The following is a 163630-nucleotide window of genomic DNA, read 5'->3' as shown; positions in this document are numbered from 1 at the left end:
CAGGTGCAGCGGCCGACGTTGGCGGTGCTGGCGAAGTACTCGCCGCAGTACCCGTGCTTCACCGAGGCCCTCGTGGACTGGCGTCCGCGGATCGACGAGGCGTTCCGGGACTCGCAGTTCCACATCACGGTGGAGGTCGCGCCGCAGCGTCCGGGGTACACCCCGGGGGAGGAGCCGCGCTGGGGCGAGCACCGGCCGGCGAGCTGTGGGCTCCTGCCGCACCCGAGGACGTCCCAGGCCCGTCCCGTGCCGGGGAAGAAGTTCGACGACGGCACCGACAACGTGGGTGGTTACCCCTCCAACCCGTCGTTCTCCGCCCTGCCGTCGATGTTCGCTGGTCCGGCGGGGGCGGCGGTGGCCGATCCCGACGCAGGGCTGGCCGGCACCACCCAGGAGCAGGCCGTCGTGGGTGCCCTGCTGGACCCGGGGCGCGCGCCGTCCGCCATCACGACGTTGCTCGCAGGGCCCATGCTGCGCGGGACGACCGTCTCGCAGTCACCCGGCCGCTGACCGGCTCGAACGGCTGCTGACCGGCTCACCCGGCCGACGGCACCAGGGCCGCGAGGCCGCCCCACACGCTCGAGACGACGATGTCCGTGGCGTCCTCGACCCCGACGTCGGGCCGGGTGGTCCGCCACACGGCCAGCCGCTCGCAGGCACCGATGACCACCTCGGCATACCCCTCGAGCAGGGTCTCGGGGACGCCCGCGAGGGAGGGGGCGGCCCGGAAGGCCGCCACGGTCGCCGCGGACTGCTGCTCGCGGATGGACTCGATGAGCGGGCTCGCCTGGGAGGCGACGGCGCCCTCCTGCTGGATGAGCACGAACGCGGTCGCGTGGCCGTCGATGAAGGTGAAGAACGCGTGGATGCCGGCGCGGAAGACCTCCTCGAGCGAGGCCGTCGGGCCGACGGACTCCCACGCGGACTCGGTCGCCTCGCGCAGCTGGGTGCGGGCCCGGGTGATGCACGCCGACAGCAGCCCTTCCTTGGACCCGAAGTACTCGTAGATCAGGGGTTTGGTGACCCCGACCCGCTCGGCGATGTCCTCCATGGTCGTCGCGGAGTAGCCGTTCTCGGCGAACACGAGCTCGGCGACCGTGAGGATCTGCTCCTCGCGCTGGGCGCGCGGCATCCGGACCCGGGTGGGCCGTGCGGAGGTCCCGGTGCGGGAGGCAGGGGCTCGACGGGAGGAGGTGGACGTGGGCACGCCCCGCAGCCTACCGCTACCGCCGGTAACTTACTGATGGTAAGTTGCCTTCATGGCCACTCCCCACCACCGGGTCGTCATCGTCGGCACCGGATTCTCAGGGCTCGGTATGGCGGTCCGGCTCGCCCAGCGCGGCGAGGACTTCGCCGTCCTCGAGCGGGCGGACGACGTGGGCGGCACCTGGCGCGACAACCGCTACCCGGGCTGTGCCTGCGACGTGCCGTCCCGCCTGTACAGCTTCTCCTTCGACCAGAAGCCGGACTGGAGCCGCGACTACGCGACGGCCGACGAGATCTGGGGCTACCTGCGCGGGGTCGCCGACCGGTACGGCCTGCGCGACCGGATCACCTTCGGCGCCGACCTCGTGGCGGCCGAGTACGACGCAGAGCGGGAGCGCTGGGCGTTGACCGCGGCGGACGGGCGACGCTGGACCGCGGACGCCCTCGTCCTCGGGGTCGGTGCCCTGCACGAGCCTGCCCGTCCCGACATCCCCGGCCTGGACGACTTCGCCGGTGCGGTCATGCACACGGCGCAGTGGCCCGAGCGCGACGACCTGGACGGCCGACGCGTCGCGGTCGTCGGCACCGGTGCCAGCTCCGTGCAGCTCGTGCCCGAGCTCGCACCACGGGCAGGGCACACCACGGTGTTCCAGCGCACCCCGGCGTGGACCCTCCCCAAGCGCGACCTGCCGTGGAGCGCCCGGCGCAAGACGGCCTTCCGTCGGCACCCGGGTCTGCAGCGGGCGGTGCGCTGGCTCACGTACTGGCGGATGGAGGCGCAGGCGCCGTTGTTCGTGCGGTTCCCCGTCATCGCCCGGGTGGCCGAGCGCATCGCGCGACGGGAGCTCGCGAAGTCGGTGCGCGACCCGCAGGTCCGGGCCGCCCTCACCCCCGACTACACGTTGGGCTGCAAGCGGATCCTGCTCTCCAGCACCTACTGGCCGGCCTTCGACCGCGACGACGTCACCCTCGTGACCGACCCCATCGAGCGGATCGAGCCGCAGGCCGTCGTCACCGCGGGCGGAGCCCGGCACGAGGTGGACGCGATCGTCCTCGGCACCGGGTTCTCGCTCACCGGCAGCTACGACCGCATGGGCATCCGCGGGCTCGGGGGCCGCACCCTCGACGAGGCGTGGTCGCAGGGCGCGCACAGCCACCTCGGCATCACCGTCGCCGGGTTCCCCGAGCTCTACCTCCTGCTCGGGCCCAACACCGGGCTCGGCCACAGCTCGGTCGTCATGATGACCGAGTTCGCGAGCCGCTACATCCTGCAGGGACTCGACCGTGCCCGTCGCGGTGCGCGCGTGACGACCGAGGCCGCGCAGGACGCCTTCACCGAGGAGATGCGCCGCAGGTCGCGCCACACCGTATGGGCGACCGGCTGCAAGAGCTGGTACCTCGACCGGTTCGGCCACAACACCGCGCTCTGGCCCGGCTCGACCATCGCCTACTGGTGGCGCACACGGACGATGGACGACTCCGTGTTCGAGCCGGTCAGAGCAGAAACCGCCCGACGTCCCACGAAGGAATCCCTTGATGCGTAAGCCGTTCCAGCCCAAGGTCAGCATCGTCACCGGAGGCGCCTCCGGCATCGGCAAGGCCATCGCCGCGGAGCTCGTCGGTCGGGGCAGCCACGTCGTGCTGGCCGACCTCGACCTCGCGGGAGCCGAGGCGACGGCCGCCGAGCTCGGTCCGTGGTGCTCCGCCGTCGCCCTGGACGTGGCCGACGCGGCCGCCGTCCGGCAGGTCGTGCAGGACGTCGTCGCCGAGCACGGCCGCCTCGACGTGATGGTCAACAACGCCGGCATCGGCCTGGGCGGCCTCCTCGAGGAGCTCGACCAGCGGCACTGGGACAAGGCCATCGACGTCAACCTGCGCGGCGTCATCAACGGCGTCACGGCGGCCTACGAGGTGATGCGCGTGCAGCGCAGCGGCCACATCCTCAACACCGCCTCACTGGCCGGCCTCATCCCGGCACCGTCGATGCTGCCGTACACGACGACCAAGCACGCCGTGGTCGGGCTCTCGACGGCCCTGCGTGCCGAGGCCGCGTCGCTGGGCATCCAGGTCAGCGTGCTCTGCCCCGGTTTTGTCGACACCCCGCTGCTCGACTCGATGTACGAGGCGCCGGCGAGCTTCGGCGGCAGCAGCGTCCGGTCGCGGGTCAGGATGCTCCAGCCGCGGTTCCTCACGGCCGAGCTCACGGCCAGGCGTGGCGTCGACGGGCTCGCGGCCAACAAGGCCGTCATCCCGGTCGGGGCCATGGCGCACGTGACGTGGCGCGGCCTGCGGTACGTCCCGGTCGTGACGCGGGCGGTCATCCAGCTGCAGGCCAGCGGCGCCCGGCGACTCGCGTCCCGAGGGCGCTGAGCCGCGGCATACTGGGCCCGCCCCCGTGGCCCAACTGGCAGAGGCAGGCGACTTAAAATCGCCACAGGTGCGGGTTCGACCCCCGTCGGGGGCACCAGTGCACCAACCCCGTGCGCCTCGTGGCCCAGAGGTCGCTCAGAGGTCGACGTCCACCCACAGCGCCGCGTGGTCCGATGCGGCGTCCTGCTCGCGGGTCAGGGTCGGGTACATCTCCCAGCGCCGTGAGGCGGTCCAGACGCCCTTGCGGAAGATGCCACCGGCCGTGATCGACGTGAAGACGGCCGGCGAGCACAGGATGTAGTCGATCTTGTTGGCCGCCCGACCGGTTGTGTACGTGCCGGGGTAGCCGCCGTCGTCGAACGAGGGGTGCGCCGAGACGTCCCTGAGGTCCGACGGGGCGCTCGACGTGCCGACGAGCAGGGGTGCCAGGGGAGCCGAGCCCGGGAAGTCGTTGAGGTCGCCGAGGACGACCACGTGCTCGTGTCCCTCGGCCCGTCGCTGCCGGTAGATCTCCGCCACGCGCTCAGCCTGCCGACGTCGGCGGGTGTCCGACTCCGATGCCTTGCCGTACCCCTTGGACTTGAAGTGGTTGACCAGGACGAGGAGCCGCCCACCGCCGGGCAGGCTGACGGAGTACTCCGGGCAGTCCCGCCCGAAGATCGGGCCTGCGAGGTCGGCGTCGTCGACGTGGCTGACGATGCCCTCGATCGGGTGGTCCCCGCGCGTCATGATGCCGACGTCGATGCCCCGGTCGTCGTTGCCGTCGATGAGCATGACGTGGCCGTAGATGCGGTCGCTGACGGGGCGCAGCAGGTCGACGTTGAAGCGTTGCAGGGCGATGCGGCTCTCCGCCTCGACCACGCCCAGCACGTCCGCGGCCAGGTCGTGCACCACCAGCGCGGTGTGGTGGGTAGCGAGCTCGGTGACGGCCTGGGTCCGCAGCTCCAGCCAGCCGACCCAGTCGCGGCGTCCCTCGGCGACCACCGTGAGTCCGCCGGCGCGAGGCCGGCTGAGCAGCCGTCCGCGGTTCTGCCGGAGCGTGACGTAGGTCCCCGAGTCGGACTTCTCGAGGCCGAGGTCGACGAGCAGCAGGGCGATGAGCGCCTTGTCGTCCGCGGTGTACGCCGGCCGCTGCAGCAGCCGGGTCAGGCGCGCGTACTTCTCCAGCAGGGTGCGGTGCGTCGACCAGTCGTCGCCGCCCAGGAGCCTGGCTCGATCGAAGAGGTTCTCCACGTTGAAGCTCGCGATCCGCACACCGCCAGCGTCCTCCGCGCGGGCCGCGCGGCGCCATACCCGGCAGGTGAAATCTCCGGCGCACCCACAGGTGGCGTTGCACGGGAACTCTTGGGTGGGTCCCACGCGTAGTCTGGGGTGAGCGGCCGACCGCAGGGCCGCACGACGCCCCTCAAGGAGCAACGCATGGCCAGCAACCCGGTGTTCGACCGGATCGAGAAGGAATCCCGTCAGGGCTACGCAGGCTTCGGCCGCGCGCCCCAGCAGCCGAGCGCCCCCGCGGGCGCGGGCCCGATGACGCCCCAGCAGCTGCAGGACCTCTACAACCAGCCGGCCGCCGGCCCGGCGCAGATGCGCCGCCTCACCATCGACGACGTCGTCATGAAGACGACGGGCCTGTTCGCCATCGTCGTGGTCGTGGCTGCGATCGCCTGGCAGCTCACGCCCTCGATCGGGATGCCGCTGCTGCTCGGTGGCATCGTCGCCACCCTGGTGCTCGGCCTGGTCATCGCGTTCAGGAAGACCGTGAGCGTCCCGCTCATCGTCGCGTATGCCGTGTTCGAGGGCCTGCTCGTCGGCTCCATCAGCTACGTCTACGCCACGGCCTTCGACGCGCCCGGCACCCCGGTGTTCCGCGGGATCGTGGCCCAGGCGGTGCTGGCGACGCTGTCCGTGTTCGCGGGCATGCTCATCGCCTACAAGACCGGCATCATCAAGGTCACCGAGAAGTTCCGCCGCATCGTCACCATGGCGGTCATCGGCTACGCGATCTTCGCGCTGATCAACCTCGTCTACGCCCTCGTCACCAACACCGCGTTCGGCATCGGCGGCTCCGGCCCGCTCGGCATCGGCATCTCGCTGTTCGCCATCGGCCTCGCCTCCGCCATGCTGGCCGTCGACTTCGACTCGATCGACCGCGCCATCGCGGCCGGTGCGCCGGAGAAGTACTCGTGGCTGCTCGCGCACGGCCTCATCGTGACGCTCGTGTGGCTGTACCTCGAGATCCTGCGGCTGCTCGGTCGCCTGCGCAACAACTAGCATTCGGCTGTGCCCCCGAGATCACCTGTCCCGCAGGAGGTCTCGACACAGCTCCAGCGCGTGGTCCGACGGTGGCATCAGCTGCCGTTGGACCACGCGCTTCGTTGTGTCCCGACGGTGCGGGCCCTGCTCGACGACCTCGCGGGTGACGACGCCCCGCTGCTGCCCGACCTCGGACCCGGCGCCCTGATGGACCAGCTGACCGTCCTCGTCCACGATGCCTGCGCAGCAGGAGACCCCGGGGCCGACGACCTGTCGTCGCGGCTCCGGGGCCTCCTGGCGGACCTCAGCTGAGGCGCTCGTAGATGATGGCCATGCCCTGGCCGCCGCCGACGCACATCGTCTCGAGGCCGAACTGGCCGTCACGCGCGGACAACCCGTTGAGCAGGGTCGTCGTGATGCGGGCGCCGGTGGACCCGAACGGGTGGCCGAGGGCGATGGCCCCACCGTGGACGTTGAGCTTGTCGAAGTCCATGCCCAGCTCGTCCGCCGAGGGCAGCACCTGCGCGGCGAACGCCTCGTTGATCTCGTAGAGGTCCATGTCCCCGATGGTCATGCCGGCCCGGGCCAGCGCCTGGCGCGAGGCCTCGACGGGGCCGAGGCCCATGATCTCGGGCGAGAGGCCGGAGACGCCGGTCGACACGACGCGGGCGAGGGGGGTGAGCCCCAGCTCGGCGGCCCTGGTGTCGCTCATGACGACGACCGCCGCGGCGCCGTCGTTGAGGGGGCAGCAGTTGCCGGCCGTGATGGTGCCCTGCTCGCGGAACACGGGGTTGAGTCCCTGCAGCGCCTCGAGCGTGACGCCGGCGCGGGGGCCGTCGTCCTTGCTGACGACGGTGCCGTCGGGCAGCGTGACCGGGGCGATCTCGCGCTCGAAGAACCCGTCGGCGATGGCCTTCTCCGCACGGTTCTGCGACGAGACGCCCCACTCGTCCTGGCGCTCGCGGCTGACGCCCTTGAGGGTCGCGACGTTCTCGGCGGTCTGGCCCATGGACAGGTAGACGTCGGGGACGAGGCCCTGCTCACGGGGGTCGGTCCAGGTCTCGTTCGACTTCGCGATGGCTTCGCTGCGCTCCTGCGCGGGCTTGAACGCGGGGTTCTGGTCGTCGCCCGCCGAGCCGCCCGCACCGGCCCAGTTGGTGTACTGCGAGACGCACTCGACGCCACCGGAGAGGAAGATGTCGCCCTCGCCGGCCTTGATCGCGTGGTAGGCCATGCGGGTCGTCTGCACCGAGGAGGCGCAGAAGCGGTTGATCGTCGAGCCCGGCAGGCCGTCGAACCCGGCGAGCACGGAGATGACGCGCGCCATGTTGGAGCCGTGGCGGCCGGACGGCTCGGCGCAGCCCCAGTAGAGGTCCTCGACCAGGGTCGGGTCGAGCTCGGGGATCTTGGCCAGCGCGGCACGGATGACCTGCACCGACAGGTCGTCGGGGCGGATCTCCTTGAGCGAGCCCTTGAACGCCCGGCCGATCGGCGTGCGGGCGGTGGAGACGATGACGGCTTCGGTCACGGGGGTTCCTCCTCGTCGAGGGCGACCGCCGGGTGAGCGGTCGCTTAGTCAGCCTCGATGGTATGCCGTGCGGCCTCGTCCGGGCGCGGGTCACCCGGTGTGGCCTTGCTCTCGCCGGGCGCGTCAGGGGAGGGCGCGTCGCCCGACGGCGGCACGTCGCCGGTCCCGGTCGGGGTGCCGTCGGGGGAGGGGCTGTCGTCCTGGCGGTCGGGGACGGGGTCGTGCGGGCGTCGCAGCAGCTTGGCCCAGCGACCACGCGGGCCCCGGGCCTGGCCGGCGATCTGGGTGGCGCTCACCTCCGTGCCGGGGTCGCGCACGGCATACGTGGCCGCGACGGCGACGGGGCCGACGCCCTCGCCGCGCCGGGAGTCGGGCAGCCGGTCGTCGTCGCCCTCCCCGGACCACACGCCGAGCGCGGCGTACACGCTGGGCAGGAGGGCGGCCGCGGCGCGGGCGTACCCGGCCGGGGACGGGTGGAAGCGGTCGGCGCTGAACATCTCCTTGGGGCGCTCGTAGAACTCCGGCCCCAGCAGGTCGCCGAGGGACACGGTCCGCCCGCCGGCCTCGACCACCGCGACGGTCTGGGCGGCGGCGAGGTCGCGCGACCAGCGGCGGCCGATGAGGCGCAGCGGCTGGGGGATCGGCTCGATGGTGCCGAGGTCCGGGCAGGTGCCGACGACGACCTCGGTGCCGAGCGTGCGCAGCGAGCGCACCACCGTCTCGAGGTGGCGCACCGCGATGGCCTTGTCGATCCGGTGGGTGACGTCGTTGGCGCCGATCATGATGACGGCGACGTGGGGTCGGGGGACCCGGTCGAGCGCGTTGGCGAGCTGCAGCTCCAGCCCCGACGACTCGGAGCCGACGACGGCGGTGTTGGTGAGGCGGACCGGGCGGCCGGTGAGGGCCGAGACGCCGTTGGCGATGATCGCCCCCACGGTCTGGTGGGGGGTGTCGGCGCCCATCCCTGCCGCGGAGGAGTCGCCGAGCACGATGAGCTCGACCGGCTCGCCGAACCCCGCGCCATACGTGCCGTTGTCGTCGGGTGCGCCGTCGAAGGGCTGGCCGACGAGCCGTCGGGCGATCCGGGCCTCGACCTTGAGGACGCCGTAGCCGAGGGCGCCGAGGGCGCCGATCCCTGCTGCGAGCCCGCCACCGCCGTATGCCGCGGTGGCGGCGATCCTGCGTGCCCTGCGTGCCCGACCCATCACTGCCCTCCTCGCTCCGTCGACCTCACCGACTGTCCCTCACCAACGTCGTGCCTGACCTCAGGGTGCCCCACGAGGCGTGGTCCGGCCTCCCTCAACCGTCTGAGAGGATGAGGCGGTGAAGTACGCAGAGCACATCGCCGACCTCGTCGGGAACACGCCCCTGGTCAAGCTCAACTCGGTCACCGAGGGCATCTCGGCCACCATTCTCGCGAAGGTCGAGTACCTCAACCCCGGCGGGTCCGTGAAGGACCGCATCGCGCTGAAGATGATCGAGGCCGCGGAGGCGTCCGGCGAGCTCAAGCCCGGCGGCACCATCGTCGAGCCGACCTCGGGCAACACCGGTGTCGGGCTGGCCCTCGTCGCGCAGCGCAAGGGCTACAAGTGCGTGTTCGTGTGCCCCGACAAGGTGAGCCAGGACAAGCGCGACGTGCTCAAGGCGTATGGCGCCGAGGTCGTGGTGTGCCCGACGGCCGTGGCCCCCGACCACCCCGACTCCTACTACGAGACCTCCGACCGCCTCGTCCGCGAGATCGAGGGTGCGTGGAAGCCGAACCAGTACGCCAACCAGAACGGTCCCGCCTCGCACTACGAGTCGACCGGGCCCGAGATCTGGAACGACACCGACGGCCGCATCACGCACTTCGTGGCCGGCGTGGGCACGGGCGGCACCATCACCGGCACCGGCCGCTACCTGCGTGAGGCCTCGGCCGACCGCGATGGCGGGCGCGTGCGGGTCATCGGCGCCGACCCGGAGGGTTCGGTCTACTCCGGCGGCACCGGCCGCCCCTACCTGGTCGAGGGTGTCGGCGAGGACTTCTGGCCGACCGCGTACGACCCGTCGGTGGTCGACGACGTGATCGCCGTGAGCGACGCTGACTCGTTCGAGATGACCCGCCGCCTCGCCAAGGAGGAGGGCCTGCTCGTCGGTGGCTCCTGCGGCATGGCGGTCGTCGCGGCCCTGCGTGCGGCCAAGGACCTCCCAGCCGATGCGGTCATGGTGGTGCTGCTGCCCGACAGCGGTCGTGGCTACATGTCGAAGATCTTCAACGACGACTGGATGAACTCCTACGGGTTCATGCGCAGCGCGGGGCAGGCCACCGTCGGCGAGGTGCTGCACCAGAAGGCCGGCGACCTGCCCGCCCTCGTGCACACCCACCCGACCGAGACCGTCCGCGACGCCATCGAGATCCTGCACGAGTACTCGGTGTCGCAGATGCCCGTGGTCGGTGCCGAGCCCCCCGTCATGGCGGGGGAGGTCGCTGGTTCGGTGAGCGAGCGCGCCCTGCTGGAGGCGCTGTTCAACGGTTCGGCCCACCTGACCGACCCGGTCGAGAAGCACATGGAGCCCTCGCTGCCGCTCGTCGGCGCGGGCGAGCCGGTGTCGGTCGCCCGGCACGAGCTCGAGAAGTCGGACGCGATCATGGTGGTCGAGGACGGCAAGCCGGTCGGGGTGCTGACCCGCGCCGACCTGCTCATCTCCCTCGTCGGCTGACCGTCCCGCCCCAGGGCCTCGGACCTCAGCGCAGGCGGCGCGCCATGTCGGCGCGCGGCGGTGGCGCGAGCTCGGGGTGCAGGATCCCGGCCAGCGCCTCGACGCCGTCGACGAGGCGTGGCCCGGGGCGGGCGAAGCTTGCGTTCGCATCCACCGCCCAGACGGGTGCGTCGCTCGGCAGCTCGCCGGAGGCGATCGCGGCGTGGGCGAGCTCGGTCGACCCCTCGAGGTCGTAGCCGCAGGGCGCGCAGACGACGACCTCGGGGGCGCTGGCACGCACGGCCTCCCACGTGACCCGCACGGACTTCTCCCCGGCGTCGCCGAGCGCGTTGGTGCCCCCGGCGACGGTCACCATCTCGGGCACCCAGTGCCCCGGGGCGAAGGCCGGGTCGGTCCACTCCAGGACCAGCGCGCGCGGCCGTGGCGCACCGGAGACGGACTCCTGCACGGTGGCCAGCCGCGCCCGGAGACCACGCACGAGCTCGGTTGCGGCATCGGGCCGGCCACTGGCCCGGCCCAGCGTGAGCACCGAGGCGAGCACCTCGTCGAGGCTGTGCGGGTCGATGGTGAGGACCTCGGCACGGCAGCCGAGGTAGGCGAGGGCGTCGTCCACGACCGACACGTCCACGGCGCACACCGCGCACAGGTCCTGGGTGACGACGAGGTCGGCGTCGAGGGACGACAGGGCACCGGCGTCGAGGTGGTAGAGGTCCTCCCCGGCGGCCATCGCCCGGCTCACGAAGGCGTCGATCTCGTGTGGTGGCAACCCCTCCGGGATCGCGGTGGTCGACACGATGGTGCGCTCGCGCGCCTCGGCAGGGGTGTCGCACTCGAAGGTCACCCCGACCACCTGGGGTCCCGCGCCGACCGCGAACAGGATCTCGGTCGTCGACGGCAGGAGGGACACGATGCGCATGCTCAGACCCTACGGGCAGCGGTGCCGTCGGGCGTGCGTCGCCGCCAGGGGCCGGGTTAGGGTCGAAACGTGGATCGGTGGGAGTCGCCGGTGGAGAAGGCGATCCGGGAGGCGCAGGAGCGCGGGGAGTTCGACAACCTGCCCGGCGCCGGGAAGCCGCTGCGCAGCCTCGGCAACCCGGAGGTGGAGGACCCTGACTGGTGGGTCAAGAGCCTGGTCGAGCGCGAGAACCTCGACCTGTCGGGGGCGATGTCGCCGTCGATGGCGCTGCGCAAGGAGGCCGCTGGGTTCCCGGAGTCGCTGCTGGACCTGCGCACCGAGGAGAGCGTGCGCGCCGTCCTCGCCGACTACAACCACCGGGTCCGCGAGGACCGCCTGCGTCCGGGTGTCGGGCCGCGGTCACCCGTCTGGGCACGGATCGTCGACGTGGACGAGCTCGTGGAGCGCTGGCGGGTCCTGCGCGAGGAACGTCGTCAGCAGGCGGTGCGTGCTGCCCAGGAGGCCGCGGCCGTCACAGCGGGCGATGCATCACGTGCAGGCCGACGCGGCCGTGGCTCCTGGATTCGAAGGCTGCTGGGACTGTCGTGAGGACCTCGAACCCGAGGTCCTTCCACAGGGCGACGGCAGCGGTGTTGCTCTCCACGACGGCGTTGAACTGCACTGCGGCGTAGCCCTGCTCTCCCGCCCAGCGCAGCATCTCCTCGCCGAGCGCCCGACCCACGCCGTGGCCCCTGGCAGCCGCGCCGACCATGAAGCTCGCCGTCGCCACGTGGGCCCCGCGCCCGGGGCGGTTCGGTCCCATCTTGGCGCTGCCGAGCACCGTGCCGGCGTCGTCGACGGCCACGACGGTACGGCCCGGTGGCCGCTCGAACCACAGTCCGCGGATCTCGTCGTCGGTGAGGCCCTCGGGGTAGGCGTAGGTCTCGCCGTCGTCGACCACCTGGCGGAAGATCGGCGCGAAGGCGGCGAGGTCGTCAGGTCGGGCGTCGCGGATCAGCACCGCAGCAGCCTAGGCCGATGCGGCCGCAGCGCTCCCCGGCATGTGTCGGCACTACGGCACTGATCGCGCAGCGCGATCAGTGCCGTACGCGATCAGTGCCGTAGTGGTGGCGGGGTGGAGCGCAGGGTGCCCTGGGCCCGGGGGCTCCGGGGCGCCTCAGCTGCCGGAGGAGTCGTTGACCCGCAGCACGCTCTCCTGCGAGGGCAGCTGGTCCTGCTTGACCAGGCCGACGGGGCAGGTCATCCCGTTGGGGCCGTGGTTGCAGTAGCCGCCGGGGTTCTTGTCGAGGTACTGCTGGTGGTAGTCCTCGGCGTACCAGAACGGGCCGGCGTCCTGCGCCGACCGCAGCTCGGTCGTGATGGTCTTGTAGCCGTGGTCCGTGAGCACCTTCTGGAACGCGTCGCGCGTCGCCTCCGCGGCCCGCTGCTGGTCCGGGGTGGTCCAGTAGATGGCAGAGCGGTAGGCGGTGCCGATGTCGTTGCCCTGCCGGTTGCCCTGGGTCGGGTCGTGGTTCTCCCAGAACTCCTTGAGCAGCAGCTCGGGGGTGGTCTGCTCCGGGTCGTAGGCCACGAGGACCGCCTCGGTGTGGCCCGTCTGGCCGGTGCAGCTCTCTTCGTACGTGGGGTTGGGAGTGAACCCGCCCATGTAGCCGGCGGCCGTCGTCACGACGCCGGGCTGGCGCCAGAAGATGCGCTCGGCACCCCAGAAGCAGCCCATGCCGATGTAGAGCACCTCGGTGCCGTCCGGCCACGGGCCCTCGAGCGGGGTCTTGAGGACGGTATGGGTTCCGTCGAGGTGGAACGGGCGCGTGGAGCGGCCCGTGAGGGCGCTCTCCGCGGTGGGCAGCGTGGTCTTGGCTCGCGATCCGAATATCACGCTCGGTTCAACGCGGACCTGCACGCGGCTGTTCCATCCCGCTCGCACCGTGGTGGCGGACGGGGACAGAGAGGCGGCAGGCTGGGGGGATGACCTCCACCGACGTCCGGGTGCTGCGCGTCGACGCCGAGGACCCCGCCCAGGACGGTGTGTTCCGTGCCTGGGCCGATGTCTACGAGGAAGCGAGCCGGGACGCCCTCGGTGAGGCCCACTCGAGCTGGGGCCTCGAGGAGCGGCGTGAGCTGCTGCGCAGCACCGAGCGTCGGCGGCTCGCGTGGGCTGCCGTCGTCGGGAACACCGTCGTCGGTGCCGTCACGCTGGCCATGCCGCTGCACGACAACCTCGACACCGCCGACGTCGACCTCGCCGTCTCACCGGGCCACCGTCGCGCCGGGATCGGTTCGCGGCTGCTCGCCGAGGCCGAGACCGAGGCCGTGCGGGCGGGGCGCTCGGTCATCACCGCCGAGACGCAGTGGGGCATGGGACGCGAGGACGACGGGGGAGCCTTCGCCGCGAGCCGCGGGTATGCCGCCGCGCAGACGGTGCGGCGCAACACCCTGCCCCTGCCCGCTGACCGTGACCGGTTGCAGGCCGTCCTCGCCGGGGACGGGGCGGACGGGTACCGGATGCGGACCTGCTGGGACGGCATACCGCAGGAGTGGCTGGAGGGGCGTGCGGAGCTGAGCCGGCGGATGAGCACCGACGTCCCCCTCGGTGACCTGCGGCTCGAGGAAGAGGTGTGGGACGCCGACCGCGTGCGGTCGACGTACGCGCAGATCGCCGCGATGGGACGCCGGGTGGTGGACACCTTCGCCGTGCACCGTTCCACCGGTGAGCTGGTCGGCTACACCCAGGTGCAGGTCGACCGGAACGGTCTGGCCTACCAGCAGGACACCCTCGTCGTCCGTGGGCACCGCGGCCACGGTCTCGGCCTGCGCCTCAAGGCGGCCTGCACGCTCGCCGTGATGGACGAGCTCCCCGGCGTGAGCGGGATCCGCACCTGGAACGCCGACGACAACCTCCCGATGCTCGCGGTGAACCGCGAGGTCGGGTACGTGCAGGACGCCTGGCTGAGGGAGTGGCAGAAGGTGCTGTGAGGCCGACGGAGGACACGGGGGAGACTGGACGCCATGACCGCCGAGACCCCCTCCGCCCCGGCCGTGGTGACGGCGATCCACCTCGCCCCGGGCACCCGTCTGCCGACCAAGCCCGTCCAGCAGGTCGAGGCCGAGGCGGGCAGGGGGCTGGTCGGTGACCGCTACCACGGCACGCGCCACCGGCACGTCACCGTGCAGGCGCAGCCCGACCTCGACGCGGCCGCTGCCGACCTCGGGGCGCCGGTGCCGGCGGGCTCGACGCGGCGGAACGTCACCATCTCCGTCGGCCCGGTCCCCACGAGGCCGGGCACCCGGGTGCGGGTCGGTGACACCCTCCTGGAGGTGGTGCGCCTCGCCGCGCCATGCCGCCTCATGGACGACCACATCGGGCCCGGCGCGATGCGCGCGCTGCACGCCCGGGGAGGGGCGGTATTCCGCATCCTCGAGTCGGGCACCATCCGGTTGGGGGACGCGGTGGAGGTCCTCGACACCGACGGCTGAGCGTGGCGACCGAGCCGTTAGCCTTGCCGCCATGAGCGAGCAGCAGCACGGCAAGGACGCGGGCGGTTTCTCCACCCGCGCGATCCACGCGGGCCAGGAGCCGGACGCCGGCACCGGTGCGGTGATCACCCCCATCTACCAGGTGTCGACCTACAAGCAGGACGGCATCGGCGGCTTCCGCGGCGGCTACGAGTACAGCCGCTCGGCGAACCCCACCCGCACCGCGCTCGAGGAGTGCTTCGCCGCCCTCGAGGGTGGCGAGCGCGGCTTCGCGTTCGCCTCGGGGCTGGCCGGTCAGGACACCGTCCTGCGTGCCCTGCTCACCCCCGGGGACCACGTCGTCGTCCCCAGCGACGCGTACGGCGGCACGTACCGCCTGTTCAACAAGGTCCTCGTCCCGTGGGGCGTCGAGCACACGATCGCGCCCATGGGTGACGTCGAGGCGGTCCGGGCCGCGATCCGACCCGGGCAGACGAAGATCGTCTGGGTCGAGACCCCCACGAACCCGCTGCTCGGCATCGCCGACATCGCCGCGCTCGCGGACGTCGCGCACGAGGCCGGGGCGCTGCTGGTCGTCGACAACACCTTCGCCTCGCCCTACCTCCAGCAGCCGCTGTCGCTGGGTGCCGACATCGTCACGCACTCGACGACGAAGTACTGCGGCGGCCACTCCGACGTCGTCGGTGGTGCGGTCGTCGTCGGCCGCGGGATCACCGTCCCCGGGTACGAGGACGCCGTGGATCGCGTTGCGTTCCACCAGAACTCGCTGGGTGCGGTGGCCGGCCCGTTCGACGCGTGGCTCGTGCTCCGCGGTCTGAAGACGTTGGCCCTGCGCATGGAGCGCCACAGCGACAACGCCGAGCGCGTCGTCGAGTTCCTGCTCGGCCACCCCGCCGTGAGCGCCGTGCACTACCCCGGTCTCGAGAGCCACCCGGGCCACGAGGTCGCGGCCCGCCAGATGAAGCGGTTCGGCGGGATGATCTCGTTCCAGGTGCGCGGTGGCGAGGACGTCGCGGTCAAGGTCTGCGGCGAGACGCAGGTCTGGACGTTGGGCGAGTCCCTCGGAGGCGTCGAGTCCCTCATCGAGCACCCGGCCCGGATGACCCACAGCTCGGTGCGCGGCACCGAGCTCGAGGTGCCGGCCGACCTCATCCGCCTGTCCACCGGCATCGAGGACGTCGAGGACCTCATCGAGGACCTCAAGCAGGCCCTCGACCGCCTCGGCTGAGCGACCGGCGACCGTGGCGCGGCTCCTCTGCGTCGACTTCGGCTCGACGTTCACCAAGGCCGCGCTCGTCGACTCCTCCGGCGAGGTCGTCGCCACCGCTGCCACGCCGACGACCATCGGCACCGACGTCCTCGACGGCTACCGCCTGCTGCGTCACGAGCTCTCCGTCCACGGCGAGGTCGACGAGGTCCTCGCCTGCTCGAGCGCCGGGGGAGGCCTGCGCCTCGCGGTCGTGGGGTACGAGCGCGAGGTGACCGCGCAGGCTGGGTACCGGGTCGGCCTCAGCGCGGGGGCGCGGGTGGCGCACCTCGCCGCCGGGCCCCTGTCCGGCCCCGACCTCGCCGAGCTGCGGGCGTCGCGTCCCGACCTGGTCCTGCTCGTCGGGGGCACCGACGGCGGCAACGCAGAGGTGTTGGTGCACAACGCCTCCCGTATGGCGCGTGCCCGCCTGGGAGCGCCCGTGGTCGTGGCGGGCAACCGGGACGCGCAAGGTGAGGTCGCCGAGGTCCTGTCGTCGACCGGACGCCGCTTCACCCTCGCCGACAACGTGCTCCCCTCCATCGGCGTCATCGCCCCCGAGTCGGCGCGTGCCGCCATCCGGGCGGCCTTCCTCGAGCACGTGATCGGGGGCAAGGGCCTGTCGCGCGGACCGGAGTTCGCCCAGATGGTGCAGGCGCCCACTCCCGACGCCGTCCTCGACGGGGTGGAGGTGCTCGCGGAACAGCTCGACGGCGACGTGATGGTCGTCGACGTCGGTGGCGCCACGACGGACGTCTACTCCGCGCTGCGCCCGCAGGGCGAGGACGCGGGACTGGCCAAGGACGTCGTGGCACCCCTGTGGCAGTCGCGCACGGTCGAGGCCGACCTCGGCATGCGCTGGAACGCCGTGGGCATCGTCGAGGCGGCCACGCGAGAGCACCTGCCGCTCGGCGACGGCCTCGAGGCGTATGCCGCGATGGTCGCGGCCGACCCGTCGCACCTTCCGGTCGACGACACCGAGCGTGCGCTCGACCTGGCCCTGGCCCGGGCGGCCGCCGTGGTCGCCGTGCGTCGGCACGCGCGGCCCTCGGGCCCGGGTGCCAGCCCACGGCCGCTGGCCGACGTGGGCGTCGTCGTCGGGTCGGGCGGTGTCCTGCGCCATGCCGACGACGAGGGTCGGGCCGAGGTCCTGGGGGCCGTCACGGCCGACCATGCCGGGGGCTGGAAGGTGCCGCGGGAGGCCGCGGTGGTGACGGACGCGGCATACCTGTTGTTCGCCGTGGGGCTGCTGCGCGGTGACCACCCGGAGGCCGCGAAGGCGCTCGCGCGCACCGTCGTCACGCCGACCTGACCGACCTGCCACGGGCCTCGTCCCGCGTGGAGAGCGGATCGGGGCGACCGGCGCAGGGGGAGCCGATCGCCCCGATCCTGTCGGGGGACGTCACACCACGTCGAAGAGCTCGGTGTGGACGCGACGTGAGGCGACGCCGAGGTCGTCGAGGATGCGGACCGTCGCGGCCACCATGGGCGCCGGCCCGCAGATGAAGAAGTCGACCCTGCCTGGCACGCGCTGCTGCGGGATGGCCGCGTGCAGCACCGCCTCGGTGAGCCACCCGACCTCGCCGCGCCAGTCCTGCGGTGGCTCCTCGAGGATCTCGACGACGTGCAGGTCCAGCCGCGCATCGAGGTGCTCGTGGTCGGCCCGGTGCAGCAGGTCGTCCGCCGTCCGCCCGGCCACGATGAGCACGGCCCTGCGCCGGTCGCCGCGATCGGCGAGCGTCCGGAGCATGCTGAGCATCGGGGTGACCGCGACCCCGCCGGCGATGAAGACGAAGGCCGAGGAGCGCAGGCCGTCGAGGGTGAAGGAGCCGTGGGGTCCGTCGAGGTAGACGCGACGGCCGGGACGCAGGCCGGCGAGGATCTCGGTGAAGTCGCCGAGCGGCTTGATCGCGAACTCCTTGCGCCACGGCTCGGTGGCCGCGGAGGCGATGGTGAAGGGGTGCTCCTCGAACACGAACGGGGAAGCGCCGATCTTGAGCCAGGCGAACTGGCCCGGCCGGAACGGCACCCCCGTGTGGCCCGACGCGTGCAGGACGACCGAGGTCGCCCCGGGTCCGTCGACGACCTGGTCCACGACGTAAGCGTTCCGCCTGGCCCGCATCGGTCGCCAGACCCACCGGTAGACGATGACGGCGAGCATCAACGTGCCCAGCCCCTCGAACCAGATCCGGCCGAGGTCGTGGCGGGTGAGGTCCTGCAGCCACACGACGTGCAGGGTCGTGGCGAGCACGACCGTGTTGGCGAGCAGGACGTGCACGAGGCGCCACCCCTCGTAGCGCGGGCTGCGCGAGCGGCGGCTGATCGCCAGCCCCACCATGGCGAGCAGGGCGATCGTGGCCACGCTCGCCGCCCACACCCGGGGCGGTGCGGTGCGGAGGTCGAACACGCCCAGGCCCTCGTCGGAGTGCGCGAGGACGAACACCACGTGCGCGGCGACGAGGGCGACGGCGACCAACGCCAGGGCCCGGTGCTGCCGCAGCAGCCGCTCCACACCCAGGTGCGAGGTGAGCGCGCGCAGCCGCGAGGGCAGGACGAACGCCGCAGCCAGCAGGGAGGTCGCGGCCAGCGCGGTCGCGAGCGACAGCACCCGCCAGGACCCCTGCTCCTCCGCCTGCTGGACGGTCAGCAGGATCCACCACGGGACGGCCAGCGCAGCGGCGATGACGAGCAGCCAGAGCGTGGGGGCAAGCCGGCGTCGAGTGGCGCCACCCCTCCAGGTACCCGGACGTCGGCCACCCCGGATCGAGAAGGCCACGAGGGCTCCTTGGTCGTGGGGGGGAGACGACGACTGGACTGTAGGACCGGCCGGCGCCGAGCGTCCTCAAGAGGACCCTAAGCAGACCTCAAGCCACCGCCCCCAGTCGCCGCACCGGACCGCGCCGCCGCGGCCGATGAGACCCGGCCATGGCCGTCCGGGGACGGCCCCGGCGGGCGATAGCCTGCGCCCATGGCATCACCGTTGCTGTCCGTCACCCTCGACGACGTCCGCGCTGCGCAGGACCTGCTCAGCGGAGTCGTCCGCCCCACGCCCCTCGAGTACAGCCGGGCGCTGTCCGAGCGGGTCGGCTCCGAGGTCTTCCTCAAGTGCGAGAACCTCCAACGTGCCGGGTCCTTCAAGATCCGGGGTGCCTACACCCGGATGGCCCGGCTCAGCGACGAGGAGAAGGCCCGCGGTGTCGTGGCCGCCAGCGCCGGGAACCACGCCCAGGGCGTGGCCCTGGCCGGCCAGCTGCTCGGCATCGACGTCAAGGTCTACATGCCGCACGGCGCCCCCATGCCGAAGCTCATCGCGACGCGCGCCTACGGGGCGACCATCGAGCAGGTGGGGACGACCATCGACGAGTGCCTCCTCAAGGCCCGTGAGTGGGAGGCCGAGACCGGTGCGGTCCTCATCCACCCGTTCGACCACCACGACATCGTCGCAGGGCAGGGCACGGCGGGGCTGGAGATCCTCGACCAGTGCCCCGACGTGAAGACGATCGTCGTCAGCACCGGGGGCGGGGGACTGCTCGCCGGGATCTCGGTGGCGGTGAAGGCAGCCCGCCCCGACGTGCGGATCATCGGGGTCCAGGCGGAGCAGGCCGCGGCCTACCCGTTGTCGTTGGCCGCGGGGAAGCCGGTGGCGTTCGAGAACATGCAGACGATGGCCGACGGCATCGCCGTCGGCATGCCCGGGGACGTGCCCTACGCGCTGGTGCGCGAGCTCGTCGACGGCATGGAGACGGTGACCGAGGAGGAGCTGTCGCGGGCCCTGCTGTTCGTGCTCGAGCGCGCCAAGCTCGTCGTCGAGCCCGCCGGAGCGGCTGCGGTCGCCCACCTGCTGTCGCGTGCGGGCCAGCACGTCGACGGCCCGGTGGTGGCGGTCCTGTCGGGCGGCAACATCGACCCGATCCTGCTGCTGCGGATCATCCGGCACGGCATGGCCGCGGCCGGCCGCTACCTCCAGTTCCGGGTGCGGGTCTCCGACCGGCCCGGTCACCTCGCGAGGCTGCTCGCCGACTGCGCCGCGGTCGACGCGAACGTCCTCGAGGTCGAGCACATCCGGACCGGCACCACGATCACGGTCGACGAGGTCGAGATCGGCCTGCAGCTCGAGACCCGCGGCCAGCAGCACTGCGAAGAGGTGCTGCGCACGTTGCGGGGCAAGGGCTACCAGCTGAAGTTCGGCTGACGCGGGGGCCGGGGACCCGGCCGACCCGGACGACGAAGGGCCGCACCCACCGGGTGCGGCCCTTCGCTGTGTGCAGCTGGGGATCAGGGCACGTGGGGCTTGGCGGCCTTGATGGTGACCTCGATCTTCTTGCCGTTGGGCGCCTGGTAGGTCGCCTTCTCGCCGATCTGCTTGCCGTTGATGGCGGCGCCGAGCGGCGACTTCTCGCTGTAGACCTCGAGGTCGGTGCCCTCGGCGATCTCGCGCGAGCCGAGCAGGAAGGTGATGTCGTCGCCGAACATCTCCACGGTCACGACCATGCCGGGCTCGACGACGCCGTCGTCGGCGGGCTTGGTGCCCACGGTCGCGTTGTCGAGCAGCTGGGTCAGCTGGCGGATGCGGGCCTCCATCTTGCCCTGCTCCTCCTTCGCCGCGTGGTAGCCGCCGTTCTCCTTGAGGTCGCCCTCGTCGCGGGCCGCCTCGATCTTCTTGGCGATCTCCGTACGGCCTTCGCCGGAGAGCTGGTCCAGCTCGGCCTTCAGACGGTCGAAGGCCTCCTGGGTCAGGTAGCTCGCGGTGGGGGTCGCGGTCTCGCTCACGGTGTACTCCTTGATCGGGTCCCCGACGTGACGCGGTCGCGTCGTCAGGGAGGGGTGATACGCAGAAAGGTCCGGGCCGCACACGTTCACGTGGTCAGGCCCAGACCGCTTCGGTGAAAGGACAAGGGTACCCCGCGCGCGGCAAGCCGGTCCATTCACGACGGCGGTCGCAGGCCCGTCGTGGACACCGTGAGACGGCGATCCCGCAGGTCAGCGGCCGTGGCCCGCGGGGTCGCAGCGGTCGACGACCCCGGTGACGGCCATCGAGGCGGTGCGGACGACGGCCACACGGTGGACCGAGCGCTCCGACGACGCGGGGACGTCGACGTCGAGGACCCCGACCACGCCGAACGTCGTGTCGAGAGCCTTGAGGCGGCAGGTGACGGCCTGGCCGTCCGGACGGTGCACGTCGAACTCCACCCGCACGCTGCGGTTGTCGAGCACCTTGTAGCCCGTGTCCGTGTAGGTCACCTGGCCCAGGCTGCTCGCCAAGCCCCACCACGTGGCGAGGGCGACCCCGATGGTGCAGCCGACGATGCCGACCACCCACCAGCGTCCGGTGCCGGGGGCTGGGCGGGGGAGCGGCATGGTGGGCCTTCCACGGGTGAGAGGATGTCCGACGGACGCGGAGTCGACCGACCCGCGGTCCCATTGTCTTCGATGGACGAGTGAGGTTGTGCAGGTGGCTGACCGGTTGCGGCTCATGGCGGTGCACGCGCACCCCGACGACGAGTCGAGCAAGGGTGCGGCGACGATGGCGAAGTACGTGGCGCAGGGCGCCGACGTCCTCGTCGTCTCGTGCACGGGTGGCGAGCGCGGCGACGTGCTCAACCCCAACCTCAAGGACGACGCCCACATCCTGCGCGACCTCGCCCAGGTCCGGCGCGACGAGATGAAGCGGGCGCAGGAGATCCTCGGGGTCCAGCACACGTGGCTCGGGTTCGTCGACTCCGGGCTGCCCGAGGGAGACCCGCTGCCGCCGCTGCCGGACGGCTGCTTCGCCCTCGAGCCCCTCGAGGTCACCACCGAGGCGCTCGTGCGCGAGATCCGCCGGTTCCGCCCGCACGTCGTCACGACGTACGACGAGAACGGTGGCTACCCCCACCCGGACCACATCATGACCCACACCGTCTCCATGGCGGCCTTCCTCGCCGCCGGCGACCCCACGGCATACCCGCACGCGGGCGAGCCGTGGCAGCCGCTGAAGCTCTACTACAACCAGGGCTTCTCCAAGGCGCGCATCATCGCCTTCCACGAGGCCCTCACCGCCCTGGGCGAGGAGAGCCCGTATGCCGAGTGGCTCGAGCGCTGGGAGGACCGGCCCGAGCGGGTGGTCACCACGCGGATCCACTGCTCCGACCACTTCGACCAGCGCGACCAGGCCCTGCTCGCCCACGCGACGCAGATCGACCCGGACGGCGCCTGGTTCAAGGTGCCGCGCGACGTGCAGGCGAAGGTGTGGCCGACGGAGGAGTACGAGGCAGCCCTGTCGTACCTGCCGATCGCCGAGGGTGAGGACGACCTGTTCGCCGGCATCCCCGACGCCGCGGCCGGTGACGCGCTCGCGACCCAGTCCGGCCTCGAGTTCGTGTACGACGGACGCAAGGAGTCGACGCTGTGAACGGCGCCCCGTCCTCGCTGGTGTCACCCGGCCTCTGGGGCTTCTTCGCGTTCTTCCTGCTGGGGTTGGCGCTCTACCTGCTCATGCGCAACATGAACGCCCGGATGCGCCGGATGTCCTACCGCTCCGAGGAGCTGGCCCGCGAGGCCGAGCAGGAGCGCGCCGCAGACCGGGAGCGCAAGGGCACGGGCTCGACCCCGACCGAGGGCGGCCAGGGGGCCGAGGGTGACGCCGGTCGTGCGAACGGCCCGGCGTCCGGGGAGTCCCCGTCCGCCGAGCCGCAGCAGTAGGCGAGCGCGCAGCCGGCCGTCAGGCCGAGGCGTGCATGCCGTAGACGGTCATCGACGCGGCGATGTAGTGGACCGCGAAGGCGGCCACCGTCAGCGCGTGGAAGATCTCGTGGAACCCGAACCAGCGCGGTGAGGGGTTCGGCCGCTTGATGCCGTAGACGAGCGCGCCCGCCGTGTAGAGCAGGCCGCCGACGGCGATGAGGGTCACGATCGCCGGGCCGCCGAAGTGCAGCAACGGGCCGAGGTAGAACACGGCCACCCAGCCCAGGGCGACGTACACCGGTGTGTAGAGCCAGCGCGGGGCGCCGACCCAGAACACCCGGAACAGCACGCCTGCGACGGCGCCGATCCACACGATGAGCAACATCGTCTTCGCCTGCGCCGGAGGCAGGATCAGGGCGAAGGGCGTGTAGGTGCCCGCGATGATGAGGAAGATGTTGGAGTGGTCCATCCGCTTCAGCACACCGGCCACGCGGGGTGACCAGTTGCCGCGGTGGTAGACGGCAGAAGTGCCGAAGAGCAGCCACGCGGAGATCGAGAAGACCACGGCGGCGACCCGGCCGGAGGTCGTCGGCGCCAGGGCGATGAGCACGATCCCGGCGGCGACCGCCAGGGGGACCATGCCGGCGTGCAGCCAGCCGCGCAGGTGCGGCTTGACCGCAGCGACGACCGACTCGACAGGTCCCTGCTCGGAGCGGGGGGCGGGTGCCGTTGTCATGCACCCCATCGTAACCTACGGTCGCGTAGGTTACTAAGTCGTAGGTTGTGGCGTCGGCCTCACCAGGAGGCTTTGCGTGCTTTGTCCGACGAAGCCGTGCTCGTCGAAGACCTCGGCCCGGGCGAGCCCCGCGGCGCCCCCGGCGATGGTGGTCGCGGCACGCATCCCGATCCACGGACCCGACGCCTCGCGGACGACGTGGGCGGTCAGCTCGGTGTTCATGAACTGCCACCGGGTGATGTCCAGCGCGGCGCTCACGCCGGAGCCCGAGTCCACGCAGACGAGCATCCGCTGCAGCGCTGACAGCTCCTCGCCGGGCAGCAGCCCCATCCTCGGGCGCATCCACACCGTCGCCGGCCCGGCCTCGCCGAGCGCCCCCTCGACCCAGCGCCACTCGACGGCGTCGAGGTAGCCCCGGTGCCAGCCCGGCGGCACCGGGTGCTCGTGGCCCGCGGCGGGCCCGGGAGGCGTCGCCGGCAGGCCCACCCGGGGCCCGTCCTCGGACCTCGGGACCAGCCACAGGGCGGCGCGGGCGACGTCCCGGTCGCCGGCCAGGTCGGTGAGGCGCACCTCGACGAGCTCCACCGAGCGGCCGGGTCGCACCACCTCGGCGCTGGCCCGCAGGCGCCCGACCGGCACCGGGCCGAGCAGGTCGCAGGTCACGCGGGACACGACCCGATCCTCGCCGGCCAGCCGCCCGGCCTCGCGGGCCATCAGCGCCATCGGCGGTCCACCGTGCTGGGCGTCCGGCGACCACGGCCCCGCCGTGTGGCGGCTGGAGGTCACCGTGCTGCTCCCCGGGCCGCTGTCGTCCAGGGAGTAGAAGGAGTCGGCGGAGCGGTCGTCGGACGGCGGGGACATGGCAGGCATCCTGCCCCACCCGCCCCCGGGGACAGGGGTAGCGTGGTGCGGTGCACGGACGTCCGTCCTGCGAGCCTGCGAAGGAGTGACCGTGGCGTTGTCCGACCTCCTGTACGCCGCGTACGAGCGACGACTGAGCCGTCGCCTGCAGCGTGAGTCGCTCCCGCGCCACGTCGGGGTCATGCTCGACGGCAACCGGCGCTGGGCCAAGGCCCGCGGGCACGGGACCAAGGAGGGCCACCAGGCCGGGGCAGACAACATCGCGAACTTCCTCGACTGGTGCGAGGAGGCACGCGTCGAGGTCGTGACGCTCTGGCTGCTGTCGACCGACAACCTCAGCCGTCCCGCCGCCGAGGTGGTCCCGCTGCTGTCGATCATCGAGAACACCGTCTCCGACCTTGCCGAGACCAGGCGCTGGCGGCTCAACCCGGTGGGCTCGCTGGACCTGCTGCCGGCCGAGACGGCCCGGCGGCTCAAGGAGAGCGCCGACCTGACCGAGGACGTCGACGGCATGACGGTCAACGTCGCCGTCGGTTACGGCGGGCGGCAGGAGATCACCGACGCCGTGCGCTCGATGCTCACGTCCCACGCGGCGAGCGGCACGACCATCGAGGAGCTCGCCGAGACGCTGCAGGTCGAGCACATCGCCGAGCACCTCTACACCAAGGGCCAGCCAGACCCGGACCTGGTGATCCGCACGTCGGGGGAGCAGCGGCTGTCCGGGTTCCTGCTGTGGCAGAGCGCGCACAGCGAGTTCTACTTCTGCGAGGCCTACTGGCCCGACTTCCGGCACGTCGACTTCCTCCGTGCCCTGCGCGCGTACTCCGAGCGGAACCGGCGCTTCGGCGGCTGAGCCGGCGGCGCGCCATACCCGCTCAGGGGGTGCGGCGAGGGTGTCGGCACAACGTCGGAGGACGTCCTCCGACCAACGGGTTAACTCTGCGTGACACGCCGCGAGCCTTCCTTCCCCGGGGTCGGGTGAGTCGTACCGTCGGCAGTGACGCGGAGCACCCGTTCCGCGTTCGGGGAGGCCAACCTATGGAGCAGATCCAGCTCCGGGCGGAGGGTCGGAACCGGCCCCACCGTGGTGGGTTGGCCTGGTCCCGGCACCTCGTTCGCGAGTAGGCGCACCGCGCCGAAACGCGCGCTGTGCCAAGGAGAGACATTGGCCTCGAACCACGACACCACCCGTCGCACCTCGACCAGCTCCGCAACCACCTCGGCCAGCGCTGCGACCGCCACCTCGGCCGCACCGCGCGTCGCTCCCGCACCGAAGCGCCGGAGCAAGGGTCGAACGCCGGCCTTCCGGACCTTCGTGCTCGACACCTCGGTCCTCCTCTCCGACCCGAAGGCGATGCTGCGGTTCAAGGAGCACGAGGTCGTCCTGCCCGTCGTGGTCGTCACCGAGCTCGAGGCCAAGCGGCACCACCCGGAGCTCGGGTACTTCGCCCGGCAGGCCCTGCGGCTGCTCGACGACATGCGCGTCCGCGAAGGACGTCTCGACGCGCCCGTGCCCGTCGGTGACCACGGGGGCACGCTGCGGGTCGAGCTCAACCACACCGACCCGAGCTCCCTGCCCGCTGGCTTCCGCCTCGGCGACAACGACACCCGCATCCTGGCGGTGGCCAAGAACCTCTCCAACGAGGGCTTCGACGTCACCGTCGTGAGCAAGGACCTGCCGATGCGGGTCAAGGCCTCCGCGGTGGGTATGGCGGCCGAGGAGTACCAGGCCGAGCTCGCCGTCGACTCCGGCTGGACCGGCATGGCCGAGCTCGACGTGACGGTCGAGGAGATGGACGCGCTCTACGAGCACGGCCGGATCGAGAACGCCGCAGCCGCCGAGATGCCCTGCCACACCGGGCTCGTCCTCCTCTCGCCGCGGGGAAGCGGTCTGGGGCGGGTCGGGGCCGACAAGCAGGTGCGCCTCGTCCGCGGTGACCGGGACGCGTTCGGTCTGCACGGCCGCAGCGCCGAGCAGCGGATCGCGCTCGACCTCCTGCTCGACCCCGACGTGGGCATCCTGTCGCTCGGTGGCCGGGCCGGCACCGGCAAGTCGGCCCTCGCCCTGTGCGCTGGGATCGAGGCGGTGATGGAGCGCCGACAGCAGCGCAAGGTCGTCGTCTTCCGCCCGCTCTACGCCGTCGGCGGCCAGGAGCTCGGCTACCTGCCCGGCAGCGAGCAGGAGAAGATGGGGCCCTGGGGGCAGGCCGTGTTCGACACCCTCGGCGCACTCGTGTCGCACGAGGTGGTCGAGGAGATCATGGACCGGGGGATGCTCGAGGTCCTGCCCCTCACCCACATCCGCGGGCGCTCGCTGCACGACGCGTTCGTCATCGTCGACGAGGCGCAGAGCCTGGAGCGCAACGTGCTGCTCACGGTGCTCTCACGCATCGGCCAGAACTCCCGTGTCGTCCTCACCCACGACGTCGCCCAGCGCGACAACCTGCGGGTCGGCCGCCACGACGGTGTCGCCGCGGTGATCGAGGCGCTCAAGGGGCACCCGTTGTTCGCCCACGTCACGCTCACCCGCAGCGAGCGCAGCCCCATCGCCGCGCTCGTGACCGACCTGCTCGAGGGTCTCGAGGTCTGAGCCCACGGCCCGGGGCATCGCCCCAGGCACCCGCGCCCGGCCCCCACCACCGGTCACCGTGACGGTGGTGGGGGCCGGGCGTCGCCGTCGCGACCCGAGCCGGATCACGGTGGGGGGCGCGTGGCCCGCCGGCTGCGCGCCATACCGGATCGTGCGCTGCCTCACGCCCAGACCGGGGTGCGACTCGGACGAACGGGCCATTCTGGCGCCCCACCCGTCACAGACGTCACTCAGGACGCGGATTCGGGCACCGGCGATTTCGGGAGAGAGTGGGTACTCAGGTAAGGTCTCGGTTTCATAACGCGCTGGTGTGAAGGCAGGGTCCGGCGCATCCCCCCGGCACCAACGAGGCCACCCACACGGTGGCCTTTTCCTTGGAGGAACCTGTATGAGCCAGCCCTACCAGGGTCGTCACCGCCATGCGGCGACCCCCGGCAGGAAGCCCTCTCGCTCCTCGGGGCTCACCCGATCCCTGCGCCGCCCGGCCGTGACCTCCAGCCTGCTGCTGGCCGTCGTCGCGACCACGGCCGCGGGCTACCAGGCCACCGACCAGCGCCAGACCGGCACTGCGGCCTTCACCGTGAGCACCGAGGCGATCGCGCAGGCGAACGAGCTCGCCGACGCGCAGATCGAGGACACCGCGCGCCTCGCGACCGACCGCAACGACACCAACGCGAGCTTCGCCGCGGTGCAGGAGAAGGACCGCCAGAAGGCCGTCGCCGCCGAGAAGGCAGCCGCCCAGGCTCGCCGCGAGGCCGCTGACAAGGCCGCCCGCGACAAGGCCCGCAAGGCCCTCGAGGCGAAGAAGCAGGCGCTGATCGAGAACGCTCAGGCGGACCCGCGTTCCGCGGCCCGGGCGCTGCTCGGCGACTACGGCTTCGACGAGAGCCAGTGGAGCTGTCTGGACAACCTCTGGCACGGCGAGAGCGGCTGGAACTTCAAGGCCGAGAACTCCTCGTCCGGCGCCTACGGCATCCCGCAGTCGCTGCCCGGCTCGAAGATGGGCACGATCGCCTCCGACTGGCGCAGCAACCCGGTCACCCAGATCAAGTGGGGCCTGCAGTACGTCAAGTCCTCCTACGGCACCCCGTGCGCCGCCTGGGGCGCGTGGCAGAGCCGCTCCCCGCACTGGTACTGAGCCCAGCACCCACCAGCATGGAACGCCGCCCCGGTCACCGGGGCGGCGTCCTGCGTATGGCGCGGAAGAGCTAGCGAGGCGGGCGGGTCATCGCGAGCACGTCGAGGGCCTCGTCCAGCTGGGCCTCGGTGAGCTCGCCCCGCTCGACGTGCCCGCGCTCGAGGACCACCTCGCGGATCGGGCGCCGCTGCGTGATCGACTGCTTCGCCACGGCCGCCGCCGCCTCGTAGCCGATGAACCGGTTGAGCGGGGTGACGATCGACGGGGAGCCCTCGGCCAGCTCGCGGGCCCGCTCGCGGTCGGCCTCGATGCCGTCCACGCAACGGTCGGCGAGCAGGCGTGCGGTCGCGGACAGCAGGGTCGTGGACTCGAGGACGGCCTGCGCCATGACGGGCAGCATGACGTTGAGCTCGAACGCCCCCGAGGCGCCGGCGACCGTGATGGTGGTGTCGTTGCCGATGACCCGGGCGCAGGCCATCAGGGTCGCCTCGGGGATCACCGGGTTGACCTTGCCGGGCATGATGCTCGAACCGGGCTGCAGGTCGGGAAGGTGGATCTCCCCGAGACCGCTGCGGGGGCCCGACGACATCCAGCGCAGGTCGTTGCAGATCTTGGTGAGGCCGACGGCGACGACCTTGAGCGCGCCGCTCAGCTCGACGACGGCGTCCTGGGCCGACTGCGCCTCGAAGTGGTCGGCAGCCTCCCGGAAGTCGACCCCGGTGCGCTCGCTGACCTGCCCGATGACCGCCGCAGCGAACCCGGGGGCGGCGTTGAGGCCCGTGCCGGCAGCCGTGCCACCCAGGGGCAGCTCTGCCGTCGCCCGGGCCGCGGCGACGACCCGCTCGGCGCCCAGCTCCACCTGGCGGGCGTAGCCGCCGAACTCCTGCCCCAGCGTCACCGGCACGGCGTCCATCAGGTGGGTGCGCCCGGCCTTGACCACGTCGGCGAACTCCTCCTCCTTGGCCCGCAGGGCGCGGGCGAGGTGGAGCAGGGCCGGGGCGAGCTCGTGGTGCACGGCCAGGGTGGCGGCGATCCGCAGCGCGCTCGGGAAGGTGTCGTTGCTGGACTGGCCGGCGTTGACGTGGTCGTTCGGGTGGACGGACGCGCCGGTGGCAAGGTGGGCGAGCCGGGCCAGCACCTCGTTGACGTTCATGTTGGTCGACGTGCCCGACCCGGTCTGGAAGACGTCCACGGGGAACTGGTCGTCGTGCTGCCCGTCGGCGACCGTGTCGGCGGCCTCGGCGATGGCGTCGGCGAGCCCGCGGTCGACGACCCCGAGGTCGGCGTTCACCCGGGCCGCCGCGCCCTTGAGGAGCGCCAGGGCGTGCACGACCCCCGGCGGCACCGGCTGGCCCGAGATCGGGAAGTTCTCGACCGCCCGGGCGGTCTGGGCGCCCCAGAGGGCGTCGACCGGCACCTCGACGTCGCCCATCGAGTCGTGCTCGGTGCGCGTGGCCGGGGGCGCGGCAGGCGCTGCCGCCACGAGGTCGGAGGTGGTCGGGGTCGGGTCGGAAGCAGGCTCCATACCTGTCATTGTGCGCGTCAGAGCTTGCGGAGGCGGATCCGGCGGACGCTGTGGTCCTTGCCCTTGGAGAGGACCAGGGTCGCTCGGCTGCGGGTGGGCAGGACGTTCTCGCGCAGGTTGACCTCGTTGATGTCGGCCCAGATCTGCGCGGCGCGCTCGCGGGCCTGATCGTCGGTGAGCGCGGCATACCGGTGGAAGTAGGAGTCGGGGTCGGCGAAGGCGGTCTCGCGCAGGCGCAGGAAGCGCTCGACGTACCAGTGCCGGATGTCCTCGAGGTGGGCGTCCACGTAGACGGAGAAGTCGAAGAAGTCGCTGACCGCCATCCCCGTGCGGCCGTCCGCCTGCAGGCGCGGCGCCTGGAGGACGTTGAGCCCCTCGACGATGAGGACGTCGGGCTGGTGCACGACCACCTGCTCGCCCGGGACGATGTCGTAGGTCAGGTGCGAGTACACGGGGGCCACCACCTCGGCCTTACCCGCCTTGACCTCGGCGACGAACCGCAGCAGCGCCCGTCGGTCGTAGGACTCGGGAAAGCCCTTGCGCTGCAACAGGTTGCGACGTTCGAGCTCGGCGTTGGGGAAGAGGAAGCCGTCCGTCGTGATCAGCTCGACCCGGGGGGTGCCCGGCCAGCGGGACAGCAGCTCCTTGAGCAGGCGGGCCGTCGTGGACTTGCCGACGGCGACCGACCCGGCCACCCCGATGACGAACGGGGCCTTCGCGGGGCGCTCGCCGAGGAAGTCGCTGGTGATCCGGTGCAGTCCCGCGGTGGCGCCGACGTAGAAGTTGAGCAGCCGCGAGAGCGGCAGGTAGACGTCCTCGACCTCCGCGAGGTCGATCCGCTCGCCGAGACCCTGCAGCCGCGCGACGTCGCCGGCGTCGAGGTTGAGGGGGTGGTTCTCGCGGAGCCTCGCCCACGCGGCTCGGTCGAGCTCGACGTAGGGCGACGGGAGGGCGGCCTGGCCCGTGGCGGGATGCGTCACGGGCGCCATTGTCGCCCACCGACCACGCCGCCCGTGCGCAGCCGGGGTCACCGGCGCGGTGGTGCCCCGCTGATGCCGTCGGTCGGCGGTCGGGCCGTTAGGCTGCACCGCATGTGTGGAATCGTGGGATACGTCGGTCCGAACGCCGACGGCAAGGCCTTGGACGTCGTCATGGAGGGCCTGGCCCGCCTCGAGTACCGCGGGTACGACTCCGCGGGCGTGGCGCTGGTCACGAGCGACGGGGTGTCGAGCGAGAAGCGGGCCGGCAAGCTCGTCAACCTCAAGGACGCCCTCGCGGCCGACGACCTGCCCGGGTCGACGACCGGCATCGGCCATACCCGCTGGGCGACCCACGGCGGCCCGACCGACCAGAACGCCCACCCGCACCGCGGTGGCGACGACGGCAAGCTCGCCCTCATCCACAACGGCATCATCGAGAACTTCCACTCCCTCAAGAAGGGCCTGCTCGCCGAGGGCGTGACCTTCGAGAGCGAGACCGACACCGAGGTCGCCGCGCACCTCGTCGCCCGGGCGTATGCCGAGACCGGTGACCTCACCGAGGCGATGAAGGCCGTCGTCAACACCCTCGAGGGCGCGTTCACCCTGCTCGCGGTCCACGCCGACAGCCCCGGCGTCGTCGTCGGCGCGCGCCGCAACAGCCCGCTGGTCGTCGGCCTCGGCGAGGGCGAGAACTTCCTCGGCTCCGACGTGGCCGCGTTCATCGGCCACACCCGCCACGCGCTCGAGCTCGGCCAGGACCAGATCGTCACGATCACCCCCGACGCCTACGAGGTCATCAACTTCGACGGCACGCCCGCCGAGGGCAAGCCCTACGAGGTGACCTGGGACGCGGCCGCCGCCGAGAAGGGCGGCTACGCGACGTTCATGGAGAAGGAGATCCACGAGCAGCCCCACGCCGTGGGCGACACGCTCCTGGGCCGCACCGACTCCGACGGCCGGCTCGTGCTCGACGACATGTCGATCACCGAGGACCAGCTCAAGGACGTCGACCGCATCATCATCGTCGCCTGCGGCACCGCCGCCTACGCCGGCATGGTCGCCAAGTACGCCATCGAGCACTGGACCCGCATCCCCGTCGAGGTGTCGCTGGCCCACGAGTTCCGCTACAGCGACCCGATCGCCAGCGAGCGGACGCTCGTCGTCTCGATCAGCCAGTCCGGCGAGACGATGGACACCCTCATGGCCGTGAAGCACGCCCGCGAGCTGGGCGCCATGACCCTGAGCATCTGCAACACCCACGGGTCGACCATCCCGCGCGAGTCCGACGCGATCCTCTACACGCACGCCGGTCCCGAGATCGCGGTCGCCTCGACCAAGGCCTTCCTCGCGCAGATCACCGCCTGCTACGTGCTCGGCCTCTACCTCGCCCAGCTGCGCGGCGGCACGTTCGCCGACGACGCCCAGTCGGTCATGAAGGAGCTGCACGAGATCCCGGCCAAGCTCGAGGAGCTGCTCGGCCGGATGGACCGCGTCAAGGAGATCGCCCGGTTCATGGCCGACACCCGCTCGGTGCTGTTCCTCGGCCGCAACGTCGGCTACCCCGTGGCCATGGAGGGTGCGCTCAAGCTCAAGGAGCTCGCCTACATCCACGCCGAGGGCTTCGCCGCCGGCGAGCTCAAGCACGGACCGATCGCCCTCATCGACGCCGGCCAGCCGGTGTTCATCGTGGTGCCCGGCCCCGGCACGCCGCACGAGCTTCACAAGAAGGTCGTCTCCAACATCCAGGAGATCCGGGCCCGGGGCGCCCGCACGATCGTCGTCGCCGAGGACGGCGACGAGGACGTGCTGCCGTTCGCCGACGAGGTGATCCGCGTGCCCGCCACGTCGCCGCTGCTCGCGCCGCTGCTGACCGTCGTCCCGCTGCAGGTCTTCGCGCTGCACCTGTCCACGGCCAAGGGCCTCGACGTCGACCAGCCGCGCAACCTCGCGAAGAGCGTCACGGTCGAGTGATCGCGCACAGCCGATGATCGTCGGGGTCGGGATCGACGTCGTGGACGTCGAGCGCTTCGGGCAGACCCTGGAGCGCACCCCCGGCCTGCTCGACCGGCTGTTCACCGACGAGGAGCGGTCCCTGCCGCTCAACTCCCTGGCGGCGCGGTTCGCGGCCAAGGAGGCGCTGGCCAAGGCGCTGGGCGCCCCCGTCGGCCTGAACTGGCAGGACGCCACCGTCCGCCGGGGTGAGGACGGTCGTCCGCACCTGCAGATCACCGGCACCGTGGAGGCGCGGGCGGAGGCGCTCGGCGTCCACGCCTGGCACGTCTCCCTCTCGCACGACGCCGGCATCGCGTCCGCCGTCGTCATCGCGGAGGGCTGAGGTGCTCCGCGCGTACTCCGCCGAGGCGGTCCGCTCGGCCGAGGCCGCCCTGATGGCCACCCTCGACGACGGTGAGCTCATGGCTCGGGCCGCGTGGGGGCTGGCCGAAGTCTGCCGGGCCCGCCTCCGGGACGGTGGGGGCAACCGGGTCGTCGTCCTCGCCGGCCCGGGCAACAACGGCGCCGACGCCCTGTATGCCGCGTCCCACCTCGCTGACGACGGTGCGGACTGCCTTGCGCTGCAGGGTTCGTGGCCCCTGGCGATCGGTGACACCGCCTCCTGGGCGGCGGCGGGAGTGCGCGTCCTGGGTCCCGACGAGGACTGGTCCTCCGCCCTGGCCGGGGCCGACCTCGTCGTCGACGGGATCCTCGGCATCGGTGGTCGCCCCGGCCTGCCCGACGAGGCCGTCGCCTGGGTCGATGCGCTGCCGCCCGACGCCTATGTCGTCGCCGTCGACCTGCCCTCGGGCCAGGACCCCGCGGGGGAGGCCGTCGCGGACGGAGGGGTCTTCGCCGACGAGACGGTGACCTTCGGGGTGGCCAAGCCCGTGCACGTGCTCCCGGCCACCCAGGCCTCCGTCGGACGCCTCACCATCGTCGACATCGGGATCGAGCTCGACGGCGCCCCCGAGGTCGAGCGACTCGACTTCGCCGACGTGGCCCGGTTCTGGCCCGTGCCGCACGCCAGCGACGACAAGTACTCCCGTGGTGTCCTCGGGGTGGTGGCCGGTGGTGAGGACTACACCGGGGCACCTGTGCTGTGCTGCACCGCGGCCGTCGGCGCGGGCCTGGGCATGCTCCGCTACGTCGGCACCGCAGCGCCCACCACGCTGGTGCGGGCGGCGGTGCCCGAGGCGGTCATCGGTGACGGCCGGGTCCAGGCCTGGGTGGTGGGCCCCGGCCTCGACACGGCCTCACGGGCGGCCGGGAGCAAGGCCCAGCTCGACGTCGCGCGGGCGGCGCTCGCGTCCGACCTCCCCGTCCTCGTCGACGCGGGCGGCCTCGACCTCGTCCACGACCGCCGCGACGCCCCCACCCTGCTGACGCCCCATGCCGGTGAGCTGGCCCGGCTCCTGAGCCGGCTCGAGGGTGCCGACGCCGCCGAGGTGACCCGTGAGCAGGTGCAGGCAGCACCCCTCGCGCACGCCCGTCGAGCGGCTCGGCTGACTGGTGCCACGGTGCTGCTCAAGGGCGCCACCACCCTCGTCGTCCCGCCGGAGGGCCCCGTCCGTTCGCAGGACGACGCGCCGCCCTGGCTGGCGACGGCCGGAGCCGGTGACGTGCTCGCGGGGGTGTGCGGGGCACTGCTGGCCGCCGGGCTCTCTCCGGTGGACGCCGGGTCGCTCGGGGCGCTGGTCCACGGTGTTGCCGCCGACCGGGCCAACCCGGGCGGTCCGGTGCGCGCGCTGGCCGTGGCGCACGCCATACCCGGGACCGTGGCGCACCTGCTCACCCGCTGAGGGGACGTTCGACGCCCCCGTGGGCCGGGTCCCGGACCTCGTCGAGGGTGGGGTGGGCCTCAGGGGCCGGCTCGCCCGGATCGCACTCGACCGGGTAGCGCGCCCGCCAGCAGGAGCACGACGACGGCGGCGAGTGGCACCACGGCGATGACGGCGCCTAGCCCCTGCCGCTGCGCCAGGACCCCCATCGCCAGCGGTGAGGCGAGCAGGGTGATCCGGAAGCCCATCCCGATGATCGACAGGCCGAGCCCGCGCGTGAGGCCGGGGATGTCGTCGGCCGCGCGCAGGGAGGCCGGGATGAGGGTGCCGATCCCCAGGCCGACCACGCCGAAGGCGGCGATGGTCAGCAGCGGGGACCCCACGACCAGCGCCAGCCCCATCGCCGCAGCCGCGAGTGCTGCTCCGCCCCGCGCCACCGAGCGGTCGCCCCAGGCGGTGACCGCACGGTCGCCGACCAGCCGGCCGACGGTCTGCAGTCCCTGGAGGGCCACGAACCCCAGGCCGCCGACCACGGCCGCAGCTCCGAGGTCCTCGCGCAGGTAGAGCGCGCTCCACGTCGAGGTGAGGTCCTCGATGCCCTGGGCCATCGAGCCCACGACGGCGAGCGCGAGCAGCCTGCCCAGCAGTCCCCAGCGGCGGCGACGGCGGCTCGGCGCGGCCTCGTCGTGGGCCACGGCAGCGGCCGTCGGGGAGGGGTCGGGGTCGGGCCCGGGCAGCAGCCGGGTGCGGACGAGCAGGGCCAGCGCGATGGCGGTCGCGGCGGCCACGGCGAGGTGCGGCACGAGCGGCACCCCCAACCCTGCGGCGGCGCTGCCCATGGCCCCACCGACCACGGCGCCGATGCTCCACGTGGCGTGCATCGAGTTGAGGATCGAGCGTCCGTAGTGGCGCTCGACCCGCAGGCCCTGGGCGTTCTCGGCGATGTCTGTGACGGAGTCCAGGGCCCCGGCCAGCGCCAGCGCGAGGGCCAGGAGGAGCCAGGACGGGGCGGCGCCGACGAGCACGAGGTTGGCGGCGACGGCCAGGGTGCCCCCGACCGCGACCCGCGCGGACCCGAACCGGTTCACCAGGGCCGCGGCCACCAGGCCCGCGAGGACGGCCCCGAGGCCGTACCCCGCCACCGCGGTGCCGAAGGCGGCCTCGTCGAGGTGGAGGCGGGCGACGATGTCGGGGTAGCGGGGGACGACGTTGGCGAAGACGGCACCGTTCGTCGCGAACATCGCCGCCGTGGCCCAGCGGGCCCGGCGGGCCCTCCGGTCGGGGGAGCCCGACGGCACGGACCGGCTGCTCATCCCACCAGCATCACGGACGCGGGACCCCGGTCGCCGGGGTGCCCGACTGGCGGTCGCCCTGGGTCGTTCGGTGGAGGGTGCCGCGTCGGACGAGAAGGTCGAGGAAGGCCGTGAAAGACTGGTGCGCGATGACCACCGACACGGCGTCCAGCACCCCTCCTGCCCCGGCCCCGCCGGGGTTTCCCGCGTGCGCGCAGGTCGACCTCGGCGCCATCAGCGCCAACGTCGCGGCCCTGCGCGGGCACGCCCCGACCGCCGAGCTCATGGCCGTGGTCAAGGCCGACGCCTACGGCCACGGCCTGGTCCCTAGCGCCCGGGCGGCCCTGCGCGGTGGCGCCACGTGGCTCGGGGTGGCCCAGCTCCCGGAGGCCCTCGAGCTGCGCCGGGCCGGCGTGACCGCCCCGCTGCTGTCGTGGCTGCACGTTCCGGGGCAGGACTTCGTGCCCGCCCTCGAGCAGGACGTCCAGCTCGGCATCTCCACCACGTGGGCGCTCGACCAGGCCGTCGAGGCTGCCCGAGCCACCGGTACGACCGCACGCATCCACCTCAAGGTCGACACCGGGTTGGGCCGCAACGGCGCCTGGGACGCCGATCTCGCGGCCATCCTCGAGCGCACCGCCGCCCTCGGGTCCGAGGGCGTGCTCGACGTGGTGGGGATCTTCTCCCACTTCGCCTATGCCGACGCGCCGCAGCACCCGACCGTGCGCGCCCAGCAGGAGCGGTTCGAGGGCATCGTCGAGCAGGCGGCTCGCAGCGGCATACGACCCTCGGTGCGCCACCTCGCCAACTCGGCGGCGACGCTCACGAACCCGTCCGCGCACTACGACCTCGTCCGCCCGGGTGTCGCGGTGTACGGACTGTCGCCCGTCCCCGACCTCGGTTCGCCCCGGGACTTCGGTCTGCGTGAGGCCATGAGGTTGCTGTCACACCTGTCGAGCGTCAAGGAATCGCCTGCAGGACAGGGCGTCTCGTACGGCCACGTCTACACCACGACGGAGCGGACCAGGCTCGGCCTGGTCCCGATGGGCTACTCCGACGGCGTGCCGCGGCACGCCTCCAGCGTGGGACCGGTGCAGGTCGGTGGACGCCGGTATGCCGTGGCGGGGCGGGTCTGCATGGACCAGTTCGTCCTCGACCTGGGTCCCGACAGCCACGCCGTCGCCGGTGACGAGGTGGTGCTGTTCGGTGTGGGCGAGGCGGGCGAGCCGACCGCTCAGGACTGGGCGGTCGCGGTCGACACCATCAACTACGAGATCGTGACCCGGGTCGGCGCCCGCGTGCCACGGGTCCACCTGGGAGAGGTGGAGGCGTGACGCCCCCCAACCGCGGACTCATCGGCCTCGGGGTCGGGCTCGCCGCTGCCGGTGTGGCCACGGCTGCCGGAGTCGCCGCCGGCCGGGTCAACCGTGAGCGCACGGCCCGGCTGTCGGTCCTCGCGCCCGACGGCGTCTACGCCCACATGCCCGACCACGAGCTCGCGGTCGTCGCCGACGACGGGGTGCCCCTCCACGTGGAGGTCGACGAGCCGGCCGCCGACGCGGCCGACCCCAAGCACCCCACCGTCGTCCTGAGCCACGGCTACACCCTGAGCCTGCGGAGCTGGGTGCTGCAGCGAAAGGCCTTGCAGCGAGCCGGATACCGCGTCGTGCTGTGGGACCAGCGCAGCCACGGCCGGTCCGAGGTCGCCGAGGGTGACTCGTGCACGATCGAGCAGCTCGGCCGCGACCTGCACCGGGTCATCGAGGAGGCAGCCCCCGAGGGGCCGCTCGTCCTCGTGGGCCACTCCATGGGTGGCATGACGGTGATGTCGATGGCCGACCAGTTCCCCGAGACGGTGCGGCAGCGCGTCATCGCCGCGGCGTTCGTCGCGACGAGCGCCGGCGGCCAGAACATGGTGACGCTGGGGTTCGGCCAGTTCGTGGGGCGGCTGCTCGGGCGTCTGGGGCCGCGGTTCCTCGCCAGGGTCGGCACCCAGCAGAAGCTGGTCAACACCGCCCGTCGGGTCGGCAGGGACGTCGAGGACCTCATCGTCGACCACTACAGCTTCGCGTCGCCGGTGGCCCAGCACACGATCCGCTACACCGGCGACATGATCATGGGTACGCCGCTGTCGGTCATGGCCGACTTCCTGCCCACGATCAACGTGCACGACAAGCAGGCCGCGCTGTCGCACTTCCACGGCATCGAGACGTTGGTGGTCAACGGGATGCAGGACCTGCTCACGCCACCAGACCACTCGGAGGCCATCGTGCGGCTGGTCCCCGGGGCCGAGCACGTCGTCGTCGAGGACGCCGGCCACATCATCATGCTGGAGCACCCGGAGGTGCTGAACGAGCAGCTCCTCGAGCTCGTGGAGCGCGGGATGCGTGCCTCGGCCGAGAACGTCGACGTCGGGCGCAAGCCGCGGGTCCGCCGCACCGTCACCGACCTGTCGAAGCGACGCCGGGTCGCGAAGGCTCGGCGCGGGGGTCGGCGTGGCTGAGGTGTCGAGCCCGTCGCTGCCGACCGCAGAGGACACGCGGGCCTGGGGTGCGCGGCTGGCACGCCTCCTGCGCGCCGGTGACCTCGTCGTCCTCACGGGCGGACTCGGGGCGGGGAAGACCACCCTCACCCAGGGCATCGGTGAGGGACTCGGCGTGCGCGGTCCGGTCACCTCCCCGACCTTCGTCATCGCCCGCGTCCACCCGTCGCTCGTCGACGGGCCCCGGCTGGTCCACGTCGACGCGTACCGACTCGGCGGGTTCGCCGAGCTCGACGACCTCGACCTCGACGCCTCCCTGGAGGAGTCGGTGACCATCGTCGAGTGGGGCCACGGCCTCGCGGAGGACCTGTCGGACGACCGCCTCGAGGTCGTCCTCGACGGTGAGGACGTGCGCTCGGCCGTCGTCACCCCGCACGGGCGCCGCTGGGAGGGTGTGGACCTCGAGGTCCTCGGGCGCCCCGTCCTCGAGTCCGCACACGAACGGGAGGAGGACCGCTGATGCTGCTCCTCGCCATCGACACGTCCACGTCGGCGATCACCGTCGCCCTGCGGGGAGAGGGGGTCGCCGCGAGCGCCACGGTCCTCGACGCCCGCGGCCACTCCGAGCACGTCGCACCCCTCATCGAGCGCTGCCTCGCGTCGGCCGGGCGGACCCCGGCCGAGGTCACCGGAGTCGTCGTCGGCAACGGACCCGGACCCTTCACGGGGCTGAGGGTCGGCATCGTCACCGGACTGGTCTTCGGGCACGCGCGCGGGGTGCCCGTCCACGGTGTCTGCAGCCTGGATGCGCTGGCCGCGGACGCCGCGCCCCTCGTGGGTCGTTGTGAGCTGCTCGTCGCCACCGACGCGCGGCGCAAGGAGGTCTACTGGGCCCGGTACGCCGTCGAGACGGTGGACGCCTCGACGCCGGAACGCCTCGTCACGCGACGGCTGACCGAGCCCGCCGTGGACCGTCCCGCCGACCTCCCCGACGACGTGCGGGCCCTGCCGACCGCCGGCCGTGGGCCGGTGCTGTTCCCGGACCTGTTCCCGCACGCGATCGGGGTCCTCGACGTGCAGGCCGCCACGCTGGCGGCTCTCGCGGAGGAGCGCCTCGACGGTGGGGAGGACATGCCGGTCGAACCCCTCTACCTGCGTCGCCCGGACGCCCTCACCACGGCCGAGCGGGGTGCGAGGTGAGGGACCTGCGCTGGACCGACCTGCCGCAGCTCGTCGCCCTCGAGGCCGAGCTGTTCCCCGACGACGCGTGGTCGCAGGAGACCTGGTGGGCCGAGCTCGCCGCCCGGCCGCGTCGCTCGTACGTCGTCGAGGAGCTCGACGGGGCCCTGGTCGGCTACGCCGGCCTCGACCTCGCCGGCGAGGTGGCCGATGTGATGACGATGGCGGTTGCGCCGTCCGCGCAGGGCCACGGCCTGGGACGTCGCCTGCTCGACGAGCTCGTCGCACGGGCCGCCGCCGACGACGCGACCCACCTCATGCTCGAGGTCCGCGAGGACAACGCTGCTGCCCGAAGGCTCTACGACACAAGGGGATTCGAGCTGTTGACCGTTCGACGACGCTACTACCAGCCCGGCGACGTGGATGCCCACGTCATGCGCCTCACCCTGGCCGGAGCGACGGCATGAGCGCCGACCAGCCGCTCGTCCTCGGGTTCGAGACGTCCTGCGACGAGACCGGGGTCGGCGTCGTCCGCGGGGAGACCCTGTTGTTCGACGCGATCGCCAGCAGCGTCGACGAGCACGCGAGGTTCGGCGGGGTGGTGCCCGAGGTCGCCAGCCGTGCGCACCTCGAGGCCATGGTGCCGACGATCGAGCGCGCCACCCGCGAGGCCGGCATCCGCCTCGAGGACGTCGATGCCATCGCCGTGACCTCCGGTCCCGGGCTCGCCGGCGCGCTCATGGTGGGCGTCGCCGCCGCCAAGTCCCTCGCGGTCGCGCTCGGCAAACCCCTGTACGGCGTCAACCACCTCGCGTCGCACGTCGCGGTCGACATCGTCGAGCACGGTCCGCTGCCCGAGCCGACCCTCGCGATGCTCGTCTCCGGTGGTCACTCGTCGCTGCTGCTCGTTCCCGACGTCACCCACGACATCCGGTCGCTCGGGTCGACCATCGACGACGCGGCGGGGGAGGCGTTCGACAAGGTCGCCCGAGTCCTGGGCCTGCCGTTCCCCGGCGGGCCGCACATCGACCGGGTCGCCAGGGAGGGCGACCGGGTCGCCATCGACTTCCCGCGCGGCCTGACGACCGGGCGCGACATGGAGCGCTACCGGTTCGACTTCTCCTTCTCCGGTCTCAAGACGGCCGTGTCGCGCTGGGTCCAGGCGAAGGAAGCCGCGGGGGAGCCGGTGCCCGTGGCCGACGTCGCGGCGTCGTTCCAGGAGGCGGTGACCGACGTGCTCACCCGCAAGGCGATCCTCGCCTGCCGCGAGCACGGCGTGCAGAACCTGCAGATCGGCGGCGGTGTCGCGGCGAACTCCCGGTTGCGCGCGATGGCCCAGGAGCGCTGCGACGCAGCCGGGATCACGCTGCGCGTGCCGCGCCCGGGCCTGTGCACCGACAACGGCGCCATGGTCGCAGCCCTCGGCGCCCAGATGGTCCTCAAGGGCAGGACGCCGTCCGAGCTGGACCTGCCCGCCGACTCCTCGATGCCCGTCACCCTCGTCCAGGCCTGACAGTCGGGCCTCACCGCGCGGCCCGACCGCGCGGCCTCACCACGACGCGGCCTGACCGTCCAACCTGACGCGCAGGCTGACGGTCAGTCGCAGCTGACGAGGCCCGAGGCGGCCTTGAGGTCCAGCACCCTGGCCGCCGCGGCGTCGACCTGCGTGGCGAAGGCGGGACTGGCGGCGCGCTTGCGGGCGATCGCCTTGAGCATCGTCCCCGCCTGGTCGGACCTCGCCGTGAGCACGATGTCACCACCAGCGGCGAGGAACCTCGTCGCCCGATCGCCGACGGGCACGGCTGCCACGGCCTTCGCGGCACCGACGTCGTCGGTGATGACGACCCCGTCGAAACCCAGCTTCCCGCGCAGCAGCCCGCTGATGACCCCGCGGGAGAACATCGCCCGGTTGTCGGGGTCGAGCCTGGGGTAGCGCGCCGACGACACCATGACGACGGGTGCTCCCGCCTTGATCCCGGCGGTGAACGGCGCTAGGTAGCTGTCGCCGGCGTCCGTCGTGGCATCGGTGGTCCCCGCGGTGGTGACGTCGGTGTTGCCGGTGATCCGGCCCAGCCCGGGGAAGTGCTTGACGGTCGGGATGACGTCGGCGGCGAGGGAGCCGCGGACGAAGGCCGCGACATACGTGGCGTTGCCCTGGCTGGAACCGGGCACGAAATCGCGGCGGTAGAGCCCGATCGGCTGGTTGGCCGCGCCCAGCGAGGTGGGCACGGTGTCCGCCACGGGGGCGAGGTTGATGGTGACGCCGGCCTTGGCGAGCTCCCGCGACCAGGCGGCGACGTTCGCCTCCTCCGTCCTGGGTCCGCCCTGCCCCTGCGTGCGGGCCGACGGCATGCGGGTGAACCCCGGACCCTTGAGCTGCTGGACCTGGCCGCCCTCCTGGTCCGCCGCGATGAGCAGCGACCCTCCTGCGCCCTGCTGCAGCCTGGCCGAGATGCGGGCCATCGAGGCGGTGCCGCCGGACCAGCCCCCGAGGTAGATCACGCCGCCGAGGTGTTGCGACTTCACCTGTGCTGCAAGGCGACTCGAGCTCCCGGTGGGCTGCAGGCCGACCATGAGCAGCTGGCCCGCCCGTTGGGCCGGGGTGAGCTTGCTGGCGAGGCGTTGGCCGCAGGAGGGTGCGGGGGTCGTCGTGGTGCTGCTCGGGGTGGAACTCGTCGACGTGCTGCTCGATCCGCTCGCGGACGTCGGGGAGGTGGTCGGCGGGGTGCTCGTCGAGGACTCGCCGGACGTGGTGGGCGCGGACGACGTGCGGGTGGCGGTGTCGCAGCCGGCCGCGAGGAGGGCCGCGAGCGAGGCGACGCCGAGGGTGCGCAGGGGACGGGCGGTGCGGGCTCTCACCGATCGAACCTATCCCGGTGGTCTCGCCACCACGAAACCGCTCAGGTGGCGATCCGCCCGAGCTGGACCCGCACCGCCTCGAGCGCGTCCTGGTCGGAGAGCCCGAGCCGGCGGGCCGCGAGGGCGAACCCGCGCGCCGCCTCCTCGACCTGGCTGCGCGACTGCGATGCCGTATGGCGCGCGGGCGCCACCACCGTGCCGTGGCGCACGCGGCTGGTCACGAGGGCGTCCGACTCCAGCTCGCGGAAGGCGCGAGCCACCGTGCCCGGTGCCAGGCCCAGGTCGGAGGCCAGCTGGCGGATGCTCGGGAGGCGGGTCCCCGTCTCGAGCGCGCCGGAGCGGATCATGTCGGCCAGCTGGGTGCGCAGCTGTTCGAACGCCGGGACCGCGCTCTCGGTGTCGATGTCGATGACGACGGCACCGGTCACGGGGCGACCCCGGGCGAGGTCGCGACGACGTCAGCGGCGGGACGGGTGCGGACCGGGCTGCGGCGCACGGCGACCAACCAGCCGACGACCACGGTGGCGACCAGGCAGGTGAGGCTTGCCGCCCCCCACGCCGAGACGGAGTCGGGCGACGCAGGGTCGGCCATGAGCGTCAGCAGGCTCGCCGCGGGGTATCCGGCTGCGACGATGGCCGAGCCGGCGAGGACGTTGGCGCTCCGGGCCCGCAGGGCGTCGTCGGCCGCGACGAGCTCGGCGCTGGACCCGGGCTGGGGTCGCGAGACGACGCGCAGGAGCGTGGCCCAGAGGGCGCCCAGCCCGAGCGCGGCGACGAGGAGCCAGGCCGCGGCCTGGGCCACGACAGCACCGTCCCCGTCGGACCGCACGACGACGGCGACGGCCAGCCCGGCGAGGGCGAGGCAGGCGAGGGCCAGCAACACGGTGCTGTCCATCCGGAGGTAGCCCCGGACCGTGCGCCGGGTCAGCGACGCCGTGCGGCGGCCGCCCTCGACGGGCAGGCCGGCGAGGCGCCACTCGGCGACGACCGCGCCGACGAACCACCCGAGGAAGCCCGCGGAGAAGCTGATCGTCAGCCGGGCGTCGCGCAGCGCCCAGAGGACCCCCAGCACGAGACCGGTCGTGAGCCCCAGGACCCGCCACCGGTGCGTCACGGCGAGTGCGCGCACCACCAGCGGGCCGTTGCTGCTCGTCACGAGCAGCTCCTGACGACGGGCGAACCGGCGCGTCCGGACCAGGGTCACCGGAGCGGTCGTGGCGGAGGCGACGATGGTCAGGAGGACGGCCCCGAGCACGGCCCCGGCGAACATGAAGACGAAGCGGTTGAGCATGCGGCCACGATGCAGCACTGCGAACCCTTGTGTCAATGTAGCAACACAGTGATACATTGCCGCGCATGACGGATCAGCACGGGGGTGGCCGGGGGGCCTCGACGGCCTACGGCGTGAGCGACGAGGTGTGGCGGGACCTCGAGGTCGAGGCGGAGCGCGCCTCCGTGCGGGAGCGGCCCGCGCTGGTGCGGGCAGCAGCCGTGGTGGCGGTACTGGCCGTCGGCACGACGGCGCTGCTCCTGTCGGGCCTCGTCTCGGCCCGCCTCTCGGGTGTGAACGGCGCCGGTGGCGGGTCGGACTCGGACGGCCGGTCGTTCATGGAGTTCACGCTGCACAACGACGGCGTCACGCCGGTGCACGTCGTGCGCTGGACGAGCCTGGTCAAGGGTGTGCAGGTGGAGAAGGTGGACCCGAAGGACATCCGCCTCTCGCCGAGGGGGCAGCAGAAGGTCAGGCTGTCCTTCGTCGCGACCGACTGCCGGGCCGCGGTGCCGTCGGCGCGCAAGGCCCTGGCGAAGTCACCGAACACCGGTGGAGGGGTGGGGGTCGTCGTGGACCGCCCGTGGGGACAGATGGAGACGGTGGTCTACCCGGTGATGTCCATGGAGGACATGGTGCTGTCGTCCTGCGGGCAGGGCCTGCCCTAGACCTCTCTGGCAGGATCGCGCCATGGCTGTCCCCGTGGTCCTCGACGTCGACACCGGTGTCGACGACGCCTGCGCCCTCCTGCTGGCCGCCCTGCACCCGGGGCTGGAGCTGCGCGCCGTCACGTGCGTCGGTGGCAACGCGCCGGTCGACGCGGTGGTGACCAACACCCTCACGGTCCTCGACGCCGCCGGTCGGGACGACGTCGTCGTGGCCAGGGGTGCGGAACGGCCCCTGCTCGAGGACCCGGTCGACGCGCGCCACGTCCACGGTCAGGACGGCATGGGCGACCTCGACTGGCCGAGGTCGCAGCGGCGTCCCGACCCGCGGCACGCTGTCGAGGTGCTCCGGGACGTGCTCCTCGACGCGGCTGCGCGAGGAGGCGACGACCTCGTCACCCTCGTCCCTCTGGCGCCCCTGACGAACATCGCCCTCCTGCTGCGCACCTACCCCGACGTCGCCCGCGGACTGCGCGAGATCGTGTTCATGGGCGGGTCGGCGTACGTGGGCAACGCGACCGCCTCGGCAGAGTTCAACGTCTTCCACGACCCCGAGGCGGCCGCGGTCGTCCTCGACGCCTGCGCCGACCTCGGCATCGCCGTCACGATGTACGGCCTCGACGTCTTCTACGCGCCGCTCGTCACGCGGGCCCGAGCGGCCGAGCTGGTCGCGTCCGGTGGTCACGGCGCGGCCGAGCTCGCCGGCCGGCTCATCACGTTCGCCTGCGACCGGTTCGGTGCGGACACCGCCACCATCGGCGACGCCGGGGCGGTCTGTGCCGTCCTCGCCCCCGAAGGCGTGCAGCGAGAGCAGCTGCCGGTCCGCGTCGAGCTCGCCGGCACCTGGTCCCGCGGCCGCACCATCGTCGACCGGCGCGACTGGACCGGTGACCTCTCGCACGACCCGCACGGGCGGGCGCGCTCCACCATCGACGTCTGCCTCGGGATCGATGCCGAGCGCTACGCCCGGCTCTGGCTCGACACCGTCTCCGGAAGGACCAGCTGATGGGCCGCGTCGTCGTCCTCGGGTCGCTCAACGTCGACCTCGTCACCCACGTCGAGCGGCATCCACGGCCGGGGGAGACCGTCCTCGCCGACGGTGGGGTCGAGCGCTACGCCGGGGGCAAGGGCGGCAACCAGGCCCTGGCGGCGGCGGAGGCCGGCGCCGACGTCGTGCTCGTGGGCGCTGTGGGCGACGACGAACCCGGCGCGGCATACGTCGAGCGCCTGCGCGGCAGGGGGATCGACGTGGACGCGGTCCGGGTCGTCGCGGGCACCCCCACCGGGCAGGCCTGGATCGTCGTGGACGACGACGCCGAGAACTCCATCGTCGTCATCGCCGGTGCCAACGCGCACGTCACCGCCGACCTGCCCGACCTCGGGCCCGGCGACGTCCTCCTCGCCCAGCTCGAGGTGCCGGTCCAGGTCGTGGCCAGGGCAGCGAGGGCCGCGCACGGTCGGGGTGCGCGCGTGGTCATCAACGCCGCCCCGTATGCAGCCCTCCCGCACGACGTGGCCCAGCTCGCCGACCCCCTGGTGGTCAACGAGCACGAGGCGATGCAGCTCGCCGACTCCGACGTCGTGCCGACGTCGCTGCTGGTGACGTTCGGTGGGGAGGGGTCGAGCTGGGACGGGGTGCGCCACGACGGAACGCCCGTCGCGGGTGCCGACGTCGTGGACACGACCGGTGCCGGTGACGCGTTCTGCGGCGCCCTGGCGGCAGCACTCGCCGAGGGTGCGGACCGCGCCGAGGCGGTCAGCCGGGCGAGCGACGCGGGCGCCGCTGCCGTGCGGCGGACCGGGGCGCAGTCCGACCCTGCCCTCTGAGGAGCCCTGGCTCGACCCGACCCGGTGGGCCTCCCCCCGGGTCGAGGTATTCGCCTACCGGAGCCCGGTGGTCGAATACCTCGAACCGTGGCTGCGTCGCGCCGAGCGCCGGCCACACGACGGTCTAGTCGACCGAGACGTGCACGTGGTCCATGTGGTTCTGGGTGGGGCTGCCGCGGTCCTCCATCGGCTTCCAGCTCCCGCCGGGGTACCAGATCCGCTGCTTCCAGATCAGGTACTTGATGTTCAGGGTGCTCGCCATGCCCTGCAGGTGAGCGGCGACCGCGTCGCCCTGCGAGGTGCTGCACATGATGTCGACGGCGTGGCCGGAGCCGTGGTCGCCGGGATCGCCCGCCCGGTAGCCACCGATGGTGCTGATCTGCGGGAAGGACGCGTGGATCTCGTTGACGACGGCGACGGCGTTCGCGGACATCCCGGAGAGGGCGCCGAGGCCGGCCCGGGAGTAGTTCGCACCGCGCGACACCCGCGCGGGCACGCGCTCGGACGTCTTCCTCGGTGTCAGGTCCGGTGCGGCGGTCGCCTTGGGCTTCGGCAGGGCCTGGGCAGAGAACCCGATGACGCCGAACTGGTCGACCGGGTGGGGCGCGGCGGCCGCCGAGGCGACGGCGCGGGCAGGGGTCCGCTCCTCGGCCGTCAGCTGGTAGCCCGGTGTCGACGGCGGCGTCGCGAAGGCGGTGGCGACCCCGATGGCGGTGGCGGCCAGGCCGAGACCCTTGAGGGTCGAGCGGTGGGCGGGGCGCCGCCAGAGGGTGGCCACCAGGGACGTGGGGGTCAGGCCCGCACCACGGTGGCGGCCGGAGCCGTGCTTCTCGGAGGACATTGCCGTCGAGGCTAGGGCAGGCCTCACGGGGGTGGCCAACCCCGTCGGCGCGTCGTGGCGTCGGTGGTCGTTTGCCTGTCGTCGGGCTGGTTTGCGGCCGGTCGAGGCGCTCAGGAGGGCTTGACGATGAGCGCGACCTGGTTGCTGCGCACCCGGGTCAGGACGACGACCGCCTCCGTCCGCCCCTTCGCAGGGAGCCTCAGCTGGCGCCGCAGGAGGTCGGCGTCCACGCTGACGCCGCGCTTCTTGATGGTCAGGCGGTCGATGCCGTGGTCCCGGAGCCAGCCGCGCAGGGCCTTGACGTTGAACGGCATGGCCTCCACCACGGCATACCGGCGGGCGAAGGGGACGTCGACGGACCGGGAGGAGCCCACGTACCCCACGCCGGCGTCGAGCTCGGCACCGCCGGTCGCCGCGGTGAGCGCTGAGACGAGGCCGGCCCGCAGCACCGCCTTGTCGGGTTCGTACAGCCAGGCGCCGACCTCGGCGAGGTTGCCCAGGGAGGGGGTGGTCGGGTCCCCGTCCTGCTCCGTCACGAGGACGGGGGAGGAGCCCTCACGGAGCACCGCCGCGGTGCGCCCGGCCGTGCGGACCAGCGGACCGAACCAGACGGTGCACTCCACGACCTCGCCGTCGACGGAGGTCCACTGCGCCTCGGACCCGGCGGGCACGGCGGCGTGCGGGAACCCCGGGCTGAGCTTCGCGCCGGTCGCGGGCAGCGCCTTGGCGAGCTCCAGCACGGTCTCCCAGGAGGGGGAGATCTCCTCGAGCCGGAACAGGCGACGGGTGCGCCCGGTGATGTCGGCGACGCCGGGGGTGCGCCTGGCGGGGTCGAGCCAGAGGCCGACGCCGCGCGCGCCCTCACCGGCCGGCGGGGTGAACTCCTCGGCGAGCCCCACCTCGGCGCCGGAGTCCGGCCAGTGGCGCAGGTTGACCGCGGCGATGGCGGCCGTGACCTCGTCGGCGTCGATCGCCCGCACCCGCAGGTCGAGCCCGGCCATCGCCATGGCGTCGGCGCCGATGCCGCAGCCGAGGTCGTGGACCGTGTGGATGCCTGCCGCCCGGAACCGCTGGGCGTGCTGGGCCGCGACCCCGAGCCGGGTGGCCTGCTCGAGCCCGTCGGAGGTGAAGACCATGCCGCGGGCGAACGTCCCGAACTTCGCGGTCGCCTTCTCGCGCAGCCGGGCCTGGTTGAGCGCGGCCGCCACGAGGTCGGGCTCGAACCCCGCGTCCCTCAGGCGCTGCTGCAGCGGCAGGGCGGTCGCCTCGTCGTAGGGCGGCAGCGACTGGAGCAGCCCCCACCCCTCACCGGTCGTGAGCCGGCGGAGCAGGGGGAGGTCCATGGCGAGCATTCTGGCGTATGCCGCGGGGCCGCGTGGGAGGTCGGGCCGGGCCTGCGCCGCGGTGGGGGATCAGGTGTCGCGGCGCCACTCGTAGGGGGTCGTCGTGGAGACCTTGACCAGGCCGGAGCGCTCGAGGATCGGGCGCGAGAACTCCGTCGAGTCGCTGTTGATGTAGCGCTTGCCGTGACGCAGCGCCGACCGGGCCCGCGCGGCGGTCAGCGCGCGGTAGATGCCCTTGCCCCTCCACTCGGGGAGCGTGGCGCCACCCCAGATCCCGGCGAACTCGCTGCCGGCCACGGGCTCGAGGCGGCCCGCGCTCACGATCGTGCCGTCGGCCTCGGCCACCCACATCTCCATGTCGTCACGGGTGCGGAGTCGGTGGAGGACCTGCAGGAGGATCTCGGCGGCGAACTCGGGGGTGTCGCCGAACACCTCGGCCTGCAACGCGCACATGGCCCGCACGTCGTCCTCGTCCGTGACCTGCCGGACGACCACGCCAGCGGGGAGCTCGACGTCCACGGCGAGCAGGGCCGCCTCCCCGACCATCACGGACTCGGGCTCGTCCGGCACGAACCCGTGGGTGACGAGCGCCTCGTGCAGGCCCGGTGCGTGGTCGTGGCCGCGGGTCTTCCACTCGACCCGGTGGATGTCGGGCGAGGCGGTGTAGTGCGCGAGGGCGCCGTCCACCAGTGCGAGGACCGACTCCTGAGTCGCCGGGCGGCCGGCCTCGTCCAGCGTCGAGTACGTGATGAAGCCGCGGCCGCCCCGGAAGGTGGCGAGGCGCAGCGGTCCCAGCCGCTCCACGGCGACGGCCGACGGCGTCTCGGCCTCGTCCCGGAGCTGGTGGTCGTAGGCCCTCAGCAGGGCGGCGGGGTCGCTCACGGGGCGCGTCAGGGGATCGGTCACAGGGTCGGTCGGTGGGTCGGTCGCGGGGTCGGTCACGGGGTCGGTCACGGGGTCGGTCACGGGTCGAACCTGCCCCCTGTGGCCCCTCGCTGGCAACTGGTTTGCCCAGGGCGATCCGGCCGTCCGGCCGGCAGGCGGCGCCGCCGCGGTGTCAGCCCTCGGCGAACGCGAGGAGAACGTCTGGCACTCGAGTTGACCGAGTGCTAACCGCGAGCCTAGATTTGCGTTGGCACTCAGGTTCGTCGAGTGCTAACGCAGCCAGTCGGTCGATCCCCGCGACGGCGACCGCTCCGGCCGCAGCTCGGCACCACCTGAAGTACCAGCACCATCCACCCTGTCCACTTTCGACATTCCCGAAGGGGAGGTCACCATCGTGTCGGTTTCCATCAAGCCGCTCGAAGACCGCATCGTCGTCAAGTCCGTCGAGGCCGAGCAGACCACTGCGTCCGGTCTCGTCATCCCGGACACCGCGAAGGAGAAGCCCCAGGAGGGCGAGGTCCTCGCGATCGGTCCCGGCCGGATCGACGACAACGGCAACCGCGTCCCGCTCGACGTCACCGTCGGCGACCGGGTCATCTACAGCAAGTACGGCGGCACCGAGATCAAGCACGGCGGCGAGGAGTACCTCATCCTGTCCGCGCGCGACATCCTCGCCATCGTCGGCTGACACCTGCACCGCTACAGCACGCCCCGGCGGGCCCCGCTGGGGTCCCCGCCCGGGGCGTGCTGTCGTTCGTCAGCCCGCTGGCAGCTCCCTGCCAGCACCGCACCACCCCGTTCAGCCCAGCCGGTCCCGGCTGCGCCGTCAGCCGGCACCCCGCTGAATCCCCATGAACAGAAGGACACTCAATGGCCAAGACGCTTGAGTTCAACGACTCAGCTCGCAAGTCGCTTGAGCGCGGAGTCGACGCGCTCGCGAACGCAGTCAAGGTGACGCTCGGCCCGAAGGGTCGCAACGTCGTCATCGACAAGAAGTGGGGAGCCCCCACGATCACGAACGACGGTGTCACCATCGCCCGTGAGGTCGAGCTCGAGGACCCGTACGAGAACCTCGGCGCCCAGCTCGCCAAGGAGGTCGCCACCAAGACGAACGACGTCGCGGGTGACGGCACCACCACCGCCACCGTGCTCGCCCAGGCCATGGTCAAGGAGGGCCTGCGCAACGTCGCCGCCGGCGCCGCCCCGTCCGGCCTCAAGCGCGGCATCGACAAGGCCGTCGAGGCCGTGTCCGCCCGCCTGCTCGAGACCGCCCGCGAGATCGAGGGCAAGGAGGAGATCGCCCAGGTCGCCGCGCTCTCGGCGCAGGACCAGGTCATCGGCTCCACCATCGCCGACGCGTTCGACAAGGTCGGCAAGGACGGCGTCATCACGGTCGAGGAGTCCTCGACCGCGACGACCGAGCTCGAGTTCACCGAGGGCATGCAGTTCGACAAGGGCTACATCTCGCCCTACTTCGTCTCCGACGCCGAGCGCATGGAGGCCGTGGTCGAGGACGCCTACATCCTCATCAATCAGGGCAAGATCTCGGCGATCTCCGACGTGCTCCCGGTGCTGGAGAAGGTCGTCAAGTCCGGCAAGCCGCTGCTGATCATCGCCGAGGACATCGACGGCGAGGCGCTGTCGACCTTGGTGGTCAACAAGATCCGTGGCACGTTCAACGTCGTCGCGGTCAAGGCGCCCGGCTTCGGTGACCGCCGCAAGGCGATGCTGCAGGACATCGCCGTCCTCACGGGCGGCCAGGTGATCTCCGAGGAGGTCGGCCTCAAGCTCGACCAGGCCGACCTCGACGTGCTGGGCCAGGCCCGCCGCGTCGTCGTCACCAAGGACAACACGACGATCATCGACGGCGGCGGCGACAAGTCCGACGTCGACGGCCGCGTCAACCAGATCAAGGCCGAGATCGAGCGCACCGACTCCGACTGGGACCGCGAGAAGCTCCAGGAGCGCCTCGCCAAGCTCGCCGGTGGCGTCTGCGTCATCAAGGTGGGTGCCCACACCGAGGTGGAGCTCAAGGAGAAGAAGCACCGCATCGAGGACGCCATCTCGGCGACCCGCGCGGCCATCGAGGAGGGCATCGTCGCCGGTGGCGGCTCCGCCCTCGTCCACGCCTCCTCCGCCATCGACGACCTCGGTCTCGAGGGCGACGAGGCGACCGGTTCGCTGATCGTCAAGAAGGCCGCGGCCGAGCCGCTGCGCTGGATCGCCGAGAACGCCGGCCTCGAGGGCTACGTCGCCGTCTCCAAGGTCGCCGAGCTCGAGCCCGGCAACGGCCTCAACGCGGCGACCGGCGAGTACGTCAACCTGATCAAGGCCGGCGTCATCGACCCGGTCAAGGTCACCCGCTCCGCCCTGCGCAACGCCGCGTCGATCGCGTCGATGGTCCTGACCACCGACACCCTCGTCGTGGAGAAGAAGGAAGAGGAGTCCGAGCCCGCCGGTGGCGGCCACGGCCACGGCCACGGTCACTGACCGAGGCTGACCGCGCGGGCTCCCCGCGCCATACCTCTCGAGGGCCCGTCCCCACCACGGTGGGGGCGGGCCCTCGCGCGTGCCCGGACGGAGTTCCGGTGTCACGTTGCGATACCGGCCCGAGTCGCGCACTGCTTCCTGACCCCGAGCCGCCGCAGGGGTATGGCGTGTGCGCCCTCCCGGTGCGACGCTGGGCGCAGCAGCACACAGCGAGGTGGCCGTGGCGGAGCACGTCGTGGACCGGCCGAGCTTCGACGAGTACGTCGTCGCCCGGGGTGGTGACCTGCTCCGGACCGCCTGGCTGCTCGCCGGGGACGACCGCGGCGCCCAGCGGCTCGCCCGCACCGCCCTGGCCCGGGCCTGGCCGCAGTGGTCGCAGCTGGCCGAGCACGGTGCCGGGTCGTACGACTCCGACCTGCGGCGGTTCCTCGTGCAGGCCCACCTCAGACAGCACCGGCACCCGGCCCGCGACGACGTCGACGACTCCAGATCGCCTGCGGCCCGGGGTGGTTCGGGTGGTCCGGACGAGCGGGTCAGGGTCTCGCGGGGACTCGAGGTGCTGGACTCGCTGACGAACGTCGAACGCGCCGTGGTCGTGCTCGTGCTGTTCGACGGGCTGGGGGAGGGGCACGTCGCCGACCTCCTCGACGACGACCTCGGCTCCGTCCGGCGCCATCTGCTGCACGCGCTGGCCCTCGTCCGCGACCGGTTCGGGCTCGACGAGCGCGGGATGCGCGGACTGCTGGAGTCGCTGGCCCCCGACGACCCGCCGGTCGAGGCGCTGCTCGCCAAGGAGGTGGCCGGTGCGGCTCGCTGGCGGGGGCTGCGCGGGTGGGTGTTCGCGCTGGCCGCCGTGGCGGTGGCCGCCCTGGTCGTGGGGCTCGTGACGCGCCCGCAGGCCGGGGGCGTCCGACCGCCGCCGTCCATTCCCCGCCTGGTGCCCGCGGCGCTCGCCTGCGGGTCGTCGCTCGGTCCTCCCGCCCTTCCCCGACCCGTCGAGCCACCGCTCAGCGCGCACTACGTCGCCGTGCTCGTCTGCGCGAGGACCGATGCGGCCTCGGTCTGGAGCGGTCCGCTCCCGCCGGACGTCCCGGTGAGCGACCCCACGGCGATCGACTCCCTGGTGCTGGCACCGCAGGGCAGCGGACCGGCCTGCCCCGGCCTGCCCCGTGGTCCTGCGTACCGGCTCCTGCTCCTCGGCCGCGACGGCACCACGACGACCTGGTCCAACGAGGCGCTGGCCTGCAACGGGTGGCCGGCCCTGTCCCAGGTGTTCGTCGCCGCGGCCGAGCAGAGCGCCGCGGGCACCCCGCCGGACGCAGACTTCCTCGGGTGCCCGACGACCCTGGGTCGACAGGTCGACCGGGACGGGGCCGGGCTGGGCCTGCAGAAGGGGACCGTCCTCGTCGAGGCCACCGCCTGCCTGCACCCGCTCGCCGAGGCCAGGCCACCCGGCATACCGAGCTTCCGGGCGGTCCGCGCCAACGTGCTGGGCGGCCCGGCCGTGGCCCAGCTGAACGCCGACCTGGCCCGGTCCGGGTCGAGGCGCACCGGCAAGGGCGACTGCGCCTCGGGGCCGCAGCGCTACGTGATCAGGGCGCGCACCGACACCGGGCGGCTGGTCGAGCTCAGCAGCATCTGCGGTCACGAGTTCGCGGTCGACGGGCACCTGCGCGACACCTGGCGGGTCAGCGGTGAGACGACGAGCATGCTGCGGGCCCTGCTCGTCGCGAACTAGCGAGCCTCAGCCGCCGGCGACCACGCGGATCGTCTGGTCGGCGAAGGTGACGCTCTGCCCGGGACGGACCTGGGCGCCACGACGGGTCTCGCGCGAGCCGTCGACCGACACCTCGCCGAGCTCGATCACCGACCGCGCCATCGCCCCGTCGTCGACGACGCCGGCGAGCTTGAGCAGCTGACCCAGCCTGATCGACTCGTCGCGGATGGGGACCTCGTGCTCGGCGTTCACGAGGGGAGTCTACGAGCGCTCAGCTCGCAGCCGAGACCGCCCGGCCCGAGTAGTGGCGCTCGCGGTCGTCCTCGGTCATCGCACCCCACACGCCGTAGGGCTCGCGCACCCGAAGGGCGTGCTCGCGGCACAGCCGCAGGACGGGGCAGCCGAGGCAGACCTCCTTGGCCTGCGAGTCGCGCGATCGGCGAGCAGGACCGCGCTCACCCTCGGGGTGGAAGAAGACCTCGGGGTTGACCTGGCGACAGGACCCCTCCATCTGCCAGTCCCACAGGTCGGCCACCGGTCCCGGAAGTCGTGACAACTCCGCCATGTCTTCCCTCAGCTCTCCGACGGCTCCGTGCCGCTCGGTTCGGACGCTACTCGTCGCTGACCTGCAGGAACTTGTGCAGAACGTATGGACTTGTTCAAGGGCTGGCCACGTTCGGCCCGAGCCGTCGCCGGACGGGAGCCGTCCGCGACGCGGACGCCGGACGGGCGCGTCGGTCGCACCCGCAGCGCTGCCTTACGATTGGGCAATGAGCCTTGGGTTTGACGACCGCCTCCCCGAACTCGCCCAGCAGGCCCCCGACGTCGAGGACCACGACCCCTTCGCGAAGCTCGGGCTGACCTACGACGACGTGCTGCTGCTGCCCGGCGAGACCGACGTCATCCCGTCCGACGTGGACACGACCGCGCGGCTCACCCGCGAGATCTCGCTGCGCATCCCGCTCGTCTCGGCGGCGATGGACACGGTGACGGAGTCGCGGATGGCCATCGCCATGGCCCGGCAGGGCGGCCTCGGCGTGCTGCACCGCAACCTCTCCATCGAGGACCAGGCCTACCAGGTCGACCTCGTGAAGCGGACCCAGACCGGGATGATCAGCAACCCCATCACCATCGGGCCCGACGCGACGCTGGAGGAGCTCGACCGCATCTGCGGTGAGTACCGCGTCTCCGGCCTGCCGGTCGTGCAGCCGGACAACACCCTGATCGGCATGATCACCAACCGCGACCTGCGCTTCACGCCGGTGGCGGAGTGGGCCGGCACGCGCGTCCGCGACGTGATGACCCCGATGCCGCTGGTCAGCGGCGCGGTCGGCATCTCCCGGGACGACGCCACCGCGCTGTTGCGCCAGCACAAGCGCGAGCGGCTGCCGCTGGTGGACGACCAGGGTCGCCTCGCCGGCCTCATCACGGTCAAGGACTTCGTGAAGTCCGAGCAGTTCCCGCACGCCAGCAAGGACGACCACGGCCGGCTCCTCGTCGGTGCCGCCATCGGCTTCTTCGGCGACGCGTGGGAGCGGGCCACCACCCTCGTCGAGGCCGGGGTGGACGTGCTCGTCGCCGACACGGCGAACGGCCACGCACGGCTCCTGCTCGACATGATCCGCCGGCTCAAGGCCGACCCGGCCACGCGCCACGTCCAGGTCATCGGCGGCAACGTCGCGACCCGGGCCGGGGCGCAGGCCCTCGTCGATGCCGGCGCCGACGGCGTCAAGGTCGGGGTCGGCCCCGGCTCCATCTGCACCACCCGCGTCGTCGCCGGCGTGGGCGTTCCCCAGGTGACGGCCATCCACGACGCGTCGCTGGCCTGTCGCAGGGCCGGGGTGCCGGTCATCGGTGACGGTGGTCTGCAGTTCTCCGGCGACATCGCCAAGGCCCTCGTGGCCGGCGCCGACACCGTGATGCTGGGCTCCCTCCTCGCCGGTTGCGAGGAGTCACCCGGCGACCTGATCTTCGTCAACGGCAAGCAGTTCAAGTCCTACCGCGGGATGGGCTCGCTGGGCGCGATGGCCTCCCGTGGCAAGAAGTCGTACTCCAAGGACCGGTACTTCCAGGCCGACGTCGCCAGCGACGACAAGATCGTCCCGGAGGGCATCGAGGGCCAGGTGGCGTACCGCGGCCCGCTCGGCAACGTCGTCCACCAGCTCGTCGGGGGCCTCGCCCAGTCGATGTTCTACGTCGGCGCCAACACCGTCCCCGAGCTGCAGTCCCGCGGGAAGTTCGTCCGGATCACGTCGGCCGGGCTCAAGGAGAGCCACCCGCACGACATCCAGATGACCGTCGAGGCCCCCAACTACGGCGGCCGCTGACCCTGGTACGGGTGGGGCTGGTGGTGTCCAGGATGGTGTCCAGCCGGGGGTACGCCATCCGGCTGAGCCGCTGCCTCGACCCGCGCTCCTAGTCTGCTTCCACGACCCATCCCCCACGGTCGCAGCTGGGCTGTGCCCGTGCTGACGTCGTCGGGCGACGCCTTGCGCGTGCCCGACGATCCCAGATGCCCCGTCGCCGGACACCCCCCTCACCCGGCGGCGGGGCATCGCCCTTTTCGCCCCTGCGTCCGCGGCCGATAGCCTTGCGCGGTGACTGAGATCGAGATCGGCCGAGGCAAGCGCGGCCGTCGGGCCTACTCCTTCGACGACATCGCCGTCGTCCCGTCCCGCCGCACGCGCGACCCCGAGGAGGTGTCGGTGGGCTGGCAGATCGATGCCTACCACTTCGACATCCCGGTCATCGCCGCTCCGATGGACTCGGTGATGAGTCCCGAGTCGGCCATCAAGCTCGGCAACCTCGGCGGCCTGCCGGTGCTCGACCTCGAGGGCCTGTGGACCCGGTACGACGACCCGACGCCGCTGCTCGCCGAGATCGCGACGCTGGACCCCGCGACCGCGACCGCGCGGATGCAGGAGATCTACGCGGCCGAGATCCAGCCCGAGCTCATCGTCGAACGGCTCAAGCAGGTCCGTGCGGCCGGCGTGACCGTGGCGGGGGCGCTCAGCCCGCAGCGCACGCAGCAGTTCTGGAAGCACGTCGTCGACGCCGGGGTCGACCTGTTCGTCATCCGTGGCACCACGGTGAGCGCCGAGCACGTCTCCGGCCGTGCCGAGCCGCTCAACCTCAAGCGCTTCATCTACGAGCTGGACGTGCCCGTCATCGTCGGCGGCGCCGCGTCGTACACGGCGGCGCTGCACCTCATGCGCACCGGTGCCGCCGGGGTCCTCGTCGGCTTCGGTGGGGGAGCGGCGCACACCACGCGGCGCACCCTGGGCATCCACGCCCCGATGGCCAGCGCCATCGCCGACGTGGCCGCGGCGCGTCGCGACTACCTCGACGAGTCCGGCGGCCGCTACGTGCACGTCATCGCCGACGGTGGCATGGGCGACAGCGGTGACATCGTCAAGGCCGTGGCCTGTGGCGCCGACGCGGTCATGCTCGGTGCGGCGCTCGCGCGGGCGACCGACGCACCCGGTCGCGGGCTGCACTGGGGTCCCGAGGCGCACCACCAGGAGCTGCCGCGCGGGTCGCGCGTGGAGGTGGGCGCCGTGGCCCCGCTCGAGCAGATCCTGTTCGGCCCCGGCCGCACCGCCACCGGCCAGACGAACCTCATCGGCGCCCTGCGCCGCGCGATGGCGACGACGGGCTACTCCGACCTCAAGGAGTTCCAGCGCGTCGAGGTCGTCGTGGCCCCCTACCAGGCCACCTGAGCCCCGCCCGACGCCACGACGGCGGCCCCACCGGAGACCTCCGGGAGGGCCGCCGTCGTCGTCACGGGACCGTGAGATCCCGCTAACTTACTACTGGTAATAACCGTGGGGCCCACCTACGCTGCCCCTATGGCTCCCGAGCTCATCGCCGACCCCGAGACCGACCCCACTGCGACGTATGCCGTGGACCCGGCCCTCGTCCGACGGCTGGCCAGGAGGGTGGTCGCCGCGCCGCGCGCGGAGCACCACGTGAGCCACACCCCGATGACCGGCGCGCCCCTGGCGTCGCTGCCGCTGTCCACTCGTGAGGACGTCGTCGTGGCGGTCGACGCGGCGCGGGCGGCCCAGCGCGCGTGGTCGCGCACGCCGATGGAGGTCCGCGAGCGGATCATGCTGCGCTACCACGACCTCGTCCTCAACCGGCAGGTCGAGCTGCTCGACGTCGTCCAGCTCGAGTCGGGCAAGACGCGGGGACAGGCGTTCGAGGAGGTCGCCGACGTCGCGCTGGTGGCGCGGCACTACGGCCGCTCGGCGGCGGCATACCTGCGTCCGAAGCGGCGGGCCGGACTCTTCCCGGTGCTGACCCAGTCGACCGAGCACCACCACCCGCGGGGGGTCGTGGGGATCGTCAGCCCGTGGAACTACCCGCTGTCCCTGGCCATCACCGACGCCATCCCGGCGATCATGGCGGGCAACGCCGTGGTCCTTCGCCCCGACCTCCAGGCCTCGCTCACGGCGCTGCAGGCGGTGCAGCTGCTCACCGAGGCGGGTCTGCCCGAGTCGGTGCTGCAGGTCGTGCTCGGTGACGGGCCGACGGTGGGGCAGGCCGTCGTCGACCTCGCGGACTACGTCTGCTTCACCGGTTCGACGGCGACCGGGCGCAGCGTCGCGACGTCCGTGGCGGGACGCCTCGCCGGGTACTCCCTCGAGCTCGGTGGCAAGAACGCGATGTACGTCGCCGACGACGCCGACCTCGACAAGGCCGTCGCAGGGGCGGTCCGCGCGTGCTTCTCCTCGGCCGGGCAGCTGTGCATCTCGGTGGAGCGGCTCATCGTGCACGAGAGCGTCGCCGACGAGTTCACGAGCCGGTTCGTCGAGGCGGTGGGGGCGATGAGCCTGGGGCCGGCGCTGGAGTTCGGCACCGACATGGGTTCGCTGGTCTCCGCGGCGCAGCTCGCCCGCGTGACCGCGCACGTCGACGACGCCCGCGCCAAGGGGGCGCGCGTGCTCACCGGTGGCCGGGCCAGGCCCGACCTGGGGCCCTTCTTCTACGAGCCGACCGTCCTCGCGGGGGTCTCCGCGGCGATGGACGTGCGCGACGACGAGACGTTCGGCCCCGTCGTGGCGATCTACCGCGTGCACAGCGACGACGAGGCGATCCGTCTCGCCAACGACACCGACTACGGCCTGAACGCCTCGGTCTGGACCCGTGACGTCGCCCGCGGACGCCGCATCGGGACGGCCATCGCGGTCGGCACGGTCAACGTCAACGAGGGGTATGCCGCCGCGTGGGGGAGCGTGGCCGCGCCGATGGGCGGGATGAAGCAGTCCGGTGTCGGGCGCCGCCACGGGTCCGAGGGCATCCTCAAGTACACCGAGTCGCAGAACGTCACAGCGCAGCACGTCCTGCCGATCGCCCCCTCCCTGGGCCTGTCCGAGGAGGCGTACGCCCGGGTGATGACCGCGGCCCTGCGCACCCTGAAGGCGGTCGGCCGCCGATGACCGCCCCGGTCGAGAGCTCATCCAGCCTGCCCGCGGGCAGCCACGTCGACGTGATCGTGGTCGGCTCCGGTTTCGGCGGGTCGGTCACCGCGCTGCGCCTCGTGGAGAAGGGGTACCGCGTCCACGTCATCGAGTCGGGCCGCCGGTTCCGCGACGAGGACTTTGCCAGGACGTCCTGGGACGTGCGCAGCTACCTGTGGGCGCCGAAGCTGAAATGCTTTGGGGTGCAACGGATCCACCGTCTCCCGGACGTCATGGTCCTGGCTGGTGCCGGTGTCGGCGGTGGCTCGCTCAACTACGCCAACACCCTCTACGTCCCGCCGGAGTCGTTCTTCCGTGACCCGCAGTGGAACGACATCACCGACTGGCAGTCCGAGCTCGAGCAGCACTACGCGACGGCGTCGACGATGCTCGGCGTCGTCACGAACCCGTGCGAGGGCATCGTCGAGGACGTCATGCGCCGCACCGCCGAGGACATGGGCGTCGGCGACACCTTCCGCAAGACGCCGACCGGGGTGTTCTACGGCATGCCGGGGCGGACCGTCCCCGACCCGTACTTCGGCGGTGCCGGGCCCGAGCGCACGGGCTGCACCCAGTGCGGCAACTGCATGGTCGGCTGCCGGGTGGGCGCCAAGAACACGCTCGTCAAGAACTACCTCGCGCTGGCGGAGAAGCTCGGTGCCACCATCGAGCCGATGCGCACCGTCGTGCGGGTGGCCCCGCGCCGGGGCGGCGGGTATGCCGTGTCGCACGAGGCGACGGGGGCATGGCTGCGGCGCGACCGGCGGTCCGTGACCGCCGACCAGGTGGTGTTCGCCGGCGGGACCTGGGGCACCCAGAAGCTGCTGCACACGCTGCGCCAGAACGGTGCCCTGCCGCGGCTGTCCTCGCGGCTCGGGCACCTCACCCGCACCAACTCCGAGGCGCTCAACGGGGTGATGGTCGAGAAGGTCCCGCGCGGGGAGAACCTGTCGAAGGGTGTGGCGATCACCTCGTCGTTCCACCCCACGGCCGACACCCACGTCGAGAACTGCCGCTACGGCCCGGGCTCCAACCTGATGGGCGCGATGGCGACGATCCTCGTCCCCGGTGACCGGCTGCCCCGCCCGCTGCAGTTCCTCGTCGAGGCGGCGAAGCACCCGGTCGTCTTCGTGCGCTCCCTGTCGCAGTACCGCTGGAGCGAGCGCACGATCATCGGGCTGATCATGCAGAACCGCGACAACTCCTTGAACGTCACCGGGACCAAGAGCCTCCTCGGTGGACGAGGCCTCACCTCACGCCAGGGCCACGGCGAGCCGAACCCGACGTACATCCCCGCAGGGCAGGAGGCGATGAAGGCCGTGGCCGCCAGGCTCTCCGAGGCGACCGGTCTGCGCGCCTTCGCCGGGGGGAGCATCGGCGAGGTGGTCAACATCCCGATGACCGCGCACTTCCTCGGCGGCGTGACGATCGGCTCCAGCCCTGACCGCGGGGTCATCGACGGCTACCAGCGGGTCTGGAACTACCCCGACCTGCACGTCGTCGACGGCTCCGCGATCTCCGCGAACCTCGGGGTGAACCCGTCGCTGAGCATCACCGCCCAGGCCGAGCGGGCCATGTCGCTGTGGCCCAACAAGGGTGAGCAGGACCCGAGGCCCGCCCAGGACGAGGGCTACCGCGCGGTGGAGCCGGTCAAGGCGGCCAACCCCGCGGTGACGAGGTACGGCGCGGCCTGACCCCGGACGTTCGGAGGCGGCGGTTGGTGGGTCCCTGCACCCCGCAACCGCCGCCTCTGATCGTGTGGCCCAAGATGAGCCGGGGGTGGGATCTCCAGCCACACATGAGGGTCAACGAGCGCTGGGCGCCCGGGTTACGCGCTCCCGCCCGATTTCTCCGAGTCGCCCCGTCCACCGGCCCCGGTGCCTCGTCCAGCGGGGGCTTCGTCGCGCCAGGACGCCCACAACGCGGCATACGCGCCGTCGGCGGCGACCAGCTCGTCGTGGGTGCCGATCTCGCTGACCAGGCCGTCCTCGACGACGGCGACGCGGTCGGCGTCGTGGGCCGTGTGCAGGCGGTGGGCGATGGCGACGACGGTGCGGCCCTGCACCACCGCGGCCAGCGACCGCTCGAGGTGGCGGGCGGCGCGCGGGTCGAGCAGGGACGTGGCCTCGTCGAGGACGAGGGTGTGCGGGTCGGCGAGGACGAGCCGGGCGAGGGCGAGCTGCTGCGACTGCGCCTCGGTGAGCGCGTGCCCTCCGCTGCCGACGACGGTGTCCAGGCCGTCGGGGAGCCCCGAGGCCCAAGCCCACGCGTCGACCGCGCGCAGGGCGTCCGCCAGCTCCTCGCGGGTGGCCTGCGGCCGGGCGAGCAGGAGGTTGTCGCCGAGCGAACCCACGAAGACGTGGTGCTCCTGGGTCACCAGGGCCACCTCGCCGCGCAGCTCGCCCAGCTCGAGGTCGACCAGCGGCACGCCACCGACGTCGATCCGCCCCTCGCGGGGGCCGTCGATGCCGGCCATCAGGCGCCCGAGGGTGGACTTGCCCGCTCCGGACGGCCCCACGATGGCCAGGCGTTCGCCGGGGCGCAGGTCGAGGCTCACGCCGTGCAGCACGTCGTGGCCGGGGCGGTAGGCGTAGCGGACGTCGTCGACGGTCAGGTCCGAGCCCTCGGGGTGCTCACCGGTGGCCGTGCGGTCCGGCGGGACGGACCCGACGCCGATGACGCGGGCGAGCGAGGTCGCGCCGACCTGGATCTCGTCGAGCCAGCTCAGCACCTCGTCGAGGGGCCCGACCATCTGCTGCACGTAGAGCGCCACCGCGGTCGCGGCGCCGGCCGTGATGTGGCCGTTCATCGCGAGCCAGCCACCCCAGAGGACGGCAGCGGCGGTCGGCACGTAGTAGCCGAACACCACCGACGGGAACCACCGCAGCCGCAGCCCCAGGGTGTACCGCTCGGCGCGGTAGCACTCGCGCAGGGCCTCGTGGAACCGGTGCCGACGTACGCCCGCGAGCGACAGGGCGTCGATGGTCCGCGCCCCGTCGACGCTCTCGGTGACGACGCCGTTGAGCGAGGCGTAGGTGGCGCGCTCCCACAGGTAGCCGTTCGCGGCATACCGGAGGTAGCGGCGGGTCGAGAACCAGTAGAAGGGCAGGCCGGCGAGGATGGCCAGGCTCGCCAGGGGTGAGGTGAACAGCGCTGCGACGACGGTCATCGCCACGGTCATGGTGGCCACGAACAGGGACGGGATCCCGAACCGCACCACGTGCGAGAGGGCTTCGACGTCGTTGGTCGTCCGGGCGACGAGGTCGCCGGTGCCGGCCCGCTCGACGGTCGACAGCGGCAGGTTGACCGCGCGGGCGACGAACTGTTCGCGCAGCTCGGCGAACACCGTCTCGCCGAGGATGAACGACAGCCGGCGCGCCGCCCAGGTCAGCCCGGTCTGCGCGACGACCGCGACGGCCAGGCCCACGGCGATCCGGTCGACGGCGCCGAGGCTGCCCCGACCGCTCACCTCGTCGACCAGCCGGCCGACGAGCCACGGGGCGGCGAGCGCGGCCAGGGCCGCGAGGGCGTGCAGGCCCAGGACGCGGCCCAGCAGGCCGCGGTGGTTCCCCATCAGCTCGCGGGTGTGCTCCCACACCGCCCGGGAGTCGGCGACGGGCAGCGTGCGGCGGGTGTGGTCGGTGCGCACGTCGTCGGGGTGCGTCTGGGCGCTCACGTCTCGTCCTCCTCGGTGCGCAGCACGACGTGCCGGTATGCCGCGTGCTCCAACAGCTCGCGGTGGGTGCCGCGGGCGGCCACGAGCCCGTCCTCGAGCAGGACGACCTCGTCGGCCTGCCCGAGCAGCAGCGGGCTCACCGTCGTCACGACCGTCGTGCGGCCGCGCCGGTGGTCGGCGAGCCGGGACGCGATGCGGGCCTCGGTGTGGGCGTCCACGGCGCTGGTCGGCTCCACGAGGACCAGCACCGGGGCGTCGGTGAGGAGCGCGCGGGCCAGGGCGAGGCGCTGGCGCTGGCCGCCGGAGTAGGACCGGCCGCGCTCCTCGACCGTGCCGTCGAGCCCGTCGGGCAGGGCCTCGAGGACATCGGTGCCGCTGGCCGCCTCGAGGGCCCGCAGGACCCGGGCGTCGGCGTGGTCGGGCAGGTGGTCGCGGCCACCGGCCCCGGCCGTGGCGGCGGCGCCGAGCAGCTGGTCGCGCAGGACACCGGTGAACAGGCGGGGATCGGGCTCGCTGACCACCACCCGCCGGCGCACGTCGGCGATCGCCAGGTCGTCCAGCCTCGTGCCACCCCACGTCGTCTGGTGCGGTCCGGGCCCGTGGCGCCCCAGCCGGTCGGCGACGGCCGCGGAGTCCTCGGGGCGGGCGGAGACGATCGCGGTCAGGAGGCCACCACGGACGACCGTGCCGGAGAGCGGGTCGACGAGGTCGTCGTCGTCGCGCGGCGCCGCGACGGAGCCTGGGCGGGACGCGTCGTGGTCCGGCGGGACCGCCAGCACCCGCAGCACCTTGCCCGCGGCGATGTGCGCGCGGATGCCGCGGTCGACGATCTCGATCGCCGTCTGCAGGGGCATGGTGAGGAAGGCGGTGTACCCGTAGAACGCCACGAGCTGCCCGGCACTGATCTCGCCCTGGAGGGCCATCCGGGCACCGAGCCAGGTGACGAGCACGACGAACACGCCGGGCAGCAGGACCTGGGCGGAGTCGAGGGCGGCCTGGATGCCGGCCACGTGCACGCCGCGGTGACGGACCTTCTGCGACTGCGCCTCGTAGCGACGCAGGAACGTCTGCTCGCCGCCGATGCCGCGCAGCACCCGCAGCCCGGCCACGGTGTCGGCGCCGAGCGTCGTGAGGCGACCGGCCTCCTCGCGCTGGAGCGCCTGACGACGCTGCAGCGGGCGGACGATGAGGCTCAGGCTGGCGAGCATGATCGGGCCACCGGCCAGGACCAGCAGTCCGAGCGGGGGCGAGGCGGCGAGCAGGATCGTCCCCACCACGACGTAGCTCGCGACCGCACCGGCGAACCGGCCCATCGCGTCGTACAGACCACCGAGGCGCATCACGTCGTTGGCGAACACGGTCACGACCTCACCCGAGGGCATCGCACGGGTGAGCGCCGGGCCGGCCTTCTCGGCGCCCTCGGCGGTGAGCTGCGCGCTGCGGTAGGAGGCGTAGAGCCAGTTGTGGACGGCGAACCAGTGTCGCGCCGCGGCCGTCGACGCCGCGATGGCGCCGAGGCCGAGGAGGGCCAGGGCCCACTTCACGAGGCCGTCGACGTCGCCGGGGACGATGCCCTCGTCGACCCCCTTGCCGAGGGCGGCCGGGATGAGGGCGATGGAGACCATCCACACCATGCCGGTCACCGCGCCGAGCGCCTGGGTGCGCCACTGCTCACGACCGATCCACAGCATGAACCGCAGCGTGCTGCGGGTGTCGGGACGGCCGGGATCGGGGTAGGGGATCTCGCGCATCAGGGTCCCCACCGTAGGTGTGCGCACCGACGGCCCGACACTGGTTTTCGACGCCGGGGCCCGGTGCGCCTGCGGTCGCTGTCGGTGGGGTCTGCCTACCATGGGCTCGTGCCACCCGCGGGGCCCACGCGCAGAGCCCGCCTGGAGACGAAGTTCATCCGGCGGCGCATCGTGGCGGCCTCGGCCGCAGTCGGGTTCCTGGCGGTGACCTCGTTCGGCGTCAGCCAGCTCGCGGGCCTGTTCGCCGGCGGCGCCGAGGCCTCGCCCGCAGCCGCCCCGGTCGCGAAGGTCGTCACGAAGGCTCCCCCCACCACGAAGGTCACGCCCAGGGTTCCGGCCCCGGTGCCGAGCCCGGTGGCGAAGCAGGGCGGGGTCGGAGGGACGGCCGCCGAGACCGCGCTGGTCCGCACCATGCGGCTCACCGGCGACCTGACGCCGAAGTCGGTGGTCGCCTCACCCGCCGGCGTCGTCGTCGCCCAGAACATGATGTACCGCCACTCGATCTCGGCGTTCGGTGCCGACGGCGCCCTCCTCGCGACGGTCAAGGACTCGGTCGACCTGGCGCGGTTCGGCATCGAGGGGCACCCCGGCACGACCAAGGGAGCCCCCGTCGAGGCCGCCTTCACCAAGGACGGCAAGCACGCCTGGGTGTCCAACTACTCCATGTATGGCGCGGGGTACGGCCCCGAGGGCCTCGACAGCTGTCGCGCAGGGGACGGGACGTCGCCGAGCACCGTCTACCGGGTCGACACCACGACGTTCGCGATCGACCGGGTGGTCCAGGTGGGCGCGGTCCCCAAGTACGTCGCCGTGACGCCCGACGACAAGACGGTCCTCGTCACCAACTGGTGCACGTGGGACCTGTCCGTCATCGACATCGCGAAGGACAAGGAGGTGGCCCGGATCCCGCTCGGTGGCAGGTACCCGCGCGGCATCGTCGTCGCCCCCGACAGCCGCACCGCGTACGTCGCGCTGATGGGCTCCGACCGCATCGTCACGGTCGACCTGCGCACCAGGGCGGTCTCCCGCTTCGCGACCACCGGCGACGGTCCTCGCCACATCGTCCTGAGCCCCGATGCCAAGTACCTCTACGTCACCAACAACGGCTCGGGCACCGTGACCAAGCTGGACCGCGCGACGGGTCGGGTGCTCGCCTCGAGGCGCGTGGGTGACCAGCCGCGCTCGCTGACCATCTCCACCGACGGCACCGCGATCTACTCCGTGAACTACGAGTCGTCGACGGTGAGCAAGCTGCGCACGAGCGACCTGTCGCTGCTCGGGCAGGTCGCGACGGACTACCACCCGATCGGCATCACCTACGAGCCGACGCGCAAGGCCGTGTGGGTCGCCTGCTACGGCGGGAGCATCCTCGTCTTCGACGACTCGAGGCGTCCCGTAACCTGACGAGGTGCTGCGAACCGCCCTCAAGCCCCGTTGGCTGGGACTGTTCGCCCTCCTCGTCGTCGTCCTCGTGACGTTCACGCAGCTCGGTTTCTGGCAGCTGCACGTCGCCCAGGACAAGGGCCTCGCGGATGCGCTGCGCAAGGCGCACGAGGCCCGGCCGGCCCTGATCGACTCCGTCGTCCGGCCGCACCAGGACTTCCCGAACCCCCAGTCCAACCGGGCGGTGACCGCGATCGGCGAGTATGTCGCGAAGGACCAGTTCCTCGTGGGGCCGCGTCGGCTCGACGGCGTCCAGGGGTACTGGGTCGTGGCGCCGATCGTCGTGGCCGAGACCGGGGCCCGCCTCGCGGTGGTCCGCGGGTTCGTCACCGACCCCGCGGCTGCCGGCACCGTCCCGTCCGGCAAGGTCACGGTCGACGGGTCGCTCGCGCCGGGGGAGTCGCCAGCCGTCGCGCCGACACCTGCCGCCGCCACCGGGGGAACCGGCTCGGGCGGCTCCGGCGGGACGGCCACCGAGGTCCTCGGGTCGATCGACCTGTCGATCCTCGTGAACCGCTGGCCCGGTGACATCTACAACGCCTTCGTCTTCGCCCAGACCGAGCGGGCCGCCAGCGGCACCGCGATCGCTGCGTCGGCAGGCCTCGAACGGGTGCCCCCACCCGAGGTGACGGGCGGCCTGAAGTGGCGCAACGCGGCATACGCGCTGCAGTGGTGGGTGTTCGCGGGCTTTGCCGCGTTCATGTGGTTCAGGATGGTGCGCGATGATGCTCAGCATGAGCGAGCGAACGAGCAAGGCGACTGAGGTCAAGGGGACCAAGGACCCCGCGCGCACCGAGCGTGCCCTGAAGTGGTTCAAGGTGATGGCGTTCACGGCCGGTGCGGCCATGTTCGTGCTCATCGCCGAGATGGTCCTCAAGTACGGCTTCGACAACGAGGTGCTCTCGTGGTGGAGCCCGGTGCACGGCTTCATCTTCATGGGGTTCGTGTTCACGGTGTGGAACCTGGGGACGATGTTGCGCTGGTCGTTCGGCCGGATGGTCGCCATCGTGCTGGGTGCCTGCATCCCGTTCGTCGCGTTCGTGATCGAGCGCAGGGTGGCCGCGGAGGTGGAGCCGACGCTCGCCGGTAGCCTTGCCCCGTGAGTGAAACCCCCGCCGGCGACACCGCCGACATCACCCAGGCCCAGGACGACGACCGCGTCGAGGCGCCCCACGGCGACCGGGTGGAGGTGGACTCCACCCCGCTCCAGGCGAAGCCGGTGCTCGTCGTCGACTTCGGCGCGCAGTACGCGCAGCTGATCGCGCGGCGCGTGCGCGAGGCCAACATCTACAGCGAGGTCGTCCCGCACACCATGGCGGTCGACGAGATGCTCGCCAAGGGCCCGGCCGCGATCGTGCTCTCCGGTGGCCCGTCGTCGGTCTACGCCGAGGGTGCCCCGTCGCTCGACCCGGCCCTGCTCGAGGCCGGGGTCCCGGTCTTCGGCATGTGCTACGGCTTCCAGGCGATGGCCCAGGCGATGGGTGGCACGGTCGCCCACACGGGGCTGAGCGAGTTCGGCTCGACACCTGCCTCGATCTCCGACTCCGAGTCGACGTTGTTCAACGGCCAGCCGGCCGACCAGTCGGTCTGGATGAGCCACGGCGACTCCGTCACCGAGGCCCCCGCGGGCATGCGGGTCACGGCGGCCACCGCGGGTGCGCCCGTCGCCGCGTTCGAGGACGACGAGCGCCAGCTGTATGGCGTGCAGTGGCACCCGGAGGTCATGCACTCGACGTTCGGCCAGCGCGTGCTCGAGAACTTCCTCTACCGCGGCGCCAGGCTCGAGGGCGACTGGACCGCGGCGAACGTCGTCGACGAGCTCGTCGACGCGATCCGCTCGAAGGTGGGGGAGTCGCGGGTCCTCTGCGCGCTCTCCGGCGGTGTCGACTCCTCCGTCGCTGCCGCCCTGGTGCAGAAGGCTGTCGGCGACCAGCTCACGTGCGTGTTCGTCGACCACGGTCTGCTGCGCTCCGGCGAGGCCGAGCAGGTCGAGAAGGAGTTCGTGGCGGCCACCGGGGTGGACCTCGTCGTCGTGGACGCTCGCGAGCAGTTCCTGTCCGCGCTCGCCGGGGTGTCCGACCCCGAGGAGAAGCGCAAGATCATCGGGCGCGAGTTCATCCGCGTGTTCGAGCAGGCGGCGCGCGACGTCGTCGGTTCGCGCGGCGACTCCGACCACCCGGTCGAGTTCCTCGTCCAGGGCACGCTGTACCCCGACGTCGTCGAGTCCGGTGGCGGCACCGGTGCGGCCAACATCAAGTCGCACCACAACGTCGGCGGCCTCCCCGACGACCTGCAGTTCAAGCTCGTCGAGCCGCTGCGGTCACTGTTCAAGGACGAGGTCCGCCAGGTCGGGCTCGAGCTCGGTGTGCCCGAGGCGATCGTCTGGCGCCAACCGTTCCCGGGCCCCGGCCTCGGCATCCGCATCGTGGGCGAGGTGACCGCCGAGCGGCTCGAGATCCTCCGGGCCGCCGACGCGATCGCCCGCCACGAGCTGTCGGCCGCCGGGCTGGACCGCGACATCTGGCAGTGCCCGGTGGTGCTGCTCGGCGACGTGCGTTCGGTGGGGGTGCAGGGCGACGGCCGGACGTACGGCCACCCTGTCGTCCTGCGCCCGGTCTCGTCCGAGGACGCCATGACGGCCGACTGGACGCGGGTGCCCTACGAGGTGCTGGCCAAGATCTCGACGCGGATCACCAACGAGGTGCGTGAGATCAACCGTGTCGTGCTCGACGTGACGAGCAAGCCGCCGGGCACCATCGAGTGGGAGTGACCCGGTCGTGGCGCTGAGGGGCGACGCGCTGGCGGCGGTCGAGGACAAGGCGAGTCGCTGGGTCATGCGGCACATCCTCATCGGGCCGCCGCTCAAGCTGCTCACCGGACTGCGGGTCGAGGGGCGCTCGAACGTCCCGCGCGAGGGCGCGCTGATCGTCGCCTCGAACCACCTGTCGTTCATCGACTCGATCGTCATCCCGCTCGCCTGCGCCCGGCAGGTGCACTTCCTCGGCAAGGCGGAGTACTTCCAGGGGACCGGCGTCCGCGGCGCTGCCGCCCGCTGGTTCCACTCGACCGCCGGCACCATCCCGGTCGACCGCAACGACCCCCGCGCCGCCGCGGGTTCGCTCACGCTGGCGGAGGAGGTCCTGCGCCGAGGTGAGGCATTCGGCGTCTACCCCGAGGGCACCCGCTCGCCCGACGGTCGCCTCCACCGCGGTCGCACCGGCGTCGCCCGTATGGCGCTCAGCACCGGTGCGACGCTCCTTCCCTGCGCTGTCACCGGGACCGACAAGGTCCAGCCTGCGGGGTCGAACGGGTTCCGTCCGGGAAAGGTGACCGTGCGCTTCGGCGAGCCGATCGACGTGGCCGGGCTGGGCGAGAAGTACCAGAAGGCCGCGCTGCTGAGGGCTGTCACCGACGCCACGATGGATGCGATCGGCGAGCTGTCGGGGCAGGAACGGTCGGGACTCTACGCCTCCGACGTCAAGGCCGCCATGACCGCCAACCTCCAGGGCTGACGGCTAACCCCGAACCGCGGCGCGCCGCCTGCCTGCACCTGTCGCGCGACCCTGCTGAGGGCAGCGACCACACGGACCGCAACTCACGGTTGAGCCCGGAGTCTGGCTGCTGATCAGTGGTGTCGGATGCGAGCGAGTCCGCGGGCACGTTCTCTTGCCGTGATTGCCGACCGGCCCCAGAGGGGCCAACGCGTTCGCCAGCCGCTGCAGCGTCCCGACTAGCCATGTGATCTTCGACGACTGGCTCAGCCAATCGAAGTATCGCGAACGGCACAAAGCCATGAGTTCCGTCTAAGAAAGGCATGGCCGCCAGGCTGACCTGGTCCTGGGGACGTGGAACTCAGTGGGATTCAGACATCCGTCCGGCGAGGGTTTGTCCCGCACGCCGCATCAGGACCCAGTTGATCTCGTCGGCGTGGTCGTCCCGTAGCCCTGCAAGCCCATCAACAGTAGCCTCGGGTGGCGATGAGCGGGTAGGCGAATCCGAGTGCGGCTTGGAGGGCGGAATGCACAAGCACAGGTATCACTTTCGCCGAAATTCGCGCTGGATATCGTCCGTGTCGGCGGGCGTCCTGCTGGGCGTCGGGCCGATCGTTGCAGGGATGTATCTGGCTTGGCGCTTCAAGGAAAGTTCGCCAGAGTCACTGACGGCCGCAGGCTACTCACTTGTAAGTGGTGGGGTCGTTGCCTTGGCGATCTTTGTCGGGGAGTCGATACGCGACGCACGATTGGAGGGCTTCGCGAGAAGTCAGAACACCCTTCAGGAAATCAGGACTTCGACCGATCTCGGCGGTCGTGACTTCTCCGCGCGGGACCTTCGAGGGATTGACTTCAGTTTCAAGCGCCTGGTCAATTGCGACTTCACGAGGGCTAATCTCGAAGGTGCCATATTCACCGAGTCCGACGTCCGCGGCGCATTGTTCGTGGGCGCGAGGATGAGGCGAGTCCGGTTCACGGGGACGAATGCGCGAATTGCGGACTTCTCTGGGTCGTCGCTCGATGACGCCGTCATCGTCGGCTGCGATATCCGAGGCGCCGACTTCAGCGGGGCGACGATGCGCCTGTCCGCTGTGGTGAGTTGCAGCGGCCGGTTCCTTTCGAGGAGGGAGATGGCGCTGCTCGTCCGTGAGGGGGTGGGCCAAGGCACCAGATATCCCAGGACGCAAATCGATTCACAGTTCATTTCCCAAGCTGGCCGTACGGATCACCTTCGATCGACGCGAGTGACGCGGGTCCAAGCCAGAGGAGCAGACTGGTGCGGCACCGACCTCACTGGGGCGGACCTTTCGAGTTCGATCTTTCGCGAGGCTTGCTTCGATATTCAAGCCGGCTTGGAGAACATCAGCGAGATCGCGCGGTTTCCTGCCATGAAGGTGCTGATGCTCGAGTGGATCGGGGAAAGGGGTGAGGGACTGGCTCGCGGAGGTCACTCTCAACGGCTGAGAGCGACCGGGCTGGGCACGGCACCGACACTTCTTCACGCAGCAGACCTTCGTGGCTCGGACTTCGGTCGCTGCGCCATCGGTCGAGCGATCTTGAGCGAAGAGCAGATGCGAGTGGCGAGGTTCTGACCGTTGGCAGCCGCATGCTGGGCGACGGCGCCTACACCTGTCGATGAGCGATCGCGGTGGGCCCCGGACCGAGGTGCGCGCTCGTCGCTACCGAGCGCGGTGCGCGTACAGGTCGCGGAGCAGTGCGATCTCGGCTCCGTGGTGCAGGATTTCATGGTTCTGCCACCAGACAGTCGACGGGAGGTTCTCGTCGGCGTCGCTGCCGCACGGGTAGCTGCTCAGCCCGGTCCGGTCGTAGTCGGCCTCGTCGACGCCGAGAACGGCCGTGCGCCAGCTGCGGCGGCATCGCGGAACGTCTCGATGGCGCCGGCTGCATCCGGTCGGGATTCGTAGGTCGCTCGATCGAAGGTTCGGTCGCCCCCGAGGTGGCTCGCACGGCCGAGCGGCGTCTCGGAGAGGTGGTCGAGCCGCCAGGCGATCGTCGTGAGCGGCGGTGGCCACGGGGTCTCGGGGGCTCCGTCGCGTCCCCACTCACCCGCGCCGATGAGATTCATGGCGCCGGGTCCGGGCCCATCGGTCCGCCTGCGTACCGACCAGCACGTGTCGACCGGCTCTCAAAGGTACTCGGCATCCGTGAGCGCCGGTGCGTCGATCGTGCGGTCATCGCCGGAGTCGTAGGTGGGGCCGGCGAGGCGAGTGAGAAGTCGCTCCGTCGCCCAGTCGTACTGCTCGAGCAGGGGAGCCAGCCGCTGGCTGGTCGTCATGACGCGGAGGATGGGTGCAAGGGGAGGCCGGGGGCTCGTGAATGTCGTCGGCGAGGGCTGTGACCTGGGCGCGCGGTTGGACCCGACCGGTTCGAGGTGCCGTCGTAGGCTGGTCCGGTGGCCGCCTTCGTGATCCGTGAATGGCGGCTCGACCCGTTCCCCGGGGACCAGGCCCCGCTGCACGTCCACCATCGTGGCGACGAGGCCTTCTACGTGCTCGACGGACTGCTCGACGTGCAGGACGGTACGCTCCGGCACCGGCTGGAGCCGGGGTCCCTGCACGTGGTGACCGCGGGTTCGCCCCACACGTTCGCCACCGTGGGTGACACCGGTGCGCGCATCCTCGTCATCATGAGCCCCGAGGTCGACGCCCTCGTCGCGGCCCTGCACTCAGGTGAGTCATCGGATCTTGCGTCGGTGTGGGAGCAGCACCACTCCTCACTCGCCTGAGAGTGCCGGCGCCCGGTGGTGTGCAGCTGGAGCGACGTCGGGGGGATTCCGTGAGGTGAGGCAGGACCCAAATCGGTTGCCCGGCAACAGTGGCCGTGTCACGCTCGCGAGATGTCCACCAGCATCGCCGACAAGCTCTCCAGACAGTTCGGGGAGACCGCCGTCGCTGTGGTGCAGGCGCGTCCTCAGGTGGATCCGGCCATGGTCGAGGAGATCTTCGACGAGGCGGCGACCCTGCTGCACAACGGACTTGCCCTCGACCACCTGGATGACCACGACGCCGACATCGTCATCTCGGAGCTCTGTGTCGCCCTCGTCGATGCGGACGTGACCACGGCGTTGCTGGCCCGGTTCTACGGGGCCACCGACCAGCCCACGGGCCTGCACGACCCGGAAGGTGTTGCCCTGGCGTACGAGAACGTCCTCAGGATCCTGCAGCTGTGACGCCCCCGGGTCACGCGCGGCCGGGGCCGCGAACACCGTGCTTCTCAGGCCTTCGCGCCAGCCGGGTGCAGGATGGGATGGTGAAGCCCTCGCGGGACCCGCACGACACCCACACCCGGTGCGCGGGCATCGACCGCGCCGTGGGTCACCGGGTCGACCAGGACGTGGACCACCACGGTCGAGTCGTCGCCGATCTCGGGTGCAGGGCTTCGTCCCGACGCCGATGAACGGTCGACTGGCAAACCTCGCCCTGCTGTTCGTGGTCCCGCTGGCGGCGGTGACCGGGTTCATGATGTTCCTGCTGGGCAGCGGACCGGTCTGGCCGGTCGCCATCCTCCACGGGGTCGTCGCCCTCCTCGTGGTCGTCCTGGTGCCGTGGAAGTCGACGGTCGTCCGCAGGGGGCTACGCCGTCCCGGACGGACACGGCAGCGGGGTCGGGCCGTGTCGTTGCTGCTGGGCCTGTGTGTGGTGCTGGCCCTGCTCACGGGCCTCGCCCACGTCCTCGGTGTGTTGTTCGCCGACTCGAGGGTGACGACCATGCAGCTGCACGTGGGCGCCGGCATCGTCGCCGTGGTCCTGACGGTTGCGCACGCACTGCAACGTCGCATCCGCGTGCGCCGAGGTGACCTGTCGCGTCGGTCGTTCGTCCGTCTCCTGGGGCTCACCGCCGTCGCCCTCGCGCTCGAGGCGGGCGTCCAGGCGACGGGCGCACTCACGGCACGGCGCGGCATACGCCGGGCGACCGGGTCGTTCCAGCTCGCGTCCTCCTCGGTCGCGGCGATCCCTGCCACGTCGTGGCTGTTCGACCAGGCCCCCGAGCTCGACCCGGCCTCGTGGCGCTTGACGGTGACGACGAGCGGGACCTCGCGCGACTGGTCGCTGGTCGAGCTCGCCCGGTGGCACGACCGGCAGGTGGCTGTCCTGGACTGCACCGGCGGGTGGTGGACCGAGCAGGAGTGGTCAGGCGTGCGCTTGAGCAGGCTGCTGCCCCCAGGGGCCGGGGGAACCGTGGAGGTGACGAGCGCGACGGGTTACACCAGACGGCTGCCGCTCACCGACCACCTGCTCCTGGCCACAGCGATCGACGGTGCGAGTCTCTCCGGGGCGCACGGTGCGCCGGTCCGTCTGGTGGTTCCCGGTCGACGCGGGTACCACTGGGTCAAGTGGGTCGTTCGGATCAGCCACGACGACCGCCCGTGGTGGGTGGAGCCACCCCTGCCGCTGCAGTGAGCGCGCGGAGTCGATCTCGTGCACGCATCGCCACCAGGGAGGCCAGCATGACCGGCATCGAGGACGTCCTGAGGTTGGGTACCGAGCTGGAACGCTCCTACCCGGTCCACGTCCGGGGCAGGCTCAAGTTCCGGGTCGGGCAGATCGTCTACGTCGCCTTCTCCCTCGACGAGACCATCATGGGATTCGCCTTCCCCAGGGACGAACGCGCCGCCCTCGTCGCGGGCGATCCGCACACCTTCTCCATGCCATCGGCGTCGGACCTGCGATTCAACTGGGTCCACGCCAACCTGGCCGCCCTCGACCCGAGCGAGGCTCGAGAGCTGGTGGTCGACGCCTGGCGCATGGTCGTGCCCCAGAAGGTGTCCCGGGCCTACGACCTCACCCACCCGGACGGTCCCGGTTGAGGGGACCTCTCCGTGGCTCGCAGCCGCCGCGATCCAGGGCCGTGTCCTTGCCGCGTGAGGCGCATCGTCAGAACGAGCCGACGTGCGTTCGCGCTCGCTCCGCCACCAGCGGGAGGTCAAGACCGTAGGCCCACCGTCCTGTGGCTGCGAACGCCTCCAGTCTCTGGGCGGCGCGGTCGAAGAGCCGATCGGCCCCGACCTGATTTCCACGTGCAGCGTGCGTGAGGGCAACACACACCTGCGCGAGCCCCTGCCACAGGTCCCGTTCTTCGTTCGGCCCAGCCTTCCAACGGGCCTCCAGCACCTCATGGGCGGCGAAGGGGCGTCCAGCCTCGACGAGCCCTCGAGCGGCCTCGAGCGTGTCCTCCGGTGGCAGGGGCTCCTCGGACACCGGCTCCACACCCTCGGCCCCGTACGGCAGAGGACGGCCCAACGCGTCGCGCGGTCTTGCCTGGCGAGCACGTCCACCGGTGTCCCGGTCACGATCAGGTCCTGTCATGCGCACAGTCTCCCAGTTGTGTGTCCGTTGGCCGCCGGTAAGGGTCCGTTGCACGGAGGCGCACGAAGGCCCCTTGGCGTGAGTCTGGAACGGCCATCAGAACCAGCAACACCAAGGAGACATGATGTTCATCGCCATCGTCGATTTCGGGACCTCTGCAGCAGACCGCGCCCGTGCCCTGAGCCAGCTCGAGTGCGAGAGGCCTGTCGTCCGCTCGATGCCGGGCAACCTTGCCTTCCGCGTGTACGAGTCGCGTGAGGACGACCGCACCGTGACCGTCGTCCACGAGTGGACCGACCAGCCCTCATTCACCGCATACCTCTCCTCCGAGGCGTTCGCCCGGTCCAACGCCGTCCTGCGAGCGTTGGTCACCGAAGGGCCGGTGAGCCGACGGTTTCGGGCCGATCTCGTCGAGTCCGTGGCCTGACGGGAACGGCGTCCCTACGATCGGCCCGTGGGAGACCTCCCGTGACCCGTGAGGCGTTCGCCTTCACCCGGTCCTTCGCGCCGACCCCGGCGACCGAGCTGCTCGTCGACCGCCACTACCTGCTCTGCGCCTCCCGGGGCGCCCTGCGCCTGGAAGCCGAGGGGCAGCGCTGGCTGCTGCCTCCGGCCCGGGCCGCCCTCCTGAGCGCGGGGCGGCCCGCCACCGTCACCATCCCGGCCTCGGCGACGACCGCCTCGGTGCTCTTCCACGTCGACTTCGTCCCCCCACCGCGGGAGGGGCTGGCAGTCGTCGACCTCGACCCCCTGGCGCGTGCCCTCGTCGCTGAGTGCGGCGGGTGGCAGGAGTCGGAGGAGCCGCTGCCGCCGTACGCCAGCGCCATCTTCGCGGCGCTGGCCGCAGTGGTGTGGCGGCTCGCCGAGCGACCCAGCCCCGTCAGGATGCCGGCCGGGCGCTCGGCCGAGGTGCGGACGGCGTTGCGGCTCACCGAGGAGCAGCTCGCCGACGAGGTCAGTTTCGCGGACGTCGCGGCGAAGGTCGGGTTGGTGCCGCGCTCCCTGGCTCGCAGGTTCGAGGCCGAGATCGGTATGACGTGGCGCGCCACCCTCCGGCGGATGCGGGTCCTGCAGGCGGTGGAGCGACTCGCAGCCGACGACACCCCGGTGACGACGATCGCGCACGAGGTGGGCTACGGCTCGCTGTCGGCGTTCAACGCCGCGTTCCGTGAGCTCACCGGGACCACGCCGTCGGACTACCGCGCGACGTTCACCCGGTGAACCTGCACCGAACGCCCATCGTCGGACAGCCGCCGTGAAGCGTTCTCGTGGCTCGCGCTGCGGCCGGGCCGCGCCCCCTGCCTGGCGCGGTCGGTCTAGCGGGCCAACGGCCTGACGAAGATCGTCGTGATGGTCGTGGACCTGCAGCCTGTCGTCCGGTGGGGGACGAACTTGGCCAGGGTGGAGCCGGGCACGTACACGCGCAGTCCGTCCACCGGTGTGGGCCGACACGTCGATGCGGGGTAGTTCTGCACGTTCACCAGGCGTATGGGAGCGTCCGCATGCTGCCCGGGTGACAGCGTGATCGTCGTGACGGCTCCGGCGTCCCAGGTCGCTGCACGTCCGATCTGGGTGCCGTTGCCGAAACCCACGTAGGAGACACCCGGGTAGCCCCGCGTCCAGCAGTGGCCACGGGAGACGTTGGTCAGGCGCAGGTCGCCGACCTGGCTCCCTGCGGCGCCCTGGAGGTGGACGAGGCTCGCAGCCAGGGCGGAGTTGGTGCAGTGCGGCACGGCGGCTTGCGCGGACGTCGGTGCCACGACCAGCGTCGCGAGCGCAAGCCCTGCGGTGCTCGTCATGGTGAGGATCAGTTTCTTGCTCATGGGAAGGACCCCCTGGTCGGTTCCGGCGGGCGGTTGCCCGCCACCCTCTGTGACGTCCGGGGCGCGCCCGGGGTTGTGGGGACGCCGACGCGCGCGGTCGGGTACGGGTGTCGCCGGGACGACACAGCAGCGGTGTCCCGGCGAACAGTCGGATCCCGACGGGGCGACGACAGTTGGGGTCAGCCGAACAACCGCACCGACCAGGGAGATCCCGATGAACACCACGACTGCCACCACCGCCGGGACCGACGCCGGGACCGACGCCGGGACCGACGCCGGGACCCACGCCCCCACCCGGGCCACCAAGGTCCGCCCCGGTCTGCGCCGCCGACTGGTCTGCGGCCTGGTGGCGGCCGGCGCCGGCCTCGGCCTCACCCTCACCGGGGTCGGCCCCGCCTCGGCGGCCACGGCCCAGTACACCAACGTCAACTGCGGTTGGTACCTGCAGCCCCACGCCCCCGGCGGGTTCGCCGACCTCAAGGTGTCCACGACCGGGCTGCCGTACGTGACCGGCACGACCACCGCGGCGCAGCTGGTCTGGGTGTACGTCGAGTTCGTCCACCCGAGCCCCACCGGACCGAGCACGTACCGCTCCGGCTGGTTCTACACGTACGCCAGGGCCGGGGTCTGGACGCGCACGTGGACCTCCTACGCCACCGGTGCCACGAACCAGACGACCGTGCACGACGCCGGCGGGGCAGGCGAGAGCGGCTTCACCGGGGCCGAGCTCCCCAACGAGGACGTCGCGATCCGGCTCAGCCTGAGCTGGATGAGCAGCAGCAACACCAAGGTGGCCTCCACGGTCATCGTCGCCAACGCCGTGTACAACGCCAACAACCGGATGGTCTGCAACGGCGGCTCGAACATCTACTGACCGGGCGCGGGCGCGGGCAACGGGTCGCGGCACGCGCTACTCGCGGCGCGCGGGGGCCTGCGGTACCGCGAAGTGCGGTGCTACTTGCCGCGCAGGCCGATCGGATTGCCGTCGGCGTCTGCGAGGACGCACACGCGCGCACCGGGTGCGACCTGGCGCGGCTCGTCGCGCTCGGTGGCTCCAGCCGCGAGCAGCGTTGCGCGGGTCGCATCGAGGTCGTCGACATCGGCGAACGCCACTGGGCCGCCGCCTGCACCTGCCGGGTTGAGGGCGACCTCGAAGCCGTTGACGTTGTACCCGACGTAGTACGGCTCGTCGGTGTGCGGTGCACCGAACAAGGCCGTGTACACGGCCTTGGTGGCCTCCAGATCGGATACCGGGATCACCAGACTGCTGATCGTGGGACTCATCTTCGACACCTCCAGGTCAGGACGGTCATCTCGCCGACCGTCGGGTCATCGACGAGGAACAAGGCTACGAGCGGCCCAGTGACCGGCGCTTCTCGATTCCTGATCCATCGGTGCAGCCCTCTGCGTGATCCACCACCTCGCGGCCACAGTGCGGGCCGGCCGGTGAGCGACTAGACAGGAGTGTGCCCCACGACCCGAACGACCCCTACGTCCACGTCCGCGGAGCCAGCGAGCACAACCTCAAGAACATCGACGTGGACCTCCCACGGGACGCGATGGTCGCCTTCACCGGCGTGAGTGGCTCCGGCAAGTCGTCGCTCGCCTTCGGCACGCTGTATGCGGAGGCGCAGCGGCGCTACTTCGAGTCGGTCGCGCCATACGCACGCCGGTTGGTGCAGCAGATGGGCGCCCCGCACGTCCAGGAGATCACCGGGCTGCCACCCGCGGTGGCGCTGCAGCAGCGTCGCGGTGCCCCGAGCTCACGCTCCAGCGTGGGCACCCTCACCACCTTGTCCAACCTCCTGAGGATGCTCTACTCGCGCGCCGGCACCTACCCGGCCGGGGCGCCTCGCCTCGCGGCAGAGGCGTTCTCTCCCAACACGGTCGCCGGTGCCTGCCCGCGGTGCCACGGCCTGGGGGAGGAGCACGACGTCAGCGAGGAGCTGATGGTCCCGGACCCCTCCCTGAGCATCCGCGAGGGCGCGATCGCCGCCTGGCCAGGCGCCTGGCAGGGCGCGAACCTGCGCAGCATCGTGACCGGCCTCGGCATCGACGTCGACACCCCCTGGCGGTCGCTCAAGGCCAAGGACCGCAGGTGGCTGCTCTTCACCGACGAGCAGCCGAAGGTGTTCATCAAGCCGGAGCGCGACCGCGTCGACCACGGGTACCACGGCCTGTTCTGGAGTGCCCGCGCGCACGTCCACCACGTCCTGGCCACCTCCAAGAGCCAGATGATGCGGGACAAGGCGATGCGTTTCGTGCGCAGCATCCCCTGCCCGGACTGCGCAGGGACCGGGCTGCGCCCCGACGCCCTGGAGGTGACCTTCCGCGGCCTCAGCATCGCCGAGGTGAACGCACTGTCGTTCGCCGAGCTGGTCGCCCTCCTCCGTCCGGTGGCCGAGCTGTCCGAGGCCGCCGCGGCGACGTCGTCGGCGGGCTCGGGCGAGGGGACCGAGGTGGCCGTGCGGCTGTGCGCCGACCTCGTCGCCCGCGTGGGGGTCCTGCTCGACCTCGGGCTCGGTTACCTCTCGCTGGGCCGCAGCTCCACGACGCTGTCACCCGGCGAGGCCCAACGGCTGCGCATCGCCACGCAGCTGCGGTCGGGGCTGTTCGGGGTGGTGTACGTCCTCGACGAGCCGTCGGCCGGTCTGCACCCCGCAGACGCGGAGCCGTTGCTCGAGGTCCTGCAGACGCTCAAGGATTCGGGCAACTCGCTGTTCGTCGTCGAGCACGACCTCGACATCGTCCGGCGGGCCGACTGGGTCGTCGACATCGGCCCCGGCGCCGGAGAGGGCGGTGGGCAGGTCCTCTACTCCGGACCGGTCGCGGGTCTCGAGGACGTGGCGGACTCGGTGACCGGCGCGCACCTCTTCGGTCGCGTCGAGGCAGCGCCCCGTCCCGGGCGAGCGCCCCAGGGATGGTTGCACCTGCGCGGGGTCAGCCGGCACAACCTCGAGGACCTCTCCGTGGACGTGCCCCTGTGCGTCATGACTGCGGTGACCGGGGTGTCGGGATCGGGCAAGTCGACCCTGGTCACCCAGGTGCTGGCCGAGCTGGTGCGCCGTCACCTCGGGCAGGCCCCCGACGACGCCGAGGACACCGAGCTCGAGATCGACGTCGACGACGCCACGGGCCTGGAGTCGTTCGACCGGCTCGTGCGCGTGGACCAGCGACCGATCGGCCGCACCCCGCGCTCCAACCTCGCCACCTACACGGGCCTGTTCGACGCCGTGCGCAAGGTGTATGCCGCGACGCCGGCAGCCCGCGATCGGGGGTACGGCGCGGGTCGCTTCTCGTTCAACGTCGCCGAGGGACGGTGCGAGACGTGCCAGGGGGAGGGGTTCGTCACGGTCGAGCTGCTCTTCCTGCCCGGCACCTACGCGCCCTGCCCGGCCTGCCACGGCGCGCGCTACAACCCGGAGACGCTGGAGATCGAGTACCGCGGCAAGAACGTCGCCGAGGTGCTGGCCCTGTCGGTCGACGAGGCGTCCGACTTCCTGGCCGACGTGCCGGCGGCTGCTCGCAGCCTCACCACGCTGGCCGAGGTCGGGCTGGGGTACCTGCGCCTGGGCCAGCCCGCCACCGAGCTCAGCGGCGGGGAGGCGCAACGGATCAAGCTGGCCACGGAGCTGCAGCGAGCCCGTCGGGGCCATGCGCTCTACCTGCTCGACGAGCCGACGGCAGGACTGCACCCCGCCGACATCGCGCTGCTCCTGCGCCAGCTGCACCGGCTGGTGGACGCCGGCAACACCGTGGTGCTGGTCGAGCACGACCTCGACACGGTCATCAGTGCCGACTGGGTCATCGACCTGGGCCCGCGTGGCGGGGACGAGGGCGGCCGGGTGGTGGCCACGGGCACGCCGGAACAGGTCGCCCGCGCCGAGGACAGCGCCACCGCGCCATACCTGGCCGCACGGCTCGCGTCGCGGGCGAACGAGGGGTGATCGCCGAGCTTGAAGCGCGTGTCCTCGAGGCGTTCTCGAGCAGAACGCCCGGTGGGAGACCTTGGGCCCGCCCCTGTGGACCGTCGCCCAGCCGCGTTGTCCCTGAGACCGTCAGCGGACCTGGAACTGGCGGGGGAGCGGGACGCGCTCGATGAGCGCCTGGGCCACGAGCTCGCCGAGCAGGGGCGCGAACTTCGCTCCGTGCCCCGAGCATGCCGAGAGGATGGTGATCCCCTCGAAGCTGTCGATGACGAAGTCCTCGGTGGGCGTCATCGTGAACAGGCAGGTGGTCTCGGCGTACGGCTCCGGCCGCAGGCCCGGATACAGCGCGCGGACCTTGTCGATCATCAGGGCCCGACCCGAGTCGGTGACGACCCCGTCCTGGTCCGCCGCTGAGAGCAGTGGCTTCCCGGCCCGGAACTCGGCGATCTTCAGCCCCTGGAACCCCGCGTCCCGACCGCCGGGCAACGCGTAGGACAGTGAGTCGGTCGTCCTGTGGATCACGGTGGGCCAGGTCTCCGCTGGGAAACCCTCGGCGTAGGGGAAGTGGAAGGCCTGCTCCTGGGTCACCTCGAACGGGGGGAGCGCGCTGCGGAAGGCCTGGGAGAGCGGCAGCACCGGCAGCAGCTGGGGCAGCCAGCCACCCGCAGCGACGATGACCTGCTCTGCGCGGAGCTCGTCGCCCTCAGCACTGCGAAGGACGTAGCCGCCGGCATCGGGCTCGACCGCGGTCACCGTCCACCCGATGCGGACGTCTGCGCCCTGGCGTCGTGCCAGGTCCAGCATGCCCGTCACCGTTGACTCCGCGTCGAGGACGCCCGCGCCGGGTTGGAAGAGAGCCTCGGACTCGAACCCGAACTGTGGCCAACGGTCGGCCGCCTCGGAAGCGCTCAGCACTGTGTGCGGAACTCCGCGGGCCTCGAGGACCGCGGCGAGCTCCCGCGTCGTGGCCGCTGTCCCGTGGTCGATCCCGCCGGTCCGCACCATCAGGTCGCGGCCGGACTCGCGGGCCAGCTCCTCCCACCACGGCTCGGCCCGCTGGACCAGTGCCGTGTAGAGGGCGTCCGGATAGGCATAGCGGAAGATGCGCGCCGAGCCGTGGGAGCTGCCACGTGGAGACGCGGGACGGTCGCGCTCGAGGACCAGCACGTCCACGCCCCGCCGTGCCAGGTGCCAGGCCGTTGAAGCGCCCGCCAACCCCGCACCGATCACCACGTGAGTAGTCGAGTCCATGACCTCTCCGAATGCCGCACCTGAGCCCCCACCATCATGCCGACCGCGAGTCCCGTGCCTGCATGAGGGTTGTTCATTGCCGTACTTGCCAAACTGGAAAGTTCGCTGCATGCTTTCCAACATGGAAAGCATGCCGTTGGCCCAGCAGCCAGAGGATCCGAGCTCTGTCCTCGCTGCGGCCGGCCGCGCTCGCGACCGCCTGGCTGATGGCCTTCGGCTACCGAGGGGGCTCTTCCCCGCCGTGGCACTGGCCGTCGCGGTCCAGGTCGGGGCCGGTGCCTACGGGGTCGCGGCGCAGACCACCGCTGGCCTGGCCGTGGTTCTGGCCGGCGCGGCGGTCTTCCTGGGAGTTGCGGCGCTCGTACTCGTGCAGTTCCGGCGCGTCAACGGCGTCAGGCTGGACGGACTGGCCAGCACGATCGTCCTCGGAACGGGCACGATGTCGACGCTCGTCTACATGGGCACGTTCGCGGCCGCGACCTGGGCCGCCTTCGAGTCGCGTTGGTGGCTCGTGGTGATCGCGGCCGTGGTGGGCGGGGCTGCTTACTCCCTCAACGCTTTTCTCTGGTGGCGCGCCTACCGCCTCAACCCGGTCGAGCGGGCGGGTGGCGTCTCCTCGCGAACCCTCGCTCTGCTCGCCCTCGCGGCCTGCGTGGGTTTCGCCGTGCTCATGGTCGGCAGCTGATGCCCGAGCTCGACCCGTTGATCCACGCACCCGCTCGGCTCCAGGTGATGACGACCCTGTCGGCGGTGTCCGAGGCGGAGTTCGCCACGCTGCGCTCCGCTCTCGAGGTCAGTGACTCGGTCCTCTCCAAGCACCTCTCAGCCCTGTCCGAGGCCGGCTACGTGCGCCTCCGCAAGGGCGTCCTGGCGGGGCGGCGAACGACCTGGGTCGCCCTCACCAGAACCGGCCGCAAGGCCCTGCGTGAGCACGTCGCCGTCCTGCGCCGGCTGATCGACCTGGTGGACTGACCACGGTGTCCTGACGACCGTCCGGCCATGCGGGGAACTCCGAGGACCGGCCGTCGATCTCGCGCCGCGGACGGTCTTTCGTGACGTAACGGACGTAGCGCCCGGCGTCCGGAAAATGACTGGATCCACTGTCGGTGGCCGGGGCTAGCCTTGAACGTGCATTCGCAGCGCCGCACTGACGCCGCCGCCCTTCGAGTCGAAGAGGTACCCGTGTCTGCACCGTCCACCACTCCCGTGGAGTACCCCGACAACATCGACGCTGCCGTCCTCAAGGTGGCCGGCGTCGTGGTGCTCGGGGCGATCATGTCCATCCTCGACATCACCGTCGTGAATGTCGCCCTCCGCACGTTCCAGACCGTGTTCGCCGACGGCGGCGCCCCGCTCGACTACTCCGCCGTGGCGTGGACGGTCACCGGGTACACGCTCGCCCTGGCCACGGTCATCCCGTTGTCCGGTTGGGCCGCCGACCGGTTCGGCACCAAACGCCTCTACATGATGGCGATCCTGCTCTTCACCCTCGGCTCGGCGCTGTGCTCCATGGCCAGCACGATCGGCATGCTGATCGGCTTCCGCGTCCTGCAGGGCCTCGGCGGCGGCATGCTGATGCCGCTCGGCATGACGATCATGACCCGCGCCGCCGGCCCGAAGCGGATGGGCCGACTGATGGCGATCCTCGGTGTGCCGATGCTGCTCGGCCCGATCTTCGGGCCGATCCTCGGCGGCTGGCTGATCGACCACTTCAGCTGGCACTGGATCTTCCTCATCAACGTCCCGATCGGCGTCGTGGCCCTGACCTACGCGTGGTTCGCGCTGGAGAAGGACAACCCGTCCCCGTCCGAGTCCTTCGACTTCGTCGGCATGCTCATGATGAGCCCCGGCCTCGCGCTGTTCCTGTATGGCGTCTCGTCCATCCCGGGTGAGGGAGGCATCGGGCACACCAAGGTCCTGGCCCCCGGGCTCATCGGGCTCGCGCTGATGGTGGCGTTCGTCTTCTACAGCTTCCGGCCGAAGCACCCGCTGCTGGACCTGCGGCTGTTCCACAACCGCAACCTCACGGTCTCGATCATCACGATGTTCATCTTCGCCGCGGCGTTCTTCGGAGGACTGCTGCTCGTGCCGCAGTTCCTCCAGCAGGTCCAGGGCGAGACCCCGCTCTCGGCCGGTTGGCTGGTGGCTCCGCAGGGCCTCGGCGCCATGTTGACCATGCCGATCGCGGGCTCGTTGGTGGACCGCATCCCCGTGGGCCGGATCGTGCCGTTCGGCCTGCTGCTCATCATCGGCGGCATGTTCACCCTGACCCAGATCGAGGCCGACTCCTCCCACTGGGGCTTCATCATCCCGACGCTGTTCGTCATGGGCCTCGGCATGGGCGGCACGATGATGCCGATCTTCACCACGGCGCTCAAGACGCTGACCGCGCACGAGGTCGCCCGTGGCTCGACCCTGCTCAACATCACCCAGCAGATCGCGAGCTCGGTCGGCGTGGCGACCCTGTCGGTCGTCCTGACCAACCAGTTCAAGGACCGGCCCCTCATCGGCCAGGGCGGCCAGTACTTCGAGGCACTTCAGTCGCAGGGCCCCGACGCCGCGCAGGCCGCAGCGGCCAGGCTGCCGCTCGTCGACCAGTTCCTCCAGGCAGCCGGCAACCCGTCAGCCGCCGGCCAGAAGCTGGGCGCAGAGATCGCCACCCAGGCGGCCGACGCGTTCTCGCACACCTTCTGGGTCGCAGCCGTGCTCGTGGCGCTCACCCTCGTGCCGGCGCTTTTCCTTCCGCGCAAGCGCGAGGAGTCGCACCTGCTCGACGCCGAGAGCGCCGAGGGGGCACCCACGGTGATGATCCACTGACAGGAGGGTTCAGGCCCCCGGGGTGAGCACCCTGGACCGCGGGTCCTTCGTCCACGGGAAGGGCGGCCTGATCCTGCGCCACCTGCGGGCGAGGACCACGAGCGGCACGCTGCCCCACCAGGCCAGTGCGGCGACGGGGAGCACCAACCCCAACAGCCAGAACGAGCGCTGCCACAGGGCCAGTCCGACCAGGGCCAGCGCGACCACCCCGGCGACCATGTGGGCCATCCCGACGACGAGGATGCTGGCGGTCTCCACCTGCTCCGCGTGCTTGAACGCCGTGTTCGCCATGTCGACGACGTCGTCGAGCGAGCCGAGGGGGACGGCGACCGTGGTGCGTTCGCGCTCGACGCGGCGCACGTGGTCGCGGTGCCGCGCGAGGACCTGGGCGGGGGAGCCGTCCGCGATGACGATGCTGCGGCCGTCCGCGGCGTGCCGGGTCATCTCGGTCTCGAGTGAGGTGAGGCGGACGGCACGCTGCATCTTGCGGGGCCACGGCGGCATGCAGGGCCAGCGGAGCTTGGTCTCGACGAGGGCGCCGTCGGCCATCACCGTCCGCACCCGCATGCTCGGGCCCCCGTGCCAGTCGCTGACCTCGACGGTGACCGTGGCGTCAGGGGTGACGAGGATCGGCTCGGGCCGCTCCGCGTTCTCCAGGAAGTAGCGGCTCGCGCCCTCGTCATACGGCTCCGTCCAGGCCAGCGACGTGTCCTTGCCGTTGTCCAGGACGAGGCAGCCCGCGGGGATCAGCCCGAGACCTTCGAGCTCCTCGACGAGCTCGGGGTGGTGCGCGTGGTCGATCAGCCACGGGGCAGCGCGATAGTGCACGGTTGTTCGTTCCTCACTCCAGCTACACAACGGCACCCCTGCCGTGGCACACGGTATGGCGCCCGGTGCCGTCCTCGACGGAGGTTCTGGACAGGGTTGGCCGATCGGACGATGCAGCCGGGTCCTGCCGGTCTCCGGGTCGCGTGCGATCCGGTGGCACCGCGACCGTTAGGGTTTGCAAGGTGCTGAGGACGACGGCGGCAGTGGTCGCAGGCAAGGCGGCGCGGGCGGCATCACGCCTGCGTGGTGGTGGCTCCGCCCTCCCGGGGCTGGTGGCCGAGAAGGTCGACCCCGGGTTCCTCGCCCACGCGCTGGCCGACGTCCGGGGCGGGATCCTCGTGGTGACCGGGACCAACGGCAAGACGACGACCACGAAGATGCTGGTCGCGGTGCTGCGCGCCCACGGTCGCACGGTCTTCACCAACCCGACGGGCAGCAACTTCACCCGCGGCGTCATCTCCTCCATGCTGGGCGAGCTGCCGCTGCGCGGCCGACTCAGGGCCGACATGGCGGTGCTCGAGCTCGACGAGGCGCACGCCCTGAAGTTCGCCGCCGCGGTGAAGCCGACGCACGCCCTGCTGCTCAACGTCGCCCGCGACCAGCTCGACCGGTTCGCCGAGATCGACCACACCGCCCAGCTGCTCGCCAGCCTCGCCGAGCAGACCACTAGTGGTGTCGTGCTCAACCTCGACGACTCGTTCGTCTCCCGGATCCGCGACCGCGTCGCCGACGGGGTGGCCGTCCACTACTTCGGGGTCGACGGCTCGATCGCCGACCGGCTGCCCGAGCTGCAGGAGCAGGACGTGCGGTTCGAGGACGACTTCGTCCCGCCGGTCGCCGGGCCCGACGACGGTCTGCTCAAGCCCAACGACGAGCGGTCGTTCGAGGTCCTCTTCGGTGGCGGGGGGCCGGGGTCCGGCACCGTTGGCCCGCTCGAGCTCCAGCAGCGCGGACTGGCCGCCATGATCAACGCCACCGCTGCGACGGCCACGGCCCGGATGCTGCTCGGCGACGCGTTCGACCCGGCTCGTGCGGCGTCGGCCCTGCGCGCGGTCACGCCGCCGTTCGGCCGTGGCGAGGTCGTCGACGTCGACGGTCAGCCGCTCGAGCTGGTGCTCGTCAAGAACCCCGCCGGCTTCACCGTCGCGCTGGGCACCTACGGCAGCACCCCCGTGGCGACGATGGTCGCGATCAACGACAACTACGCCGACGGCCGTGACGTCTCGTGGCTCTACGACGTGAGCTTCGAGAGCCTGCGCGACCGCGGGGTCGCCGTGACCAGCGGGGTCCGCGGCTACGACATGGCGCTGCGGCTGCAGTACGACGACGTGGCCGTCGAGCGCGTCGAGCCCGCCCTCGAACCCGCGCTCGACGCCTTCCTGGCCGCCCACCCGGACGAGCCCAAGCGGATCTTCTGCACGTACACCGCGATGATGGCGCTGCGCCGCGTGCTCGCCGCGCGGTACGACCTGCCCGACATCGGCGAGGAGGCCTCATGACCGTGCCCGGTGAGTCCGCGGCATACCCGCAGGACGTCTTCATCCCCGGCGAGCCGAGCGACTCCGCGGTGGTTCCCGACGGCGACCGCGTCGGCAAGGGCGCGATCCACCTCGTTCACCTCTACCCGCGCGAGATGAGCATCTACGGCGACCTCGGCAACACCCGCGCCCTGGCCGCCCGCATCCGTCGCCACGGGTACAGCCCCGTCGTCCACCAGCACCACCCGGGCAGCGCGTTCCCCGAGACCGTGCACCTGGTCCTCGGTGGCGGTGGGCAGGACTCGGGGCAGGTCCGCGTCGAGGACGACCTCGAGCAGATCGCCGACCGGCTCCGCGACCTCGCCGCCGACGGGACGCCGATGCTCATGATCTGCGGGATGTACCAGCTCTTCGGCAACGCCTTCATCACCGTCGAGGGCAAGCGGCTTCCCGGTCTCGGCATCCTCGACGTGACGACCCAGGGCAACGCCAAGCGGATGATTGGGCCGGTGGTGCTCGACACCGAGTTCGGTGACGTCGTGGGTTACGAGAACCATTCCGGCTCAACGACTCTGGGTGCCGGCCAGGCGCCGTTCGGCACCGTGAGGTCGGGGTTCGGCAACAACGGCACCGACCAGACCGAGGGCGCGCGCACCGGCAATGTGTTCGGCTCCTACCTGCACGGCCCGATCCTCCCGGCCAACCCTGCGCTCGCCGATGCCCTCATCGGGCTCGCGGCCGAACGTGCCACCGGACGGCCCTTCGAACCCGAGCAGCAGGACGACGCGTTCGCCGACGAGGCCCGTGGCCGTCAGGTGCGCCGGCTCGTCAAGCGCTGAGGGGCCGACCCGGTATGCCGCCTGCCCACCCCGCGTCGGAGACCACAGTGACGTCGGCGTCACCGGTGCCGGCGCGCGTCCTCGACCTGTTCGCCGTCCCCGACGACGTCCGACCGTTGCCGGGAGGGCAGGGTCGCAGCGTGGTCGCCGGCGACCTCGTCCTCTCGCCCGGCCGTGATGCGGCGACCCAGGACTGGCTCAGCCCGGTGCTGGCTCGCCAGGCCGTAGGCCTCGACCTCGAGCTCGCCGGTGCGACCGGTGCGACCGGTGTGCCGGGTGTTGCCGCCACGGCGCGCCCCGGTGGACTGGTGGCCCGGGCGGCACGCGGTGGTGCGGTGCGGATCGCGATGCCGATCCCCGCCCGGGACGGGTCGTGGGTCGTCGACGGATGGGCGGCCAGCCGGTACGAGCCGGACACCACCGCCTGCACCGACCTCGACGTCCTCGTCGCCACCGGTCGGGTGCTGCACGCACGCCTCGCCGTGGCGGTGACCGAGCGCCCGGCCGGGCTCGGCGACCGCGACGACCGGTGGGCCGTGGCCGACCGGCTCGTCTGGGGGCCGGTGCAGGCGCTGGGCGCTGCCGTGGCGGCGTACGGCTCTGCGGTCGCGGGCCGCTGGGTGGCCGAGCTCTGCGGCGACGAGCAGGGCGGCCTCGGGCCGGGCCCGGACCAGCTCGTCCACGGCGACCTCGCCGGGAACGTCCTGCTCGACGGGCACGGCACCCCGGTGGTCATCGACCTCGCGCCGTACTGGAGACCGGCCCTGTGGGCCGAAGCGGTCTGCGTCCTCGACGCCGTGGTCTGGCACGGCGCGGACCCGTCCGCGCTGGAGGGGTGGCGTCACGGAGCCCGACGGCAAGCGGTGCTGCGGGCCGCGTTGTTCCGCGTGCTGAGCGAGGACCCGGGCAGCGCACTGGTTGCCGACGTCGTGCGCGCGCTCGCCTGAGGCGGACGACTCAGGCGTCGGGGTCGCTGCCCCAGGCGAGCCGCAGTCGCAGCAGCTCCTCGAGGGTCGCGGACTCGCCGTCGCGCGCACCGGCCCCGACCTGCAGCGGGGGAGGCGTGGGCTCGACGGCGACGGTGCGCCACCGTCCGAACCGTTCGGACGGCACGACGAGCACGTAGTACGACCCGTCCGTGCCGATGCCGATCGACTGGTCGCGGCGCAGGTACCAGCCGGTGATGCCGGTCTTGTAGCGCCCCTTCCCCGACCACGGCCGTGCGGTCAGCTCCTGCGTCGGGAAGCCGGCCGCGGTGACCTGCTCGACGAACTCGTCGACCATCGCCTGCGCCTTGACCGACTCGCGTTCGCGCCGCTTGCGGTCGGCCTCGACGTGGTAGTCGGCACGTTCGGCCCGTTCCGCGCGCCGCCGGGCCGCCTCGTCCTCAGCCATGGGACGGCTCCGCGTGCGCCACGTCCTCGACCGGCGCCTTCTTCGGGCTGACCGACCACGCCAACCAGCCCAGGGCGCCGAGCGGGATCTCCATGAGGTGCGTGTAGACCGAGAAGAGCACGGCCCCGGCCACGGCCTGGGCCGGGTCGGCGCCCCACGCGATGAGGGCGGCCGAGGTCGCGGCCTCGGTGACGCCCAGGCCGCCGGGGGTGACCCCGACCGCGGTGAGGAGACGACCGAGGGCGTACGCCGCGAACAGCTGCCCATAGAACAGGTCCACGCCGGTGGTGTGCATGCACACCAGGAACAGCAGGTAGTAGACCCCGAAGAACCCGACCAGCCCGAGCGACATGCTCAGCCAGCCCGTGCGGACGATGTCGTTGATGCGCGCCCGCAGGTCGATGACGAGGGCCTTGACGCTCATGTTGCGCCGCCGGAACAACCGTCCCAGCACCTTGTCGAACCCCTGCCCGATCCCGACCGCCGCCCGCTCCGACACGAGGATCGCCACGAACGTGCCCAGGATGAGCGCGCCGCTCACCGCCCCGGCCACCGCGGCGTCCTTGAGGGCCCTGGGCACGTCGGAGTCAGCGCCGGCCAGCAGAGCGGCGATCGCTATGAGGGGCAGGGCGATTCGTGCGAGGACGTTCCACACCCCCGTGACGATGGCCGACGTGGAGATGTCCCGTCGAGAGAAGCCCCACGACCGACAGATCGTGTAGGTCGCGGCGAGACCGGCCGCGCCGCCGCCGGGGAGGAGGTTGCCGACCGACGACCCCGCGACGTTGACGATGAGGGCCTGCCAGTGCCGCAGGCCGTGCAGCGAACCGGTCAGCGTGAACGTGTAGCAGTAGAGGCCGATGACGACCCCGACGAGCAGCAGCAGCGCCGTCGACACCGGGACCCCGCTGAGCACCTTCCAGATCTCCGGCCAGGTCACGTGGGCGACGCGGGGCAGGCCCCAGACCAGCAGCACCGCGGCCAGCCCGAGCCCGAGCGCCCCCTGCAGGAAGGTCCGGGCCCAGGACCGCGGGCGGTCCGTCGACTCGTCGACGCCGCTCGCCCTCGTGGAGGCGCTCACGGCAGTCCCTCGAAGACGTCGGTGGCGATGGGTGACCCCGCCGGACGAGCCGGGTCCACGAACCACTCCCGGCCGAACACCAGGTCGTAGAGCGGGCGCGGGATGCGCAGGAACGCCGCGAGCGTGCGGTCCGCGCCGGCGTCCGCGCTGGCCTGGGAGGCGTGGGCACGCATGGAAGCCCGCTTCGCGGCGGCATACCGGCGGACGTTGATGCGGTGGGTGATCTCGTCGCGCGCGCTGAAGGCGCGGTCGAAACCCTCGCGGTCGAAGTCCGGCGGGAAGCGGTAGACCTTCGCGGCCAGGTCGATGGCCCGGGTCATGGTGTCGCGCGGGACGGTCGCCTGCAGGACGCGCGGGGTCCCGGCGAGCTCCGCGGCCCGGGCACCCACCTCGTGGACGCGGACGTGGTCGCGGTGGCCGTACCCGCCGTTGCGGTCGTAGGAGAGCAGCACGTCGGCGTCCTCCTCACGCAGGATCGTGGCGAGGCGCTCGGCAGCCTCGTCGACGTCGGCGCGCACGAACCGCACCCGACCGTCGGGGTCGGGGTCGAGCTCGCCGACCATGCCGCTGTCGGCGTACCCCAGCCACTCGACGCGGGCGACCCCGAGCGCGCGCGCACTCTCGTGGAGCTCCGCGAGGCGCCGGTCGCCGAGCCGGCCGTCGGCGGCGAACTCGCCCGAGGCCAGGCCCAGGTCGCCGTCCGTCGCGACCACGACGACCACCCGGTGACCCTCCGCGGCGGCGCGTGCCAGCGTCCCCGAGGTGAGCAGGGCCTCGTCGTCGGGGTGGGCGTGGAAGGCCACGAGGGTGTGGGTCATCACGAGCCATCCTGTCGCATGGCAGGCTCTGGGCTGTGAAGGTGGCCCTGCTGACGGACTGTTACCTGCCCCGGCTGGGCGGTATCGAGGTCCAGACGCATGACCTCGCGGCCCAGCTGCAGGCTCGCGGGCACGAGGTCGAGGTGTTCACCGCGACCCCGGGAGCCCTCGGCGAGCGCCACGGTGTCGTCGAGGTGGTCGACGACGTGCCGGTGCACCGGATGGCCCTGCGCCTGCCGTGGGAGCTTCCGGTGAACCCCCTCGCGCCCCCCGAGGTGCGCCGCCGGCTGCGGTCCGGCGGGTTCGACGTGGCCCACGTCCACATGGGGGTGGTGAGCCCGTTCGCCACCGACCTCGCCGGCGTCGCGCTCGGCCTCGGCCTCCCGACGGCCGTCACCTGGCACTGCCTGATGGAGCGCTCGCGACCCGTCTTCCGGCTCCTCGGCCACGCACGCCGGTGGGCCGAGCAGGGCGCCGCCCTGTCGGCCGTGTCGGGCGTGGCCGCGGCCTCGGTGCAGACGGTCGTGGGCGACCACGAGGTGCGGGTGTTCCCCAACGGCATCGACCCCGCCCGCTGGACCCCACCGGACGGCGGCGTCCGCGACCACGGCGGCCCGGTCGAGGTCGTCGCCTCGATGCGGTTCGCGGCGCGCAAGCGACCGCTGGCGGTGCTGGAGGTGGCGTCCCGGGCGCGGGCCCTGCTCCCTGCCGACCACGAGATGCGCCTGACCATCTTCGGCGAGGGGCCGGAGCGTCGGCGGCTGGAGAAGTTCGTCGCCACCAACGCGATGGGGGACTGGGTGCATCTGCCCGGCCGGGTCACCCGCGACGAGCTGCGGGAGAACTACTGGCGCAGCCACCTCTACCTCACGCCGGCTCGGCTGGAGGCGTTCGGGATCGCTGCCCTCGAGGCGCGGACGGCTGGTCTCCCCGTGCTGGCCCGCGCCGACACCGGGGTCGGTGACTTCGTCGTGGACGGGATCGACGGCGTCCTGGGCGCCGACGACAACGCGCTCGTCGCCGGCCTCGTGCAGCTCGTCACCGACGACGCGCTGCGCCACCGCATCGCCGCGCACAACGCCTCCGTCGCGCCCGAGCAGTCCTGGCCCGCCGTGGTCGACCTCGCCGAGTCCGAGTACCGCCGGGCCGGTGCCGGGTGAGCACCCCGCTGCACGTTCAGGGCCGGGCAGCGGACGGTCGCGAGGTGGCGTTCGTCCTCGAGCACGGTGCCGACCCGGTCCGCGAGCTCGCCGGCCGGGGCTGGGCCGTGACCGGCCTGCTCGACGCCGTCCGGGAGCCCGACGGCTCGCTGGCGCTGCGCTACGCCCTGGAGCCGGCCGGCGTCGTCGAACCCCCTGCGCCGCACGTGCCGACCGACCCCGGCCTCGTCCTCGAGCCCGGCGAGGTCGCGGAGCCCTACCAGCGCACCGCGGCCTACGGAGTGGTCACCAGCGAACGCGGCGTCCTCCTCACCGAGCTCTCGGCCCTCACGTCCTCGCCCGGTCGCTGGACGCTCCCCGGCGGCGGCCTCGACCCCGGCGAGGAGCCGGTCGCCGCCCTGCACCGCGAGGTGTGGGAGGAGAGCGGCCAGCAGGTGCAGGACGTCCGTCTCCTGGAGGCGCACACCTCGCACTGGATCGGGCGTGCCCCGAGCGGCCGGTTGGAGGACTTCCACGCCGTCCGGATCGTGTATGCCGCGTGGTGCCCCGCGCCGACCGACCCCGTCGTCCACGACGTGGGTGGGTCGACGGAGTCGGTGCGGTGGGTGCAGGTCGAGGACCTCGGGCGCTACCACCTGGGGCGGTCGTTCGCCCCGCACATGTCCCGTTGGCTCAACCGCACCTGACCGGGCGGTCGGTCAGGAGCGGGCGCTGCGGCGGTTCGAGCTGATCAACCCGACGGCGCCGAGCACGACCAGCACCGCGCCGACGGCGACGAACCCGAGCGGGCCGACATCGCCCCAGTCGACGGTGAGGTTGCCCAGCTCCTGCGCCAGGACGATGCCCGCGATGGCGAGCACGACCAGGCCCAGGATGATCGCCGGGGTGTGCGGACCGGTCGGTCGCGGGGGCACCGGGGGCGGCCACTGCTGCGACGCGGTGGCGGTGGGAGCGGTGGTGTCCGGGCCCGCCGCGTCCGCGGCGACGCCGGCCGTGGCGATCGGTGCGATCGGTGCGGTCGGTGCGGTCGGGTCGTCGGCGGGCGGAGCCTCGGCGGCCGGAGCGGCGCCGAACACCGCCGTCTCGACCGGCTCTCGGATCTGAGTCGACTCCGCCTCGTCCTGCACGGGCAGCTGCTGCGTCGCCTCGGTGCGGGGGAGCTGCTGGGTGCGGTCGTCCACGGTGGCCTCGGTGTCCTCGTCCTGGGGGGTGCTCGTCGGGTCGTTGGTCTCGTTCATGGGGTTCACTCCTTGCCGATCAGGATCTGGCCGAGGCCGACGTGGGCGTCGATGACGACGTCGGCGTCGCCGGTGCCGAAGGTCTGGACCGTGCTGATGTTGCGTCCGTTGTCATTGGTGTCGTCGTGGACGATCGGGTCGGAGTCGAGCGACGGGGGCAGCGGGTCGAACGACCCGAAGTCCGCGCGGGTGATGTCGCCCGCGGCGACCGAGCTGTGCACCTCGACCGTCAGGTTCTTCGGGATGTGGATCCTCAGCTCGCCCATGCCGACCCGCGCCTCGAGGTGACGCGCGGTGTCCGGATTGTCGGGCAGCTGGGAGAGGTCCAGGTCGGCCGAGCCGATGCTGAGCCGGTAGGTCTCGGTGGTGTCCGTGACCGACGGGCGCCAGACCCGCTCACCGATGCCGCCACCGAACGTCACGTCCGGCACGACCGACGAGGTCCAGGTGACCAGGGCCAGCACGACCGCGAGGAACCCGGTGAAGCCGGCTCGGCGGCCCGCGAGACCGAGGCCGAGGACGCCCAGGCCCACCACCCCGAGGGCGGCGCACAGGGCGACCGTCTGGTCGCTGCCGGCCCAGTGGTTGGCCTGGTGGGCCCACGAGGTCAGGCCGTAGGCCGCGACGGCCAGTCCGCTGACGAGCAGGGTGGCGCCGAACCCGCCCGAGCGCCGACGCGGCGGCTTCGGTGCACGCGGAGGCCTGGGGGGACGCGGCTGCCGGGCAGCCGGAGGAGCCGGGGGCCAGCCGCCACCGGGAGGGGTGGCAGCGCCATACGGGGCGGTGGGTGCGGTCGTCGTCGAGGAGGTGGCCGCCGAGGTGGGGGTGGCCACGCTCGCCCAGGTGCCGGGCTGCGACCGCTGGGCCTGCTCGACGTCGGCGTCTGCCGAGCGGGTGCTCGTGTCGGTGGTCCAGCTGGGTGCCTGCGTGGCTCCCTGCATGGCAGCCGGTGCGGTTGCCGGCTGGAAGGAGGGGCCCGAGTCGCGCTTGCGGGTGACGAGCCAGAAGACGAGGCCGACCGGGATGACCACCCACCAGATCCAGCCCATGCCGGGCACGTCGCCGGCGAACCCGGTGCCGCCGACCAGCGACAGGCCGATGACGATCAGCAGGATGATGCCGAGCACGTCACCGTCGCGCAGGGCGCGCTCGGCGACGATGTCCTCCTTGTCGTTGGGCAGGAACGCCCAGGCGATGAGGTAGACGGTGATGCCGAGCCCTCCCATGACGACGAGCAGCACCAGCACCGCGCGGATGACGATGGGGTCCACCCCGAGCCGGGTGGCGATGCCGGAGCACACGCCCGCCAGCCACTTGTCGTCGCCGTCGCGGCGCAGGTCGATGGACCGGAGCCAGCCGAAGAAGCGGTCGAGGCCCGAGGCGTTGGTGTCGTTCGTCGGGCCCGTCGTGGGCCCAGAGGTCTGCGTCATGTCATCCATGGTGTCGACGCGCAGGCCCCGGAACCATGAGGGTCGACCCTGAACGGACCCCGAGAGCCCCGCTCTGCACCCTGAGGAGGGTCTCTTTCCGCCCCGGAGTAGGTCAGGATGAGGGCATGCCGACTCCTTACGAGCGGCCCGTCCCCCCACAGGAGGCGAGGGCCGCAGAACGCCGCGCCGCCCGCCGCGTCCTCACCCGCCCCGCCGAGGGCAAGGTGATCGCCGGCGTGAGCGCCGGACTGGCCGAGCACCTGGGCTGGTCGGTGCGCTGGATCCGCGTGCTGTTCGTCGTGCTGTCGATCCCCACGGGCGCCGGGCTGGTGGCCTACGTGTTCCTGTGGGCCCTGACGCCGCTGTCCCGGGGCGGGTTGGTCAACGGCCAGCGCCCCACCATGGACCCGGCCGACCCGGTGGGCGAGACGGGAGGTCCCGGTGGCGGTGCCCCCGTGGGTGCTCCGGTGGGGGCCCTGCCCGAGGCCGAGCGCGACGCCACCCGCGTGCTGCTCGTCGGTGGCCTCATGCTGGCCGTCGGTCTCGTCGTCGTGGCCCAGAACGCCGGCCTCAACGCGCGCCTCGGCATCCTGCTGCCCCTGCTCGTCGTCGCGGCCGGTGCGGTGCTGGCGTGGTCGCAGCTCGACGAGCGACAGCGGGGGCGGTGGCTCGGGGACGGTTCCGGGACCGGCCGGTTCAGTGCGGCACGACTCGTCTTCGGTGGGGTGCTGGCGCTTGCGGGCCTGGTCATCATGGCCACCCGTGGTCGGTCGCTCGAGGCCATCTGGGACATCGGTGCCGCCGTGGTCGCCGTGCTCGCCGGAGTGGCGCTCATCGCCGCACCCTGGGGCCTGAGCCTCTGGTCGGACCTGCGGCACGAGCAGGCCGAACGCGCTCGCGCCACCGAGCGCGCAGACATCGCCGCCCACCTGCACGACTCCGTCCTGCAGACGCTGGCCCTGATCCAGCGCAAGGCCGACGACCCCGCCGCCGTCACCCAGCTCGCCCGCGCGCAGGAGCGTGAGCTGCGGTCGTGGCTGTATGCCGGACCCACCGACAGCGATGCGACGCTCGCCGCCGCCGTGGCCGAGGTGGCCCACGAGGTCGAGGACCTGCACGGCACACCCATCGACCTGGTTGCCACCGGCGACCGGCCGCTCGACGACGGCGGCCTGGCCCTGTCCCGGGCGGTGCGCGAGGCGCTGCTCAACGCCGTCCGGCACGGTGCGGCGCCGGTGTCCCTCTACCTCGAGGTGGGTCCGTCCGGCGTCGAGGCGTTCGTCCGCGACCACGGACCCGGGTTCGAGCTCGAGGAGGTGCCCGACGACCGCCTCGGCGTCCGCCAGTCGATCCTCGGCCGGATGGACCGGCACGGCGGCACAGCCCGGGTCCGCCGGCTCGAGCACGGCACCGAGGTCGTGCTCACCCTCCCTCCGGTGCCCGCGACCCCGCCGCCCACCGCACCGCCACCGCCCACCGCACCGCCACCGGCCACGCCGCCGTCCCAGCCCGTCCCCGAGGAGACCCGTGAACACGCCTGACCGCAAGCCCGTCGAGGTCGTGCTCGTCGACGACCACCGGATGTTCCGTTCCGGGGTCAAGGCCGAGCTGGGCGACGCGGTGTCCATCGTGGGCGAGGCGCCCGACGTCGACACCGCCATCGCCGTGATCCGTCAGGCCAAGCCGCCCGTGGTCCTCCTGGACGTCCACCTGCCCGGGGGCAACGGCAACGGTGGGGTGGACGTCCTGCACGGGTGCCGCGGGCTCGAGACCACCGCCGGCCAGCCAGTGCGCTTCCTCGCCCTGTCGGTCTCCGACGCCGCCGAGGACGTCATCGCGGTGATCCGCGCCGGTGCGCGCGGGTACGTGACCAAGACGATCAGCGCCACCGACCTCACTCGCGCCATCCAGCGGGTGGCCGACGGGGACGCGGTCTTCTCGCCGCGGCTGGCGGGCTTCGTGCTCGACGCGTTCGGGGCGGCCGCGGGCGAGATCGCCGAGGTCGACGAGGAGCTCGACCGCCTCTCGGCCCGTGAGCGCGAGGTGATGCGGCTCATCGCCCGCGGCTACCAGTACAAGGAGGTGGCCAAGGAGCTCTTCATCTCCGTCAAGACCGTCGAGACCCACGTCTCCTCGGTGCTGCGCAAGCTCCAGCTGTCCTCGCGCCACGAGCTCACGGCCTGGGCGATGGGCCGCCGCCTGCTCTGACGGCGACCCATCTGGGGGCTAGAGCTGGACGGTCTCGTTGTCGCCCACGTCCGGACGGTCGCCGGTGACCTTGCTCTTCACGAGGGCGATGACGCTGGCCACCTTGCCGCCGGGGGTGTCCCAGTACTCCGCGGTCTCGGTGCTGACCTTGAGCAGGACCACGTTGGGGTCCTCCGGGCCGTTGGCGAACCACGCCTCGGCGAACGGGTTCCACAGCTCCTTGTTCTTCGCGACGTCGCGGACGACCTCGGCGGTGCCGGAGACGGACACCCACGAGGACGAACCGGCGTACCCGATGTTCACGCGCGGGTCGGCCTGCACCTCGGACACCTTGGGGGAGGCGGCCGAGGCGAAGAACCACAGGTCGCCGTCGAACTCGACCTCCTGCGTGGCCATCGGGCGGCTGACGATGGCGCCGTCGGGCCCGATCGTCGTGAACATGCACGTGCGCTCGTCCTTGACGAGGTCGCGCACCTTGGCGACGGAGTCGGGGTCGTGCGTCGGGGTCTGCTGCGATTGGGTCACGGGTACGTCCTTCGTCGGCATCTGCCCTGCTCAGGGGCCTGTGCTTCGACGCTAACCCGCGGGCCGCGAGGCGGCACCTCCTGCAGCCGTCGCAGCGCAGACAGCGGTCCGGCCGGTCCACCGTGGCCGCCGATAGGATCCACGTATGCAGCTCGTGTACGACCTCGTCGTCGTTGCCCACCTCCTCGGCATGGCCGCCCTCGTCGGTGGTTGGCTGGTGCTGCTGGCCGGCGCCGGCTCCACGAGCGTCATGGCGTGGGGTGCCCGAGCGCAGCTCGTCACCGGGCTCGTCCTCGTGGGGCTCGCCGAGGGCGTGAGCTCGCTCGACGAGAACCTCAACCACACCAAGATCGGCGTCAAGCTGCTCATCGCGATCGCGGCCCTGGCCCTCGTGGAGATCGGTCGGGCCCGGACCAAGCGCGGACAGGACGGCGCGGGGCTCGTGCGCGCCGCCGGGGCCCTCGGCGCCCTCAACGTCGTCGTCGCGGCCGTCTGGAGCTGACGCCCCTCAGCGGGCGGGCGGGCCGCCGCGACCGACGGTGCGCGGTGGGTCGTAGCCACCCTCGGGCGGCACCATCTCCGCCCTCACCCCGAGCAGCCTGATCGGCCGGTCGTCGCCCAGGCCCCGCAACAGCTCGAGCGCGGTCGTGGCGATGACCGTGGCGTCGAACGTCGGCTCGGCGAGCTTGCGGATCCGGGTCGTCGTGAAGAACGGCGCGAAGCGCACCTTGAGGTGCACCCGCACGCACGCGCGGTCCTCGCGGCGGATGTCCTCGACGACCTGCTCGGCGAGGGCGTGCACGGCGTCCGAGATCTCCTGCGGCTCCACGAGGTTGGTCTGGTAGGTCGTCTCGCGTCCGTGGGCCCGGGCGATCCACGGAGTGTCGTCGACGGTGGTCGTGCCGGCGCCCTGGCCGAGCCGGCGGTAGTGCGGTCCCATCGACGGGCCGAACTCGCTCGCCAGCACCGCCTCGTCGGCCGTGGCCAGGTCGTACACCGTCGCGATGCCGTGGGCGGCAAGCCTGGCGGCGATGCGGGACCCGACGCCCCACAGGGCATCCGTCGGGCGCGCCCCCATCACCTCGAACCAGTTGTCACGCGTCAGCTCGAACACCCCGCGCGGCTTGCCGAAGTCGGTGGCGATCTTGGCGCGCACCGTCGTGTCGCCGACCCCGACCGAGCAGTGCAGGTCGGTCCGTTCGAGCACCGCGGCCTGGATCGACCGGGCCACCGCCCACGGGTCGTCGGTCTCGATGCCGACGAACGCCTCGTCCCACCCGAGCACCTGGACGACCGCCCCGGGAACGGCCTTGAGGGTGGCCATCACCTCGGCTGACGCGGCGTCGTAGGCGGGTCCGTCGACGGCGAGCACGACGGCCTCCGGGCACTTGCGGACGGCGAGCTTGAGCGGCATGCCGGAGTGGACGCCGAAGGCGCGCGCCTCGTAGGAGGCGGTGGACACCACGGCCCGCTCGGTGGGGTCGCCGCGTCCGCCGACGATGACGGGCAGGCCTGCGAGCTCCGGGCGGCGCAGGATCTCCACCGCCGCGATGAACTGGTCGAGGTCGACGTGCAGGACCCAGGGCCGGGCGGCGGGCTGGACCTCGGGTGCCATGGGCCCATCCTGCCCGGCAGGGGTGACGGTGTCAGGGGACCAGCAGCAGCTTGCCCCTGGTGCGGCGGGCCTCGAGGTCGTCGTAGGCGGTGGCGGCGTCGGAGAGGGCGTAGCGGCCGCCGACGTCGATGGCGAGGCGTCCGGCCGCGATGTCGCCGAGCACGGAGGTGCCTCGCTCGAGCAGCTCCTCACGCGTCTGGAGGTAGCTGCCCAGGGTCGGTCGGGTGACGAACAGCGAGCCACCCGTGTTGAGCCGCTGGAGGTCGAACGGCGGCACCTGACCGCTGGCGCCGCCGAAGAGCACCATCATCCCGCGCGGGCGCAGCGAGGCGAGCGAGGCGTCGAACGTGGACTTGCCGACGCCGTCGTAGGCGACGTCGACCCCGTTGTCCCCGTTGGCCTTTCGCACCTCGGCGGCGAGGTCGTCGACGTCGCTGTAGTTGATCGTGGCGTCGGCGCCGAGAGCTTTCGCGATCTCCAGCTTGTCGGCCGAACCCGCCGTCGCAACCACCCGGCCACCCTTGGCCTTGACCATCTGCACGAGCAGCTGGCCGACCCCGCCCGCTGCTGCGTGCACCAGGGCCACGGTGCCCGGCCCCACGGCATACGTGGAGTTGACGAGGTAGTGCGCCGTCATGCCCTGGAGCATGGCGGCTGCGGCGACGTCGAGGTCGACCCCGTCGGGGACGGGCACGAGCGAGTCGACCGCCCGGTTGGCGACCTTCGCGGCGGACCCGAGGCCGGAGCCCCAGGCGACGCGGTCGCCGACGGCGACTCCGGTCACCCCCTCGCCCAGCGCGGTCACCGTGCCGGCGCCCTCGGAGCAGGCGACGTACGGGGTGTCCATGGGGTAGACGCCCTGGCGCTGGTAGACGTCGATGAAGTTGACGCCGACCGCTGCCACCTCGACCTGCACCTCACCCCCGCCGGGCGGTGGGACGTCCCACTCCCGCACCTCGAGGACCGAGGAGTCGCCGTGCCGGGGGACCACGAGGGCGGGAGTGGTGGAAGCCATGCTCCCTACGCTAGGCGAGCGCCTTCTGGTAGGCGACCAGGGCCTTGACCGGAGCCTTGCGGGCGTAGGCCGACGCGAGCTGGGAGTCGTCGACGAACCACAGGTGGGTCATCGCGCCGGAGGTGCGCAGGGTGGTGCCGCTGGCGCACCTGCCGTCGACCGGCTTGAGCTTCTTCACGCCGCCACCGGTGCAGGTCTCGTGCGTGTGCCAGCGGACGTAGGGCTGGTAGGAGGCCGGCGGCGTCTTCTTCTCCGCGGTGAACATCACCCCGACCAGCCGGAAGGTGCCGTCGGCGGAACGGGAGTAGATCAGGGTCTCGGGGGCGTTCGGGTCGAGGATCCGGCCGTCCGTGCGGTTGGCCTTGTTGGGCACGTGCACGAGGCCGACTCCGAGGGCGTTCCGCCTGCCGTCCTTGCGCGCCGCCTTGCCGGCCTTGCCCGGCTTCGTGGATGCGCCGGCAGCGGCGCGCTGCTGGGCCACCTTCGCGACGAGCTCCTCCTCGCGGTCCCAGGCCGCCTGCACGTCGAAGCCTGCCTTCGTCGCGGCTGCGGGGTCGCGGTACGCGGTCGTCGCCGCGATGGTCCGGTCGAGCAGCTCCTTGGCCGCGGCGGTCTGCTCGGAGGTGGCCTTCGAGGTGTCGGGGAGGTCGGGGACGTCGGCGTGGTCGTGCGCCCCGGACTCCGAGGTCGCCGCGCCACTGGCGTGCGTGTGGCCGGCAGCGGCCGTCTCCTCGGTGTGGTCGTGGCCGGGGGCGGCGATGGCCGCTCCGCTCGCCACGAGCGCGACGGCCGCCACCGCACCGGTGACCAGGGCCGCCCGGCGCGGTGTCGAGGGGGTGCGAAGACGTCGTGGGACGAGACCGGCCGACGCCACCAGCGCCAGCCCCGCGCAGGCGAGCTCGAGGATCCCGCAGACGACGTCAGCGGCGCCGACCGCCTCGGCCACCCCGGCTTCCGGGCCGATCGGGAGCCCGCTGGTGCGCGAGACGACCCAGAGGAGGACGAGCGCGACCGATCCGGCGGCACCGACCGCCAGGACCCGGCGGGAGGCCGGTCGGGCCCAGAGCCAGGCGGCCCACGCCAGCTGGGCTGCGGCTGTGACCAGGAAGAACAGGCCTGCGGCCCACCACTCCCGGAAGTGGTCGGCACTCACGCCGACGTGGATGAGGGCCGCGCCCACGCTGAGCAGGGCCGCGCAACGGATGAGAAGGGTTCTGGTGTCCATGTCCCGCAGGGTGCCGCGCGCAGGTCTGGTGGGGGTTGCCCCGGTGTTCGAGGAGTGTTCGGGTTTCGCCACGGCGCGCGCACGTCCACGCCGGTATGCCGCGGTGGTGCTTGCGTGCCCATCTCCCGTCAGCGACGGTTGCGCCATGGACCCCACGCCCCGGGTGCTGCTCGTCGAGGACGAGCCCGCACTGGCCGAGCTCGCCCGGCTGTACCTCGAGCGGGACGCCCACCACGTCCACGTCGTGGGCGACGCCGATGCAGCGATCGAGGCGCTCGACGCCGGTGGCTTCGACGTGGTGCTGCTCGACATCGGGCTGCCGGGCAGCGTCGACGGGATCGGCCTGTGCCGCCGGATGCGGGCGCGTGAGGACTGGACCCCGGTGATCTTCGTGACCGCGCGCGACGACGAGGTCGACCGGATCGTCGGCCTCGAGCTGGGGGCCGACGACTACCTCACCAAGCCGTACTCGCCGCGCGAGCTGGCGGCCCGGGTACGTGCCCTGCTGCGGCGTCAGCGCCGGGCGGCCGAGGCTGCGGCTGCCGCCGGAGCGGCCCACGGTGAGCGCACGAGCCTGGTCGTCGGTCCACTGGTGCTGGAGACCGACACCCGCCGGGGTCGGCTCGACGGGGTCCCGATCGCGTTGACCACCACCGAGTTCGACCTCCTGGCGCACCTCATGACCAGACCGGGACGGGTCTGGACCAGGGGTGAGCTCCTCAGCGCCGTGTGGGGCTATCCCGCCGAGGACCCCACGCGCACGGTGGACGTCCACATCGCCCAGCTGCGGTCCAAGCTCGGGACCGCCAGCCCGATCCGCACCGTCCGCGGTGTGGGGTACAGCGTGGAGCGACCGTGAGCCGGACAGGCGTGCCGCTCGAACGACGGGTGGCAGTGCTCATGGCTGCGGTCGTGACCATCGCCGTCGTCGTCGCGGGTCTGGTGTCGGTCGGGCTCGTGCGCAGCGCTGCGCAGGACGAGGCGCGGAAGGCGTTGCGGAGCAAGGCAGACCTCGTCGTCGCCGTCCTCGACGCCAGCCGACCGGCCGACACCACGGCGGCGCTGCGGGTGGTCCGGCGACAGGACACCCCGGTCGCCTGGGTGACCCCCGCCGGTCGGGTGGTCGGCGATCAGCTGGCCCGCACGGCATACGGGCAGGTGGGTGCGGGAGCCGCGCAGGACGGGTCGCGTTCGACGCGCGTGGACGGGCGCACCGTGCTCGTCGAGATCCGGACCCTGGGGACGGGCGGCACGGTGGTGTTCGCGGAGCGGGCGAGCCTGGCGACCGGCGCGAGCCTGCGTCTGCTCAACCGGGTGCTGCTCGCCCTCGTCCTGGGACTGGTGCTCGCGGTCCTGGTCGCGGTGGTGTTCGCCCGTCGGCTGGCAGCCCCGCTGAGGGGCACGGCCGCCGCAGCGGGGCGGATGGCGGCCGGCGAGCGGCCGGTGCGGGTCAGCCCCTCCGGCCCGGTCGAGGTCGCGGCCACGGGGGAGGCCCTCAACGCCCTCGCCGAGGCGCTCGAGCACAGCGAGGCCCGGCAGCGCGAGTTCCTGCTGTCGGTGTCGCACGAGCTGCGGACCCCGCTCGGGGCGGTGAAGGGCTTCGCCGAGGGACTCGAGGACGGCGTCATCACCGGTGACGCGGTGCCGGCTGCGGGACGGACGATCGTGGGCGAGGCGAACCGACTCGAGCGGCTCGTCGCCGACCTGCTCGACCTCGCCCGGCTCGGGGCGGACGACTTCCGGTTCGACGTCGTCGACCTCGACCTGCGCGAGGTGGTGCGGGAGGCCGCGGCCGTGTGGGGGGAGCGGGCCCGCAGGGTGGGCGTCGCGTTCGCCGCCGAGGTCACGGACGAGCCCGTGTCCGTGCGGACGGACCCGGTCCGGCTGCGCCAGGTCGTGGACGGGCTCGCGGAGAACGCGCTCCGTGTCACCCCCGTAGGGGCGCCGCTCGTCGTGGCCCTGCGGGTCGAGCAGGGATCCGGGCCTGGAGCGAATCCGTCGGCAGTGCTGGAGGTTCGCGACGGTGGACCCGGACTCACCGCCGAGGACCGGGCTGTCGCCTTCGAGCGCAGCGAGCTGTACCAGCGCTACCGCGGCGTGCGGCGGGTCGGGACCGGTCTGGGGCTGGCGATCGTCAAGGCCCTCGTGGACGGCCTCGGTGGCGAGGTGTCGGTGCACGACGCGCCGCGCGAAGGTGGCACCTGCTTCCGGGTCCTGCTGCCGCTCGAACCCGAGGCGGCACAGCGTCAGGCGCCGGTCTCGATCCAGTAGCGCCGCTTCCCGCTCTGCTCGCGCTCGAAGCGTCCCCCGTTGGCCTCGATCGTGCGCGCCGAGGCGGTGTTGTCGAGGTCGCAGGTGACGAGCAGCCGGTCGATCCCGCGGGTGGCTGCGATCGGGATGACCTGCCGCAACGCGTCGCTGGCGAATCCTCGCCGCCGTGCTCCGGGCCGCACGCCGTAGCCGATGTGGCCGCCGATGCTCGCGAGCAGGGGGTGGTCGATCCGGTGCCGCAGCGAGATCGACCCGACGTACTCGTCCGGCCGCTCGGGGTCCTCCATCCACCAGTAGGTCGCGGTCGACCAGCCCGGAGGGCGCAGGCTCGCCTCGTCGGCGTCCCCGACGCGGTTGGCGACCAGCCGCTCGAACTCTGCCGGGTCGTCCAGTGCCTCGCGGGTGAACACCACCCCGGGGAAGTCGCCCTCGGCGGGCCAGTTGACGATCCCGTCGTAGGTCGCCTCCCCGGCGGCGCGGAACTCGTCCGCCGCCTCGAGGAACGAGCGGTGGAACCGGACGTGCGGGATCGCCAGCCGCACCATCCGCCTACTCTCCCAACCGGTTGATGACGGCGTCCAGCATCGGCTCGGTGAGCTTGCCGGTGAAGGTGTTCTGCTGGCTCACGTGGTAGCTCCCGACGAGCCGCACCTCGCGCCCGGCCGGCGTCCTGAGCAGCGCCTCGGCGCCGTGGCCGAACCGCGGCTTGGGCCGGGGCACCTCCCACCCCGACCGCCGGGCGCTCCCCAGGAACGCGTCCCACCCGATCGCCCCCAGCGCGAGGACGGCACGCAGCCGCGGCGCCGCGAGGGCCAGGTCGCGGTCCAGCCACGGGGCACAGGTCGCCTTCTCGACGGTGGTCGGCTTGTTGTCGGGTGGTGCGCAGCGGACCGCCGCGACGATGCGCAGGTTCGTCAGGACCAGTCCGTCGCCGGAGGCCCACGACGTCGGCTGGTTGGCGTACCCGCCGCGGTGCAACGCGGCATACAGCCAGTCCCCGGACCGGTCGCCGGTGAACATGCGGCCGGTGCGGTTGGTGCCGTTGGCCGCAGGGGCGAGACCCACGACGAGGACCTGCGCGTCGGGGTCCCCGAAGCCGGGTCCCGGACGGCCCCAGTAGGGCTGGTCCGCGAACGACGCGCGCCGGCCGGTCGTGGCCACCGACTCCCGCCACTGCACGAGGCGCGGGCACGCGCGGCACACGCTCACCCGCGCGTCGAGCTCGGCGACGTCGGGCGCACCCGTGGCGAGCTCCGCCACCTCCTCGGGTGACGACGCCACGGGGGTATGACGGGTGGCGGGGTCCCCGGGCCACCCCGTGCCGGGCGGCACCGGGGAGTCGAACAGCTGCCCGGTGACGGGGTGCGAGTCGCCCACGCGGCCACGGTAGACGCGCAGGTGCCGAGGCGCTCGCCTGTCGCCCGCGCCCGGGTCGTGCCACCCTCGGGGCGTGGCCGAGGCGAGAGACGAACGCGGGTGGCTTGCGGTGGTCGCCGACCGGGCCTGGCCGGGGCGGCCCACCCGCTGGACCGACCTGCCCACCCGCCTGCGACCGACCCTCGCGTGGGTGCTGCGGCTGACCTCGGCCGCCGTCATCGCGTGGCTCATCGCGGGCCGGGTCACGGGCATCTCGACCGACCTCACGGCACCCCTGACCGCCCTGCTCGTCGTCCAGGCCTCGGCGTTCTCCACGCTGCGGATGAGCGTGCTGCGCGTCGGTGCCGTCCTCACCGGGGTCCTGGTGGCCGTGGCGTTCTCGGCGCTGGCGGGGTTGTCGTGGTGGAGCCTGGGGGCCGTGATCGCTGCGTCGCTGGTGCTCGCCAAGGTCTTCCGGCTCGGGGAGCAGGCGCTGGAGGTCCCGATCAGCGCCATGCTCATCCTGGCTGTCGGGTCGCCGGACGTGGCGGCCGAGGCACGGGTCGCCCTGACCCTCGTCGGGGCGGCCGTGGGGGTCGTGTTCAACCTGCTGCTGCCGTCGGCCGTGCCGAGCGGCCGCGCGGGTTTGGCGGTGCTGCGCGTCGCGTACGCCATGGCGGACTGCCTGGACCGGGCCTCCCGGTCGATGGCCACCGACCGGCTGCGCCGCAGCGAGGTCGAGAGGTGGGCCGACGAGACGCGCGGGGTGGCCGCCCGGGTGGCAGAGGCGTCGGCGGTCGTGACGCAGGTCAAGGAGGGGCGCCGGTTCAACCCGCGGGCCCTGACGACGACCGACGTCGAGCCGGGGCTGCGCGAGGGCCTGGACCGGCTCGAGGCGAGCCTGCTGGCGATCCGGGCGCTGTTCACGGTGATCCTCGCCGAGCTCCCGCCCGACGCCGACGGGGACGAGGCTGCCGGCGCGGCCGCGGACGACGCGTTCGACGAGGACGCCCGCCAGGCGCTCTCGGTGGTCCTGGCCGACGTGGCCGACTGCTTGCGCGCCTACGGGCGGCTCGTGCACGCCGAGGCCGGTGGGGCGCAGGAGCGTGCCGAGGAGGCGCTCGCGGAGAGCCTGGAGATCCTGCGGGAGACCCGCGCCATCCTCACCGAGCTCCTCACGAGCCGGCCGGAGGGGCGGGTCGAGCTGTGGCTGCTGAGGGGTTCGGTGCTGGCCGCGGTGGAGCAGGTGCTCGTGCAGCTCGACCTCGAGCGACGGGCCCGGCTGCGGGCCGCGTGGCAGCGGCCGGCACCCATCTCGGTGGTCGCCCCACTGGTGCGCGACGCCCTGCCCGGCGCACGCACGCGGCGCCACGGCAGCTGGTCGGGCGCGCCCGACGCGGTCTCGGGCACGAGCACCACCCATCAGCCGCGCTGACCCGCGAAGACTCCGCGCCGACCCGCGCTGACCTGCCCTGACCTCCCCTGATGTGCGGATCCCGGCGGTCCACCGGTGCCGTTTCCGGCGCGAATCGCCGCTGGCCGGCGACGCCGAGGGCCATTCGTGCCGGATCCGGCGCTGGTCGTCCCCGCTGCCGGGTGGGCGGCCGAGCGTCAGGGGAGCGGGTGCACCGGGTCGGGGTCGGCCGCGAGCGGCTGCGTGCCTGCCGGACCGGGGGCGACGAGGTTGCGGACGCCCGGCGACAGCAGTGCGAGCGCCGTCGACACGACCATGACGACACCGCAGACGAGCAGCGCGCGGTGGGCGCCGAAGCGCTCGGCCGCCGGTCCGGCCAGGACCAGGCCGAGCGGTCCCAGCATGAGCGAGCCGAGCGCGTCGTACGAGCTCACCCGGGACAGCGAGGCCGCCGGGATGACCCGCTGCATCGTGGTCTGCCACAGGATGCCGAACAGGTCGAAGCAGACACCCATGACGAAGGCCGAGAGCACCACGACCCAGAGCGGGGCGCTGGCGCCGAGCAGGAGGTAGGGCGGCGCCGCGCCCAGGGTGAGGACGACGCCGAGCAGGATCGGGCGGCGAGGACGCAGGCGCAGGGCCACCAGGACGCCGACGATCAGCCCGACCGCCTCACCGGTCAGGACGGCGGTCCAGGCGGTGGGCCCACCGAGCTCGTTCCGGGCGACCACCGGCCCCAGGACGAGGTGCGCCGCCTGGAACACCATGACGAGCAGGGAGAACTGCACGACGACGACCCACAGCCACTGCCGCGACCGGAACTCGTCCCACCCGTCGCGCAGGTCCGCGAGCACCGAGCCCGACCCGTCGGCCACCGGGGTCCCGTCGACGACCGCGTCCCCGACGACCGCGTCCCCGACGAGCCCGGCCCCGTCGGCCACGTGCCCGACGGCCACGTCCCCGTCGGGCTCCCCGGAGGCTGGCTCGGCGGCCCCCGAGGGCAGTCGGATGAGGGCCACCATCACCCCCGCCGCGGCGAACGAGGCGCTCGCCAGCGCCAGCGCCCACCCGCCTCCCACGGCCGCGACCACGAGACCACCGGCGACGAGCCCGGAGACCCGGGCGATGTTGGTGCCCAGGGCGAGCAGCGCGTTCCCCTGCTGGAGGTGCTCGGGCGGCACCACCTCCGGGATGATCCCGGTGAGCGCCGGCCAGACGGTGGCCGTGGCCGTGCCCGACAGGACCGCGGCGGCCACCAGCCCCCACAGCGGCGCGCGCTCCATACCGATCATCAGGGCCAGCGCGGCGTGGGCCAGCGCGTTGACCCACTCCGCCGCCTGGAGCACGCGGTGGCGCGGGTAGCGGTCGGCGACCACGCCGCCCGCGAGGATGAACACGACCACGGCGACCGCCTCGGAGGCGAGGACCACCGACAGCGTGGTGGGGGTGGCGCCCGGGAGGTCGAGGATGCCGAAGGCCAGCGCGACGGGCGCGAACGCCACGGCGAGCATCGACAGGGTCCGGGCACTGACGAGCAGCGCGAACGGGCGTTCGCGCAGCAGGTCCCTCACCCGGGTGTCGGTGGCCACGTCCTCACGCTACGCAGCAGGGCAACCGGGTTTTCCGCCCGAACCCGCGCCCGCCCGGCGCAGGCCTCAGGCGGGCCGGGTCGGGATCCAGTAGCGGCGCACCCCGTTGCGGCTGTCCTCGTACTCGCCCCCGTTGCCCTCGATGACGGCCCGCGACCCGACGTTCTCCTCCAGGCAGGTGACGAGCACGCTCGGACCGTCGATCACCCCGTGGGCGAGCACCAGCGCGCGGGCCAGGGCCCGGCTGGCGTGCCCACGGCGACGCGCCGTGGGGCGGACGCTGTAGCCGATGTGGCCGCCCTCCTCGAGCAGCCGGTCGGTGAGCCGGTGCCGGATCGCCAGCGACCCCACGTACTCGTCGCCGACGACCATCCACAGGAACGTCACGGGCGTCCAGGCGTGCCGGCGCGGGGCGTCGTCGTCCCGGGCGCGCCGCCGCAGGGCCACGAACCGGGCGAACTCCTCCGGGTCGCGCAGGCTCTCGCGGGTGAAGCTGAAGCCGGCGTACCCGGGCTCGGGCTCGTGCACCCAGTCGCCGTCGCCGTCACGCTGCTCCCGCGACGCGAGGAACTCGTCGGACGCGGTCAGGTAGGACTCCTGGTGGCGCAGGTGCGGGGCGACGAGACGGGTCATGCGGCGACGCTACCTGTCGGCACGGGCACGTAGGCTGGGGCCAACATGAGCACGCTGTTCGACGACCTGCCCTTCGACGGTCACCCGTCTCCCGACTCCCGACCTTCGGCAGCGGCTGCCCGAGCGACCGCCGTGGACGAGCGTGGAGTGCCCACGTGGGCCCAGGCCGCCGCCGAGGGCCATGGGCCCGACGACGCCGCCGCCCGTCACGCCGACCCCGAGAGCCTGCTCGAGGGACTCAACACCCAGCAGCGCGAGGCCGTGCTGCACGAGGGTTCGCCCCTGCTCATCGTCGCCGGTGCCGGGTCGGGCAAGACCCGTGTCCTCACCAACCGGATCGCCTACCTCCTCGGCGCCCGTGGGGTGCAGCCCGGCCAGGTCCTGGCCATCACCTTCACCAACAAGGCCGCGGCCGAGATGCGCGAGCGCGTCGCCGCCCTGGTGGGCCCTCGCGCCAAGGCGATGTGGGTCATGACCTTCCACTCGGCCTGCGTCCGGATCCTGCGCCGCGAGGCGACCAAGGTGGGGCTGAAGTCGACGTTCTCCATCTACGACGCCGCCGACAGCCAGCGGCTCATGGCGATGGTCATGCGCGACCTCGACCTCGACCCGAAGCGCTACCCGCCGCGGTCGTTCAGCCACCAGGTGTCCAACCTCAAGAACGAGCTCGTCGACGAGGAGACCTTCTCGTCCCAGGTCGCCGAGGGCACCCACCAGGAGCGGATGCTCGCCGAGGCCTACACCGGCTACCAGCGGCGCCTGCGCCAGGCCAACGCCCTCGACTTCGACGACCTGATCATGACCACGGTCAACATCCTCCAGGCGTTCCCCGACGTCGCCGAGCACTACCGCCGCCGGTTCCGCCACGTCCTCGTCGACGAGTACCAGGACACCAACCACGCGCAGTACCAGCTCGTGCGTGAGCTGGTCGGTGGTGCCGCCGGCACGGCCGGTATGCCGCTGGGTGACGGACCCGAGGTGCCGCCCGCCGAGCTCGTGGTGGTCGGCGACGCCGACCAGTCGATCTACGCCTTCCGCGGCGCGACGATCCGCAACATCGTGGAGTTCGAGCAGGACTACCCCGACGCGCGGACCATCCTGCTCGAGCAGAACTACCGCTCGACCCAGACGATCCTCCAGGCCGCCAACTCGGTCATCGCAAAGAACCCCGAGCGTCGCAAGAAGAACCTCTGGACCGACAGCGGCGACGGCGCCCTCATCGTCGGCTACGTCGGCGACAACGAGCACGACGAGGCCGCCTTCGTGGCCAAGACGATCGACGAGCTCGGCGACTCGGCCGGCGTGAAGCCCAAGGACGTCGCGGTCTTCTACCGCACCAACGCCCAGTCCCGGGCGCTGGAAGAGGTCTTCGTGCGGGTCGGCCTGCCCTACAAGGTGGTGGGTGGCACGCGGTTCTACGAGCGGCGCGAGGTCAAGGACGCCCTGGCCTACCTGCGCGTCATCTCCAACCCCACCGACACGGTGAACCTCCGCCGCATCCTCAACGTGCCCAAGCGCGGGATCGGTGACCGCGCCGAGGCCTGCGTGGCGGCCCTGGCCGAGCGCGAGCGCATCCCGTTCGTCGCCGCCCTCGGCCGACCCGAGGACGCTCCCGGCATCGCCACCCGCTCGGTCGCCGCCATCAAGGGCTTCACCGGCCTGCTCGAGGAGCTCGGCCGCGTCCACGCCGACGACGAGCAGGGCATCGGTGCGCTGCTCGAGGCCGTCATCGAGAAGTCCGGGTACCTCGCCGAGCTGCGTGCGTCCCACGACCCGCAGGACGAGACCCGGGTCGAGAACCTCGCCGAGCTCGTGGCGGTCGCCCAGGAGTTCGACGAGACCCGCGCACAGACCGGCGAGGTCGCCACGCTCGAGGACTTCCTCGAGCAGGTGTCGCTCGTCGCCGACGCCGACGAGATCCCCGACGGCGAGGAGGCCGAGGACCTCGGGGTCGTGACGCTGATGACGCTGCACACCGCGAAGGGCCTGGAGTTCCCCGTCGTGTTCCTCACCGGGCTCGAGGACGGGACCTTCCCGCACCTGCGGTCCCTGGGCGACCCCAAGGAGCTCGAGGAGGAGCGGCGGCTGGCCTACGTCGGCATCACCCGGGCCCGCGAGCGACTGCACCTCTCGCGCGCTGCGGTGCGCTCTGCGTGGGGAGCCCCGCAGTACAACCCGGCGAGCCGGTTCCTCGACGAGATCCCGGCCCACCTCGTCGACTGGCAGCGTGCGGAGGCCGCGACCAGCTACCGGCGCTCCTCGACCCCGGCGGTCGCCCGCCTCGCCGAGCGTCCCGGTGTCCGCTCGCCCGGCAACCGCCCGCTCATCTCGTTGCACGCCGGTGACAAGGTCACCCACGACAGCTACGGCATGGGGACGGTCGTCAAGACCGAGGGTGAGGGCGACAAGACGCAGGCGCACGTCGACTTCGGCGGCGACACCGGCGTCAAGCGGTTCCTGCTGCGCTACGCCCCGCTCGAGAAGCTCTAGCCCGCAGGCTCCAGCCCGCAGGATCTGGCCCGCAGGCTCCAGCCCGCAGGCTCCAGCCCGTGGGCTCTGGCCCGCAGGGCTCGGTCGGCCCGGCGCCATACCCGGGTATGGGGCGTGGCCGGACGACGAAGGCGCCCCGCGGGAGTCCGCGGGGCGCCTTCGTCGGTGCGCATGGGGCCTACTGGAGGCCGTGGTCCTTGAGCCAGGGGGCCGGGTCGATCGCCGCGCCGCCCTCGGGGTGGATCTCGAGGTGCAGGTGGGGGCCGGTCGAGTGCCCGGTGTTGCCGGAGGTGCCGACCAGGTCGCCGGGGGCCACCTTGTCGCCCTCCTTGACGCTGATCGAGTTCATGTGGCCGTACACCGACACGGTGCCGTCCCAGTACTCGATCTCGACCTTGTTGCCGTACCCGCCCTGGACGCCGGCGAAGACGATGGTGCCCGTCGACATGGCGTGCAGCGGGGTGCCCACGGGCGTGCCGAAGTCGTCGCCTTGGTGCATCCGGCCCCAGCGCCAGCCGAAGCCGGAGGTGAAGACCGCGCCCTTGATCGGCATGAGCCACTTCTCGGCGTTCTTGCGCTTGGCCTCGGCCTTGGCGATCGCAGCGGCGGCGACCTTCTTCTTCGCGACCGCCGCGCGCTCGGCGCTGCGCGCGATCCGCTGGGCCTCGACGGCCCGGCTCTCGGCGGTGGTCACCTGGAGCTCACGCTGCTGGGTGGCCTCGACGCGGTCGAACTCCGCGAGGGCGGCGCTCTGGGCCCGGCTCTTGGCCTGGGTGCCCGCGAGGTCGAGGTGGACCGGGGACGACTCGGCCACCGTGGCCCCGGTCGTCGTCACGACGAGGGCAGCGGCTGCCGCCGTCGGGAGGACGAAGCCGCCACGGAATCCTGCGGGGATGCGCGGCCCACGCCGGGGCGCACGGTGGCGGCCCGGGACGCGGTGACGGCCCTGGTAGGAGGGGGAGGAGCTCACGGAGAAAAGTTGCCTTGCGTGCGGGGACACGGAAGCCAATACCGTAGCGTGACCAGTTCGTTATCCAAAATACGCGTCCACGGTCGGGACGTTATCCTCCACCGCCGCGTGGGTCTGCTCGGCCGGACCGCGACGTCCTCGCAGGTCAGGAGGTTGCGCGGGACGTCCGACGGGGGAGCTCGGTCACGCCGGGGGTGACCGTGTGCCCCTCGGAGTCGAGGTGCGCCAGGGTCGAGGAGATGCCGTGCACCACGCTGCCGATGATGGGCAGTGACATGTGGCCGACCCCGTGGAGGTCGATGTTCCGCACGCTCAGGTCGGGGTGGTCGAGGGCGGCGTTGCGCTGCGGGAAGACCATCTGGTCCAGGTCGGACCAGTAGACGACGAAGCGCGTGCGGCACTGCGGCACGGGTTGGTCGAGCTCGCGCATCAGGCCGCTGTGCGGTCGCAGCTGGCGGGTCAGCTGGTTGTGCCAGCCGTAGGCCGTGTAGGTGCCCTGGTGCGGGGTCCCCAGCGTCACGAGCGTGTGGACGCGGGCGTCGCCGCCCAGGCGGGTGATGTAGTACCGGGCGATCAGGCCGCCCATCGAGTGCCCGACCACGTGGATGCGCTCGTACCCCGTCTCGGCCACGAGGGCCTCGACCTCCTCCGCCAGCTGCGCGGCGGCCACGCGGACGTCGGCGGTGAACATCGAGTAGTTCATGCTCACGACCCGGCCGAACCCGCGGCGGCGCAGGCCGAGCCGCAGGAGGGTGAAGATCGAGCGGTTGTCGACCATGCCGTGGACCAGCAGGATCGGCGTCCCCGCAGCCTCCACGTCCGAGATGACGAGCCCGCGCTGCGTCGGGGGCAGGTGCTCGACGCGGTACTCCAGCTGGCTGTCCCGACCGTGTCGTCCGACCAGGCCCCAGGGGTACAGCGCCAGGTGGGTCGTGAGCCAGGCCGCCTCGACCGCGGCGCCGAGCAACCCGGTGGGGGTGGCGAGGGCCTTGGCAGCTCCGCCGACCACGTCCTGGGCCGCGGTGGTGGCGGCGACGACGGTCCCGGTGACCCGACCGGCCGCCCCACCGGCCAGCCGTCCGATCGCCCGCGCCTGGCGCGGGACGTCACCCGACGGCGACCGCAGCGCTGCGGGGCGTCGGCGCGGACGCGGGCTGCTCTGCGACATGACCCCCCGAACCTAGCCGAGCGGGTGCCCCCTCGCGCGCGCAACGGGCCGGGCGGAGCCGGTGTGGCGTGCGTCGCCCCGAGGCGATGCCCGGATGTGTCCACGGAGTGGATAGTGTGCGGCTATGACTAGCTCACCGTTGCGCGTGGTCGTGGCCAAGCCCGGACTCGACGGGCACGACCGTGGCGCCAAGGTCGTGGCCCGGGCCCTGCGGGACGCCGGCATGGAGGTCGTCTACACCGGCCTGCACCAGACGCCCGAGCAGATCGTCGAGGCGGCCATCCAGGAGGACGCCGACGCCGTGGGCCTGTCGGTCCTCTCCGGCGCGCACATGACGCTGTTCGCCAAGGTCATGGATCTGCTGAAGCAGCGCGACGCAGCCGACATCGTCGTGTTCGGTGGCGGGATCATCCCGGAGGGCGACATCCCCGAGCTCACGAAGATCGGCGTCGCCAAGGTCTTCACCCCCGGTGCCACCACGACCGAGATCGTGGAGTGGGTCCGGGGCAACGTCACCCAGCAGTAACCCCCTGGCTGACCACCCTCTGGCCTGGGTGTCCGGGTCGTTCTGCCGTCGGCGAACGCGCCTTCCCGGTGGTCAGCACCTCGCCTAGCGTGGGCAGATGAGCAGCGCGCCGAGCCTGACGCTGGTGGGCCACGATCGACCGGCACCCCTGCGCCCCGAGCCCCTGTGGCGGGAGGTCGTCGGTGCCCGGCTGCGCCACCTGCGCCGACGCCGCGGGCTCACACTCGTCGAGACGGCCCGGCGCGCCGGGATCTCGCCGCAGTACCTGTCCGAGGTCGAACGGGGTCGCAAGGACCCGTCCTCGGAGGTGCTGGCCGCGGTGACCGGCGCGCTCGGGAGCGACCTCGTCGAGGTCACCCACCTCGCCTCGCTGGACCTGCGCCGCCAGCACCTCTCCGTGACGTCGCCGCCACCCGGGGAGATCAGGCTCTCCGCCTGACCCGGGCGCCGCGTCAGTCCGGTGCCGGTCGCGCGGCCACCAGCCGGTCGACCAGCCCGTAGTCCACCGCCGCCGCCGGCGTGAAGATCCGGTCGCGGTCGGTGTCCCGACGCAGCACGTCCAGGGCCTGCCCGGTGTGCCGGGACAGGACCTGCTCCGCCTCGGAACGCAGCCTGATCACCTCGTCCGCCTCGAGGATCAGGTCGGGTATGGCGCCCTGGCTGCGCGCCGAGGGCTGGTGCAGGAGGACACGTGCGTGCGGCAGGATGCTGCGCTGCCCGGGGGCTCCCGCGGCGAGCAGGATCGCCGCGGTCGAGCACGCCTGGCCGATGCAGGTCGTGGCGACCGGTGCGTGGACGAACTGCATCGCGTCGTAGACGGCGAAGGTGGCCGTGAGCGATCCGCCGGGCGAGTTGATGTAGAGGTCCATGGGGCGCTCGGGGTCCTCGGACTCGAGGTGCAGGATCTGCGCGATGAGGGCGTTGGAGACCCCGTCGTCGATCTCGGTGCCGAGGTAGACGATGCGTTCGCTCAGCAGGTGGCTGTAGACGTCCATCACCCGGTCGCCCCGCGGGTGGGTGCGGATCACGTTGGGGATCGTGTAGGTGCTCATCGGGCGCCTCCCAGCCCGGTCCGCGTGGCCCGCCGGGGACGGACGCTGTCGAGCGACTCGAGGACGTGGTCGACGAAGCCGTACTCCAGCGCCTGGTCGGCCGAGTACCACCGGTCTCGTGCCGAGTCCTCCCGGACCTTCTCCAGGGGTTGGCCGGTGTGCTCCGCGATCAGTCCGAGGACGGTCTCGACGGTCGAGCGCAGGTCCTCGGCCTGGAGCTCGATGTCCACGGCCGTCCCGCCGATCCCGGCCGAGCCCTGGTGCATGAGGATGCGCGAGTGCCGAAGCGCGTACCGCTTGCCGTGCGTGCCGGCCGTGAGGAGGAACTGGCCCGCGCTGCACGCCAGCCCGAGGGCGAGCGTCGAGACGTCGTTGGGCACGAGGCGCATCGCGTCGTGGATCGCCAGCATGGCCGGGACGGATCCGCCGGGGGAGTTGATCCAGAGGCTGATGTCGGCGCGCGGGTCCTCGGCGGACAGGAGGAACAGCTGGGAGCAGAGGCGAGTGCCTCCGTGGTCGTCGAGCTCGCCGTCGAGGACGATGATCCGCTGCTCGAGCAGCCGGCTGGAGAGGTGGGCGTCTGGGGGCTGGGCCGGGGCGGTGGTGTCGCGCATGGCCCCACGCTGGGCGCACCGTCGTCGGCACGCCCAGCGTTCGCTGCTGTGAGCAGAACCTAGGGAGCGACGGGGACGCTGAAGGCGGCCGGGGCCGTGGGCGAGGCGTGCACGGTGACCGGCTGCACGGCATACGCGTTCTTGTAGGCGGCGTCGGTGCTCGCGAGCACGAGCTGCAGCCGGTGCCCCGCCTGCACCCGGTGGACGATCGCCGGGAGCTCGATGTGCACGGGCTGGGTGACGTCGGCGACCCTCACCGGGCTGATCAGCTTGTGCACCAACGTCTTCGAGCCGTCGGGTGCGACGTCGTAGAGCTTGGCGAAGACCTGCAGCTGGCCGGTGGGGCCGGCTGCCTGGGTCAGTGCGGCCGCCGGTGACTCGAGCCTGACGTCGAGTGTCGGCGAGCCGACGACGTCCACCGCCGAGGCCAGCGGCGCGGTCGACCACGCACCGAACGTGCCCGGGGCGTCGAACGGAGCGGTCACGCCGGGCGGCAGCGACACCTGTCCCTCGAGTCCGGAGACCTCGCTGTAGGAGGCGGGGACTCCGAGGCCCGGGTTGGACCAGGTCGTCGAGCCGGGCTGCACCTGACTCCTCGAGGCAACCAGCTCGTCGGCGGCGGAGAGGTACCACGTGCGGCGGGCGCCGATGGGGAAGGCGGCGGCGCTGGCGTAGGCCGGTGCGGCGCTGCCGGTGTAGGGGACCCAGTCGCGGAAGTAGGCGAACTCGGGGCCGGTCGACACGGTCGAGCCCTTGAGGTGGTGGTCGAACCAGTTCTTCACACGCAGCCCGAGGTAGGTGTCCTCGATGTGCTGGCCGGTCAGGTCCAGCTCGCCGGGGGCCGCGCCCGTGTTGCCGTTGGTGCCGCCCGAGTGGCCCCACGACTGCCAGGCCATCGTCACCGGGACGCCGCGGGACTTCAGGGAGCGGTAGGTCGCAACCGACTCCTGGAGGTTGAACAAGGTGTCGTTCTCGCCCTGGATGAGGAACGTGGGCACCTTCACCTTGTCGATGTAGTGCGCCACCGAGACGCGGTCGGTGAGGCGGTACGTGTCCGAGGTGGGATGGCCGAGCGCGTCGAGCGTCGCCTTCGCCTGGCAGGCCTCGAGGACGAAGTTGGGGCAGCCGACGTTGCGCTTCGGGTCGATCGCCGTCCCCTGGAGGCCGTCGAGGATGCCGATGCCGAAGAACAGCCCGGTCCAGCCGATCTTCTCGGTGCCGGGGTTCGAGTTCGCGTAGGTCACCCCGCGGAGGCTGGTGTTGTTCGGGGCCAGCGAGTAGCGCAGGTCGTTCCAGGTGATGAGGGGAACGAGCGTGTCGACGCGTGGATCCATTGCGGCAGTGGCGAACTGGATCTGACCACCGTACGAACCACCCAGCATGCCCAGTCGTGGGTCGTGCTTGGCCGCGTCGTCGAGGACGGTCCAGTCCACCGTGAGCGTGCCGGCGGCCCTGGTGGTGCCGCCCACCTGCGCGGAGGCGTATGGCGCGCTGCCACCGCCACCGAGGAACGTCACGAGGGAGGACGCGGCCACCCCGTCGACGCCGGGGTCGTCGAGCGAGATCTTGCAGCCGCTGTCCGGGAAGCCGAGACCGGTGTACGACAGGACGGTGTAGCCCCGCGCGGCGAACGCCCGTCCGAGCCCGGCCTGGTCGTCCTTGCTCCCGCCGAAGCCGTTGGTGGTGAGGATGGTGGGCACCCGGGCCGACCTGCTGGCCGAGTGGGGCTTGTAGAGGTCTGCGTCGATGGTGCACGTCTGCGGCCGCCCCAGGTCGTCGTTGCCGGCCGGGACCGTGAACTTCAGTCCCGTGTACGTGTCGACAGCGCCGAGGGAGGTGGCGGACGGTGTCGCGCCGGAGGCGGGCGTCGATGCGACGGTGCCGCCGACGGCGACCGCGGCGAGGGGTGCGAGCGCGAGGGCGGTGAGCCGGCGGGCTCGGGACGGGGACGGGCGCGACATCGAGCCTCCACGGGAGTGCGGGCGAGCCGGGTGGCGACGCCTCGGTGGACTGACAACGACGACACCGCTCGCGCGGTTACGTTCACCGAGCTCGCGGCCGTCACCGTGCCGCCAGGGTCGCCCCCGGTGAAGTAGCCACATCGTGGATCTCGCGTACCGAGGCGTGGACCGCGGGGCCTGCCGTAGGCCCCCGCGATGGCACGAACTTGGCCAAGAGCAGAAGAAACATGGTGACGAATCCCCTTGAACCGCAGGTTCCCACGCATTTGGCAAAGTCTTCGCAAGATTCATTGACCCTGTGTCCGCACGAAAGGTTAGGTCGGCACGGCGCCGACGCCCACGGTCACCTTGTGCCGTCTCGGAGGGGGATCGACGTCGCCTCGTGGTGCGGGACCCCATCCGTGCCCTGTCCGAGAAGAGGAACACTCGTGATCCGACTGTCCACCGGCGCCGCCCTCGGCGTCGCAGTCGCCGCAGCAGTGGCCACCCCACTGTCTGCTGCCTCAGCCGCTCCCGCCGCGGCACCGAGCCAGGCCCCCAGCCAGTCCGTGGCCGTCGCCACCGCCCAGGCAGGAGCCGACCGGGACCACAGCGCCCTGGGGCTCTCCAACGACGAGAAGCTCGTCGTGCGCAACGTCGTCACCGACCGTGACGGCACCCAGCACGTCCGGTACGACCGCACCTACAAGGGCCTGCGTGTCGTCGGTGGCGACCTGGTCGTCGACAAGGCCTCCTCCGGCACGGTCCGCAAGGTTCGCTGGAACGGCAACAACGGTGGCAAGGTCGCTGTCCCCTCGACCACGCCTGCGGTCGCCGAGACGAGCGCCGAGAAGTCCGGTGCCAAGCGCGCCGGCTATGCGCCGAAGAAGAACGACGGCGAGCTCGTCGTGTGGGCGGGCCACGGCACGCCGCGCCTCGCCTACGACGTCCTGACCGAGGGCGTCAAGGCGGACCAGACGCCCAGCCGCCTGCACACCATCGTCGACGCGAGGAGCGGCGCCGTCCTCACCTCGTGGGACGAGGTCGTCAACGGCACCGGAAACTCGATGTACTCCGGCACGGTCACCCTCAACACGACCCTCTCGGGCAGCACGTACCAGCTGAAGGACTCGGTCGGGAACTACACGACCGACCTCAACGGCGCGACGACCGGTACCGGCACGCAGTTCACCGACGCCGACGACGTGTGGGGCAACGGCGCGACCACGTCGCGGCAGACCGCAGGAGTCGACGCCGAGTACGGCGCGGAGAAGACGTTCGCCTACTACAAGAACGTCCTCGGCCGGAACGGCATCTTCAACAACGGCGTGGGCGCCCGCAGCCGGGTCCACTACGGCAACGCCTACAACAACGCGTTCTGGGACGGCACCCAGATGACGTACGGCGACGGGGCGGGCAACACCAAGCCGCTCACCTCGATCGACGTCGCGGCGCACGAGATGAGCCACGGGGTCACCGAGAACACCGCCGGCCTCGCCTACTCGGGTGACGCGGGCGGCCTCAACGAGGCGACGTCCGACATCTTCGGGACCGCGGTCGAGTTCTACGCCAACAGCGCGGCCGACCCGGGTGACTACCTCATCGGCGAGAAGATCAACATCAACGGCAACGGCACCCCGCTGCGCTACATGGACAAGCCCAGCAAGGACGGCGCCTCCAAGGACTGCTGGTCCTCCAGCCTGGGTGGCCTCGACCCGCACTACTCCTCCGGCCCGTTGAACCACTGGTTCTACCTGGCCTCCGAGGGCTCGGGCGCCAAGACCGTCAACGGTGTCGCCTACAACAGCCCCACCTGTGACGGTTCGACCGTCACCGGCGGTGGCCGCAGCAACATCGAGAAGGTCTGGTACCGCACGCTGTCGACCAAGCTCACCTCGAACAGCACCTACCTCAACGCTCGCGAGGGTGCGATCGCCTCGGCCATCGAGCTGTACGGCGCGGGCAGCGCCACCTGCACCGCCGTCGAGAAGGCCTTCACGGCCATCGCGGTCCCGGCCGGTTCGCAGTCCTGCGGCGGCACCACGCCCCCGCCCACGGGCAACCTCCTCCAGAACCCGGGCTTCGAGTCCGGTGCGGTGAGCTGGACCGGCACGGCCGGCCCGATCACCAACAACACCGGCCGCGCAGCCCGCACGGGCTCGTGGAAGGCCTGGCTCGGCGGCAACGGAGCCACCACGACGGAGACGATCCAGCAGAGCGTCACCATCCCGTCCACGGCGACCGCTGCCACCCTGTCGTTCTACCTGTCCAGCGACACCGCTGAGTCCGGCAGCACGGCGTACGACACGATGAAGGTGCAGGTCGTCGATGGTGCGACGACCACCACCCTGGCGACGTACTCCAACGTCGGCGCCAACGCGGCGTACACCCTGAAGTCGTTCAACGTGACGGCCTACAAAGGCAAGACGATCTCGGTGAAGTTCCTCATGAACGAGGACTCCTCCCTGCAGACGTCGTTCGTCGTGGACGACACCTCGCTCGCCACCAGCTGACGAGGGGACGTGGGCCGGCGCCCGTGCGAGCGCCGGCCCACGCCCGTGTCACCCCAGAACGGGTGGTGGCGGGATCGGGACCTCCAGCCCGGACCCGCCACCACCACCGGCGCCACTCCCGGCGCCCACCCCGAAGGAGATCTCGTGAAGAAGATGTCAGCAGGCCTCGCATTCGGCGTGGTCGTCGCGGCCGCAGTCGCGACCCCGCTCAGCGCAGCCCAAGCCGTCCCGTCCGGATCCACCCCGGCCCCCACCGCTGCCCAGGCGATCGGTGCCGAACAGGCGAAGGTCGCCGACGCCGGCAGGACCCTGGGTCTCGGAGCCGACCAGAAGCTCGTCGTCCGCGACGTGGTCGTGGACACCGACGGCACGCGGCACGTCCGGTACGAGCGCACCTACCGGGGCCTGCGGGTCCTCGGGGGCGACCTCGTCGTCGAGCAGGCACCCGGGGGAGCCGCGAAGTCCGTGCACTGGAACGCCTCCGGCCGCGCGGCCATGCCTGCCACGACGGCGACCCTGTCGGGCGCGCGGGCAGAGTCGTTGGGCCGCAAGGCCTCGGGCTTCAGCGTCGACAGCTCGCACCACGAACTGGTGGTGCAGCTGACCGGCACCGGCTCGAGGCTCGCCTACGACGTCGTCACGGAGGGAATGAGGGCGGACCAGACCCCGAGTCGCCTCCACACGGTCGTGGACGCGAAGTCCGGTGCGACGCTGCGCAGCTGGGACGAGGTCAAGACCGGGACGGGCCGCTCGCAGTACTCCGGCACCGTCGCCATGCCCACGCTCAAGAGCGGCTCGACGTTCCAACTGAAGGACTCCATCGGCAACTCGGCAGAGGACCTCAACGGCAAGACCGACCTGCTGCCCGTGTTCCCTCGAAGCGGCACCATCTTCACGGACGCCGACGACGTGTGGGGCAACGGTGCCACCAGCGATCGCGCGACCGCTGGCGTGGATGCGATGTACGGGGCCCAGAAGACCTTCGAGTTCTACAAGAACGTGTTGGGGCGCAACGGGATCAAGAACGACGGCAAGGGCGCACGCAGCCGTGTGCACTACGGCAACGGCTACGTCAACGCGTTCTGGAACGGCTCGATGATGACCTACGGCGACGGTGCGGGGAACGCCAAGCCGCTCACCCAGCTCGACGTCGCGGCGCACGAGATGAGCCACGGCGTCACCGAGAACACCGCCAACCTCGACTACTCCGGTGACGCCGGCGGTCTCAACGAGGCCACCAGCGACATCATGGCGACGTCGGCGGAGTTCTGGCTCGCCAACGCCGCCGACCCGGGGGACTACCTCATCGGCGAGAAGATCGACATCCGTGGCAACGGCGCCCCGTTGCGCTACATGGACCGTCCGAGCCGGGACGGCAGCAGCCAGGACTGCTGGACGACGGGGACCAAGGACCTCGACCCGCACTACTCCTCGGGTCCGTTGAACCACTGGTTCTACCTCGCGTCCGAGGGGTCGGGCGCCAAGACCGTCAACGGTGTCGCGTACGACAGCCCGGTCTGTGGGAGCGCGGCTCCCGTGACCGGCGCGGGCCGGGACGCGGCCACCAAGGTCTGGTATCGCACCCTGTCGACCAAGCTCACGTCGTCCAGCACCTACGCGGACGCCCGCAACGGCGCCATCGCCTCAGCCAAGGAGCTGTACGGCGCGGGCTCGCCGCAGTGCGTCGCGGTGAAGTCCGCGTTCGACGCCATCGCCGTGCCGGCGGGTTCGCAGACCTGCTGATTGACAGACACCTCGACGAGGGGGCGTCGCCGGCCGGCTGGTCGGCGACGCACCCTCGTGTCTGGAGCCGGCGGCCGCCGACTCCGGCGCGGTCAGCGGCAGGTGGTGCGCTGCGCCTTCGGCCTGGCCAGGTCCTCGAACAGGGTCGTGACGACGGGCGCGACGTCCTTGAGCCGGGCGTCGTCCGTGGGGACCCCGTTGAGGAGCACGAGCAGGTCGTCGGCGTGGGCCATCGTCGGGGTGCCGTTGGCACCGCTGTCGCCGATGGCGAGGGCGGCGGCACTGATGGCCGAGAAGGCCGCGGGGTCGAGCGTGCAGGTGACCTGGCCGTTGTCGACCTTCGCCAGCACGGTCCGGTCGTCCTGGAGGTTCACGGTGTCGCCGAACCCGGCGACTCCTCCGAAGCGCTGGATCGCGATCGGGTAGTCCACGGTCGCGGTCGTCGAGGATGCTCCGCCGGCGGGAGCCTTCGGCAGCTCCGGCGCCTTCTGCGTGCAGCCGCTGAGCAGCCCCCCGATGAGGGCGGCGGAGGCGCAGACGAGGGCGAGCGCGGGCACGGTGGTGGGTCGCGACATACCGGACACCCTCCCACGGCCCCCGCGGCTCGGGGAGGATGCGCGCATGACCCTCTCGCTGGCAGACCTGGCCGCAGCCACCGCGGTCGTGCGACGGCACTTCCCGGCGACCCCGCAGTTCGCCTGGCCGCTCCTGGCGCAGGAGGTCGGGGCCACCGTCTGGGTCAAGCACGAGAACCAGACCCCGACGGGTGCGTTCAAGGTGCGTGGCGGCCTGGTCTACACCGACCGCCTGACGCGCGAGCGTCCGCACGTGACCGGGATCGTGGCAGCGACGAGGGGAAACCACGGCCAGTCGCTGGCCTACGCCGGGACCGCTGCCGGGCTGCGGGTGGTCATCGTCGTGCCGGAGGGCAACAGCCCGGACAAGAACGCGGCGATGGAGGGGTTCGGGGCCGAGCTCGTCGTGCACGGCGCCGACTTCCAGGAGTCGCGCGAGCACGCGGCCCGGCTGGGGGAGGAGCTCGGCCTCGAGACAGTGCCGTCGTTCCACGCGGACCTCGTGGCCGGTGTCGCGACGTACGCCAAGGAGCTCTTCGACGCGGCCGGACCGCTCGACGCGGTCTACGTGCCCGTCGGGATGGGCTCGGGCATCGCCGGGCTCGTCGGCGTGCGCGACCTGCTGGGCCTGCCCACGCGGATCGTGGGCGTCGTGTCCCGGGAGGCGCCCGCGACGGCGCTGTCGTTCGCCGCGGGGGAGGTCGTGACCACCGAGCGGGCGGCGACGTTCGTCGACGGCGTCGCGTGCCGCACCCCGGACGCGGACGCGATCGCCCTGATCGTCGCTGGTGCCGACCACATCGTCACGGTGCGGGAGGACGAGACCGCCGAGGCGATGCGCGTGCTCCTGCGCACCACGCACCAGCTCCCGGAGCCGGCCGGGGCGATCGCGCTCGCGGGCCTGCTCGCCGAGCGTGGGTCCGTCATCGGACAGCGGGTCGGGGTGATCCTGTCCGGCGGCAACTGTGACACCCCGATCCTGACCGAGGTCCTCGCCGGCCGGACCCCGGCCGCCTGAGGCCTGGGCCGGGCCCGGGGACCGCTCGTCGTGAGATTGCTCCCACCCGCAGCACCCGCGGGTCCTGCCGTGCTCGGACAGGACTAGTCTCGGGGCCGAACCTCACCCATCTGCAGACGAGGACGTCAGACGTGGATCTGTTCGAATACCAGGCTCGAGACATGTTCGAGAAGCACGGTGTGCCCGTGCTCGCCGGTGCCACCGCCACCACACCCGCGCAGGCGCGCGAGGCCGCGGAGGCCATCGGCCCCAAGAGCGGCGGAGTCACCGTCGTCAAGGCCCAGGTGAAGACCGGCGGTCGCGGCAAGGCCGGCGGCGTCAAGGTCGCCAAGAGCGCCGACGAGGCCGAGGAGTTCGCCGAGGCGATCCTCGGCATGGACATCAAGGGCCACACCGTGGGCACCGTGATGATCGCCCAGGGCGCACGCATCGCCGAGGAGTACTACTTCTCCGTGCTGCTGGACCGGGCCAACCGCACCTACCTCGCGATGTGCAGCAAGGAGGGCGGTATGGAGATCGAGCAGCTCGCGGTCGAACGTCCCGAGGCCCTCGCGCGCATCGCGGTCGACCCCAACACCGGCATCGACGCGGCCAAGGCCGCCGAGATCGTCGAGGCTGCCGGGTTCGACGCCGAGACCGGCGCCAAGATCGCGCCCGTCCTCGAGAAGCTGTGGGCGGTCTACCGCGACGAGGACGCCACGCTCGTGGAGGTCAACCCGCTCGTGAAGACCGAGGACGGCGACATCGTCGCCCTCGACGGCAAGGTCACGCTGGACGCCAACGCGGACTTCCGCCACCCCGACCACGAGGCGCTCGAGGACAAGGACGCGGCCGACCCGCTCGAGGCCGCGGCCAAGGAGAAGGGCCTCAACTACGTCAAGCTCGACGGTTCCGTCGGCATCATCGGCAACGGGGCCGGCCTGGTCATGTCGACCCTCGACGTCGTCGCCTACGCCGGTGAGGAGTTCGCCGGGTCGCCCAAGCCCGCCAACTTCCTCGACATCGGTGGCGGCGCCTCGGCCGAGGTCATGGCCAACGGACTGCACATCATCCTCGGCGACGAGCAGGTGAAGTCGGTGTTCGTCAACGTGTTCGGTGGCATCACCTCCTGCGACGCGGTGGCCAACGGCATCGTCGGTGCGCTGAACGCGCTGGGTGACGAGGCGACCAAGCCGCTCGTCGTGCGGCTCGACGGCAACAACGTGGAGGAGGGCCGGCGCATCCTCGCCGAGGCCAACCACCCACTGGTGAGCATCGAAGAGACCATGGACGGCGCGGCCCGCAAGGCCGCCGAGCTGGCTTCGGCCGCGACGAACTGACAAGGGCCGGGAGAACACAACAATGGCAATCTTTCTCGACGAGAACTCCAAGGTCATCGTCCAGGGCATGACCGGCTCCGAGGGCATGAAGCACACGCAGCGCATGCTCGCCTCGGGCACCTCGATCGTCGGCGGCGTCAACCCGCGCAAGGCCGGCACCACGGTCGAGTTCGACGGCGGCGTCTCGGTGCCGGTGTACGGCACGGTGGCCGAGGCCATCGAGGCCACCGGCGCGAACGTGTCGGTCATCTTCGTCCCCCCGGCCTTCGCGAAGTCCGCGGTGGTCGAGGCGATCGACGCGGCCATCCCGCTCGCGGTCGTCATCACCGAGGGCATCGCGGTCAAGGACTCCGCTGAGTTCTACGCCTACAGCAAGGACAAGGGCACGACGCGCATCGTCGGCCCGAACTGTCCCGGCCTGATCAGCCCCGGCAAGTCCAACGCCGGCATCATCCCCGCCAACATCGCCGGCCCGGGTCGCATCGGCCTGGTCTCCAAGTCGGGCACGCTGACCTACCAGATGATGTACGAGCTGCGGGAGTTCGGTTTCTCCTCGGCCGTCGGCATCGGTGGTGACCCGATCATCGGGACGACGCACATCGACTGCCTCGAGGCGTTCGAGAACGACCCCGACACCGACGCGATCGTCATGATCGGCGAGATCGGCGGCGACGCCGAAGAGCGCGCCGCGGCATACATCAAGGAGCACGTGACCAAGCCGGTCGTCGGCTACGTCGCGGGCTTCACCGCCCCCGAGGGCAAGACCATGGGCCACGCCGGCGCCATCGTGTCCGGCTCCGCGGGCACCGCTGCAGCCAAGCAGGAGGCCCTCGAGGCCGCCGGGGTCAAGGTCGGCAAGACGCCGTCCGCCACCGCCGACCTGATGCGCGAGATCATGCGCGGGCTGGGCGCCTGAGCGCTTGCAGCACTAAGCAACACGCACGGCAGACGACGAGCGGGCGACCACCGGGGACGGTGGTCGCCCGCTCGTCGTCGTGCTGCTGACCTTTCGACGGTGGCCCATCAGCCGTCCGGGGGAGGTCGTGGTGTGTTTGGGTAAGCAGTTGGTCAAGTCTGTTTACCGGGTCCGGTCCTGATGGTTCCCTGTGATCCTCCCGCACGACCAAGGCCGTGACCCGCACCCCCTGGCGGCGAGCCGTGTCGACGCGGGAGAGGGATTCCCCCCGCCCTCAGATGAGAGACCCAGCCATGTCGTCGACCCGTTTTTCCCCACGCCGCCGCGCGCTCCGCCCCCGTGCCACCGCAGCCCTGGCCGTGATCGCCGTCGTCGTGGCCGGGCTCTTCTGGCAGGCCTCCACGGCCACGGCCCTGACGTCGGTCACGTCGAACTACTCGTACGGAGACTTCGAGGGCACCACGCTGGCCCCCGCCGGGTGGACCCTCTCGGCCACGTCGCCTGCACGGGTCTACGCCTCCGGCACCGTCGCCCTGTCCGGTAAGCGGTCGCTCTGCGTGGACGACCCCTCGGCGACGGCCGGCGCCTCGGCCCTGCGTTCGGTACGGACCGTGACGCCCGGAGTGGAGTACCAGGCCCAGGGCTACGCCTACACCTACAACGGGACCCAGACCCTCGCCCTGCGGTTCTACGACGCCGCGGGCGCGGTGATCTCCCGCGTCGCGTCGCCGTCGACCGGGGCGACGATGCTCTGGTCGCGCATCGCGGTGAAGGCGGTCGCCCCGCCGAAGGCCTCCCGCGTGGTCGTCGAGATCTCGTCCACCCCGGCGTCCGTGTCGAGGGTCTGGTGGGACGCGGTCGAGGTGATCCAGCCCGGCGTGACCAACAACGGATTCGAGTCCGTCTCCTCCACCGCTGCGGTGCCCTCGTGGACCACGTCCGCCGCGGCCGGGACGTCGGCCAAGGTGCGGACGGGGTACGCGAAGCTCGGGACCAAGAGCCTGTTCCTCAGTGACGCCAGCACCTCTGGCCTCGTCAAGGCCACGAGTGCCCGCACGCCAGTCTTCGCCGGCGTCGCCCATGACCTGCGCGCCTGGGTCCGGCCGACCTCGGGCACCTTCACGGTGACCGTGCGGTTCCTCGACACCAACCTCGCCGTCGTCAAGACCGTCCCGATCGCCGTGAGCAAGCCCGCCGGGACGTGGAGCCTCGTGGCGAAGCAGCTCGTGGTGCCGACCACCGGGCACTGGGCCACCGTCGAGCTGTCCACCGGTTCGTCGACCAAGGCCTCCGGCGACTTCGACGTGGTGGACCTGCGTCCGACCGTCGGCTCCTCCACCCTCGGCTTCACCCAGGGCCGGACGATGCAGCCGGTCGACGCCTTCGCCAACACCAACGTCGTCCGGACGGCCGTCGTGGCGGGCCGGGCCAAGCTGATGGGTGTCGTCTCGGGCAGCCCGGCCGAGCTCCAGGTCGTCGACATCGAGTCCAACACCGTCGAGGAGCGTTTCACCCTCGGCAGCATGGAGTCCGTCTGGGCGATGGCGACCACCGACAACGCGGTCTACGTCGGAGGCAACGACGGGCACCTGTGGCGCTGGACCTACGGTGATGCCGCGATCTCCGACCTCGGCCGGGCCACGGCCAGCAGTGCGACCGTCTTCGACCTCGAGGAGGGTCCGGACGGACGCATCTGGGGCGCCTCCTACCCGAAGTCCGAGCTGTGGAGCTACCAGCCCGGCACCGGCACCTTCTCCAACCTCGGCACCGTGAGCGCCGCCCACGACTACGCGCGGAGCCTGGCCGTCAACAGCAGCTACGCCTACGTCGGCCTCGGTTCGACCAACCCCGTCATCGTGCGGGTGTCGCTGTCGAACCCCGCGAGCAAGACCACCATCGCCGTGCCCCAGCCCGTGACCAGCGGCCAGGTCTCCGAGGTCGACCTGCTCGGGCGCTACCTGTCCGTCAAGACGCCCAGCGGCACGTCGTCGGGCGGGACGGTTATCGCCAGCGAGCGTCGCCTCTACGACACCCAGTCGGGCTCGTGGTCCGTGGACGCCAACTACCCCGTGCAGCGGCCCTCGCCGGTCGACGGCACCGGCAACTTCTACTTCCTGCGGTACAACCAGCTGCGCGCCGTGAACTCGGCGACCGGTGCCACCGACGACCGCGGAGGCGTGACGATGGGCGCCGGTCGCGACCGGATGGTCCTGCGGGCCACGCTCTCCGGCGACGCCGGCGGATGGCTGCTGGCCTACGACCCGGCCGGGACCGTGACCGCCCTGGAGACCACCACCCTGCAGCAGCGCACCTACCGCGTGGAGTTCGCACCGACCAAGCTGAAGATCAAGTCCCTCGGCTTCGGCAGCGGGCGCCTGATGGTCGGCGGCTTCGGCGGCTCGAGCCTGGCCATGGTCGACCTCGACCTGAGCCAGCGCTCGCAGTACCCCGCCGTGCCCTACGGCGCCGCCGTCATCGGTGAGGTCGAGGGGTCGGTCGAGCACGGGAAGTACCAGTACATCGGCACCTACACCGACGGCCGGGTCTTCCGCTACGACAGCACGCAGCCCTGGGTGGACGGCACCAACCCCGCACTGGTCACGACGCTCGGCCCGACGTACCGCCAGGACCGACCCATCGCCTGGGCCACGTCCGGCACCCGGACCTTCTTCGGCACCATCCCGAAGTACGGCGTCCTCGGTGGCGTGCTCGGCATCTTCGACGGTGACAGCGGAACCCCGAGGATCGTCTCCGAGCCGGTGGCCGACCAGAGCATCGTGTCGCTCGCGGCGGCAGGTGACGTGGTCTACGGCGGGACGTCCCGCTGGGGTGGCCTGGGCGCCACGCCCACGCAGTCCTCGGCGAAGGTGTTCGCCTACAACGCCGCCACCGGCAAGCTCCTGTGGCAGGTCACCCCCGCCGCGGGCATGGAGGCGTACGGCGCCGTGGTCATGGGGCCGACGGGCACCCTGTGGGCCGCCGGCAGCACCACGCTCTACGAGCTGGACCCGGCCACCGGGGCCACGCTGCGCTCGATCATGATCCAGACCCAACAGGCGCAGGCCACCCCGGTGTTCCGCAACACCGCCCTGGCGAGCGTCAACGGCCTGATCTACCTCGTCGCGGCGGGACGTGCGTATGCCGTCGACCCCGCCACCCTCCGGGTGAGCACCCCGGTCGCCTCGGGCATCACCCCCGCGGCGCTCGTCGTCCGCGGCAACCAGCTGTTCGTCCCCCAGGGCGAGACCCTCCAGGAGGTCGTCATCCAGTAGGGCGCCACCCTCGACAGCCCTCGACGGCCGCAGCCTGCTACTTCTGGCGGGCGAGCATGAGGAGCCGGTCCAGCTCGGCGAAGCCCTGCTTCTGGTCCTTCAGCTTGGTGATGACGATCGTCGAGACCGCGCCGGAGGTCTTCTGCGCGGTGACCCCGACCCACTCGGAGAGGGTGGGGCTCCCGTCGGTGAAGACGGTGTCGAGGCGGTAGGTGCCCTGCGACGGCCCGGCGGTGGACGTCACGGTGCCGTTGCCGAACTTGCAGCCCTTGCCGTACAACGCCTTTGCCTCGTCGAGGCGCGCGGCGACGTAGGTCTGCTGCACGGCCGCCCCGGTCGACTCGTCGAGCTGCACGCGCTGGTGGCCGACGTAGCTGGTGGCGCTGGTGCCGGCCCTCACCGACACGACGCCGACCCGACCACCGATGCCTGCCTGCTGCTCGGTGGTCTCACAGGAGGCGATGGCGGTGGAGCCCTCGAGGGCTCCGGGACCGGCCGTGGTCGTGACGTCCCCGCTCAGCGCCGGGGACCGCCACTGCGAGGCGGCGACGAACAGGGGCGACGCCGGGACCGGCCGGGGGCCGGCGACCGGCATGTCCTGGGACAGCGCCCGCGTGCTCCCGGTCGGTCCGATCTGCGGCGTCGTGCTGGTGGCCGACGGGCTCCCGGAGCCGGCCGTGCCGGTGCCGTAGCGCGTGAGCCGTTCCTGGGCGATCGTCGCCAAGGCCTCCACCTGCTGCCCGGTGACGACGGACTTCGCATGGTCGGGGTCGACGACCTGCAGCACGGCCACGTCCCGCTTCCCGTGGACGACGGCGAACCACCCCGAACCGGCGTCGCCCGCTGTGTAGGCGAACAGCGATCCCGCGGCCGTCTCGGTCAGTGCGTCGACGTGGAAGCCCGGGGCCAGGGCGCAGTCCGAGATGTCGTTGGCCACCCCGGAGGCCGCGGTCCCGGCGTCCGTGCCAGCATCGAGGGAAAACCGCACCTGTCCACCGGAGAGGCTGCCGGTCCGCTGGGTCAGAATCGCCTGCTGGACCTTGGTGCCCGGCTCTACGTCGAGGCACTCGACCGCCTCGAACGGCTTCACCGGGGTCAGCAGGGTGCTCCCGGTCAGGCCGAGGCTGCTGGTCCAGTCGGTGACCAATGGGAGGGCGTCGGGTTCGGCGATGGGGTCGGTGGCGCTGTTCGTGGGCGCTGCGGTCGGCGCCGCGGTGGGTACCGGCGCCGTCGACTGCGTGGCTGGCGTGGCGGGCAGGGTGCTGTCACGGCCGAGCTGGCCGTACCCCACCGCCCCGATCACGACTGCCGCTGCGGCCGCCGCGGCGGTGAGGGCGAGCGCCCGCTGGCGGCGGCGCCTCACCCCGCGGGCCCGGACGAACCGCACGTCCGGCAGGGGCAGCAGGTCGACGTCCTGGCGCAGGGTGGCGAGGGCGCCGCGCAGCTGGGCGTCGTCCTGCGCCGTCCAGTCCTCGTGGTCAGCCATGGGTGGTCTCCTCGTGCCGGAGGGCCTGCGCCAGCTGGGCGCGGCCCCGGTGCAGGCGTGCCTTGACGGTGCCTGCGGGGGTGTTGGTCTCATGGGCGATCTGCTCGATGGACAGGTCGCCGATGTAGTGCAGCGTCACGGCCTCACGCAGCGGCTCGGACAACGTCCGCAGTGCTGCGACGACGGCCACCCTGTCCTCGGTGGGTGGGCCGGTCGTGTCGCGGACCCCGTGCCGCTCGTACGCCCGGTCCTGCGTGGTCTTCTTGCGCCATCCGGAGATGGCCACCCGACGGGCGACGGTCCGCACCCAGGCGAGGGGGTCGTCGTGGGTCCGCACGGTGGACCACTGCTGCCAGGCCCGCGCGTACGCCTCCTGGGTGCTGTCCTGGGCGACGGTGAGGTCACCCGTGAAGCCGTAGACGAGGTGGACGACCCGGCGGGCGGTGTCGCGGTAGAACGCGTCGAACTCCGCCTCGGCGGACTGCGTCCCCACCACCACGTCCCCCTCGTCCGGCGCCGTCCCGACGCTGCCGTTCCTCAGTGCCATCACACCCCAGCAGACGCGACCCCGGCGACCCTGGTTGCGGCGCGTTCGGACATTTCTGGTCCGGCGTCGGCGTTGCCTGCGGCCCGGGGGAGGGCCGGTCGGCGACGATGGGTCGGACATGACTGTGATGGAACTGCTGCGCGGGGCGACGTCGACATCGGGCGGGCCCGACCCGAGGGCGCACCAGCGCACCCTGCTCGCCGGAGCGGGCGCCGCCTCCGCCTCGGCCCTGGTGTTCGTGCTCCCGGCCCTGCTGGTGTGGGTGGCCGCCTCGGAGAGCACCGTCGCCTGGACCACCTCGCTGGGGGTCGGGGCGAGCCTGTGGCTCCTCGGCACCGGCGCCCACCTCGACCTCGGGGCCACGACCGTGACGGTCGTCCCCCTCCTCTTCCTGGCCCTCGCCGTGGTCGGCGGGGCCTGGGCCGCCATCCGCGCGGTCCGTGACAGCGCGGAGGACCGCACGGTCGCCCTCGCCGGGGACCTCCTGCACCGTCCCCTCGCGTTCGGGCTGGGGGCGTGGGCCCTCGGGTATGCCGTCGCCGCGGCCCTGTGGTCCCTCGTCGCCCTCGCTGCGGGGCCACGCCCGGTGCTCTGGACGCTGGTCGTGCCCGTCGTCGTCGTCCCGCTGGCCTCGGCCGCGCTGGCCCTGACCAGGCTGCTCCGCCGGCGACCCGAGCTCGCGGGGACCCGCCTGCGGCGCCCGACCTGGCTGCCCGAGGCGGTCCGCCGCGCCCTGCGCCCGGGTGTCGAGGGCGCTGGCGCCCTCCTCGGCGCAGGTGTCGCCGTCTGCATCGGCTCGGTCGCCGTGCACCACGCGAGCGTCGGCAACCTCCAGGGTGCCCTGGCCCCCGGGCTGATCGGCGGGGCCGTGCTCGCCCTGGCACAGCTGTTCGTCCTGCCCAACCTCGGCCTCTGGGCCCTGTCCTTCATGGCGGGCACCGGCTTCTCGGCGGTCGACGGTGCCTCGGCGACCTGGACCGGGTCCCGCACGTCGTTGCTGCCGATGGTCCCGGTGTTCGGGGCGCTGCCGGCGCCCGGCGCGTTCCCCGGCTGGCTGCCGGCGATCGCGCTCGTACCGGTCGCCATCGGGGCGTTCGTGGGGTGGCGCGCGCTGCGCTCCGTGGCCCGGTTGTCCACCGAACGCACCAAGCTCACGGTCGCCGGTGTCGCCGTCGTCCTCGCGGCGGGCCTGATCGGCCTGCTCGACGTCGTCGGGGGCGCCTCCCTCGGCCAGCAGCGGTTGTCCGCGATCGGCGCCCCGGCCGGGGCGATGACCCTGGCGCTGCTCGTCGAGCTCGTCGCCGGCGCCGCAGTGGTGCTGGCCTGGGACCGCTGGAAGCTCCGGCGCTGACCGGCAGCGCCCGGCCGCACCGCATACCTCCTCGCCCGCGCCTGTCCCGTCCGCGCCTGTCCGCCCGCCCCCGTCCGCCCGCCCCCGTCCCGCGAAGCGGGTGTCGTTCGGTGACACCAGCAGAAATATGACCCGGGTTGCCGTAGGACACCCCCTTTGTGAGCCGAGCCCTCCGCCCGGGTGGTGGCCCTCGCCGACCCGTGTGACGGTGGTGCCATGACCCGATTCGGCTACACCCTGATGACCGAGCAGTCCGGCCCGCGCGAGCTCGTCGGCTACGCCGTCGACGCCGAGCGCAGCGGATTCGACTTCGCCGTGAGCAGCGACCACTACTCCCCGTGGCTCACCGAGCAGGGGCATGCGCCCTACGCCTGGACGGTGCTCGGCGCGGTCGCACAGGCGACGAAGCGGCTCGAGCTGATGACCTACGTGACCTGCCCCACGATCCGCTACGAGCCCGCGGTGGTCGCCCAGAAGGCGGCCACCCTGCAGCTCCTCAGCGAGGGGCGGTTCACCCTCGGTCTCGGCAGCGGCGAGAACCTCAACGAGCACGTCGTCGGTGAGGGGTGGCCCATGGTGGGTGTCCGTCAGGACATGCTCGAGGAGGCCATCCACATCATCCGGGAGCTGCACACCGGGAAGCTCGTGACCTGGCAGGGCGAGTACTTCCGGGTCGACTCGGCCCGCATCTGGGACTGCCCCGACGGGGGTGTCCCGATCGGTGTGGCCGTCTCCGGCGAGAAGTCGTTCTCCCGGTTCGGCCCGCTGGCCGACCACGTCATCGCCGTGGAGCCGGACGCCGACCTCGTCAAGGGGTTCCTCGACGCACGGGGTGCGGCCGAGAGCAGCGGCGACGCCGAGGGCGCCCGTTCGTCCTCGGCCCGCGCCATCGGGCAGATCCCCATCTCGTGGGACACCGACGCCGAGCGGGCCAAGGCTCGGGCACACGAGCAGTTCCGCTGGTTCGCCGGCGGCTGGTCGGTGAACGCGGACCTGCCGACGCCGGCCGGCTTCGCGGGGGCGTCGCAGTTCATCACCCCCGAGCAGGTCGCCGAGAACATCCCGTGCGGGCCGGACCTCGACGCCATCGTCGAAGCCGTCTCCGCCTACTGGGACGCCGGGTTCACCGACATCGCGCTGGTGCAGGTGGGGGACGAGGGGCAGCAGAGGTTCCTCGACGAGGCAGCCGGCCCGCTGCTGGAGAAGCTGCGCTCCGCCGCCCCCTGACCCGGCGGTCCGCCGCCCCCTGACCCGGCGGTCCGCCGCCCCCTGACCCGGTGCGTGGACGCGGGTGCCTGGGTCCGCGCGACGGTCGGTATCGTCTCCCGCGTGACCGCGGACGGGACGACGCACCCCACGGGCATCGTCGTCCTCATCTCCGGGTCGGGCACGAACCTCCAGGCGCTCATCGACGCCACGGCCGACCCGGCCTACGGGGTCCGCATCCTGGCGGTGGGGGCCGACCGGGCGGGGATCTCGGGCCTGCACAAGGCTGCCGCCGCGGGCATCCCGACGTTCGTCGTCCGCGTCGAGGACCACGACGATCGCGCCGACTGGGACGCCGCCCTGGCCGAGCGGATCGCCGACCACGAACCGGCCTTCGTCGTCTCGGCGGGGTTCATGAAGATCCTCGGGCCGCGGGTGCTGGGCGACCACGTCGTCCTCAACACCCACCCGGCGCTGCTACCGGCGTTCCCGGGGGCCCACGCCGTGCGTGACGCGCTCGCCGCCGGGGCCACGGTCACCGGCTGCACGGTCCACGTCGTCGACGCCGGCGTCGACACCGGTCCCGTGATCGCGCAGTCCACCGTCGAGGTCCTGCCCGGCGACACCGAGGACACCCTGCACGAACGCATCAAAGCCGTCGAGCACCCGTTGCTCGTCAACATCGTGGGCCGCGCGGCCCGCGAGGGAATCACCGTCACCGATGGGAAGGTCAGCATTCCGTGACCCAGCAGTCCAGCCCGAAGCCCGCTGACGACGCAGGACGCCGCCCGGTCCGCCGGGCGCTCGTCTCCGTCTACGACAAGACCGGGCTGGAGGAGCTGGCCCGCGGCCTGCACGCTGCCGGCGTCGCCCTCGTCTCGACGGGTGGTTCGGCCAAGCTCATCGAGTCGCTCGGCATCCCCGTGACGGAGGTCGCCGACCTGACCGGGTTCCCAGAGTGCCTCGAGGGTCGGGTCAAGACCCTGCACCCGCGCGTGCACGCCGGCATCCTCGCCGACACGCGCAAGGACGACCACGTCCGTCAGCTCGAGGAGCTCGGGGTCGAGCCGTTCGAGCTCGTCGTCGTGAACCTCTACCCGTTCCGCGAGACCGTCGCCTCGGGCGCCTCCCCGGACGAGGTCATCGAGCAGATCGACATCGGCGGACCGTCGATGGTGCGCGCCGCGGCCAAGAACCACCCGAGCGTCGCCGTGGTCACCGACCCCGCCGCGTATGGCGCGGTGCTGACTGCCGTCGAGGCCGGCGGCTTCACGCTGGGTGAGCGGAAGCTGTTGGCAGCACAGGCCTTCGTGCACACCGCCGACTACGACAACGCCGTCGCCAACTGGATGGGCAACGTCTACACCGACACCTCCGACGGCACCGGCTTCCCCGCGTGGACCGGTGCGACCTTCACGCGCGCAGCCGTGCTGCGCTACGGCGAGAACCCGCACCAGAAGGCCGCGATCTACCGCCACTGGCGCGGCGGCGTCGCCTCCGCCGAGCAGCTGCACGGCAAGGAGATGTCCTACAACAACTACGTCGACACCGACGCCGCCGTGCGCGCCGCGCACGACCATGGCGACCAGCCGACCGTGGCGATCGTCAAGCACGCCAACCCCTGCGGCATCGCCGTGGGTTCCTCCATCGAGGCCGCGTATGCCGCCGCGCACGCCACCGACCCCGTGTCCGCCTTCGGGGGCATCATCGCCGCCAACCGGACCGTGAACCTCGCGATGGCCGACCAGGTGAAGGACGTGTTCACCGAGGTCATCATCGCGCCCGACTTCGACGCCGACGCGCTCGAGGTGCTCCAGGGCAAGAAGAACATCCGCATCCTGCGCCTGCCCGCCGAGGCCTCGCGCAACGCCGACGCCATCGAGATGCGGCCGATCAGCGGCGGCCTGCTCCTGCAGACCGTCGACAAGGTCGACGCCGTCGTCGAGGGCGACAAGCCCGGCGGCGACGACCCGTCGCGCTGGACCCTCGTCTCCGGTGACGCCGCCGACGAGGCGATGCTGGCCGACCTGGCGTTCGCGTGGCGCTCGGTGCGCGCGGTGAAGTCCAACGCGATCCTGCTCGCCAAGGACGGCGCGGCAGTCGGCATCGGCATGGGCCAGGTCAACCGCGTCGACTCCTGCCACCTCGCGGTGTCGCGGGCTGGCTCCGATCGGGCGCGCGGAGCCGTGGCCTCGTCGGACGCCTTCTTCCCGTTCGCCGACGGCCTCCAGGTGCTGCTCGACGCGGGGGTCCGCGCGGTGGTCGCCCCGGGTGGTTCCATGCGGGACGCCGAGGTCGTCGAGGCCGCCAAGGCCGCCGGCGTGACGATGTACTTCACCGGCACCCGTCACTTCGCCCACTGACACCGGCACACCGCGGGCCCCACGGCCCGCGGTGTGCGGTTGTCGACTTCTCTGGCGTCCGGCGGTCCGGCGTGGGACCGTTGGCGCACCGGGCACGCCGCCCGGGCACCGGAGGGGTGGCGTCATGATGATGTGGATCGTGATCGGGTCAGTGCTCGTCGTCGTCCTGGGACTGGCGTGGCTCTACGACCGGAAGTGGGGCGGTGACCCGACCCCGCGCCATACCCCGGGGCGGGCCCAGGCGGAGTCGGACCAGGCGGCCACCGGGTTCAACGGTGGTGGGTACGGCAACAGCGGCTTCTGACGGCGCGTCAGCCGGGCTGCGGCCCGCGGTAGCCGGTCGGGTCGCCTGACCCGAGATCGACGATCGCGGCCACGGGACCGCCACCGTCGGGGCCCTGGTGGGCGGCCGAGACGGACACGAACACGGCTGGGTCGCCGGTCACCGACGCGGTGACGCCACCGACGGCGGCTTTGATCTGGCGGTGCCAGTGCACGTCGGAGTCGTCGAGCATGGCGTTGCGGCGACCGCGGACCGCCCCGTCCTGGCTGGTCTCGCACTTGAGGAACACGTTGACCAGGCGGCCCTGCAGGTCCGTCGAGTGCGGTCGGTCCGGCAGGTCGAGGCCTGCGTCCTTGATCGCCTCCCAGATGCCGTCGGCGTCGAGGGCGTCGCGCATCACCGAGTGGCCGATGCGGTAGCGGCCGCCGATGCCCCGGGTGTTCCCCACGACCACGACCTGGGCGCGGTCGAGCTCGACGCCGGAGGAGCAGGAGGCGACGGAGGAGAACAGGCTCCGGTCGCGGAGCACGTCCTCGTCACGGGGCATCTCGATCTCGCCGAGGGCGACCGCGATCCCGAGGGCCGTGCCGCCGTTGGACACGTCCATGGACGTCAGCGTGTCCTCGGTGAAGACGTCGTGGCCGCGGCTCTTGGCGTCGCGGATGGTGTCGATCGTCAGCAACGGCGTCTTGGTCTGCACGTAGTGGACGTCGGCCGTGTCGGTGATGCCGGCGCGCTCCATGGCGACCTTCACCGCGTCGGCGACCTTGGTGACCATGGCGGTGCGGCCGATGTCCTCGGGGAGCAGCACCTCGCTCATCGCGAACCCGACCGTGAGCCGCGGCTCGTCGGACTGCTCGGCCCGGTCGGCCGGGACCGTGGCGAAGATCGTCGCGTGCGGGCTGATGACGCCGTCGGTGCCACCGGACCAGACGATCGGCACCTCCTTGACCTTGGCCGGATCGGCGCCCTTCGCCACCAGCACCTCGCGGAACGCCCGGTCGGCGATGATTCGCGTGTAGTCGTTGACGCCGCCGTTCCCCTCGGTCTTGCCGATGACGGCGACGACGCGACCGGCCTCGATGACGCCGTCGTCGATGAGCTTCGCCAGCTCGCTGGCGTCGGAGACGCTGTGGAGCGGCACCTTGCGGACCTCGATGGCTTCGGGCACGTGACTCACCTTCCGGTTGGAGTTGCGGGGGTTGCAGGGGGAGGAGCTGGGGACGTTGCGGCTGGCGCGGGTTCGATGACGGTGCCGACCTCGCCGGAGACGGCCTCGGCGATCCGGTCGAGGGCGGTGATGACGCTGCGACGACCACCGCCCCGGACGAACCGGAGCGCCGCCTCCACCTTGGGACCCATCGAGCCGGAAGCGAACTCGCCCGCCGCGGCATACCCCTCCATCTCGGCGAGCTGCACCCGACCGAGCTCGCGGGCGGACTCCGAGCCGTACCCGAGGACGGCGTGCTCGACGTCGGTGGCGATGACGAGCACGTCCGCGCCGATCGCCCGGGCGAGGACCGCGGCGGTGAGGTCCTTGTCGACGACGGCCTCGACGCCGTGGACCGATCCGTCGGGTTGCCGGACGACCGGTATGCCGCCGCCACCGGCCGCGACGACGACGTAGCCCGCGGCGAGGAGGGTGAGGACGGTGTGGGTGTCGAGGACCTCGAGGGGTTCGGGGGAGGCGACCATGCGGCGCCACCCCTTGTCGCCGCGGTCCTGCCAGGTCTCGCCGTGCTCGATCAGCGGCAGGGCCTGGTCGTGGGGGAGGAACCGGCCCACCGGCTTGGTGGGTGTGGTGAACCCGGGGTCGTCGGGGTCCACGAGCGTGCGGGAGACGACGGCGGCTGCCCGGCGCGAGAGCCCTCGCGCGGCGAACGCGGCCTCGAGGGTGTCGAGCGCGGTGAACCCGATGGTTCCCTGCGTCTGGGCGCCGCACCAGTCGAGCGGGACGGGCGGGACCACGGGGGCCGCGAGCTCGTTCTTGACGAGGAGGTTGCCGACCTGGGGGCCGTTGCCGTGGGTGACGACGACCTCGTGGCCGTCGGCCACGACCTCGGCGACCCGTGCCATCGCGAGGGCGATCGCCTCGCGCTGGGCCTGCGGGGTGGCGCTGCCGTCGGGGCCGGTCATGGCGTTGCCACCCAGCGCGATCAGGACCCGCATGCCACCTCCCCACAGTCGTCGTGCGGTGAGCCTAGGGAGGCGGAGTGCGCGCTGACGTTGGCAGGACCTGCCCAACAGCCGGGGTGCGGTTGGCAGATCTGGTCGCCGTGCCCCCTGCGACCGCCTCCTCAGCCGAGCGCCACGACGAGGTCGCGCACCACCTCGGGATCGTCGAGGTCGTCGCCGAACAGGTCGCGCAGCTGGCCCACGCGGTACCGCACGGTCTGCTGGTGCACGAACAAGGCCTCCGCCACGGCCTCGCGCCGGCCGCGGTGCAGCAGCCACAGCCGCAAGGTCTCCTCGAGCTTCTCGCGGGCCACGGGGGTGAGGTCGTCGAGCGGGGCGAGCGCCGTGCGCCGGAGGTCGGCGAGGGCCTCGGGGTCCGCGGCCCGCACGAGGTCGGCCAGGTGCGCCTCGGTGTCGTAGGCCGCACGCTCAGCGCGGTCGTGCCCCCGCACGAGCCGGTGGGCCCGCAGGGCGCGCTGGTAGGAGCCGACCGTCTGCAGCCACGGCCGGGTCGGCCCGACGACGGCGTCCCTCGTGCCGATCGACCGCAGCAGCTTGGTCCGGCCGCCGGGGGAGAGGTCCGGGACCAGGACGACGGCGACGTTCTCCTCGGCGGCGACGTCGGGCAGGTCCTCGGCCAGGACGAGGGACCGTGGGTCCACGAGCCCGCGTATGCCGTGCAGGTCGGTCTCGCGGGTCAGCACGGCGGTGATGGTGGCCGGCTTGTCCCAGCGCGCACGGTCGACCCGGCGCAGGAGGACCTCCTCGGACGCGCCCCGCAGCAGCTCGAGGGCGAGCCGGTCGCGGTGCTGGCGCTGGAGGCGTTCGGAGGTCTCGAGCTCGTCCGCGTGGCCGGCGACGCTGGCCGCCGACAGCTCGTCGATGTAGGCGAAGACGAGCTCGGCGAACTGCGCGAGCTGGCCGGCGTCCATCCCCGCCTCGACCGCGACGGCGGACAGCTGGCGCCACGAGACGCGGGCGCCGACGCGGTAGGCGGACAGCAGCGCGTCCACGCTGCGGCCGCTGCGGGCCTCGCCCCGACCGAGCTCGTAGGAGCCACGCTGGGCGGGGCGAAGCGGCGTGGAGGCGTCCCCGGACCGGGCGGCCAGCGTGAGGAAGCTGCCCAGGGCCATCTGTACGGCCGCCTCGATGTTGTCGACCATGAAGCTGCGCGCCGCGGCATACACAGGCACCTCGACGATGATGGCGGCGACGGCGTGCTCGGCCACCGAGGGCAGGTGCGACCGCAAGGCGGTCTGCACCTCGGGTGACAGTGTGAGGGCTGCCGCTCGATCGGCGGTCACCGTGGGCGATTCGTGGGGATTTTCGTCGATCTTTGTCATCTGCGAACAACTCTCATCGGAGAACTCACGCTTCTGGGTCAGGATTTTAGACCCTCATGACGCCATGATGGAACCATGACCGCAGTCCTCCCTCCCCGCACGGCTCAGGGCGCCCCACCCCGGCGCTCGCTGCGCGACACCCTGACCCGGGTGGCCCAGGCTGTGACGACGCCTGTCGTGCCCGCCGAGTACCTCGACCTCATCGCCCCGATGCGCAGCGGCGCCGACCTGCGCGGACGCGTCCTGTCCGTCACGGCCGAGACCCGCGACGCCGCCACGGTGCGGATCAAGCCCGGTCGCGGCTGGAAGGGCCACGTGCCCGGCCAGTACATCCGCATCGGCGTCGACGTGAACGGCGTCCGCAACTGGCGCGCGTACTCGCTCACCTCGCTCGTCGGCGACCCCGACGGTGCCGTGGCGATCACGGTCAAGGCGATCGACGGCGGCAAGGTCAGCAACCACGTCGTCCGCGAGCTCGTGCCCGGGACGCTCATCCACCTCGACCAGGCGACCGGCGAGTTCACGCTGCCGGCCCAGACGCCGCGCAAGGCACTGTTCCTCACCGCCGGCAGCGGCATCACCCCGGTGATGGGCATGCTGCGCAACCACCTCGCGGAGCTGCCCGACGCGGTCATGGTCCACTCGGCCCCGACCCGCGACGACGTCATCTTCGGTGACGAGCTGCGCGCGTGGGCCGACGCCGAGTCGCTGCAGCTCGTCGAGCTGCACACCGACACCGACGGCCTGCTCAGCCCCACCGACCTCGACCGCCTCGTCCCGGACTGGCGCGAGCGCGAGACCTGGTGCTGCGGCCCCACCGGCATGCTCGACGCGATGGAGACCCACTGGGCCGAGGCCGGCCTCGCCGACCGCATCCACACCGAGCGCTTCCGCCCCGTGATCATCTCCGAGGGCGAGGGTGGCACGGTCACCTTCCGCAGGAACGGCACCGTCATCGAGTCCGACGGCGCCACCCCGATCCTCGACGCCGGCGAGGAAGCCGGCGTCCTCATGCCTTCCGGGTGCCGCATGGGCATCTGCTTCGGCTGCGTACTCCCGCTGCGTGAGGGAGCCGTGCGCGACCTGCGCAACGGCGAGCTCACCGTGGCCACACCGGACGACGACGTCCGCATCCAGACCTGCGTGTCGGCAGCCGCCGGCGCCTGCGAGATCGACCTCTAGGAGCGAACAGTGGCTGCCATTGCCCAGAACCGTGAGACCGACAACTTCGACCTGACCATCGACGGGTCGCTCGCCGGGACGCCCAGCGCCCCGAAGCAGACCAAGGCGGTCAACAGCCGCCTCAACGTCGTCACCACCGAGCGCACCCACGCGCCGAAGCCGTCCGGGAAGCCGGACCCGGCCGCGCACCTGACGCCGGAGGACATCGAGGCCCTCGGCAACGAGCTCGACGCCCTGCGCCAGGAGATCCTCGACTCGCGCGGCACCCGCGACGCGGCATACATCCGCAAGGTCCTCAAGTGGCAGCGCGGGCTGGAGATGAGCAGCCGCGCGGTCCTGCTGTTCTCGATCTTCCCGCCGGCGTGGTTCGTCGGCACCGCCGGCCTGTCCGTGGCGAAGATCCTCGAGAACATGGAGCTCGGCCACAACATCATGCACGGCCAGTGGGACTGGATGCGCGACCCGCGGATCCACAGCCAGGAGTGGGAGTGGGACAACGCCTCCCCGTCGGAGTTCTGGAAGCACTCGCACAACCAGCTCCACCACACCTTCACCAACGTCATCGGCCGTGACAACGACCTCGGCTACGGCATCATGCGCGTCGACGAGGACCAGAAGTGGGTCCCCGCCTACCTCGGCCAGCCGATCTACAACTTCACGAACATGCTGTTCTTCGAGTACGGCATCGCCGCGTACGACCTCGAGGTCGGCGCGTACGTCAAGGGTCGGGGCAAGTCCAAGGAGGACTTCCGCAACGACGGCGCCAAGGTGCTCAAGAAGATCGGCCGCCAGGCCCGTCGCGACTACGTGATCCACCCGCTGCTGTCGGGCCCGTCGTTCTTCCACACCATCGGTGCGAACTTCGTCGCCAACACGGTCCGCAACGTCTGGACCCACTCGGTCATCATGTGCGGCCACTTCCCCGAGGGCGTCGAGACCTTCGCCAAGTCCTCCATCGAGGGCGAGACCCGCGGCGAGTGGTACCTGCGCCAGATGCTCGGCTCCGCCAACATCAGCGGCAGCAAGGCCATGCACCTCATGACCGGCAACCTGTCGCACCAGATCGAGCACCACCTGTTCCCGGACCTGCCGAGCAACCGCTACATCGAGATCGCCCCGCGCATCCAGGAGATCTGCGAGCGCTACGGCCTGACCTACACCACGGGTCCGCTGCCGAAGCAGGTCGCCTCCGCGTGGAAGCAGGTCGTCGTGCTGTCCCTGCCGAACAAGCAGGAGGGCCGCACCCGCGTCGGCATCGCTGCCGAGGCCGTGGGCAAGCGCCTGCGCCGCAAGCTGCGTCACGCGACCCCCCGCCGCACCGCCTGAGTCCACCTCGGCGGTACGCTCAGGACGCCGACGGCCCACCTCCTCTCGCCAGGACGTGGGCCGTCGGTCTGTCTCCGTCCGGTCATTCGGTCGGCCAGGTGCGCAGCGTGGGCCGGTAGACCAGCTCCTGGGTCCGGCCGTCGAGCGTGCGGGTGCTGAGCAGCTCGAGGTCGAAGTCCCCGGCCCCGGCGAAGACCGGCTCGTCCCCCGTCTGGGCTGCCACGACGGGGAAGACGGTCACCTGGACCATGTCGACGAGCCCGGCGGCCATCAGGGCGCGGTTCAGGGAGAGGCTGCCGTGCGAACGGAGCGGCACGTCCGACTCCTCCTTGAGGCGCCGCACGGTGTCCACGGCGTCCCCGCCGGCGACCGAGGCGTCCGGCCAGTCGAGGGGGTCCTGCATCGTCGAGGAGATCACGGTCGTCGGCAGCGCGACCATCCGGTCGAGCCAGGGATCGCGCTCGTCGCCCATGATCGGCAGCATCTGCTGGAACTGGCCGAAGGTGGTGGCGCCGAACACCATGCGCTGCGCGGCCGCGTAGGTCTGGAAACGGTGCTCGAGGAACTCGGGACCCTGCTTGCCCCAGTAGCCGCCCCAGTCGCCGGGTGGTCCGTAGGAGGCGTTGCCGTCGAGGCTCGTGAAGATGTCGAAGGTGTAGGTGGCTGTCATGCCGGTGCTGACCGGCGCTCCGCCCGGAAGTCATCGGTGCCCCCGACGAGTGCGGGGTCGATGTCGGCGAGGGCCTCCGGGGTCGGCCGTCGTCCGGACACCACCGCGGCAGCGCACGCCATGGCGAGGCCTCCCGCCTGGCGGGGCGCCAGACCGGTCAGCAGTCCGTGGAGCAGGCCTGCGGTCGCTGCGTCCCCGGCGCCCGTGGTCGTGGCGAGGCGGGTCACGGCATACGGGGCGACCCACTCGCGCACGCCCACCCAGCGGTCAGGATCGGGCAGGGCCCGGCCGGCCGCGTGCAGGCGAGCCGTGTCCCCGGTGCACAGGAACACGCCGCGGGCGCCCGCGGACACGGCCACGACCGCGGCCCCCCAGTCGAGCAGCGTCAGCGCCAGGCGCTCGACGCACGCGTCGTCCGGGGCCGCCGACCCCGCGAGCCCGGGCAGCGCGGAGGTCAGGTCGTCGATGCTCGGGGTGATGACGTCGACCTCGCCGACGGTCCGGCGCAGGATCTCCTCCCAGTCCAGGGCGCCGGTGGGGGAACGGGGGTCGATGACCGCGAGGTCCACCGAGGTCGTGACGCCGGTCCGCCGCACGCGAGCCAGGAGCTCACGCATGGGGGTCGCACCGTCGGTGAGGAGGGCGGGCAGGAGGTTGGGATAGCCGAGGTGGAGCAGGTCGAGGTCGTCGTCGAGGGTGACCTCGCTGCCGTCGAAGTGGGCGTTGGTGCCGACGTGGTGCCAGAAGGTCCGGTCGGTTCCCGGGGACTCGAACACCAGGCTGTAGGAGGAGGCTGCGCCGTCGACCTGACGCAGCCGTGGCGTCATGCCCGGCCGTTCGGCCACCATCCGGCGCAGCAGGACGCCGAGGTCGTCGTCGCCGACGGTGGCGAAGACGTCGACGGGTGTCCCGAGGTCGGCGAGGTCGCCACCGGTGTTGGCGACGCTGCCTCCCAGCCGCACCGACAGGGCGCCCACCTCGAGCAGGTGGCCCGGGTCGATGACCTCGCCCCCGAGCAGCTCGGGCGTCAGGTCGAGGCACAGGTGCCCGGCGACGGCGACACGGGCCACGGCGCCCTCCCCCCTGAGTCGGCCCGGCCGAACCATGACCGGGTCGCCCATCGTCCCTTGAGGCCCGGCCGTTGTCACTACGCTGCGAGCATGACTGACTGGTTGAGCGGCCCCGCAAGCCTCGGCAAGGTCCGGTCGCTGACCCGGATCTCGACGGACGACGGTTTCATCGCGACCCTGGCCATCGACCACCCCGAGAACTACCTCGCCATGCTCGACCCCGACTGGCGCCGGGTGACGTCGGCCCAGGCGACACGGAGCAAGCTCGAGCTGATCGCGGCCCTGGCGCCGCACGCGAGCGCCTTCCTCGTCGACCCGCTCTGGTCCCTGGCGCAGGGCATCGCCACGGGGGTCATCCCGGCCGGCACGGGGATCATCACCGGCATCGAGTCGCTCAGCTACCAGCCCGACGGGGGGTTCGGGACCGCCACGGCAGTCCGTGACCGGTGGACCGTCGAGAAGATCAAGACCCTCGGCGCGGACGCGGTGAAGATGGTCGTCTGGTGGCGTCCCGACGCGGACGACGCCGACGAGATCCGCGCGGTGGTGTCCCGTCTGGTTGCTGACTGCGAACGCCACCAGATCCCGCTGGTGGTCGAGCCGCTGTGGTACCCCGCCGAAGGTCAGGACCCCGCGAGTGAAGCCGCCAGGGCAGAGCGGCAGGAGACCCTCGTGGGCGCTGCGCGCGAGTTCGTCGGCCTCGGCATCGACGTGCTGAAGTCGGAGTTCCCGGGCGACCTCGTCATCGGACCCGAGGGCGTGACGGGGGAGCAGTCCGGCACCGACGCGGCCCGGGCGATCGATGCCGCCTGCGCCGGGACCCCGTGGGTCATGCTGTCCGGATCGGGCACGTATGACGTCTTCCGGCGGCAGCTCGAGATCGTCGCCCGCGCAGGGGCGTGCGGCTTCATGGCCGGGCGCGCGATCTGGACCGGGGCCGTGGGTGGGCCCGAGGAGGAGCGGGTGGGGGCCGTGCAGCGCTGCCGGGACCGGCTGGACGAGAGCGTGGCGACCCTCCGCGCCCACGGGCGGCCCTGGCGGCAGGTGCCCACCGTCGACGAGGTCGCGCAGTCGCTGACCGCCGGCTGGCACGAGCGGTACCTCGAGTCCAGCTAGAGCCCGTAACCCGTCCAGTCACCCTCGGAGACGACCTCGACCCGGCCGTCAACGACCGCGATGGCGGTCTGCTCGTCGATCGCGTAGGCGGGGGCGCCGAGGTCGGCCGCCCAGCGGTCGGCGTGAGCCGGGGTGTTGGTCGCGAAGAGGTTGAGGTGCGGGAAGATCGAGAAGTCGACGACGCCGAGCGCACTGTCGTCGGGTGCCCCTGCCCACTCGACGAAGTAGTCGCCGATGCGTGGCGTCATGACCATGCTGCCCGCGCTCACCCCGACCCAGACCGTGTCGGTCAGCGACGGGAGCAGGTCGGCGAGGCCGGACTCGCGCATCCAGTGGGCGAGGTACGTCGCGTCCCCACCGTCGACGAGGAGGACATCGGCCCCGCGGACCCAGGGTTCCCACCGCTCGCGGCCGATGCTGGGGAGGGCGGTGAGCTCGAGGACCCCGAGCGAGGCCCAGCCGAGACCGGTGTGGCTGCGCCACGTGGGGCCGGCAGCGATGAAGCCCTGCACGGACCCGGGTCCGCACATCGGGTGGCCCCACTGCGCCGTCGGTACGCAGAGGGCGTGGCACTCCTCGATCGGCTTGCCGAGCTGGTCGAGCAGGGCCGCGCGGATGCTGGGGTTGGTGACCCCACCCGAGGTGAGCAAGAGCTTCATACTGCCTCCGTGGTGTGTTGACTGCCGGTGCTGACTACAGACCCGCGGGCAGCCCGGAACTCATCGGTGCCCCGCCGTGTCGCGGAGGTCGGCGATCGGTTCAGTCCGACCCCGGTGGGCACTGCGTGCCGGACGGCGTGCACACCCAGAAGTCTGCGCCGACGGTCATGCGGTGCTTGACGAATCCGGATCGGTAGACGATCTCGTAACCCCGGTAGTGCCACGTTCCTGGCCTGGTCACCCTGGCACGGACGAGCACCTCGACGTACCCGGTGTCCTTGCCCACCCGTCGCTCAGGCAGCACGGCGTACCCCGCGGGGCTGCTGCGCACACCCTGCGCCACGTACTCGTACCCGTCGCCATCAACCATGCCGATTCCCGAGGGGGATGCCGGCGCGACCTCGACCGCGGTGACCGTCAGCCCGGCGGCCTCGTCCCCCACGGAGACGGGACGGACGCTCTCGAGGTGAGCGGTGAACCAGCCGTGGTTCACGAGGAACGTCGAACCCTCCGTCACCTCCGAGCCGACGTCGCGCGAGACCCCCACGCCGTACCCCGGCGGGGGCCCGAGTGGTCCGTCACCGGTCCCGATCCCCAGCGCCGACAAGCCGATGCTCGCGACGGTCAGCAGCCCGAGGGCCGCAGGGCCTTGTCGGCGAGGAGCACGCGGTGCCCTCTCCGCAGTCCCCACGGGCTCGTGGATCGTTGCCCCCATGGCGGGAGTATGGCGCGTCAGCCCAGCTCGTCGAGCCAGTTCCGGATGGATTCGTCGTGCTGGCCCAACGTCGGCGGGGCGAGGTGCTCGGCCCGCCCACCGGCATACCCGTTGTCGTCGAAGCGGATCGGCGGACCGGGGAGCTCGATGGGGCCGAGGACGGGGTGGTCGACCTCGATGACCAGTCCCTGCGAGCGGGTCTGGTCCCAGTCGTACACGCGGTCGATCGTGCGCACCTCGCCGGCGGGGATGCCGAGCGACGCGAGCCGGGGGAGCAGCTCGTCGAGCGGGTGGTCGGCGAACGCTGCGTTGAGGGTGGCGGTGACCTGGTGGCGGTTGACCGTGCGCTCGCGGTTGGTGCTCATGCCGGGAGCGGCCGGGTCGATGTCGAACGCCCGGGCCAGCTTGACCCACAACGACTCGCTGCCGCACGCGACCTGGATGTCGCCGTCCTTGCAGTGGAAGAGGCCGTAGGGGGACAGGCTCGGGTGGTGGTTGCCCTGCGCGCGGCCCACGTGGCCGGCAACCGTGTAGGCCGTGCCGTGGAAGGCGTGCGCGCCGACGACCGCGGCGAGCAGGCTGGTTCGGACCACCCGGCCGCGGCCGGTCCGGTCGCGCTCGTGCAGGGCTGCGACGACGCCGTACGCGCCGTACATGCCCGCGAGCAGGTCACCGATCGGCACGCCGACCCGCTGCGGGGTGTCGGCGTCGGGACCTGTGACGGACATGAGACCGGCCTCGCCCTGGGCGATCTGGTCGTACCCGGCGCGGCCGCCCTGCGGACCGTCGTGGCCGAAGCCGCTGATCGACAGCACGACGAGGCGGGGGTTGAGCTCGTGCAGGCGTTCGACGGTGAAGCCGAGGCGGTCGAGGACGCCGGGGCGGAAGTTCTCCACGAGGACGTCCGACGCCCTGACCAGGCGGGTGAGCACGTCGCGGCCGTCGTCGGACTTCAGGTCGAGGGTGATCGACTCCTTGTTGCGGTTGGCGCTGAGGTAGTAGGTCGAGACCGGGTCGTCCTCCGGCCCGACGAAGGGTGGTCCCCAGCCGCGGGTGTCGTCACCGCTGCCCGGCGACTCGACCTTGATGACGCGGGCTCCCATGTCTCCCAGCATCATCGCCGCGTGTGGGCCGGCCAGGGCGCGGGACAGGTCGACGACGGTGATGTCCTCCAGTGGTGCGCTCACCGCGCCATCCTGTCAGGGCCCCAGCCGTCGTGGGGAGGTCACTCGGTCGGGGGCCTCCACGGCTCGTGCTCGTGCGAGAGCCAGACCTCGTCGGGGTCGAGGTCGCGGATCAGCCGTTGGCCCTCGGTACGCGGCTCGTCGAGCTCGGAGAAGAAGACGGCCGTGTCACCGGCGATGACGACCGAGCGACCGCCCGCCTCGACGACGACGACCTGCGAACCGGGGGTGTGGCCGGGCGCCGGGACGAGCCGGATCCCGGGGAGCAGCTCGTGCGGTCCGTCGACGGGGACGTACTGGACGCCCGGCGCCTGGACCCAGTCCCGGATCGTGTAGTCGTCCTGACCCAGGGCGTCGTCGAGCTCGCGCCTCTGGACGTAGGTCGGCCGGTCGGGGAAGAGGTGGTTGCCACCACAGTGGTCGAAGTGCAGGTGCGTGTTGACGACCATGTCGATGCCCGCGACGTCGAAGTCGGGCTGGCTGTCCAGGGGGAAGACACGCGGATCCATGTCGGCCACCGCAGGGTGCAGCCGGGTCATCCCGGTGTCGACCAGCACCCGTCCCTCGGGGTGGTCGATGACGTGGACGTAGACCGGCATGCGTCCGTCGTCGGCGAGCAGCTCGGCCGCCAGGACCGGCGTGACCGTCACCGGCGAGGGTGCGGACGTTCCCTGGTCACCGGTGTCCGTGGATGTCACCATGCGCTTCAGCTCCTCGGGGTCAGGGTGCGGCCGGCACCGTGCTCTGCACACTATGACCGCGCGGTGACATCGAACTCATCGTCGGCGCCGGCCGGCGCCGGGCGCCCGTGGGCCGTCAGGTGGCGCCGGCGCGATGGGCCATGACGACGAGCTGAACGCGGTCGCGTGCCCCCAGCTTGGCCTGGATCCGGGACACGTGGGTCTTCACGGTCGTCTCGCCGATGAACAGCTGACGGGCGATCTCGGGGTTGGTGGCACCGCGGGCGACGAGCGTGAGGACCTCGGTCTCCCTGGGCGACAGCCGCGCGAGCACCTGCGCCGTCTCCGGGTGGGGCGGCGCGGGCCTGGCATTGACGAGGCGGTCCAGGACCTGCTTCTCGACGGCGGCCTCCCCGGCGGCCACGGATCGAATGGCGGCCACGAGTGATGCCCGTGGCGTGTCCTTGAGGAGGTACCCGCTGGCCCCGGCCCGGAGCGCGGCGAGGACCAGGTCGTCCGCGCCGAAGGTCGTCAGGATGATGATCCTGGTGGCGGAACCGGACTCGACGATCTGCCGGGTCGCCTCGATGCCGTCGACGTCGGGCATGCGGATGTCCATGAGGGCGATGTCCGGTGCGAGAGTGGTCACCAGTCCCACGGCCTCGGCTCCGTCGGCGGCGGTGCCGACGACAGCGAAGTCGGCCTCGGCATCGAGGATCGCCGCGATGCCGTCGCGGATGAGGATCTGGTCGTCGACGACGACGAGGGTCGTCGTCATCGGCCTCCCGCCACGGGAAGGACTGCCCGGACGCGGTACCCACCCTCGGGCCGTGGCCCGGTCGTGAGCATCCCACCACAGGCCGTCACCCGCTCCTGCATGCCAGACAGCCCGTACCCACCGCCCACGGCCGGCTCGTCGATGCCGACGGCCGCCTCCGTGTCGTTCTGCACCTCGATGAGCAACAGATCGGCCTGCCGGGTGACGTCGACGGTCGTCTGCGACGTCCGTGCGTGCCGCAGCGAGTTCGTCAGCGCCTCCTGCACCACCCGGTATGCCGCGGCCGACGCCTCGGGGGTGAGCTGAGGGTCGCCATCCGGCAGCTGAAGGGTGACGTGGAGCCCCGACTCGCGCATCCGGTGGACGAGCTCGGGGATGTCGGGCCAGGTCGGCGTCAAGGCCGCAGCATCGGCCGATGTCGGGTCCCGGAGCTCCTCGAGCAGGCGACGGGTCTCTCCCAGGGCGGTGCGTCCGGTCTCCTGCACGCGTCGCAGGGCTTCCTCTGCGCGCTCTGGGTCCGACGTCATGAACAACCGTGCCAGCTCGGTCTGCACGACGACGACACTGAGGCTGTGGGACACCACGTCGTGCACCTCCCTGGCGAGGCTGACGCGCTGCTCCGCCGCATGCATGCGGGACTGCGCGGCGACGGCCTGGGTCACCCGCTCGCGCAGGATCCGTTCCCGGCGGAAGGCTGCGCCGAGCGCAAAGATCCACACGGCGTTGAGTCCCCAGGCCCAGGCGTTCGCGACATGGACCTCCGGGTGGGCCGCCAGCCACAGCAGCAGCGGCACCTCCGGTAGGGCGACGGCGGCATACCTCAGGGGCGTGGTGCCGTACCGGCCGCAGGCGAAGACCGCCACGACGACGAGGTAGGTCTCCGACAGCAGGATCGCGTTGTAGGCCGTCGTCGTCGTCGCCACCACCGACGTGACGACCACGAGCAGAGCCCACTCGGGTCGGGTCCGGCGCACCAATAGTGCGGCGCTGCAGAACGTCACCGCGACGACGAAGGGCCACCGTGGTCCGTGCACCGGAAGGGCGCGGACGTTCAACGGGTCCCACAGTTCGAGCAGGCCCGCCACCCAGAGGGCCCCGGGGACCGCCCAGTCCCGCCACGTCAGACGCCGGACAAGCCCCGACATGAGCCAAGGCTACGCGGGTGTGGAGGTGTCGGTGGTCCTCCTGTGGTCCACAGGACGCTCATCCCGTACGCCGACGAGGACGGACCTCGTGGGCGACGCGGCCCGCGCGCCCGCAGAGCCACCATTCACTTCTCCCCGCCGGAACGACCACCCCTGGAGGACCGATGCGCACCGGGTGCCCGATCGTCGCTGCCATGGCGGCAAGCGTTGTCGCCATCTCACTGTCCGCCTGCGGTGCTGCTCCCGGCGGTGACTCCTCCTTCCGCGCGGGGAGCGCCCTGCCCCAGCGCGAGGTGGACTCGGTCATCGCCCAGGTCCGTGCCACCGGGAAGCCCGCGTACTACCTGGGGACCACGGTCGACGACCTTCCGCTGACGGTCCTGGACCTCGTCGAGGAGGACGCCCCGACTCTTCAGGTGGAGGCGGACTACGGCAGCTGCCAGCCGTCAGGCGACGGGGGTTGCGCCGATCCTGTCGTCGTCTCGACCTCCGACCGTCCGCCGGACGTCTTCGGCACCCACTGCCTTCGCCTCGAACCCCAGCTGGGAGTCCCCGCAGGTGTCGTCATGGGCGAGCTCACGCTGGTCACGGGGGAGGTGGTCGTGACCGTGTCCGACATGCGCGGACGCGACGACCATGACGACGGCATCCGGTCGGCCCTCGCCCTGCTGCCTCGGCTCCGCGCGCTGGGCGAGACCGGGCCGCCCACCGCTCTGCCGCTCCCCAGCAAGGCGTCCGCCGCCTGGATGGACGAGGTCTGTGGTACCCGCCCGGGGGGAGAGGTGTCCCACGACCCCGACAGCCAGCCCGTTCCTACGGTCCCCGACCACGTCCCGGACTTCACGGTCGAGCGTCTCGGGGGCGGGACGCTGAGCTGGGCCGACTACCGCGGGAAGACGGTCGTCATCGCGGTCGGCACGGTGGCGCAGGTGTCGGCCGCCGTGGTGCGTCTCCGGCCTCTGGTGGCCAAGGCGCCCTCGCATCCGACCCTCCTCGGTCTGGTCACGGACCCGACCGGGGACAAGTTCAACCCTCGGCCTGTGAAGGACATCGAACGCGAGGCGGGCCCCCTGCCGGCCGCCGTCGGGTATGCCGCGGTGCCCATGTCGGCAGTGTGGTTCCTCGACGCTGCCGCCGACTCGGGTGGAACACCGTTGGACAGTGGCACCATCGCGTTCGTCGACCGGGCCGGGGACGTGGTGGAGTTCGCGCAGCCGTCGACGCCCGAGGCCCAGCTCTCGGAGTGGGCTCGTGCGTTGGGCTGAGGTGTGGGCCCCCGTTGCGGTACCGCCGTCCACACGAGAGGTCGCCCACGAGCCGGCTCTCACGCTCCCGAACGCCGTCACCGTCCTGCGCACGGTCCTGTCCATCGTCCTGGCGTTGAGGGCGGTGGCCACGGACAGCGGGATCCTGTTGGCCGCGGCGTATCTCGTCTACTGGATCGGAGACATGGCCGACGGCGAGGTGGCCCGACGCCTGGGCCTCGAGACGAGGATCGGGGCCGTCTTCGACATCGTCGCCGACCGTGCCAACAGCCTGCTGTGCGCAGCGTGCTTCGTGGCCGTCTACCCGCGGACGATCGTCGCGATCAGCATCTACGTCGTGGAGTTCGCGGTCGTCGACACCATGTTGTCCCTGGGGTTCCTGGCCTTCGAGATCAAGGGCCCCAACGACTTCCACACCGTCGACCTGGCACTGTGGCGTTGGAACTGGTCTCGGCCCGCCAAGGCCGTGAACACCTCGGTCATCGTGCTGGCCTGCCTCTCGGGTCACGCCGGGCTCGCGACCGTCCTCGCCTCCGGCGTGCTCCTCGGCAAGCTGTGGTCCTGCGCACGGCTGCGTCGCCTCACCACCCGGGTTCGCGCGACATGAACGGCGACGCGCCGTGGACGGACGTTGGTCTGGCCCTGGGCCTGTTCGGCGGCGGGCTCGCGTCAGGTCTCGTCCCCGTGGTGAACGCCGAGGCGATCCTGGCTGCGACGGTGGCCGGCCGACCGCCGGCCTGGATGCTGCTCGTGCTCGGCCTGACCTCCGGTCAGAGCACGGCCAAGGTGCTCATCTACCTCACGGCCCGCGACGGCCCGGCGGGCCTCCAACACCTCCCCCAGGTGAGGGGCGGATTCACGCACCCCCGTTCGGGGACCTCGAGTGCGGGGTCAAGACGCGCCGGGACCCCGCGGGCGCTCAGAGCCGGATGGGCGTGGTCCCTGCAGCGCCTGCGCACGCCCGTTGCGGGGGCGACCGTGGTGGCCACGAGCGCCCTCGTGGGTCTCCCACCGCTGGCCGTGGTCAGCGCGATGGCGGGTATGGCGCGCCTGCGGCTCGCGTTGTTCGTCCCGGCATGCTTCGTCGGACGACTGGCCCGCTTCACGCTCATCGCCTGGCCAGTCGCGCGTCTGATCGAACAGGGCGCCCCTCCGCGGTGAGCGAGCTCATCTCCGCAGCACGGACGACGACCCGCACGGCACTACGAGCTCCCGAGGTGGGCCTCGAGGCGGGCGACGGCGCCCTCGACGTCGGTCAGCTTGTCGAGGCCGAACAACCCGAGGCGGAACGTCGAGAAGTCGTCGCGTTCGCCACACATCAGCGGCACGCCCGCCGCGACCTGCATGCCGCCCTGCTTGAACTTCGCCCCGGTCTTGACCTCGGGATCGTCCGTGAACGACACCACGACGCTCGACGCGGCGAAGCCTTCTGCTGCGACAGAAGGGAATCCGCGCTCGGCCATCAGCGCACGCACCCTGCTGCCGAGCGATCTCTGCGCCTGCTTGAGGGAGTCCAGCCCCAGCGACCGGGTCTCGAGCATGATGGCGGCGTCGCGCGCGAGGGAGTCGGTGGGCATGGTCGCGTGGTACGGCGTCTGTCCCTGCAGGTACGCCTCGCTGATCGTGAGCCACTTCTGGAGGTCGACCGCGAAGCTGGTCGACGTCGTCGCCATCACCCGTTCACGCCCGGCCTCCGACAGCATGACGAACCCCGCGCACGGCGAACCGCTCCACCCCTTCTGCGGCGCGCTGAGCAGCACGTCGACGTGCAGGTCGGTCATGTCGGCCCAGAGCGCGCCGGAGGCGATGCAGTCGAGCACGAACAGCCCGCCCACCGCGTGGGTCGCGTCCGCGACGGCCCGGACGTACTCGTCGGGCAACAGGATGCCGGCCGCGGTCTCGACGTGCGCCGCGAAGACCACCTCGGGTCGGTCCCGCTCGATGGCGGCCACCACCTCGGCGACGGGGGCCGGCGTCCACGGGGCCTGCGGTTCGTCCGAGGCCGGACGCGCGCGGCACACGGTCGTCTCGCTGGCGACGGAGCCGGCGTCGAGGATCTGTGACCACCGGTACGAGAACAGGCCGTTGCGCACGACGAGGCACCGGCGGCCCGTGGCCAGCTGGCGTGCGACGGCCTCCATCGCGTAGGTGCCGCCGCCCGGGACCACGGCCACGGTGTGCGCGGAGTAGGTCGTGCGCAGCACGTCGATGATGTCCTGCATCACGCCGACGAACCGCTTCGACATGTGGTTCAGGGATCGGTCGGTGAAGACCACCGAGTACTCGAGCAGGCCGTCGGGGTCGATCTCGGGGCGGGGAAGAGTCACCTCTGCAGGTTGCCACACCGGACGTGGACGTGCGGCCCGGTGGGATGTCGAGAACGACGTGCCCGCTCCGTTCCAGGGGTGCGCGGCGGCACCCGCCGTCGACCACCAGTCCGTTGGAGGATGACCGTCATGACCCAGCTCAAGAGCTTCGACCACGTCGGTGTCACCGTCGCCGACCTCGACACCGCAGTGGACTTCTTCGTCGGCCTGGGGCTCGAGCTCGAGGGGCGCACGTTCGTCGAGGGCGAGTTCCTCGACACCGTGTGCGGGATCCCTGGCTCGCGCACCGAGGTCGCGATGCTGAGGCCGCCCGGGGGTGGCACCGCCCTCGAGCTCGCGCGGTTCGTCCGGCCCGACCACACGCCCGGCTCGCCGAACGCGATGGCCACCGAGCTCGGCCTGCGCAACGTCTGCTTCGTCGTCGAGGACCTCCAGTCGATCGTCGACCGGTTGGCCGCGGAGGGGTACGGACTGGTCGGAGGTGTCGGACGCTACGAGGACACCTGGCTGATGGCGTACGTCCGAGGCCCGGAGGGCATCGTCGTCTCCCTCACCGAGCGACTCGGGTGACGGCCCTCACCAGACCGACGAGGACCCAGAGGACGACGCCCAGCACGACGACCATGGGGATGATGTTCAACAGGCTGGGACCGAAGATCCTCACGGCCACCTCGCCGACAGCGGCGTAGCCGACGGTCGTGGCTGGGAAGAGGAGTGCAGAGGTCACTCGCTGCCGCGTGGTCCATCCCGGCGCGAGCATCGACAGGACGACAGCGATGCCCCAGGGGATGACGAGGAGCGTGCCCAGCGCGATGATCTCGAAGGGTGCCGTGACGCTCCACGACCAGAGGGTCACCAGGGCGATACCCAGTCCGTTGATGCACGAAGCGGCGATGCCCAGCCAGGTCGATCGGACGGATGCCCCCGGCCTCGGTATGGCGCGGCCGGCCCAGGCCTCGTCGGCGACGGACTGGGGGCTGCCGAGGTCGGTGAGCACGCGCCGCACGTCGTCGTCGCTCGCATCGGGCGGCAGGGAGCCGTCGAGGTGCTCACGGACCCCGGCGAGGACCTCGGCGCGTTCGCCGGGATCAATGCCGTGCAGCAGCAGCTCGAGGTCGCGCAGCCACGCCTCGGTCAGTGGGTGGGTCGTGGACGAGCTCACGTGATGCCCCCTTGGAGTGCGGTGTCGACCGCGTCCCTGAACGGTTTCCAGGTGCGCTTGAAGGCGGCGAGGGACTCGGTGCCGTCGGCCGTCAGCGCGTAGTAGCGGCGCGGAGGTCCTTCGGCGGACTCCTGCCAGCTGGTGTCGACCAGGCCTGCCTTGCGCAGCCGGGCGAGCAGTGGGTAGAGCGTTCCCTCGCTGGCCAGGAGGACCCCGTCGGCCGTGAGACGGCGGGCGATGTCGAGGCCGTAGAGCTCCTGCTCGGCGAGCATGGCGAGCACGCAGTACTCCAACGCACCCCGTCGCAGGTGCGTCAGGATCCCATCGTCGCCGGGTACCATGCGACACAAGGTAATGGCCGATGCCTCGATGTCGCAAGGGACTCGGCCAACTCCGCCGAGCGGGTCACGGCCCTCCGTCCGGGGTGGGACTCAGAGCCAGTCGACCTCAGCGGTGGTCCGGCCGTCGGCCAGCCGCGCGTACCCCGGACCCCGGTCGAAGAACGCCTCCGCCTCGGGGCGGGCCGCCCTCAGCTCCGCGCGCAGCGCGTCGGACGAGGCCGCGTCGACCACCGGCTCGTCCTTCGAACCCGTCGCGACCACGCCGTAGTCACGACGCGCGCCCTCGAACGAGACCTTCCCCCACCGAAGGTCGCGCTCGACGTCCTCGTAGGGGCGCTCCAGCGGGTCGCCCCAGCCACCGCCGCCGGTGGTGCGGATGCGGACCACCTGCCCTGCCCTGATCGGCTCGGCATCGGCCAGCGCGTCGACCTCGCGCTCGTCGGGGCCGCCGAGGTCGACAGTGACGTTGAACGACATACCGGCCTTGCCGCCCTTGACCCCCCAGCAGGCGAGGATCGAGCGGTCGGCGATGGACATGAAGTGGGCGTCCTTGAGCAGCCGGATCTGCTTCTCGTACCCGAGGCCGCCGCGGTAGCGCCCGGCGCCGCCGGAGTCGACGGCGAGGCCGAGCCGCTCGACGATGAAGGGGAACCGGCTCTCGGTGAACTCGGTCGGGAGGTTGCGCGAGTCGGGGACGACGTGGATCGTGTCCTCGCCGTCGCCGTAGTAGCGCCCACCCGAGCCGCCACCGAGGACCTCGCGCATGAGGTAGTCGTTGCCGTCACGGTCCTTGCCGTAGACGCCGGTGTAGCGGATCGTCTCCTGGTCGGCGGGCATCTTGCCGTCCACGGCCTTGGCGACCACACCGGCCAGCACCCCGAGCAGCCGCAGGATGACGAACGTCCGGGCGTTGGTGGGGGCCGGGAAGATGGGTGTCAGCAACGTGCCCTTGTCGGGGAAGCGCATCTCGATCAGCGGCACCACGCCCTCGTTCACGTCGAGCTCGGCCATCCGCTCCGGGGTGTCGGCGAGGTTGCGCAGGATCGGAGCGAGCCACTTCTTCAGGAAGTTGCCGCCGACGTAGTCGCCGCAGTGGTTGATCGGTCCCTTGGCCTGGGGTGCGGTGCCGGTGAAGTCGATGATGAGGCGCGGGCCGGCAGGGCGACCGTTCTCGGGGTCGGCGGGCGCATCGCTCACCTTGGTCAGCGTGATCCGCTGGGTGTGCAGCCGGGGCTCGTCGACGCCGTCGTGCTCGGCGTAGTCCTCCCAGACGTAGGTGCCGTCGGGGATCTTCGACAGGATCTCGCGACGGTACGTCTCCGTCGTCGCGTCGAGGATGGCGTCGAACGCCGCCTCCACGTCGGCCCGCCCGTACCGCGCGAACAGCTCGCCGAGACGTCGCGCGCCCATGAGGCAGGCCGAGCACTCGGCGTCGAGGTCGGCCGCGAGGGAGTCGGGCATCCGCGAGTTGCGGGTCATGATCCGCAGGGCTGCCTTGTTCGGGACTCCCTTGTCCCACAGCTTGATCGGCGGAACCGCAAGCCCCTCCTCGTGCACGCTCGTCGCGTTGCTCGGCATCGAGCCAGGGACCGCGCCACCGATGTCGTCGTGGTGGCCGAACGCCTGGACGAATGCCACGACCTCGCCGTCAGCGAACACCGGCACCGTCACGCAGAGGTCCGGCAGGTGGCCGATGCCCCCCTCGGACTCGTAGACGTCGTTGTGGAAGAAGACATCACCCTCGGCCATCTCGTCCAACGGGAAGTCGCGCACGATCGGGTGCACCAGCGCGGAGTACGACCGACCCGTGAGCTTGCGCAGCTGCCGGTCGTGGATGCCGGCCCGGAAGTCGTGCGCGTCGCGGATCATGGGGGAACGGCTGGTGCGCGCGATCGAGGTCTCCACCTCCATCTCGACGCTGGCCAGGGTGCCCTGGACGATCTCGACCAGGATGGGGTCGACGGTGCTTCCGAGCGGGGTGAGCCGCCCACCGTGCTCGTATGCCGTGGGCAGGCCAGCAGGGTTCATCGGTCGCCTCCGGTGGTGGCACGGGTGATCACGAGGTTGCCGATCGCGTCGACACGGACGGTGAAGCCGGGGTGGACCGGGACCGTGGAGCCGAACTCCTCGACGATCGCGGGTCCGTCGAACGTGTCGCCGGCCCGCAGGTCCGGTCGCCAGATGACCGGGGTGACGACATGGCCTTCGTCCGCGTCGAAGCAGACCGGTCGTTGCAGGCGTTGCGCGGCCGCGTCATCCTCAGCTGAGCGGGTGGGGAGGTCGCGCAGCTGCGGTCGGGTGATCGGGCCGACGCCCGTCACGCGCAGGTTCACCCACTCGACCTGCTGGGTCGGGTCGTCGCGGAAGTCGTAGCCGTACAACGCGCGGTGCTCGGTGTGGAAGCGGTCGGCGACTGCGGCGGCATACGCGGCGTCGACGGTGCCGTCCGGTGCGGTCACGCGGACCTCGAACGCCTGGCCGAAGTAGCGCAGGTCCACGGTGCGGGTGTACCGGTGCGCCGAACGCGGGAAGCCTTCTCCGTCAAGGGCGTTCGCGGCCCGGTCGGTGAGCGAGTCGAACGTCTTCTGGACCGCTGCGTGGTCGAGGGCGTCGTGCCGGGCTACAGCGGTCTGCACGTAGTCGTTCTTCACGTCGACGGTGAGCAGGCCGAACGCCGAGACGTTGCCGGGATTCTGCGGGACGACGACCCCTGCGAGGTCGAGGATGTCGACGAGGCGGCAGGCCAGCAGCGAGCCCGAACCCCCGAACGTCGTCAGCATGAAGTCGCGCACGTCCAGACCGCGCTTGACCGACACCTGGCGCAGCGCGTTGGCCTGGTTCCACGCGGAGATCTCCAGGATGCCGGTGGCGCACCGCACCGGGTCCAGCCCCAGGCGTCCGGCCAGCTCGTCGATCCCCCGGCGGGCGGCGTCGACGTCCAGTGCGATCTCGCCCCCGAGCAGGTGCGGGGGGATCCGGCCCAGGACGACGTGGGCGTCCGTGATCGTCGGCTCGGTGCCCCCCTTGGCATAGCAGAGAGGCCCCGGGTCGGCGCCGGCCGACTGGGGCCCCACCTTGAGCGTTCCCTCCGGGGTGACCCAGGCGATGGAGCCGCCGCCGGCACCGACGGTGACGACGTCGATCATGGGGATCTTGCTGGGGTACGCGCCGATCGTGCCCTCGGTCGTGAGGGTGGGCTCGCCGTCGAGGACGACGCTCACGTCGGTGGACGTGCCACCGCCGTCGCAGGTCAGCACCTTCGGGAACCCGGCCCGCTGGGCGATGAGCCCGGCGCCGAGCGCGCCTGCAGCCGGTCCCGAGAGCACCGTCGTGATCGGCTGGTTGACGACCTCGTCGGCCGACAGCACGCCGCCGTTGGACTTCATGATGGAGAAGGCCACGCCGGGCGCGATCTGGTCGAGCCTGGAGTGGATGTTGGCGACGTAGCGCGACACCTTCGGCTTCACCGCCGCGTCGACGAGCGTGGTCATGGAGCGCTCGTACTCGCGGTACTCGCGCAGCACCTCGCTCGAGATGGAGACGACCGCGTCGGGGTGCTCGCGGCGCAGCACCTCACGGACGGCCAGCTCGTGGCTGTCGTCGGCGTACGAGTGCAGCAGGCAGACGCCGATGGTCGTGATTCCGCGGTCCCTGAACCAACGGGCAGCCGCGACCGCAGACTCCTCATCGAAGGGGCGGATCTCGTTGCCCTCGAAGTCGATCCGACCGCCAACCGTCCGGACGAGGTCGACCGGGACGATGCGTGGGGGCTTCACCCAGAAGTAGGAGTTGCCGTAGCCGTCGGGGACGGCCTGCCGGGCGATCTCCAGGATGAACTCGTAGCCCTCGGTCGTGATGAACCCCAGCGACTCGACCTTGCCCTCGAGCAGCTGGTTGGTCGCGACGGTCGTGCCGTGGCAGACCGCGGTGATGTCGCTCCCGCTCGCCTCCATGAGGCCGAGCACCTTGTGGACGCCGGTGATGAACCCGTCAGCGGGGTTCGCCGGGGTCGACGGTGTCTTGGTGGTGACGAGCTCGCCGGAGTCCTCGTCGAAGGCCACGACGTCGGTGAACGTGCCGCCCGTGTCGATGCCGATCCGGATGCGTCGAGTGGGCTGTGTCGTCACGGGACGATTCAACCGAGCCGTGGGAGTCGATGCGTTGGCACAAGTTGCCAACCACCGTGCTCAGGACTGTGCAGGCAGGGCGGGACCGCGCACGGCGGTGTGAACCGGGTCCGGTCCGTGCAGCGGCACCTCGCGCCAGCCCAGCACCACGGTGCCGTCGGGGCGCGTGCGGACCTGCACCGAGTGGGGGGTCTCGATGAGCCGCAGGTCGGCGGCGAACGTCCCGTCCTCCTGCCACCCGCCGGCGCCCATGACCGGCAGCTCGGCCCCCTGGACCGCAAGCAACGACTCGACCCACTCACCGTCGCCCACCGCCAACGGCACCTTGGTGCCGTCGTGCTCCAGGACCAGCTCGTATGCCGCGCCGGCGCGCGTGAGGCTCACCGCGGCATACGCCTCGGGGAGGGTGCTGTCGGGGGACCTGGTCCAGGACGCCTCCTCCGGACCGGCGCCCGTCGACGCGAGGGTGGGGACGCGCAGGCCCTCGAGCCGCTCGACGAGCTCGGCGTCGGCAGCGGCGTCGCCTCGGCGGTCGACGGCCGGCAGCAGGTGCTCCCAGACGACGTCGAGGACGGCCTGCATGTCGACGGCCTCGGAGGTGATGGCGATGGCGATGTCCTGCTCGGGCAGGACGATCGCGTACTGGCCGTAGGCGCCGTCGCCGCGGTAGCCGTGGCGGGCGATCCAGAAGGAGCAGCCGTAGCCCTGGGCCCAGTCGGGGTTGGGGTCGGCCTCCGTGTTCGGCAGGCCGGTCGGCGCGGTGGCCCGCGCGACCCACTCGGGGGAGAGCAGCGGCTCGCCCAGCCAGGCACCGTGGTCGAGGTGGGTCTGGGCCAGGGCGAGGATCGCCTCGGTGCCGACGTGGATTCCGGAGAAGGCGAGCTCGCGACCTGTGGCGGTGCGGTGCCAGCGGACGCCGCAGGCGCCCAGCGGGTTTAGCAGGCGCGGCCGCGCGAACTCGAGCAGCCCTTCCCCGGTGACGGCCCGGACCACGGCACCGGCGAGATAGGTCGCGACCTGGTTGTAGGCCCACACCGTGCCGGGCTCCTGCTCCGGGGGCGCAGCGAGGATGGCGCCGAGGACCGGGTCCGTGCCGTCCCCGGCGGGGGTGTGGGCGGCCCGCAGGACGGCAGGGGTCCAGGCATCGACCTCGTGGCCCGTCGCCATGGTCAGGCAGTGGCCGAGGGTGAGGCGCGCGAAGCGTTCGTGGACCTCCGCACCGGCCGGGATCTCGGAGGCCGGGATGAGGTCGAACACCTTGTCGTCCAAGGAGACCCGACCCGCGTCGACGAGCAACCCGACGGTGGCGGCCGTGAACGACTTGCTCAGGGAGTAGACGAGCTGGTTGCGCTCGGCGGCGTAGGGCGCCCACCAGCCGCGGGCGATGACGTGGCCGTGCCTGGCGATGAGGAGGCTGTGCGGGTCGTGCCCACCGGCCTCGAGGGCGTCGACGAGGGCGAGGACGCCGCGGGCGTCGACGTGCTGGGCAGAGGGCGAGCTGGTCGGCAGGGGCACTCGTCGAGGCTAACCCGCGGACGCCCCCTGCGCTTTGGGTGCCCAGGCGGACGGATTTCCGACCGTCGGGGCACCCAAAGCGAGAGGTGGGTCAGGCGTCGGCGCCGAACCGGCCCCGGTGGTCGAGCGGGATCAACGGCTTCTCTCCGCGGACCTTGAGCTGTTGCACCGCCCAGGTGTTGCCGTCCGGGTCGGCGAACCCGAAGAACGTCCCGCCGTCACGCTCGTCGAACACCGTCACCTCGCTGCACTCGACACCACGGCTGACGAGCTCCTCGCGCGCGGCGTCCGCATCCGCGACGACGAGCTGCAGGCCGCGCATCGAGCCCGCCGCCATCTCCTGCTGGGAGGGAAGGGTGCCGACGACGATCGAGCAGCCAGACCCGCGAGGCGTCAGCTGGGCGACGTCCATGTGCTCGTTCGTGGTGCGGTGGTCGAGGTCGAAGCCGACCTTGTCGCGGTAGAACTCCACCGCCGAGTCCAGGTCACTCACGGGCAGGATGACGACTTCCAGGGTCCAGTCCATGCCGGGCAGTCTGCCGCGAGTCAGCGGCAGGCGAAAGGATCTCGCCCCCCGCGCTTTGGGTGCCCAGAGGGGCGGAATTCCGACCGTCTGGGCACCCAAAGTCGGGGTGGAGGGCGGGGTGGCGGGCGGGGTCGGGGCGGGGGTGGAGTGCCGGGCGGACGCTCGCCGTCAGTGGGGGAACGAGGACTGCGCGGGGCGTTCGAGGTCGTCGCGGTGGTTGCGGATGAGGTCGAGGTTGCGGTCGCGCAGGTGGTCGAACCCCTGGCCGATGTTCGAGCCCGGCGTCAACGACCCGAGCGCCGTCGACGGGTCGAGCAGGGCCGAGACCCAGCCCTCGTGGGAGGCGGCCTTGGCGACGATGTGGCCGACGGGCGTGACGATGTGGGAGTTGCCGAAGTAGAGGACGCCGGCCGCGTCGACGCCGGTGGCGTTGGCCCCGACGACGAAGACGTGGTTGTCGTAGGCCCGGGCCCGCGACGTGAGCTCCCAGATGTCGGCGGACCGGAGCAGGGCGGAGGGACGCAGGATGACCTCGGCGCCCTGGACGGCCTGGATCCGCGAGAGCTCCGGGTAGTCGCCGTCGAAGCAGACGATCATGCCGATCTTCCCGAGCGGGGAGTCGACGACCGTGACCGTGTCGCCGGGCGTGACCCAGCCGCCGCCGTCGACGTGCTCGGTGCAGAACGGGTGGGTCTTGCGGTAGACGCCGACCACGTCGCCACTCGGGTCGATGAGCACCGAGGCGTTGTAGACGGTCCCGCGCTCGGTGCCGCGTTCGTAGGTGCCCAGGCAGACGTGCACGCCGAGGTCGCGGGCGACCTGCTGCACGGGTTCGGTCACGGGTCCAGGGACCTCGGAGACCAGGTCCCACAGCTCCTCGGTCGAGCAGTCGGGCGTGAACCCGGTCGTCGCCGTCTCGGGCAGCACGACGAGCTCGGCACCGGTGGCGTCGACGCAGCGGCGGGTGAAGTCGACGCACTTGTCGAGGTTCTTGCGGACGACCTCCGGCGACAGCGGCCCGGCGACCGGTGCGATCTGGACGGCCGCGGCGGTGAATGCGCGCATCAGTGTCGCCTCCCTAGGTTCCACCCGACGATAACCCCGGCGAGGGCCACCGCCCCACCCGCGAGCACGCCATACGCCCAGTCGCGGTTGCCGGCCACCGACGAGCCGGGCCGTCCCAGGGAGGCGGCGGGGGTCGCAGCGACGCCCGCGTAGACCGGCGAACCGGCCGGTGCGCCGGGCGCGCGGGTGAGCACGGGGGACTCGATGGGCTCGGGGCGGACCCCGGCGATGTCGGCGTCGACGGCGGCGAAGAACTGGCCGGCCATCTTGCGGGTCACACCGGCGAGCATCCGCTGACCCACCCCGCCGATCACACCGCCCACGGCCGCGTCCGCGTCGTACGAGAGGTCGGTGCCTCCTCCGGCTGCCGCGACGAGCCGCACGACCACGTCGGCGTCGACCGTGCCCGGTCCGCCGGCACCGGTCGCCTTCATCGTGAACTGGCCCGGAGGCTGCGGGTCCTTGAGCGCGACGCGACCGTCGTACGTGCCCTTGATCGCCGCGACCCCTGCCGTGACGGTCATGGCGTACTCGTCCTCGCCGACCTGGGTCAGCGACTCGCACCCGGGGAGGCACCTGGCCAGGACGGCCGGGTCGTGGAAGGCGTCCCACACCTGCTGCGGGCTGGAGGTCAGGGCGGCCGTGCCGGAGATCTTCATCAGGACTTCCTCGTCGTGGGGCCGGTCAGGTCGTCGGGCTGCGCGGAGCCACCGGAGGGGTATGGCGCGCGGTCGCGCAGGGAGGGGATCTCGCCGGCCGCGTGGCGCTGGCGCAGCTCCCAGAGCTCGACCGGTGAGATCGGCATCGAGGTGATCGCGAAGCCCTCGGCGTCGGAGACGGCCGACGCGATCACGGCGCTGACCGGGATGCAGCCGGCCTCGCCGGCACCCTTGATCCCCAACGGGTTCAGCGGCGACGGCGTCTCGAGGTGGTCGGTCTCGATGTGGGGGATCTCGGAGGCGTACGGCATGAGGAAGTCCATGAACGACGCGTTGAGCAGCTGCCCCGACTCGTCGTAGACCATCCGTTCGTAGAGCGCGCCGCCCACGCCCTGGGCGACACCGCCGTGGACCTGTCCCTCGACGATCATCGGGTTGATCATCGTGCCGCAGTCGTGGATGACGCAGTAGCGCAGGATGCGAATCTCGGCGGTGACCGGGTCGGTCTCGACGATCGCCGCGTGCATGCCGTTGGCGAACGTCGCCTGCGTCGGGGAGTAGAAGTCGCGACCCTCCAGGCCGGGTTCGTCGTCGTCCGCCACGGGAGGCTTGTCGGGGTCGTTGCTGCCGGCGAACTGGGTCGCCGCCTTCGCCGCCTCGTCGAAGGCGTAGCGCAGCGGGTTGCTCATCACCGACACCGTGCCGAGCGACATCGCGGTGTCGGGCGCGCCCTTGACGCGGATGATGCCGTCGACGATCTCGAGGTCGTCGGCCGACACCTCGAGCGCGTCGGCCGCGATCCGCAGCGCCTTCGCCCGCACGTTGCGGGCAGCGAGGGCGATCGCGTTGCCGCTCATCACCGCCGCCCGGGACGCGAAAGTGCCGACGGCGTAGGGCATCCGGCGCGTGTCACCCGTCGTGACGAACACGTCCTCGATCGGCACCCCGAGCTCCTGCGCCACCACCTGCGCGAACGCCGTCTCGTGTCCCTGGCCCTGCGACGTGAGTCCGGTGGACACGTTGACCCGGCCGCTGGTCTCGATCTGGATGTGACCGCCCTCGTAGGGGCCGACGCCGGTTCCCTCGACGTAGCAACCGATCCCGAGGCCCACCTTGCGGCCCTCGACCTGCGCCCGCTCGCGGTACTCGGCGAAGTCGTCCCACCCGACGAGCGCCTTGAGCTTGTCCAGCGACGCGGGGAAGTCGCCGGAGTCGTACTTCAGCGGACGGCCGTCCTGGAACAGCAGGCCATGGTCGAACGGCATCTCGCTCGGCTGGATGAAGTTGCGCGACCGCACCTCGGCCCGGTCCAGCCCGAGCTCGTCGGCGATCGCGTCCATGGTGCGCTCCA

The 163630-nt window shown here is 72.0% G+C and carries 158 protein-coding genes and 1 tRNA gene (1 of these 159 only partly in view); 86 read left to right on the top strand and 73 right to left on the bottom strand.

Annotated elements, in window-relative coordinates:
- A partial coding sequence (locus ACYVKF_RS02785) for an MCE family protein (RefSeq protein WP_460964680.1) occupies positions 1 to 510 on the top strand: 510 nt, incomplete at its 5' end.
- 25 nt (positions 511 to 535) lie between these two features.
- On the opposite strand, the gene ACYVKF_RS02780 is transcribed toward ACYVKF_RS02785, so the two are convergent.
- Positions 536 to 1207 carry a TetR/AcrR family transcriptional regulator gene (locus tag ACYVKF_RS02780; RefSeq protein WP_235529107.1) on the bottom strand — a complete coding sequence of 224 codons (672 nt, stop codon included), beginning with the start codon at positions 1205 to 1207 and terminating at the stop codon, positions 536 to 538.
- Between the two features lie 52 nt (positions 1208 to 1259).
- Here ACYVKF_RS02780 and ACYVKF_RS02775 point away from each other — a divergent pair, with 52 nt between their 5' ends.
- The 3 genes from ACYVKF_RS02775 to ACYVKF_RS02765 all read left to right on the top strand — a co-directional run bounded on the left by ACYVKF_RS02775 (position 1260) and on the right by ACYVKF_RS02765 (position 3673).
- Positions 1260 to 2750 carry a flavin-containing monooxygenase gene (locus ACYVKF_RS02775; protein WP_460964678.1) on the top strand — a complete coding sequence of 497 codons (1491 nt, stop codon included), beginning with the start codon at positions 1260 to 1262 and terminating at the stop codon, positions 2748 to 2750.
- Positions 2743 to 3576: an SDR family NAD(P)-dependent oxidoreductase gene (locus ACYVKF_RS02770; protein ID WP_056916592.1), complete on the top strand. Its 834-nt coding sequence runs from the start codon at positions 2743 to 2745 to the stop codon at positions 3574 to 3576. Before ACYVKF_RS02775 ends, ACYVKF_RS02770 begins: the two co-directional genes overlap by 8 nt.
- A 19-nt stretch (positions 3577 to 3595) precedes the next feature.
- Positions 3596 to 3673 (top strand) — tRNA-Leu (locus ACYVKF_RS02765).
- Between the two features lie 38 nt (positions 3674 to 3711).
- On the opposite strand, the gene ACYVKF_RS02760 is transcribed toward ACYVKF_RS02765, so the two are convergent.
- On the bottom strand, positions 3712 to 4830 hold the full coding sequence (locus ACYVKF_RS02760; RefSeq protein ID WP_460964676.1) for an endonuclease/exonuclease/phosphatase family protein: 1119 nt from the start codon (positions 4828 to 4830) through the stop codon (positions 3712 to 3714).
- Between the two features lie 165 nt (positions 4831 to 4995).
- Here ACYVKF_RS02760 and ACYVKF_RS02755 point away from each other — a divergent pair, with 165 nt between their 5' ends.
- Complete coding sequence (locus tag ACYVKF_RS02755; RefSeq protein WP_056918551.1) at positions 4996 to 5847, top strand: Bax inhibitor-1/YccA family protein; 852 nt, start codon at positions 4996 to 4998, stop codon at positions 5845 to 5847.
- A gap of 117 nt (positions 5848 to 5964) precedes the next feature.
- The gene (locus tag ACYVKF_RS02750; protein WP_235529108.1) at positions 5965 to 6141 is read left to right on the top strand and encodes a hypothetical protein; all 177 of its coding nucleotides are present in this window, start codon (positions 5965 to 5967) and stop codon (positions 6139 to 6141) included.
- Here ACYVKF_RS02750 and ACYVKF_RS02745 read toward each other — a convergent pair.
- Positions 6134 to 7357 carry an acetyl-CoA C-acetyltransferase gene (locus ACYVKF_RS02745; RefSeq protein WP_460964673.1) on the bottom strand — a complete coding sequence of 408 codons (1224 nt, stop codon included), beginning with the start codon at positions 7355 to 7357 and terminating at the stop codon, positions 6134 to 6136. The two genes, ACYVKF_RS02750 and ACYVKF_RS02745, sit on opposite strands and share 8 nt — an antisense overlap.
- A gap of 44 nt (positions 7358 to 7401) precedes the next feature.
- Positions 7402 to 8562, bottom strand: coding sequence for an SGNH/GDSL hydrolase family protein (locus tag ACYVKF_RS02740; protein ID WP_082552972.1), 1161 nt, complete (start codon positions 8560 to 8562; stop codon positions 7402 to 7404).
- Between the two features lie 118 nt (positions 8563 to 8680).
- Here ACYVKF_RS02740 and ACYVKF_RS02735 point away from each other — a divergent pair, with 118 nt between their 5' ends.
- Positions 8681 to 10057, top strand: coding sequence for a cystathionine beta-synthase (locus ACYVKF_RS02735; RefSeq protein WP_056916596.1), 1377 nt, complete (start codon positions 8681 to 8683; stop codon positions 10055 to 10057).
- Between the two features lie 25 nt (positions 10058 to 10082).
- Here ACYVKF_RS02735 and ACYVKF_RS02730 read toward each other — a convergent pair whose 3' ends face one another.
- Positions 10083 to 10973 carry a cobalamin-binding protein gene (locus tag ACYVKF_RS02730; protein WP_460964670.1) on the bottom strand — a complete coding sequence of 297 codons (891 nt, stop codon included), beginning with the start codon at positions 10971 to 10973 and terminating at the stop codon, positions 10083 to 10085.
- Positions 10974 to 11042: 69 nt separating this feature from the next.
- Between ACYVKF_RS02730 and ACYVKF_RS02725 the strand changes: the two genes are divergently transcribed.
- A complete protein-coding gene (locus ACYVKF_RS02725) occupies positions 11043 to 11561 on the top strand; it encodes a DnaJ family domain-containing protein (RefSeq protein ID WP_460964668.1) in 519 nt (172 codons plus the stop codon).
- Here the strand turns inward: ACYVKF_RS02725 and ACYVKF_RS02720 are convergent.
- Both ACYVKF_RS02720 and msrA read right to left on the bottom strand, forming a co-directional pair.
- Entirely contained in the window at positions 11485 to 11973 is a 489-nt protein-coding gene (locus ACYVKF_RS02720) for a GNAT family N-acetyltransferase (protein WP_460964666.1), read from the bottom strand. The genes ACYVKF_RS02725 and ACYVKF_RS02720 overlap by 77 nt on opposite strands.
- 156 nt (positions 11974 to 12129) lie before the next feature.
- Positions 12130 to 12846 carry a peptide-methionine (S)-S-oxide reductase MsrA gene (gene msrA, locus ACYVKF_RS02715; RefSeq protein ID WP_369818823.1) on the bottom strand — a complete coding sequence of 239 codons (717 nt, stop codon included), beginning with the start codon at positions 12844 to 12846 and terminating at the stop codon, positions 12130 to 12132.
- 92 nt (positions 12847 to 12938) lie between these two features.
- Between msrA and ACYVKF_RS02710 the strand changes: the two genes are divergently transcribed.
- The 4 genes from ACYVKF_RS02710 to ACYVKF_RS02695 are packed head-to-tail and all read left to right on the top strand — an operon-like array spanning position 12939 to position 17005.
- Positions 12939 to 13946, top strand: a complete 1008-nt coding sequence (locus ACYVKF_RS02710; RefSeq protein ID WP_460964664.1) for a GNAT family N-acetyltransferase — start codon at positions 12939 to 12941, stop codon at positions 13944 to 13946.
- A gap of 33 nt (positions 13947 to 13979) precedes the next feature.
- A complete protein-coding gene (locus tag ACYVKF_RS02705; protein WP_056916602.1) occupies positions 13980 to 14447 on the top strand; it encodes an MOSC domain-containing protein in 468 nt (155 codons plus the stop codon).
- A gap of 31 nt (positions 14448 to 14478) precedes the next feature.
- On the top strand, positions 14479 to 15675 hold the full coding sequence (locus ACYVKF_RS02700; protein ID WP_056918557.1) for a cystathionine gamma-synthase: 1197 nt from the start codon (positions 14479 to 14481) through the stop codon (positions 15673 to 15675).
- A 13-nt stretch (positions 15676 to 15688) separates the two neighbouring features.
- Positions 15689 to 17005, top strand: coding sequence for a glutamate mutase L (locus ACYVKF_RS02695; RefSeq protein WP_460964661.1), 1317 nt, complete (start codon positions 15689 to 15691; stop codon positions 17003 to 17005).
- Between the two features lie 90 nt (positions 17006 to 17095).
- On the opposite strand, the gene ACYVKF_RS02690 is transcribed toward ACYVKF_RS02695, so the two are convergent.
- Positions 17096 to 18469 (bottom strand): ferredoxin reductase family protein, encoded by a 1374-nt coding sequence (locus ACYVKF_RS02690; protein ID WP_460964659.1) that lies wholly within the window; start codon positions 18467 to 18469, stop codon positions 17096 to 17098.
- 192 nt (positions 18470 to 18661) lie between these two features.
- Here ACYVKF_RS02690 and ilvA point away from each other — a divergent pair, with 192 nt between their 5' ends.
- On the top strand, positions 18662 to 19885 hold the full coding sequence (gene ilvA, locus ACYVKF_RS02685; protein ID WP_056916606.1) for a threonine ammonia-lyase: 1224 nt from the start codon (positions 18662 to 18664) through the stop codon (positions 19883 to 19885).
- A gap of 83 nt (positions 19886 to 19968) precedes the next feature.
- Here the strand turns inward: ilvA and greA are convergent, their stop codons facing one another.
- Both greA and ACYVKF_RS02675 read right to left on the bottom strand, forming a co-directional pair.
- A complete protein-coding gene (gene greA, locus ACYVKF_RS02680) occupies positions 19969 to 20463 on the bottom strand; it encodes a transcription elongation factor GreA (RefSeq protein WP_056916607.1) in 495 nt (164 codons plus the stop codon).
- A gap of 210 nt (positions 20464 to 20673) precedes the next feature.
- Positions 20674 to 21051 (bottom strand): DUF4307 domain-containing protein, encoded by a 378-nt coding sequence (locus tag ACYVKF_RS02675; RefSeq protein WP_460964657.1) that lies wholly within the window; start codon positions 21049 to 21051, stop codon positions 20674 to 20676.
- A 94-nt stretch (positions 21052 to 21145) separates the two neighbouring features.
- Here ACYVKF_RS02675 and mca point away from each other — a divergent pair, with 94 nt between their 5' ends.
- The gene (mca, locus tag ACYVKF_RS02670) at positions 21146 to 22084 is read left to right on the top strand and encodes a mycothiol conjugate amidase Mca (RefSeq protein WP_056917421.1); all 939 of its coding nucleotides are present in this window, start codon (positions 21146 to 21148) and stop codon (positions 22082 to 22084) included.
- A complete protein-coding gene (locus tag ACYVKF_RS02665; protein ID WP_460964654.1) occupies positions 22081 to 22374 on the top strand; it encodes a hypothetical protein in 294 nt (97 codons plus the stop codon). The genes mca and ACYVKF_RS02665 overlap by 4 nt, the downstream gene beginning before the upstream one ends.
- 19 nt (positions 22375 to 22393) lie before the next feature.
- On the opposite strand, the gene trhA is transcribed toward ACYVKF_RS02665, so the two are convergent.
- Positions 22394 to 23092, bottom strand: coding sequence for a PAQR family membrane homeostasis protein TrhA (gene trhA / locus ACYVKF_RS02660; protein WP_056916610.1), 699 nt, complete (start codon positions 23090 to 23092; stop codon positions 22394 to 22396).
- A 33-nt stretch (positions 23093 to 23125) separates the two neighbouring features.
- The gene (locus tag ACYVKF_RS02655; RefSeq protein WP_460964652.1) at positions 23126 to 23953 is read right to left on the bottom strand and encodes a thioesterase family protein; all 828 of its coding nucleotides are present in this window, start codon (positions 23951 to 23953) and stop codon (positions 23126 to 23128) included.
- A gap of 91 nt (positions 23954 to 24044) precedes the next feature.
- Here ACYVKF_RS02655 and ACYVKF_RS02650 point away from each other — a divergent pair, with 91 nt between their 5' ends.
- The 3 genes from ACYVKF_RS02650 (at position 24045) to ACYVKF_RS02640 (ending at position 27681) form a co-directional block, all read left to right on the top strand.
- Positions 24045 to 24806: an isoprenyl transferase gene (locus tag ACYVKF_RS02650; protein WP_056916611.1), complete on the top strand. Its 762-nt coding sequence runs from the start codon at positions 24045 to 24047 to the stop codon at positions 24804 to 24806.
- A gap of 501 nt (positions 24807 to 25307) precedes the next feature.
- Positions 25308 to 26543 carry a PhoH family protein gene (locus ACYVKF_RS02645; protein WP_235529131.1) on the top strand — a complete coding sequence of 412 codons (1236 nt, stop codon included), beginning with the start codon at positions 25308 to 25310 and terminating at the stop codon, positions 26541 to 26543.
- 388 nt (positions 26544 to 26931) lie between these two features.
- The gene (locus ACYVKF_RS02640) at positions 26932 to 27681 is read left to right on the top strand and encodes an aggregation-promoting factor C-terminal-like domain-containing protein (protein WP_157598367.1); all 750 of its coding nucleotides are present in this window, start codon (positions 26932 to 26934) and stop codon (positions 27679 to 27681) included.
- Positions 27682 to 27751: 70 nt separating this feature from the next.
- Here ACYVKF_RS02640 and ACYVKF_RS02635 read toward each other — a convergent pair whose 3' ends face one another.
- On the bottom strand, positions 27752 to 29206 hold the full coding sequence (locus tag ACYVKF_RS02635; RefSeq protein ID WP_460964649.1) for a class II fumarate hydratase: 1455 nt from the start codon (positions 29204 to 29206) through the stop codon (positions 27752 to 27754).
- A gap of 17 nt (positions 29207 to 29223) precedes the next feature.
- Positions 29224 to 30195: a type I pantothenate kinase gene (coaA, locus tag ACYVKF_RS02630; protein WP_460964647.1), complete on the bottom strand. Its 972-nt coding sequence runs from the start codon at positions 30193 to 30195 to the stop codon at positions 29224 to 29226.
- 102 nt (positions 30196 to 30297) lie between these two features.
- Here coaA and glmS point away from each other — a divergent pair, with 102 nt between their 5' ends.
- Genes glmS through ACYVKF_RS02615 form a run of 3 tightly spaced genes read left to right on the top strand, consistent with a single transcriptional unit; the run spans position 30298 to position 33980 of the window.
- Complete coding sequence (glmS, locus tag ACYVKF_RS02625; RefSeq protein WP_056917426.1) at positions 30298 to 32157, top strand: glutamine--fructose-6-phosphate transaminase (isomerizing); 1860 nt, start codon at positions 30298 to 30300, stop codon at positions 32155 to 32157.
- 13 nt (positions 32158 to 32170) lie between these two features.
- Positions 32171 to 32521: a holo-ACP synthase gene (locus tag ACYVKF_RS02620; protein WP_056916613.1), complete on the top strand. Its 351-nt coding sequence runs from the start codon at positions 32171 to 32173 to the stop codon at positions 32519 to 32521.
- A gap of 1 nt (position 32522) precedes the next feature.
- On the top strand, positions 32523 to 33980 hold the full coding sequence (locus tag ACYVKF_RS02615; protein WP_460964644.1) for a bifunctional ADP-dependent NAD(P)H-hydrate dehydratase/NAD(P)H-hydrate epimerase: 1458 nt from the start codon (positions 32523 to 32525) through the stop codon (positions 33978 to 33980).
- Between the two features lie 59 nt (positions 33981 to 34039).
- Here ACYVKF_RS02615 and ACYVKF_RS02610 read toward each other — a convergent pair whose 3' ends face one another.
- Positions 34040 to 35272 carry an MFS transporter gene (locus ACYVKF_RS02610; protein WP_460964641.1) on the bottom strand — a complete coding sequence of 411 codons (1233 nt, stop codon included), beginning with the start codon at positions 35270 to 35272 and terminating at the stop codon, positions 34040 to 34042.
- A gap of 128 nt (positions 35273 to 35400) precedes the next feature.
- On the opposite strand from ACYVKF_RS02610, the gene alr reads away from it, so the two are divergent.
- The 6 genes from alr to tsaD are packed head-to-tail and all read left to right on the top strand — an operon-like array spanning position 35401 to position 40425.
- Entirely contained in the window at positions 35401 to 36585 is a 1185-nt protein-coding gene (gene alr, locus ACYVKF_RS02605) for an alanine racemase (protein WP_056918563.1), read from the top strand.
- Positions 36582 to 37754 carry an alpha/beta fold hydrolase gene (locus tag ACYVKF_RS02600; protein ID WP_460964639.1) on the top strand — a complete coding sequence of 391 codons (1173 nt, stop codon included), beginning with the start codon at positions 36582 to 36584 and terminating at the stop codon, positions 37752 to 37754. Before alr ends, ACYVKF_RS02600 begins: the two co-directional genes overlap by 4 nt.
- Before the next feature lies 1 nt (position 37755).
- Complete coding sequence (gene tsaE, locus ACYVKF_RS02595) at positions 37756 to 38253, top strand: tRNA (adenosine(37)-N6)-threonylcarbamoyltransferase complex ATPase subunit type 1 TsaE (protein ID WP_200947753.1); 498 nt, start codon at positions 37756 to 37758, stop codon at positions 38251 to 38253.
- Positions 38253 to 38933: a tRNA (adenosine(37)-N6)-threonylcarbamoyltransferase complex dimerization subunit type 1 TsaB gene (tsaB, locus tag ACYVKF_RS02590; protein ID WP_460964637.1), complete on the top strand. Its 681-nt coding sequence runs from the start codon at positions 38253 to 38255 to the stop codon at positions 38931 to 38933. The genes tsaE and tsaB overlap by 1 nt, the downstream gene beginning before the upstream one ends.
- Positions 38930 to 39379 (top strand): ribosomal protein S18-alanine N-acetyltransferase, encoded by a 450-nt coding sequence (gene rimI, locus ACYVKF_RS02585; protein ID WP_056916620.1) that lies wholly within the window; start codon positions 38930 to 38932, stop codon positions 39377 to 39379. The genes tsaB and rimI overlap by 4 nt, the downstream gene beginning before the upstream one ends.
- Positions 39376 to 40425: a tRNA (adenosine(37)-N6)-threonylcarbamoyltransferase complex transferase subunit TsaD gene (gene tsaD / locus ACYVKF_RS02580; RefSeq protein WP_056916621.1), complete on the top strand. Its 1050-nt coding sequence runs from the start codon at positions 39376 to 39378 to the stop codon at positions 40423 to 40425. The genes rimI and tsaD overlap by 4 nt, the downstream gene beginning before the upstream one ends.
- Before the next feature lie 83 nt (positions 40426 to 40508).
- Here tsaD and ACYVKF_RS02575 read toward each other — a convergent pair whose 3' ends face one another.
- The 3 genes from ACYVKF_RS02575 to ACYVKF_RS02565 are packed head-to-tail and all read right to left on the bottom strand — an operon-like array spanning position 40509 to position 43062.
- Positions 40509 to 41771 (bottom strand): glycoside hydrolase family 3 N-terminal domain-containing protein, encoded by a 1263-nt coding sequence (locus tag ACYVKF_RS02575; protein WP_460964634.1) that lies wholly within the window; start codon positions 41769 to 41771, stop codon positions 40509 to 40511.
- Between the two features lie 41 nt (positions 41772 to 41812).
- A complete protein-coding gene (locus ACYVKF_RS02570; protein ID WP_056916622.1) occupies positions 41813 to 42199 on the bottom strand; it encodes a GntR family transcriptional regulator in 387 nt (128 codons plus the stop codon).
- Positions 42196 to 43062, bottom strand: coding sequence for a hypothetical protein (locus tag ACYVKF_RS02565; protein WP_460964631.1), 867 nt, complete (start codon positions 43060 to 43062; stop codon positions 42196 to 42198). The genes ACYVKF_RS02570 and ACYVKF_RS02565 overlap by 4 nt, the downstream gene beginning before the upstream one ends.
- A 65-nt stretch (positions 43063 to 43127) precedes the next feature.
- On the opposite strand from ACYVKF_RS02565, the gene ACYVKF_RS02560 reads away from it, so the two are divergent.
- Genes ACYVKF_RS02560 through ACYVKF_RS02550 form a run of 3 tightly spaced genes read left to right on the top strand, consistent with a single transcriptional unit; the run spans position 43128 to position 45533 of the window.
- Complete coding sequence (locus ACYVKF_RS02560) at positions 43128 to 43709, top strand: hypothetical protein (RefSeq protein ID WP_460964629.1); 582 nt, start codon at positions 43128 to 43130, stop codon at positions 43707 to 43709.
- A 22-nt stretch (positions 43710 to 43731) separates the two neighbouring features.
- Positions 43732 to 44712, top strand: a complete 981-nt coding sequence (locus tag ACYVKF_RS02555; RefSeq protein ID WP_056916625.1) for a nucleoside hydrolase — start codon at positions 43732 to 43734, stop codon at positions 44710 to 44712.
- Positions 44712 to 45533, top strand: coding sequence for a ribokinase (locus tag ACYVKF_RS02550; RefSeq protein WP_056916626.1), 822 nt, complete (start codon positions 44712 to 44714; stop codon positions 45531 to 45533). The genes ACYVKF_RS02555 and ACYVKF_RS02550 overlap by 1 nt, the downstream gene beginning before the upstream one ends.
- A gap of 124 nt (positions 45534 to 45657) precedes the next feature.
- On the opposite strand, the gene ACYVKF_RS02545 is transcribed toward ACYVKF_RS02550, so the two are convergent.
- The 3 genes from ACYVKF_RS02545 to ACYVKF_RS02535 all read right to left on the bottom strand — a co-directional run bounded on the left by ACYVKF_RS02545 (position 45658) and on the right by ACYVKF_RS02535 (position 48599).
- The gene (locus tag ACYVKF_RS02545) at positions 45658 to 46374 is read right to left on the bottom strand and encodes a hypothetical protein (RefSeq protein WP_460964626.1); all 717 of its coding nucleotides are present in this window, start codon (positions 46372 to 46374) and stop codon (positions 45658 to 45660) included.
- Between the two features lie 110 nt (positions 46375 to 46484).
- A complete protein-coding gene (locus tag ACYVKF_RS02540) occupies positions 46485 to 47717 on the bottom strand; it encodes a class I SAM-dependent methyltransferase (RefSeq protein WP_056917429.1) in 1233 nt (410 codons plus the stop codon).
- A gap of 69 nt (positions 47718 to 47786) precedes the next feature.
- Positions 47787 to 48599: a GNAT family N-acetyltransferase gene (locus tag ACYVKF_RS02535; protein WP_460964696.1), complete on the bottom strand. Its 813-nt coding sequence runs from the start codon at positions 48597 to 48599 to the stop codon at positions 47787 to 47789.
- A gap of 397 nt (positions 48600 to 48996) precedes the next feature.
- Between ACYVKF_RS02535 and groES the strand changes: the two genes are divergently transcribed.
- From groES to ACYVKF_RS02520, 3 genes are all read left to right on the top strand, one after another.
- Positions 48997 to 49290, top strand: a complete 294-nt coding sequence (groES, locus tag ACYVKF_RS02530) for a co-chaperone GroES (protein ID WP_056916628.1) — start codon at positions 48997 to 48999, stop codon at positions 49288 to 49290.
- 182 nt (positions 49291 to 49472) lie between these two features.
- The gene (groL, locus tag ACYVKF_RS02525; protein ID WP_056916629.1) at positions 49473 to 51092 is read left to right on the top strand and encodes a chaperonin GroEL; all 1620 of its coding nucleotides are present in this window, start codon (positions 49473 to 49475) and stop codon (positions 51090 to 51092) included.
- Between the two features lie 169 nt (positions 51093 to 51261).
- The gene (locus ACYVKF_RS02520; RefSeq protein WP_460964623.1) at positions 51262 to 52830 is read left to right on the top strand and encodes a SigE family RNA polymerase sigma factor; all 1569 of its coding nucleotides are present in this window, start codon (positions 51262 to 51264) and stop codon (positions 52828 to 52830) included.
- Between the two features lie 6 nt (positions 52831 to 52836).
- Here ACYVKF_RS02520 and ACYVKF_RS02515 read toward each other — a convergent pair whose 3' ends face one another.
- Positions 52837 to 53061, bottom strand: coding sequence for an RNA-binding S4 domain-containing protein (locus tag ACYVKF_RS02515; protein ID WP_056916633.1), 225 nt, complete (start codon positions 53059 to 53061; stop codon positions 52837 to 52839).
- Between the two features lie 19 nt (positions 53062 to 53080).
- Positions 53081 to 53374 (bottom strand): WhiB family transcriptional regulator, encoded by a 294-nt coding sequence (locus ACYVKF_RS02510; RefSeq protein WP_460964621.1) that lies wholly within the window; start codon positions 53372 to 53374, stop codon positions 53081 to 53083.
- A gap of 205 nt (positions 53375 to 53579) precedes the next feature.
- Between ACYVKF_RS02510 and guaB the strand changes: the two genes are divergently transcribed.
- The 4 genes from guaB (at position 53580) to ACYVKF_RS02490 (ending at position 59965) form a co-directional block, all read left to right on the top strand.
- Positions 53580 to 55136 carry an IMP dehydrogenase gene (gene guaB, locus ACYVKF_RS02505; RefSeq protein WP_082580851.1) on the top strand — a complete coding sequence of 519 codons (1557 nt, stop codon included), beginning with the start codon at positions 53580 to 53582 and terminating at the stop codon, positions 55134 to 55136.
- A gap of 270 nt (positions 55137 to 55406) precedes the next feature.
- Positions 55407 to 56528, top strand: coding sequence for a GuaB3 family IMP dehydrogenase-related protein (locus ACYVKF_RS02500; protein ID WP_056916635.1), 1122 nt, complete (start codon positions 55407 to 55409; stop codon positions 56526 to 56528).
- 129 nt (positions 56529 to 56657) lie between these two features.
- Complete coding sequence (locus ACYVKF_RS02495) at positions 56658 to 58250, top strand: succinic semialdehyde dehydrogenase (protein ID WP_460964618.1); 1593 nt, start codon at positions 56658 to 56660, stop codon at positions 58248 to 58250.
- On the top strand, positions 58247 to 59965 hold the full coding sequence (locus ACYVKF_RS02490) for a GMC oxidoreductase (protein ID WP_460964616.1): 1719 nt from the start codon (positions 58247 to 58249) through the stop codon (positions 59963 to 59965). Before ACYVKF_RS02495 ends, ACYVKF_RS02490 begins: the two co-directional genes overlap by 4 nt.
- 134 nt (positions 59966 to 60099) lie before the next feature.
- On the opposite strand, the gene ACYVKF_RS02485 is transcribed toward ACYVKF_RS02490, so the two are convergent.
- A complete protein-coding gene (locus ACYVKF_RS02485) occupies positions 60100 to 61845 on the bottom strand; it encodes an ABC transporter ATP-binding protein (protein ID WP_460964694.1) in 1746 nt (581 codons plus the stop codon).
- A gap of 98 nt (positions 61846 to 61943) precedes the next feature.
- Positions 61944 to 63698, bottom strand: coding sequence for an ABC transporter ATP-binding protein (locus ACYVKF_RS02480; protein ID WP_056916638.1), 1755 nt, complete (start codon positions 63696 to 63698; stop codon positions 61944 to 61946).
- Between the two features lie 108 nt (positions 63699 to 63806).
- Between ACYVKF_RS02480 and ACYVKF_RS02475 the strand changes: the two genes are divergently transcribed.
- The 6 genes from ACYVKF_RS02475 to ACYVKF_RS02450 all read left to right on the top strand — a co-directional run bounded on the left by ACYVKF_RS02475 (position 63807) and on the right by ACYVKF_RS02450 (position 70224).
- Positions 63807 to 65102: a beta-propeller fold lactonase family protein gene (locus ACYVKF_RS02475; protein WP_460964613.1), complete on the top strand. Its 1296-nt coding sequence runs from the start codon at positions 63807 to 63809 to the stop codon at positions 65100 to 65102.
- A 4-nt stretch (positions 65103 to 65106) separates the two neighbouring features.
- The gene (locus tag ACYVKF_RS02470; RefSeq protein WP_460964611.1) at positions 65107 to 65904 is read left to right on the top strand and encodes an SURF1 family protein; all 798 of its coding nucleotides are present in this window, start codon (positions 65107 to 65109) and stop codon (positions 65902 to 65904) included.
- Positions 65876 to 66244 carry a DUF3817 domain-containing protein gene (locus ACYVKF_RS02465; RefSeq protein ID WP_460964609.1) on the top strand — a complete coding sequence of 123 codons (369 nt, stop codon included), beginning with the start codon at positions 65876 to 65878 and terminating at the stop codon, positions 66242 to 66244. The genes ACYVKF_RS02470 and ACYVKF_RS02465 overlap by 29 nt, the downstream gene beginning before the upstream one ends.
- Before the next feature lie 86 nt (positions 66245 to 66330).
- Positions 66331 to 67911: a glutamine-hydrolyzing GMP synthase gene (gene guaA, locus ACYVKF_RS02460; RefSeq protein ID WP_157581614.1), complete on the top strand. Its 1581-nt coding sequence runs from the start codon at positions 66331 to 66333 to the stop codon at positions 67909 to 67911.
- Positions 67912 to 67918: 7 nt separating this feature from the next.
- Positions 67919 to 68653, top strand: coding sequence for a lysophospholipid acyltransferase family protein (locus tag ACYVKF_RS02455; RefSeq protein WP_460964607.1), 735 nt, complete (start codon positions 67919 to 67921; stop codon positions 68651 to 68653).
- A gap of 557 nt (positions 68654 to 69210) precedes the next feature.
- Positions 69211 to 70224, top strand: a complete 1014-nt coding sequence (locus tag ACYVKF_RS02450; RefSeq protein WP_460964605.1) for a pentapeptide repeat-containing protein — start codon at positions 69211 to 69213, stop codon at positions 70222 to 70224.
- A gap of 554 nt (positions 70225 to 70778) precedes the next feature.
- On the opposite strand, the gene ACYVKF_RS02445 is transcribed toward ACYVKF_RS02450, so the two are convergent.
- The gene (locus ACYVKF_RS02445; RefSeq protein ID WP_460964603.1) at positions 70779 to 70928 is read right to left on the bottom strand and encodes a hypothetical protein; all 150 of its coding nucleotides are present in this window, start codon (positions 70926 to 70928) and stop codon (positions 70779 to 70781) included.
- A 117-nt stretch (positions 70929 to 71045) separates the two neighbouring features.
- On the opposite strand from ACYVKF_RS02445, the gene ACYVKF_RS02440 reads away from it, so the two are divergent.
- The 4 genes from ACYVKF_RS02440 (at position 71046) to ACYVKF_RS02425 (ending at position 73460) form a co-directional block, all read left to right on the top strand.
- On the top strand, positions 71046 to 71378 hold the full coding sequence (locus ACYVKF_RS02440) for a cupin domain-containing protein (protein ID WP_460964601.1): 333 nt from the start codon (positions 71046 to 71048) through the stop codon (positions 71376 to 71378).
- A gap of 111 nt (positions 71379 to 71489) precedes the next feature.
- Positions 71490 to 71822 (top strand): hypothetical protein, encoded by a 333-nt coding sequence (locus ACYVKF_RS02435; protein WP_460964599.1) that lies wholly within the window; start codon positions 71490 to 71492, stop codon positions 71820 to 71822.
- 199 nt (positions 71823 to 72021) lie between these two features.
- On the top strand, positions 72022 to 73053 hold the full coding sequence (locus tag ACYVKF_RS02430) for a molybdopterin-dependent oxidoreductase (protein WP_460964597.1): 1032 nt from the start codon (positions 72022 to 72024) through the stop codon (positions 73051 to 73053).
- 47 nt (positions 73054 to 73100) lie between these two features.
- Positions 73101 to 73460, top strand: coding sequence for an MmcQ/YjbR family DNA-binding protein (locus ACYVKF_RS02425; protein ID WP_056916644.1), 360 nt, complete (start codon positions 73101 to 73103; stop codon positions 73458 to 73460).
- A gap of 67 nt (positions 73461 to 73527) precedes the next feature.
- On the opposite strand, the gene ACYVKF_RS02420 is transcribed toward ACYVKF_RS02425, so the two are convergent.
- Complete coding sequence (locus tag ACYVKF_RS02420) at positions 73528 to 73851, bottom strand: DUF309 domain-containing protein (protein WP_460964595.1); 324 nt, start codon at positions 73849 to 73851, stop codon at positions 73528 to 73530.
- 229 nt (positions 73852 to 74080) lie between these two features.
- Here ACYVKF_RS02420 and ACYVKF_RS02415 point away from each other — a divergent pair, with 229 nt between their 5' ends.
- The gene (locus tag ACYVKF_RS02415) at positions 74081 to 74386 is read left to right on the top strand and encodes a putative quinol monooxygenase (protein WP_460964593.1); all 306 of its coding nucleotides are present in this window, start codon (positions 74081 to 74083) and stop codon (positions 74384 to 74386) included.
- 41 nt (positions 74387 to 74427) lie between these two features.
- Positions 74428 to 75180, top strand: coding sequence for an AraC family transcriptional regulator (locus ACYVKF_RS02410; RefSeq protein ID WP_460964591.1), 753 nt, complete (start codon positions 74428 to 74430; stop codon positions 75178 to 75180).
- Between the two features lie 95 nt (positions 75181 to 75275).
- On the opposite strand, the gene ACYVKF_RS02405 is transcribed toward ACYVKF_RS02410, so the two are convergent.
- Positions 75276 to 75782, bottom strand: a complete 507-nt coding sequence (locus ACYVKF_RS02405; protein ID WP_460964589.1) for a DUF4232 domain-containing protein — start codon at positions 75780 to 75782, stop codon at positions 75276 to 75278.
- 214 nt (positions 75783 to 75996) lie between these two features.
- On the opposite strand from ACYVKF_RS02405, the gene ACYVKF_RS02400 reads away from it, so the two are divergent.
- Positions 75997 to 76656, top strand: coding sequence for a hypothetical protein (locus tag ACYVKF_RS02400; RefSeq protein WP_056916648.1), 660 nt, complete (start codon positions 75997 to 75999; stop codon positions 76654 to 76656).
- Positions 76657 to 76736: 80 nt separating this feature from the next.
- Here ACYVKF_RS02400 and ACYVKF_RS02395 read toward each other — a convergent pair whose 3' ends face one another.
- Positions 76737 to 77066, bottom strand: coding sequence for a VOC family protein (locus tag ACYVKF_RS02395; RefSeq protein WP_056916649.1), 330 nt, complete (start codon positions 77064 to 77066; stop codon positions 76737 to 76739).
- 182 nt (positions 77067 to 77248) lie between these two features.
- On the opposite strand from ACYVKF_RS02395, the gene uvrA reads away from it, so the two are divergent.
- On the top strand, positions 77249 to 79729 hold the full coding sequence (uvrA, locus tag ACYVKF_RS02390) for an excinuclease ABC subunit UvrA (protein WP_056918581.1): 2481 nt from the start codon (positions 77249 to 77251) through the stop codon (positions 79727 to 79729).
- A gap of 111 nt (positions 79730 to 79840) precedes the next feature.
- On the opposite strand, the gene ACYVKF_RS02385 is transcribed toward uvrA, so the two are convergent.
- The gene (locus ACYVKF_RS02385; protein ID WP_460964586.1) at positions 79841 to 80962 is read right to left on the bottom strand and encodes an FAD-dependent oxidoreductase; all 1122 of its coding nucleotides are present in this window, start codon (positions 80960 to 80962) and stop codon (positions 79841 to 79843) included.
- Between the two features lie 241 nt (positions 80963 to 81203).
- On the opposite strand from ACYVKF_RS02385, the gene ACYVKF_RS02380 reads away from it, so the two are divergent.
- The 3 genes from ACYVKF_RS02380 to ACYVKF_RS02370 all read left to right on the top strand — a co-directional run bounded on the left by ACYVKF_RS02380 (position 81204) and on the right by ACYVKF_RS02370 (position 83779).
- Complete coding sequence (locus ACYVKF_RS02380) at positions 81204 to 81647, top strand: hypothetical protein (protein ID WP_056918583.1); 444 nt, start codon at positions 81204 to 81206, stop codon at positions 81645 to 81647.
- Positions 81647 to 81934 carry a transcriptional regulator gene (locus tag ACYVKF_RS02375; RefSeq protein WP_460964583.1) on the top strand — a complete coding sequence of 96 codons (288 nt, stop codon included), beginning with the start codon at positions 81647 to 81649 and terminating at the stop codon, positions 81932 to 81934. Before ACYVKF_RS02380 ends, ACYVKF_RS02375 begins: the two co-directional genes overlap by 1 nt.
- 210 nt (positions 81935 to 82144) lie before the next feature.
- Complete coding sequence (locus tag ACYVKF_RS02370) at positions 82145 to 83779, top strand: DHA2 family efflux MFS transporter permease subunit (protein ID WP_056916654.1); 1635 nt, start codon at positions 82145 to 82147, stop codon at positions 83777 to 83779.
- A gap of 9 nt (positions 83780 to 83788) precedes the next feature.
- Here the strand turns inward: ACYVKF_RS02370 and ACYVKF_RS02365 are convergent, their stop codons facing one another.
- The gene (locus ACYVKF_RS02365) at positions 83789 to 84607 is read right to left on the bottom strand and encodes a hypothetical protein (protein ID WP_056918584.1); all 819 of its coding nucleotides are present in this window, start codon (positions 84605 to 84607) and stop codon (positions 83789 to 83791) included.
- Positions 84608 to 84789: 182 nt separating this feature from the next.
- Between ACYVKF_RS02365 and ACYVKF_RS02360 the strand changes: the two genes are divergently transcribed.
- From ACYVKF_RS02360 to ACYVKF_RS02350, 3 genes are read left to right on the top strand one after another with little or no spacing between them, the layout of a single operon-like run.
- Positions 84790 to 86106, top strand: coding sequence for a Mur ligase family protein (locus ACYVKF_RS02360; protein WP_056918585.1), 1317 nt, complete (start codon positions 84790 to 84792; stop codon positions 86104 to 86106).
- A complete protein-coding gene (locus ACYVKF_RS02355; protein WP_056916657.1) occupies positions 86103 to 86924 on the top strand; it encodes a type 1 glutamine amidotransferase in 822 nt (273 codons plus the stop codon). Before ACYVKF_RS02360 ends, ACYVKF_RS02355 begins: the two co-directional genes overlap by 4 nt.
- A gap of 47 nt (positions 86925 to 86971) precedes the next feature.
- Entirely contained in the window at positions 86972 to 87871 is a 900-nt protein-coding gene (locus tag ACYVKF_RS02350) for an aminoglycoside phosphotransferase (RefSeq protein WP_460964580.1), read from the top strand.
- 10 nt (positions 87872 to 87881) lie between these two features.
- On the opposite strand, the gene ACYVKF_RS02345 is transcribed toward ACYVKF_RS02350, so the two are convergent.
- Genes ACYVKF_RS02345 through ACYVKF_RS02335 form a run of 3 tightly spaced genes read right to left on the bottom strand, consistent with a single transcriptional unit; the run spans position 87882 to position 90218 of the window.
- The gene (locus ACYVKF_RS02345; protein WP_056916658.1) at positions 87882 to 88319 is read right to left on the bottom strand and encodes a hypothetical protein; all 438 of its coding nucleotides are present in this window, start codon (positions 88317 to 88319) and stop codon (positions 87882 to 87884) included.
- Positions 88312 to 89400, bottom strand: a complete 1089-nt coding sequence (locus tag ACYVKF_RS02340; protein ID WP_460964578.1) for a lysylphosphatidylglycerol synthase domain-containing protein — start codon at positions 89398 to 89400, stop codon at positions 88312 to 88314. The genes ACYVKF_RS02345 and ACYVKF_RS02340 overlap by 8 nt, the downstream gene beginning before the upstream one ends.
- Positions 89397 to 90218, bottom strand: coding sequence for a PIG-L deacetylase family protein (locus ACYVKF_RS02335; protein WP_460964576.1), 822 nt, complete (start codon positions 90216 to 90218; stop codon positions 89397 to 89399). The genes ACYVKF_RS02340 and ACYVKF_RS02335 overlap by 4 nt, the downstream gene beginning before the upstream one ends.
- Positions 90219 to 90253: 35 nt before the next feature.
- Here ACYVKF_RS02335 and ACYVKF_RS02330 point away from each other — a divergent pair, with 35 nt between their 5' ends.
- Both ACYVKF_RS02330 and ACYVKF_RS02325 read left to right on the top strand, forming a co-directional pair.
- Complete coding sequence (locus ACYVKF_RS02330; protein WP_460964574.1) at positions 90254 to 91378, top strand: glycosyltransferase family 4 protein; 1125 nt, start codon at positions 90254 to 90256, stop codon at positions 91376 to 91378.
- Complete coding sequence (locus ACYVKF_RS02325; protein ID WP_056916662.1) at positions 91375 to 92064, top strand: NUDIX hydrolase; 690 nt, start codon at positions 91375 to 91377, stop codon at positions 92062 to 92064. The genes ACYVKF_RS02330 and ACYVKF_RS02325 overlap by 4 nt, the downstream gene beginning before the upstream one ends.
- 12 nt (positions 92065 to 92076) lie before the next feature.
- Here the strand turns inward: ACYVKF_RS02325 and ACYVKF_RS02320 are convergent, their stop codons facing one another.
- Positions 92077 to 92616 (bottom strand): hypothetical protein, encoded by a 540-nt coding sequence (locus ACYVKF_RS02320; protein WP_460964571.1) that lies wholly within the window; start codon positions 92614 to 92616, stop codon positions 92077 to 92079.
- 5 nt (positions 92617 to 92621) lie between these two features.
- Entirely contained in the window at positions 92622 to 94046 is a 1425-nt protein-coding gene (locus ACYVKF_RS02315) for a PspC domain-containing protein (RefSeq protein WP_460964569.1), read from the bottom strand.
- A 125-nt stretch (positions 94047 to 94171) separates the two neighbouring features.
- Here ACYVKF_RS02315 and ACYVKF_RS02310 point away from each other — a divergent pair, with 125 nt between their 5' ends.
- A complete protein-coding gene (locus ACYVKF_RS02310; protein ID WP_460964567.1) occupies positions 94172 to 95587 on the top strand; it encodes an ATP-binding protein in 1416 nt (471 codons plus the stop codon).
- Positions 95574 to 96254: a LuxR C-terminal-related transcriptional regulator gene (locus tag ACYVKF_RS02305; RefSeq protein ID WP_460964565.1), complete on the top strand. Its 681-nt coding sequence runs from the start codon at positions 95574 to 95576 to the stop codon at positions 96252 to 96254. The genes ACYVKF_RS02310 and ACYVKF_RS02305 overlap by 14 nt, the downstream gene beginning before the upstream one ends.
- An 18-nt stretch (positions 96255 to 96272) precedes the next feature.
- Here ACYVKF_RS02305 and ACYVKF_RS02300 read toward each other — a convergent pair whose 3' ends face one another.
- Positions 96273 to 96779, bottom strand: coding sequence for a pyridoxamine 5'-phosphate oxidase family protein (locus tag ACYVKF_RS02300; protein WP_460964563.1), 507 nt, complete (start codon positions 96777 to 96779; stop codon positions 96273 to 96275).
- A 145-nt stretch (positions 96780 to 96924) separates the two neighbouring features.
- Between ACYVKF_RS02300 and ACYVKF_RS02295 the strand changes: the two genes are divergently transcribed.
- Positions 96925 to 97281: a hypothetical protein gene (locus ACYVKF_RS02295; RefSeq protein ID WP_460964561.1), complete on the top strand. Its 357-nt coding sequence runs from the start codon at positions 96925 to 96927 to the stop codon at positions 97279 to 97281.
- Between the two features lie 6 nt (positions 97282 to 97287).
- Here the strand turns inward: ACYVKF_RS02295 and ACYVKF_RS02290 are convergent, their stop codons facing one another.
- The 3 genes from ACYVKF_RS02290 to ACYVKF_RS02280 are packed head-to-tail and all read right to left on the bottom strand — an operon-like array spanning position 97288 to position 100634.
- The gene (locus ACYVKF_RS02290) at positions 97288 to 98394 is read right to left on the bottom strand and encodes a DNA polymerase IV (protein WP_460964559.1); all 1107 of its coding nucleotides are present in this window, start codon (positions 98392 to 98394) and stop codon (positions 97288 to 97290) included.
- A gap of 31 nt (positions 98395 to 98425) precedes the next feature.
- Positions 98426 to 99409, bottom strand: coding sequence for a quinone oxidoreductase family protein (locus tag ACYVKF_RS02285; RefSeq protein ID WP_460964557.1), 984 nt, complete (start codon positions 99407 to 99409; stop codon positions 98426 to 98428).
- 10 nt (positions 99410 to 99419) lie between these two features.
- A complete protein-coding gene (locus tag ACYVKF_RS02280) occupies positions 99420 to 100634 on the bottom strand; it encodes a hypothetical protein (protein ID WP_460964555.1) in 1215 nt (404 codons plus the stop codon).
- A gap of 145 nt (positions 100635 to 100779) precedes the next feature.
- On the opposite strand from ACYVKF_RS02280, the gene ACYVKF_RS02275 reads away from it, so the two are divergent.
- Together ACYVKF_RS02275 and ACYVKF_RS02270 are read left to right on the top strand one after the other, a co-directional pair.
- The gene (locus ACYVKF_RS02275; protein ID WP_460964553.1) at positions 100780 to 101493 is read left to right on the top strand and encodes a response regulator transcription factor; all 714 of its coding nucleotides are present in this window, start codon (positions 100780 to 100782) and stop codon (positions 101491 to 101493) included.
- Positions 101490 to 102905 carry a sensor histidine kinase gene (locus tag ACYVKF_RS02270; protein WP_460964551.1) on the top strand — a complete coding sequence of 472 codons (1416 nt, stop codon included), beginning with the start codon at positions 101490 to 101492 and terminating at the stop codon, positions 102903 to 102905. The genes ACYVKF_RS02275 and ACYVKF_RS02270 overlap by 4 nt, the downstream gene beginning before the upstream one ends.
- Here the strand turns inward: ACYVKF_RS02270 and ACYVKF_RS02265 are convergent.
- A complete protein-coding gene (locus tag ACYVKF_RS02265) occupies positions 102881 to 103450 on the bottom strand; it encodes a GNAT family N-acetyltransferase (RefSeq protein WP_460964549.1) in 570 nt (189 codons plus the stop codon). The two genes, ACYVKF_RS02270 and ACYVKF_RS02265, sit on opposite strands and share 25 nt — an antisense overlap.
- Positions 103451 to 103454: 4 nt before the next feature.
- Positions 103455 to 104282, bottom strand: a complete 828-nt coding sequence (locus ACYVKF_RS02260; RefSeq protein ID WP_460964547.1) for a uracil-DNA glycosylase — start codon at positions 104280 to 104282, stop codon at positions 103455 to 103457.
- Between the two features lie 73 nt (positions 104283 to 104355).
- Between ACYVKF_RS02260 and ACYVKF_RS02255 the strand changes: the two genes are divergently transcribed.
- On the top strand, positions 104356 to 105696 hold the full coding sequence (locus ACYVKF_RS02255) for an FUSC family protein (RefSeq protein WP_460964545.1): 1341 nt from the start codon (positions 104356 to 104358) through the stop codon (positions 105694 to 105696).
- Positions 105697 to 105872: 176 nt separating this feature from the next.
- Here the strand turns inward: ACYVKF_RS02255 and ACYVKF_RS02250 are convergent, their stop codons facing one another.
- Both ACYVKF_RS02250 and ACYVKF_RS02245 read right to left on the bottom strand, forming a co-directional pair.
- A complete protein-coding gene (locus ACYVKF_RS02250) occupies positions 105873 to 107264 on the bottom strand; it encodes an MFS transporter (RefSeq protein WP_460964543.1) in 1392 nt (463 codons plus the stop codon).
- A 66-nt stretch (positions 107265 to 107330) separates the two neighbouring features.
- Positions 107331 to 107897, bottom strand: a complete 567-nt coding sequence (locus ACYVKF_RS02245) for a GNAT family N-acetyltransferase (RefSeq protein ID WP_460964541.1) — start codon at positions 107895 to 107897, stop codon at positions 107331 to 107333.
- A 45-nt stretch (positions 107898 to 107942) separates the two neighbouring features.
- Here ACYVKF_RS02245 and pcrA point away from each other — a divergent pair, with 45 nt between their 5' ends.
- Positions 107943 to 110387 carry a DNA helicase PcrA gene (gene pcrA, locus ACYVKF_RS02240; RefSeq protein WP_056916673.1) on the top strand — a complete coding sequence of 815 codons (2445 nt, stop codon included), beginning with the start codon at positions 107943 to 107945 and terminating at the stop codon, positions 110385 to 110387.
- A 178-nt stretch (positions 110388 to 110565) separates the two neighbouring features.
- Here the strand turns inward: pcrA and ACYVKF_RS02235 are convergent, their stop codons facing one another.
- Positions 110566 to 111357, bottom strand: a complete 792-nt coding sequence (locus ACYVKF_RS02235) for a M23 family metallopeptidase (RefSeq protein WP_157581503.1) — start codon at positions 111355 to 111357, stop codon at positions 110566 to 110568.
- A gap of 145 nt (positions 111358 to 111502) precedes the next feature.
- Positions 111503 to 112525 carry a lipase family alpha/beta hydrolase gene (locus ACYVKF_RS02230; protein ID WP_460964538.1) on the bottom strand — a complete coding sequence of 341 codons (1023 nt, stop codon included), beginning with the start codon at positions 112523 to 112525 and terminating at the stop codon, positions 111503 to 111505.
- Between the two features lie 124 nt (positions 112526 to 112649).
- Here ACYVKF_RS02230 and ACYVKF_RS02225 point away from each other — a divergent pair, with 124 nt between their 5' ends.
- Both ACYVKF_RS02225 and ACYVKF_RS02220 read left to right on the top strand, forming a co-directional pair.
- A complete protein-coding gene (locus tag ACYVKF_RS02225) occupies positions 112650 to 113051 on the top strand; it encodes a cobalamin B12-binding domain-containing protein (protein ID WP_056916675.1) in 402 nt (133 codons plus the stop codon).
- A 97-nt stretch (positions 113052 to 113148) separates the two neighbouring features.
- On the top strand, positions 113149 to 113490 hold the full coding sequence (locus tag ACYVKF_RS02220; RefSeq protein WP_460964535.1) for a helix-turn-helix domain-containing protein: 342 nt from the start codon (positions 113149 to 113151) through the stop codon (positions 113488 to 113490).
- Positions 113491 to 113503: 13 nt separating this feature from the next.
- Here the strand turns inward: ACYVKF_RS02220 and ACYVKF_RS02215 are convergent, their stop codons facing one another.
- Genes ACYVKF_RS02215 through ACYVKF_RS02205 form a run of 3 tightly spaced genes read right to left on the bottom strand, consistent with a single transcriptional unit; the run spans position 113504 to position 116678 of the window.
- Positions 113504 to 114103 carry a ClpP family protease gene (locus tag ACYVKF_RS02215; protein ID WP_460964534.1) on the bottom strand — a complete coding sequence of 200 codons (600 nt, stop codon included), beginning with the start codon at positions 114101 to 114103 and terminating at the stop codon, positions 113504 to 113506.
- Entirely contained in the window at positions 114100 to 114717 is a 618-nt protein-coding gene (locus ACYVKF_RS02210; protein WP_082580858.1) for a ClpP family protease, read from the bottom strand. The genes ACYVKF_RS02215 and ACYVKF_RS02210 overlap by 4 nt, the downstream gene beginning before the upstream one ends.
- A gap of 59 nt (positions 114718 to 114776) precedes the next feature.
- Positions 114777 to 116678: a CocE/NonD family hydrolase gene (locus ACYVKF_RS02205; RefSeq protein WP_460964531.1), complete on the bottom strand. Its 1902-nt coding sequence runs from the start codon at positions 116676 to 116678 to the stop codon at positions 114777 to 114779.
- Positions 116679 to 117106: 428 nt separating this feature from the next.
- On the opposite strand from ACYVKF_RS02205, the gene ACYVKF_RS02200 reads away from it, so the two are divergent.
- Together ACYVKF_RS02200 and ACYVKF_RS02195 are read left to right on the top strand one after the other, a co-directional pair.
- Positions 117107 to 119170, top strand: coding sequence for a M4 family metallopeptidase (locus ACYVKF_RS02200; protein ID WP_460964529.1), 2064 nt, complete (start codon positions 117107 to 117109; stop codon positions 119168 to 119170).
- A gap of 153 nt (positions 119171 to 119323) precedes the next feature.
- The gene (locus ACYVKF_RS02195) at positions 119324 to 120913 is read left to right on the top strand and encodes a M4 family metallopeptidase (RefSeq protein ID WP_460964691.1); all 1590 of its coding nucleotides are present in this window, start codon (positions 119324 to 119326) and stop codon (positions 120911 to 120913) included.
- 92 nt (positions 120914 to 121005) lie between these two features.
- On the opposite strand, the gene ACYVKF_RS02190 is transcribed toward ACYVKF_RS02195, so the two are convergent.
- Positions 121006 to 121488, bottom strand: a complete 483-nt coding sequence (locus tag ACYVKF_RS02190; protein ID WP_460964527.1) for a hypothetical protein — start codon at positions 121486 to 121488, stop codon at positions 121006 to 121008.
- A 46-nt stretch (positions 121489 to 121534) separates the two neighbouring features.
- Here ACYVKF_RS02190 and ACYVKF_RS02185 point away from each other — a divergent pair, with 46 nt between their 5' ends.
- The 4 genes from ACYVKF_RS02185 to ACYVKF_RS02170 all read left to right on the top strand — a co-directional run bounded on the left by ACYVKF_RS02185 (position 121535) and on the right by ACYVKF_RS02170 (position 128013).
- On the top strand, positions 121535 to 122506 hold the full coding sequence (locus tag ACYVKF_RS02185; RefSeq protein WP_460964525.1) for a threonine dehydratase: 972 nt from the start codon (positions 121535 to 121537) through the stop codon (positions 122504 to 122506).
- 131 nt (positions 122507 to 122637) lie between these two features.
- Positions 122638 to 123825, top strand: coding sequence for an ADP-forming succinate--CoA ligase subunit beta (gene sucC / locus ACYVKF_RS02180; RefSeq protein WP_056916682.1), 1188 nt, complete (start codon positions 122638 to 122640; stop codon positions 123823 to 123825).
- Between the two features lie 22 nt (positions 123826 to 123847).
- Entirely contained in the window at positions 123848 to 124741 is an 894-nt protein-coding gene (gene sucD / locus ACYVKF_RS02175) for a succinate--CoA ligase subunit alpha (RefSeq protein WP_056916683.1), read from the top strand.
- A gap of 293 nt (positions 124742 to 125034) precedes the next feature.
- Positions 125035 to 128013 carry a hypothetical protein gene (locus tag ACYVKF_RS02170; protein ID WP_460964523.1) on the top strand — a complete coding sequence of 993 codons (2979 nt, stop codon included), beginning with the start codon at positions 125035 to 125037 and terminating at the stop codon, positions 128011 to 128013.
- A gap of 37 nt (positions 128014 to 128050) precedes the next feature.
- Here ACYVKF_RS02170 and ACYVKF_RS02165 read toward each other — a convergent pair whose 3' ends face one another.
- Positions 128051 to 129499 carry a hypothetical protein gene (locus ACYVKF_RS02165; protein WP_460964521.1) on the bottom strand — a complete coding sequence of 483 codons (1449 nt, stop codon included), beginning with the start codon at positions 129497 to 129499 and terminating at the stop codon, positions 128051 to 128053.
- On the bottom strand, positions 129492 to 130046 hold the full coding sequence (locus ACYVKF_RS02160; protein WP_082552989.1) for an RNA polymerase sigma factor: 555 nt from the start codon (positions 130044 to 130046) through the stop codon (positions 129492 to 129494). Before ACYVKF_RS02160 ends, ACYVKF_RS02165 begins: the two co-directional genes overlap by 8 nt.
- Before the next feature lie 118 nt (positions 130047 to 130164).
- Here ACYVKF_RS02160 and ACYVKF_RS02155 point away from each other — a divergent pair, with 118 nt between their 5' ends.
- From ACYVKF_RS02155 to ACYVKF_RS02135, 5 genes are all read left to right on the top strand, one after another.
- A complete protein-coding gene (locus ACYVKF_RS02155; protein ID WP_460964518.1) occupies positions 130165 to 131397 on the top strand; it encodes a cell division protein PerM in 1233 nt (410 codons plus the stop codon).
- Between the two features lie 216 nt (positions 131398 to 131613).
- Positions 131614 to 132624: a TIGR03557 family F420-dependent LLM class oxidoreductase gene (locus ACYVKF_RS02150; protein ID WP_460964516.1), complete on the top strand. Its 1011-nt coding sequence runs from the start codon at positions 131614 to 131616 to the stop codon at positions 132622 to 132624.
- A 102-nt stretch (positions 132625 to 132726) separates the two neighbouring features.
- Positions 132727 to 133347 (top strand): phosphoribosylglycinamide formyltransferase, encoded by a 621-nt coding sequence (gene purN, locus ACYVKF_RS02145; protein WP_460964514.1) that lies wholly within the window; start codon positions 132727 to 132729, stop codon positions 133345 to 133347.
- The gene (gene purH / locus ACYVKF_RS02140) at positions 133344 to 134966 is read left to right on the top strand and encodes a bifunctional phosphoribosylaminoimidazolecarboxamide formyltransferase/IMP cyclohydrolase (RefSeq protein ID WP_460964512.1); all 1623 of its coding nucleotides are present in this window, start codon (positions 133344 to 133346) and stop codon (positions 134964 to 134966) included. Before purN ends, purH begins: the two co-directional genes overlap by 4 nt.
- Before the next feature lie 124 nt (positions 134967 to 135090).
- Positions 135091 to 135270, top strand: coding sequence for a hypothetical protein (locus ACYVKF_RS02135; protein WP_056916688.1), 180 nt, complete (start codon positions 135091 to 135093; stop codon positions 135268 to 135270).
- A gap of 7 nt (positions 135271 to 135277) precedes the next feature.
- Here the strand turns inward: ACYVKF_RS02135 and bar are convergent, their stop codons facing one another.
- The 3 genes from bar to ACYVKF_RS02120 all read right to left on the bottom strand — a co-directional run bounded on the left by bar (position 135278) and on the right by ACYVKF_RS02120 (position 138728).
- Positions 135278 to 136420, bottom strand: a complete 1143-nt coding sequence (gene bar / locus ACYVKF_RS02130) for a barbiturase (RefSeq protein WP_460964510.1) — start codon at positions 136418 to 136420, stop codon at positions 135278 to 135280.
- A gap of 5 nt (positions 136421 to 136425) precedes the next feature.
- A complete protein-coding gene (locus tag ACYVKF_RS02125; RefSeq protein WP_460964508.1) occupies positions 136426 to 137418 on the bottom strand; it encodes a carbamate kinase in 993 nt (330 codons plus the stop codon).
- Between the two features lie 128 nt (positions 137419 to 137546).
- A complete protein-coding gene (locus tag ACYVKF_RS02120; RefSeq protein ID WP_235530725.1) occupies positions 137547 to 138728 on the bottom strand; it encodes a PucR family transcriptional regulator in 1182 nt (393 codons plus the stop codon).
- A gap of 114 nt (positions 138729 to 138842) precedes the next feature.
- On the opposite strand from ACYVKF_RS02120, the gene ACYVKF_RS02115 reads away from it, so the two are divergent.
- Positions 138843 to 139949 carry a ferredoxin reductase gene (locus ACYVKF_RS02115; protein ID WP_460964506.1) on the top strand — a complete coding sequence of 369 codons (1107 nt, stop codon included), beginning with the start codon at positions 138843 to 138845 and terminating at the stop codon, positions 139947 to 139949.
- 18 nt (positions 139950 to 139967) lie between these two features.
- Positions 139968 to 141275 carry a fatty acid desaturase family protein gene (locus ACYVKF_RS02110; protein WP_460964689.1) on the top strand — a complete coding sequence of 436 codons (1308 nt, stop codon included), beginning with the start codon at positions 139968 to 139970 and terminating at the stop codon, positions 141273 to 141275.
- 82 nt (positions 141276 to 141357) lie between these two features.
- Here the strand turns inward: ACYVKF_RS02110 and ACYVKF_RS02105 are convergent, their stop codons facing one another.
- Both ACYVKF_RS02105 and ACYVKF_RS02100 read right to left on the bottom strand, forming a co-directional pair.
- Positions 141358 to 141945, bottom strand: a complete 588-nt coding sequence (locus tag ACYVKF_RS02105; RefSeq protein ID WP_460964504.1) for a dihydrofolate reductase family protein — start codon at positions 141943 to 141945, stop codon at positions 141358 to 141360.
- The gene (locus tag ACYVKF_RS02100) at positions 141942 to 143015 is read right to left on the bottom strand and encodes a carbohydrate kinase family protein (protein ID WP_056916693.1); all 1074 of its coding nucleotides are present in this window, start codon (positions 143013 to 143015) and stop codon (positions 141942 to 141944) included. The genes ACYVKF_RS02105 and ACYVKF_RS02100 overlap by 4 nt, the downstream gene beginning before the upstream one ends.
- A 90-nt stretch (positions 143016 to 143105) precedes the next feature.
- Between ACYVKF_RS02100 and ACYVKF_RS02095 the strand changes: the two genes are divergently transcribed.
- The gene (locus ACYVKF_RS02095; protein WP_460964501.1) at positions 143106 to 144131 is read left to right on the top strand and encodes a tagatose 1,6-diphosphate aldolase; all 1026 of its coding nucleotides are present in this window, start codon (positions 143106 to 143108) and stop codon (positions 144129 to 144131) included.
- Here ACYVKF_RS02095 and ACYVKF_RS02090 read toward each other — a convergent pair.
- The 6 genes from ACYVKF_RS02090 to ACYVKF_RS02065 all read right to left on the bottom strand — a co-directional run bounded on the left by ACYVKF_RS02090 (position 144128) and on the right by ACYVKF_RS02065 (position 149292).
- Positions 144128 to 144790, bottom strand: a complete 663-nt coding sequence (locus ACYVKF_RS02090) for a Type 1 glutamine amidotransferase-like domain-containing protein (RefSeq protein WP_056916695.1) — start codon at positions 144788 to 144790, stop codon at positions 144128 to 144130. The two genes, ACYVKF_RS02095 and ACYVKF_RS02090, sit on opposite strands and share 4 nt — an antisense overlap.
- Before the next feature lie 100 nt (positions 144791 to 144890).
- A complete protein-coding gene (locus ACYVKF_RS02085; RefSeq protein ID WP_460964499.1) occupies positions 144891 to 145505 on the bottom strand; it encodes a hypothetical protein in 615 nt (204 codons plus the stop codon).
- A gap of 17 nt (positions 145506 to 145522) precedes the next feature.
- Positions 145523 to 146692 (bottom strand): CaiB/BaiF CoA transferase family protein, encoded by a 1170-nt coding sequence (locus tag ACYVKF_RS02080; RefSeq protein ID WP_460964497.1) that lies wholly within the window; start codon positions 146690 to 146692, stop codon positions 145523 to 145525.
- Positions 146693 to 146730: 38 nt separating this feature from the next.
- Positions 146731 to 147390 (bottom strand): N-acyl homoserine lactonase family protein, encoded by a 660-nt coding sequence (locus ACYVKF_RS02075; RefSeq protein WP_460964495.1) that lies wholly within the window; start codon positions 147388 to 147390, stop codon positions 146731 to 146733.
- A gap of 115 nt (positions 147391 to 147505) precedes the next feature.
- Entirely contained in the window at positions 147506 to 148147 is a 642-nt protein-coding gene (locus ACYVKF_RS02070; protein WP_056918618.1) for a response regulator, read from the bottom strand.
- Complete coding sequence (locus ACYVKF_RS02065; protein WP_056918619.1) at positions 148144 to 149292, bottom strand: sensor histidine kinase; 1149 nt, start codon at positions 149290 to 149292, stop codon at positions 148144 to 148146. The genes ACYVKF_RS02070 and ACYVKF_RS02065 overlap by 4 nt, the downstream gene beginning before the upstream one ends.
- 194 nt (positions 149293 to 149486) lie before the next feature.
- Here ACYVKF_RS02065 and ACYVKF_RS02060 point away from each other — a divergent pair, with 194 nt between their 5' ends.
- Genes ACYVKF_RS02060 through ACYVKF_RS02050 form a run of 3 tightly spaced genes read left to right on the top strand, consistent with a single transcriptional unit; the run spans position 149487 to position 151718 of the window.
- On the top strand, positions 149487 to 150557 hold the full coding sequence (locus ACYVKF_RS02060) for a hypothetical protein (protein ID WP_460964492.1): 1071 nt from the start codon (positions 149487 to 149489) through the stop codon (positions 150555 to 150557).
- Positions 150544 to 151164, top strand: a complete 621-nt coding sequence (locus tag ACYVKF_RS02055; protein ID WP_460964490.1) for a CDP-alcohol phosphatidyltransferase family protein — start codon at positions 150544 to 150546, stop codon at positions 151162 to 151164. The genes ACYVKF_RS02060 and ACYVKF_RS02055 overlap by 14 nt, the downstream gene beginning before the upstream one ends.
- Positions 151161 to 151718, top strand: a complete 558-nt coding sequence (locus ACYVKF_RS02050; protein WP_460964488.1) for a hypothetical protein — start codon at positions 151161 to 151163, stop codon at positions 151716 to 151718. The genes ACYVKF_RS02055 and ACYVKF_RS02050 overlap by 4 nt, the downstream gene beginning before the upstream one ends.
- Positions 151719 to 151759: 41 nt before the next feature.
- Here ACYVKF_RS02050 and ACYVKF_RS02045 read toward each other — a convergent pair whose 3' ends face one another.
- Positions 151760 to 152884, bottom strand: a complete 1125-nt coding sequence (locus ACYVKF_RS02045) for an alanine--glyoxylate aminotransferase family protein (protein WP_460964486.1) — start codon at positions 152882 to 152884, stop codon at positions 151760 to 151762.
- A gap of 129 nt (positions 152885 to 153013) precedes the next feature.
- Between ACYVKF_RS02045 and ACYVKF_RS02040 the strand changes: the two genes are divergently transcribed.
- Positions 153014 to 153454: a VOC family protein gene (locus ACYVKF_RS02040; protein ID WP_056916701.1), complete on the top strand. Its 441-nt coding sequence runs from the start codon at positions 153014 to 153016 to the stop codon at positions 153452 to 153454.
- Here ACYVKF_RS02040 and ACYVKF_RS02035 read toward each other — a convergent pair.
- From ACYVKF_RS02035 to cutA, 9 genes are all read right to left on the bottom strand, one after another.
- Positions 153435 to 154046: an HAAS signaling domain-containing protein gene (locus tag ACYVKF_RS02035; RefSeq protein WP_460964484.1), complete on the bottom strand. Its 612-nt coding sequence runs from the start codon at positions 154044 to 154046 to the stop codon at positions 153435 to 153437. The genes ACYVKF_RS02040 and ACYVKF_RS02035 overlap by 20 nt on opposite strands.
- The gene (locus ACYVKF_RS02030) at positions 154043 to 154387 is read right to left on the bottom strand and encodes a PadR family transcriptional regulator (RefSeq protein ID WP_056918625.1); all 345 of its coding nucleotides are present in this window, start codon (positions 154385 to 154387) and stop codon (positions 154043 to 154045) included. Before ACYVKF_RS02030 ends, ACYVKF_RS02035 begins: the two co-directional genes overlap by 4 nt.
- A 90-nt stretch (positions 154388 to 154477) precedes the next feature.
- Entirely contained in the window at positions 154478 to 156415 is a 1938-nt protein-coding gene (locus tag ACYVKF_RS02025; protein ID WP_460964482.1) for a hydantoinase B/oxoprolinase family protein, read from the bottom strand.
- Positions 156412 to 158514: a hydantoinase/oxoprolinase family protein gene (locus tag ACYVKF_RS02020; RefSeq protein WP_460964480.1), complete on the bottom strand. Its 2103-nt coding sequence runs from the start codon at positions 158512 to 158514 to the stop codon at positions 156412 to 156414. Before ACYVKF_RS02020 ends, ACYVKF_RS02025 begins: the two co-directional genes overlap by 4 nt.
- 60 nt (positions 158515 to 158574) lie before the next feature.
- Positions 158575 to 160029, bottom strand: a complete 1455-nt coding sequence (locus ACYVKF_RS02015) for a serine hydrolase domain-containing protein (RefSeq protein WP_460964478.1) — start codon at positions 160027 to 160029, stop codon at positions 158575 to 158577.
- Positions 160030 to 160120: 91 nt separating this feature from the next.
- Positions 160121 to 160555, bottom strand: coding sequence for a VOC family protein (locus tag ACYVKF_RS02010; RefSeq protein WP_460964476.1), 435 nt, complete (start codon positions 160553 to 160555; stop codon positions 160121 to 160123).
- A gap of 168 nt (positions 160556 to 160723) precedes the next feature.
- Positions 160724 to 161620, bottom strand: coding sequence for a carbon-nitrogen hydrolase family protein (locus ACYVKF_RS02005; RefSeq protein ID WP_460964474.1), 897 nt, complete (start codon positions 161618 to 161620; stop codon positions 160724 to 160726).
- A complete protein-coding gene (locus ACYVKF_RS02000) occupies positions 161620 to 162279 on the bottom strand; it encodes an SRPBCC family protein (RefSeq protein ID WP_460964472.1) in 660 nt (219 codons plus the stop codon). The genes ACYVKF_RS02005 and ACYVKF_RS02000 overlap by 1 nt, the downstream gene beginning before the upstream one ends.
- Positions 162279 to 163630 carry the 3' portion of an aerobic carbon-monoxide dehydrogenase large subunit gene (gene cutA / locus ACYVKF_RS01995; protein ID WP_460964470.1) on the bottom strand. Its footprint extends 1117 nt past the window's final position, so 1352 of the gene's 2469 nt are visible here — the last part of the coding sequence; its start codon lies off the right edge, out of view; its stop codon occupies positions 162279 to 162281. Before cutA ends, ACYVKF_RS02000 begins: the two co-directional genes overlap by 1 nt.

Source organism: Pedococcus soli, from assembly GCF_054782575.1.
Note: the sequence above shows the minus strand (reverse complement) of the source record. Positions and strands in the feature narration are given on the sequence as shown.

Excerpts from the sequence above, each read along its gene's own strand:
- ACYVKF_RS02775 (WP_460964678.1), top strand. The coding sequence starts at position 1,260 with ATGGCCACTCCCCACCACCGGGTCGTCATCGTCGGCACCGGATTCTCA.
- ACYVKF_RS02770 (WP_056916592.1), top strand. The coding sequence starts at position 2,743 with ATGCGTAAGCCGTTCCAGCCCAAGGTCAGCATCGTCACCGGAGGCGCC.
- ACYVKF_RS02755 (WP_056918551.1), top strand. The coding sequence starts at position 4,996 with ATGGCCAGCAACCCGGTGTTCGACCGGATCGAGAAGGAATCCCGTCAG.
- ACYVKF_RS02740 (WP_082552972.1), bottom strand. The coding sequence starts at position 8,562 with ATGGGTCGGGCACGCAGGGCACGCAGGATCGCCGCCACCGCGGCATAC.
- ACYVKF_RS02730 (WP_460964670.1), bottom strand. The coding sequence starts at position 10,973 with ATGCGCATCGTGTCCCTCCTGCCGTCGACGACCGAGATCCTGTTCGCG.
- ACYVKF_RS02710 (WP_460964664.1), top strand. The coding sequence starts at position 12,939 with ATGACCTCCACCGACGTCCGGGTGCTGCGCGTCGACGCCGAGGACCCC.
- ACYVKF_RS02705 (WP_056916602.1), top strand. The coding sequence starts at position 13,980 with ATGACCGCCGAGACCCCCTCCGCCCCGGCCGTGGTGACGGCGATCCAC.
- ACYVKF_RS02700 (WP_056918557.1), top strand. The coding sequence starts at position 14,479 with ATGAGCGAGCAGCAGCACGGCAAGGACGCGGGCGGTTTCTCCACCCGC.
- ilvA (WP_056916606.1), top strand. The coding sequence starts at position 18,662 with ATGGCATCACCGTTGCTGTCCGTCACCCTCGACGACGTCCGCGCTGCG.
- ACYVKF_RS02675 (WP_460964657.1), bottom strand. The coding sequence starts at position 21,051 with ATGCCGCTCCCCCGCCCAGCCCCCGGCACCGGACGCTGGTGGGTGGTC.
- trhA (WP_056916610.1), bottom strand. The coding sequence starts at position 23,092 with ATGACAACGGCACCCGCCCCCCGCTCCGAGCAGGGACCTGTCGAGTCG.
- ACYVKF_RS02655 (WP_460964652.1), bottom strand. The coding sequence starts at position 23,953 with ATGTCCCCGCCGTCCGACGACCGCTCCGCCGACTCCTTCTACTCCCTG.
- ACYVKF_RS02645 (WP_235529131.1), top strand. The coding sequence starts at position 25,308 with ATGCTGCGGTTCAAGGAGCACGAGGTCGTCCTGCCCGTCGTGGTCGTC.
- ACYVKF_RS02640 (WP_157598367.1), top strand. The coding sequence starts at position 26,932 with ATGAGCCAGCCCTACCAGGGTCGTCACCGCCATGCGGCGACCCCCGGC.
- ACYVKF_RS02635 (WP_460964649.1), bottom strand. The coding sequence starts at position 29,206 with ATGGAGCCTGCTTCCGACCCGACCCCGACCACCTCCGACCTCGTGGCG.
- coaA (WP_460964647.1), bottom strand. The coding sequence starts at position 30,195 with ATGGCGCCCGTGACGCATCCCGCCACGGGCCAGGCCGCCCTCCCGTCG.
- glmS (WP_056917426.1), top strand. The coding sequence starts at position 30,298 with ATGTGTGGAATCGTGGGATACGTCGGTCCGAACGCCGACGGCAAGGCC.
- ACYVKF_RS02620 (WP_056916613.1), top strand. The coding sequence starts at position 32,171 with ATGATCGTCGGGGTCGGGATCGACGTCGTGGACGTCGAGCGCTTCGGG.
- ACYVKF_RS02610 (WP_460964641.1), bottom strand. The coding sequence starts at position 35,272 with ATGAGCAGCCGGTCCGTGCCGTCGGGCTCCCCCGACCGGAGGGCCCGC.
- alr (WP_056918563.1), top strand. The coding sequence starts at position 35,401 with ATGACCACCGACACGGCGTCCAGCACCCCTCCTGCCCCGGCCCCGCCG.
- tsaB (WP_460964637.1), top strand. The coding sequence starts at position 38,253 with ATGCTGCTCCTCGCCATCGACACGTCCACGTCGGCGATCACCGTCGCC.
- tsaD (WP_056916621.1), top strand. The coding sequence starts at position 39,376 with ATGAGCGCCGACCAGCCGCTCGTCCTCGGGTTCGAGACGTCCTGCGAC.
- ACYVKF_RS02565 (WP_460964631.1), bottom strand. The coding sequence starts at position 43,062 with ATGCTCAACCGCTTCGTCTTCATGTTCGCCGGGGCCGTGCTCGGGGCC.
- ACYVKF_RS02560 (WP_460964629.1), top strand. The coding sequence starts at position 43,128 with ATGACGGATCAGCACGGGGGTGGCCGGGGGGCCTCGACGGCCTACGGC.
- ACYVKF_RS02555 (WP_056916625.1), top strand. The coding sequence starts at position 43,732 with ATGGCTGTCCCCGTGGTCCTCGACGTCGACACCGGTGTCGACGACGCC.
- ACYVKF_RS02550 (WP_056916626.1), top strand. The coding sequence starts at position 44,712 with ATGGGCCGCGTCGTCGTCCTCGGGTCGCTCAACGTCGACCTCGTCACC.
- ACYVKF_RS02545 (WP_460964626.1), bottom strand. The coding sequence starts at position 46,374 with ATGTCCTCCGAGAAGCACGGCTCCGGCCGCCACCGTGGTGCGGGCCTG.
- ACYVKF_RS02540 (WP_056917429.1), bottom strand. The coding sequence starts at position 47,717 with ATGGACCTCCCCCTGCTCCGCCGGCTCACGACCGGTGAGGGGTGGGGG.
- groL (WP_056916629.1), top strand. The coding sequence starts at position 49,473 with ATGGCCAAGACGCTTGAGTTCAACGACTCAGCTCGCAAGTCGCTTGAG.
- ACYVKF_RS02510 (WP_460964621.1), bottom strand. The coding sequence starts at position 53,374 with ATGGCGGAGTTGTCACGACTTCCGGGACCGGTGGCCGACCTGTGGGAC.
- guaB (WP_082580851.1), top strand. The coding sequence starts at position 53,580 with ATGAGCCTTGGGTTTGACGACCGCCTCCCCGAACTCGCCCAGCAGGCC.
- ACYVKF_RS02495 (WP_460964618.1), top strand. The coding sequence starts at position 56,658 with ATGGCTCCCGAGCTCATCGCCGACCCCGAGACCGACCCCACTGCGACG.
- ACYVKF_RS02490 (WP_460964616.1), top strand. The coding sequence starts at position 58,247 with ATGACCGCCCCGGTCGAGAGCTCATCCAGCCTGCCCGCGGGCAGCCAC.
- ACYVKF_RS02485 (WP_460964694.1), bottom strand. The coding sequence starts at position 61,845 with ATGGGGAACCACCGCGGCCTGCTGGGCCGCGTCCTGGGCCTGCACGCC.
- ACYVKF_RS02480 (WP_056916638.1), bottom strand. The coding sequence starts at position 63,698 with ATGCGCGAGATCCCCTACCCCGATCCCGGCCGTCCCGACACCCGCAGC.
- ACYVKF_RS02465 (WP_460964609.1), top strand. The coding sequence starts at position 65,876 with ATGAGCGAGCGAACGAGCAAGGCGACTGAGGTCAAGGGGACCAAGGAC.
- ACYVKF_RS02445 (WP_460964603.1), bottom strand. The coding sequence starts at position 70,928 with ATGACGACCAGCCAGCGGCTGGCTCCCCTGCTCGAGCAGTACGACTGG.
- ACYVKF_RS02435 (WP_460964599.1), top strand. The coding sequence starts at position 71,490 with ATGTCCACCAGCATCGCCGACAAGCTCTCCAGACAGTTCGGGGAGACC.
- ACYVKF_RS02425 (WP_056916644.1), top strand. The coding sequence starts at position 73,101 with ATGACCGGCATCGAGGACGTCCTGAGGTTGGGTACCGAGCTGGAACGC.
- ACYVKF_RS02415 (WP_460964593.1), top strand. The coding sequence starts at position 74,081 with ATGATGTTCATCGCCATCGTCGATTTCGGGACCTCTGCAGCAGACCGC.
- ACYVKF_RS02405 (WP_460964589.1), bottom strand. The coding sequence starts at position 75,782 with ATGAGCAAGAAACTGATCCTCACCATGACGAGCACCGCAGGGCTTGCG.
- ACYVKF_RS02400 (WP_056916648.1), top strand. The coding sequence starts at position 75,997 with ATGAACACCACGACTGCCACCACCGCCGGGACCGACGCCGGGACCGAC.
- ACYVKF_RS02395 (WP_056916649.1), bottom strand. The coding sequence starts at position 77,066 with ATGAGTCCCACGATCAGCAGTCTGGTGATCCCGGTATCCGATCTGGAG.
- ACYVKF_RS02385 (WP_460964586.1), bottom strand. The coding sequence starts at position 80,962 with ATGGACTCGACTACTCACGTGGTGATCGGTGCGGGGTTGGCGGGCGCT.
- ACYVKF_RS02375 (WP_460964583.1), top strand. The coding sequence starts at position 81,647 with ATGCCCGAGCTCGACCCGTTGATCCACGCACCCGCTCGGCTCCAGGTG.
- ACYVKF_RS02355 (WP_056916657.1), top strand. The coding sequence starts at position 86,103 with ATGACCGTGCCCGGTGAGTCCGCGGCATACCCGCAGGACGTCTTCATC.
- ACYVKF_RS02345 (WP_056916658.1), bottom strand. The coding sequence starts at position 88,319 with ATGGCTGAGGACGAGGCGGCCCGGCGGCGCGCGGAACGGGCCGAACGT.
- ACYVKF_RS02335 (WP_460964576.1), bottom strand. The coding sequence starts at position 90,218 with ATGACCCACACCCTCGTGGCCTTCCACGCCCACCCCGACGACGAGGCC.
- ACYVKF_RS02320 (WP_460964571.1), bottom strand. The coding sequence starts at position 92,616 with ATGAACGAGACCAACGACCCGACGAGCACCCCCCAGGACGAGGACACC.
- ACYVKF_RS02315 (WP_460964569.1), bottom strand. The coding sequence starts at position 94,046 with ATGACGCAGACCTCTGGGCCCACGACGGGCCCGACGAACGACACCAAC.
- ACYVKF_RS02310 (WP_460964567.1), top strand. The coding sequence starts at position 94,172 with ATGCCGACTCCTTACGAGCGGCCCGTCCCCCCACAGGAGGCGAGGGCC.
- ACYVKF_RS02295 (WP_460964561.1), top strand. The coding sequence starts at position 96,925 with ATGCAGCTCGTGTACGACCTCGTCGTCGTTGCCCACCTCCTCGGCATG.
- ACYVKF_RS02290 (WP_460964559.1), bottom strand. The coding sequence starts at position 98,394 with ATGGCACCCGAGGTCCAGCCCGCCGCCCGGCCCTGGGTCCTGCACGTC.
- ACYVKF_RS02285 (WP_460964557.1), bottom strand. The coding sequence starts at position 99,409 with ATGGCTTCCACCACTCCCGCCCTCGTGGTCCCCCGGCACGGCGACTCC.
- ACYVKF_RS02280 (WP_460964555.1), bottom strand. The coding sequence starts at position 100,634 with ATGGACACCAGAACCCTTCTCATCCGTTGCGCGGCCCTGCTCAGCGTG.
- ACYVKF_RS02275 (WP_460964553.1), top strand. The coding sequence starts at position 100,780 with ATGGACCCCACGCCCCGGGTGCTGCTCGTCGAGGACGAGCCCGCACTG.
- ACYVKF_RS02265 (WP_460964549.1), bottom strand. The coding sequence starts at position 103,450 with ATGGTGCGGCTGGCGATCCCGCACGTCCGGTTCCACCGCTCGTTCCTC.
- ACYVKF_RS02245 (WP_460964541.1), bottom strand. The coding sequence starts at position 107,897 with ATGACCCGTCTCGTCGCCCCGCACCTGCGCCACCAGGAGTCCTACCTG.
- pcrA (WP_056916673.1), top strand. The coding sequence starts at position 107,943 with ATGAGCACGCTGTTCGACGACCTGCCCTTCGACGGTCACCCGTCTCCC.
- ACYVKF_RS02230 (WP_460964538.1), bottom strand. The coding sequence starts at position 112,525 with ATGTCGCAGAGCAGCCCGCGTCCGCGCCGACGCCCCGCAGCGCTGCGG.
- ACYVKF_RS02225 (WP_056916675.1), top strand. The coding sequence starts at position 112,650 with ATGACTAGCTCACCGTTGCGCGTGGTCGTGGCCAAGCCCGGACTCGAC.
- ACYVKF_RS02220 (WP_460964535.1), top strand. The coding sequence starts at position 113,149 with ATGAGCAGCGCGCCGAGCCTGACGCTGGTGGGCCACGATCGACCGGCA.
- ACYVKF_RS02215 (WP_460964534.1), bottom strand. The coding sequence starts at position 114,103 with ATGAGCACCTACACGATCCCCAACGTGATCCGCACCCACCCGCGGGGC.
- ACYVKF_RS02210 (WP_082580858.1), bottom strand. The coding sequence starts at position 114,717 with ATGCGCGACACCACCGCCCCGGCCCAGCCCCCAGACGCCCACCTCTCC.
- ACYVKF_RS02205 (WP_460964531.1), bottom strand. The coding sequence starts at position 116,678 with ATGTCGCGCCCGTCCCCGTCCCGAGCCCGCCGGCTCACCGCCCTCGCG.
- ACYVKF_RS02195 (WP_460964691.1), top strand. The coding sequence starts at position 119,324 with ATGTCAGCAGGCCTCGCATTCGGCGTGGTCGTCGCGGCCGCAGTCGCG.
- ACYVKF_RS02190 (WP_460964527.1), bottom strand. The coding sequence starts at position 121,488 with ATGTCGCGACCCACCACCGTGCCCGCGCTCGCCCTCGTCTGCGCCTCC.
- ACYVKF_RS02185 (WP_460964525.1), top strand. The coding sequence starts at position 121,535 with ATGACCCTCTCGCTGGCAGACCTGGCCGCAGCCACCGCGGTCGTGCGA.
- sucD (WP_056916683.1), top strand. The coding sequence starts at position 123,848 with ATGGCAATCTTTCTCGACGAGAACTCCAAGGTCATCGTCCAGGGCATG.
- ACYVKF_RS02170 (WP_460964523.1), top strand. The coding sequence starts at position 125,035 with ATGTCGTCGACCCGTTTTTCCCCACGCCGCCGCGCGCTCCGCCCCCGT.
- ACYVKF_RS02165 (WP_460964521.1), bottom strand. The coding sequence starts at position 129,499 with ATGGCTGACCACGAGGACTGGACGGCGCAGGACGACGCCCAGCTGCGC.
- ACYVKF_RS02160 (WP_082552989.1), bottom strand. The coding sequence starts at position 130,046 with ATGGCACTGAGGAACGGCAGCGTCGGGACGGCGCCGGACGAGGGGGAC.
- ACYVKF_RS02155 (WP_460964518.1), top strand. The coding sequence starts at position 130,165 with ATGACTGTGATGGAACTGCTGCGCGGGGCGACGTCGACATCGGGCGGG.
- ACYVKF_RS02150 (WP_460964516.1), top strand. The coding sequence starts at position 131,614 with ATGACCCGATTCGGCTACACCCTGATGACCGAGCAGTCCGGCCCGCGC.
- ACYVKF_RS02135 (WP_056916688.1), top strand. The coding sequence starts at position 135,091 with ATGATGATGTGGATCGTGATCGGGTCAGTGCTCGTCGTCGTCCTGGGA.
- ACYVKF_RS02125 (WP_460964508.1), bottom strand. The coding sequence starts at position 137,418 with ATGCGGGTCCTGATCGCGCTGGGTGGCAACGCCATGACCGGCCCCGAC.
- ACYVKF_RS02115 (WP_460964506.1), top strand. The coding sequence starts at position 138,843 with ATGACCGCAGTCCTCCCTCCCCGCACGGCTCAGGGCGCCCCACCCCGG.
- ACYVKF_RS02105 (WP_460964504.1), bottom strand. The coding sequence starts at position 141,945 with ATGACAGCCACCTACACCTTCGACATCTTCACGAGCCTCGACGGCAAC.
- ACYVKF_RS02095 (WP_460964501.1), top strand. The coding sequence starts at position 143,106 with ATGACTGACTGGTTGAGCGGCCCCGCAAGCCTCGGCAAGGTCCGGTCG.
- ACYVKF_RS02090 (WP_056916695.1), bottom strand. The coding sequence starts at position 144,790 with ATGAAGCTCTTGCTCACCTCGGGTGGGGTCACCAACCCCAGCATCCGC.
- ACYVKF_RS02085 (WP_460964499.1), bottom strand. The coding sequence starts at position 145,505 with ATGGGGGCAACGATCCACGAGCCCGTGGGGACTGCGGAGAGGGCACCG.
- ACYVKF_RS02075 (WP_460964495.1), bottom strand. The coding sequence starts at position 147,390 with ATGGTGACATCCACGGACACCGGTGACCAGGGAACGTCCGCACCCTCG.
- ACYVKF_RS02070 (WP_056918618.1), bottom strand. The coding sequence starts at position 148,147 with ATGACGACGACCCTCGTCGTCGTCGACGACCAGATCCTCATCCGCGAC.
- ACYVKF_RS02065 (WP_056918619.1), bottom strand. The coding sequence starts at position 149,292 with ATGTCGGGGCTTGTCCGGCGTCTGACGTGGCGGGACTGGGCGGTCCCC.
- ACYVKF_RS02060 (WP_460964492.1), top strand. The coding sequence starts at position 149,487 with ATGGCGGCAAGCGTTGTCGCCATCTCACTGTCCGCCTGCGGTGCTGCT.
- ACYVKF_RS02050 (WP_460964488.1), top strand. The coding sequence starts at position 151,161 with ATGAACGGCGACGCGCCGTGGACGGACGTTGGTCTGGCCCTGGGCCTG.
- ACYVKF_RS02040 (WP_056916701.1), top strand. The coding sequence starts at position 153,014 with ATGACCCAGCTCAAGAGCTTCGACCACGTCGGTGTCACCGTCGCCGAC.
- ACYVKF_RS02030 (WP_056918625.1), bottom strand. The coding sequence starts at position 154,387 with ATGGTACCCGGCGACGATGGGATCCTGACGCACCTGCGACGGGGTGCG.
- ACYVKF_RS02025 (WP_460964482.1), bottom strand. The coding sequence starts at position 156,415 with ATGAACCCTGCTGGCCTGCCCACGGCATACGAGCACGGTGGGCGGCTC.
- ACYVKF_RS02010 (WP_460964476.1), bottom strand. The coding sequence starts at position 160,555 with ATGGACTGGACCCTGGAAGTCGTCATCCTGCCCGTGAGTGACCTGGAC.
- ACYVKF_RS02005 (WP_460964474.1), bottom strand. The coding sequence starts at position 161,620 with ATGCGCGCATTCACCGCCGCGGCCGTCCAGATCGCACCGGTCGCCGGG.
- ACYVKF_RS02000 (WP_460964472.1), bottom strand. The coding sequence starts at position 162,279 with ATGAAGATCTCCGGCACGGCCGCCCTGACCTCCAGCCCGCAGCAGGTG.